The sequence below is a fragment of the Psychrobacillus sp. OK028 genome (genome assembly GCF_900103605.1).
GTDB lineage: Bacteria > Bacillota > Bacilli > Bacillales_A > Planococcaceae > Psychrobacillus.
This window is the reverse complement of the sequence record NZ_FNHY01000007.1, coordinates 57,672-255,126: the sequence shown is the minus strand read 5'-3', so window position 1 is coordinate 255,126 and position 197,455 is coordinate 57,672. Positions and strand designations below refer to the sequence as shown.

The 197,455-nt window shown below is 37.1% G+C and carries 194 protein-coding genes, 2 rRNA genes, 3 pseudogenes, 1 riboswitch and 1 other annotated feature (1 of these 201 running past the window's edge); of the genes and pseudogenes, 137 read left to right on the top strand and 62 right to left on the bottom strand.

Annotated features, from left to right (window positions below):
• Both BLR36_RS13585 and rrf read left to right on the top strand, forming a co-directional pair.
• Window positions 1-145: ribosomal RNA gene (locus BLR36_RS13585) — 23S ribosomal RNA — on the top strand; the annotation flags it as partial.
• 188 nt (window positions 146-333) lie between these two features.
• Window positions 334-449, top strand: a 5S ribosomal RNA gene (gene rrf, locus BLR36_RS13580).
• A 159-nt stretch (window positions 450-608) separates the two neighbouring features.
• Here the strand turns inward: rrf and BLR36_RS13575 are convergent.
• Complete coding sequence (locus tag BLR36_RS13575) at window positions 609-1,121, bottom strand: DinB family protein (RefSeq protein ID WP_093062280.1); 513 nt, start codon at window positions 1,119-1,121, stop codon at window positions 609-611.
• 54 nt (window positions 1,122-1,175) lie between these two features.
• A complete protein-coding gene (locus tag BLR36_RS13570; RefSeq protein WP_093062279.1) occupies window positions 1,176-1,529 on the bottom strand; it encodes a VOC family protein in 354 nt (117 codons plus the stop codon).
• 157 nt (window positions 1,530-1,686) lie between these two features.
• On the opposite strand from BLR36_RS13570, the gene BLR36_RS13565 reads away from it, so the two are divergent.
• The 4 genes from BLR36_RS13565 to BLR36_RS13550 are packed head-to-tail and all read left to right on the top strand — an operon-like array spanning window position 1,687 to window position 4,349.
• Complete coding sequence (locus BLR36_RS13565; RefSeq protein ID WP_093062278.1) at window positions 1,687-2,058, top strand: GntR family transcriptional regulator; 372 nt, start codon at window positions 1,687-1,689, stop codon at window positions 2,056-2,058.
• Window positions 2,058-2,945, top strand: a complete 888-nt coding sequence (locus tag BLR36_RS13560) for an ATP-binding cassette domain-containing protein (RefSeq protein ID WP_093062277.1) — start codon at window positions 2,058-2,060, stop codon at window positions 2,943-2,945. The genes BLR36_RS13565 and BLR36_RS13560 overlap by 1 nt, the downstream gene beginning before the upstream one ends.
• Window positions 2,932-3,660, top strand: a complete 729-nt coding sequence (locus BLR36_RS13555; protein WP_093062276.1) for a hypothetical protein — start codon at window positions 2,932-2,934, stop codon at window positions 3,658-3,660. Before BLR36_RS13560 ends, BLR36_RS13555 begins: the two co-directional genes overlap by 14 nt.
• Window positions 3,657-4,349 carry a hypothetical protein gene (locus BLR36_RS13550; RefSeq protein ID WP_093062275.1) on the top strand — a complete coding sequence of 231 codons (693 nt, stop codon included), beginning with the start codon at window positions 3,657-3,659 and terminating at the stop codon, window positions 4,347-4,349. Before BLR36_RS13555 ends, BLR36_RS13550 begins: the two co-directional genes overlap by 4 nt.
• A 33-nt stretch (window positions 4,350-4,382) precedes the next feature.
• Here the strand turns inward: BLR36_RS13550 and BLR36_RS13545 are convergent, their stop codons facing one another.
• On the bottom strand, window positions 4,383-5,525 hold the full coding sequence (locus BLR36_RS13545) for an FAD-dependent monooxygenase (RefSeq protein WP_093062274.1): 1,143 nt from the start codon (window positions 5,523-5,525) through the stop codon (window positions 4,383-4,385).
• Window positions 5,526-5,576: 51 nt separating this feature from the next.
• On the opposite strand from BLR36_RS13545, the gene BLR36_RS13540 reads away from it, so the two are divergent.
• The gene (locus BLR36_RS13540; protein ID WP_254771417.1) at window positions 5,577-6,050 is read left to right on the top strand and encodes a GNAT family N-acetyltransferase; all 474 of its coding nucleotides are present in this window, start codon (window positions 5,577-5,579) and stop codon (window positions 6,048-6,050) included.
• A 125-nt stretch (window positions 6,051-6,175) separates the two neighbouring features.
• On the opposite strand, the gene BLR36_RS13535 is transcribed toward BLR36_RS13540, so the two are convergent.
• Window positions 6,176-7,177: a PQQ-dependent sugar dehydrogenase gene (locus BLR36_RS13535; protein WP_093062272.1), complete on the bottom strand. Its 1,002-nt coding sequence runs from the start codon at window positions 7,175-7,177 to the stop codon at window positions 6,176-6,178.
• A 163-nt stretch (window positions 7,178-7,340) separates the two neighbouring features.
• Between BLR36_RS13535 and BLR36_RS13530 the strand changes: the two genes are divergently transcribed.
• Both BLR36_RS13530 and BLR36_RS13525 read left to right on the top strand, forming a co-directional pair.
• Window positions 7,341-8,075 carry a sulfite exporter TauE/SafE family protein gene (locus BLR36_RS13530; protein ID WP_093062271.1) on the top strand — a complete coding sequence of 245 codons (735 nt, stop codon included), beginning with the start codon at window positions 7,341-7,343 and terminating at the stop codon, window positions 8,073-8,075.
• 12 nt (window positions 8,076-8,087) lie between these two features.
• A complete protein-coding gene (locus BLR36_RS13525; RefSeq protein WP_093062270.1) occupies window positions 8,088-9,047 on the top strand; it encodes a D-2-hydroxyacid dehydrogenase family protein in 960 nt (319 codons plus the stop codon).
• Between the two features lie 58 nt (window positions 9,048-9,105).
• Here the strand turns inward: BLR36_RS13525 and BLR36_RS13520 are convergent, their stop codons facing one another.
• Window positions 9,106-11,238 (bottom strand): M28 family peptidase, encoded by a 2,133-nt coding sequence (locus BLR36_RS13520; protein WP_093062269.1) that lies wholly within the window; start codon window positions 11,236-11,238, stop codon window positions 9,106-9,108.
• A 183-nt stretch (window positions 11,239-11,421) separates the two neighbouring features.
• Here BLR36_RS13520 and BLR36_RS13515 point away from each other — a divergent pair, with 183 nt between their 5' ends.
• From BLR36_RS13515 to BLR36_RS13505, 3 genes are all read left to right on the top strand, one after another.
• Window positions 11,422-11,877, top strand: coding sequence for a helix-turn-helix domain-containing protein (locus tag BLR36_RS13515; protein WP_093062268.1), 456 nt, complete (start codon window positions 11,422-11,424; stop codon window positions 11,875-11,877).
• A 204-nt stretch (window positions 11,878-12,081) separates the two neighbouring features.
• On the top strand, window positions 12,082-13,245 hold the full coding sequence (locus tag BLR36_RS13510; protein ID WP_093062267.1) for a PstS family phosphate ABC transporter substrate-binding protein: 1,164 nt from the start codon (window positions 12,082-12,084) through the stop codon (window positions 13,243-13,245).
• 196 nt (window positions 13,246-13,441) lie between these two features.
• Entirely contained in the window at window positions 13,442-14,965 is a 1,524-nt protein-coding gene (locus BLR36_RS13505) for a sensor domain-containing diguanylate cyclase (RefSeq protein ID WP_093062266.1), read from the top strand.
• A gap of 46 nt (window positions 14,966-15,011) precedes the next feature.
• On the opposite strand, the gene BLR36_RS13500 is transcribed toward BLR36_RS13505, so the two are convergent.
• Window positions 15,012-15,458 (bottom strand): small multi-drug export protein, encoded by a 447-nt coding sequence (locus BLR36_RS13500; protein ID WP_093062265.1) that lies wholly within the window; start codon window positions 15,456-15,458, stop codon window positions 15,012-15,014.
• Window positions 15,459-15,670: 212 nt separating this feature from the next.
• On the opposite strand from BLR36_RS13500, the gene BLR36_RS13495 reads away from it, so the two are divergent.
• From BLR36_RS13495 to BLR36_RS13470, 6 genes are all read left to right on the top strand, one after another.
• On the top strand, window positions 15,671-16,600 hold the full coding sequence (locus BLR36_RS13495; RefSeq protein WP_093062264.1) for an AEC family transporter: 930 nt from the start codon (window positions 15,671-15,673) through the stop codon (window positions 16,598-16,600).
• Between the two features lie 17 nt (window positions 16,601-16,617).
• Window positions 16,618-18,228, top strand: coding sequence for an ATP-binding protein (locus BLR36_RS13490; protein ID WP_093062263.1), 1,611 nt, complete (start codon window positions 16,618-16,620; stop codon window positions 18,226-18,228).
• On the top strand, window positions 18,212-18,904 hold the full coding sequence (locus BLR36_RS13485; protein ID WP_093062262.1) for a response regulator: 693 nt from the start codon (window positions 18,212-18,214) through the stop codon (window positions 18,902-18,904). The genes BLR36_RS13490 and BLR36_RS13485 overlap by 17 nt, the downstream gene beginning before the upstream one ends.
• A 134-nt stretch (window positions 18,905-19,038) precedes the next feature.
• Window positions 19,039-20,073 carry a Bug family tripartite tricarboxylate transporter substrate binding protein gene (locus BLR36_RS13480; protein WP_093062261.1) on the top strand — a complete coding sequence of 345 codons (1,035 nt, stop codon included), beginning with the start codon at window positions 19,039-19,041 and terminating at the stop codon, window positions 20,071-20,073.
• A gap of 49 nt (window positions 20,074-20,122) precedes the next feature.
• On the top strand, window positions 20,123-20,572 hold the full coding sequence (locus BLR36_RS13475; protein WP_093062260.1) for a tripartite tricarboxylate transporter TctB family protein: 450 nt from the start codon (window positions 20,123-20,125) through the stop codon (window positions 20,570-20,572).
• Between the two features lie 15 nt (window positions 20,573-20,587).
• Window positions 20,588-22,114, top strand: a complete 1,527-nt coding sequence (locus BLR36_RS13470) for a tripartite tricarboxylate transporter permease (protein WP_093062259.1) — start codon at window positions 20,588-20,590, stop codon at window positions 22,112-22,114.
• Between the two features lie 48 nt (window positions 22,115-22,162).
• Here the strand turns inward: BLR36_RS13470 and BLR36_RS13465 are convergent, their stop codons facing one another.
• Complete coding sequence (locus tag BLR36_RS13465) at window positions 22,163-22,945, bottom strand: PAS domain S-box protein (protein ID WP_093062258.1); 783 nt, start codon at window positions 22,943-22,945, stop codon at window positions 22,163-22,165.
• A gap of 331 nt (window positions 22,946-23,276) precedes the next feature.
• Between BLR36_RS13465 and BLR36_RS13460 the strand changes: the two genes are divergently transcribed.
• From BLR36_RS13460 to BLR36_RS13410, 11 genes are all read left to right on the top strand, one after another.
• Window positions 23,277-23,477 carry a cold-shock protein gene (locus BLR36_RS13460; RefSeq protein WP_090568674.1) on the top strand — a complete coding sequence of 67 codons (201 nt, stop codon included), beginning with the start codon at window positions 23,277-23,279 and terminating at the stop codon, window positions 23,475-23,477.
• A gap of 145 nt (window positions 23,478-23,622) precedes the next feature.
• The gene (gene pcp / locus BLR36_RS13455; protein WP_093062257.1) at window positions 23,623-24,231 is read left to right on the top strand and encodes a pyroglutamyl-peptidase I; all 609 of its coding nucleotides are present in this window, start codon (window positions 23,623-23,625) and stop codon (window positions 24,229-24,231) included.
• 149 nt (window positions 24,232-24,380) lie between these two features.
• A complete protein-coding gene (locus tag BLR36_RS13450; RefSeq protein ID WP_093062256.1) occupies window positions 24,381-25,331 on the top strand; it encodes a hypothetical protein in 951 nt (316 codons plus the stop codon).
• A 266-nt stretch (window positions 25,332-25,597) separates the two neighbouring features.
• The gene (locus tag BLR36_RS13445; protein WP_093062255.1) at window positions 25,598-26,113 is read left to right on the top strand and encodes a hypothetical protein; all 516 of its coding nucleotides are present in this window, start codon (window positions 25,598-25,600) and stop codon (window positions 26,111-26,113) included.
• A gap of 167 nt (window positions 26,114-26,280) precedes the next feature.
• Window positions 26,281-26,481, top strand: coding sequence for a cold-shock protein (locus BLR36_RS13440; protein ID WP_090568691.1), 201 nt, complete (start codon window positions 26,281-26,283; stop codon window positions 26,479-26,481).
• 353 nt (window positions 26,482-26,834) lie between these two features.
• The gene (locus BLR36_RS13435) at window positions 26,835-27,473 is read left to right on the top strand and encodes a PAQR family membrane homeostasis protein TrhA (RefSeq protein WP_093062254.1); all 639 of its coding nucleotides are present in this window, start codon (window positions 26,835-26,837) and stop codon (window positions 27,471-27,473) included.
• A 250-nt stretch (window positions 27,474-27,723) separates the two neighbouring features.
• Window positions 27,724-28,134 carry a DUF2177 family protein gene (locus BLR36_RS13430; protein WP_093062253.1) on the top strand — a complete coding sequence of 137 codons (411 nt, stop codon included), beginning with the start codon at window positions 27,724-27,726 and terminating at the stop codon, window positions 28,132-28,134.
• Window positions 28,131-29,918, top strand: coding sequence for a DAK2 domain-containing protein (locus tag BLR36_RS13425; RefSeq protein WP_175454082.1), 1,788 nt, complete (start codon window positions 28,131-28,133; stop codon window positions 29,916-29,918). Before BLR36_RS13430 ends, BLR36_RS13425 begins: the two co-directional genes overlap by 4 nt.
• Before the next feature lie 17 nt (window positions 29,919-29,935).
• Entirely contained in the window at window positions 29,936-30,712 is a 777-nt protein-coding gene (locus tag BLR36_RS13420; RefSeq protein WP_093062251.1) for a DUF1295 domain-containing protein, read from the top strand.
• Between the two features lie 108 nt (window positions 30,713-30,820).
• Window positions 30,821-31,888, top strand: coding sequence for a dual-specificity RNA methyltransferase RlmN (gene rlmN / locus BLR36_RS13415; protein WP_093062250.1), 1,068 nt, complete (start codon window positions 30,821-30,823; stop codon window positions 31,886-31,888).
• Window positions 31,889-32,109: 221 nt separating this feature from the next.
• Window positions 32,110-32,724 (top strand): NUDIX hydrolase, encoded by a 615-nt coding sequence (locus BLR36_RS13410; protein ID WP_093062249.1) that lies wholly within the window; start codon window positions 32,110-32,112, stop codon window positions 32,722-32,724.
• 57 nt (window positions 32,725-32,781) lie between these two features.
• Here BLR36_RS13410 and BLR36_RS13405 read toward each other — a convergent pair whose 3' ends face one another.
• Both BLR36_RS13405 and BLR36_RS13400 read right to left on the bottom strand, forming a co-directional pair.
• Window positions 32,782-33,405, bottom strand: coding sequence for an FMN-binding negative transcriptional regulator (locus tag BLR36_RS13405; protein ID WP_093062248.1), 624 nt, complete (start codon window positions 33,403-33,405; stop codon window positions 32,782-32,784).
• 60 nt (window positions 33,406-33,465) lie between these two features.
• Window positions 33,466-33,678, bottom strand: coding sequence for a LysE family transporter (locus BLR36_RS13400; RefSeq protein WP_093062247.1), 213 nt, complete (start codon window positions 33,676-33,678; stop codon window positions 33,466-33,468).
• Window positions 33,679-33,808: 130 nt separating this feature from the next.
• On the opposite strand from BLR36_RS13400, the gene BLR36_RS13395 reads away from it, so the two are divergent.
• Entirely contained in the window at window positions 33,809-35,191 is a 1,383-nt protein-coding gene (locus BLR36_RS13395; protein ID WP_093062246.1) for a MocR-like pyridoxine biosynthesis transcription factor PdxR, read from the top strand.
• A 207-nt stretch (window positions 35,192-35,398) separates the two neighbouring features.
• Here the strand turns inward: BLR36_RS13395 and BLR36_RS13390 are convergent, their stop codons facing one another.
• From BLR36_RS13390 to BLR36_RS13380, 3 genes are read right to left on the bottom strand one after another with little or no spacing between them, the layout of a single operon-like run.
• Window positions 35,399-36,292: a glycine betaine ABC transporter substrate-binding protein gene (locus BLR36_RS13390; protein WP_093062245.1), complete on the bottom strand. Its 894-nt coding sequence runs from the start codon at window positions 36,290-36,292 to the stop codon at window positions 35,399-35,401.
• A gap of 9 nt (window positions 36,293-36,301) precedes the next feature.
• Window positions 36,302-36,955: an ABC transporter permease gene (locus BLR36_RS13385; protein ID WP_093062244.1), complete on the bottom strand. Its 654-nt coding sequence runs from the start codon at window positions 36,953-36,955 to the stop codon at window positions 36,302-36,304.
• Window positions 36,948-38,084, bottom strand: a complete 1,137-nt coding sequence (locus BLR36_RS13380) for a betaine/proline/choline family ABC transporter ATP-binding protein (RefSeq protein ID WP_093062243.1) — start codon at window positions 38,082-38,084, stop codon at window positions 36,948-36,950. The genes BLR36_RS13385 and BLR36_RS13380 overlap by 8 nt, the downstream gene beginning before the upstream one ends.
• 517 nt (window positions 38,085-38,601) lie before the next feature.
• On the opposite strand from BLR36_RS13380, the gene BLR36_RS13375 reads away from it, so the two are divergent.
• The 11 genes from BLR36_RS13375 (at window position 38,602) to BLR36_RS13325 (ending at window position 47,490) form a co-directional block, all read left to right on the top strand.
• Window positions 38,602-39,477, top strand: a complete 876-nt coding sequence (locus tag BLR36_RS13375; RefSeq protein WP_093062242.1) for a LysR family transcriptional regulator — start codon at window positions 38,602-38,604, stop codon at window positions 39,475-39,477.
• 161 nt (window positions 39,478-39,638) lie between these two features.
• On the top strand, window positions 39,639-40,967 hold the full coding sequence (locus BLR36_RS13370) for an LLM class flavin-dependent oxidoreductase (protein WP_093062241.1): 1,329 nt from the start codon (window positions 39,639-39,641) through the stop codon (window positions 40,965-40,967).
• Window positions 40,968-40,998: 31 nt separating this feature from the next.
• A complete protein-coding gene (locus BLR36_RS13365; protein ID WP_093062240.1) occupies window positions 40,999-41,751 on the top strand; it encodes an amino acid ABC transporter ATP-binding protein in 753 nt (250 codons plus the stop codon).
• Between the two features lie 24 nt (window positions 41,752-41,775).
• Complete coding sequence (locus BLR36_RS13360; RefSeq protein ID WP_093062239.1) at window positions 41,776-42,783, top strand: LLM class flavin-dependent oxidoreductase; 1,008 nt, start codon at window positions 41,776-41,778, stop codon at window positions 42,781-42,783.
• Window positions 42,784-42,799: 16 nt separating this feature from the next.
• Window positions 42,800-43,063: a glutaredoxin family protein gene (locus BLR36_RS13355; RefSeq protein WP_093062238.1), complete on the top strand. Its 264-nt coding sequence runs from the start codon at window positions 42,800-42,802 to the stop codon at window positions 43,061-43,063.
• 59 nt (window positions 43,064-43,122) lie between these two features.
• The gene (locus tag BLR36_RS13350) at window positions 43,123-43,908 is read left to right on the top strand and encodes a transporter substrate-binding domain-containing protein (RefSeq protein ID WP_093062237.1); all 786 of its coding nucleotides are present in this window, start codon (window positions 43,123-43,125) and stop codon (window positions 43,906-43,908) included.
• An 18-nt stretch (window positions 43,909-43,926) separates the two neighbouring features.
• Window positions 43,927-44,631: an amino acid ABC transporter permease gene (locus BLR36_RS13345; RefSeq protein ID WP_093062236.1), complete on the top strand. Its 705-nt coding sequence runs from the start codon at window positions 43,927-43,929 to the stop codon at window positions 44,629-44,631.
• A gap of 20 nt (window positions 44,632-44,651) precedes the next feature.
• The gene (locus tag BLR36_RS13340) at window positions 44,652-45,362 is read left to right on the top strand and encodes an amino acid ABC transporter permease (RefSeq protein ID WP_093062235.1); all 711 of its coding nucleotides are present in this window, start codon (window positions 44,652-44,654) and stop codon (window positions 45,360-45,362) included.
• Window positions 45,363-45,383: 21 nt separating this feature from the next.
• On the top strand, window positions 45,384-45,893 hold the full coding sequence (locus BLR36_RS13335) for a GNAT family N-acetyltransferase (RefSeq protein WP_093062234.1): 510 nt from the start codon (window positions 45,384-45,386) through the stop codon (window positions 45,891-45,893).
• A 3-nt stretch (window positions 45,894-45,896) separates the two neighbouring features.
• The gene (locus BLR36_RS13330; RefSeq protein WP_254771416.1) at window positions 45,897-46,430 is read left to right on the top strand and encodes a flavin reductase family protein; all 534 of its coding nucleotides are present in this window, start codon (window positions 45,897-45,899) and stop codon (window positions 46,428-46,430) included.
• A 286-nt stretch (window positions 46,431-46,716) separates the two neighbouring features.
• Window positions 46,717-47,490 carry an HAD-IIB family hydrolase gene (locus tag BLR36_RS13325; RefSeq protein ID WP_093062233.1) on the top strand — a complete coding sequence of 258 codons (774 nt, stop codon included), beginning with the start codon at window positions 46,717-46,719 and terminating at the stop codon, window positions 47,488-47,490.
• An 85-nt stretch (window positions 47,491-47,575) separates the two neighbouring features.
• Here BLR36_RS13325 and BLR36_RS13320 read toward each other — a convergent pair whose 3' ends face one another.
• From BLR36_RS13320 to BLR36_RS13305, 4 genes are all read right to left on the bottom strand, one after another.
• The gene (locus BLR36_RS13320) at window positions 47,576-47,809 is read right to left on the bottom strand and encodes a hypothetical protein (RefSeq protein ID WP_093062232.1); all 234 of its coding nucleotides are present in this window, start codon (window positions 47,807-47,809) and stop codon (window positions 47,576-47,578) included.
• Between the two features lie 381 nt (window positions 47,810-48,190).
• Window positions 48,191-49,084, bottom strand: a complete 894-nt coding sequence (locus BLR36_RS13315; protein WP_093062296.1) for a glycine betaine ABC transporter substrate-binding protein — start codon at window positions 49,082-49,084, stop codon at window positions 48,191-48,193.
• Window positions 49,085-49,094: 10 nt separating this feature from the next.
• Window positions 49,095-49,748, bottom strand: coding sequence for an ABC transporter permease (locus BLR36_RS13310; RefSeq protein WP_093062231.1), 654 nt, complete (start codon window positions 49,746-49,748; stop codon window positions 49,095-49,097).
• A complete protein-coding gene (locus BLR36_RS13305; RefSeq protein ID WP_093062230.1) occupies window positions 49,741-50,877 on the bottom strand; it encodes a betaine/proline/choline family ABC transporter ATP-binding protein in 1,137 nt (378 codons plus the stop codon). Before BLR36_RS13305 ends, BLR36_RS13310 begins: the two co-directional genes overlap by 8 nt.
• A gap of 508 nt (window positions 50,878-51,385) precedes the next feature.
• On the opposite strand from BLR36_RS13305, the gene BLR36_RS13300 reads away from it, so the two are divergent.
• A complete protein-coding gene (locus BLR36_RS13300; protein ID WP_093062229.1) occupies window positions 51,386-51,592 on the top strand; it encodes a hypothetical protein in 207 nt (68 codons plus the stop codon).
• Between the two features lie 639 nt (window positions 51,593-52,231).
• On the opposite strand, the gene BLR36_RS13295 is transcribed toward BLR36_RS13300, so the two are convergent.
• Both BLR36_RS13295 and BLR36_RS13290 read right to left on the bottom strand, forming a co-directional pair.
• Window positions 52,232-52,846, bottom strand: a complete 615-nt coding sequence (locus BLR36_RS13295; RefSeq protein WP_093062228.1) for a hypothetical protein — start codon at window positions 52,844-52,846, stop codon at window positions 52,232-52,234.
• 229 nt (window positions 52,847-53,075) lie between these two features.
• Window positions 53,076-54,044: a sugar phosphate isomerase/epimerase family protein gene (locus tag BLR36_RS13290; protein ID WP_093062227.1), complete on the bottom strand. Its 969-nt coding sequence runs from the start codon at window positions 54,042-54,044 to the stop codon at window positions 53,076-53,078.
• Between the two features lie 203 nt (window positions 54,045-54,247).
• On the opposite strand from BLR36_RS13290, the gene BLR36_RS13285 reads away from it, so the two are divergent.
• From BLR36_RS13285 to BLR36_RS13265, 5 genes are all read left to right on the top strand, one after another.
• Window positions 54,248-55,231, top strand: a complete 984-nt coding sequence (locus tag BLR36_RS13285) for a LacI family DNA-binding transcriptional regulator (protein WP_093062226.1) — start codon at window positions 54,248-54,250, stop codon at window positions 55,229-55,231.
• Between the two features lie 122 nt (window positions 55,232-55,353).
• Window positions 55,354-56,319, top strand: a complete 966-nt coding sequence (locus BLR36_RS13280) for a substrate-binding domain-containing protein (protein ID WP_093062225.1) — start codon at window positions 55,354-55,356, stop codon at window positions 56,317-56,319.
• A gap of 78 nt (window positions 56,320-56,397) precedes the next feature.
• The gene (locus BLR36_RS13275; RefSeq protein ID WP_093062224.1) at window positions 56,398-57,912 is read left to right on the top strand and encodes a sugar ABC transporter ATP-binding protein; all 1,515 of its coding nucleotides are present in this window, start codon (window positions 56,398-56,400) and stop codon (window positions 57,910-57,912) included.
• Complete coding sequence (locus tag BLR36_RS13270) at window positions 57,905-58,879, top strand: ABC transporter permease (protein WP_093062223.1); 975 nt, start codon at window positions 57,905-57,907, stop codon at window positions 58,877-58,879. The genes BLR36_RS13275 and BLR36_RS13270 overlap by 8 nt, the downstream gene beginning before the upstream one ends.
• A gap of 10 nt (window positions 58,880-58,889) precedes the next feature.
• Window positions 58,890-59,924: a Gfo/Idh/MocA family protein gene (locus BLR36_RS13265; RefSeq protein ID WP_093062222.1), complete on the top strand. Its 1,035-nt coding sequence runs from the start codon at window positions 58,890-58,892 to the stop codon at window positions 59,922-59,924.
• 76 nt (window positions 59,925-60,000) lie between these two features.
• On the opposite strand, the gene BLR36_RS13260 is transcribed toward BLR36_RS13265, so the two are convergent.
• Window positions 60,001-61,737, bottom strand: a complete 1,737-nt coding sequence (locus BLR36_RS13260) for a methyl-accepting chemotaxis protein (protein WP_093062221.1) — start codon at window positions 61,735-61,737, stop codon at window positions 60,001-60,003.
• 177 nt (window positions 61,738-61,914) lie between these two features.
• Here BLR36_RS13260 and BLR36_RS13255 point away from each other — a divergent pair, with 177 nt between their 5' ends.
• On the top strand, window positions 61,915-62,142 hold the full coding sequence (locus BLR36_RS13255) for a hypothetical protein (protein WP_093062220.1): 228 nt from the start codon (window positions 61,915-61,917) through the stop codon (window positions 62,140-62,142).
• Between the two features lie 33 nt (window positions 62,143-62,175).
• Window positions 62,176-62,622: a hypothetical protein gene (locus BLR36_RS13250; protein WP_093062219.1), complete on the top strand. Its 447-nt coding sequence runs from the start codon at window positions 62,176-62,178 to the stop codon at window positions 62,620-62,622.
• Here the strand turns inward: BLR36_RS13250 and BLR36_RS13245 are convergent.
• Both BLR36_RS13245 and BLR36_RS13240 read right to left on the bottom strand, forming a co-directional pair.
• Window positions 62,604-63,134: a dihydrofolate reductase family protein gene (locus tag BLR36_RS13245; RefSeq protein WP_371326726.1), complete on the bottom strand. Its 531-nt coding sequence runs from the start codon at window positions 63,132-63,134 to the stop codon at window positions 62,604-62,606. The two genes, BLR36_RS13250 and BLR36_RS13245, sit on opposite strands and share 19 nt — an antisense overlap.
• Window positions 63,135-63,150: 16 nt before the next feature.
• Window positions 63,151-63,795: a TetR/AcrR family transcriptional regulator gene (locus BLR36_RS13240; protein ID WP_093062217.1), complete on the bottom strand. Its 645-nt coding sequence runs from the start codon at window positions 63,793-63,795 to the stop codon at window positions 63,151-63,153.
• 147 nt (window positions 63,796-63,942) lie between these two features.
• On the opposite strand from BLR36_RS13240, the gene BLR36_RS13235 reads away from it, so the two are divergent.
• The 10 genes from BLR36_RS13235 to BLR36_RS13195 all read left to right on the top strand — a co-directional run bounded on the left by BLR36_RS13235 (window position 63,943) and on the right by BLR36_RS13195 (window position 72,833).
• On the top strand, window positions 63,943-64,692 hold the full coding sequence (locus tag BLR36_RS13235) for an SDR family NAD(P)-dependent oxidoreductase (RefSeq protein ID WP_093062295.1): 750 nt from the start codon (window positions 63,943-63,945) through the stop codon (window positions 64,690-64,692).
• 185 nt (window positions 64,693-64,877) lie between these two features.
• Window positions 64,878-65,711 (top strand): alpha/beta fold hydrolase, encoded by an 834-nt coding sequence (locus tag BLR36_RS13230; RefSeq protein WP_093062216.1) that lies wholly within the window; start codon window positions 64,878-64,880, stop codon window positions 65,709-65,711.
• Window positions 65,712-65,849: 138 nt separating this feature from the next.
• Window positions 65,850-66,008 (top strand): hypothetical protein, encoded by a 159-nt coding sequence (locus BLR36_RS18860; protein WP_175454080.1) that lies wholly within the window; start codon window positions 65,850-65,852, stop codon window positions 66,006-66,008.
• A gap of 307 nt (window positions 66,009-66,315) precedes the next feature.
• A complete protein-coding gene (locus BLR36_RS13225) occupies window positions 66,316-67,347 on the top strand; it encodes an SIS domain-containing protein (RefSeq protein WP_371326725.1) in 1,032 nt (343 codons plus the stop codon).
• A 47-nt stretch (window positions 67,348-67,394) separates the two neighbouring features.
• The gene (locus tag BLR36_RS13220; RefSeq protein WP_093062215.1) at window positions 67,395-68,666 is read left to right on the top strand and encodes an ABC transporter substrate-binding protein; all 1,272 of its coding nucleotides are present in this window, start codon (window positions 67,395-67,397) and stop codon (window positions 68,664-68,666) included.
• Between the two features lie 66 nt (window positions 68,667-68,732).
• On the top strand, window positions 68,733-69,614 hold the full coding sequence (locus tag BLR36_RS13215; RefSeq protein WP_254771419.1) for a carbohydrate ABC transporter permease: 882 nt from the start codon (window positions 68,733-68,735) through the stop codon (window positions 69,612-69,614).
• A gap of 3 nt (window positions 69,615-69,617) precedes the next feature.
• The gene (locus tag BLR36_RS13210) at window positions 69,618-70,517 is read left to right on the top strand and encodes a carbohydrate ABC transporter permease (RefSeq protein ID WP_093062213.1); all 900 of its coding nucleotides are present in this window, start codon (window positions 69,618-69,620) and stop codon (window positions 70,515-70,517) included.
• 10 nt (window positions 70,518-70,527) lie between these two features.
• Window positions 70,528-71,346: a PfkB family carbohydrate kinase gene (locus BLR36_RS13205; RefSeq protein WP_093062212.1), complete on the top strand. Its 819-nt coding sequence runs from the start codon at window positions 70,528-70,530 to the stop codon at window positions 71,344-71,346.
• A 68-nt stretch (window positions 71,347-71,414) separates the two neighbouring features.
• On the top strand, window positions 71,415-72,155 hold the full coding sequence (locus tag BLR36_RS13200) for a GntR family transcriptional regulator (RefSeq protein ID WP_175454079.1): 741 nt from the start codon (window positions 71,415-71,417) through the stop codon (window positions 72,153-72,155).
• 15 nt (window positions 72,156-72,170) lie between these two features.
• A complete protein-coding gene (locus BLR36_RS13195) occupies window positions 72,171-72,833 on the top strand; it encodes an HAD family hydrolase (protein WP_093062210.1) in 663 nt (220 codons plus the stop codon).
• Window positions 72,834-72,993: 160 nt separating this feature from the next.
• Here BLR36_RS13195 and BLR36_RS13190 read toward each other — a convergent pair whose 3' ends face one another.
• Complete coding sequence (locus tag BLR36_RS13190; protein ID WP_093062209.1) at window positions 72,994-73,749, bottom strand: NRDE family protein; 756 nt, start codon at window positions 73,747-73,749, stop codon at window positions 72,994-72,996.
• A 211-nt stretch (window positions 73,750-73,960) separates the two neighbouring features.
• On the opposite strand from BLR36_RS13190, the gene BLR36_RS13185 reads away from it, so the two are divergent.
• Complete coding sequence (locus BLR36_RS13185; protein ID WP_093062208.1) at window positions 73,961-74,503, top strand: histidine phosphatase family protein; 543 nt, start codon at window positions 73,961-73,963, stop codon at window positions 74,501-74,503.
• Window positions 74,504-74,556: 53 nt separating this feature from the next.
• Here the strand turns inward: BLR36_RS13185 and brnQ are convergent, their stop codons facing one another.
• Window positions 74,557-75,882 carry a branched-chain amino acid transport system II carrier protein gene (gene brnQ / locus BLR36_RS13180; RefSeq protein ID WP_093062293.1) on the bottom strand — a complete coding sequence of 442 codons (1,326 nt, stop codon included), beginning with the start codon at window positions 75,880-75,882 and terminating at the stop codon, window positions 74,557-74,559.
• Between the two features lie 70 nt (window positions 75,883-75,952).
• Window positions 75,953-76,205, bottom strand: a binding site (T-box leader).
• A 216-nt stretch (window positions 76,206-76,421) separates the two neighbouring features.
• Between brnQ and BLR36_RS13175 the strand changes: the two genes are divergently transcribed.
• The 3 genes from BLR36_RS13175 to BLR36_RS13165 are packed head-to-tail and all read left to right on the top strand — an operon-like array spanning window position 76,422 to window position 79,088.
• A complete protein-coding gene (locus BLR36_RS13175; protein ID WP_093062207.1) occupies window positions 76,422-77,441 on the top strand; it encodes a hypothetical protein in 1,020 nt (339 codons plus the stop codon).
• A 1-nt stretch (window position 77,442) separates the two neighbouring features.
• Entirely contained in the window at window positions 77,443-78,801 is a 1,359-nt protein-coding gene (locus tag BLR36_RS13170) for a hypothetical protein (RefSeq protein ID WP_093062206.1), read from the top strand.
• Window positions 78,798-79,088: a YkgJ family cysteine cluster protein gene (locus BLR36_RS13165; RefSeq protein WP_093062205.1), complete on the top strand. Its 291-nt coding sequence runs from the start codon at window positions 78,798-78,800 to the stop codon at window positions 79,086-79,088. Before BLR36_RS13170 ends, BLR36_RS13165 begins: the two co-directional genes overlap by 4 nt.
• 137 nt (window positions 79,089-79,225) lie before the next feature.
• Here BLR36_RS13165 and BLR36_RS13160 read toward each other — a convergent pair whose 3' ends face one another.
• Window positions 79,226-80,026, bottom strand: coding sequence for a helix-turn-helix domain-containing protein (locus tag BLR36_RS13160; protein ID WP_139185099.1), 801 nt, complete (start codon window positions 80,024-80,026; stop codon window positions 79,226-79,228).
• A 362-nt stretch (window positions 80,027-80,388) separates the two neighbouring features.
• On the opposite strand from BLR36_RS13160, the gene BLR36_RS13155 reads away from it, so the two are divergent.
• From BLR36_RS13155 to BLR36_RS13125, 7 genes and pseudogenes are all read left to right on the top strand, one after another.
• Window positions 80,389-80,583, top strand: coding sequence for a hypothetical protein (locus BLR36_RS13155; RefSeq protein WP_093062203.1), 195 nt, complete (start codon window positions 80,389-80,391; stop codon window positions 80,581-80,583).
• A gap of 300 nt (window positions 80,584-80,883) precedes the next feature.
• The gene (locus BLR36_RS13150; protein ID WP_175454078.1) at window positions 80,884-83,028 is read left to right on the top strand and encodes a Dam family site-specific DNA-(adenine-N6)-methyltransferase; all 2,145 of its coding nucleotides are present in this window, start codon (window positions 80,884-80,886) and stop codon (window positions 83,026-83,028) included.
• A 105-nt stretch (window positions 83,029-83,133) separates the two neighbouring features.
• Window positions 83,134-84,108, top strand: a complete 975-nt coding sequence (locus BLR36_RS13145) for a hypothetical protein (RefSeq protein ID WP_093062202.1) — start codon at window positions 83,134-83,136, stop codon at window positions 84,106-84,108.
• Window positions 84,109-84,141: 33 nt separating this feature from the next.
• The gene (locus BLR36_RS13140) at window positions 84,142-86,262 is read left to right on the top strand and encodes an AlwI family type II restriction endonuclease (protein WP_093062201.1); all 2,121 of its coding nucleotides are present in this window, start codon (window positions 84,142-84,144) and stop codon (window positions 86,260-86,262) included.
• Between the two features lie 92 nt (window positions 86,263-86,354).
• Window positions 86,355-86,720, top strand: coding sequence for a winged helix-turn-helix domain-containing protein (locus BLR36_RS13135; protein WP_093062200.1), 366 nt, complete (start codon window positions 86,355-86,357; stop codon window positions 86,718-86,720).
• Window positions 86,721-86,875: 155 nt separating this feature from the next.
• A pseudogene (locus tag BLR36_RS19250) lies at window positions 86,876-87,095 on the top strand (restriction endonuclease).
• Between the two features lie 152 nt (window positions 87,096-87,247).
• A complete protein-coding gene (locus tag BLR36_RS13125; RefSeq protein ID WP_093062199.1) occupies window positions 87,248-87,445 on the top strand; it encodes a helix-turn-helix transcriptional regulator in 198 nt (65 codons plus the stop codon).
• 320 nt (window positions 87,446-87,765) lie between these two features.
• Here BLR36_RS13125 and BLR36_RS13120 read toward each other — a convergent pair whose 3' ends face one another.
• The 4 genes from BLR36_RS13120 to BLR36_RS13105 are packed head-to-tail and all read right to left on the bottom strand — an operon-like array spanning window position 87,766 to window position 88,714.
• Window positions 87,766-87,975, bottom strand: a complete 210-nt coding sequence (locus BLR36_RS13120; RefSeq protein WP_093062198.1) for a hypothetical protein — start codon at window positions 87,973-87,975, stop codon at window positions 87,766-87,768.
• Window positions 87,976-88,013: 38 nt separating this feature from the next.
• The gene (locus BLR36_RS13115; RefSeq protein WP_093062197.1) at window positions 88,014-88,196 is read right to left on the bottom strand and encodes a hypothetical protein; all 183 of its coding nucleotides are present in this window, start codon (window positions 88,194-88,196) and stop codon (window positions 88,014-88,016) included.
• A complete protein-coding gene (locus BLR36_RS13110) occupies window positions 88,162-88,542 on the bottom strand; it encodes a P-loop NTPase family protein (protein ID WP_093062196.1) in 381 nt (126 codons plus the stop codon). Before BLR36_RS13110 ends, BLR36_RS13115 begins: the two co-directional genes overlap by 35 nt.
• A complete protein-coding gene (locus tag BLR36_RS13105) occupies window positions 88,529-88,714 on the bottom strand; it encodes a hypothetical protein (protein WP_093062195.1) in 186 nt (61 codons plus the stop codon). The genes BLR36_RS13110 and BLR36_RS13105 overlap by 14 nt, the downstream gene beginning before the upstream one ends.
• Before the next feature lie 957 nt (window positions 88,715-89,671).
• Between BLR36_RS13105 and BLR36_RS13090 the strand changes: the two genes are divergently transcribed.
• From BLR36_RS13090 to BLR36_RS13080, 3 genes are all read left to right on the top strand, one after another.
• The gene (locus BLR36_RS13090) at window positions 89,672-89,908 is read left to right on the top strand and encodes a hypothetical protein (protein ID WP_093062192.1); all 237 of its coding nucleotides are present in this window, start codon (window positions 89,672-89,674) and stop codon (window positions 89,906-89,908) included.
• Window positions 89,909-90,234: 326 nt separating this feature from the next.
• On the top strand, window positions 90,235-91,851 hold the full coding sequence (locus tag BLR36_RS13085; RefSeq protein ID WP_093062191.1) for a GmrSD restriction endonuclease domain-containing protein: 1,617 nt from the start codon (window positions 90,235-90,237) through the stop codon (window positions 91,849-91,851).
• Window positions 91,852-92,149: 298 nt separating this feature from the next.
• Complete coding sequence (locus tag BLR36_RS13080) at window positions 92,150-93,049, top strand: hypothetical protein (RefSeq protein ID WP_093062190.1); 900 nt, start codon at window positions 92,150-92,152, stop codon at window positions 93,047-93,049.
• An 89-nt stretch (window positions 93,050-93,138) separates the two neighbouring features.
• On the opposite strand, the gene BLR36_RS13075 is transcribed toward BLR36_RS13080, so the two are convergent.
• Both BLR36_RS13075 and BLR36_RS13070 read right to left on the bottom strand, forming a co-directional pair.
• A complete protein-coding gene (locus BLR36_RS13075) occupies window positions 93,139-95,541 on the bottom strand; it encodes a DEAD/DEAH box helicase family protein (RefSeq protein ID WP_093062189.1) in 2,403 nt (800 codons plus the stop codon).
• Window positions 95,534-95,860, bottom strand: coding sequence for a nucleoside triphosphate pyrophosphohydrolase (locus tag BLR36_RS13070; protein WP_093062188.1), 327 nt, complete (start codon window positions 95,858-95,860; stop codon window positions 95,534-95,536). Before BLR36_RS13070 ends, BLR36_RS13075 begins: the two co-directional genes overlap by 8 nt.
• A 487-nt stretch (window positions 95,861-96,347) precedes the next feature.
• Between BLR36_RS13070 and BLR36_RS13065 the strand changes: the two genes are divergently transcribed.
• Both BLR36_RS13065 and BLR36_RS13060 read left to right on the top strand, forming a co-directional pair.
• Window positions 96,348-97,937, top strand: coding sequence for an ATP-binding protein (locus BLR36_RS13065; RefSeq protein ID WP_254771414.1), 1,590 nt, complete (start codon window positions 96,348-96,350; stop codon window positions 97,935-97,937).
• Between the two features lie 13 nt (window positions 97,938-97,950).
• Window positions 97,951-98,652, top strand: coding sequence for a response regulator (locus BLR36_RS13060; RefSeq protein ID WP_093062187.1), 702 nt, complete (start codon window positions 97,951-97,953; stop codon window positions 98,650-98,652).
• Between the two features lie 93 nt (window positions 98,653-98,745).
• On the opposite strand, the gene BLR36_RS13055 is transcribed toward BLR36_RS13060, so the two are convergent.
• Together BLR36_RS13055 and BLR36_RS13050 are read right to left on the bottom strand one after the other, a co-directional pair.
• Window positions 98,746-99,528: a class I SAM-dependent methyltransferase gene (locus BLR36_RS13055; RefSeq protein ID WP_093062186.1), complete on the bottom strand. Its 783-nt coding sequence runs from the start codon at window positions 99,526-99,528 to the stop codon at window positions 98,746-98,748.
• Between the two features lie 113 nt (window positions 99,529-99,641).
• Window positions 99,642-100,667 (bottom strand): tripartite tricarboxylate transporter substrate binding protein, encoded by a 1,026-nt coding sequence (locus tag BLR36_RS13050; protein WP_093062185.1) that lies wholly within the window; start codon window positions 100,665-100,667, stop codon window positions 99,642-99,644.
• 240 nt (window positions 100,668-100,907) lie between these two features.
• Here BLR36_RS13050 and BLR36_RS13045 point away from each other — a divergent pair, with 240 nt between their 5' ends.
• From BLR36_RS13045 to BLR36_RS13035, 3 genes are all read left to right on the top strand, one after another.
• Window positions 100,908-102,065 (top strand): TerD family protein, encoded by a 1,158-nt coding sequence (locus BLR36_RS13045; protein ID WP_093062184.1) that lies wholly within the window; start codon window positions 100,908-100,910, stop codon window positions 102,063-102,065.
• Between the two features lie 85 nt (window positions 102,066-102,150).
• On the top strand, window positions 102,151-102,825 hold the full coding sequence (locus BLR36_RS13040) for an ankyrin repeat domain-containing protein (RefSeq protein WP_139185097.1): 675 nt from the start codon (window positions 102,151-102,153) through the stop codon (window positions 102,823-102,825).
• Window positions 102,826-102,896: 71 nt separating this feature from the next.
• Entirely contained in the window at window positions 102,897-103,628 is a 732-nt protein-coding gene (locus BLR36_RS13035; RefSeq protein ID WP_093062183.1) for an MBL fold metallo-hydrolase, read from the top strand.
• A gap of 803 nt (window positions 103,629-104,431) precedes the next feature.
• On the opposite strand, the gene BLR36_RS19065 is transcribed toward BLR36_RS13035, so the two are convergent.
• Window positions 104,432-104,539, bottom strand: coding sequence for a putative holin-like toxin (locus tag BLR36_RS19065; protein ID WP_254771413.1), 108 nt, complete (start codon window positions 104,537-104,539; stop codon window positions 104,432-104,434).
• Window positions 104,540-104,805: 266 nt separating this feature from the next.
• On the opposite strand from BLR36_RS19065, the gene splB reads away from it, so the two are divergent.
• A complete protein-coding gene (splB, locus tag BLR36_RS13025) occupies window positions 104,806-105,834 on the top strand; it encodes a spore photoproduct lyase (RefSeq protein WP_093062181.1) in 1,029 nt (342 codons plus the stop codon).
• Between the two features lie 227 nt (window positions 105,835-106,061).
• Here splB and BLR36_RS13020 read toward each other — a convergent pair whose 3' ends face one another.
• Window positions 106,062-106,466 (bottom strand): pyrimidine dimer DNA glycosylase/endonuclease V, encoded by a 405-nt coding sequence (locus BLR36_RS13020; RefSeq protein ID WP_254771412.1) that lies wholly within the window; start codon window positions 106,464-106,466, stop codon window positions 106,062-106,064.
• A 153-nt stretch (window positions 106,467-106,619) separates the two neighbouring features.
• Between BLR36_RS13020 and BLR36_RS13015 the strand changes: the two genes are divergently transcribed.
• Entirely contained in the window at window positions 106,620-107,324 is a 705-nt protein-coding gene (locus BLR36_RS13015) for a DUF421 domain-containing protein (protein WP_093062180.1), read from the top strand.
• Between the two features lie 66 nt (window positions 107,325-107,390).
• Here BLR36_RS13015 and BLR36_RS13010 read toward each other — a convergent pair whose 3' ends face one another.
• Window positions 107,391-108,269: a LysR family transcriptional regulator gene (locus tag BLR36_RS13010; protein WP_175454077.1), complete on the bottom strand. Its 879-nt coding sequence runs from the start codon at window positions 108,267-108,269 to the stop codon at window positions 107,391-107,393.
• 117 nt (window positions 108,270-108,386) lie between these two features.
• Between BLR36_RS13010 and hutG the strand changes: the two genes are divergently transcribed.
• Window positions 108,387-109,316, top strand: a complete 930-nt coding sequence (gene hutG / locus BLR36_RS13005) for a formimidoylglutamase (RefSeq protein ID WP_093062178.1) — start codon at window positions 108,387-108,389, stop codon at window positions 109,314-109,316.
• Window positions 109,317-109,326: 10 nt separating this feature from the next.
• Window positions 109,327-110,511, top strand: a complete 1,185-nt coding sequence (gene gltS, locus BLR36_RS13000) for a sodium/glutamate symporter (protein ID WP_093062177.1) — start codon at window positions 109,327-109,329, stop codon at window positions 110,509-110,511.
• 130 nt (window positions 110,512-110,641) lie between these two features.
• Here gltS and BLR36_RS12995 read toward each other — a convergent pair whose 3' ends face one another.
• From BLR36_RS12995 to BLR36_RS12975, 5 genes are all read right to left on the bottom strand, one after another.
• Entirely contained in the window at window positions 110,642-111,322 is a 681-nt protein-coding gene (locus BLR36_RS12995) for a cyclase family protein (protein ID WP_093062176.1), read from the bottom strand.
• Window positions 111,323-111,334: 12 nt separating this feature from the next.
• Entirely contained in the window at window positions 111,335-112,378 is a 1,044-nt protein-coding gene (locus tag BLR36_RS12990) for a zinc-dependent alcohol dehydrogenase (protein ID WP_093062175.1), read from the bottom strand.
• Window positions 112,379-113,266: a 3-hydroxyacyl-CoA dehydrogenase NAD-binding domain-containing protein gene (locus BLR36_RS12985; protein ID WP_175454076.1), complete on the bottom strand. Its 888-nt coding sequence runs from the start codon at window positions 113,264-113,266 to the stop codon at window positions 112,379-112,381.
• Between the two features lie 13 nt (window positions 113,267-113,279).
• A complete protein-coding gene (locus tag BLR36_RS12980; RefSeq protein WP_093062173.1) occupies window positions 113,280-113,882 on the bottom strand; it encodes a carboxymuconolactone decarboxylase family protein in 603 nt (200 codons plus the stop codon).
• A gap of 282 nt (window positions 113,883-114,164) precedes the next feature.
• Window positions 114,165-115,496: a short-chain fatty acid transporter gene (locus tag BLR36_RS12975; protein WP_093062172.1), complete on the bottom strand. Its 1,332-nt coding sequence runs from the start codon at window positions 115,494-115,496 to the stop codon at window positions 114,165-114,167.
• 153 nt (window positions 115,497-115,649) lie between these two features.
• Between BLR36_RS12975 and BLR36_RS12970 the strand changes: the two genes are divergently transcribed.
• Window positions 115,650-115,970: a DUF3870 domain-containing protein gene (locus BLR36_RS12970; protein ID WP_093062171.1), complete on the top strand. Its 321-nt coding sequence runs from the start codon at window positions 115,650-115,652 to the stop codon at window positions 115,968-115,970.
• 220 nt (window positions 115,971-116,190) lie between these two features.
• On the opposite strand, the gene BLR36_RS12965 is transcribed toward BLR36_RS12970, so the two are convergent.
• From BLR36_RS12965 to BLR36_RS12940, 6 genes are all read right to left on the bottom strand, one after another.
• The gene (locus tag BLR36_RS12965; protein ID WP_093062170.1) at window positions 116,191-117,381 is read right to left on the bottom strand and encodes a thiolase family protein; all 1,191 of its coding nucleotides are present in this window, start codon (window positions 117,379-117,381) and stop codon (window positions 116,191-116,193) included.
• 12 nt (window positions 117,382-117,393) lie between these two features.
• Entirely contained in the window at window positions 117,394-118,029 is a 636-nt protein-coding gene (locus tag BLR36_RS12960; protein ID WP_093062169.1) for a 3-oxoacid CoA-transferase subunit B, read from the bottom strand.
• Window positions 118,022-118,708: a CoA transferase subunit A gene (locus BLR36_RS12955; RefSeq protein ID WP_093062168.1), complete on the bottom strand. Its 687-nt coding sequence runs from the start codon at window positions 118,706-118,708 to the stop codon at window positions 118,022-118,024. The genes BLR36_RS12960 and BLR36_RS12955 overlap by 8 nt, the downstream gene beginning before the upstream one ends.
• Before the next feature lie 14 nt (window positions 118,709-118,722).
• On the bottom strand, window positions 118,723-119,439 hold the full coding sequence (locus tag BLR36_RS12950; RefSeq protein ID WP_093062167.1) for a carboxymuconolactone decarboxylase family protein: 717 nt from the start codon (window positions 119,437-119,439) through the stop codon (window positions 118,723-118,725).
• A 198-nt stretch (window positions 119,440-119,637) separates the two neighbouring features.
• The gene (locus tag BLR36_RS12945; protein WP_093062166.1) at window positions 119,638-120,471 is read right to left on the bottom strand and encodes an alpha/beta fold hydrolase; all 834 of its coding nucleotides are present in this window, start codon (window positions 120,469-120,471) and stop codon (window positions 119,638-119,640) included.
• 120 nt (window positions 120,472-120,591) lie between these two features.
• The gene (locus BLR36_RS12940; protein WP_093062165.1) at window positions 120,592-121,395 is read right to left on the bottom strand and encodes an IclR family transcriptional regulator; all 804 of its coding nucleotides are present in this window, start codon (window positions 121,393-121,395) and stop codon (window positions 120,592-120,594) included.
• 194 nt (window positions 121,396-121,589) lie between these two features.
• On the opposite strand from BLR36_RS12940, the gene BLR36_RS12935 reads away from it, so the two are divergent.
• The 3 genes from BLR36_RS12935 (at window position 121,590) to BLR36_RS12925 (ending at window position 125,410) form a co-directional block, all read left to right on the top strand.
• Window positions 121,590-122,360 carry a dioxygenase family protein gene (locus BLR36_RS12935; protein ID WP_254771411.1) on the top strand — a complete coding sequence of 257 codons (771 nt, stop codon included), beginning with the start codon at window positions 121,590-121,592 and terminating at the stop codon, window positions 122,358-122,360.
• A 208-nt stretch (window positions 122,361-122,568) separates the two neighbouring features.
• Window positions 122,569-124,227 carry an SLC13 family permease gene (locus BLR36_RS12930; protein WP_093062163.1) on the top strand — a complete coding sequence of 553 codons (1,659 nt, stop codon included), beginning with the start codon at window positions 122,569-122,571 and terminating at the stop codon, window positions 124,225-124,227.
• A gap of 70 nt (window positions 124,228-124,297) precedes the next feature.
• The gene (locus tag BLR36_RS12925) at window positions 124,298-125,410 is read left to right on the top strand and encodes a muconate cycloisomerase family protein (RefSeq protein ID WP_093062162.1); all 1,113 of its coding nucleotides are present in this window, start codon (window positions 124,298-124,300) and stop codon (window positions 125,408-125,410) included.
• Between the two features lie 62 nt (window positions 125,411-125,472).
• On the opposite strand, the gene BLR36_RS12920 is transcribed toward BLR36_RS12925, so the two are convergent.
• On the bottom strand, window positions 125,473-126,015 hold the full coding sequence (locus BLR36_RS12920) for an NADPH-dependent FMN reductase (RefSeq protein ID WP_093062161.1): 543 nt from the start codon (window positions 126,013-126,015) through the stop codon (window positions 125,473-125,475).
• Between the two features lie 318 nt (window positions 126,016-126,333).
• Here BLR36_RS12920 and BLR36_RS19170 point away from each other — a divergent pair, with 318 nt between their 5' ends.
• The 3 genes from BLR36_RS19170 (at window position 126,334) to purU (ending at window position 128,917) form a co-directional block, all read left to right on the top strand.
• On the top strand, window positions 126,334-126,969 hold the full coding sequence (locus tag BLR36_RS19170) for a 3D domain-containing protein (RefSeq protein ID WP_305775341.1): 636 nt from the start codon (window positions 126,334-126,336) through the stop codon (window positions 126,967-126,969).
• A gap of 171 nt (window positions 126,970-127,140) precedes the next feature.
• Complete coding sequence (locus BLR36_RS12910; RefSeq protein WP_254771410.1) at window positions 127,141-127,872, top strand: 3D domain-containing protein; 732 nt, start codon at window positions 127,141-127,143, stop codon at window positions 127,870-127,872.
• Between the two features lie 145 nt (window positions 127,873-128,017).
• Window positions 128,018-128,917, top strand: coding sequence for a formyltetrahydrofolate deformylase (gene purU / locus BLR36_RS12905; protein WP_093062159.1), 900 nt, complete (start codon window positions 128,018-128,020; stop codon window positions 128,915-128,917).
• Between the two features lie 450 nt (window positions 128,918-129,367).
• Here the strand turns inward: purU and BLR36_RS12900 are convergent, their stop codons facing one another.
• Entirely contained in the window at window positions 129,368-130,414 is a 1,047-nt protein-coding gene (locus tag BLR36_RS12900) for an acyltransferase family protein (protein ID WP_093062158.1), read from the bottom strand.
• Between the two features lie 110 nt (window positions 130,415-130,524).
• Here BLR36_RS12900 and BLR36_RS12895 point away from each other — a divergent pair, with 110 nt between their 5' ends.
• The 8 genes from BLR36_RS12895 to BLR36_RS12860 all read left to right on the top strand — a co-directional run bounded on the left by BLR36_RS12895 (window position 130,525) and on the right by BLR36_RS12860 (window position 136,100).
• Window positions 130,525-131,136 carry a GDSL-type esterase/lipase family protein gene (locus BLR36_RS12895; RefSeq protein ID WP_093062157.1) on the top strand — a complete coding sequence of 204 codons (612 nt, stop codon included), beginning with the start codon at window positions 130,525-130,527 and terminating at the stop codon, window positions 131,134-131,136.
• Between the two features lie 60 nt (window positions 131,137-131,196).
• On the top strand, window positions 131,197-131,607 hold the full coding sequence (locus tag BLR36_RS12890; protein WP_093062156.1) for a YugN family protein: 411 nt from the start codon (window positions 131,197-131,199) through the stop codon (window positions 131,605-131,607).
• 553 nt (window positions 131,608-132,160) lie between these two features.
• Window positions 132,161-132,613 (top strand): tRNA (adenosine(37)-N6)-threonylcarbamoyltransferase complex ATPase subunit type 1 TsaE, encoded by a 453-nt coding sequence (tsaE, locus tag BLR36_RS12885; protein ID WP_093062155.1) that lies wholly within the window; start codon window positions 132,161-132,163, stop codon window positions 132,611-132,613.
• Window positions 132,610-133,296, top strand: a complete 687-nt coding sequence (gene tsaB / locus BLR36_RS12880) for a tRNA (adenosine(37)-N6)-threonylcarbamoyltransferase complex dimerization subunit type 1 TsaB (RefSeq protein ID WP_093062154.1) — start codon at window positions 132,610-132,612, stop codon at window positions 133,294-133,296. The genes tsaE and tsaB overlap by 4 nt, the downstream gene beginning before the upstream one ends.
• A complete protein-coding gene (gene rimI, locus BLR36_RS12875) occupies window positions 133,286-133,741 on the top strand; it encodes a ribosomal protein S18-alanine N-acetyltransferase (RefSeq protein WP_093062153.1) in 456 nt (151 codons plus the stop codon). The genes tsaB and rimI overlap by 11 nt, the downstream gene beginning before the upstream one ends.
• Window positions 133,738-134,757 (top strand): tRNA (adenosine(37)-N6)-threonylcarbamoyltransferase complex transferase subunit TsaD, encoded by a 1,020-nt coding sequence (gene tsaD / locus BLR36_RS12870; RefSeq protein ID WP_093062152.1) that lies wholly within the window; start codon window positions 133,738-133,740, stop codon window positions 134,755-134,757. Before rimI ends, tsaD begins: the two co-directional genes overlap by 4 nt.
• Window positions 134,758-135,196: 439 nt before the next feature.
• Complete coding sequence (locus BLR36_RS12865) at window positions 135,197-135,685, top strand: DinB family protein (protein ID WP_093062151.1); 489 nt, start codon at window positions 135,197-135,199, stop codon at window positions 135,683-135,685.
• Between the two features lie 61 nt (window positions 135,686-135,746).
• On the top strand, window positions 135,747-136,100 hold the full coding sequence (locus BLR36_RS12860; protein ID WP_093062150.1) for a helix-turn-helix domain-containing protein: 354 nt from the start codon (window positions 135,747-135,749) through the stop codon (window positions 136,098-136,100).
• Between the two features lie 82 nt (window positions 136,101-136,182).
• Here BLR36_RS12860 and BLR36_RS12855 read toward each other — a convergent pair whose 3' ends face one another.
• Window positions 136,183-138,114, bottom strand: coding sequence for an ABC-F family ATP-binding cassette domain-containing protein (locus tag BLR36_RS12855; protein WP_093062149.1), 1,932 nt, complete (start codon window positions 138,112-138,114; stop codon window positions 136,183-136,185).
• Between the two features lie 130 nt (window positions 138,115-138,244).
• Here BLR36_RS12855 and BLR36_RS12850 point away from each other — a divergent pair, with 130 nt between their 5' ends.
• Window positions 138,245-138,886 carry a redox-sensing transcriptional repressor Rex gene (locus BLR36_RS12850; protein WP_093062148.1) on the top strand — a complete coding sequence of 214 codons (642 nt, stop codon included), beginning with the start codon at window positions 138,245-138,247 and terminating at the stop codon, window positions 138,884-138,886.
• 45 nt (window positions 138,887-138,931) lie between these two features.
• Here BLR36_RS12850 and BLR36_RS12845 read toward each other — a convergent pair whose 3' ends face one another.
• Window positions 138,932-139,669, bottom strand: coding sequence for a CPBP family intramembrane glutamic endopeptidase (locus tag BLR36_RS12845; protein WP_093062147.1), 738 nt, complete (start codon window positions 139,667-139,669; stop codon window positions 138,932-138,934).
• Window positions 139,670-140,038: 369 nt separating this feature from the next.
• Here BLR36_RS12845 and groES point away from each other — a divergent pair, with 369 nt between their 5' ends.
• The 6 genes from groES (at window position 140,039) to BLR36_RS12815 (ending at window position 146,965) form a co-directional block, all read left to right on the top strand.
• Window positions 140,039-140,323 carry a co-chaperone GroES gene (groES, locus tag BLR36_RS12840; RefSeq protein ID WP_093062146.1) on the top strand — a complete coding sequence of 95 codons (285 nt, stop codon included), beginning with the start codon at window positions 140,039-140,041 and terminating at the stop codon, window positions 140,321-140,323.
• A gap of 37 nt (window positions 140,324-140,360) precedes the next feature.
• Window positions 140,361-141,992 (top strand): chaperonin GroEL, encoded by a 1,632-nt coding sequence (gene groL / locus BLR36_RS12835; protein WP_093062145.1) that lies wholly within the window; start codon window positions 140,361-140,363, stop codon window positions 141,990-141,992.
• A 550-nt stretch (window positions 141,993-142,542) separates the two neighbouring features.
• Window positions 142,543-143,745 carry a quaternary amine ABC transporter ATP-binding protein gene (locus tag BLR36_RS12830; RefSeq protein ID WP_093062144.1) on the top strand — a complete coding sequence of 401 codons (1,203 nt, stop codon included), beginning with the start codon at window positions 142,543-142,545 and terminating at the stop codon, window positions 143,743-143,745.
• Between the two features lie 8 nt (window positions 143,746-143,753).
• Window positions 143,754-145,484 carry a glycine betaine ABC transporter substrate-binding protein gene (locus BLR36_RS12825; protein ID WP_093062143.1) on the top strand — a complete coding sequence of 577 codons (1,731 nt, stop codon included), beginning with the start codon at window positions 143,754-143,756 and terminating at the stop codon, window positions 145,482-145,484.
• A 659-nt stretch (window positions 145,485-146,143) separates the two neighbouring features.
• Entirely contained in the window at window positions 146,144-146,617 is a 474-nt protein-coding gene (locus BLR36_RS12820; RefSeq protein ID WP_093062142.1) for a hypothetical protein, read from the top strand.
• A 78-nt stretch (window positions 146,618-146,695) separates the two neighbouring features.
• The gene (locus tag BLR36_RS12815; protein WP_093062141.1) at window positions 146,696-146,965 is read left to right on the top strand and encodes a 5'-methylthioadenosine/S-adenosylhomocysteine nucleosidase family protein; all 270 of its coding nucleotides are present in this window, start codon (window positions 146,696-146,698) and stop codon (window positions 146,963-146,965) included.
• 465 nt (window positions 146,966-147,430) lie between these two features.
• Here the strand turns inward: BLR36_RS12815 and BLR36_RS19050 are convergent.
• Window positions 147,431-147,665 (bottom strand): annotated as a pseudogene (locus BLR36_RS19050) (tyrosine-type recombinase/integrase); the annotation flags it as partial.
• A 209-nt stretch (window positions 147,666-147,874) separates the two neighbouring features.
• On the opposite strand from BLR36_RS19050, the gene BLR36_RS12805 reads away from it, so the two are divergent.
• The 9 genes and pseudogenes from BLR36_RS12805 to BLR36_RS12765 all read left to right on the top strand — a co-directional run bounded on the left by BLR36_RS12805 (window position 147,875) and on the right by BLR36_RS12765 (window position 155,385).
• A complete protein-coding gene (locus BLR36_RS12805) occupies window positions 147,875-148,177 on the top strand; it encodes an urease subunit gamma (protein ID WP_093062140.1) in 303 nt (100 codons plus the stop codon).
• A 17-nt stretch (window positions 148,178-148,194) separates the two neighbouring features.
• Window positions 148,195-148,518: an urease subunit beta gene (gene ureB / locus BLR36_RS12800; RefSeq protein WP_093062139.1), complete on the top strand. Its 324-nt coding sequence runs from the start codon at window positions 148,195-148,197 to the stop codon at window positions 148,516-148,518.
• Window positions 148,515-150,227, top strand: a complete 1,713-nt coding sequence (gene ureC, locus BLR36_RS12795) for an urease subunit alpha (protein WP_093062138.1) — start codon at window positions 148,515-148,517, stop codon at window positions 150,225-150,227. The genes ureB and ureC overlap by 4 nt, the downstream gene beginning before the upstream one ends.
• A 10-nt stretch (window positions 150,228-150,237) precedes the next feature.
• A complete protein-coding gene (ureE, locus tag BLR36_RS12790; protein ID WP_093062137.1) occupies window positions 150,238-150,693 on the top strand; it encodes an urease accessory protein UreE in 456 nt (151 codons plus the stop codon).
• Window positions 150,686-151,372 (top strand): urease accessory protein UreF, encoded by a 687-nt coding sequence (locus BLR36_RS12785; RefSeq protein ID WP_093062136.1) that lies wholly within the window; start codon window positions 150,686-150,688, stop codon window positions 151,370-151,372. The genes ureE and BLR36_RS12785 overlap by 8 nt, the downstream gene beginning before the upstream one ends.
• Before the next feature lie 32 nt (window positions 151,373-151,404).
• Entirely contained in the window at window positions 151,405-152,016 is a 612-nt protein-coding gene (gene ureG, locus BLR36_RS12780; protein ID WP_093062135.1) for an urease accessory protein UreG, read from the top strand.
• A 1-nt stretch (window position 152,017) separates the two neighbouring features.
• Window positions 152,018-152,842 carry an urease accessory protein UreD gene (locus BLR36_RS12775; protein ID WP_093062134.1) on the top strand — a complete coding sequence of 275 codons (825 nt, stop codon included), beginning with the start codon at window positions 152,018-152,020 and terminating at the stop codon, window positions 152,840-152,842.
• A gap of 261 nt (window positions 152,843-153,103) precedes the next feature.
• A complete protein-coding gene (locus tag BLR36_RS12770) occupies window positions 153,104-153,583 on the top strand; it encodes a hypothetical protein (RefSeq protein WP_093062133.1) in 480 nt (159 codons plus the stop codon).
• Window positions 153,584-153,909: 326 nt separating this feature from the next.
• Window positions 153,910-155,385: pseudogene (locus BLR36_RS12765) on the top strand (IS1182 family transposase).
• Between the two features lie 104 nt (window positions 155,386-155,489).
• Here BLR36_RS12765 and BLR36_RS12760 read toward each other — a convergent pair.
• From BLR36_RS12760 to BLR36_RS12740, 5 genes are read right to left on the bottom strand one after another with little or no spacing between them, the layout of a single operon-like run.
• Window positions 155,490-156,095 carry an ABC transporter ATP-binding protein gene (locus BLR36_RS12760; protein WP_093062132.1) on the bottom strand — a complete coding sequence of 202 codons (606 nt, stop codon included), beginning with the start codon at window positions 156,093-156,095 and terminating at the stop codon, window positions 155,490-155,492.
• Window positions 156,085-157,008, bottom strand: coding sequence for an ABC transporter ATP-binding protein (locus tag BLR36_RS12755; protein ID WP_093062131.1), 924 nt, complete (start codon window positions 157,006-157,008; stop codon window positions 156,085-156,087). Before BLR36_RS12755 ends, BLR36_RS12760 begins: the two co-directional genes overlap by 11 nt.
• A gap of 29 nt (window positions 157,009-157,037) precedes the next feature.
• Window positions 157,038-157,892: an ABC transporter permease gene (locus BLR36_RS12750; RefSeq protein ID WP_093062130.1), complete on the bottom strand. Its 855-nt coding sequence runs from the start codon at window positions 157,890-157,892 to the stop codon at window positions 157,038-157,040.
• Window positions 157,889-158,890 (bottom strand): ABC transporter permease, encoded by a 1,002-nt coding sequence (locus BLR36_RS12745; RefSeq protein ID WP_254771409.1) that lies wholly within the window; start codon window positions 158,888-158,890, stop codon window positions 157,889-157,891. Before BLR36_RS12745 ends, BLR36_RS12750 begins: the two co-directional genes overlap by 4 nt.
• Before the next feature lie 2 nt (window positions 158,891-158,892).
• Entirely contained in the window at window positions 158,893-160,506 is a 1,614-nt protein-coding gene (locus BLR36_RS12740) for an ABC transporter substrate-binding protein (RefSeq protein ID WP_093062129.1), read from the bottom strand.
• A gap of 1,272 nt (window positions 160,507-161,778) precedes the next feature.
• Between BLR36_RS12740 and BLR36_RS12735 the strand changes: the two genes are divergently transcribed.
• The 8 genes from BLR36_RS12735 to BLR36_RS12700 all read left to right on the top strand — a co-directional run bounded on the left by BLR36_RS12735 (window position 161,779) and on the right by BLR36_RS12700 (window position 174,183).
• The gene (locus BLR36_RS12735; protein ID WP_093062128.1) at window positions 161,779-163,050 is read left to right on the top strand and encodes a RidA family protein; all 1,272 of its coding nucleotides are present in this window, start codon (window positions 161,779-161,781) and stop codon (window positions 163,048-163,050) included.
• Window positions 163,051-163,665: 615 nt separating this feature from the next.
• Window positions 163,666-163,767, top strand: a riboswitch (purine riboswitch).
• A 120-nt stretch (window positions 163,768-163,887) separates the two neighbouring features.
• The gene (locus BLR36_RS12730) at window positions 163,888-165,039 is read left to right on the top strand and encodes a BMP family lipoprotein (protein WP_093062127.1); all 1,152 of its coding nucleotides are present in this window, start codon (window positions 163,888-163,890) and stop codon (window positions 165,037-165,039) included.
• A gap of 115 nt (window positions 165,040-165,154) precedes the next feature.
• Entirely contained in the window at window positions 165,155-166,687 is a 1,533-nt protein-coding gene (locus BLR36_RS12725) for an ABC transporter ATP-binding protein (RefSeq protein WP_093062126.1), read from the top strand.
• Entirely contained in the window at window positions 166,680-167,831 is a 1,152-nt protein-coding gene (locus tag BLR36_RS12720; protein WP_093062125.1) for an ABC transporter permease, read from the top strand. Before BLR36_RS12725 ends, BLR36_RS12720 begins: the two co-directional genes overlap by 8 nt.
• Window positions 167,832-168,791: an ABC transporter permease gene (locus BLR36_RS12715; protein ID WP_093062124.1), complete on the top strand. Its 960-nt coding sequence runs from the start codon at window positions 167,832-167,834 to the stop codon at window positions 168,789-168,791.
• Between the two features lie 409 nt (window positions 168,792-169,200).
• A complete protein-coding gene (locus tag BLR36_RS12710; protein WP_093062123.1) occupies window positions 169,201-171,336 on the top strand; it encodes a transglycosylase domain-containing protein in 2,136 nt (711 codons plus the stop codon).
• Between the two features lie 687 nt (window positions 171,337-172,023).
• Complete coding sequence (locus BLR36_RS12705) at window positions 172,024-173,415, top strand: hypothetical protein (RefSeq protein WP_093062122.1); 1,392 nt, start codon at window positions 172,024-172,026, stop codon at window positions 173,413-173,415.
• Between the two features lie 204 nt (window positions 173,416-173,619).
• Window positions 173,620-174,183, top strand: coding sequence for a YybS family protein (locus BLR36_RS12700; protein ID WP_371326724.1), 564 nt, complete (start codon window positions 173,620-173,622; stop codon window positions 174,181-174,183).
• A 179-nt stretch (window positions 174,184-174,362) separates the two neighbouring features.
• Here BLR36_RS12700 and BLR36_RS12695 read toward each other — a convergent pair whose 3' ends face one another.
• On the bottom strand, window positions 174,363-175,778 hold the full coding sequence (locus BLR36_RS12695; protein WP_093062121.1) for a PQQ-dependent sugar dehydrogenase: 1,416 nt from the start codon (window positions 175,776-175,778) through the stop codon (window positions 174,363-174,365).
• 273 nt (window positions 175,779-176,051) lie between these two features.
• On the opposite strand from BLR36_RS12695, the gene BLR36_RS12690 reads away from it, so the two are divergent.
• Window positions 176,052-177,227 (top strand): AAA family ATPase, encoded by a 1,176-nt coding sequence (locus BLR36_RS12690; RefSeq protein WP_093062120.1) that lies wholly within the window; start codon window positions 176,052-176,054, stop codon window positions 177,225-177,227.
• Window positions 177,228-177,242: 15 nt separating this feature from the next.
• Window positions 177,243-178,688, top strand: coding sequence for a VWA domain-containing protein (locus BLR36_RS12685; protein ID WP_254771408.1), 1,446 nt, complete (start codon window positions 177,243-177,245; stop codon window positions 178,686-178,688).
• Between the two features lie 276 nt (window positions 178,689-178,964).
• On the opposite strand, the gene BLR36_RS18850 is transcribed toward BLR36_RS12685, so the two are convergent.
• Window positions 178,965-179,123, bottom strand: coding sequence for an antibiotic biosynthesis monooxygenase family protein (locus BLR36_RS18850; RefSeq protein ID WP_175454074.1), 159 nt, complete (start codon window positions 179,121-179,123; stop codon window positions 178,965-178,967).
• Between the two features lie 194 nt (window positions 179,124-179,317).
• Between BLR36_RS18850 and BLR36_RS12680 the strand changes: the two genes are divergently transcribed.
• Both BLR36_RS12680 and BLR36_RS12675 read left to right on the top strand, forming a co-directional pair.
• Window positions 179,318-179,887 (top strand): SF0329 family protein, encoded by a 570-nt coding sequence (locus BLR36_RS12680; RefSeq protein ID WP_093062118.1) that lies wholly within the window; start codon window positions 179,318-179,320, stop codon window positions 179,885-179,887.
• A gap of 223 nt (window positions 179,888-180,110) precedes the next feature.
• Window positions 180,111-180,857: an SDR family NAD(P)-dependent oxidoreductase gene (locus BLR36_RS12675; RefSeq protein ID WP_093062117.1), complete on the top strand. Its 747-nt coding sequence runs from the start codon at window positions 180,111-180,113 to the stop codon at window positions 180,855-180,857.
• A 104-nt stretch (window positions 180,858-180,961) separates the two neighbouring features.
• On the opposite strand, the gene BLR36_RS12670 is transcribed toward BLR36_RS12675, so the two are convergent.
• Window positions 180,962-181,474 carry a CarD family transcriptional regulator gene (locus tag BLR36_RS12670; protein ID WP_093062116.1) on the bottom strand — a complete coding sequence of 171 codons (513 nt, stop codon included), beginning with the start codon at window positions 181,472-181,474 and terminating at the stop codon, window positions 180,962-180,964.
• Between the two features lie 144 nt (window positions 181,475-181,618).
• On the opposite strand from BLR36_RS12670, the gene BLR36_RS12665 reads away from it, so the two are divergent.
• From BLR36_RS12665 to BLR36_RS12655, 3 genes are all read left to right on the top strand, one after another.
• Window positions 181,619-182,062 (top strand): MarR family winged helix-turn-helix transcriptional regulator, encoded by a 444-nt coding sequence (locus BLR36_RS12665; protein WP_254771407.1) that lies wholly within the window; start codon window positions 181,619-181,621, stop codon window positions 182,060-182,062.
• A gap of 119 nt (window positions 182,063-182,181) precedes the next feature.
• Complete coding sequence (locus BLR36_RS12660; protein WP_093062115.1) at window positions 182,182-182,544, top strand: helix-turn-helix domain-containing protein; 363 nt, start codon at window positions 182,182-182,184, stop codon at window positions 182,542-182,544.
• 315 nt (window positions 182,545-182,859) lie between these two features.
• A complete protein-coding gene (locus BLR36_RS12655) occupies window positions 182,860-183,243 on the top strand; it encodes a VOC family protein (RefSeq protein ID WP_093062114.1) in 384 nt (127 codons plus the stop codon).
• 392 nt (window positions 183,244-183,635) lie between these two features.
• Here the strand turns inward: BLR36_RS12655 and BLR36_RS12650 are convergent, their stop codons facing one another.
• Both BLR36_RS12650 and BLR36_RS12645 read right to left on the bottom strand, forming a co-directional pair.
• Window positions 183,636-184,031, bottom strand: coding sequence for a hypothetical protein (locus tag BLR36_RS12650; protein ID WP_093062113.1), 396 nt, complete (start codon window positions 184,029-184,031; stop codon window positions 183,636-183,638).
• A gap of 1 nt (window position 184,032) precedes the next feature.
• Entirely contained in the window at window positions 184,033-184,236 is a 204-nt protein-coding gene (locus tag BLR36_RS12645) for a helix-turn-helix transcriptional regulator (protein ID WP_093062285.1), read from the bottom strand.
• A 341-nt stretch (window positions 184,237-184,577) separates the two neighbouring features.
• Between BLR36_RS12645 and BLR36_RS12640 the strand changes: the two genes are divergently transcribed.
• The 9 genes from BLR36_RS12640 to BLR36_RS18845 all read left to right on the top strand — a co-directional run bounded on the left by BLR36_RS12640 (window position 184,578) and on the right by BLR36_RS18845 (window position 196,432).
• A complete protein-coding gene (locus BLR36_RS12640) occupies window positions 184,578-185,681 on the top strand; it encodes a sugar ABC transporter substrate-binding protein (RefSeq protein WP_093062112.1) in 1,104 nt (367 codons plus the stop codon).
• 84 nt (window positions 185,682-185,765) lie between these two features.
• Entirely contained in the window at window positions 185,766-187,280 is a 1,515-nt protein-coding gene (locus BLR36_RS12635; RefSeq protein WP_093062111.1) for a sugar ABC transporter ATP-binding protein, read from the top strand.
• 13 nt (window positions 187,281-187,293) lie between these two features.
• Complete coding sequence (locus BLR36_RS12630; protein ID WP_093062110.1) at window positions 187,294-188,469, top strand: sugar ABC transporter permease; 1,176 nt, start codon at window positions 187,294-187,296, stop codon at window positions 188,467-188,469.
• 292 nt (window positions 188,470-188,761) lie between these two features.
• Window positions 188,762-189,742 (top strand): sugar ABC transporter substrate-binding protein, encoded by a 981-nt coding sequence (locus tag BLR36_RS12625; protein ID WP_093062109.1) that lies wholly within the window; start codon window positions 188,762-188,764, stop codon window positions 189,740-189,742.
• Complete coding sequence (locus tag BLR36_RS12620; RefSeq protein ID WP_093062108.1) at window positions 189,739-191,202, top strand: sensor histidine kinase; 1,464 nt, start codon at window positions 189,739-189,741, stop codon at window positions 191,200-191,202. Before BLR36_RS12625 ends, BLR36_RS12620 begins: the two co-directional genes overlap by 4 nt.
• Window positions 191,177-192,724, top strand: a complete 1,548-nt coding sequence (locus BLR36_RS12615; RefSeq protein WP_093062107.1) for a response regulator — start codon at window positions 191,177-191,179, stop codon at window positions 192,722-192,724. Before BLR36_RS12620 ends, BLR36_RS12615 begins: the two co-directional genes overlap by 26 nt.
• A gap of 12 nt (window positions 192,725-192,736) precedes the next feature.
• Entirely contained in the window at window positions 192,737-193,801 is a 1,065-nt protein-coding gene (gene xylF, locus BLR36_RS12610) for a D-xylose ABC transporter substrate-binding protein (protein WP_093062106.1), read from the top strand.
• A gap of 459 nt (window positions 193,802-194,260) precedes the next feature.
• Complete coding sequence (locus BLR36_RS12605; RefSeq protein WP_093062105.1) at window positions 194,261-196,165, top strand: endonuclease MutS2; 1,905 nt, start codon at window positions 194,261-194,263, stop codon at window positions 196,163-196,165.
• A gap of 90 nt (window positions 196,166-196,255) precedes the next feature.
• Window positions 196,256-196,432 (top strand): hypothetical protein, encoded by a 177-nt coding sequence (locus tag BLR36_RS18845; protein WP_175454073.1) that lies wholly within the window; start codon window positions 196,256-196,258, stop codon window positions 196,430-196,432.
• Between the two features lie 39 nt (window positions 196,433-196,471).
• Here BLR36_RS18845 and BLR36_RS12600 read toward each other — a convergent pair whose 3' ends face one another.
• Window positions 196,472-197,455: the 3' end of an SA1320 family protein gene (locus tag BLR36_RS12600; protein ID WP_093062104.1), read on the bottom strand. The gene runs 1,101 nt beyond the window's last position; 984 of the gene's 2,085 nt are visible here — the last part of the coding sequence; its start codon lies beyond the right edge, outside the window — the gene reads right to left on this strand; the stop codon is at window positions 196,472-196,474.

The following is a 197,455-nucleotide window of genomic DNA, read 5'->3' as shown; positions in this document are numbered from 1 at the left end:
CTAAGCACGAAGCCCCCCTCAAGATGAGATTTCCCATTACGCAAGTAAGTAAGATCCCTCAAAGACGATGAGGTAGATAGGTTCGGGGTGGAAGCATGGCGACATGTGCAGCTGACGAATACTAATCGATCGAGGACTTAACCAAATTTGTTTAACGTAACAATGTCGTTTATCCAGTTTTGAGTGAACAAACACTCTAATTTATACGAGGGTTTCAAGATACAAGCAGTGCTAGGAAACGAGTGAGAGAAGGAAGGAGCGTACTAAAGTACGTGACTGACTGAGCGAATGAAGTTGACAACGCAATGCGCCGTATATTGAAAGCCGAATAAGTCTAGTGATGATGGCGAAGAGGTCACACCCGTTCCCATACCGAACACGGAAGTTAAGCTCTTCAGCGCCGATGGTAGTTGGGGGTCTCCCCCTGTGAGAGTAGGACGTCGCTGGGCAACAAAGAAAAAGTCGTTACCGAGTTAATCGGTAACGACTTTTTTGTTATAAAAAATGAGCGAATTATTAGTTATGGGCTATATGAGTAAGTTTAAGGGCTATATGAACCGTTGTATGGGCTATCATAGTATCAATTTAACAGACTCGTTCTAGTAAGTTTAGTGTTTAGCATTTAATAGTAATTTTATCTCTTTTATTTGTTCTATGTGTCGCTGTTCATGTAAATATATCTGTTCAATCCACTGGTCCAGTGGTAGTTCACCTAATGCAGGATGATTAACGGACTTTTTTACCAATATTGATTTTTCCTCTATTGTATGAAGAAACGTCAGAAGTTTCTTTCTCGAATCGTTCAACAGCTCAATGATTGACTGAACTTCAATTGCTTCTAAATCTGGTTCAACGATTTCAGGAGCTTTAAACTTTTTCGATCGATCTATAATAAGATGAACGTTCTTACGTTCTGTTTGAGTATTATCACCCTTTTTTAATCCCCGTGCAATAGCTTTAATTGTCGCTTGCTCCACTAAAACTAAATGATGACAAACTTGTGCTATACTCCACATATTCATGCTTAGCCTGTTATTAAATTGAGAATGACTTAATGAAGTAATTTCGTTTACCAGGTTATTTCTCGTTTCATGCAGATAGTCATTTACTATATCACTCACAAAATTCTCCCTTTATCTTAAAGTAAATATCAGTTCTTATTGTATTCTGCGTAATTATCTCTCATTCATCAATGCGAGAGTATTTCCTTCACTATCCTTAAAAAATGCCATCCATGTCTCCGTATCTCCGACCTTAGCAACCATATGGGGTTCATCTATAAAAGTTGCTCCAGCTTCTTTCATTCGTGAAACTTCATTGGTTAAATTATCAACTTGGAAATAGAGTACAGAGCTTGGATGATTAAACTCTTCGGTTTCTGGTCTGCTTAATAAAAGTCTCGTTTCTCCACATTGAAAGAATGCAAGCCCATTCATCTCAAATAGTAGAGGTAATTGAATTACGTCCTTATAAAATGCAACTGCTCGTTCAACGTTTTCTACATTTACTGCGATTTGTCCTAATTTCATCAGTTATTCCCTCATTTCTTTTATATATGTATTCGCTATCAAGCTGAAAAATCCTTTCAACCTTTAGGAAATTAAAACTAGACAGCTTTCAAATACTATTATATACTACATTACAACACTAATGCACTAGTTTTCAAATGAGAGGAGATTACCTCAAATGATTTTAAATACCGATAGTACGAAGCCGATATATGTGCAAATTGCGGAGTGGCTGGAGAATGAAGTTATAGCAGAACGTTTTAAGGATGATGAAAAAGTATATTCACAATATCAGCTGGCAGATCTTTTTAATATTAATCCAGCTACAGCTGCTAAAGGACTTACGATACTAGTAGAGGAAAAGATTTTATATAAGAAAAGGGGACTTGGCATGTTCGTAGCGCCAGAAGCAAAAACGATGATTCTGGAAAAACGGAGAAATGAGACATTGACAAAGATGGTAAAAGACATCGTTTTAGAAGCAAAAAGGTTATCCGTAACTAAAGAGGAACTAATTCAACTCATCCATAATTGCGAGGAGGAGATCTAATGAATGTAATAGATTGCCAAAAAGTAAGTAAGGATTTTCGAAGAACTAATGCTTTAGAGGATATAACGTTTCAACTGACAGAACAAAAGATTACTGGCCTTATCGGACGAAATGGAGCTGGGAAGACCACTTTGCTGAAAATACTGGCAGGTTTAACTAAGCACAGATCCGGTGAAGTAAATGTATTTGGGAAAAGTCCTTATAATAATTTGATGGTTTCTGAAAACAGTATTTTGGTGGATGATCAAATGACTTTTCCAGATTCCTTGACGTTAGAAGAGGTATTGCAAAGTGCACCAGCTTTTTATAAAAGATGGGATACGGAATTCGCTAGTCGTTTATTTCAATACTTTAAGTTGAATCCAAAGCAACAGCACTCAAAGTTATCCAAAGGTGCAAAAGCCACGTTCAATATGATTTTTGGGTTATCAACACGCTGTGAGTTAACCATGTTTGACGAGCCAACAAACGGAATGGACGAAGCGGTTCGGTCAGATTTTTATAGAGCCTTACTGAAGGATTATATTGCACATCCTCGATCTATTTTAATCTCTAGCCACCATTTAGCCGAAATAGAGCAATTGCTAGAGGATATTTTATTGATTCATAAAGGCAGAGTTGTGTTGCATCAATCTTTGGATGAGGTGAAGGAATATGCAGTAGCTGTTCAGGGATTGATAGCTGATGTGGAAAGATGGACAGTTGGGGAAGAAATTATTCACTCGAAGAGAATTGATGATCAAAGACTGTATGTAGTAGTTAAGAATAACTCGAAGTTAGAGAGAGCTCGTATAGAGGGGGCTAGCATTCAGACATTAGCTGCTAGTGAGGTATGCATGTACGTGACGAGTGAGACGAAAGGGGGAATCGATGATGTTTTTAAGTAATAGTAGCTTATTTAGTGTTGTGAAGGCACAAGTGAAATTTAAGATAAATGCTTATAACGGGTTGATTTACTCACTCATTATTTTGCAGGTACTAGGGATTTTACTTGGAGGTAATGCAGGAAGTAGCGGGACTTCTATTAATAGTACTACTATTAGTTTGAATACATCCACAAATGATGTGAGTTTTATTTTGGTTTCATTGCTCGCTATTTCAGTGGGAAACCTTTTAACTACAAAAGCATATCGATATGATGACTTTTCGTTTGTGGCAACTCGTCTTAGCAGTAATATTGCTAATTTTATTGTTCTCTTTATTTTTAGTTGCTTTGCAGGTGTCACTACTTATTTTTCGGGTTATGTAATGCGTCTTATTTTACATTTCAAAAGTACTTCAGAATTTGTAGATAGTTCTAGTATTTTTAATAACCCATCAAGCTTTTTGTTAACTATTGTCGCTATCATTACTATGCTATGGTTGTTCAGCTCCATCGGATATATAGCAGGTATATTATTTCAAATGCATAAGCTATTTTTCTTTGGTGCAGTAGTAATTGTGGTTATGTTATTAATGACAGGGACTTGGATTAGAATATCGGAATCTATTTTTGTGGAAAACGGTTCGTTACTAATACTTATTATGAAGGTCATCATCATAACGATATTGCTCCTTGCAACATCTACTGCTATCTCCAACCGTTTGGGGGTTAGAACATGAGTGTTACATCGATAGCTCTACTTGTTGGATTATTGCCACTAATTATTGGAGTGGGTATTGTTCTTTATCTAGTGAAGAAAGTAAATTTTAAAAGTAAATTTCGCTTAAACAAATTTATTATAATTATCTATTTTAGTCTACTAATCGCTTGTGGAGTCATATATGAAATTATTCCAAAAGAGACTAATGTGGAAAAACTATCAGGGGAAGAGTTAATCCAACTACAAACAGAAAACAATTCATTTCAAAAGTCTTTACTAAAACTAGAAGATAACAAGTTAAACCAGAAGTTTCTTAAGGAAGAGTGGACTCATGAAATAAAAGGGAATACATTGTCCCTTGAATACAATGGAAATGATCCATACTCAACTGGAGTGGTAGTGGAATGGATGGATACTACCGATCAAAAAATAGAAGGAAAAGTATATCGAACGAATATAAATGTATATGGATTAAATTTAGATCAAAAGTTACCACTCCATAATATGGAATGGACTGGCAATCAGTTGGTCATTCATGAATTTTCAGCTCAAGAGCTTACATTTGATCATTTTTCAAACAGGTTGTATTCTTTAAATCAAATATTACACGATGAAGAAATTAGAATGGTAAGAGGGCAAACGTATATTCACTTGAAAGTTCCAAAACATATAGAAATTGTGGACTCCTTAGGACTGCAAATGTATTAGTAAATATAAAGTGCCTGCTACATAGAAGGCACTTTATTTTAATTTCACATCAAATAAGAATTTCAATCGGCCCATTAAAACCTTTGACGGGATAAAAGGGAATAAAAAGTCTCGAATACGAGTGACTGGTCGGGATTGAATTTGAGCTGTTGCCCCTATTTGACGAGAAAGCCGGATTACCTTAGCGGTTCGAGCAACTCGCTTATCCTCATAAAATGCTAACACTTTATCCACATGTTCAAATTGTTTGAAGCCATTTCCCAGAACTATGGCATCTTCAATTGCTTGTCCAGCCCCTTGTCCCATATTCGGTGTAGTGGCATGAGCAGCATCTCCTAGTAAAACAACTCTACCAAAAACAAACTGGCGCAGTGGTTTAATATCGGAAATATCGTGATGAAGAATATTTTCAACAGGAGTTGTGAATATTAAATTGCTCACGACCTCAGGAAAATGCTTAAATATGCCCCCGATTTCCTTCGAAGTGAGATCCTGTAATTGTGGATTTCTTGCCGTTGTATTCATGCAGGCGAACCAATATACTAATCCCCCTTTCATAGGAGCCATCCCAAATCGTCCTTTTGTGGACCATAATTCAGTGGAAGTGTATTCATCGACTCTTCCTTTGTTTTCTGTGATGCCTCTCCAACACGTATAACCCGCATATCTAGGAACCGAGCCTGGCACAAGCTGCTGCCGTATAGGAGAGTGAATACCATCGGCAGCAATGAGTAAATCGGAAGTCTGTGTAGTGCCGTCTTCGAAATGGACGGTTACTTGATGATCTTTTTGCACGATAGATAGACATTTTTTATTAAAATGAAGTGTATTCGGTTTAAGTGCTTCTAGGAAAGTTCTATGCAAATCAGCACGATGAATAGTAATATTTTCTTGGCCATAAAGTTTTTTTAGAACAGTAAAATCAATCGTATTTAAAAACTTTCCACACTCATCTTGAAATATTTGCGTATGTAGAACATGGCCATTTGCAAATACATTTTCACCTACACCGATTTCCATCAGTGCCTGCAAGGCGTTGGATCCTATTCCAATACCCGCGCCCACTGGTTGAAACGTTGGGTTAGCTTCAAAGACTTGAACAGCGAACCCTTGTTTTTGTAGGGTTACCGCAGCACAGAGCCCCCCAATACCTCCACCTATAATTGCTATTTTCATTTGGAAATACCTCCGCCAATTGTGATAGTCTAGTTAAAAGGGGTGAAATTTATGATCAAGCTTACTATTTATAATGATAGTTATCGTAAATCGTTAGAAAATTATCCGCTATCTGAGGAGCAGCTTTCATTCACAGGACATCCATTAGAATTACTAGAACGTGCTCAAATAAATGCAACGTATACTCCTATTATTATAACGGAAGATGATCAGAGTGTTGGCTTCTTCGTGTTAGATACGGGAGATGATAAATTCCATTATACAGATATGGCAGAGAGTCTTTTACTCCGAGGATATTCCATACATCCAGATTACCAGGGGAGGGGAATTGCGCAAAAGTCTATGGAGCTACTGCATAGCTTTGTAAACAAGCATTTTCCAAATGTAAAAACAATCGTGCTTGGGGTGAACGAAGCAAACAAGTCTGCACAAGCTGTGTATCGAAAATCAGGTTTTATCGATGAAGGTAGACGGTTTAATGGAAGATCTGGTATACAAATTGCTATGTCAAAGAAGATTTATTAAGAATCGATTGAAGATAGGTGAAAATCGATCGATCATACTATATAATCGATCGATCACAACGGAAAATCGATTGATGACGGCCAAAAATCGATCAACCACCCAAAATAATTGATCGATCACCACCACTAATCCAATTTATACAATACGTCATCATCACCACTAGGAGTGCCGCGGCCATCCGTATTATTTGTGATGAAATAAAGTGACTCCCCGTCGGAGAAAACGTCGCGCACTCGTCCGAATCCTGTAATCGATTGCTCAATCTCACCAGTTTCCACGTTTATCACTTTCACAGATTCTCCACGAAGGGTTGCTACATACAATTTGCCTTGATGAAAGGTAATGCCTGATGGTGCCCACGTCTCATTGCTGCCAGATGTGATTATAGGAGATACTAGTCCTTCTTTTGTTTCTTCTCCCTCGATTATTGGATAGCCATAGTTTTTACCTTGTTTGACTAAATTGATTTCATCATTGGATGACTGACCATGCTCCGCTTCATATAGGGTTCCATCTTTGTCCCAGGCAAGTCCCTGAGGATTACGGTGCCCCATGGAGAATATTTCAAATGAGCCGTCATCGTTCATACGGAGTATCTTGCCATTCAGTGAAGTTGAGTCCTGTGCATTATTAGGATTTCCTGCGTCACCGACGGTAACATATAGCATTCTGTCTGGTCCAATTTCTAATCGGCCACCATGATGAATATTACCTGTCTTTATGCCGTCCAAATGAATAAAGATTTCTTGCCATTGACCCTCTTCTCGCTTAATAGTTACAACTCTGTTAAAGGCTTCTCCGTTCATATCATATGTATAGTAAGCGAATGCTTCACCTGTTTTTTCAAAGTCAGGTTTCAGTACAAAGCCGAGTAAACCTGCTTCTGAGATTGCTGCAAGCTTCTTCGAAAATTGTACTGGCTCATGTTCAACCGTGCCATCTTGTATACGTGCAATAGTACCAACACGTTCAGAAATATAAAAGGTATTGTCATGTAAATTAATGGACCAAGGAATATTTAAGTTTGGTGCGACCTTTTCTACAATTGGACCACGGTTGGGCAACTTTTCTATCTCCTCCGTACAGCCGAATAAGACTAGTAAAATAACTAGAAACCTTTTTTTCATGGAAATCCCTCCTTGTATTACTTCTTCCCTTAAGCGAATCAATAATCCTCCCAATGACGATAAGTTTTTCCTATGTAAAACGATAATAACTATCGAATTTACTTATAATAGAAGTCGGAGTATGCTAAAAGAACAAAAGAGGTTTTGAAAGAAGGCATTTTAAATGGAGTTTGTAATCTTTTTCATTATAGGCGTTATGGGGAATGTAGTAGGTACATTAGTAGGTGGGGGAGGTCTTATAAGTCTGCCGATGATGTTATTAATGGGATTGCCCGTGCATTCTGCCATTGGGGCTAACAAAGTATCGAACACAGTCAGTTCGTTCTCTAGCTTTCTTGTGATTTTCGTGAAAAAAGAGGTAAGCGGTAAAGAGGCGATATCAGTATTGGTGTTTTGTTTAGGAGGGGGGATAATAGGTGGACTCGTTGCTTCCTTTCTAAGTGGGGAAGTCTTGACGATGATCGCTATTATTCTACTAAGCTTTGCCTTTGTTACATCCTTTATGGGAAAAGGAAACTTTGATGGAAAGGAAATTTTTCAGCTGAATAAAAAAACGGCACCAGCATTACTAGGAATCGGAATGTATGACGGTATGTTTGGTCCAGGGAGCAGCACACTTGCACTGTACTTGTATGCAAGTGAAAAAATTGCATATATACGAGCTGTGGGACTTGCTCGAATTGGCGTGTTCTCTAGCTGCTTCGGAGCATCGATAACATATATTTCTACTGGTAAGATTATGTGGCCAGTGACGCTTGCGTTAATGCTAGGTGCGATAATTGGAGCACAGCTTGGTCTTCGCCTTGCACGAAAACTAAAAGCGCAACATATTAAACCGCTATTGCGAGTGGTTACTATATTACTTCTTGTACAAATTGTAGTGGACTATTTGAAATAAAGGAGGGTTAGTATGAGGATACGTTGTGCTATTTTAGATGATTACCAGCAAGTTGCTTTAAAAATGGCAGACTGGTCAGCTATTACAGAGAAGGTCGAGGTTGTTTCGTTTTCACAGCACTTTAATGATGAAAATGAACTTGTGGAATCCATTCGTGATGCAGAAATAGTAATTGTGATGCGGGAGCGCACACCTTTTGGAGCCCCACTTTTTGAAAAGTTGCCTAAGCTTAAACTACTGATAACTTCCGGAATGAGAAATGCATCGATTGACCTTGTGGCTGCAACTGATCATGGAGTTACTGTTTGTGGAACAGCAAGTTCTTCAGAGCCGCCAACAGAGTTAACTTGGGCTTTAATACTAAACCTGGCACGTCAAATTATGAAAGAAAACGATAGCCTTCGTAGAAATGGAATATGGCAGAGCACAGTTGGGACAGATTTATATGGGAAACGTTTAGGTCTTCTTGGGCTGGGTAAAATAGGTGGACGAATGGCAACTATAGCGCAAGCCTTTGGAATGGATGTCATCGCCTGGAGTCAAAACTTAACGAAGGAGCGAACAGATAAGCTAGGTGTTCAGTTGGCAAGTTCGAAAGAAGAGTTGTTAAAGACAAGTGATTACGTCTCTATTCATCTAGTATTAAGCGACAGAACTATAGGACTGATAAGTGAGAAGGACTTACACGATATGAAAAGCTCCGCTTATTTGATTAATACATCAAGGTCTGCAATAGTTGACCAACAGTCGCTTATAAAAGCGCTCCATGAAAACTGGATTGCCGGAGCAGGATTAGATGTATTCGATATCGAGCCACTACCAAAGGACCACCCATTCCGAACAATGCCGAATCTATTAGCCACCCCACACTTAGGATATGTAACAGAAAGAAATTACACTATGTATTACCAAGAAGCAATAGAAGATATTCAAGCGTACTTGGATGGAAGAGTGATTCGTACCTTAATTTAATTTATAGAAAAAGAAAGGCTATCCGAGTATACAACTCTCAGATAGCCTTAATTCGTTATTATTTTAATGCTTCTAATTGTTTAGCAAGCTCTTGTACAGCGATGGTTTCTTCGTCTGTAGTTGTTTGAAGCAATACTTTTTGTCTTTCTAGTACTTCATTAAGTGTTGCTAATTCTGCAGATACATCTGCATCCGCTTGGTCACCCTTGTCGGTTAACGAGTTAATCGTATCGAATAAGTCTTCATGGCCGACAATTCTGCCTTCACCCCACATAAGTTTTTCCTTTGGAGCTTCTAGCACATAGTCTGTGAAATAATCGAATACTTCTTTATCGAAATCGTATGCGTACCAGTTATTGTCAATTGCCCATAGGTATTCATCAGTCGCAGTAGTTATATCGCCTTTTTCTAAAGCTTCAATAGCTAGTGCAAGATTCGTAATATTGTGTTGAGCATGTTGGTGTGGGAATATTTGTACATCCTCCCATGTTAAGCGAACGAATTGGTCTTCTGCGTACTTAAATGCTGCAAGTAGACCACTATTCAATTCACGGCTTTCTTCATATAACTTTTGTGCTGCTTCTGTATCTTCTTTAGTTAGTGCTTCAAAATAATCATCGTTTACTTTAGCAACCTTGGTATTTACTTCTTCTGCAAGAGCAATTGCTTTATCAATCTCTGCTACTAATTGTTCAGAAGAAACTTTCGCTTGTCCAAAAGCATCCGTGTCGATTACTTTTTTCATTTCCGTCAAACGTGTTGTGAAGTCGAGTGGAACAACAGCTGTTTGATCGTAATGCATCGAAAGTAAACCATATAGATTTAAGTGGAATTTAAATGCTTTCTCATTATAAGTATCCTCGTTATCAAATTGTGAATGATAATGGGTACGCATGAAATCACTGTCCTGGAAATCATTGCGAAGTGCAGGAACACCAGCAATTCCAAATGAGAAATCATCGGACCAAGTACGAAGAGGAGAAACGACAGAAATCCCGTCTTTATAAACACCATCCACGCTTGGTACAGTTTTTCCAAATTCCGTTAAAAAATTATTCAGTTCATAGACAGAACGAATTTCATCTTGCGTCGTATGCTCATAAGCCGGAAGCTCGAAGTTCATATTAGCAAATGCTTTTCCAACCCATTCCGGGTGGATATTGAATATTTGGTTATACGCACCGGTTGACCAGTCATAGCGAGTATTTGAAACTCCCCATTCCTCCGCAGCAAGTGCATTGAAAATAATCGTTTTTTCTGGTTGATATCCACTGTCTACTAAACCTTTCGCCACACCCATCATTAATCCGATAGCTGCATGGTCATCCTGGAATCCAGAGAAGTAAGAATCGTAGTGAGCAGATAAAATGATATACGACTCAGGGTCTTTCCCGATAATTTTCCCGTAATAGTTATATGTCTTGCCATCCATTTTTACCGTAGATTTAGCATCAAATTGTACAGTCATCGTACCATTCTCACTAGCCTCTAAAGCTTTCTTTAGCTGCTTTGCATCTGTTTGGGACATCGAAAATGCTGGAGCATCATCTGGTCCGCATATATCCTGCGCATTAAGCGCATCTTCATCCACTTCTGCATATCCAGCTTCCTGAACTGCAATTACTCCAGCAGCTCCTTTTAAATGTGCTTGGTATGCAGGGTAGCTAATCCACCATTCTTCTCGTTGATTTATGTCAATTAAAACTAGCTTACCTTCGATATCAAGATTTGCTAAATCATCAGCAGTCCCTTTACCACCGTAGACGATTTCAAGGTCCTTCACACCATTCGTATCGAAATTTACTTGGTAAGCACCTAAAACAGCTAAATGCTCTTCACCATTTTCATCTAAGAATGTTAGATCTGCTTTTTCAAATTCCCATGTGTCTACAGAGAACTCGTCCTTGGTAACTTCAGTAAGTCCAATTCTTTTCATCTCTTCAGCAATTTTTTCTCCGGTTTTTAGCTCTGCTTCTGATCCAGCAGTTCGATAACCTAGTTTTTCATTTGTTTTAAATTCCTCTAGGCTCTTCGTGAAATCATATGCATAATCGACATCCACTGCAGATAGATACTCCTCATTTACATCGATTACTTTTTTCTCCGTGATAGCCTCTTCTTTTGGAGTACAAGCTCCTAATGTTAAAGTGATTAACAAGGTTGCTGCTAATCCTCCCATAATCTTGTTCATGTATCACAGTCCTTTACAATTTTTTTTTACAACTAGATAATTAAACGACAAAAATTGCTAAATATCAATACTTTTTTAATATTCTCATTCCCTATATTTTAAAAAAGAAACAGAATATTGTTGCACTACTTACACATTTAGTGTAAAATTACACTGCATTTAATATTTTAAAAGGAGCAATTTATGAATAAAGAGTATTTAATGGAGCTTATAACGATGAGAATTCGAATGATTCGACTGGAAAAAGGCTATTCACAGGAGAAAATGGCAAGTATTCTAGGAATCTCGAAAAAAACACTTGTTCAAATAGAGAAAGAGCGAGTGCAAGCAGGTTGGTCCACCGTAATTGCGGTAGTTGCACTTTTTCGTGATAGTGAAATTTTGCAGATTGTGCTTGGGGATGATCCTTTGGAAGTGCTTGAAACAATTGCACATGATGGCATTAATCGACCAAAGGACAAATCGATGGGTGGCAAAGTGTGGTGGAAGGAAGTAAAGACAAAAGGTAATTTTCGTATGCAACAAAATGTCATCAGTCAGCATTATCGTATTTTAGATGACAAAAACTATCGTTGGTTTAGTTCTTTTGATGAAGAGGAAACGAGTATTCGTCTTAATGAACTGTTCAAAACGGAATAACTCAGGACATAAGCCGCTTGGTTTTCACAAGAAGGGACTTGTCTGGAGTGAATCACCCGAATAATACTGAGAATCACCTGAATGTCGCCTACGATCACCCGAATAGATGAGAGAATCACCTGAATGTTGTCTACAATCACCCGAATAAAGCAGAAAATCACCTGAATGTCACTACCAATAAGTCACCATAAGGGAGGAACAGGGATGAAAGAGGAGTCAAAAATCGGCAAAGTAATACTTTCTATTTTCGTTTTAATCGGAATGGTGTTTTTTGGATACGTTGGTTTATTTCTTCTATTGATAATGGGAAAAATCGATTATATTGCATTGTTCATAACTGTAGGAGTTGTACTATATTTACTGTTTGTGCTCAAAATTTTTCGTTTTTTCCAATCGAAGCAGCGAAAAGTTTTGTTTGGAAGCATTGCAGGGATAGCTATATTAATTAGTGCGATTGCTCCATTAAAAGATGTGTATACCAACTTAATACCGACAGTAGATGCAGAAGTCGATATAAGTAAATATGAGCCCTTTTCTGAATTTGGTGATGTCGCCACATTAAAAGAGAAGGCTACGCTTCAGGTTTCCGGGGACCTACCCAAACTAGACGGAGCAACTGCCCTGTATCCTTTATATGCGGCTTTTGTCGAAGCAACATATCCAGAAAAATCGTATCCACCCTACGATAGTGAAGTAATGATGAGTAATACACCAAATGCTTATGAGAATCTCTTTAATGGTACGGTTGATATGATCTTTGTTGCAGCACCGTCCGAAGCTCAAAAGAAAATTGCAGAACAAAAAGGATTAAAGCTCAAAATGACACCTATTGGTCGAGAAGCATTTGTCTTTTTCGTCAATAAAAAAAATCCTGTTGATAACCTTACAGTAGATCAAATAACAGATATATATATGGGCAAAGTGACGAACTGGGAACAGCTTGGAGGCAATAATGAAACAATTCGTGCTTTCCAACGACCAGAGGGCAGTGGGTCACAGTCTGCGCTTCAGTCACTTATGAAAGGAATGCCACTTATGAAGCCACCTTCAGAGGATATCGTTACAGGAATGGGTGGAATCATAAACGAAGTATCTCAATATAGAAATTATAAAAATGCAATTGGCTTTACATTCCGTTATTATTCTACAGAAATGGTCGGCAATGATCAGATCAAGCTGCTAGAAATAGATGGAGTAGCACCCACTAAGGAAAATATTCGAGCAGATACCTACCCTATTACATCCGAATTTTATATTGTGACAGCTGGAACGGATAACCCGAATGTAGATCCATTAATAGAGTGGATTTTATCGGAGCAGGGGCAGGAACTAGTAGAAAAAGTAGGATATGTGCCATTAGAAGAATAGAAAAACCAATGTCGCAGTTTAGAACTGCGGCTATTTTTTAGTGTAATTTACTGAATCAAAAGAAATATATTAAAATATTTACGGTGATACATAAGTCCTTATAAAAATATGTTTTAATTAGGTTTTTTGGGGTAATTAAAATGGAGGGTATATAAGTGTAATTGCTTATTGGAATAGAAAGATCGGGGGAATCATAATGAAATTAAAATACAAAGCTGTCGTTGTAGTTTGTATTTCAGCGATTCTTTTGGCTACGCTCTTTTTATCGATTTTAAGGCCAGTACTATTGAAAGAGTCAATCGATTTAGATAGAGAAAATGCGATAGGTGAAGCAAATAGGATAAATGGTAGTATTCAATCCACACTAAATGATTTAGGGAAATTGAATAGAGACTGGTCCAATTGGGACGACACCTACAACTTTATGAATGACCAAAATCCCCTATACACCAAACTTAATTTGGGTCAAGAAACATTAAAAAACCTGGAAGTTGACTTTATCCTTTATTTGAATAATCAAAACAAACCTGTATTACAAATTGGCTATGATATGGAAAAGGATAAATTAGTGGCACTGCAAAATGACTTCTTTCAAGAATTTATTGATCCGATTGGAAAAAGGAAAAGTATTAGTGAAGCGCTAGTAGTTAAGAGTAAGAATGGATTTTCACTGGCATCATATGAGTCCATTTATAAAAGTAACGGTGGCGGTCCTTCTGTAGGGACTTTGATCATTGGGAAGTATATAAATGAATGGATGATTCACAGTATTGGAGAAGAGCTATTCGTTGAAATGGCTTTTCACGAAGTAACAAACACAGCGAAACCTCAAAAACAATTTAATATGGAGGCCATAAATGAACATCAAATGAAAGGAACTATTTTGCTGAAGGATTACTCCAAGCAGCACCTTATGGAGATAAGCTTTACCACGGATCGAAACTTTTATATCGAGAAAAAAGAAACCGTTAATAATATTGTGATTAGTTTATTTTTAGCAGGAATTATTTTTGTATTTTTGACGATATTTCTACTGAATCGTTTTATTATCAATCGAATTAGTAACCTCTCCGAGCAGCTCCATTACATACAATTAGAAGGAAATATGAACAACAGGATTAAGCGTACAAAGAATCAGTATGATGAGATTTCTAAACTAGAATATTCGATTAACCAGATGCTCACGTCACTAGAATCGAAGCATAATGAAGTTATTCAGTTAGCATTATATGATCATTTAACTGGGTTACCTAACCGCTATGCATTTTATAAAGAATTTGAAAGAAGAACGATGGCTTCTCCTGATGAGTTAATCGTCCTATTTTTCGACCTTGATGGATTTAAACAAGTAAATGATACGTTCGGTCATGAAATAGGAGATAAGTTATTGAAGGAGATTTCTCAAAGAGTAAGACGTATTTCCGAAGCCAAAAATGGATATATCACGAGGTATGGTGGAGACGAATTTTTAATATTATTTGACCATATGAATCTTCAAGAATTAGAAGCCGTTGTACAGGCAATATTAGAGGTAATTGGAAGGGAATATAACTTTGCTGATTTTAGCACACTTGTCACTGCAAGCATTGGCATTAGTATATATCCAAGGGATGGCACGACAATAGAACAGGTATTAAAAAATGCAGATTATGCGATGTACGAGGCAAAAAATAAAGGGAAAAACCAATATGTATTTTTTCATGAGATAAGTAATGAATGATCAGCAAACGGCCCAATTATTTAATTGAGCCGTTTTTTCTTTGTATCTAATCACGTACAAAGAAGTCAAAGCCGAGGGACGTTACTAAACCAAATATTATTGCCCAAACACCAATGCTGATAGTTGACCATAACAGGGTCTTAACTTTGGAGGCACCAAGTGTCATTCCAATAAATGCAGCAACATGAGTGCCGATTAATATAGGTCCAAGTAATAACATCCCAGGTAGACCGTATTTGTTCCAAAGCACTTTTGCACGTTCACTTCTTTTCGATTCTTTTTTTCCTTTTCCTTCATTTCGTTTGGCAAGCCATAGTTTAAATTTGTCGTAGCCGATAATGAGGGCAAGTACGGTCGCCATATTTCCTACAAAACCTACGATAATCACTGCCACAGGATTCATCCCCGAAATAATCCCAAGTGGAATGACTAGTCCTAATTCGAGCCAAGGAATTGCGGCTCCCAAAAAAACTAGAAAGTAATTCACGATCATTCACTTCCTTCCATCTCTTTAGTTACGGTGTAAGTGGAAGAAAAGTTTCACTTTATAAAAATCCTATTGGTACACCAGATGCATGTCAAACTACGCAAGGGAATAACTTGCAGAAAACGGGTGGTCAGTTGCAGGTGGGAAAAAGAATATGGCGGAAAATTTTAAAGAGTGCGATAATATGTTTCGGAGTACTTTGGACAGGAGTGAGTCAGTTGGTTTATTTAAGTATGGTGTTTTTTCAAGTTGTTGGTCCAATTTTAATAATGCTTGCGATTGGAGCAGCCCTGCAGCTCAAGTTTCGCTTTAATTTGAAAGCGTTATCTAATCTACTCACTTACTGCTTAATGCCGGCAGCTGTATTTATTAATATTTATGAGACGCAAGTAAATGCGAAAGTTCTAGCTAGCATTATCGTTTATTTACTTATTTTTAGTATTAGCCTAATGATAATTAGTTGGTTAATTAGTAAATTATTAAAGCTTAATAGAAGCCAAGCAGCAATCTTCAATAATAGTATTGTATTGATAAACTCTGGAAATTACGGTATCCCGGTGAGTCAAATGCTCTTTGTGGCCAATCCACTTGGCACATCGATTCAAATTATCATCGTTATTTTCCAAAATATTATTACCTATACATATGGTTTGTATAATTTAATCTCCTCTACTAAATCTGGGCTGGACATACTACGCAGCTTACTACGAATGCCGATTGTTCATGCCTTAATCATTGGTGCAATCATGAACTTTTGGGATATTGGCCTACCCATTACTATTAGAATTCCGATTGAATATTTGGCAAATGCTTTTATATCGATAGCACTTATTACATTAGGTGCTCAGCTGGCACAGTTAGAGTTAAAAACAATTTTTAGCAAGGTTATTTTCACTAGTACAGTTGGTCGATTAATAATTGGGCCGTTATTAGCTTTTGGACTAATACTACTAATGGGATTTGATGGAGTAGTAGCTCAGTCATTGTTTATCGCAAGTGCGTTTCCCACATCCCGCAATAGCTCTACACTAGCGCTAGAGTACGATGTCGAGGCAAACTTGGCTGCGCAAATTGTTTTGTTTTCTACTATTATGAGCTGTATAACGGTAACTATTGTAATTTATATTTCAACTATTTTATGGGGATAGAGAAGAGAGTGGTAAGGATGAAAAAGAGGTCGTTACAATCACGTATTTTTTTATTTGGCGCTATATTTGTATCGCTTGTTGCAATTGTTATCGGGATTTCCTTTTACATTATCATTTCACATGCGGTGGAGCAACAGGTTGGTGAACGGGCACTTAGTATTGCGAAAACGACTGCTGAGCGCCCGGATATTGTGGCAGGATTTCGTACGGAAAATCCATCAGAAGTACTTCAACCGATTGCCTCTGCCATTCAGGAGAGTACAGGTGCAGAATACGTGGTAATCGGAAATGAACGCGGGATTCGCTATGCACATCCTATAGAAGAAAGAATTGGTCAAAAAATGGTAGGTGATGATAACGAACAAGCACTTATTCATGGTGAATCGTATGTATCCGAAGCAACTGGTACTTTAGGGAAAGCCTTACGAGGAAAGGCACCTGTTTTTGATGAGGACGGACAAATTATTGGCATAATTTCTGTCGGATTTTTAAAGGACAATATTGCTACTATCTTTGCTCAATACATAAATAACATTGCTTATATCGTATTAATTGCTATTTCGCTTGGTATTATTGGATCGAGTATATTGGCACGCAATATTAAAAAAGAATTGTTTGACTTGGAGCCAACAGAGATAGCAAATCTTTTTACGGAGAGAAATGCATTGATAGAGTCCGTCCGGGAAGCAATTATTACAGTAGATGCTAACGGGATTATTAGAATGGTAAACAATGCGGCATATGAGATATTATCGCTACCTACCCGAACAGAGTTAATTGGACGTAGTATTAAGGAAGTTATCCCAAATACAAGTCTGCCACAGGTGATGGAATCGGGTGAAGGTCAGTTAGATCGCACTATGGAGATACGAGGTAAAAAAGCGATCGTCAATCGTATTCCAATACGAGTAGGAGATGAAATTGTCGGAGCGGTGTCTAGTTTTCGCTTACAATCAGATTTTGATCGCTTGGCTGAAGAATTATCACAAGTCAAACAATATACAGAGGCGCTGCGTGCTCAAACACATGAGTATAATAACTCTTTATATACAATATCTGGGCTTATTCAATTGCAGTCATATGATGAGGCATTAGATATGATTCACATAGAAACTGCGGAGCATCAGTCACTTATACAATTTATGACGAAACGCTTGCAGGATCCTTTTCTCGGAGGAATTGTAATTGGTTTTTTCAATCGTGCAAAAGAATTGAAGATACGATTTATTTTAGATGAAGATAGCAATTTAGAAAAATTACCACAACACCTTCAAAAAAATTTATTGGTTTCGATCATAGGAAACTTAGTAACGAATGCGTTTGAAGCCATCGAAGTTTTGCCGGAGGAGCAGCGAATAGTTCGCATATTAATAGTGGAAACAGACGAAGAAATACTAATAGAAGTAGAAGACTCAGGTACGGGAATTGCAGATAATTTATACGAGAAAGTTTTGTTGGAGAAAGTTTCAACTAAAAGCGAAAATGATCGAGGATATGGATTGATGAAGGTTAAGGAAAATGTAAATGATTTAGGAGGGGTTATTGCAATAGAAACAGGTGATTTGGGTGGGGCGTTATTTATCGTTTCGATACCAAAAGGGGGGTATTTGTATGACAAAGCAAATTGAAATATTGGTCATAGAGGATGATAAAAGAATTTCGGATATACATCGGAGGTTTATTGAAAAGCTGGACGGCTTTCAGGTAATTGGTACAGCAAATACAGCGGAAGAAGCCAAGGACTGGATTCTTTCCTACAAACCAGATTTGATACTTCTAGATGTTTATTTACCAGATGGGCTTGGAACCGACCTGTTAGCAATCATTCAATCCCAGAGTCCAGAGACGGATATTATCTTTATAACAGCAGCTGCAGAATCTGAAATTGTAAAAAAAGCATTTCGAAGCGGGGTTGCTGACTATATTTTAAAACCGTTAACTTTTGAAAAATTTAAAGAAAGTTTACTTGGATATAAATCCAAAAGAGAAATATTAGCAGCAGAGGGAAGTGTCGAAGAAAATTTGATAAAATCCCTATGGAATAAAACACTGACTTCGCCGGTATTTTCAGACATAACACCTCCTAAAGGAATAGATCCAATAACGAAAGAGAAGGTAGTTGACTATATAAAAAAACTAGAGAATGGAATCACTGCTGAATCTCTTGGAGGAGCAGTGGGAATAAGTCGTTCAACGGCGAGACGCTACTTAGAATATCTAGTATCCGAAAAGCTTGTATATGCCGAATTAATATACGGTAGCGTTGGCAGACCAGAACGGAGATATTTCATCAAATCTTCGTGAACTTTATGAACAAAATGCACTTTATAATCATTATCTAACTTATTACCAAAAGCATTGAATATAGGCAATGTTTTGATAAGTTATATACAGGCGTATGAAAACGCTATCAAAACATTTGGTATAAGGGGGATAATATGAAGATGTGGAAGAAGATCACGTCGGTTGCTTTTGCTGCAACTTTGGCATTAGGGTTAGCTGCTTGTTCATCTGATGATGGGGATAGTAAAGGTGCTTCGTCATCGTCTGGAGGATCAGATTATCCAAAAAATAATATTACGATTGTTGCTCCGTCGGGTGCTGGTGGAGGATGGGATTTAACGGCTCGCGCAGTTGCCAAAGTTATGAATGAAACAAAGCTAGTAGACAAAGCTATTTCTGTGGAAAACAAACCAGGTGGTGGTGGAGCAGTATATATGGCGGAATTTGCTACTAAAGAAGTAAAGAACGACTATATGCTAATGGTGAAATCACCACCTATTCTGATAAACAACAATAAGGCTGAAGGAAACAGTCCCTATGGCTATAAAGATACGACACCGCTTGCACAGTTAACTCGTGACTACGGTGCAATTGTAGTTAAAAATGATTCAGAATTCAAAACGTTAGAAGATGTACTTAATGCTATAAAGAAGGACCCAACTTCCATTACATTAGCAGGTGGATCAGCTCCAGGTTCAATGGATCACTTAGTAGGAGTTTTACCAGCCCATGAAGCTGGAATAGATCCAAAATCTGTGAAATACGTTTCCTATGATGGCGGCGGTGAAGCAATTGCTGCACTTTTAGGTAATAATGCAGATGTGATTGCAACTGATGCTTCTACTATTGCAACATATGTAAAATCAGGAGATGTACGTGTATTAGCAGTTAGTTCAGCAGAGCGTTTAGAGGGAGAGCTTTCAGACGTTCCTACGTTTAAAGAATCAGGCATCGATGCAGAGTTTACAATATGGCGAGGTATATTCGGACCGAAAGAAATGTCCGATGATGCGAAAGAATATTGGAATGAAAAAATCGCTAAAATGGTTGAAACGGACGAATGGAAAGCAGAGCTTGAGAAAAACGGTTGGGCAAGCGAATACCGTAACGGAGAAGAATTTACTACTTATTTAGAAGAGCAGGATAAAGTAATAGTCGAGTTATTAACGGCGCTTGGAATGCAGAAATAATAGTTTGAGGCGGCTATCATGGTCGCCTTTTCTGTTAGGAGGAATAATCTTGAATAAGAAATTTGATACAGTTGCTGGAATTGCGTTTTTACTAATCGGTATACTTTTTTTCGTTGAAAGCCAAAAAATTTCAGATAGTGCATATGGTTCATCAGTAGGTCCGAAGATTTTCCCGATGGGTCTTGGAATTATTTTGACTGCACTAAGTATTCGTTTATTATATGAAACTTTTAAGATTAAAACAGAAGATACGGTAAAGGAAAAATTACAGTATAAGAAGTTTTTTATTATTTTTGGGAGTGCTATTTTATATGCATTTTTGTTAGAGAAAATAGGATATGTCGTTTCTACTTTCCTATTCTTATTAATTGCGTTCCAAACAGTAGAGCGCGGTAAAATAATCTATTCCATCATTATTTCTACGGTCTTTTCTGTCGGTGTTTATTATATGTTTTCGGAGCTTCTGGGTGGGTCATTGCCAGGGTTTCCACTGTTTTAGGGAAGGGGTTTAGCAATGGATACATTACAATTTTTAGCAGATGGCTTTGCGATTGCGTTTCAGTGGCATAATCTTCTGTTCGCATTAGTCGGAGTTATAATTGGGACGGCAGTCGGTGTCTTACCGGGAATTGGTCCAATGAGTGGTGTTGCCCTACTGATTCCTGTAACAGCAACGATGACCTCGGGAATGCCAACGGGAGCAGCTGCTGCGAGCTCAATTATTTTACTAGCAGGGGTATATTACGGAGCCATGTACGGTGGATCTACTACTTCTATTTTACTGAACACACCAGGAGAATCATCCTCGGTCGTGACTACTTTAGATGGATATCAGATGGCACAGCAAGGAAGAGCGGGAGCGGCCCTCGCTATTTCAGCTATCGGTTCATTTGTGGCGGGTATTATTTCTCTTATCGGGTTAGTACTGCTAGCAGAGCCACTGTCCAATGTTGCGATAAAGTTTGGACCAGCAGAGTACTTTTCTCTAATGTTATTAGGGTTAGCTGCTGTTAGTGGTCTAGCAGGAAAATCGATGACAAAGGCAATAATGATGACGGTATTCGGACTAATGCTTGGGACGATCGGAATAGATGCAGTTTCAGGAATTGCTCGATTTACATATGATCAGCCAATTTTATTTTCCGGCTTGGAGTTTTTAACAATTGCGGTTGGATTATTTGCGCTTGGGGAAGTTATTAAAACAATTTTAGAAAAAGACGAAGAAACAGGAAGCATAGCAAAGATCAACCGAATATTACCTACGAAGCAGGATATGAAAGATAGTTCAGTTCCAATCGTACGTGGATCTTTACTTGGTTTCTTTATTGGAGTTTTACCGGGAGCAGGAGCAACATTAGCATCGTTTTTCTCTTATACAACAGAGAAAAAGTTCAGTAAGAACCCAGAGAGTTTCGGAAAAGGTAATATCGCAGGAGTAGCAGGTCCAGAATCCGCGAACAATGCCGCTTCTGGTGGTGCCATGATTCCGCTACTTACTCTGGGGATACCAGGATCCGGAACGACTGCGATATTAATGGGCGCACTTATTATGTATAACATCCAGCCAGGCCCATTACTATTTGATGAACACCCTGAAGTTGCTTGGGGGCTTATAGCTAGTATGTTCATTGGGAATTTGATGCTACTTGTGTTAAATATGCCGTTAGTTCGGGTCTTTGCAAAAATTATTCAAACACCTAAAAAGTACCTATTACCAATGATCATTGCAATTTCTTTTTTTGGAGTATATGCGGTACAGTATACTACGTTTGACCTTTATTTATTGCTAGGATGTGGAGTGTTAGGTTATTTACTCTCTAAAAATGACTTCCCAGTGGCACCTTTAGTGCTCGCTCTTGTATTAGGTCCAATGATAGAAAATAATATGCGTCGGGCGTTAACGATTTCAAATGGCGACTTTAGTATATTTGTAACAAAACCATTATCGTTAATATTTATCGTTGCTGCAGCAGCTTGGTTGATAGTCCCACTATTGCTGAAGCTTAAAGGACGTAAAATTATTATCAATGAGGAAGATTAATAAAAAATGCAGACTTCGTAAACAGGAAGTCTGCATTTTTATTAGTTATTATTTTTTATTCATGGGGATAGTTGGGTCTTGATTGATGCCTAATAAATTTAGAGCCTGCTTTACTGTAGACATGGTGGGGATAGAGTCTAGTTTATAATCTAACTGTATAGCCGTTAGAGCCAATTCTGGTCTCAATCCAGTAATAATCGAACGTACACCAAGCAAGGACAGGACGTCATTAATCTTAAATAGATAATCTGTCACAACACTGTTTAATGTATAGATGCCAGTAAAATCCATGATTAAGCAATTAATGTCTTGTTTTTGTACCTTAAATGGGACCTCATCTAGTAGTTGTTTTGCTCGATCCTCATCGATGGAACCAACTAATGGCAATATAGCGATTCCATTTAAGACAGGGACCAATGTAGCGGATAGTTCATTGATTTCTTTCCTAATTTCACGTTGCTTCAATTCTGTTTCTTTTCGATAGGTAATATCTCTAACATAAGTTTGGATTGCTTTTGTCTCTCCTATTTGGACTGGGTGACAATATAGTTCAACTTCTACGGTAGTCCCATCCATCCGGTAAATAGTTTCTTCTATAACTTTAGCCGGCTGTAGATAGGCAGATTCTATTCTTTTTTCAATAGCTACTTTGGAGGATTCCTGGAAAATATCTAAAGGACTGGCCCCAATTATATTATCTTTAGTCGCTCTAAAAAAAACTTCGGCGGTATGATTCACATCGATTATGCGAAGATTGGTATGTATAATTAACGGATCAAGTGAGTATTCCATTATCTCACGGTAATCAATTTGCGATATGTTTTCGTTCATCTACAAGAACTCCTTAATATTTGTTTATCTCATGTTTTATGAAATAAAAGAGATATGGTGTTACATTTTAATTCCACTAATCATAACATTCATTTCGTAAATATAATATGTATAGGGACTGGTTGACGAAAATAGATCTTGAAACTATTTCTATTTCTTCTTTTAATCATTTCAATAGACAAATACCAAAAAGTGTTATATAGTTAGGACAATAATTAAATTGCTTAGATAGAAACAATGAATTCACATATTACAAAAGGTAATCGTGAGTCTTCGGTAGCTTTTTGTAATATGTGAATTTTTTTATTCACCAAAAATGGAGGTTTTTTACATGACACAAGGTACAGTAAAATGGTTTAACGCAGAAAAAGGTTTTGGATTTATCGAGGTTGAAGGCGGAAACGACGTATTCGCTCATTTCTCAGCAATCCAAGGCGAAGGATTCAAATCTCTTGACGAAGGTCAAAAAGTTGAATTTGACGTAGAAGATGGTCAACGTGGACCACAAGCAGTAAACATCGTAAAACTTTAATTCTTAAGAATTTTAAGTAAAGATCATACTGTTAAAGGAGATACTCTTTCGGGAGTGTCTCTTTTTTTGTCTTGTTTTTTAATATCGGAAAATTCAAATTGCATTTTTTTTGGTAAACTACATAAGAGGAAAAGGAGGGGTTAGGATGAAAAAATTATTGCTAACCGGATTTGAACCGTTTTTGTCATTCACAGTGAATCCAACCATGAAAATTGTAGAGGAATTAAACAGAACGACAATAGGTGAGTATGAGGTGATGAGCAGAGTTCTCTCGGTTGACTTTGCGCAGGCAGGAGCTCATCTAATTCATCTCCTGGAAGAGATAAAGCCAGATGCCGTTATTTCATTAGGATTAGCTGGAGGAAGATATAAAATCACTCCAGAACGCATTGCAATCAATGTAAAAGATGGTGCTGCAGACAATCATGGACATACGCCATTAGACGAAACAATCCAGTTAGATGGCGAACCCGGCTACTTTTCGACACTGCCTATCCGTTCGATGGTGGATGAACTTATAAAAGAAGGTCTTCCTGCTACTATTTCGAATACTGCAGGTACATACCTATGCAATAACGTCATGTACGAAGCATTACATTATGCGAAAATGAACAAGCTAGACATGCCCTGCGGATTCATTCATATACCTGCATCTCATGAGTTAGCAATTCAAAATGGGAAAATTCCAAGCTGGTCGCACGCTGATTTAAAACGAGGAATTGAAATTTGTATAGAGGTGCTAGGGAAGGAATAGTAAAACCAATCATACAAAAAAGAACCCTTGGTAGCAAAAGTTATCAAGGGTTCAATATTTAGATATATTTAATGAATCAACTTATCGTTATATTCTGAAATTGAAACATAATTGCTACTAATCCGTACAAAAGGAAGGAGGGGATTTATATGTGGGAAGAGTTACAGCAACGTCAATCGATTTTAAAGATGGAAATTAACAAAAGGGATAAGGTAAAAAGAAAACAGCAAAAATTGGAAGAGCAATTAGAAACAGCATTACATAAGAAACAAGAGTATTGGACACGATTAAAAGCAGAACAAAAAGATGTGGAAAACCTAGACGGGTTTTCAATCTTGAAAATGGTTCGAACTTGGACGGGCAAGCAGGACGAAATTCGAGAGAAGGAGCTAGCAGAGTTAGCGGCTGTAGAAGCGAAGTATAGGGAAATTGAAAAAACAGTAATAGATTTGGAACAGGATATAGACGCCAATGAACGAGAACTATATCAAGCAGGTTGGGAATCTATTGATATAGAATGGGAGAAGCTGATTCAAGAAAAAGAGCAATGGATTTTCGGAAATAACCAGGAACAGGCATCTCAACTCGAAAAGTTGTACGAGCAAAAGGCGTTTCTTGCAACGAGTATCCGTGAAATAACAGAAGCTATCACTGCTGGTAATGAAGCAAAAATCTCTTTAAAAAGAGCACTAAAGTCACTAGAAGGTGCAAAGGATTACTCTACTTGGGATACTTTTTTAGGGGGCGGATTAATCGCCACTTCTCTAAAACATAGTAAACTAGACGAATCGGAAGATGCTATTCATACTGCCCAGCGTTCTCTACAAAGATTTCATACAGAACTGTTAGATATCCAGCAAATAAAGGCCGACAACTTATCTGTTGGAAGGGATAGCTTTGTTACATTTGCAGATTATGTATTCGATGATATCTTTTCTGCATGGTCCACCCATTCCAAAATTAATAATTCGATAGATCGCTTGAACAAGACACTACGGGATTTAGCTAACATCTCTGATCAATTACAGAAGCAACTAAAACTAGATCAAGATAATCTACATAGTGTAGAAGCAGAAATTGTTCAGATTATTGAACGGTAAAAATGAATGACATGAAAATGCAAGCACCTATTCAAGACTATACATTAAGCACTTATTATGAGTAATTAACATGTACTAGCTGCCTTAATAAAAGTATACGCACATCCATATATTATATGATGGAAATTGACGCTATCTGTCATTATTTCTTGGGAAATAATTTGACAATAAAATTGTCTGTTAGACAAATGAAATCCCTTCGTTATAGTATAATTTTATGTCACAGCGGCTAGTATAAAGTAAATTCTGTCTCAGGAGGAAACCCGATGTATGATCCAACTATATTTGAAAACCTAAAAGTAGCATTTGAAAATAATGTTTATGACTTAGATAATTTAGAACAAAAGATAGACATCAAAAATCGAGTCGATCAAATGGATCTTTCGGTTATTGCAAGAACTTTTAAGATTGAATTTGCGCTAGTCGATCAATCCGATATAACAGCCGAAATAATTTTAGATGCATCTTTAGAAGACTTAGCAGGAGAAATACTAGAAATAGCTAATAAAGATGTAGGTTGTACACTAGCATTGAAATTCCACAAAAGTATACAAAATCCCGATTTACAATGCGAGGAAATTGAACAAGCGATAAAAGATATTTGGGAAGATGATATAGAGTTAACTCAAACACTCAGTTTTGTATACGGAACAGAACTTTCTAGTTATACGAATGCAATAGAAGTAAAGTTCAAACAGAAGATAAATGAAGATCAAATAAGGGATATTGCAATGTTTCTAGAACATGTTTTAGAAACCCTCCATATGTTTACAAAATTATAATAATCACTTTACTAGCTTTTTGTGAGGATATGGTATATAGTAAGGATAATAATTAAATTGCTTAGATAGAAACAATGAATTCACATATTACAAAAGGTAATCGTGAGTATTCGGTAGCTTTTTGTAATATGTGAATTTTTTTATTCACCATAATGGAGGTTTTTTACATGACACAAGGTACAGTAAAATGGTTTAACGCAGAAAAAGGTTTTGGATTTATCGAGGTTGAAGGCGGAAACGACGTATTCGCTCATTTCTCAGCAATCCAAGGCGACGGATTCAAATCTCTTGACGAAGGTCAAAAAGTTGAATTTGACGTAGAAGATGGTCAACGTGGACCACAAGCAGTTAACATTGTAAAACTTTAATTCCTCGGAATTAATCCAATAGTTAGCGAAATGACATCCTTTCATAGGGTGTCTTTTTTTGTGTGCACAATAAGTTTTTATTTGGAAAAAATACCCTATTCCAACTTGCAGGTCAAAAATTCCAACTAAACTGTTCCAAATTCCAACTAACCCCCTCAAAATTCCAACTAAACGAATATTGTGGTCCCAAATGATATCTACACGCCTGATATCGATACTAGTTTCCAGTTGATGATGGACGATTTGGTAGTCTTTCGACATGATCACCCATGTGTACACATGAGGTCAGCTTTTATTCAACGAAAGTGATAATATTAGACGTATAGAAACATCGGAATGGGATGAGCCAAAACATGAGCAATACACATATATTTTCAAAACGTGAAGAGATAGCTAATGCAATTATTCATGGGATAGGAGCTCTTTTTAGCATAGCTGCTCTTGTCATATTAATCGTATCCTCGGTAATGCATGGAACAGCTTGGCATGTTGTAAGTTTTACATTGTTTGGATCATCGATGGTCCTTTTATATTTGTCCTCTACACTGGTCCACAGTTTTCCAGCGGGACGTGTAAAAGATTTCTTTGAGATTATGGATCACTCAGCTATCTACTTTTTTATCGCTGGAACGTATACGCCTTTCTTATTCCTTGCTGTTAAAGGAGCATTAGGGTGGACATTGTTCGGTGTTGTATGGGGTCTTGCTATTGGGGGGACCGTGTTTAAAGCCTTTTTTGTGAAACGTTTTTTACATACTTCCACATTGTTATATGTCGTAATGGGTTGGTTAATGGTATTTGGATGGAAACCACTTCTGGAGAATGTATCATCCCAAGGGCTTATCCTACTCGCTATTGGAGGCATCTTGTATACAGTAGGAGCAATATTTTACGTTTGGCGTGGCTTTACGTATCATCACGCAGTGTGGCATGTGTTTGTGCTCGCAGCATCAATCCTACATTTCTTTGCTGTTATGACGTTGCTCCCGTAAGAAAGATTAAATAGCATACTACTTCAACTCAGAATTACACTTATTTTGTAAACTAAACATTTTAGAAAACCAAGCCTATTCATCGGGCTTGGTTTTTTTTACTTGTCTAACCTTTATAATAGATAAATATAAAAGTTGTACAAAGTATTTTAATAAAGGTTATACAAACTATTGACAGTATTTTTAGAAGATGTTATTTTTAACTCACTAAGTAAAACGAAAACGGAAATACTTTATGGAGGATAAAAGAATGTACCTATTTAAAACCTATGTGATTACAATTATTGTGTTTTTCTTAATAGATATTATATGGCTCGGTTTTATTTCTAAAAATTTGTACCAAGAAAAGCTTGGACATTTGATGAAAGCTGATGTGAACTGGGTTGCAGCTGGCCTTTTCTATTTATTATTTATAGCAGGTTTACTATTTTTCGTGATAAATCCAGCACTTGCAAAGGATAGCTGGACGTATGCACTTTTAGCTGGTGGCTTCTTTGGAATGATTGCTTATGCAACATACGATATGACTAATCTTGCAACCTTAAAGGATTGGCCAATCCAAGTAACCATCTTAGATATTATTTGGGGAACTATATTATGTGGTGTAACATCGATGATTACATTCTTCGTCATGAGCCATTTTGGAGGTGCAGAAGGATGACAGTGCAATATATGAATAGCGAAAATCTATATTTTGGTTTTTTAGCAGGAGCTCGGGAAGTTATAAAGCAAAAAAACGATCTCAATAAAATCAACGTATTTCCAGTAGCTGATGGAGATACAGGCACTAATCTAGCATTTACGATGAATGCAATCATTGAAGAAGCGAGTGTACAAAATTCTGCTAAAAAAACGATGGAAACTATTGCGGATGCAGCTTTGGTCGGTGCCAGAGGAAATTCGGGTATTATTTTTGCTCAATTTATTAATGGGTTGTACATGGGACTAGAAGATAAGGAAGAAATCTCTATCCAAGGATTCTCTGACTCTGTATCAATCGCTGTGACATACGCTCATAAAGCTATTTCCAATCCTGTAGAAGGTACGATGATAACAGTAATGCGGGATTGGGCAAATTCACTAGACAAATTAAAACATATAGCAACCGATTTTACCGAAGTATTTTCCAAATCTATGATAATAGCACTGCAATCATTAAAGGAAACACCGAATAAATTAAAGATATTAAAGGATGCTTCTGTAGTAGATTCTGGGGCGAAAGGATTTATCCATTTCCTAGAAGGATTTGGGCAATTCATTCAAACAGGAAAGAGCCATACATCACCAGTTGGAATGGTGGAGAATATAGACCAGTTTGAAAATGTTCATACACATGATAGCCAGGATTTAAGCCACAGGTATTGCACGGAAGCGCTCGTAAAAGGAGAAAACTTAGATTTAGAGCAGATTAGATTGACTCTAAGTGATCTGGGAGATTCTTTAATAGTTGCAGGCAATGAAAACAAAATACGCATTCATGTTCATACAAACACACCAGCTATCTTGTTTCACCGTTTAAAAAGCTACGGACAAATCATTCAACAAAAGGCAGATGATATGCTAAGACAATACGAGGCAGGGTATGCCAGAAAGCATAAAATAGCACTCGTTACTGATTCTATAGCAGACCTACCAAAGGACTTAATGGACAAACATCAAATACACATGATTCCATTGAATCTTATCGTAGACGAGAGCAATTACTTAGATAAACTAACGATCAGTCCGACTTATTTATATGAGTTAATGGATAAAGGAGAAAATTATCCGACATCTTCGCAGCCCACACGTAAAGCGGCGGAGGAATTCTTAAACTTTTTATCTACAAACTATGATTCTGTTGTTGTGGTAACAGTTTCGAAGGAAATGAGTGGGACATTTGAAACGATTACTAAAGCTGCCCAACATCTACAGAACGCCGGGAAGAAAATTGCGGTAATAGATTCTAAGTCGAATTCGGCAGCACAAGGGTTAATCGTATTAAAAGCAGCGGAATCTATTGAAGCAGGAAAGTCATTTGAAGAAGTTGTAAATCAAACAGAAAAAGCAGTACAAAACACGAAGATATTTGTACATGTTAAAACATTAAAATACATGGTTAGATCTGGTCGCCTCAATAAAATAACGGGTATGGCTGGCAAACTATTGAACCTGAAGCCAGTTGTTTCGATTGATGAGAATGGGCAAGGCATTATTCTTGGGAAAGCTTTAAGTAACAGCTCCAGCAAAAGGAAAATGCGGGAACTTGTAAGTGAAATAGCACATACAAAGAAGATAACTGAGTATTCCATCGTACATGCTGATGCCGAAGAGCAAGCTGGACAATATGCCAAGGTATTCAGTTCAATAATTGGAAGAGAACCGACATATATCACGAATATTTCATCCATCGTCGCGATGAATGCAGGGGTCGGATGCGTGGCAATTGCTTTAACAACTGAGTAAAGGGGGAATGGACGAAAATGAATATATACTTCGAAATATTACTTGTATTATTGGCATTTTTCTTTGTCGTATTTTTAATTGGGCAGGCAAAAAAGAATAATGGTTTAGTAGATATTGCATGGGGTTTAGGATTTGTCATTGTAGCAGTTTATAGTTATTTTGCAAGTGAATTTCAAACAGAACGTGCGGTAGTCGTTACAATTTTAGTAGCTTTATGGGGACTTCGTCTAGGATATTATTTATTCCGTAGAAATTGGAGTAAGGAGGAAGATTACAGATACGTGAATATGCGTAAACGTTGGGGTACGACTAAATCGAAATACGTGAAGATGTTCTTAAATGTATATCTTCTTCAGCTAATCCTGCTGTTTATCATTGCACAGCCGATTATAAAGGTGAACAAATCATCAGAAGTCGGATTAGGCTGGATAGATTATATTGGTATAGCAATATGGATTATTGGTTACATTTTCGAGGTAGTAGGAGATAGTCAGCTTAAAGCGTTTATAAGCAAACCGGAAAATAAGGGTAGGTTGATGAAATACGGATTGTGGAAATATACTCGCCATCCTAATTATTTTGGAGAAGCAACTATGTGGTGGGGAATTTACATTATCTCGCTATCCGTTCCAAATGGCTGGACAGGATTTTATAGCCCACTAATCATTACATTACTACTGCTATTTGTATCGGGAGTTCCGTTGCTTGAGAAAAAATATAAAAAACATCCCGAGTGGCCGGAGTATGAAAGAACGACTAGTAAATTCTTGCCGATGCCGACAAAAGGAGCATAAGTTATTAACGGACTATTCTGGATGTGCCTTTCTATTCTCTGTTCCGCGCTACAAATGTTATAATGAAAATTACATGTTTTGAAGCAGAATTTAGAGAAGAGGATAGTTATGAACAAAAATTCTATATATGGATTAACATTGCAACAACTAATAGAGTGGCTCGAAACGCATGGCCACAAAAAGTCTAGAGCACTACAAGTTTGGGATTGGCTATATAGAAAACGTGTCACGAATTTCGCAGACATGACAGATGTGCATGAAGAATGTATTCAATTATTGCAAGAACACTTTACAATTCAAACGTTAACGGAGCATGTAAAGCAGGAAGCGTCCGATGGAACGATGAAGTTCTTGTTTAAATTACAGGATGGAAACTTGATCGAAACGGTTATGATGAGACATAAATACGGTATATCGGTTTGTGTAACAACTCAGGTAGGATGTAATATTGGCTGTAGTTTTTGTGCAAGTGGGTTACTCGCTAAAAGTCGTGATTTATCTAGCGGAGAAATTGTAGAGCAGATAATGAATATCCAATTGCATCTAGATCAACTTGAGCAAAATGACGTTGTGAGTCATATTGTCGTAATGGGAATTGGAGAGCCATTTGATAATTTTGCTAATCTTTTAGACTTTTTAAATGTAGTGATCGATCATAAAGGACTGGCAATAGCAGCTAGAAAGATAACTGTTTCTACGAGTGGAATTGTCAATAAAATATACGAATTCACCGATACGAAGATTCCAGTAAATCTAGCTATATCTTTACATGCACCGAACAACGAGCTACGCACAAGAATTATGAAGATAAATCGTGCCATGCCAATAGAAAAGCTAATGGAATCCCTTAAATATTATTTAGCAAAAAACAACCGTAGAATTACGATTGAATATATTCTATTGAAGGACGTAAATGATACGAAAGAGGTAGCGGAGGAGCTTGCTGATTTACTTCATGACATAAAAGATCAGCTTTACGTTAACTTGATACCGTATAATCCTGTCGATGAACACAGCCAGTACCAAAGAAGTGAGCAGGAATCTGTACTATCGTTCTACGATACGCTGAAAAAGAGAGGCGTCAATTGTAAAATTCGTCAAGAACACGGAACAGACATTGATGCAGCTTGTGGTCAGTTGAGAAGTAAGCAGCTTAAAAAGGAAAAAGTGCGTTAATAGAGTATTAACTATTAGTAGCACTTCGAATAACCATGAAATATATTCATGATAATAATTTATTCAAACACTCGGAGTAGATTTTTACCTGAGTGTTTTTTTATATTTAGGTGAAATAGGGAAAACTATATCTTTGTTTGGCGAAAGATGCCATTTATTTTATGGACAGCAATTTTAATGATACGATAACAGTATAATACTTAATGTTGAGGGGGGATTCCGTGTTTTTGGAAAAGCTGAAGAACGAACTACATGCTAAGCAACCGCTTTTTATAGGGGAGGACACAGCGCTTCGTTTTGCTGTTTTAATACCACTAGTGGAAGTGGATAACGAGTGGCATGTCCTATTCGAGGTTCGTTCATTAACAATGCGAAAACAACCAGGGGATATTAGTTTCCCAGGTGGTCGAATCGATCCTTCAGATGCATCACCGATGGATGCGGCGATACGAGAAACCCATGAAGAGCTGGGGATCGATCCGTCATGTATCCAGGTACTTGGACAGATGAGTGCATATATTGCTTCTCCGTCCTTTGTTGTTTATCCATTTGTTGCGACGATCGATCATCACCAAATCGAATCCTTTAATAAAGAAGAGGTAGAGGCAGTATTTACGATCCCAGTGAGCTGGCTACTGACCCATGAGCCGTATATGCACACTGTCTCCGTGCAACCAATGCCGCCAGTAGATTTTCCATTTGAAAAAATTGTCAACGGGGATAAATACCAATGGAGACCCCGAGATATAGAGGAATGGTTTTATGATTATGAAAAATATACAATTTGGGGCTTAACTGCGAGAGTATTAAAACATTTTGTAGAGACGATAAAATAGTTTTTGTCCCTATGTAAGAAACATTGTTGCTAGTTTCCTGCATAGGGACAATTCATTTTACTTACTATTGTTTATTTGTGTTTTCATCACTTCAGCCAAATGATTGGAATTTGGATTTTCTTCTTCTTTTAGTTTTCCGATGATGTTTTGGTAATCCTCTTCATTTCGATTCTGACTTAATTTATATGCTGCTTGAAATTCTTGTACTTTAATCTTAAAACCGACAATCCCTTTTAGTTCACTTTCGAGTAGTTGAGGAGACAATCTATCCCATAAAATTGGGTTCTCACGATGTTTCTCATACTTCTCTAGCAACGCTATCAGATCTTGTTTCAACTCTTCTTCCCCTAATAGACTTGCTTGCCCATATACATGTACTGCTTGGTAATTCCAAGTGGGTACATTTTCATGACCATACCAGGAAGAAGATATATAACTATGTGGTCCTTGATAAATAACTAGAACTTCCTCGCATGATTCGAATGTTCGCCATTGAGGATTCCCATATGCCATATGTCCAGTTATATAATAATCCTCTCCCTGTTTATGAAGCTGTAATGGAAGGTGGGAAGCAATAGGTTTCCCCTTTTTGGTTGTGACCAATGTTGCAAAAGAGTTCTCCTTCATAAACTCTGTAATCTCATCGACATTTGTAACTTTAAAAAATTTTGGAATATACATAATGCTTTCTCCTTTCTATATTAAAAAGATTTTTAGGAATTTTAGTGGAGTGATCACAAACTAAAAAAAGTTTATGGACCAAGCAGTAATACTAACAGCAGCTAATAACACATGAATGAAATCACCTGTTGCAATGCCTAGACCGGTTATAATACCTGTTTTGGTTCCAGATTGAGCTGAACGTGTGATCATTAATAAGACAGCAGGACCAGGTATTAAAAACAATCCGAAGACAACTAGAATAAATGTACTCAACTCTGCAATATTTAGCATCGAATCCCCCTAATACTTTTCTGATTATTTTTAAAGTTTATAGATATCTGTTAGTCAACATAGTAATATATTAATTGACATATAAAAAGGTACAAATTAAAGATAATATACATGTCAGAGGTGGTTTGAAATGAAAAATATCATCTTTGCTTTAGAGAATAACGGTTCTAAATACAAACAGATATATGAGCGATTTAAATTATTCATTGAGCAGGGTGACCTACTAGCAGATGAACAACTCCCATCCATTCGTCAGTTGGCAGATTCCCTGCATGTCAGTCGCAATACAACATTAATGGCTTATGATCAGCTAGTGGCAGAAGGTTACATTCGTGGAGAGGGAAGAAAAGGCTACTTTGTTAATGAATTAGAGGCCCATTTATTTCAGCAGGGAAACATCCCTGTTCCTAGTAAGCAGACACAACAGGTGATACCTATTTCTGTTGATTTTAAAGCAGGTGCTGTAGATCAAACAAACTTCCCTCTAAAAGCTTGGAGAAGAATAAGTAACTCGGTCCTTACCTTACAGGAGAGTTTTCAATATGGCGATCCTTTTGGTGAGATTTGCTTGAGAGAACAGATTGCTGCTTATTTACTCCAATCGCGTGGGGTAAAGACAGATCCAAATGCCATTATTATTGGTAGCAGCACGCAACAAATGTTGATAAATCTTGGACAAATTCTAAAGGATGATTTCCCTAGCGTGATTGTGGAGGACCCGGGGTATGATGGAGCAAAAGAGGCATTTCTATTTCATCGGTTCACACTCGAAACTTTACCAGTCGATGAAACTGGCGCTGATTTTTCACAATTAGAAAATACGATGTCGCGCTTAATTTATGTAACACCCTCCCACCAAAGCCCAATAGGTGTAAGCATGTCTATTTCCCAAAGGCAAAAGCTAATTCAGTGGGTTACTAAAAGAAAAGGATATATTATTGAAGACGATTATGATAGTGAATTTCGCTATACACAACAACCATTTCCGGCACTTGCTTCTATAGATTCAACAAGAGTCATCTACCTAGGGAATTTCTCCAAGTCTTTTCTTCCAGGTATTCGTCTATGTTATATGGTATTGCCACCGTTACTCTTAGACCGTTATATATCGCAATTTCAATATTTTGAAAGTACCACATCCCTGCTTAGCCAGCTTACAATGGCGGAATTTATGGAAGAGGGGGAGTGGAGCCGCCATATTAAACGGATGCGACTTGTTTACAAACGGAAAATGCAGTGTATAGCTTCAGAATTGAGAAAGCAATTCGAACACCATATTACCATAATTGGAGAGCAGTCTGGTTTGTATGTATTAGTTAAGGTACATCTAAATCGTTCAGAAGAATGGTTAATTGAGCGTGCTTCCATTTATGGGGTTAAAGTGTATCCTACTTCCATCTATTTCCTAGAAAATCATTCCGCGGAAGCAATTATTAAACTTGGATTCAGTAATCTTACCTTTGATGAAATTCAAGAAGGTGTGAAGCTTTTAAAACAGGCTTGGGGAGGCTAATATTATTTCTTTATGCCTTTTATTGAAATTGTATTGGACACAGCACATAAACAAACTCTAGTAGATCACGAATGCTTTTTTTCTTCTTCAACTAACCTACTCATTAGATTAAGTCAAAACTAAACCTTGCCTTTAACAGACCCAAAGTTTCTTATATAGGACATACAAAAAACCGATTTCCAATAGGAAATCGGTTTTTCAATATAATTATTCTTTACTAATGAATCCAGCTTCTTGAAGGAATTCTTTAGCAACTAGTTCAACCATCTGTCCTTCGTTATCCACTTTTGCATTCATTTCCTGCATTGCTGTTTCATCAATTTTACCAGCTAATTCTAAAAGCACTTCTCCAACTTCGGGGTATTGTTCTAGTATTTCTGTACGAACAAGGGGAAGAGCGTGATAAGGTGGGAAATAGCTTTTATCATCTTCTAACACACGCAAATTATACATTTGTAATTGACCATCGGTTGTATAAGAGTTAATCACATCTACCTCTTTAGAATTAATGGAGCGATACATAATTCCATGGTCCATTCCTTTTACATCCTTAAATTGGAGATCATATTCTTCTTGAAAACCTGGCAATCCATCGGGACGATCGATAAATTCAAAAACTGCCCCTAGGATAAAATCATCCGAAACTTTAGCGAAGTCACTAAATGTTCTAACTCCCAATGACTCAGCTTCATCTTCATCAAGCGCTAATGTATACGTATTGTTGAATCCAAAAGATTCTAGAGCGGTTATACCATCAGCTGAAACTAATTCTTTAGTTTTAGCTAGCGTTTCATCTGCAGTACCAGCAGTTCCTTGATAATAGTTAATAACGATCGTGCCTGTATAGTCTGCAATAACGTCAATTTTATCATTAAGCATAGCAGTCCAAACAACGTTAGATCCACCGAGGTTTTCTTTATAGATTACATCAATACCTGTTTTTTCCTCAATTAGTTGTCCCATCAGATTAGATAAAATAATACTTTCCGTATTATTTCGAGACCCTACGATTAAGGCATCCTTTTCTATGAATATACAGCCTGACAGTGTTGTTGCTATTAGTAATAGTGATAAGCATTTAATAATTAATCGTTTATTCATGTAGTCACCTTATTTTAACCCTTCCGGTGTCGTCCAACGTTCTAGATAAGTAAAGAATATCTCTAAAATTATCGCTAACAACGCTGCTGGTATAGCACCAAGTAAGATTAACCCATCAATGCCACGAGTAATACCTAGGAAGATGAAATCTCCAAGTCCCCCAGCACCGATAAACGCTGCAAGGGTAGCAGTTCCGACATTAATAACAGCTGCAGTACGTACACCAGCCATAATCATTGGAATTGCTAGAGGAAGTTCGACTTTCAAAAGTATTTGAAGACTAGTCATCCCCATTCCCTTAGCCGCTTCTACTGTAGCTTTATTCACGTCTTTAATACCTGTATATGTATTTCTAATTATTGGAAGAAGAGAATACAAAAATAGAGCAGCAATTGCTGTATTTACACCAATACCGAAAATAGGAATCATAAAACCTAAAAGAGCTAAACTTGGAATGGTTTGCATGATGCCTGCCCCACCGAGTACTACTGTTGATAGCTTAGGAACTCGGGTTATTAAAATTCCTAAACCAATTCCAAGTACAATTGCGATTATCATAGAAAAGAAAACTAATTGAATATGAACAGAAGTTGCCTCTATAACTTCTGACCAACGCATTTCTGCTTGTTGAGTAAATTGCTCCCATATATTTAAATTATTCATTTATACCCTCCAATTCTGTCCACTGACTGGACAAAGCAGTGAGTAACGTACCACGAGTCACTATTCCAACTACTTTTTTTGCTTCATTTAAAACTGGTATGACACCGTATTTTACATTTGGCATCATCATAATTGCATCTTTAGCTGAGGCTGAATCAGTAAGAGTGTACTTTGGAACAATTAGGATTTCTTCAATAGACTGAATAGAGTTTACTTTTTTTATTAATTCATAGGCTGAAATGAGCCCGATAAATGTATCGTCATTCTCATCCTCAATGATTAACGAAGTAATTTTTTCTTGGCGCATCTTTAATAATGCCTTTTCGGGAGATCGATCAAGTACAGAGGTAACTACTTTAGTTGTCATTACACTAACTACAGGCATAAGTTCAGGGTTTTGTATAATTCTGTCCTTACCGATAAACTCCTCTACAAAAGTGGAAGCGGGTTCTAGTAATAACTTCTCTGGGGTATCTATTTGTAGTAAATTTCCATCTTTCATAATCGCAATGCGATCACCAAGCTTTAATGCTTCATCCATGTCATGTGTTACAAAAACAATTGTTTTCTTTAGCTTTCTTTGCAAAGAAATTATTTGGTCTTGTAGTTGATCACGAGTTATTGGATCTAAGGCGCCGAAGGGTTCGTCCATGAGCAGGACACGAGGGTTGGATGCCAGAGCTCTTGCCACTCCTACACGCTGTTGCTGTCCCCCTGAAAGTTCTTTAGGATAACGACTACCGTAAATTTCTGGATCAAGATCAACCAGTAAAAGTAACTCTTTTACTCGAGCTTTGATTTTTTCTTTGTCCCAGCCTTTTAGTTCGGGAACTATAGCGATATTTTTTTCTATTGTGTAATGGGGGAAGAGTCCGATTTGTTGAATAACATATCCTATATTACGACGTAGCTCTGAAGGATTTAACTTCGTAATATCATTTCCATCGATAGATATAGTCCCGTTTGTATGGGGAATCATGCGATTAATCATCTTCATGGTGGTTGATTTTCCAGAACCACTAGGTCCAATAAGAACTAAAAATTCTCCCTCTGGAACTTCAAAATTAACAGAATCCACTGCTTTAAAGCCGTCACTGTATACCTTGCTTACATGTTCAAATTTAATCATATATGCCTCCTTGGTTAATAGTTGTTTAAAAAGAAAATATTTACAGTTCTGAGAACATAAAAAAAGGACAACCTACAATTCCAATGGAGGAAAAGTAAGACGTCTCTATGTCATTGCCAAGACATACAGCATATGTTTCAAAGTGTGATTTTATCAAAATGGTAACTACCGTTGACGAGAGAAGTAAATAGCAATAGGTGCTGAATTATTATCAGCAGAGAAAGGATTCCCGTAGAGTGTGAATAGAAAAAGATGGGAGAAAATCGCCTGGTTTTTTAGAATAAAATCAATTATATAAATATTTCTTTAATTAATGATAACATTACTTACCTAGTAAAGCAAAAGGACTTCCAAAAAGGGACGATAGTTTAAAATTCCATAAATTTCTATTTATTTTAATTAGTGAATATTTTATTGTTATATACTTAAAATTCATACTTTACCAGTCGGATTAGTTAAATTAGTATTAGAGGAAAGATGTTTAAATATTTAATAATGAGTGAAATGAGGTAAGGAAATGAATATTGATCATTTAGAAGCATTTATGTATGTTGTGCATTTGAAGAGTATTCATAAAGCAGCAAGTGCCTTGTTTTTATCCCAGCCAACGGTCACTGCCAGGATTAAAACGCTAGAGAGAGAACTGAGTACCGAATTATTTACGAGAGAAGGCAGAGGACTTATACTCACCGAGCAAGGTCGAGCATTCATTCCATTTGCAGAGCAAATTATACAAACATATAAAGAAGGAAAGAAACAAATGAAGGAGCGAAATGAACAGGAGGAAATGGTCATCGGTGCTAATGTGGTGACCTCGCAATATTTCATCCCATATGTGCTGCCACAATGGAAAAAAAGTAATCCTGATGTGCATTTCAAATTTGTATCGGGAACCAATGATCTGTTATTAGAAAAACTACTACATAAACAGGTAGATTTAGCTTTTATTCGAAATCTATCGCATGATAATTTGCACACACAGGAAGCATTAGATAATTCTGTAAAGCTTGTTGTATATCCGGGCCATGCCCTATTAGAGCAACAAAATATTACAGTTAGTAGACTGGCAGAAGAGCCACTCGTGTTTTTCGAATGCGGAGCGTTTGACTGGAATCGCGTGCATAAATTATTTGAGGTAGAAAAAGTAGAGCCTAAGATTGAGTTTCAAGTAGATCATTTAGAAGTGGCAAAATCTATTATAAAAAGTCAATGTGCAATCGGGTTTTTACCATATCTATGCATCAAAAAAGAGTTAGAAAATGGAGAGCTACTTGAGGTGGATGTCTCCCATTTAATCCAAATAAAACAGCATATATTCCTAGCCTATACGAAAGAGGACGTTGTCATTTCTCCTATTTGGGAAGAAATACAAAGCTCTTTAAAAGCATTTTAAAGGTTTGATAGAGTTTTCCTATCAAACCTTTATTTTTTTCTATCAGAAAAAGTATTGCTTTAGTTCACTAATAGATGATAGGATAATACACATTACAAATGTCTGATTATTCATATTAGTTAACTAGGTATTATAATCTGATTGAAATGGGAGGTTTTCACATGACGAATAAAAGACAGATTAAGTTTGGTGCGATGATCCACGGGGTTGGAGGTAATATATCTGGCTGGAGACATCCAGAGGTGCAAACAAATGCTAGTGTGTCACTCGACTTTTATAAGCAACAGGCGCAAAAAGCGGAAGAGGGTAAATTTGACCTCGTTTTTATCGCAGATGGACTATATATAAATGAAAAATCGATTCCTCATTTTTTAAATCGTTTTGAACCTTTGACTATTTTATCTGCTCTTGCAGCGGTAACTTCTCGTATTGGACTTGTCGGTACAGTATCGACTTCTTACAGTGATCCATTTACAATTGCTCGTCAATTTGCATCACTCGACCATATTAGTGGAGGGCGTGCAGGATGGAACTTAGTAACAAGCCCTTTGGAGAGCTCAGCTTTAAATTACAATAAAACAATTGATCAGCATCCAGATCATGCAACACGATATAAAATTGCAGAGGAATATTTAGAAGTAACAAAGGGGCTTTGGGATTCATGGGATGATGATGCATTTGTAGGTGATAAAGAAAATGATATTTTCTTTGATCCATCAAAGCTACATCAACTAAATCATAATGGTGAATACTTTTCTGTACAGGGGCCTCTAAATATTGGACGTTCTAAACAAGGTCAGCCTGTCGTTTTCCAAGCAGGTTCCTCTGGAGCTGGTAAAAGTTTTGCAGCAAAAGGAGCAGATGCTATTTTTTCCGCGCCTTCCACACTTGAATCGGCCCAGAAATTTTATGCAGATGTGAAGAAGCAAGCTGCAGAATTTGGACGCAATCCTGAACAGCTAAATATATTCCCAGGTATTTCTCCAATTATCGGTGATACAGAGGAAGAGGCTGAGAGAAACTATGAAGAAATTGCTAATTTAGTATCGATCGATAAAGCTTTAGCATACTTAGGACGTTATTTTGAGCATCATGATTTCTCACAATATCCACTGGATGAAGCATTTCCAGACTTAGGTGAGTTGGGGAAAAACAGCTTTCAGAGTCATACAGACCGCATTAAACAGCAGGCCAAGGAGCAAAACCTAACGCTACGTCAGGTTGCTTTAAGAGAAGCAACACCTCGTTCAGCGTTTATCGGCACACCTGAAAAAATTGCTGATGTCATACAAACGTGGTTTGAGCAACGTGGCGCAGATGGATTTATCATTACGACACAGGTGCCGAATACACTAGATATCTTTGTGGAAAAGGTTGTACCAATCTTACAGCAGCGTGGTCTATATCGTGAAGAATATGAAGCAGATACATTAAGAGGGAATTTAGGACTTCCGTTTTTAGAAAGTCGTTATGTGAAAGAGCTAGTTTAGTAACATTCCGAAATAAGAAAAGAGGGATAAGATGATTGAAATCTCTAACCTTCACAAGAAGTTTGGAAAAAACGAAGTACTCAAAGGGATTGATATACAGGTCAATAAAGGGGATATTATTTCTATTTTAGGACCAAGTGGATCAGGAAAAACAACCTTGCTAAGGTGCTTAAACTATTTAGAGCGTCCAGATGAAGGCACTATAACGATAGATAATATCACAATAGATTCCAAAAAAGTGCATAAGAAAGATATTTACAGTATAAGGAAAAAATCCGCAATGGTTTTTCAAGGCTATAATCTTTTTCAGCATAAAACAGTTGTACAAAATGTGATGGAGGGCTTAGTTGTAGTACAAAAGAAAAGTGTCAAAGAAGCTCGTGAAATTGCATTAGAAATGCTAAAAAAGGTTGGCTTAGAGCAGAAAACGGATAGTTATCCTCTTCAGTTATCAGGAGGACAGCAGCAGCGGGTAGGGATTGCTCGGGCACTAGCGTTAAACCCGCAGGTGATACTTTTCGATGAACCAACATCTGCTCTTGATCCCGAGCTTGTCGGGGAAGTATTAGATGTGATTCGTAAAATCTCGCACGAAGGGATAACGATGATTATCGTGACGCATGAGATGAATTTTGCTCGAGAGGTTTCTAAAAGAGTAATTTTTATGGATGGCGGTGTCGTAGTGGAGGAAGGACATCCACGAGATATATTCACAGCTCCTAAGGAGGAACGTACGAAACAATTTTTGAAGAGAATGACACCGGAATTAGAGTATTCCATCTAAGAGAGCTAAATAGGAGGGAAGTATATGAGTTACAAACTTGGCATATTAGATCAAAGTCCAGTAATTGAAGGGGTATCCAACTTTGATACATTACAAAAGACTGTAGACTTAGTAAAAAAAGCAGAAGAGTGGGGGTATGAACGATTTTGGGTTTCGGAGCATCATAATTCAGATTTAGTAGCTGGTTCCTCTCCGGAAGTGTTGGTCTCCTACCTGCTGGCAAAAACATCGAGCATACGAATCGGCTCTGGTGGTGTTATGCTCCAGCATTATAGTCCTTATAAAGTAGCGGAAAATTTTCATGTTCTTTCTACATTAGAGCCTGGAAGGGTAGATTTAGGCATCGGAAAAGCACCTGGGGGATTACCGCTTTCAACAAAAGCATTACAATACGGTACGGTAAACACCGGTGAGGATTTTGAGGAGCGTTTAACGTTTCTACAGCAGCTAATCCATAACGCAGTCCCTGAAATACATGAATTCGCAGGTATCAAAGCTACTCCTACACCACCTACAAAACCAGAAACGTATTTGCTAGGAGCGAGTGTCAATAGTGCGAAGCTAGCAGCAGACTTAAAAATTTCCTTTGCGTTTGCAAAATTCTTTAATAGTGATCAGGAGGTTTTAAGGGACGCAGCCAAAACGTATCGCGACAACTATCCGCAAGGTACATTTATCGTTTCGGTTGCAGTCATTGCAGCACCGACCGAAGAAGAAGCAAAGGTGCTTGCAGGAAAACAAAAAATTGTAAAAGTTGTTTTAGCAAGTGGACGCACATTAACACTTCAAACTGTGGAACAGGCAGAAAAATTCGGCATAGAATCAGGTGAAGGATATGAAGTAAAAGAATTTGATGCAGATATTATTTATGGAACTTCTGAACAAGTAAAGGCTAGCTTAGATGAGTTACATGAATTATATGGAGCAGATGAGTTTATCCTCCACACTCCAATACCTAGTGCCGAAGAACGTTTACGCTCGTTTAAATTATTAAGCCCAAAGTATATAAACCAATTAGCAGTACATTCATAACTCTGGAGGTATAAAAATGGCACAAGAAATATCAGTAGTAGTTTGGTCAAAGCAAGGGTGTAGTTATTGCAACGAAGTGAAGGAATATTTAGCTGAACAAAATATTGAATATAAAACAGTAGATGTAACGATTCATGATGATTACCGGGATATTTTACATACCAAATACGGAGTTCGTCATGTCCCAGTGGTAGAAATCGGTCAAAACAATGTATACGAAGGTGTGACAGAGGTAGGAATCGAACACCTAATCGCAGCCTTAGCGGGTGTGCATGCGTAAAATTTTTTATTCTAAATACCGACTAAATCTATAGGTTTAATAAAAAAGGAGGATACAACTTGAAGAAATTAGTATTAGTTGCGTTGGTATTGGCGGTAGCATTTTTAGGAGCGTGCTCTTCTAACGTAGCAGAGTCCAAATCAGGAGTACAAAAGATAATTGTAGGAACAGGAACCCAATTTCCAAATGTTTGCTTCATTGATGAAAATGGCAAACTAACCGGCTACGATGTGGAATTAGTGCGTGCGATCGATGAAAAGCTAGAGGATTATGAATTTGAATTTAAAACGATGGACTTTACTAACCTCTTGCTAAGCTTAGAAACCAATAAAATCGATGTTGTTGCCCATCAAATGGAAGTAAATGAAGAGCGTCAGGAGAAATTTTTGTTCAACAAGGAGCCGTATAATGTTTTCCCGTTACAAATTGTCGTGAACGAAAATAATAATGATATTCAATCGATTGAAGATTTAGCAGGCAAAAAAATAGCAACCACAGCAACGAGCAATGCAGCAATTTTTATAGAAAAGTATAACAAAGAGCATAATTTAGGTGCAGAAATCGTGTATAGCACAACGGATATTAACAACCAGCTGCGTACTGGTCGAGTAGATGCAACTATTTCTACACCATTTGCAGCAGAATTCAATAACAAATATGCAGACGCACAGCAAAAGGTTGTCGGGGAGTCACTGTTAAATTCGAAAGTATTTTTCTTGCTTCAAAAGGAAAATACAGCGCTATCTGATAGCATCGATGAAGCGTTGATCGAGCTAAAAGAAGAAGGGGTAGTAAGTGCACTAAGTGAAGAATGGCTTGGAGCAGATTACACAGTAGGATTCTAAAGAAGGAGGGGTTTAAGCATGGGAAAGGTATTTGACCCTTCATTAATATTGGAATTTATCCCGACATTATTAAAATATCTTGGTGTGACGCTCGAGATTTTAGCGGTATCTATTCTGTTTGGCGTCCTAATAGGTATAGGTGCAGCGATCCCAAAGCTGTTTAACATTCCTGTTTTAAAGCAACTTGTTACCATATACATTTCATTCATAAGAGGAACACCGATTATTATTCAGCTGTTCCTCGTGTATTACGGATTACCAGCTTTACTAGCATTAATCCATATCGATATTACAAGAATGGATGCTTTTTTCTTTGTTATTATTACGTATTCAATTAGTAATGGAGCAATATTTGCAGAAATATTCCGTGGAGCTATTAACGCAGTAGAATTTGGTCAAACAGAGGCAGCTTATTCGATTGGGATGACTCCGTTCCATAACTTCACGCGAATTGTATTTCCTCAGGCTATCCGAGTGGCATTTCCAAATATCGCAAACACGGTTATAGGATCATTAAAGGATACTTCGTTAGCTTTTACAATTGGAATTATGGACATGATGGGTAGAGGGGAAACGTTAATAGCGTCCTCTGCACATGCATTAGAGGTATATATTGCTTTGTCGGTAATCTATTACGTTGTAGTCCTCATTCTAGAAAAAGGATTTAGACTTTTTGAGAAATATACTAATCGTTATCAAGGAACGGAAGCATCGGTTGCTTGATCGTAAAGGAGTTAACAGCTATGGGAATTGATATTCCATTTATATGGGTGGCTTTTAAAGAGATAGCAAAAGCAATCCCATTAACATTGATGTTAGCCATAGTTCCCATCATTTTTGGTTTCTTTATCGGGTTAGCAGTTACGTTAATAAGAGAGTACAGGGTGAAGGGGTTATATTCCATCGCAAACGGCTATGTCTCCTTTTTTAGAGGAACGCCAGCTATTATGCATATAATGCTCATTTACTTTGGTATTCCTTTACTGCTAGATAGAATTTTTGCATCGCTAAATATATCGTTTCAAACGAGTTCGATCCCAATTATCGTTTTTGTACTGTTCGCCTTATCCCTGACAGCGGGAGCGTATCTAGCTGAAATAATTCGCTCCGGTATATCGAGTGTGGCAAAAGGGCAAATGGAAGCTGCACATTCGATTGGGATGAGCACGTACCAAGCGATGACAAGGATACTTTTTCCACAGGCTTTAGCTGCATCGATCCCGAATTTAACGAATATTTCGGTTGGATTTTTACACTTAACGTCTATTGCTTTTCTTGTGTCGCAAAAAGAACTAACTGGAACGGCTAATATCGTGGCATCCTCAAACTTGAAGTTTTTAGAAGCATTTATAGCGGCTGGAATCATTTATTGGGGTCTTTCAATTATTATTGAAGGAATCTCTCATCTTATCGAAAAAAGAGTGAGGGAATATAGCAAGGGCGGAGTTGCTTAAAGTATAAGGAGGTTAGGATCTATGGGAAGTGTAATTACAATCGATGACATTCGAGTAGAGGAATTTGAGCAGGTTAGTGAGTTGCTTGTAGAAAGCTACTCGCAGTATCAGGAGTCATATGAAAGTAAGAAAGGCTGGCGAGATTATGCAGAAAGCTTGAGGGATTCCGTGCATAATCCATTCGTCGATCGGATTTTAGTAGCTAGAGATGGAGCAGAAATTTTAGGAAGCTTGCAGCTGTTTACGAACTCCGACACTGCATATCATATACCTGATTTAGCCATTTTCTCTCCAATTATTCGTATGCTTGGTGTAAGTCCTTCCGCGAGAGGAAAAGGCGTTGCCCAAGCATTGTTAAAAGAAAGTATTGGGTATGCTCGTGAAAAAGGAGCTGACCATATTTACTTGCATTCGACTGACCTTATGGCAGATGCGATGCGGTTATATGAATGGCTAGGGTTTAAACGAGATACATCCAAGGACTTTAACAAACTAAACTTTGTTGTAAAGTGTTTTAGATATGATATATAACCTTTGGTAAAAAATCTAAAAGAATGGGAAGTGGAGACTATTTCACAGGTAGAATTTAAAAAAGCATTAGGAAATTATCCGACAGGTGTAACAGTTATTACGACTTTGGATGAAAACAATAAACCAGTAGGATTAACGGCGAATTCATTTGCGTCAGTTTCGATTGATCCTTTACTCATCTTATGGTCCCTCGATAAAAATTCAAGCTTATACGACCCGTTTATACAGACGAGTAAATTTGCTATAAATATTTTAGCGGACGACCAAGAAAACTTGTGTAGCCTTTTTGCTTCGAAAGTGCCGGATCGATTTGGTCAATGTGTTTGGGAAGAGTCCGAGCGACAGTTACCTGTATTCCCAGGTGCACTCTCACAGCTGGAATGTGAGGTATATAACAAAATTGATGCAGGTGATCATATTATTTTCATCGGAAAAGTTATTCATATTACCAATGAAGACAAAAACCCATTGCTTTACCACAAACGAAATTTTGGAACGATTCCTGAAGAGTTTTATAAGAAGGTAGCGAATGTATAGTAGATAGATGGAAAAACGATTTCAACTAAGGAATCGTTTTTTTTAGATGTATTTAAAGAAAACAAAAGACAGTTTTAAATGGCTCTGTTAAAGGACAAGGTTGATTAATCATTGAGGACTCTGGAGAATGGGTTCTTTATATACAACTTGGTATGTATGTTAAAATAAATATAAGATTGTGAAAGTGTTCACTTAAACTAACGCGGCAGGTTAGTTTTAAGAAGACAATTACTTTTCTTTTTGAAGTATAATTTAAAGAGATTTAGTATGAAAGTGAGTGAGAATATTGAAATTTGTTTTTGATTTAGATGGAACAGTTTGTTTTAAAGGACAACCAGTATCTAGCAAGATACTTCATTCATTGTCGGAATTGACAAAAGCGGGTATTGAGGTCATTTTTGCTTCTGCAAGACCTATTCGAGATATGCTACCTGTTATAGACGAAACGTTTCATCATTATACAATGATTGGGGGAAATGGATCTTTAATCTCAAAAGAAAGAAAAGTAATCAAATCTAATTCATTTTCAACAAATGATATTACTGAAATTAAAAAACTTGTTAATCAATATAATGCTACTTATCTAATAGATGGTGATTGGAACTATGCTTATACTGGACCAGATACACATCCTATACTTCAAAATTTGGACCCTGCAAAATTAGGGGAAATGGTTAGCTTAGAATCTCTTGACTCAGTAGTTAAAGTTCTGTTTCTAACCTCAAATAATATGGATGAATTAGCAGATAAACTTTCAAAACTTAATGTATATGTAAATAAACATGGTAACGAGAATGTACTTGATATCAGCCCAAGTGGGATAAATAAATGGAGTGCTTTAAAGACTCTTGGGATAGAAGAAAATACATATATTGCTTTTGGGAACGATGCGAATGATATATCAATGTTTGAAAACGCATTGCATACAGTTATGATTGGCTATCACGAACATTTAGCCCCATTTGCAAAAGAGATTATTTCATTGAGTGGGGATTACGAACAGGAAATCGCAGAAAAAATACTTACTATTTTAAAGGAATATAGACCAATCCAAGTATAGTTCTTATTTCACTAACGAAGGAGAGTTTTTATATCACATTTGACTCAAAATGTGATATAGAAAAACCTCTTAAAGAGTAAGAGGTTTATGCAGATGCATGAGCATTTATTATTTGTTGAATAGCTGCTACAGCTTCTTCAAAGTTATCAAATAATTTAATAGTTTGAGACGCGAGATAGGTGATTTCGATTGTCCGAGAATGTTTTACACATTTCACGGTGATTTGAGGCTGGTCGTCAGTGCTAAATGTATATTGGATTTGAACATTGTTGAATTTACAAAGTGTTTCTAGCATTCTTAGTAGTTTTTCTTTTGACATTTTCTTGTCTCCTTCCTCGATAGTGGAAGATAACTAATAACAGTCTAGATGTTCCCAGTACTATTGTTGGACTTTGGTGAAGCTTAACACACGTTGTTGTGCTTGTATATTGGGAAAATTACTTAGCAGTTCGACAATAATTTTGTAATAAATGGGCAGGTGCTTATTCAACTAACGGGTGCTTTAGTAAGAAAAACTGACATCAAAATACAATGAGCTTGGAGACACACTCCCATCTCATATTTAGTCCATTTTAAATCAACCTTTACCTTTAACATAGCCTTTTAATTGTATCTATACTAGACGCAATTTCGAAAAGTACTTACATAGCGAGTGTATAAAAAAGCCGATTCCCAAAAAGGAATCGGTTTTTCAGCATATCTATTCTTTACTAATAAATCCAGCTTCTTGAAGGAACTCTTTCGCAACAAGTTCAACCATCTGGCCTTCATTATCCACTTTTGCATTCATTTCTTGCATCGCTGTTTCATCAATTTTACCTGCTAGTTCTAAAAGTACTTCTTCAATTTCCGGGTATTGTTCTAATATTTCTGTACGTGCTAAGGGAAGTGCATGATAAGGTGGGAAATAGCTCTTATCATCTTCTAACACACGTAAATTATACATTTGTAATTGCCCATCGGTTGTATAAGAGTTAATTACATCTACCTCTTTAGAATTGATGGAACGATACATAATTCCGTGGTCCATTCCTTTTACATCCTTAAATTGTAGATCGTATTCTTCTTGAAACCCTGGCAATCCATCGGGACGATCGATAAATTCAAATACAGCACCTAGTATAAAATCATCCGAAACTTTCGCAAAGTCACTAAATGTTTTTACTCCTAATGACTCAGCCTCAGCTTCATCGAGCGCTAATGTATACGTATTGTTGAATCCAAAAGATTCTAGGGCCGTAATGCCATCCGCTGAAACTAACTCTTTTGTTTTCGCTAGCGTTTCGTCTGCATTCCCAGCAGTTTCTTGATAATAGTTTATAACGATAGTGCCTGTATAGTCAGCAATTATGTCAATTTTATCATTCAACATAGCAGTCCAAACAACGTTAGATCCACCAAGGTTTTCTTTATAGATTACATCAATCCCTGTTTTTTCCTCAATTAATTGTCCCATAATATTTGATAAAATAATACTTTCCGTATTATTTCGAGACCCTACGATCAAGGCATCCTTTTCGATGAATATACAGCCTGACAGTGTAGTAACTAACAGTAGTAATGTTATGCATTTTATAAACGTTTTTTTCGTCATATGAATCACCTTATTTTAACCCTTCCGGTGTCGTCCAACGTTCCAGATAAGTGAAGAATATCTCCAAAATAATTGCTAACATCGCTGCTGGAATAGCACCAAGTAAAATTAACCCATCAATACCGCGAGTAATTCCTAGGAAGATGAAATCACCTAGACCACCAGCACCGATAAACGCCGCAAGTGTAGCAGTTCCGACGTTAATAACAGCGGCAGTACGAACGCCAGCCATAATCATTGGAATCGCTAGGGGTAGTTCAACTTTTAACAGTACTTGTAGACTAGTCATCCCCATCCCTTTCGCAGCTTCTACAGTTGCTTTGTTGACATCTTTAATACCTGTATATGTGTTTCTTATTATTGGAAGTAGGGAATACAAAAATAGAGCGGCGATTGCTGTATTTACACCAATACCGAAAATAGGAATCATAAAACCTAATAGTGCTAAACTCGGAATGGTTTGCATGATACCGGCACCACCGAGTACTACTGTTGAGAGCTGTGGAACTCGGGTTATTAAAATTCCTAAACCAATTCCAAGTACAATAGCAATTAGCATAGAAAAGAAAACTAATTGTATATGCACGGAAGTTGCTTCTATTACTTCTGACCAACGCATTTCTGCTTGTTGCATAAATTGTTCCCATATATTTAAATTATTCATTTATACCCTCCAATTCTGTCCACTGACTGGACAAAGCAGTGAGTAACGTACCACGAGTCACTATTCCAACTACTTTTTTTGCTTCGTTTAAAACCGGTATAACCCCGTATTTTACATTGGGCATCATCATAATTGCATCTTTAGCCGAGGCTTTATCAGTCAGAGTGTGCTCAGGGACTATCAGGATTTCCTCAATTGACTGAATGGAGCTTACTTTTTTAATTAATTCATAAGCAGAGATTAGACCAACAAATGTATCGTCTTGCTCATCTTCAATGATTAACGAAGTAATTTTTTCTTGGCGCATCTTTAACAAAGCTTTTTCGGGTGAGCGATCAAGCACAGAGGTTACTACTTTTGTTGTCATTACACTGACAACAGGCATAAGCTCAGGATTTTGTATAATTCTGTCCTTACCGATAAAGTCCTCTACAAAAGTGGAAGCAGGTTCTAGTAATATTTTCTCCGGGGTGTCTATTTGAAGTAGATTTCCGTCTTTCATAATTGCAATACGGTCACCAAGTTTTAATGCTTCATCCATATCATGTGTCACAAAAACAATTGTTTTCTTTAGTTTTCTTTGTAAAGAGATTATTTGATCTTGTAGTTGATCACGGGTTATTGGATCTAAGGCACCAAAGGGTTCATCCATGAGAAGGACACGAGGGTCAGATGCTAGAGCTCTTGCCACTCCAACTCGTTGTTGTTGTCCACCTGAAAGTTCTTTAGGGTAACGACTTGCATAAATATCTGGATCAAGGTCAACCATTTTAAGTAACTCTCTAACTCGAGTTTTGATTTTCTCTTTGTCCCAACCTTTTAGTTCTGGAACAATTGCAATATTTTTTTCAATCGTGTAGTGGGGGAAGAGTCCAATTTGTTGAATAACATATCCGATATTGCGACGTAGTTCGGAAGGATTTAACTTTTTAATATCAGTTCCATCAATGGATATAGTTCCGTTTGTGTGTGGAATCATTCGATTAATCATCTTCATAGTTGTTGATTTTCCAGAACCACTAGGTCCAATAAGAACTAAAAATTCACCCTCTGGAACTTCAAAATTAACGGAATCTACCGCTTTAAAGCCGTCTGTGTACACTTTACTTACTTGTTCGAATTTAATCATTTGTACCTCCTTGGTTAATAATTATTTAATAGTAAAATATTTACATTATTTTGCCGTACAAAAAAAGGACTACCTACAATTCCAGAGCGGGAAAAGTGAGGCGTCTCTATGCCATTGCTAAGACATACAGCAAATGTTTCAACATGTGATTTTATCAAAATGGTAGCTACCTAAGACGAGAGAAGTAAATAGCAATTGGTGCGGATTTGTCATCTGCATAGGATGGATTCCCGTAGAATGTGAATTGAATAAGGTGGGAGAAAATCGTCTGGCTTTTTAGAATAAAATCAATTATGTAAATAATTTCTTCTCTAAGGGTAACACTTATATCCTAGTTATGCAAAGGGATTTCCAACTAAAAACAGTTTTAACCGTTTAACAAGTTTAAATCGTACTAAAATTTTATTAACGGCTAGTACTCATCAATGCTATTAATTATTTGCGGAAACATCCGTAAATTAGGTAAGATGAGATGAGTACTGGCGTTCCAGCTAGAGGAGGTTCACCATTGAAAATACTCGGAGCAGTCCTAATGTTTATAGGTGCATTGATGCTCGCTATTTTTATGTTTGCAGATTTAACAATGAGTTTTAATATATGGATTACAGGTTTCTTGATCAGCATGGTTATAGCTGCTGCAGGAACAGTAACGCTCATCATATACTTAGCAAAAGGCATCAAAGCAGATAAAGCTTCGAAAAACGATTTCAAATAAGAAATCGTTTTTTCTTTGTGTAAGAGACATTCCGTGGTAGTTGTATAGCATTCATTGGTATACAAAACACATCTCAAAAATTAAAAGCAGTTCCAATATTACTCCATCGTAAAATTGGAACTGCTTTATTTTATGTCTAGTTCGTAGCCTTTGTTCTCCTTTACTGCGGGCATGGATAGAGGTGTAGTCTTTCCCCAAGCGCTTGTCGGTGGGTAGTCGCTGTTCCACTCCGAACAACTAATATTTCAAAGTCCCTTGCGATTCAGCGTAATCCATTTGCGATTTATACTAAAACTCGACTGACTTGCGATTTTCGGTACGACATTTGCGATTTCCCCGAAGTAAATTGCGATTTTCATAGTCGACCTTGCGAATTAGCGTGATCTATTTGCGATTCGTGCTAAAACTCGATTCGACTTGCGATTTTCGGTACGGCATTTGCGATTTCCCCGAAGTATATTGCGATTTCCAAAGTCGATCTTGCGATTCAGGGTGATCCATTTGCGATTCGTACTAAATCATGATTCGATTTGCAATTTGTGTCCCCACATTTACCGTAGACGTGGAGCTAGTTTTTGGATTTATGGAGAACACTTCTGACTCAGTCTTTTGGAGGTTTCGTTCTGCCAAAAAGAATCTTCATATATCTACTTTTAAGCTGCTATAATAATCATCAAATTTCTGGGTAATTGCATCAAAAGTATCCTTTGTAATGCTTGGTAATTCCTTGCCCCATGCAGCTGTTGCTTGACTAAATCCTTCTGTAACAGCTTCTTGCATTTTCTTCATGAGCTTTTCATCTCCACCAGTTAAGGCTAATGCGAACTCGAAGATCCGTTCAGAGGTTTTTTTCACTCCAAACTCGCCATCTTCTGATATGGCTTCAGTTGCTGCTACTTTAGTTTCCGCATCTACCGTATACTCACCACTAGCGATGAATTTCCATACATCATTAATACTGGACAAACTATTTCCCTGTGTAGCAAATGATTCACGTACAAAATCAATTAATTTTTGTTTGTTTTGTTCTTGCTCTGTTTTTAATTGTTCAATTAATGTACTGCGTTCCGCCTCAGTCATTTTTAAGGGAGATTTTGTGTTTGAAGCAGCGGTTAAAGCTTCACTAGATATTTCCACTTTATCCTTGCTTGGTAATATACTTGATTCGATAGGATCTTGTTTTTTTGATACTCTAGTTGATTGATTAGAATATAGGTCCCGGCTATTAACATTAGTATTTCTATTTACTTCCATCTAAATCCTCTCCTAACATTTTGAGTATGAAAATTGAAGACAATCTTACTATGATTATCGGTCTTTTAACATTAAAATGTAGGGACATTTTGAGACTCTTTGTTTAGAAAGGCTGTATCTGATAGTACCACTTAAAAGGATATTACCAAATCGACTAAAAGCCGTTTTCTGATTGAACAGAAGAACGGCTTTTTATGTTGCTAACTTTATTTCCTATTCATCATTCCGATTACGTCCACCACATCTGACCAATAGAATCTTTCACAATAACTGGTTTTAAGTTTTCAACTGCTTTCGTGAAACCCTCTTCGATTGACATCAATCCGTCCTCATGTTCGATACTTACTACATAATCATAGCCATATAATCGTAGAGTACTAATGATGTCTGCCCACGTTTTTTGATCGTGTCCAAAGCCGACGGATCTAAAATACCAAGCGCGATCACGCATATCGGCATAGTCGGTCATATCTGTGAGTCCATTTCGATTCATATTTTGCTGATCAATAATAGTGTCCTTTGCATGGAAATGATGGATGGCATTCTCCCGGCCAAGTATTTTTATAGCTTCCACTGGGTCAATACCTTGCCACCACAAATGGCTAGGGTCAAGATTAGCGCCGATCATCGGTCCACAGGCTTCTCTTAAGCGCAGTAGTGTAGCAGGAGTATGTACAGAGAATCCCCCATGTAATTCTAATCCAATTTTCACGTTAAGTGACTGTGCTAAATCATTTTTTTCTTTCCAGTATGGTATTAGTTTTTCTTCCCATTGCCATTTTAATATTTCTTGAAAATCATTTGGCCATGCGGCTACCGGCCAGTTAGGATAAAGGGCATTTTCATGATCTCCCGGGCAACCCGAGAATGTATTTACTACGGCCACACCTAACTTTGATGCAAGATGAAGTGTTTTTATAAATAATTCATCGGCAGGCTCTGCAATTTTCTTCTGTGGATGCAGCGGGTTTGCATGACAGCTTAGCGCACTGATGGTTAATCCATAGTCACTGATCTTTTGCTTAAAACTTTCTAATTTCGTTTCATCATTTAACAATTCATCCACCTTACAGTGAGCGTCTCCTGGATATCCACCAGTACCTAGTTCAATCGCTTCTATTCCTTTAGAAGAAACATAGCCTAACATATCTTCAAAACTTTTATCGGAGAAGAGTACCGTAAATACACCTAATTTCAAAATATTAACCTCCTAAACTTATCAGAATATACAGTAATGTAAACCGTTACATTATTAACATATAGAAAATATTCCTGTAAATCAATAGTTTTTCAGAAATAAAAAATTAATATTGACGAATAATTCGGAATATAATACCATATGGATGTAAACGATTTCATTTTGAGGTTTTTGATGAAGTCAGAGAAAGTGAGACTACGTAGATGGCAAACATTCAACAAGTGGCTAAACAAGCAGGAGTTTCCGTTGCCACAGTATCCAGAGTACTTAACGGACAAAATACAGTATCGTCCAAAACACGTATTAAAGTAGAAGAGGCTATAAAAAATTTAAATTATGAGCCTAGTATGTTGGGCAGGAACCTAAGAAATTCAGAAAGCAGGATTTTATTAATATTGATTCCGAGCATTTCTAACCCTTTCTACTTAGAAATTATTAAAGGAATTGAACAGGTCGCCCTTAGTCAAAACTACAACATACTATTGTGTGAAACTGATTCAAATCCGGAGAAAGAAAATATTTACTTTGACCTAGTGAGGAAAAAGATGGCGGATGGAATTATTTCAATGGATCCAGCGGTTAATATCGATACATTGAAAGAGTTAGCTGAAAAATATTCCATTATTCAATGTAGTGAGTATAACCTCGATAGTGGGATTCCTTACGTATCGATAGATAATGAAGAAGCCTCTTATCGAGCGGTCAAGCATTTGATACAAATAGGTCATAAAAAGATTGCACTCATGAATTCCGACGAGAAATTTTTATATGCGAGACAGAGGGAAATGGGATACCAACGAGCATTAGAGGAGCACGGTATACCCTTGAACGAAGATTATATAATTTATACAAAGCATCTAGGGTTTGAGCATGGTCAGCAAGCTATGAAAAAGATATTAGCGATTCAGGATCGCCCGACAGCTATATTTGCGGTATCAGATCTATTAGCAATTGGTGCACTCAAAGAGATTAATGCATCTGGATTACATGTGCCAAATGATGTAGCAGTAGTAGGTTTTGATAAAATTGATTTTTCTAGTATGACAAATCCAACGCTTACTACAATTGCACAGCCTATGTTTAAGATGGGTACTGTGGCAGGCGAAATGTTAATCGATAAGATCAGAGGAGAGCATGTCGATAATGTCATCTTGAATCATGAGCTAGTCCTTCGAGAGTCTACATAAGAATTACAACTAAGATCAGCGCTCTGTTATTAAAAGAGTTTAATAATAGAGCGTTGCCCTTAGTTACTTATGTAATCGATTACAAAAGGGGAGCAGTTCATTAAATTCAAGGGGGAATAGTGTTGAAGAAGTTGATAATTGTGTGTTTATCTTTAGTGACAGTCCTTATGTTGGCGGCATGTAGTGATGATACGAATTCTGCAAATGGAAAAGAAGACGATAAGCTTAAAATCGGTATTTCTTTACCTTCTGCAACACACGGATGGATGGGAGCACTAATTGATAGTGCTGAAAAACAAGCAAAAGCACTTAAAGAAAGTGATGGCATTGAATATGTGATGACAAATGCCGCGGATCCAAATAAACAAGCAAATGATATAGACGATTTAATCGCACAAGGTGTGGATGTTATTGTCATGCTTCCAATTGAATCTGCAGCACTTTCACCTGTAGGACAAAAAATTAAAGATGCCGGCATACCTTTAGTAATAGTAGACCGTGAGCTTGAAAATGATGCGGCTACAGTTGTTGTAAAAGGGGACAATGAAGGTATTGGAGTAAATGCCGGTAAGTATTTTGTGGAAAAGTTAAATGGAAAAGGGAAAGTTGTAGAAATTTCCGGACCACCAAGTTCGGTTACAGAGCAACGCGGTTCAGGATTTAAAGAAGCAATGGAAAGTGCAGAAGGAATGGAAATAATTGCTTCACAGAGTGGTGACTTCTCTACTGAAAAATCACTTGAAGTAATGCAAAACCTTTTACAAGCACATCCACACATAGATGCAGTATTTACACAGGATGATGGAATGGCGCTTGGTGTATTACAAGCTATTAAAGAAGCAAAACGTACAGATATTCAATTTGTAACAGGTGCTGGCGGTGGGAAAGCAGTATTTGAAGATATCAAAGCAGACGGTATTATAACTGCAACATTCCTTTATTCACCTACGATGGTAGAGGACGCGGTGAAAATTGCAGCGGATATCGCAAAAGGGAATGAGCCAAAAGAATCGATGGTTGTAAAAGAAGCTACTCAAGTAACGAAAGAAAACGTAGAAGAGTTCTACGATGCGGAATCTAAATTTTAAATGAATAGTAGGAAATACAATAGTTGTGTAAGCAGTTGTTGTATTTCCTATTTTCCTATATTAGGAGGGATGACTACCATGACTCAAAATCCTTATATAACCATGAAGAATATTAAAAAGTCATTTAATGGTGTACCTGTTTTAAAGAATGTGTCCCTTCAAATTGGAAAAGGGGAGATTCATGCATTGTTAGGTGAAAATGGAGCAGGAAAATCAACGTTGATGAATATTTTAGGGGGAGTACATCAGCCTGATCACGGCACTATTTACATAAATGATAAAGAAGTCAAGATGACCAATCCAAGAATTTCACAAGAGCAAGGCATTAGCTTTATCCATCAAGAACTAAACATGGTAAATGACCTCAAAGTCTATGAAAATATGTTCTTAGGTTCAGAGCTTCGAAACAAAGTGGGATTTTTAAAAGTTGAAGAGATGTGCCAGCAAACCACGGAAATCTTATCCAAACTTGGCGTCGATATCGATCCGAAGGAATACGTAAGAAATTTAGCTACCTCTTATAAACAGCTAATAGAGATATCCAAAGCACTGCTTCATAAATCCACTATCATAATAATGGATGAACCTACAACCTCTTTAGCTGAACATGAAGTGAACCGATTGTTTGAGCTAATGAAAAACCTAAAGAAGTCAGGCATTTCGATTATTTATATATCCCATAAACTAAAAGAAATCAAAGAAGTATGTGATCGTTATACCGTATTACGCGACGGAGAACTGATTCAGGCGGGTGATATGGAACAAGAGGACATCGAAACAATAACAAAGCTAATGGTTGGAAAATCGATCTCTCAAAATCGCTTCGTACATGAACATGCATTTGGCCCAGTATTGTTAGAAGTGAATAATTTATCCAGTCAAGGGCTGTTCAAAGACATTCATTTTCAGGTGAAAAAAGGAGAAATAGTAGGCTTTACTGGTTTAGCAGGTGACGGTAGGACAGAGCTTTTTGAGAGCTTATTTGGATATCGAAAAAAATACACTGGGGAAATAAAAATCAATGACCAGCTGATAAAAATAGATCACCCTCGTAAAGCGGTAGAAGCAGGAATAGGTCTTGTTCCAAAGGATCGCAAGGAAAATGCGATTATTAAAGACTTAAGTGTAATTCATAATATGAGTTTATCATCGATAGGAAATTTTGAGAAAACAGGATTTATTCAAGAGAATGTCGAGAGAGAAAAATTTCAGTATTATAAAGAGCTGTTGAATATTAAAGTACACAACCCCCGTATCACAATTGATAAGTTAAGTGGTGGTAATCAGCAAAAAGTCATTATCGCCAAATGGCTTGAAGTCGGGGCTGATATTCTAATCTTTGATAACCCCACTCAAGGGATTGATGTAGGGGCGAAGCAGGAAATTTACCAGCAAATTGTGGCATTAGCCGGGCAAGGAAAATCAGTCATCATACTATCTTCAGAAGCGCCAGAGGTAATGAGGATATGTCATACGATTAATGTGATGTACCAAGGGGAAATAACCGCACGATTTGACGGAGAAGAAGCGACAGAGGAAGAAATTATGCAATATGCAACCGGTTCAAAAAGGGAGGCCACACAAATTGGCTAATACAAATGTGAAAGAATATAATCCGAGAGTTTCAACTGCAAAAAGTCGCCTTACATGGCTGTGGTCTGAATACAGCGTCATCATTGCATTCATTATTATTTTTATCGCATCGTCTATTATGAATCCAAGATTTTTAGATATGAATAACCAGCTCAATATACTTATGCAAGTTTCCATTATCGGAATTGTAGCATTAGGTATGACAGTCGTTATGCTGTCAGGTGGTATCGACTTATCAGTCGGGTCCGTACTTGCGCTAGTCGGTGTTATAACCGTTTTAGCATTAAATGCGTCAGGGAGTATACTCGTGGGGATTTTCACCGCACTTGTTGTTGGTTCCTTTGCAGGATTTTTGAACGGATTGATGGTTGCAAAAGGAAGGATTGCCTCCTTTATTGCAACACTGGGAATGATGGCAGCAACGCGCTCCATTGCGTTGTATATTTCAGAAGGTGGTAGTGTTTCAGGAGAGGTAACCGGATTTACGGCTATCGCCAATAATGATTTATGGATATTTGATTATCCGGTTATTATATTCTTTGCAATGACCGCATTGGTGTATATTTTAATGCACAAGACGCGATTTGGGAGATATGTATACGCACTTGGAAGTAACGAAAAAGCTGCTATGCTTTCTGCCATTCGAGTGGACCGTATTAAAATTGCAGTTTATAGTTTAGCAGGATTATTAGTAAGTGTAGCTGCGATCATTGAAACATCACGCCTAAATTCTATTTCATCCTCTAGCTCAGGAGTTCAATACGAGTTAGATGCAATTGCTGCAGTTATTATAGGTGGTACAAGAATGACAGGTGGCCGTGGTAAGATTATTGGTACACTTTTCGGAGTGCTTATTTTAGGTATTCTGAACAATATGATGAATTTAATGAACGTTTCTCCTTACCTACAAGGTTTTGTAAAAGGTCTGATCATCATTATTGCTGTCGTATTCCAAAAGAGAGAATAGGAGGGATCATATGGGGATCAAAGTAGGTATAATTGGATGTGGATCGATTACTAAATTACGCCACGCACCAGAATATACAGCAAATCCATTCGTAGATGAAATCGTTTTTTATGATCGAAATCCTGAACGTTCAGAGGCTTTAGCAGAAATGTTTGGTGGGACTGTAGTTCAAAATGTGGATGAACTTTTAACAGACTCCACGATCGATGTAATTAGTGATTGTTCTTCGAATGAATCGCATCATATATTTTCGACTAAAGCACTATTGAATGGGAAGCATGTTCTGTGTGAGAAACCTATATCGCTTACAATTGAACATGCAAGAGAAATTCTCGATGCTCAAAAACAATCGGGAAAAAAGCTAATGGTAGATCATAATCAGCGATTTACTCGCGCGCATCAAAAGGCGAAAGAAATCATACAAAGGGAAGAGCTTGGAAAAGTGCTTACTTTTAGTACGACATTTGGACACTCAGGACCAGAACAATGGGGTATCAATAAAACTAACTCCACATGGTTCTTTCAAAAAGAGCGTTCCGGACTAGGAGTGGCCGGAGATTTAGGGATCCATAAGGTAGATTTAATACATTACTTATTAGATGATGAAATAGAGCAGGTAAGTGCCTTCCAAGGAGCACTAGACAAGGTCAATGAAAACAACGAACCGATAGAGGTATGCGATAATATCGTTAGTAGTTTGAAAACAAAAAAAGGTCGTTTAGGTACAGCTGCATTCTCCTGGACATATTACGGAGAAGAAGACAATAGCACCATCATCTATTGCGAAAAAGGCATTTTGAAAATCTACCATAGTGATGAACATCAATTAGAGGTAATCACTAAAGACGGGGAGAAGGTACAATACAAGCTGGAGAATATCCAAACAAATAACAACCAAACCAATAGTGGTGTAATTGATGCCTTTATCGAAAGTATTCGTCTCGATCAACAGCCACTGGTAACTGGGGAAGATGCACTTCTGGCGCTCAAGGTTATATTAGGTATTATAGAAGCAGCTGAAACGAGTAAAGTTATTACGATTTGAAGTCTTAGTTTCTGGCACAGGGAACAATAAAAGGAGAAGACAGAGGATAATACCTCATAGTCTTCTCCTTCTTTATTTAGTTAAATTGTTGAATAGATTTTTCAAGTTCTAATGATGTATTACGTAAATTTTCCATCGTTTGCTCAAGTGTTTGAACGGACTCCACTTGTTGATCAGTAGAGACTGCAACTTCCTTCGTGGAAATAACTGCTTGATCAACTAGAGATTTAATAACCTCAGTTGAAGCTAATAACTCTTCTGAACTGGCCGAAAGCTCTTCTGTAACTGCTGAGACATCTTGAATTTCATTATTTACATGGTTTACAGATGTTAAAACTTTCGATAGGGAGTGCCCGATTCCCTCTACAGACTCGGTGCCTGCTTTTACTATAATTACGGATTTCTCCATCTCTTTTAAAGCTTCAACCGTGACATTTTTAAAACTTAAGATATGAGCAGAGACTGTTTCTGCTGAAGTTCGTGATTGTTCAGCTAATTTTTTCACTTCATTCGCTACAACCGCGAAACCTTTTCCGAACTCTCCAGCTCTCGCTGCTTCAATAGATGCATTTAATGCTAACAAATTCGTTTGATCGGTGATGTCTGAAATCACACGAATGGTTTCTTCGATTGCGGAGTACCCACTAGCCAACTTATTGATTAATTTTTCAGTAGAAATAACGGAACTCTCCACTTCTTCAATTTGACTGATGACTGATTTAGACTGGTCATTACTCTGTTGAACTAATTCCATCATTTCGTTAGAGGATTCGGCAACAGTTGTGGACGAGTCAGCGATACGTTGAATACCAATTGTCATTTCTTCCATTGCTTGTACCGCTTCGTCATTTGACTGCTTTTGATGCTCGCTACCTTTTGCAATGGAGTAAATATTCGATGTGATTTCGTTGTTTGCGGATTTCACCGTCTCAATAATTTCATCTAGCCTTCTTGCTTCAGATAGCACGGAAAGAGTAGACTCTTGTGTGTGTCTTAAAATACCATCCAGTTGATCCATAGCTAGTAAATAGTGATGCGTCAACAAGTGAATTTCATCATTACCAGACGATCGGATCTGACGAACTTCTTCTGCCGCTGCATTAATTTTTCCGTCAGCAAGTAATTGTACTGAATTTGTTAAAGTAGAAATAGGCGCTAATCTTTTTTTAATATACATATAAACAACAACTAGTATCCCAGTCATAATTACGAAAAGGATAGAGAATATATAAGGCAAAATGGATTTAATTACTCCGTTTTGAATTGCTCCGACATTAGTAGCAGCAATATCAACGCCTAGGATACCTAAAATTTCACCATCTTCAGATGTAATTGGTGCAAATGCAGATAAATATTGTCCATAATCAGGATCATCAATCAAAGAAGTGCTATCTGTTTTTCCTTTTAATGCGTTTTCGACATCTGCAAGAGTTGTACCAGTAGTTGCTGTTCCAATTGGAGCTGCCATTTCATCGCTCTCAGGCAAACCATCAATTAAAATCTCTAATTTTGAATCAGACGCTTCAAGGGTATAGACATACATAGACCCGGTTTTATTACGATAATCATTTAAATTATTTCGGATAGTCCAATAATCAGGCGATTCGTTTTTATTCGTAACAAACTCTTTATAGATGTCTTTGTCAATATCCTCCGCAATAAGTTGTGCAGTTTGGATACCTTGAGACCGAATGGTTTGTTCCACTGCAGATTTAGTGGTGAAGTATAAAAATGTAAGAAATAAAATAAGTAATGCTAAAATTGCTATTCCTAAGAATAAAATGATTTTCGAGCTTAATTTACGTGGTTTCAAAATGATGCCTCCTATTTATCTATTAGTATATATATCGGCTTGTGATTAGATAGATTTATAAATAGAACTTCGGTAAATAATGGTTTTTAATTTAAGGTATATACAGCTTTTCCGGGAGTTTAGACTGACGGATACCAAGTTATACTAACAGAAAGTATAGGACAGGAGGGATAAGGCGTGAAAGAATTCAAAGTAACTTACTTCTTTGACGAAGAGCATTACATTAGAAGGTTCATCTTTGCCGAGTCTCAAGAAAAAGCCGAAGAGCTCATCCAAAAAGAACGAGATGGATATATTTCTTTCACAGATAGCAGAGGGATTTACCACGAACTAAATACTAGTGGAGTTCGAGTGACCCAAATTTCCGAATATCACCGCATAGATAAGAAGAAGAAAAGTGAATAATTGAAACCAACTCGTAATAAGGAGTGGATACCTTTGGTTGATAAAGAAACACAGATAAAAGTTTTGCTCTCTGGGAAAGCATTAGACTTTGCTTGTGAAACGCTAGGTGTCAAAGATATGAGGACCCGTAAATATGTAGAGGTTTTTACGGTAAGCCCTGAAGAAGTATATGAGTATACCACTATCCATGGAATTCCACACAGTGATTCAACGGGCAAGAATTCTCTAGCTGAAGACTTCCATTATTATGAGGAAGAAGGTAAATGGTATACATTTTTTAGAGAGAGAGGTCACATCTTCGATGAAAAGTGCTTCGATGATGATGAGCTAGGAAAAAAGTATATCGTAACTACCTTGCTGCAGTTAAGCGGTACTGGATTATATTATAAAAATGATGCCTATACATTAGGTAATAAAAAAGACAAGACAGATGAATCCGCTCACTGTCTTGTCCTTTTTGTTTATTTTTTTACTTCGTAATGCAACTCCGCAAATTGATTAAAACGATTAATGCTCTTTAAGGTAAGCTCTATTTCAAAATCGAATTCTTTAAACAAAGGGATTCCTTTTCCTATTAACACGGGAGAGACAGTAACAATTAGTTCATCCACTAATCTTTCTTTGATAAATGAATGGATTAAATCTCCACCGCCCATTACCCAAATATTTTTTCCTTCTTTGTTTTTCAACTGATTCGTCAAGGCTCCTACATCCCCACTGAAGAATTGGACATTTTCATTATCTTCACTGAGCTTTCTAGAGAAAACATAGCATTCCTTCCCCTCGTAAGGAAAGCTTTCCAGCTCTTGTTCCAGTAGCCAATCATAGGTGCGTCTGCCCATGATAACTGTATCTACTGTTTCATAGAATTCAGAATAACCATTATCACCTTCACCATCTACCTTAAATAGCCATTCCAAAGAATCATCTTCCGTCGCAATATACCCATCCAAGCTTGTCGCTATAAACAATACGAGTTTTCTTTTAGTCATCATTAGCCTCCTTTGATTAATTTGGTGGAGAAACAGGTCGTACATACGATAAAAGAATATCTTTCAATACACGTTGCTGGATCTGTGGTTCAATATCTTCCTCCAAAAAAGAGATCGGTGCTTTCAAGACGACATTGTTTACGAAATTACCAAACGTATTAATGATCGTAATAAGGGTTTCTTTAACGGCTAGGTCTGTTCGAATCGAGCCGTCTGTCTTCGCATCTTCTAAAATTGGGTTAAGGCTATCGCTAATTTGTCTTTGGATTTCTATATAGTCTTCAATATCTGGTAACGGCTCTTTCGTAAAGGAAGCATAGCTTTCAAAAGCTTCCCGAAACTTAGAAGAGTTACTCTCAGCTGGATCTTCAAGTAAATATGTCAACACATCCTCTAACCGTTCATATGCACTTTTAGGTGAGGAGGCGATCTGTTCGAATGCAGGAAGTATTCTTTCTAAGATTTGAATAGCAACAGCAACAATCAGTTTGTCCTTTTTAGGGAAGTACCGAAAAACGGTGGCAACTCCGACTTCTGCCTCCTTGGCTACGTCTTGCATTTGGACGCTATCTAATCCAAGTTCAAGAAATAAGCGCTCAGCTGTAGAGATGATATGTTGATAACGTGTAGATTTATTTTGTTCCCGAACACTAAGTGGCATTGGATAACCTCCTTTGTTTTTACTCAGGGTGGACATCGGCATTTACGCTTTTCTATATTATACATCGTTTAAGTTTGCATTTGATTATTTTGAGGAGTAAAATAAATGATAGTTAGACTATCAAAATTTAAACATGAGGTGAATAAAATGAGATTAGCAGGTAAAGTAGCAGTCATTACAGGAGCAGGAAGCGGAATGGGCGAAGCAGAAGCACTTTTGTTTGCAAGAGAAGGTGCGAAAGTTGTTGCGACAGACATCAACTTTGAAGCAGTAGAAGCAGTGGTTACGCAGATCAAAGAATCAGGCGGCGAAGCAATTGCTATTAAACATAATGTTGCTTCTAAAGAAGACTGGGAAAATGTATATACTAAAACAACAGCAGCATTTGGTAAATTAGATATTTTAGTAAACAATGCAGGAATTTCATTAGCTAAGGATTTCATGGAACAGACAGAAGAAGACTGGGCACGTACGTATGCTATCAACATCAACGGTACGATGCTTGGAATGCAACTTGCGATTCCTTTAATGGAGAAAAACGAGGGAGGTTCTATCGTGAACATCTCTTCTATCTCTGCGCTAACTGGTATGGCAGGAGCAGGTGCTTATACAGCTTCTAAAGGTGCTGTCCGTTCCATCACAAAAGCAGCAGCTGTTGACTATGGTAAGCAAAACATCCGAGTGAACTCCGTACATCCTGGCTATATCGTCACACCTATGAGTGCACCACATATGGAACATCCTGATTTCAAAAACTATTTCTTATCTCAAATTGCTCTTCCGAACCTTGGAAAAGCAGAAGAAGTGGCAACAGCAGTATTGTTCTTAGCATCAGACGAAGCAAGCCATATTACAGGTATCGAGTTACCGGTGGATGGCGGAGTAACAGCGAAATAAAAAAGAGTTGAGAGATTAATTATAAGAGCTTGTGGGAGTGGTTTATCACTTTTGCGAGCTCTTTTTGTTTGTGACAGGAAGCGTATTTATTAAGAGAAAAGGAATCTTTGCTACATTCATCGAATAGGCTGTATTTAACGAAGAGTGGACAAGGATTGCTGCTCTTAATATAAGGGGGCTAGTATATGACAGTATCGGAAAGAAAGTATGTGGAAGTAGATCCTGGTGTAGAATTATATGTGCAAGATGTAGGCAGTGGGGACCCTATTGTTTTTATTCCTGGCTTTACATTTACAACCGAAGTGTTTACCCATCAAGTCGAGCATTTCGCCAAAACAAATCGAGTCATTGTTATTGATCCAAGAAGTCATGGTCGTTCATCGATAACATTACAAGGAAACGATTATGTTACACACGGAGCAGATTTGGCAAAGGTAATCGATACATTAGAATTAAAGAATGTGACACTGGCAGGCTGGTCATTCGGCTGCTTAACAGTTTGGGAATATCTTAAACAGAACGGCTATGACAATGTAAAATCTCTTATTTTCATTGATATGTCACCTAAGGCATTATCAACAAACGATGTAGAAGATTGGGTGGAAGGTCCTCTTAATGATATTGGTGCCATCTATAACACTTACTTACGTAATCCAGCAGGTCAACGCGAATTTATAAAGGCATATACTACGGGCGTGATGGTGCAACGTGAAGTTAGTGAGGACGAGTTGAATTGGCTAGTCGAGCAGTCTTTAAAAACGCCATATTATATTGCTGCGAATTTATTTGCTTCCGGTATGTTCTCTGATTATCGTGAAGAAGCGAGGATTGCTAGTGAAACAGTACCCACATTGACTGTTGTTGCTGAACATTGGTCGACAACAGCGATCAAATTTACACAAAACGTTTCTCCAAAATCCTCTATAGAAGTACTAGGGGGACATTTGATGTTCTGGGAGCATAGTGACCGGTTTAATGAGCTGGTAGATGGTTTTTTGTCCGATAAAAAGTTCCTTTGAGGAATCGATTTACTTAACAGCCAAATGCTTATGCAGATGGCTGTGTTTTTTTTGAGGGCTAAGTTTATAAAGAAAAATGTTAGAAACAACTCATTTAGGGAAAAGAGATAATAGAAGAATATAAGGAAGGTGAATGTGATGAAAAATGAGACGAATCCTGAAAAGGAAAATTCAAACCAAAAAGAACAAAATGTTGAGCAAGGCAAGTCGAACGAGCTAAGTGACAAACAGAAAGAAGAACTTCAAGTAAAAGAAGGTCAACATGATCATCAAGTGGATGAAAGCGGCGGAAGATAAGAGGATACCATGAAACACTTTTCGTTAGGTATAGACAATACCTAAACGAAAGGTGTTTTTTTCTATTGTACAACTAGTCGTGAGCATGTAAGATTGAGAAATTTCTTTGCTGATCTGTCTCAAAAAACCTGAGAAGAAAAAATATTTTATTCCTCAATCATTCAATTTATATACTTAAAGTCAGTATTAACAAGGGTTTTAAGTATATTAACAGAAAATTTAAAAACTATTGACTTTTCGGAAGTATAAATCTATTATAAAATTAATATAACGTTATATGACGTTATAAAAAATGGAGGTGTTACTTTTGGTACAGACTCAACCTGAAATCAATCAAAAGAACAGTTCAGCAGTTTCTGTTGAAATGAGAAAGGAGCATGCAGAACAAATCGAGAAAGCTCTTCAAGCAGTACAGGGACATGATGTTCAAAATATCTTCTTCGTTGCTTGTGGTGGATCGATGGCATCATTGTCATCTGGTGATTATTACGTTTCGCGTGAACTGTCTTTACCGACAGCAACGTATACATCAAATGAATTCATTCACAGATCGCCAAAGATTTTAAGTGAAAAGAGTCTAGTGATCTTACGTTCTCATTCTGGAACTACTCCCGAGACAGTAGAGGCCGCATCATTTGCTAAAAAGAAAGGTGCACTAACTGTCGCTATAACGATGGATTTAGAGTCACCATTAGCAAAGGCTGCAGAATATGTCATTCACTATAATTATAAAGACGGTTCAAATGCTATCGATGGTGAATTAGGGATGTATTATACATTCATCTTTAAATTATTGAATCAGTTAGAACCGAACCAAAAATTTGAACGCGTAGTTGAACAATTAAAGACAATCCAATCTTTGATTGAAAAGAATGTGGAGAAGTTCTCCGTTCAAGCAGATGTATTTGGTAAAAAGAACAAGCGTGAGGAAATTATCTACACAATGGCAAGTGGAGCATATTATTCACACGCCTACTCATTTACGAGCTGTCTACTGATGGAAATGTTATGGATCCACTCAAATGCCATTCATGCCGGAGAATACTTCCATGGTCCATTTGAGATTACAGATGATAACGTACCTTTCCTTGTAGTGATGGGTGAAGGAACTAGCCGTCCACTAGACCAACGTGCACTAGACTTTGTAACCAAGTACAGTGACAAAGTCGAAGTAATAGATGTGCAAAACTTTGATTATGGGCAAACAGATGAAGACCTTCGTGAATTTTTTGGACCATTGCTTGCAGGGCCGGTTATGCGTCTTTACGCGGACGGTTTAGCAGAACATACAGGACATCCGTTATCTGTACGTCGTTATATGTGGAAAATGGAATATTAATATTCAGTCTTTTCGATTAAACTAAGGAATCAAGGGGTGAAGAATTAGTGAAGAAGACATATTGGCTGTTGTTCAGTTTGTTGGTTGTGGGAATATTATTAGGTGCTTGTAGTAATGAAGATGAAGCGCAAGGTGCAGAAGGTGATGTGGTAGAGATCGATTTCTTCCATCGTTGGCCAAATGAACCAAGAAAGTCTTTCTATGATGATAAAATCAAGGAATTTGAAGCTGCTAATCCAGGAGTCAAGATTAATGTAGACCAAGTGTTGAATGATTCATACAAAGAGAAGATTCGAGTGCTTGTATCGAATGACGAACTCCCTGATATTTTCACTTCATGGTCAGATTCTTTTGCCGAAAATCTTGTGAGCTCTGGCCGTATCATGGAACTTAACGATATTCTATCAGATGACACGGAATGGTCTGGTGAGGTTTTGGAGTCTCAGTTTGGGGGCTTTACATTTGATGATGTGACATATGGTGTTCCTTTTACAGTAGATGGCAAAGCTTTCTTCTACAACAAAGAGATCTTTGAAAAGAACAATCTAGAAGTTCCTCAAACCTATGAACAGTTCATTAAAGCTCTTGATGAACTACAGGCTGCAGGATATGAGACGCCATTAGTCGAAGGACTTACTAATACTTGGGCAATCTCTCACTACTTAGGAACAATTTTTCAACGTGTGGTAGACCCAGCTGTACTTGAAAAAGATTATGCTGCAAAAACAGGAGAGTTCACAGATAAGGGTTACGTTCGTGGACTAGAGATTTGGAAAGAGTTAACGAGCTACATGGGTGACGTATCAACTGCAATTGACCATGAGGCTGCTCGTAACATGTTTGCAGCAGGTGAGATTCCTGTTCTTTACATGCAATTTGCAGAAGTGAAAATGGTTCAGGACGCTTCTGATTTTGAGTTTGGTTTCTTTAACTTCCCTGAAGTTGAGGGTGGAAAAGGAGATCAGAAAGCATTGACTGGAGCACCAGAAGGATGGATGCTAAGTAAAAATGCTCCGCCAGAAGCTGTCGAGTTCTTGAAGTTCTTAACTTCAGCTGAGACGGCAAAAGAGTTTACAACTGTTGACGGTCAATTGAATGCAATTAATGGTGGGGTAACGGAAGAAACATCTAACCCTACAAGCTTAGAAGCATATGACATTATTCTAAATGCATCCGCAACTGCACCTTGGTTTGACAATGCAGTAGATATCAACGTAGCAGATGTATTTATGCGTGGTGGTCAAGATATCGCCACAGGTGTAAAGACCCCTGAAGATGTGTTGCAAGAAGTCCAAGAAGCTGCGAAAAAGCTTCACTAATTCTTTCTTTCAGGTCCAGTGTGCCGCTGGACCTGAATCTTAAACAGAAGGTAGGTCGCTCAGATGATTTTAAAAAGAATCAAAATTATACCCGTCCTTTTCTTGTTACCAAGCCTGCTTTTCTTAGGGGTCTTTGTCTATATACCCCTTATTCAGAACTTTTATAACAGTTTTTTTGATTTTAGTGTATTTTCTCAGTCAAAGGAATTTGTTGGCTTCAAACATTTCATCGAATTATTTAATGACAAAGTTATCGTTATCGCTTTAATAAACAATATCAAATACGCAGTCATTTCTGTTATTTTCCAAGTATTTTTTGCATTGGTGCTTGCATCTATCTTGGAAGATCGTTTATTTAGAAAATTCGCCCCGGCTCTAAGGGTTATATATTTTATACCAGTTATGGTATCCATCTCTGTAATTGCTTTATTATTCAGCTTTATCTACAATCCACAAATGGGCTTATTGAATAGTTTTTTAGAACTGATCCATTTAGAGGAATTGGCTAAACCTTGGTTAGGTAATGCAGAAACAGCGATTTACTCAGTTATTGCAATGTCCCAGTGGCAGAGTATCGGATTTATTACAATGCTATTTATTGTTGCTATACAAAAGATTCCGAAAGAACTTTATGAGGCAGCTGAGATTGATGGGGCCGGTAAAGTTAGAAATTTTTTCAGCATAACTGTCCCACAAGTAAAAGAGACGATGTTTGTAAATGTCTTGATTACCGTGACAGGCTCTATCCTCGTATTTAATGAACCGTATATATTGACGAATGGTGGTCCAGGTGTCAGTTCCATGACTCTTTCCGTTCATATGTACCAGCTAGGTTTCTTTAAAGACAATATGGGCTATGCATCAGCTGTTGCAACTTTGATTTTCATGTTGTCTGCTATATTTGCGATTACACAAATTCGTATTTCAGGAACGGGAAAGGATGATTAACTGATGACACTAGTGAATGTTGATAAATCTGTAAGCGCGGTGAAAGAAAGTCCTTTCTCTAAATTCAAATCTAGATGGAAAGCCAAACTCACCGTCTCAGGTGGACTGATTTATCTTGGACTTTTGTTGTTTGCTTTCATCATCCTTTACCCACTCTATTGGATGTTTATTTCATCGTTTAAGAGCTATGATGAGATTTATAATAATGTATGGAGTCTGCCTCAAGTCTGGCACTTTGAAAACTATACGACTGCATGGTCGAAAGGGATTTCTAGTTACTTTGTTAATAGTTTGTTTGTAACGATATCGACAATCATTTTAGTAGTGTTAATCGGATCTATGGCAGCATTTGTCTTATCTCGCTACAGAACGAAATGGATAGATATCGCGCTTATCTTTATGATTGGTGGCCTCATGATGAATCCTCAGGTAGCACTTATCCCGCTATTTGAAATATTATCTTGGGCGAATCTGATCAATACACACTGGGCGTTGATCTTGTCCTATGTGGCATTTCGTCTACCGCTCACTATCATTCTAATTCGTGCATTCTTTCTTAGTGTACCTAAAGAGTTAGAAGAATCTGCTATTATCGATGGGTGTAGTGAGATTGGGATTTACTTAAGGATATATCTACCACTATCCATTCCAATCTTGATCACTGCCGTTGTGTTAACAGCGTATTTTGCTTGGAATGAATTTATGTTTGCAACCGTATTTATTGATTCAACCGATTTAAAAACTATTCCTTCCGGGTTGATGTCATTTAAAGATGCATTAAGAACCGATTGGGGTGTTTTACTAGCTGGAATGGTGATTGCAACGATTCCAATGATAATTTTATTGATTGTACTTCAAAAATATTTAGTTCGCGGTTTGTCTGAGGGCTCAGTGAAAGGCTAAGGTGAAATAGATGAAACTCATTGCTGTAGGGGATAATGTAGTAGATTGTTATTTAGATAAGAACGTATATTTTCCTGGAGGAAATTGCGTCAATGTAGCGGTTAATGCAAAACGTGCTGGGGCTGAGGATGTCGCATATATCGGAGTATTTGGTAATGATGACAAGGCTCTGCATATACAGGATGTCCTTTCTAAAGAGGAAATTGAGTTTGAAGATGCACGTTATGCGATAGGAAAGACTGGACAGCCGCAGGTCGCGATTTCTGAAGATGGTGATCGAATTTTTGTTGGCGGTCCTAAAGATACTGTTCAACACCGTTTTAAAATCAATCTGCTACCGACAGAACTCGAAAAAATGAAAGAGTATGATGTGTGTCATATTAGTGTGTATTCTTCCATGGAAAGTGAACTGAAGAAAGTAGCTGCCGTTACATCTGTTTCTTACGATTTTTCAAATCGACTAGAGTTTGATTACATTCGAAGTATAGCCGATTCGCTTAGATTTGCTTTCTTCTCTGCATCCGACCTTTCTTCCCTTGAGATTAAAAAGTTGGTCCAGGAGTTGGCAGACTTCGATATCGAAGTGGTTGGCATAACGCGAGGTGATCAGCCTGCCATGTTTGTGCATAAAGAACAAATCTATCATCAAGTATTACGACCAATCCAAGTGGTGGATACAATGGGAGCCGGAGATAGCCTTATAGCAGGATTTTTAGTTAGTTATCTGAATGGCAATTCGATTGAACAAGCAATTCAGGACGGCACCATTTCAGCCGAAAAGACATGTCAAATTGAGGGCGGATTCGGTTATCCTAAAGAATTGAACTGATAGTGTTAGGTACTCTCCTTACTATTTAGGTACAATGAAAGTAAATGGGAATTAGAGGAGAGTTTGGTATGAGTAAATTACAACAATCAAAAGGTACTTCTACCTTTTTATATGAAGAGGCAATGGCTCATATAAGAGAACTGATTAAAAATCAAAACCTTCACACAGGTGACCAGATCCCTAACGAATCTGAACTTTGTGAAATATTGAATGTCAGTCGAATCACAATTCGCCGTGCCATTAAAGAGCTGATTGCAGACGGTGCCTTAGAAGTCGTGCATGGAAAAGGAACTTTTGTAAAAGCAAGTAAGACGCAGTTACATCTATTGAATTTGAAAGGATTCACAGAAGGTCTATCATCCGAAGAAAGAAATATTCAAAAATCCATTATCTCTAAAAAAGTTGTAGAGGATCCAGAAATCGGACGAAAACACTTTGGTGGAAGGTACACGGAATTCATAGAATTGGTTCGAAAAGTATTTGATGAAGATGGCTATTTGAGTTTGGATTACGCCTACCTGCCGACCGAACTATACCCGAATATCGAATCCAAGATTGAGGATCAAACATCAACTTTTCAGTTGATCAAATCAGCTTATAATATTAAATTTGCAAGAGTCAATAAAGAAATCGAATATTCATTACCCACACCAGAGATTTGTGAATGGCTAAATATCAGTAAGACGTCTCCTGTAATTCGGGTGAAGAAGATTATTTATGACCATAAAAATGAACCTATTCACTATTCTAGCTATTACTTAATTGCCGAACGTGTCAAACTATACATCGAAGCAGACTATAGTGAGTAAGAAGGAGGCTGTTAATTGATAAAGGGAATTATTTTTGACTTTGACGGTCTTATTCTTGATACAGAGTCACACCAATATGAATTGTTTCAACAGCTCTTTAAAGAACATAATGTAGAGTTGCCCTTTGACAGATGGCTAGCATGTATCGGAACCAAGACCGATTTTTCATTGTTCAGTTACCTGACCGAACAGAGTATCAACGAGATCTCTGAACAGCAGTTGAGGCTAGATTTTCAACAGCAGTTTGTGACTGGTCTAGCAGAGATGGAAGCGCGTGAAGGAGTTAGGGAATATTTGAAAGAGGCAAAGGAGCTAGGGTTATCGATAGGATTGGCTTCCTCCTCTGATAAGAAATGGGTAAGAGGACATCTTAGCAATCTAGGTTTACTTGACTATTTTGAGTGTATCTTAACTTCAGACGATGTCGAGTACGTTAAACCTTCACCGGAACTATATATCAAAGCAGTCAATTGTTTGGGACTGAAGCCAGATGAGTGTATTGCCTTTGAGGATTCAGTAAACGGTATGACAGCAGCGAAAGCGGCAGGACTAACTTGTTTTATCGTCCCTAACTTTGTTACTTCACATATGACGTTCAATGGGATGGATGGAAGATTGAATTCTATGAATGAAAAAAGACTTTCAGAGATTATCGAAACGGTTCAAGGAATCAGATGATAAATAATGTGAAAAATGAACCTCCAGAATTTCTGAAGGTTCTCCTTGGTGTTAATAACGTGGAATATTTGAGCACTCTATGTTAGATACCATTCGAAACTAGGTTCTAAGTAGTGTCTAACATAGGGGGCGTATTTATGTAGTTTTATATTTCTTTAATCTAGAAAGCAAAGCGATTTTCTTCTAGGAACTCTCCATTCTGGTAAGTTCGCTCTACAAACGTAATATGATTTTCTTTATCGATCAGTAAAACAGTGGATGAACGAGTGCCGTAGTTAGGGCTCTTAATAAACAATGGAGACAATAATCTCTCCATCTCTAAACCTACTCCTGTTTCAGGAAGTTCCAAATCATCCGCTATGGTTTGATCAGAGATAATATCAAATAGAGAGTCTATAGCTACTTCCGCAGGATGGGATTGAACATACTCACTCAATCTCTTTTTGCCCTTCGCAACCTTTGGCCAAGGAGTATTCAATGTATGATTGCTTAAACTATGTGTTCCGGGAGTAATCTCATTTATTTCATCTAATACATTATTGTAGTGGAGCAATTGATTTCCGTCGCCAACAACGACATTATAACCACCATAATTTCCTTTATGGTTCGAAAGTTTTTGAATAAAATCAGCTGGAGCATCACTATTTGCTAAAAAATCGCGCACAATATCCCCACGTGAAAATTGCCCCTGTGCCTCTGCAGGGTCCCGATAATTCGTCAACGCCGCAAAGCGTCCATCTTTCGTTACACCAAGCCAAGTCCCCATATGCATTAAATCACGCCCACCCAAAATATTCGGATAATCCTCCCAAAAACCAGCAGTCGCAGTTGGCCTTTCATAAAACTCATCCCGATTTGCCACCACTATCAGTTTATAAAATGGATGATCCTGAAAATGAACATTCACTAAACACATTCCCATTACTCCTTTAAATAGCTTTTTACTAATATTATCTTAAAAGATGAAGGTAAGCATTTTTTTACTCTATAGGATTAAACGATCACTTAAATAGCGACCTTATTAGGCAGATTGAAATTGAAATTTCAGCTGCTCTGTGGCTGACACAGGGACGCAAGTGAAAACATACATTAAGCACTAACCAGGGTAAATAAAAGGAGAAGATGCGTTGAATAGCTCATTACTTAATTCCCTTAGAAAGGGAGGATTTATACTCTATGTGAAGCATGGAGAAGCGACTGTGGGAAACGATTTACCTTATTTAAACTTTCAAGACTGTTTAACCCAAAGAAATCTTTCAGAAATGGGGCGTAGGCAGGCTATTTACTATGGAGAAATTCTTCAATATTTACAAATACCAATCAACTATCCTGTTTCCGTAAGTCCTTTTTGTCGGACAATAGAAACAGCACAGTTAGCATTTGGAAGTGGCAACGTTCAAGTTAATCCTTTTTGGTTTGAGGTAGTTAGGTTAAGTGGCAATTTACCTATTAGTGATAGCCAAAGAATTTTAAATAATCTTAAGTCTGTTTTAGAGACAATTCCAGAAGAGGGAAAAAATAATGTAATTATTGCTCACAGTTTTCCAGAAGGGGTTGGGTTAGGTCAATTAAATGATATGGAAACAGCTATTATAAAACCTAAAGGGATAGGAAACGGTTATGAAGTGGTTAGTAAATTATCTTTAGGAGATTGGAGTACATTAGATTAATAGCAGAAGGTTGCTTTATAATTGCTCCCTGTGTCTGACACAGGGAGAGTTTACTATTTTTCTAAAGTTTGTTTCTGGATGATCATCGGATTTCTTTTCATTACATATAATCCATATCCAATTGCAGTTCCTACAAGGGAAGGAACAATCCACCCGAGTCCAAGCTCTGCGAATGGAAGATAGCCCATAAAAGTATCAAAGATTCCAAATTTGAATCCAAATGCTTTTAGCCCATCATATACAGCGACTATTCCAGTTAACGTAATTGCTCCGACGTAGACATAGGACGAACCCCCAAATAGCGGATGAAAAAATGATAATACGATTAACACTATTGTAAGGGAATAGGTAGCTACTAAAAATGGGACACTAACTGATAAAATGGTGTTTAGTCCAAAATTGGCCAACCCGAAACTAATGAATGTAAAAAATAAAGCAATTTTCTTATAGCTAGCTTTCGGCAATAACGAATGAAAATAATTCCCACAAGCAGAAACTAAACCTACGCAAGTAGTGAAGCAAGCTAGTACAAAAATAATTCCTAGCAGCAAATTTCCCCATTGACCAAACAGTAAGGAAGAAGCTGCCGTAAGGAGCACACTACCGTTTTCAAATGACCCCACTCCAGCCATTTCTACTCCAATGTACCCAAGAGAACAATACACAACTGTAAGTAAGAACCCAGCTAACAAACCTGCTTTAAGCATTTCTCTTCGCATCATTTTACCGTCGGAAACACCTTGCTGCTTCAACGTAGTCAAAATGACAATTCCAAATGCGAGAGCAGCAAGGGCATCCATAGTGTTATAGCCTTCCAAAAACCCTTTCAAAAATGGGCTCTGTTCATATTCTAGTGTCGAAGGAGCTAACGAACCATTTTTTAATTGCATAAATCCTGTCACGACTAATACAATCATACTTAGCAATAAAAGAGGCGTAATAATTTTCCCCATAAGATCCACCATTTTGCTTTGGTTTAAACTAACTAAAAATACAAGAAGAAAAAACACAGCTGTAAAACCAAATAAAGCAACAGAAGAATCAGCGATAAACGGTTTTAACCCCATTTCATAAGCAAGTGTAGCATTCCGTGGGATACCCAGAAACGGTCCAATCGATAAATACACAATAACCGTAAAAACTAATCCGAAAATAGGGTGGATACGACCAGCTAGCGTACGAGCCCCGCCTTTAACAAAAGAGAGTGCAGTTAACACAAGTAGTGGAAGACCCACCGCAGTTACGATAAATCCAGCAATAGCGAGTGGAAAGTTTGTGCCAGCATTTGCACCTAAAAATGGTGGGAATATAAGATTACCAGCCCCAAAAAACATCGAAAATAACATTAATCCTACAAATAGCGTTCTAGACTTATTCATTTCATTCACTCCTTCAATAGATTGATCCATATTCAGTGAAAAAAAGGCACAAAAAAAACTCGCCCCTATAGAAAGGGACGAGATTACTCGCGATACCACCCTAATTCCGGAAATTTGTCTTTCACAAAAATTCCAGCACTCAGCCAACGTACTAACATACGTGATCCCAAGGTAACGGAGGATAAACCGGCAAAATTTACAAGAAGTTCAATTTTGCTTCTCAGAGATGATTTCAGAAAAGGACTTAAGCATCGACTTTCAGCAAGCGTCGACTCTCTATAGATTAAGTGACCATTCGTACTTATTCTCTTCAACGAATTTGGATTTGTATAATAGCTTATCAACAGAAAAGTGAATTGTCAATATACATAGAAAAGAGTTATTCACGTAAGTAGCCAGGAAGGATAATAATGTGGAGTGTTAGATTATTATAGTTCAATTGAATTATTTTAATTAAGATTATTATGTGAAAATAGATACACATAATTTTAGTTGTTTGATATGATAATTGTATTACATATTGAAAGAGAGAGATACATATGCCATTACCGTTAATTCCATTGGTCGTAGCTGGAGTAGCAGCAGCATCAGCAGCAGTAGCAGGAAAGAAGGGGTACGATTCGTACCAAAATATGCAAGAAACGAAGGAACTTGCACAACAATTAGAGTCTACATATAAAAGTGCCTATAAGAAATTTGAAAAAAGTCGTGATAACACAAATGATGACTTTGAACAGTATGGTCTGTTAAAACTACATATTTTAGATGGTTCTATGAAAGAATTTGTCGCAACATTTAAACAAATTAAGAACGTACATTTTAAAGGGGAAGCTGTAACTGATAACTTTGCCTCTAGTAAAGATATAGAGCAATTTGTACTGAATGTGGAGAAGCAGGTTGTAAAGGCAGGACAAGTGATGACTGCGGGTATAGCTTCATTAGCAGGTGGTGGTTTAGCAGCTATGGGTGCTATTGGTGCTACAACTACATTTGCAGCTGCTTCTACAGGTACCGCAATAGCTTCACTTAGTGGAATTGCAGCACAAAATGCTACATTAGCATTCTTAGGTGGAGGAGCATTAAGTGCAGGTGGGTTAGGTATCGCAGGAGGAACATTGGTATTGGGAGGCATTGCCTTAGCTCCTGCTTTAGCAATTGGGAGTTTGATCTTCGCATCATCCACTGAAAAGAAATTAGAGGAAATGTATACGAAAAAGGCGGAAGTAAATAGAGAAGTGGAGAAACTGAAATCTGCTACAAATGTGATGGCACAGATTAATCGGACAACGAGAAACATGCATGATTTAGCAGAAAGCACGAACGACTTATTTGTAAATACTATTAACAAAATGAAGGTAGTTATTGATCGGAATGGCAATGATTTCAGAAATTATTCTACGGAAGAACAAACGATCATTCATAACAGCTACAAGCTAGCTACTATTATGAGAGATATTTTAAATACAACGATCCTAAATGAACAGGGTGAATTAATGCCTAATATCCAATCGGTGATAACGGCTGAGAAGAGAAAAGTTTCAGCTGTTCAGGAGTATTAAAATGGTCGCATTACGCCAATCGGATATTGATTTTATCGCAGGACAAGTTGTTAGTGAAACGGTAGAAAGACAGGGCAACGCATTAATAGAAACGGTTGTAGGCAATGAGCGGTTAGTCGAAGTAGCCAAACAATACGTCAATTGTGCTAGTGATTTTACACAGGGACGTATGTTTGAAATTATTGAAACTACTAAGTTTAATGCCAATGCCGCTAAAGCCGGCAGTATGTTACGTGCAGTGACAACGGATCAGCTTGGGATGCCTCATCATGAAGCAGATATATTTATTCGCAATAAGAGCGGAGATATTTTACGTGAAGTGCAGGCGAAGTCTAGTGACAGTCCAGTTTCTTTAGCGAGCTATATTAAAGATAAGAAGTATGAAGGAATGGATAGACTTGTAAACACAGAACATAAAGAACGTGTAAGTGAACTGATGGATAGCCGGATTAATAAAGAAGGTATTTATGCAGATAATTATCGCGATGCTCAAAAGCATTTAAAAGGCGAATTAGAGCATGACGGGATTAAAAGTGGTGGCACAACACATGGAGATGCTAAACGAGCTGCTGAAAATCCTAATGCATTTGCATCAGAGATGAATCGAACAGAATTTATCTCAGGAGCTAAAAATGCCATGTTAGGAGGAGCATTAGCAGGTGCCTTTGTGGGTGGAGCAGTAAGTACCGCTCAAGGTGTATACAAAGGTGAGTTTTGTGTAAAAGAAACAGGTAAAGCTGCTGCAAACAGTGCTGCACGAGGAGCAGTTATAAGTGGTGTTTCCTATGGGTTGAAATACGTAGGCAGAAACAATGTGTTAATGTCAGGAAACGTAGTAACAACCCTTGCAAGTTCAGCGGTGAATATGACGGAATTAACCTATAAATTCCTATCCAAAAAAATTACCATTGAAGAATTTGTGGAGGGTTTAGGCGATAACGCATTGAGCTGTTTCTCAGGTATTATTATGACAGCGGCCGGCGCAGCATTATTTGGTCCAGTAGGAGCAGCTGTAGCTGGTACAGTAGCATTAATAGGTATGAAGCAACTTTATAAAGTATTTACAAATGCCAGAGAAGATTTGAGTTTAGCTATAGAAGCTCGTCTACAAGCTGAAGCACTATCTGAAATGATTATTAAACAGGTAAAAGAAGAAGAAAAATTATTAGTTTCTTATTATAAAGAGTATGAAACTACGTTTGCCGAGCTGAAGCAACTTGTAGACTTAGCAATCCTAGACGACAAACTAACAGAACAAGCGATTGTTTCATTAGCACATGGATTGAATGTGAAGATTAAATACGACACATTAGATAAATTCGAAGCATTCATGCTAAGTGATGAAGTGTTAGAGCTATGAGCGGCTTTCCATGTACATCTTGTGGAGCATGTTGTTCTTCCATTGAAGGAATAGAATTTTTAAGTGAATTTAATATCAATGGTCAATGTAGTAAGTTAGTAGACAATAAATGTACTATTTATAAATCCCGACCATTGTTATGTAGAATCGACGAATCCTATGAACAGATATTCTCAACACTGATGACAAAAGAAGAATTCTATAAACAAAACGCTCTAGCTTGTAATGCTTTACAAGAAAAGTTAGGGATTGATGATAGCTATAGAGTGTATATTGATAAATTTTAAATAATATAAGTATTATAATTTTGAGCCTTGCAAAAGAAGATATTTCTACTTTTGTGAGGTTTTTGTTTTGTATTTCTTCCGATGATAGTTGACACAGGGACACAGTTAAGAATCGAAAAAGTATCAGATGTTGTCATTCACTCCTCCTGTTCTTGAAAGAACTCGAACAACTCTCGTTTGCAAATTTCTTCAAAAACTCCAACAAAATACCCTGAGAGATTGCGAATTTTTTTCTTTTTCATGGCATGTAACGAAATCGTCAATACTTGATAGCCTACATTTTCATAAAACTTCTGCTCTTGAGGAAACAGCTGAATAGTACGGTAAGTGAGACTTCTGTAGACTCCGTATAAACGGCTTACTAGTTGCTGATCTTTTCCCAGCATAGCAAAAACGGTAGATTTAAATCGTTGGTAGAAAGTTGCCTTCCTGTTTTCAGGATAGTTATCCACAGAATTTACAGAGCAGACCTTTTCCCTAGAATACGTATTATGTAATAATTCTTTTTTAGAGATTAAAGAGATATTGGTTTCTTTTTGCAAAATGATGGGCTCATCGCTTTGTTTTACAGGCTTTGTCTCTTCTCTCCGAGTAGTCAAATGCGAGTGGTCATCAAAGGGTAAAATAACCAAGATATTAGCACCATAACCCTTAGAAACCCTACGAATAGTTGGAACCTTTTTAATAATCGCTAGCTTTTCTAATTTACGTAAAGTTCTTCTAACTGTAGCCTCTGATTTATCCATAGCTTTACAAATGGTTTCCACCTTCAAATGAGCAGCACCTGGAAACTTACATGCATACTGTGCTAACAAAGAGACCAAAGCGCAATCCGTTTCATTCATTTCCCCATAATTCGCCATCACATGTTTTTCCACATGCATATCCATTTCTTGAACGGTGTTAAATGATTGAAAATAATTTAGATAAATAGTCAATTCTTCCATCCTCCCATTTCACTAATGATAAGTCGCTGTCATTAACTAAATAGAAGGATTTCGGGGGAAAGGATACAGGTGGTTCAGGGAAATTTAACATAAGTTGGAGAGCTTACAGAAGATTGAACTTGTAAGTATCTATTACAAGTTCAAATTATAGGGTTTTGTAATGTCTCCCTGTGTTAGACACTCTTAAGAATGAAATGTAGATTATCTAAAGACTTTTGAAATAGTTAAAAATCTGATATTATTACTTATAAAGAAGATGGAATTAAGTTATTGGGAAAATTATTTAAATGAGTTTGGAAAGATTATTCCAAAAAACAGGATAATATCCTGACAATTGAAATGGAGAATTTTTTATGACAAATGACGAGGAACAGCAGGAAATTAAATTAGTATTAGAAGCAATGAAACAATTAGACAAAGAAGAACTCGAAATGATGTTATCTATAGGCAAAAGAATGTTGGTTGATGAAGAATATAAACAATATATTGTAAATGAAAGAGAAAAATTAAATAATGGAACATCTTCTTTATTTAAAAAAAATACATAACAATTCAAGCATTTCAATCTCCGATTATTTCATAGAGATATTGAAAAACAATTTTACTGTAAAGAATATCATACTACTGAAGGTAAAGAAGAACATAGGACTCTATTTGTTGATGGTGAGTACTTTGGTAGATTAAAGCATTTAAATATTGTTCGGCAATTAATTAACTGTAAAATTCTTAGTGGACTAGAAATAGTCCTTTTTTTATGGAAATAGGTTTTAACATATAAATAGTTGTGCTATAATTATCTTTACTTGTAAAACATATTAGTTGCATAGTTGCGCATTGAGAGGTGTAATATGAAAACTACAAAAGAGATTGAAAAGACGCATAAAGTTACCAGACAAACACTTCATAACTGGATAAATGAAGGGCAAATTTCTACTCCACATAAAGATTGGCGCGGATGGTTTGAATGGACTGATAGCAACGAAAGGGAGATAATAGAATTGTTGAAAATAAAGGAAAAGCAAAACAATATAACAATTCTAGACAAGCCAGGAGAAAAACTGAAAATACATAACAGACGTTACTTAGGTTCAAAGCAAAAAATGCTAGATTTTATCGATAAAATAGTAACAGAAAATACAACTGATATCCATACCGTAGCAGATATTTTTGGTGGTACAGGTGCAGTTGCAGATATTTTCCGAATAAAAGGAAAAAAAATTATTATTAATGATATACTTCATTCAAATTATGTATCTTACCTAACTTGGTTTGGCAATGCCGAAGTTGACTATGAGAAAGTTAAAAGGTATATAGGTGAACTTAATGATTTAGAAGCTTTTGAAGATAATTATGTATCAATTAATTTCGGAGATAAATATTTCTCTCTAAAAAATGCTCTTAAAATTGGGGCAATACGTGACCGTATAGAGGAATACACCGATTTAAACGAACGTGAAAAAGCGTTTTTAATTACTTCTCTAATCTATGCAATGGATAAAGTAGCAAATACAGTGGGACACTATGATGCCTATCGTCAAAAAATGGACAGCCTAAAGCCTATTCTTTTACGTGTACCTGAATTTAATGAAAACTTAGACAATGAAATTTATTGTATGGACGCCAATGACTTGGTAAGAAATATCAAGGCTGACTTAGTTTACATAGACACCCCTTATAATTCCCGACAATATGGCGATGCGTATCATCTGTTGGAAAACATAGTGGACTGGATGAAACCTCATCTTACAGGGGTTGCAATGAAAATGTTTAATCGGGAGCACATCAAGAGCGATTATTCTACTCAGAAAGCTCCAATTGTTTTTGATGATTTGATTGAACATATTGACTCAAAATATATTATCGTTTCATATAATAACATGGCAATGAAAGGAAACGGACGCTCTAATGCGAAGATTTCGAATGAAGAAATTATTACGTCGTTAGAAAAACGTGGAGAAGTAACAGTATATGAAACTCCATTTAAAGTTTTTACAACTGGAAAAACAAATATCGAAGATCATAAAGAATTGTTATATGTATGTAAAGTTAATCCAAAGACAAAAGAAAATTCCAAAGAAAAAAAGTATATTAAATCTGCTATCAATTACACAGGCGGCAAACATAAATTGTTACCACAATTAGCTCCTTTATTTCCAACTGACTACGAAAATTTTATTGATATTTTTTCAGGTGGTGCAAACGTAGGTATTAATGCAAATCCTAAAGGGAAGATCTATTTAAATGATATAGAACCACGTATAATTGAGTTATATGAATTATTGGCAAGGACCAGTTATGATGAAGTTTTGTGTAAGATAAACGAAATTATTAATCAATATGAGTTATCAGATACCAAAACTTATGGATATGAATTTTATGGTCTTAGCTCTGCCGATGGAGTGGGGAAATATAATAAAGTAAAGTATATGAAATTACGGGCTGATTACAATAATGGAATGTATGATAATGATAAGTTAAAATCTATCGTTTTCTATGTTTTAATCGTGTTTGGCTTTAACAACCAGATTCGGTTTAATAGAAAAGGTGAATTCAACTTACCTGTTGGAAAGAGAGATTTTAATATAAAGATGGTCAAGAAATTACAAGACTTCCAAATGACTTTAAAGAAAAAAAAATTTGTTTTTTGTTCTAAGGATTTTCGAGAATTCACTGAAATTGGAAAAGAAGACTTTGTTTATCTTGATCCTCCATATTTAATTTCAAATGCAACCTATAATGAAAATGGAGGATGGGGAGAAAAAGATGAAAAGAACTTATTTATTTTTCTAGATAAGTTGAGTGAGCAAGGAACTCGGTGGGCTTTATCTAATGTTGCTTTCCACAAAGGACAAAAAAACATTCTATTAATTAACTGGGCAGAGAAATATCAAAAACACATTCTAAATTACCATTACAATAATTCAAACTATCAATCAAAAGCTAAGGACAATGAAACACAAGAGGTTCTAATCACAAACTATAAAATTGAATAAAAAATTCACCAATGAAAACATTATTAATTCTGTAGCTACCTGAAATGGTAGCTTTTTTTTTGTTATAATTGGATTATCAAATATGGTAAAAGAATAGGAGAAAAAATGATATATTCTGTCGATAGGGTACAGTTTGATTCTGATGGCAATTTAATATTTTTTGAGTTTTATAATCGCAAGAAAGATAATGTGAAATTTGTAGAGAAAAAGTATAAATCTCTTTCTCTAATTTCGCATATAAGTTTGATTGGAGTGATATATGATGATCAATATAAGAATGGATCTAATATTATTGTTCGACATAAGGACGAAACCAAAAATTATAAATGGAATGATTATAAGGAATGGTTTGTGTTAAAAAATGCAGATAATTTGAGTAAATCAAAGTCTAAAACGCTAGGTTCAGCTACCCAAAACGAAGGAGATCCTTATGTGCATGATGTGTTAGAAAAAATACATGGAATTGATTTTACGTTAGACGATACTGGTTTAGGTATTACAAAGAGCGCATTAGAACAACAAGCTACGTTAGGTTTTGACTTTGACTTATTTGAAGATAAAACTAATACCATCATTGAATTTTTAAATAATGAGACTAAAGAAAAAATGAAAAATCCAATAGATAATTTACAAGCACACCCCATGAGATACTCATGGATATCCGAGTCAGAGCAGAAGGATTTTGCAAAAAGAATGAATGAAATAAACCCTAGATGGCAAAACCCAAGAAAAACAGATAATCGGCAAAAGTATATATCATTGTGGAAAGCTACACAAAAATTAAAGGGTAAATTATATCTTGTCAATTATAACCTAGATAAATCAGAAAATTTATCCGTTATTGAGATAATAGATTTAGATGAACATAAAGGTATAATCTCAGATATTTCTTATAAACTTACATATGTGGAATTGATTACTTGGTTGGAAATGATGAATGAAACTCCTCTAGAAGCAATTCGATATTTAAAGAAATTTCCAAATGAAGTTCGTTCTGAGGAGTTTTGGAATAATTATTATCAAAATCAAGATGAGTATGCGACTCCAAGAAGAAGTCATATAGGAAAAAATTATAAGTAATAAAAATATGGCTGTAAAGAAAAGAGGATAAAAGTGAAAGTTACAAAACTTGAACAGGTGTTTAATTTGTTTGATACTAATGGACGTAGAAAAGATGTTATTAATGCTTATAATATTTATACAAATATACTAGAACAAGTTTTAGAAGAAAGTGAGACTGGTGTATGGGGACGCTATCCAAACGAGTCTACTCAATTTAGATTTTATGAGCAAGCAATTGAGAGTTCTCCTGAAGTTTTTAAGCAACATTCAATGTATGATGAATTTGTTAAAGCTATGGAAGATCCAGATATAAAATCTGCATTTGATAAGGGAGATATAAGTTTTCTTAAAAAAACACAAAAATTAAAGCAACTTTATAATTATTTAGATAACGCCATAGAGGCAAGAGCACGCCACTATACAAGTAATTTAGTTAAAATTGGCTTGTCAGACGAACAACGTCAAATTTCGCCAGTGGGAAAATCATGGATACACGGCAAAAAATTGCGTAGAAGTAGATTTGAAAATCTATTACCAATTGATGATACAAATTTAATGTTTTTTAGACAACTATTAAAATTACGAATTTATACAAAAGATGGGGAAATGTACTATTCTCCGATGTTAATGGCAATTTATATTCTTTTAAATAATCAGCGAGTAAGTCAGGAATTGTTTGTTACGATGATTCAAATGTTGAATCCATATATACCAGTAGAACCATCTACATTTGTAAAAGAGTTTTTAGATGGTCATGCCCAAAAGTTGGAAAGAGAGTATATTCCATTTACTTTAAATGAAGCTTTCGATGAGATAATTAGCGAGCCTGTGCCAATGTCAAATGAAATCTTTACTAGGAATTTTTCAAGTGGGAAAAGTGAAAAAACCATCTCAGTTTATCGTGATTTTTACGAATGCTTAATTAGATTTAATTCCGAACGAACAAAAGAGAATCTAGAAAAAATTGTTGAAACTTTTTCAGATACCCAGAAAAAAATGATGATAAATAAGGCGTTTGGTTTTGGTCGCAATGTTTTCACTTTTGATAAAAGGGACAAATTAAATGTTAGTAAGTTTATGCAACTTAATGAAGAATTAGATATACTTACCAACGACGGTATAAATGAAAAATTATTTTTACAATTTCAAGCCTCAAAACGTCATGATAATATTCAAGAATATGGTGATGTTACTCGTCGAGTATTAAAAGTAACAGGTATTATTAGTTTTAAAAATGGTGTGGTTGAGTTAGCACAACAGGATTTATGGAAGAAATTTTTTGCTAAGATTAATTTGGAGAATATGATATTCGGAGAGTCAAAAAATCTTTTTTATGAGAGTTATGAAAAGGAAATGAGTTCACCATTCTTAAATCATCTTACCCTAGAAGAAATACTTGGATATGAGGAAGAAAATGTTGATAAAACTATTATTGAAATTAAAGATGCATTGAATCTCTCTAGTGAGGATGAAATTCGTCAAGTGATATTCAATAAAACAAGCAATGCATTCATTCAACACATTGAAACACATTACCCACGAGAGAAGATACTTGAAATTTTACCTCTGTTTTCAGATAGGAGTAATGACTTAAAAATTCAACAAATGGTTGCTGAAAATACTGATGTTCCAACCATATTTGAGTATGTGGTTGGGATTGCTTGGTATCATATTAGCTCTCAAAAATTTGATTTATTCTCTAGTTTGAATTTGTCGATGAGTGCAGATTTTGAACCTGAAACTCACGCAGGTGGAGGAACAGGAGACATAGTAATAGATTATGGAGATTATATCTTAATGCTCGAAGTTACGTTGATGAATAAGCAAGCTCAGAAACGTGGTGAGTGGGAGCCTGTCTTGCGACATGCAGCAAATCTATCGATTGAATCAGCCCCTAAAGGGGTAACTACTTTATTTATTGCTGACGAACTTGATGAGAATACCATAAATATCTGGCGAGCTGTTGCAACAGTGCCATTACAATCCTCGAAAAAGTCTAATATGTATGCAGAAACAGTTACAATTATGCCAATGAAAAATGAAGAATTGGCGAAAATGTTACATAGTGGTATGAATGAAGTTAACCTCCTTGAGAATATAGAAAAATCGTTTAAAAAGCTGTCATCGAATTTTGATATTGGGTGGCGGGATGAGATTTTAAGGAATTTATAAGAACCTGCTCCTAAAAATTCTGAGAGTGTCCAAGAATATAAGAAATTATTCGGTGTTAGGCAATCTTTAAGATAAGATTAGGAGTTGATAAAATGGCTGTACCAGGTTATCAAGATTTTATGTATCCATTTTTAAAGCAGTTAGAAAATGGGAATGAGTATAAACTGCAAGAACTATATGTTCTACTAGATAACCATTTCCATTTAAGTGATAAAGATATTGTAGAACTTTTGCCAAGTGGTAAGCAAACATTGTTGCACAATCGTATTGGATGGGCAAGAACTTATTTATCAAAAGCTGGGTTAAGCAAAGTAGTAAGCAGAGCTGTATTTAAAATTACAGATAATGGTTTAAAAGTTTTAGCAGATACATCTGTAACGAGGATTGATACTAAGTTTTTAAGTAAGTATCAAAGTTTTAATGACTTTGTAAAAAAAATACAATTGATAAACCTATAATTGAAGAAGTGGGAGATGTTGAACAAACTCCTTTAGAAATTATAGGACATAATTATAATGTCTTGAAAAATGAAATACAAGAATTGCTTATAGATAAGATTTTAGAATGTTCGTCAGCTTTTTTTGAACGGCTAATTGTTGAACTTATTGTTGCTATGGGATATGGGGGATCTGTAAAAGACGCAGGAAAAGCTATTGGCAAATCCGGTGATGAAGGAATCGATGGACATGATTTACTTGCAAGCAAAACGATGGAAATTAGATTCTACAATTTCGCGTCTAGAAATTCAAAAGTTTGTGGGCAGCCTAGTAGGTAATAAGGCAAATAAAGGTATTTTCATCACAACAATACTTAGATTTTACTTGTCTCATTAACTGTTAAGTTTTCTATACTAAAAAAGTGCCTTCACAGTTATTCTCTCTTTCTTTTACCTATCCTTAAGAAATCCCAGGGCAGTTAGTTTAAGAAAATTTTGATTTTTTACTACACCTAATGCAATTTATATTACAAATAATAGGGTGAGATAATGAAAAATAATGTGAAAATCACTAGAATTAAAAGTTCAATAACTCAAGAACAGCTAGCAAGAAAAATAGGTGTAACCAGACAGACGATTGGACTGATAGAAAAAGGTGAATATAATCCTAGTCTTCAAATTTGTGTTGCGATAGCAAAAGAACTGAATAAAACTTTAGACGAGTTATTTTGGGAGGTTGAGATTTAATAAAATCATGATATCATTTTCACTTCCACTTCCTCAAGCGATGATCAGATTCTAGAACTTTGAATTTCAGTAGAGAGTTAAATTTAAATAAATTGAAATTAATATTGTAATAGACAGTTAGTCCATTTACAAGAGTTAACTATTTTAATTTAGTGGAAGGTATCTTTTTAATTAAGGTACCTTCAAATCTTCTCACCTTTCTTCTCAAAATACCAATGCAACCGAAACTCACAACTCTACTTCGTCCACTCATAAATAATCTCATTCATCGAATAAATCACATCAAAATCCAAAGCAAAATCTCCATTTTCAAAAGTAATCTACCCTTTAGAAGACCCGCTCCATTTTGTCATAGGTATCCGCTCAAGTAAAGAAGCTACTTTCTTCAAACCGGTATCAATCACATCAATTTTTCTTCTATATTCCTTCGCAGTTAAGTAATCGGTAAAGAAGGGAGCAACTTCCTCAGCTTTTACTGGTTCATACCAATGATCCACACCTTTTGATAGCTTGTATTTAAGTAAAACCATTTTATAGCTCTTGGTCATAGCTGTTTTTTCTACTACTTCTAGCCAATCTTTATAAGATCAAAAGCTTCTAGTTCCTGCTCATTTAACCCTCCAGCTTCTTTCAGCATTCCTACATATGAAACGAATTCTTTTATGATGTTTGTTGCGATGGTTCCGGATTTCAGATGATAGTCAAGATAGGTTGGTCTAGTGCCCAATTCTTCTTTTAATCGAAATTTCATAGATTAGTCTTAGGTTATGGGATGCAGCATTTTTTGCCATTTCTTTTACTAACTCGATAATTTCTGTTTCTAGATTAAATGCACACAGTTCTGGTGAGGAAGTTTGAATAGTTTTTAGCGGAACTTTATTGGTGGAATCTGGTGTGAACACGGTTAGTTTTGTATATGCATTTCGATAGTTACCGTTCAAATTAATAATGACACAGTGAGATTTCCCTTCAGCTAGTCGAAGTCCAAGACCAATTTGGTGGTTAAATACTGCAACAAATTCTGTTGGACTTGCGATATCTGCCATCTTTTCTAATAATTGAACACGAGATAATTCTTCCCCATCATATCCAGTCAACTATCTTATTATTAAATGCATCTTGGCATTCTGCACCTTCAGGTAACTTTGATACCCACAAAACCTCATCATACTTTTTATAACTAGCAATAGGTTTTTGTTTCAATTGGGAAAGCTCATTAATATATTGAATTAACCTTTTTGCCTTCTCGTTCATAGGAACGATAGTCATTAAACTCACCTCATATCAATAGTTGTATATCCTCGAAATATGTATACCTATGCCGAATATTTTAACATACAATTTACAATGATTGGTGGTTTTGTTAGGATGAAGGTATGAAAATGAATGTGGGAAAAGATGAAAAAAGAAAGGGATTACATCTGGATTTATAGTTCTGAATAATCAGTTAGGTATATCGACTGGTTATTATATGTATGTGGAAATCAAATAATTCAAGCAACCAGTTCGTAAAATATAAGATAGAAAGAAGATGTATTATTATTTTTAGCATTTTTAGTTCTAAATGTGCGATATGCAAACGAAAAGCTGGTCCGTACCGTCTATATAAAAATCCCCAAGGTAAAAAAGTTAAGCTTTGTGTGGAGTGTACGAATTATGCGGAGAGACGAGCTTATCTTAAAATGAGATAGTTTTATTTAAGAGGTGATAGCTAAAAGCTGGAGTCTTGAAAAAATACTTTGATCATTATCAATTCAGATAAAAGAGGAAGATTAAATGTGGAATATAAGAAAAAAATCATGGAATTTGTAAATGATGAAATTGATAATATCTATAGTAATAACAATACTCAAATTAGAAAATTAGAAAATTAGAGGATGAAAATAGAGTGCTAAGTGCAACAATAAAGAAATTAGAAATGGATAATGGTGATTTATACTCCTGTTGAATTAGCTGTCTATGAAAATGGAAGTATGACAAAAATAATAAAGAAAATTGGCATAAACGCCTTGACTAATCAAGAAAAAATGGATTTTTATGTAACTAAACAAGAATTAAAACGAATAAGAAAAGAAATTAAACCTGGTTATATACATGTAATAGAAAATAAGAAAGTTAAAAAAAGCATGATATTAAAACTAAGATAGGCCTTCTACGGAATTAACGGTTGCAACAACTAATTTTGGTGATTCGTATGCACTTAAAGATATGAGTCCATTACGGAAAATGGGTTATCAGATTACTGATTCTACAAAAGTAAAGAGATGGACAATCTTACAAGAAGCTGTTTCAGCTATGGGTTTAAAAAAGGTGGTATATATTATTGTAGGAAATGTGAAATTAAGAAAAGGTCAGAAAACTGGTAGTAAAAAATTCAGATATGCAATTTCCGAATGGGAATATGATTTACAACGTTTGAAAGTGAACTATTATAAAAATGATTTTAAATGGCCAAATACTTAGGTTTTAAATATAAAAATAAAAATGATTCATAGAACTTTGCCAATAAAGAGGTGAGAGATTAGGATGATTAAAGTAATTACTTTAAAATATGTTTATGCATTAGTAAATGATCCTCATCATTGTTATAAATCTTGGAGACACTGTCACCATTTTTTCCGTTAATTGATGGTTACATGTGAATGGGCAACTTAAAATGGTTTAGAGTTTCTTCAATTTGTTTCTGACGCAGGAAAAAATATATTTATACTACTAGAACTTCTAATATTTCGAGAATGAAAGAGTTATTTGGTTAAGGAAGTATAAAAAATTTAAGGGGGAAAATGATAGTGATACAACCCGAACCACAAAGCGTGGGGTTATCTTCGTTAATAAATAATATTGAGAGTGGAAGGGTCAAAATCCCACAATTCCAAAGAGATTACGTATGGGAAAAAAAAGCAGCTTCACAATTACTGGATAGTATTGCAAAAGGGTTTCCAATTGGAACTTTCATTCTCTGGGAGACACAAGAAGAATTGCGATCCGTTCGTAATATTGGCAATCATACCCTTCCAGACACTCCAGTTGGACATATTGCTCAGTATGTATTAGATGGGCAACAAAGAATCACGAGCTTGTATACATGCTTTAGAGGGTTGAGTCTCTTAAGAGATGGAAAAGTAGATGACTTCTCAGAAATTTATATAGATTTAGAGGCTAAAGAGGATGAAGAAGTTGTAACATTAAACCATGATATAAAGAATCCTACACGTTATGTGAAAATTTACGATTTATTATATGGTGGAATCGGTGCACTTGCAAAGAAATATACAGAACAGGGTCTCATGAAAATAGATTTCTATAAAGCAAGGTTTACTTCTTATCAATTTTCATTAGTTATTCTAAAGAATGCACCTTTAGATGTGGCGACTGAAGTTTTTACACGGTTGAATGTTGGAGGAAAAACGCTGACGTTATTTGAAATTATGGTAGCCAAAACATATGACCAAATCAAAAATTTTGATCTGGCTGAAAGACTTGAAGTATTGATGGATGATTTAGGTGAAGACTATAAAACTATCTCAAGTTCAACCATTCTTCAAATCATTTCGCTTATTCTGAAAAAGGATTGTACTAGGAAGCAAATTCTTAAATTAGATAAACAACTATTTATTGATACTTGGGAACCTGTTACGGTTGCAGTAAAGAAAGCAATTGATTATTTTAAAAATCAATATGGTATTCCTGTATCCAAAATATTACCTTATGATGCTTTATTAGCACCTTTTTCTTACTTTTTTTACTATCATCCGGATCGACCACTTGATGAAAAGAAAGAATACTTACAGGATTTCTTTTGGAGAGTTTCATTATCAGAAAGATATTCAAGTGGAGTAGAAACAAAACTTGGCCAAGATATAAAAAGAATTGAGAAGGTTTTGAGTAATGGACTTCCAACTTATGATTATGAAGTAAATATTTCGCCAGACAGAATTATTGAGCAAGGATGGTTTGGAACCGGACGCAGTTTCATTAAAGCGTTATTATGTTTATTAGCATCCAAAGAACCAAAATCATTTGCTGATAATACGAAAGTTCATATTGATAATGCCTGGTTGCAGATAGCTACAAGCAAAAACTATCATCACTTCTTTCCAAAGGCTTACTTAAAAAATAAAGAACATGAAGATTATATCAACCATATCTTGAACATAACGATTGTTGATGATTTTCTAAATAAAAGAGTGATTAGAGCAAAAGCTCCATCTATTTACATGAGCGACTTTAAAAAAAATAATAAAAAACTAAACGAAACTATGAAGTCTCATTTGATTGATATGGACAGTTTTGGTATTTGGGATGACGATTACGATGTGTTTTTCCAAAAGAGAGCGGAACTTATCAGTCAGGAGCTACAAGAAAAATTGATTCTCAGAAGTAAAAAAGAAGTGGGGGTTGAGTAAAAATGAAGGTCTAAATAAGCTACCTTGTATTAGAAACATTCATGTTTTTTATACAAAGGGAACAAAAATTAATGATACTGTGTTTAAGGTAAGTAAACCTAACAAGGAGCAGTTAGGTTAACCAAGTATTAGTAGATTTTGAAGAGCTACTTGATTTAGTTATGAAATGCTAAGAAAATATACCTACAGATTTAAGGGCTTTACTACCGTTAAAGAAGATGTTTGTTTCATGATATCTTTACAACTTTTTCTGAAAAGAAATAGTTTATGAATAATACTATTTATGAAGGGTGAAATTATGCAGAATTTTATGGAAGTTTCTAGAAGATGGTATGAAAAAGCGGTAGATTGTGATGACAGTTTTGATCAATTTATTAGTATATGGATATCCTTCAACGCCATTTATGGACGGCGGGAAGGTCAAGAATTAGATAAAATAAAGTCAATTACCAACGAAATTAATGATGATACTATTAAAAATATCTTAACTTATAAAGAAGTAAAATTTTTCTGTGATATTGTTCCGTCTATTAGGTTTTTAGATAAGAAACAAGAAATAGCTGATACATCAGAAGACCAAGAAAAACTAAAAAGGAATATTGATAGAAACCCAAGGCTAGCTTTACGTAATTTAATGTTCATATTAAACAAAGTAAGGAACAATTTATTTCATGGTGATAAAAGAATAGAAAGTGTAAGGGATGTTGATATAGTAAAGAATGCGTATCCAATTGTTAGAGAAATAGTAAAAGGCCATTTGGGTTTAGATGACAACATGGAACCGATTAGGATAGAAATTCCATCAAACAATTCCATTGAAAAAGCTTTAATGATAAAAATTGAGGACCTCCAAGAAGAAATGTCTAATATAATTGATAGTTTTAATACAATACCTAAGGACAATAAACATCCGATATCCATTTTATTAGATAGAATTAACATGCAAGCAAATGGCATAGTACCAGGCTTTACTACTCCACAACAAATGGAAGACATTCGAAAAGGATTACTAAAACTATACGATCAGAACAAACCTGAAATTATTAGAGACATTGAGGAAGTCTACCATTTTGTAGATAAGAGGATGAAGGATGTAATTGATGATGGTTGTACTGAATTAGGCGTTAAACAGTTTTCTAAAGAGTATCTTGAGCTGCAGAGAAAATATCTCGATAAAGGATATCGTTTTAAAGTTTAGTTACGCTAAGACTCTATGTTTTATAATTATAATCCAAAGTTCATTAGTTCTAGGCAGATTTAAAGGTATCTACCCTATAATAGATACCTTTAAATCTTCTCACCTTTCTTCCCAAAATACCAATGCAATCGAAACTCACAAATCTCCTTCGTCCATTCAAACACAATATCATTCACCGATTCCATCACATTGAAATTCAACTTTAATACCCCATTTTCAAATGTAATCTTCCCTTTAGAGGACCCACTCCATTTAGTCATAGGCATACGCTCAATTAAGGAAGCAACTTTCTTCAAATCCGTATCAATCACATCAATCTTTCTTCTATATTCCTTCGCTGTTAAGTACTCGGCAAAGAAGGGAGCAACTTCCTCCGCTTTTACAGGCTCATGCCAATGATTTACACCTCTTGAAAGCATGTATTTCAGTAAAACCATTTTATAGCTTTTAGACATGGCTGTTTTTTCTACTTCTTCTAGCCAATCTTTATAAAGCTCAAAAGCTTCTAATTCCTGCTCATTTAATTCCCCAGCTTCTTTTAGCATTCCTACATAGGAGCCGAATTCCTTTTTAACGTTTGTTGCGATAATTCCCGATTTAAGATGATACTCGAGATAGGATGGCCTTGTTCCCATTTCTTCTTTTAGTCGGAAATATTCATAGATGAGTCGCTGTTTATGGGATGCAACTTTTCTTGCCATTTCTTTTACTAAGTCGATAATTTCTGTTTCTAGATTAAATACACATTGTCCTGGTAAGGAAGTTTGAATTATATTTAACGGAGCTTTATCAGTTGAATCTGGTGTGAATACAGTTAACTTTGTATCTGCATTACGATAGTTTCCGATCAGATCAATGATGACGCAGTACGATTTTTCTTTTGCTAGACGAAGCCCACGACCAATTTGCTGGGTAAATACTGTAATCGATTCTGTTGGACGTGCGAAGAGAAGAGTATCTACTGTTGGAATGTCGACGCCTTCATTGAACAAATCTACTGTAAAAATGATATCGAGTTGTCCGGATTCCAGTTGTTTTCTAGCACTCATTCGATTATTTCTTGGTGTCGTTCCACTCAAAGCTATAGACCGGTAGCCTGCTTTTTCAAAGTAATTACTAAGGAATTTTGCTTGTCTAACAGTGGAACAGAAACCGATAGTTCTTGTTTGTTTCCGCTCTATCCAAGCCTGTAATATTTTCTCCGCCATTTCTTCTCTTAATTGAACCCGCGATAGTTCTTCCTCATCATAGCCTGTACCCAACCACCGAATTTGGGAGTAGTCTGTGTCGTCGTAAACTCCGTAATAGTGGAAGGGAGACAGCCAGTTTCGCTGAATGGCATCGATAAAATGAATACGAATAGCGATGTTTCCATCACAGATGCTATAGACGTCTTTGTTATCTAAACGGTCAGGTGTTGCAGTGATGCCAAGTAGGAACTTTGGCTTAAAGTGCTCTAACACTCGTTCATAGCTTGGAGCTGCTGCATGATGGAACTCATCGATTACGATTAAATCGAAGGCTTGTGGATTGAATTGCTCTAGATGGAATTTTTGAGTTAGTGTGTGAATGGATGCAAAGACAAAGTCAGCATCCTTATTTTTCTCGATAGCATTGTATAGACCTGCTTTTTTTTCAGGGTGAACATGTAAGAATGAAGCTTTTGCTTGGTTCAATATTTCTTCCCGGTGCGCAATAAATAACACTCGCTCGAATTGCTCCGCGAAGAAAGCTGCTAAATAGGTTTTGCCAAGGCCAGTTGCTAGAACGACGAGTGCTTTGTCATATTCATCTTGCATGGTTTCCTGCAATGCATCTAAAGCCATAACCTGTGCTGGACGTGGAGTGAGCTCAGTCGGTTCTGTAATATAGGGTTCCGGTTGTTCATGAATTTTTGATTCAGTAACAATAGGTCCAAACATCACTTCTTGTTCTTCCGACTCAGTCCATTTTTGACTTAAAGGAACTGTCAGGTTTGCTTGTTCATATGCACTTGCATACGTTTCTAGCGTTTCTTTATTCAATGAGATGGTAGAGTCTGAATAAAACAGTTTCATAAATTCATCTGTTGCTTCCTCGAAAACAAGTCCACTAACTTCGGCAGGGGCATATAGATTCCATTCAACACCTCTTTGCAGTGCAGAGGCAGATAGGTTGGAAGATCCAACGATTAAATGGTTGTTTATTTCAGAGCGAAACAAATAAGCCTTCGGATGGAAGGAGATACCGCTACTTTTATGTAATCTGATTTCTGCTCCAGGTAGTTCCTTTAACAGCAATTCGAGTGCTTGGGGCTGCGTAATATATAAGTAATCCCCAACTAATATTTTAAGTTCTGTATTTCTAGCTAGTGCTTCTTTTAACGCAGGAAGCACTAGCTTAACACCTGATTTCATCGCGAATGCAGTTACCCAGTAAATACTAGTTGCATCCGCAGAAAGCTTCGTTAAATCTTGAATTAGATTCGATGTAATAAGCCGTAACTTACTCATCCTCAACCTCTATCAAATAAATTCCTTCTTCAAATCCACCACGTTTTTCTTTCTTCGCTATGCGAATTTTCTCTAGATCTTCATAAGTTGCTTCATGAATAGGAAGGGCTGCATGGATTAGCTCTAAAATGTCGGCTAATTCCTCTAGTGCATCTTGGTGGTTCAACGTTTCTTGGAATTCCTGTACTTCTTCATATAGTTTTTTCTTTATTTCCGTTAAGTGTTCGGAAGGATCTAGCGTTCGTGTAGTGAATTTGCTACCTGCGTTTTCGATCACTTGTGGTATTAGGTCGCGTACTAATTTGTTGTAAACTGGCATTGGATATCCTCCTTTTTCATTTATTATAGAGAAAATTAGAATTATTTGAAAGTAAACCTAGAATCTATAACAATCTTAACAGGCATAGAAAAAGAATTCTTTGATATATTCCATCAAAAGGAACAGAAAGTTTTTACAATTATTGAATTGGCTTTTAAACTAAATTAAACTTTGTTATGTTGTATGTGAATAATTTTCTGTATATAATGAATTTAGAGATAAATCAAAGAAAGACAGGATAAGCTAATATCCAGTCCTACAACTCATAACCGCAAAAGAGCGGTCGATCTTGTGTCTTAGATAATCGTCGAACCTTTGTTAAAAGACTTTGATTTATCATCCGTGGTTACACAGCAATTAATAGAAATGCAGACTCTGTCTATGAGAGTCTGCGTTTTTTTAAAACTATTGTTTGAGCTTGGAATAGTTGAACAATGATAAATCGAAGTAATTACATAGATTGTATATAGGAAAGCAGGGCTAATCTGTGAGGAGGAAATATAAACAACCAAAGTTATTAACTCAAATAAGTGGGCTTATATCCATTGTGGTTATTCTAACAGTGTTTTCTGTAAGCGTTATCTTTTCATCGATGATAGAAAATATTACGGAGAAATCTTTAGGAAATCAGGCGATGACTGTAGCAAAAATGGTTGCTCAAAAAGAAGAAATTATTGAGGCATTCGATGATCCCAATCCTTCTTTGGCTATCCAGCCGATTGCAGAGGAGATTCGTAAATCCTCTGGAGCGGGCTATGTGGTCATTGGAAACAAAGAAAATATTCGATACTCCCATCATTTGAGTGAAAATATCGGAAAACAGATGGGTACAAGTAATCGTAGAGTATTTGAAGAAGGAGCTTCTATTGTATATGAAGGAACTGGAATTTCGGGCTCGGCTATTAAAGCGAAAACACCCATTTTTGATAAGGACAAAAATATTATAGGGGTTTCCTCGGTTGGTTTTTTGAATTCTGAATCACATAGAAGAGTGGAAGAATATCGCTTTAAAATATTTAAGTTTTCCATATTCATCGTATTAATTGGTTTCATAGGAGCTGTCATTATTGCAAGGAGAGTAAAAAAACTAATTTTCAATCTAGAGCCAGAAGAAATTTCCTTTTTATTTAAAGAAAAAGAAGCAACGATTGAATTTATACGTGACGCTACAATTGCGGTAAACAAACGCTATGAAATAACGTCAATGAATAAGCGCGCACGAGAAATGCTAAGAGATGATCAAATAGAAACTAGTGGGAAAATTATTAACACCCGTTTAATCAAGATGATTGATACAATTCTTCAAACTAAACAAAGCTCAGTCAATCAAAACTTTCTATTTGGGCATCAGCTATATATGGTAGATGCTGCTCCAATTTTGCTGAAGGAACAGGCAAGCGGGGCTGTATTAACGATTAGACCAGTATCGGAGATTGAAGAAATAATAGATGAACTGTCAACAATAAAGGGCATATCTGACAATATGCGTGCTCAAAATCATGAATATTTAAACAAGCTAAATACTATCTATGGACTAATAACTCTAGAGGAATATGAAGAAGTAAGGAAACTTATTTCCGAAGAAGTTAGAGAGAGGCAGGATATAGTGATTTTCCTATCTGCTTCTGTGAAAGATCCTTTTATAGCCGCGTGTCTTCTTGGAAAAATTAATAGATCAAAAGAGTTAAAGGTTGAATTTGAAATTGATAAACACAGTAACTTGAAACAAATTCCCTCTTCTTTAAATACAAAATTACTATTAACAGTCCTTGGTAATTTAATAGATAATGCAATGGAGTCAGCAAGCAAGACCAAAGGGGAGAAAGCATATGTAAAGGTGTCATTTACCGATTTTGGAAGCGACATTATTTTTGATATAGAAGATAATGGGAAAGGTGTTCCAGAAGAATGGCAGGAAAAGATTTTCGAAGAGGGTTTCACTACAAAAGAAGGGGAAAATCACGGTCTTGGACTGGCAATTGTTAAAAATACAATAAACCTTCTTCAAGGACAAATTTATATAACTACGAGTGATTCTGGTGGTGCCCGATTTACCATTTCTATACCTAAAAAGTGAGGGGTGAGGTTATATGTCAAATCAAATGATTCAGGTGCTAATTATTGAAGATGATGAGACGGCAACAATGATTTATAAAAGATTTACTCAAAAAGTACAGGGTTTTCAAGTCGCAGCAACTACAGGTTCTGGTAAACAGGCATTAGAGCTACTTAATGTATTTACCCCAGACCTCATATTACTAGATGTATTTCTTCCAGATATAAAGGGAACTGATTTATTGTGGGAGATTAGAAAAAAGTGTAGAGATGTTGATGTGATCATGATTACCGCAGCAAATGATGTTCATACCGTAAAAGAAACTATAAGGGGTGGGGCATTCAGTTACTTGATGAAACCGATTATGCTAGATAAGTTCATGGAAACACTTGAGCATTACAAAAAAACGAGGATGAAACTGTCGAGCTTGGAAACAGTACAACAAGATGATGTAAATACTTTTTTTAGAATGAAGGAAAGTGAAGAACAGATTCTAATTGAAACTAAAACGAACGACTTGCCAAAAGGCATAGATAAGCATACCTTAAAAAAAATTAAACAGAAATTAAAGGAAATGAGTGTTAGCACAAATGCGGAGGAATTGGCAAAAAAACTTGGGGCGAGTCACTCTACTGTCAGACGTTATCTGGAGTATTTAGTATCTAATAGTGAATTAGAGGTAGAAGTGATGTTTGGAACAATTGGACGTCCTGAGCGAAGGTATCGTAAAAAGTAAACTTGCACATAAAACATGTAAAAAACTAGGAAGAAAATACTGGAAGTTTACGGATGAGTTATCCATCCAAGACTCAGTATTTCTTTCCTAGTTCTATTTTTTTATTGCTAACGCCATCCATTCATCAATTGTAATCGATTGAATACTTTCATTTGAGGTTTGAATTGAAAAATAGTTAATGATACTGTCGTTAGCGAGGAGCAAATGGGAGTCTACTCTTTTAACTTGTTCCTCAGACATCGTTGTACGCCTTACCCAATCAGGATAATCAAAAGTTTTCTTACGTGCTTCAGCCTTTAACAAAGTTAAATCTGCTTCCTCGAACCATGTTTTCCATTCGTTTATAGAGCAACTACGGTTATGACTTTCATCGCGTAATTTTTCAAGAATGTTAACGAATTCGTCTAATTCCTTTTCTTCAGGCGCAATGTTGTCAATAAGTAAAAACCTTCCACCGTGCTTTAATACTCTTGCCACTTCTTTTACAAATTTATCGGGATGAGGGAAATGGTGAGGTGCAATCCTACAAGTGACTGCATCAAATGTATTTTCTAAAAACGGTAGAGATTCTGCATCTGCAATTACATAGGAAATATTTGACTCTGTCTGATCCAAGTGACGCTTAGCTGCCTCCAACATTTGGTACGTTAAATCGGTGGCAAAAACTTGTGATGCATATGGCGCTAATGCTTTAACCACATGCCCACCACCTGTCGCGATATCGAGTACAATCGAATTAGTTGGAAGGTCTAACCAACTAGGGATAAGGCTTAAATCAGAACCTTTTGCATGTGTACTGCTTGTTACGTATTTCTCCGCATTTTTACTAAATACCTCTTGCACTTTATTTTTGATTGGCTCTATTTCTTTGTTCATCTTCAAAATCTCCTTTTTAAAAAAATTGTTAAGTTTACCAATTAGAAAAGAGAAGAGGAGCACCCTCTTCCCATATTAAATGTTGAACTTACTTAGTTGATGCAAAAGAAAAGTTATTTTTGCATATTTAATGATTCAAGTATTTCTTGTACTAAAACTTCTTGTTCTTCTAAGAATGTTTGGAATTCTTCCTTGTTTTTATAGCCATCTTCCCAGCCATTTGTTTCAAGAACTTCCTTCCACTCATCAGTTTTTGTTAAATCCGTTAATGTTTTGTTCCAATAGTCAACAGCATATTGGGGCATATCTTTTGGTCCGAAAAGGCCACGCCAAATTGTAAATTCAGCATCTATTCCAGCTTCTTTATATGTCGGTATATCCGCATAAGTTCCTTTCAATCTTTCGGCAGAAGAAACTCCAAGCACACGTATTTTCCCAGCTTTTAAAAATTCTCCAGCACCAGAAATATCAGTAGCAAGAATATCGGCATTTCCACCAATTAGAGCAGTCATTGCTTCGCCTCCACCATCATAGGAGACATATCTGATCTTAGTCACATCAACATCCGCTTTTACAGCAGGAAGCATGGCTACTAGATGATCCTGGGAACCAGGTGCTGAGCCACCCGCCAAAACTAGTGATCCGGGATCTTTCTTTAAATCATCAAATAGAGATTTCAAATCCTTATATTTTGAATCTGCTGGAACAATAATAGCACCATAATCCTTTGTAAGTTGCGCTAAAGGTGTTAAGTCTCTATACGAATATGGACTGTTTCCTTCTTTTTTTAAGTTATTTATGAGTAATGGAACAGACGGAAGAAACAAGCGATAAGGGTCTGTAGAATCCTGACTTATAAAATCAGCCAGTCCAACAGCTTGACCGCCCCCGGGTTTGTTTTCGACTGTTAACGATTCTTTCATTAATCCTGTCTCCATCAATGCTTTCGATAAAGCTCGGGCAGTTGTATCAAGACCACCACCCGCACCTGATGGGGCATTTACGGTTAATGGTTTTTCGGGATAGTTATTCCCTTCACTTTTCTTCGCTGAAGTTTCTGGACTTGCACAAGCTACTAGACTAAGTGATAAAACACTGCTTGCTAACAATAATCCTAACTTTTTAAATTTTGTATTCACAATTTTCCTCCTTATTTTTGATAGCGCTTACATATTGAATAGTAGCATCCCTATAAATATGTGAATAGATTATTAACGTTTACGATATAAATGTATACAATTATCGTTATTTTCATATTTTTCACAAAACTAATTAAGAATTATCGTCGATGTGTCAGAAACATTCGTGTTAGATGTGGGAAACAGAAATATATTGTAAATCCAGGTATAATGTAGGTAACAATCTAAAGGAGTGTTTTCATGCAAATACAACGGGGGCAGAAAGTTAAAATAGAAAATATAACACAACTCGAATGTTTTGTGCGATGGTCAACACCGAAGAAACAAATGGAGCTAGATATTTCTTCCTTTCTACTGCAAGCTAGCAATCGCTGTGAAAAAGATGAACATTTTATCTTTTATGGGCAGCCACAAAGTCTAGATAAATCAGTTAGCTATTCAAAACAAACAGCCTTAGATGGTTCGATTACAATTCAATTAAATTCAGTACCAGATACAATTGAAAAAATAGCTATTGCTTTGACTATTCATGAAGGGGACGCACAAAATTTGCGTTTTCAAGAAGTAGACAAATTAGAGCTGATTATTAGAGATGCTGTAACAGGAACTGTTTTATATACTTATTCGTTTGGTGATGACTTACAACAGGAGACAGCGATAGTTGTTGGTGAGCTGTATAGGTATCAAGGACAGTGGAAGTTTAATGTGATCGGTAGTGGATTTAATGGAGGTTTGGAGGCATTATGCTTAAACTATGGGTTAGAGATTGAAGAAAGCCCAAGTAGTGCACAGAATGAGCCTACCCCTCCACCTATAGAAACACCGATTAAACAAAAGCCAAATTTGGAGAAAATGAATATAAATCTTAAGAAAAAAGAATCCATATCGATCGCTAAGTCCAATAAAATTATTGCGACTTTGGAGTGGGCAAATCCCAAAAAGGATCTAGATTTATATTGCTTTTATGTATTGAAAAATGGTGATACTGGAAAAGTGTACTATCGTTCAATGGGGAATGCTAATCGTGAGCCATTTATTACGCTCGACGGTGATAGTCGAGTGGCAGGGAAAGAAACGATTGTTATTCACGATCCTTCCAAATTGAAATATGTATTGTTTGCAGCTTACAGTGCAATTAGCAACGGCTTTGGAAGTTTTAAAAGTATGAAGGCGCAAGCTGTTGTTGATAACCAGCTGGGTCAACGAATCACAAGCCCATTATATGAGAAAAACCATTTTGCGTACTGGGTAGCAATTGCGCATATTGATTTTACAGATGCTGATAATATTAATGTCAGTCATGTCGAGAGGTATTCAAAATCTGGTTCAGAACGTTCTCCTGAGCTATACGTTGATGGTTTATTTGAGATGGATCGTGGAGTAGTAGAGTTTAAATAAATATGGAATATCGAATGATTTATAAATAGATTATTGTGTCCATTTTAGAAGATTAGTATGATGATAGCAAGAACAGGAGGATACTATGAAGAAACTTCTTTTATTAGTTGGAATCATTTTTGTCCTCCAGGGTTGTATAACTATGAATGGAGGAGAGGATGAGACGATGAATAAGCAATTGTTTGAGGCAGTGGAAGCAAAAGATCTTGATGCAGTTAGAGGGTTACTGAAGGAAAGTGTCGATATAAATGCACAGGATGAACAAGGTAGAACAGCCATCATGATTGCTACATATGCGAATGATGCAGATATGGTCAAGCTTTTAGTGGATGCTGGGGCTAATGTGGATATCCAGGATGATATGCTAAATAATCCGTTTTTGTATGCTGGAGCAGAAGGATATATGGATATCTTGAAGCTACTGATTGCAGCTGGAGCTGACCCAACTATTACGAATCGTTACGGCGGCGTTGCGATCATCCCGGCCTCAGAGCATGGGTATGTAGAGATAGTCGAAGAGCTTTTGACCAATACAAAGACGGATGTCAATCATATAAACAATTTAGGGTGGACTGCTTTACTTGAAGCAATTATTTTAAATGATGGTTCGGAAAAACAGCAGCAAACAATTCGTGTATTAATCGAGCACGGTGCAGATGTAAATATTGCCGATAAGGATGGCGTCACCCCTCTAGCGCATGCTAGGGAAAAGGGATTTAAAGAAATTGAAGCGATTTTGTTGGAAGCTGGGGCTGAATAATATAACTAAGGGAGACGACTGTTTATAGGCAGTCGTTTTTATTCATCAATGAAGAGAAAGAGGCGAAATCGATGGAATGTAGAGTAATTGGTATGTGGGGAGGATTTCCAAAAAAGAATGGTCCATGTTCAGGCTATTTAATAACACATGAAGGATTTTCTTTGCTAATTGATTGTGGTAGTGGTGTGTTAACGGAATTACAAAATTATATTGATTTAAATGATATTAATCATGTCCTTTTAACTCATTATCATTATGATCATTTCAGCGATATTGGCACGTATTTATTCTCAAGATTGGTGAATACACAGTTAGGTAGAGCAACTGAAGAATTATCTGTTTATGGCCCAGCAGATGAGGGGATGCAAAAGCAGGTGGAGACTGTTGGTTATTCCCGATTTACTTCATTTAACGAAAAGAGTCAGTTTCAAATTGGACCATTCATCTGCACTTTTATGAAAAACATCCATCCTGTAGAAACGTTTAGCATCAAAATAGTATGTGGCGGCAAAAGTATTGTGATTACATCGGATACTAGCTTTACAGAGGATTTAGTTTCCTTTGCAGCTGATAGCGATTTGCTTATTACGGAATGTAGCTTATATGAAGGAATGGACGGAGCAGGTTCGGGACATATGACTTCGGAGCATGCAGGAATACTAGCATATCAATCAAAAGCGAAAAGAGTGTTATTAACACATCTTCCACATTTCGGTGATTTAAACGATTTAATAGTTAGTGCGAAAAAGCAGGGTAATGAAAACATTGAGTTAGCAGCGGTGGGAATGTTAATAGAATTGTAAAAGCTGATCGAATGAATGCTCTTAGAGACATTTGTTCAATCAGCTTTTTTGCACCTAAATAGGGTTGGTTTTTTGGTTCTGCCTTCTCACCATTTTAATACATACGATGAGTATAGTGATAAATGGATATAGAATGATCGTAAAAGGTATAGCTACGAAGCTTAAAGTGGAAACAATAGAAATTGCAAGTAGGAGTTTATCCTTTTTGGTCTTCCACTGGGCTATTCCTTTAACACCTAATATCGTCATAGAAAATAATAGAATTAAGAAGATCGGAAAAAGTAAAAAGAATAAGAGACCGGCATAATGTGAATTAAACCCAGGAAATAAAAGAGCCACAATGAAACTGGTATTATCTACTTCTGGCTCCGGAAACAACTTGAAAAATAGTGGTATTACTATTAATAAAAAGTTGTATAAAAAGAATATCGGCAAGGATTGATATAGTATCATGTTCTCGCTCGTCTTTGCTCTTAATCCTTTAATTGTTATGAATACAGTTATGGTTAGTGAGATGAGGAGCGTGAGTATTAGAAAAACATTCATAGCTTCACCAACTTTCGGATTTATTTGGAGAATTGCAATTTCTATTAGTCTAGCAGAAGTTAGTGTGAGATTCATCGTTGCTTTCGCTGTATAACTTGCGTTTATGTTGAATACGACAAAGTTTCTGTATATAATGAAAATAGAATCATACAATAAAAAGACTGGATACGCTAATATCCAGTCCTACAACTGCTAACCGCAGAAAGAGCGGTTGGTCCTGGGTCTGAAATAACCGTTGAACCTTTGCTGAGGGACGGTTATTTCTTTTTATCAAAGAAAATAATCAATGTCACAACGATTGAACAAGCTGCTAAAATTACAGCACTTAGCTGTATTAACAAACTTATTGCTTCGTATGTGGTCAAAGGCATCACCTCCTTGAAAGGAAGTGACCAACCGCCCACTCGGCTATGCAATTGTCCCTTTATTATATCATTAAAAAAGAATGAGCGTTCTAGTTTGTGGAGCCAGATTAGTTAAAATTATTCCAGGGAAGAACAGGATCAAACTGTTTCTTCCCTGGATTTTCTTTGTACAGATTCCAATCATAATTTCTCCCTTTTAAGACAAGCTATATAAAAAGGGAATGGTGATTAAATGGATAATAATTATGGATTAGGTAGCTCACACTATGAATAAACCCTTTAAACCACAGTTAGTTTATTTTGAACCGAATGCCCTGGATTATCCGCTTGGCAAAGAACTGAAGGAAAAGTTCGAGAAAATGGGGATTGAAACGCGCTTTACGACTTCGCACAATCAAATTAGGGATTTGCCGGGAGAAACAGACGCTCAAAAATATCGTATTGCAAAATCCACCTTAGTCGTTGGCATTCGAAAAACGTTAAAATTCGATACGTCCAAGCCTTCCGCTGAATATGCAATTCCTCTTGCGACAGGGTGTATGGGGCATTGCCATTATTGCTATTTACAAACGACTATGGGCAGCAAACCATATATTCGAACTTACGTAAACGTGGAGGAGATTTTCGAAGCGGCGGATCGTTACATCGAAGAACGTGCACCGGAAATTACTCGATTTGAAGCGGCGTGTACATCCGATATTGTGGGGATTGACCATTTAACGCATTCATTAAAAAGGGCAATTGAACATATTGGTCAAACAGAGCTAGGCAGGCTACGTTTTGTAACGAAATTCCATTTTGTCGATCATTTACTGGATGCCAAACATAACGGTAATACGCGATTCAGATTTAGCATAAACGCTGACTATGTCATTAAAAATTTCGAACCCGGCACTTCTCCACTAGATAAAAGAATCGAGGCTGCAGGGAAAGTGGCAAGAGCTGGCTACCCACTCGGCTTTATCGTTGCACCCATTTACCTTCATGAAGGTTGGGAGGAAGGCTACCTCCACATGTTTGAAAGACTTGATGAGGAACTGCCGAAAGACGCAAGAGACGATATAACATTTGAATTCATTCAACATCGGTTTACAAAGCCTGCGAAAAGAGTGATTGAGAAGAACTACCCGAAGACAAAATTGGAGTTAAATGAAGAAGAAAGACGCTACAAATGGGGCAAGTATGGAATTGGTAAGTATATTTACCAAAAGGACGAAGAGGATGAAATAAAATCTCTTCTATACAGCTATATGGAAAAGTACTTTCCAAATGCGAAGTTAGAGTATTTTACTTAAGCAATTAAAAGAAGCGTAAGGCACCAGGGAAAGTGGTGCCTTACGCTTTTTCAATGGATAGAGTAGGAGGGTGCTGCACAGGGACATCAAATTATTCGACTTGCGATTTGTAGAGCTGAACTTGCGATTCCAGAGAAGTATCTTGCGATTCTCGATGTCGGTCTTGCGATTAGAAGCAGTTCATTTGCGATTCGCACTAATTCTATCTAACTCAACGTAAAAACCACTCATTCTAACGCTTCATACATATTTCTTAAAGCCTCATAACGCTCCTTGTCAAAATCCTTCTGTCCGCGTATAAATTTTTCCTTTAGATTAAAGTAACAAATCTCGAGATACTCATCATTGTGATGATGAACGAAAGGATGCGTCACATTCTCAAATGGTCCCTCTGCGAAATAACGCTCCATTTTATCTACCGTACGAATATTAACATTACGTACACGCATTTCCTGCAGAACCAATTGAGTATAAGCAAACAAATCATCCTTCGAATAGTCGTATATATAATTTATCAAAATATGTCGATCTTCCTTTGCAAAAATACTATTTAACTCACGCCACTGTGCTAATAGCTGAGATTTCGGTAAAACGCTTAGTAAACTTTGATGCCATAAACGCAAATAAATCATCTCCTTGTCCACCTATTGTACGGCAACATTACGTACTAATCTTTGCTAAACATCCATTAAGTCGCTTTCTTTTATAATACTACCGATCAATGTTTAATAAAATGTTAACCGTGCAAACTAAGTAGTAGTTTTTGTGAGAAAAGGATGTGTCCAATGGATTTTTTTCAAAGCCAGGAAACACTTACTACGATTGAGTGGATACTCCGCGGTGTTGTTGCATTTTTCTTTTTAGTCATTGTCGCTAAAGTTATGGGTCAGCGGGCCATCTCCCAATTAAGACTTTTAGATTTTGTAATAGCTTTAGTCATTGGAAATCTTATTGCACAACCGTTATCAGATGAAAGGTTGGGGCTTAAAGGATCCGTTATAACAACAATTGTATTGGTTTTCTTCTATCTCGTTGGAACTATCTTAATGCTCAAATGGCCTTGGTTTAGAAGGCTTATCACCGCTCCCCCCATCAATTTAGTGAAGGATGGAGAAATTATTTACGAAGGCTTAAAAAAGGCGCGAATATCAATAGATGTATTACTAGAGGAGCTTCGTGAGGAGAAGGTAGAGGATGTGAAGAAAGTGGCATTAGCGATCTGGGAGGCGGACGGAAAGATTTCCGTGTTTTTGGATCCACAATATAACCCACTTACACCTGCAAACTACCAGTTGGTAACAGAGCCTTTCGATTTGCCCAAGCTAATCATCAAGGACGGAAAGCTTGAATTTAAGGAATTAAAGAAAATTAACAGAGATGAGGAATGGGTCATTTCTACCTTGAAAAATCAGTACCAAACGGAAATAAAAAATGTTCTGCTAGCCACTATTGATAAGAAAGAAAATGTGAAAGTGTTTTTATATAAGTGAATTATTTATCCATAAAACAAACGCTTCAGGGCTTCTCCTGACGCGTTTGTTTTTTTCTGTGGCTATTTAGTTCATTGTCTTTATGAGTTCAAATAGTTTTAGTATGCTCTCTGGAAATGTGCGGTCTTTCATAGTACTTAAGTATACATTTCGATTTAGAAAATCGCTGTGTACTCGGCGTGCTAGTAAGCGTTCTGATAAATGATGGGTGACATATTGTTGAGGTAGAATGGCAATTCCTAGTCCTTCATCTACCAATACTTTTATCATTTCAAATCTTTCTATTTTATATTGAATATGTGGTGTGACATTTTCCTGCTCAAACGCTTTTAATATTTGTGCACTCGTTTGAAATTCTGGCATACCAATTATTAAGGATTCTTCCGCAAAATCTACTAGCGATATTTTCTCCTTTGTAGCAAAAGGGTGATCTCTTTTGATCAACACGATATACGGCTCGGTATACAATAATTCACTTTTTATTTCTTGGTCTACAATGTGCTGATTCGTAATAACAGCGTGCACATTTAAACCTAATAACGCTTGACGGACGGTTTGATTGTACAGTGTGTCCATTAATGTAATCTGGTTATGTGGGTATTGTTTTTTATATGCAGTAATTACTTGTGAAAACCAGTAATTAGCTGACTCAATCATACCTAATCGAATTTCTAAATGCTCGCCTTTTGCTAACTCTTTCAACTCAGTATCCATTACTTCAAATTGAGCAAGTAAACTTTTCGACCGTTCATAGAATTGTTGTCCTAGTTCCGTTAATTGAAATTGTTTAGTTGTACGCTCTATTAGTGGTGCATTAATTTCGATTTCGAGAGTTTTTATCGCATTGCTTAATGAAGGCTGTGATATATGTAAGGCTTTTGCAGCCCTTGAGAAACTTCGATATTTTACCGTTGCATTGAAGTAATACATCCTCCGTAAATCCATGCTACACCTCATTTATAGTTTTTAACTATTATAATATAAAAAAATAGTATTTGTTATTATAAATGCAAATAAATATAATGGAAATATGAATTTTCAGTTTATGAGGAGTCGAACATATTGTATAAAAAAACTGATTCGAGTATTTGGCAAGGTCGCATAGATCATGAGACGGAGACGGCTTACTTTCGTTATCACCAAGTTGTTCAAACGGAACCCAAGGCGAAGCAAGGAGTAGTTGGATTAATAGGTTTTTCTTGCGATGAAGGCGTCCGACGTAACAATGGGCGTGTTGGTGCAAAGGATGCTCCGCTTGAGTTACGCAAGCAGTTATCATCGCTGCCATGGCGTAACCATGTTTGTATAGATTCGCTTATCGATTTTGGGGATGTCGTATGTGAAGGACATGAGTTAGAGCAAGCGCAACAGGAACTGGGAGACAAAGTTTTTGACATCTTAACAAATGGAAGGGCTATCATTCTTGGGGGTGGACATGAAACGTTATACGGACAATATTTAGGGGTGCGTAAAGCAGCAGGTCCAAACGCTTCCATTGGTTTGCTCAATATTGATGCCCACTTTGATATGCGTTCTTATGATAAACAAACCTCTTCTGGCACAATGTTTAAGCAAATTTTAGACGAGGATCCAAACGCACACTATTTCGTATGTGGCATTCAACAATATGGCAACACAACGGCACTATTCGATACAGCTGATCACTATAATGTGCAGTACTTTTTAGATGAACAGTTGGATTTGCCTAAGTTCTCTACAGATTTAAATGATTTCATGGATGCCCATGATGTATTACTCGTTACTCTTTGTATGGATGTGTTAAACGCAGCAGAAGCTCCAGGTGTCAGTGCCCCATCGCCATTTGGTTTATCTGCTATAAAGGTTCGCGATATTTTACGTCAGATGGTCTCGCATAAAAACACTGTAAGTTTCAGTATTTGTGAAGTTAATCCGTCACTTGATATAAACAATCAAACAGCAAAGTTGGGGGCTTACTTTATTAATGAAGTAATTATGAATAGTTTTAAATAAGCAAAGGGGAATGTATATGGAGTTAAATCAAATTACAACACTATGTCTAGCAGTGACATTATTTTTAGTAGGTTCCTTTTTAGTTAAGAGGGTAGGTTTTTTAAATCGTTTTTGTATTCCTGCTCCAGTGGTCGGTGGTTTACTATTCGCTATTTTGGTAACGGTTTCAAAAGGTTTCGGCATATTCGAAATTACATTAGACACATCACTACAGTCCATTTTCATGATAACATTTTTTACAACTATTGGACTCGGTGCGAGTTTCAAACTTGTTAAATTAGGTGGAAAATTGTTAGTAATCTATTGGTTAGCTTGTGGATTTTTAGCCTTAATGCAAAATGTGATTGGCGTTTCTTTAGCAAAAGTAATGGACATTCATCCATTAATCGGTGTTATGGCTGGAGCGGTATCTATGGAAGGTGGACATGGTGCAGCTGCGGCTTTTGGGGAAACAATTGAAGGCTTAGGCGTACCTTCAGCCGTATCAATTGGGATGGCTGCAGCTACATGTGGACTCGTAGCAGGTGGACTTGTTGGTGGTCCTGTTATAGGATACTTAATTCGCAAATTTGACTTAAAGCCATCTACTGAAGAAACAGAGGCATATGTTGAAAAATCACAACATCCGGTTACAGAAAAATCATTCATGATGCAAGTTTTCTTAATCACTTTCTGTATGGCGGCTGGTACATACGCAGGGGAATGGTTCTCTACTTTGACTGGATTCGTCTTACCTGGTTATGTAGGTGCTATGTTCGTAGCAGTGATCGTTCGTAATATCGTTGATCGCTTCAAGCCTGAATTAATCAACATGAAAGAAATCAATTTAATCGGTGATATTTCCCTTGGGATATTCTTATCAATGGCATTGATGAGTATAAAACTCTGGGAAATCGCAGACTTAGCCTTACCGTTATTTATCATCGTTTTAGTACAAGTCATCTTCATCGTATTATTTGCGGTGTTCGTGCTTTTCCGTTTACTCGGAAAAAACTACGATGCAGCAATTATGGTGTCTGGTTTCCTAGGTCATGGACTTGGGGCGACACCAAACGCAATGGCCAATATGTCTGCAGTTGTTTCAAAATTTGGTCCATCACGAAAAGCATTCCTAATCGTACCGATTGTAGGAGCATTCTTAATTGATGTTTTCGGCATGCCAATTATAATTACAACTATTAATCTTTTTAAATAGATTAGAGGCATTCACAGAAAATAGAATTCAAAAAGCGCAAACCCTTGATTCCAAGTGTTTGCGCTTTTTTATTTTATAAATAGAACCTGTGTAAGAAACAGTCATTTTGATGAGCTACACAGGGAACATATCACTTTATAAACGCTACAGCTCGAACAGGTGAAGCAGTTGCATTTTTTAGATTGAGTGGTAGTGCCATGAAAGTGAAGCGTTCATTTAATGGAAGCTGATGTAAATTCACTAAGTTTTCAACTATATAAACAGGGACACTTAATAGCTTTAAATGTACTTCACGCATCATATTGTCATGAATATCAATATTTGCCAAATCTAATCCAACACATTTTACTTGTTTTTCTAGGAGCCAATCACCAGCAGAAGGTGCAAAGGCATGCTCTTCATAAAAGGAGCCTTCTCCCCATGCAAGCTTTCGAGTACGTGTAAGGACGATATCATTAGGTTGTACAGTAATACCTTGACGTTTTTCAGCTTCTTCCAGCATTTCACGAGTTACCGCTTGAAAAGGATCTTTAAAATCAGACACATCTAATAGTACAGCTTCTCCATATGCTTTAGAGAGATCCATTTCAGCAGTAGACTCACCATCGCGCATAAAATGTAATGGGGCATCAATATGTGTACCACTATGATCGGACATTTTTAGCATGCGAGACTCAAAACCTTCACAGGGAGCCACATAACGATGACCTGAGTTTTCAAAAGTAGATTCCTCTGCGATAGCAATTGGTGGATGTGAAGTATACGAACGAAGTCCATCGTAAATTTCTAAAGATAAATCAATAAGTTTCATATGTTTTCCTCCTTACATTTTAATAACGACTTTACCTGTGGCTTTATTTAATGCACTTTCAAATCCTTCTAGGCAATCTTTAAATGGCACTGTTTGCGCAATTAGTTTCTGGAAAGGGTAACGAGTATCCGCTGCAAGCGTTAAAACGGCTTCATAATTTGATTGGGTAATACCGTAACTCCCTTTAATACTAATCTCACCACGAACGATTTGATCCATAGGAACAGAAAAATTAGCAGGATTAATGCCAACTAAAATAAGTTCGCCACCTCGTTTTAAAAGGCGAAGTGCCGTATTAGGAATAGTCGGATGACCCGAACAGTCAATAATAGCATCAAAACCTTTGAATTGTTCATGAGCAATATCCTCTGCGTTTTGATAAACCTTTGAAACGCCAATGTCTTTAGCAAGCAGTAGTCGATCCTTATCAACATCAGTACCTAACATCACCACTTGTGTATTACCAGATCCAACTAGGATAGCTGCTGCACCTAAGCCAATCGGTCCTGGACCAACTACTAAGATGGACTTTTGAGCAAAGTTTTGAATTTTTAGCACAGCGGTATAACTAACGGCTAACGCTTCTGAAATAGCAGCAACCTCATCTGTTACTGTATCCTGGATCGGAATTAGATTCTTGTTGTCCACTACCATGTATTCCGCCATTCCACCCGCTTCGCGAAAGCCATAACGTAATGCTTCCGTTGGTGTTTTGATATATTTATAATCGTCGAAATCACAGCGGTTACTATCACCTGCTAGGCAGAATTCACATACGCCACAGCTTTTATATGGGTTAATGACCATACGCTGTGGAGGAATTTCCCCTTCAGCCACTGCAACGACTTTACCCGTCACTTCATGTCCTAACACTAGGGGATAGGTTACCCAATCATAGCCGCCATGCCCATCATACATATGTAAATCACTGCCACATATTCCTACAGCATTTACCTTCAATAAGCTTTGATTGGGCTTTAATGCTGGTATTTCATAAGTATCAAATTTTATATCCTTTTGTGCGGCTGAAATTTTTACAAGTACTTTATTTTGCATTTATTTCTCCACCTCTTCATCTTGAGCTGAAACAGCCCTAATAACATTTAGTAAAACATCATCTTTCTGGGCTAGATATTGCTTTTTGTCGATTGTGGACCAATCATAAAAACCTTCATTTGTCTTCATGCCAAATCGATTGTTTTCTATCAGTTGTTCATGAATGAATAATGGCTCGCTACTATTTTCAAGCGTTGGATAAACGTAATTCACAATAGCCATATGCGTATCGAGCCCGTTAATATCTCGCTGTTCAAGGGGACCGGTATTAGCTAGTCGAATACCTAGGCTCCATTTAGCTATGAAATCGAGTTCTTCAGGTGACACAATGCCATTTTGAACAAGTGACATCGCTTCTCGAGATAGCGCACTTTGAAGTCGATTTGCCACAAATCCTTGAATTTCTTTTTTTAGCAGTACTGGCTTTTTATTAACAGATTGAAGAAAGGACATCGTTTTTTCAATATGATGTTCTTCAGTAAAGGCACTTGGCACCACTTCAACTAAAGGAGTGATATGTGCTGGTGAAAAGAAATGTGTGCCAATCACTCGTTCCTTATGCTTTACGTTTTCTGCGATAGAACTGATTAAATAACTGGATGTGTTTGTGCAAAACGTAGTAGAAGGAGGGAAGTGATCTTCTATGCTTTTGAACAACTGTTGCTTTGCTTGTAAGTTTTCTGTGATTGCTTCTATTATAAAGTCTACTTCTTTACATTCCTCTATTGTTTCTAAGAACTGTACTTTTTGAAAAGCTTCATCTGCCATTAATTCCTGACGACGAGCTATAAAGCCTTCGTATAGTGATACCTTGATATGAGCGTCCAAAAAATACTTAGCCAGGGCAGCCCCCATAAAACCGCCACCAATTATGCATACATGTTGCAAATGATTCATCTCCTTAATAGTTCAGAACAGCGTGAACACCTACTGCATAAATACAAATAGTCTTAACATCTTGTAGTACAGCATCCGTTGCGCCCATTTGAATCGCATTTTCTTTATGGATATCAATACCTTTTGGATATTGATCGCAAATGTTAATAGCGTATAAAAGTAATTCCTTTAAGTACCGTGACACCACTCCGTCACGAAGGGAGGTCGTGCGTAAATTGCTATACTTAAGAAGTGTATCAGGTGCAAAATCTATTAAATAGGATATCCATTTTGGAAGCTGATCAAATTCTGATTGATAGTAGCTTACACACTCCTCTTGAGTTGAAAAAGCAGAAATATTTTGTGGATCTTTTGTAGTTTCCGTTGTTCCTGTTAGTTCAATTGCTTTCGTAATCGCCTCGATGCCCGATAACCACGTTGGGATTCCACGAGAAATAATGGCAGCAGAAATTAGTTCAGCAATTTCATTGACGTTATTGCCTGCCTCAACAGCAATTTCCGTGAAGTGTAGCATTGCCTGTTCTTCACGACGAGCAGCAAACAAACCGACTAATAGCAAAGACTTATCTTTTTTTGATAGATGAGAATCGTTTAGCAAAGCGTGCATGATTTAACCTCCCTATAATTGAAAGAGCCATTGTTATAAAAACAATGACCCCTTTTTAATTATCTATATCTGTTATTTATGTTTACTATAGAGCTTAATCCTAATTAAGTTGCTACAAAGTACTTGCTTTATTGATTGTAGTGGAAGGCGGCGACCCCTGCGGGAATAGCAGTAAAGCTGAGGCCCCACAGTCTTGCGTAGCAAGGCGAGGAGACTTAGCTACTGCCCGCGGAAAGCGTCCGCCTGTAACGGAAATCAACAGAATTTTTGAATAGAGTAGTTTTACATTAAGTAAGACCAAGCAAGAGTAGCGACAATATAGACAATTCCTACATAGAACATAATCATTACAAGGAAGCCCATAATATCTTTTAGTTTTAAACGAGATAATGCCAATGCCGGCAAAATCCAGAATGGTTGTACTAAATCATTCCAAGCATTCCCAAGCATAACGGACATCGAAGTCTCTCCAAGTGAAGTTCCCAATTCTTTTGCTGCTTCAATCATGAAAGGACCTTGTACTGCCCAGTGACCGCCTGCAGATGGTGCAAAGAAGTTAATGAAGAAAGAACTAATCAAGCCCCAGAACGGTAATGAATGCTGAGTAGAAATATCAACGAATACCTGTGAAATTGTATCTACTAAGCCTGATGCAGCCATGATTGCCATAATACCAGCATAGAAAGGGAATTGAAGGATAATCCCCGATACAGTTTTGATACCATCTGATAAATGCTCTGTATATTTTGCAGGAGTACCAAGCAAAATAATTCCAAGGAATAAGATCATAAAGTTAAGAATATTTAAGTCTAATGATTTTCCACTAGTAAAATGTATAATTACGTAAATAAAACCTAAAGTACCAATGGAATAAGAAAGGATACGGCTATTATTTAATTTGTTAGCGAATGTATTTTCTTCTAGTACATTTATTTTTAATTTTTTCGTATCTGAGTGTAAAGAAGGGTCAATTTCTTTCACATTTTTTTGATCCTTCGGATGAAGCATCGCATTGAATAGTGGTAATGTGATGAATAAGAAAATAGCTGTTAGAATCATTGGTAAACTAAAAATAGTTTCAGATAAACCAATTAGTCCCATACTCTCTTCTAAGAAATGTCCAGGTGTTGAGATTAAAATTGGAATAGAAGCAGATAGACCTAATCCATAAAATGTGAAACCAGAATAAGCAGCAGCGATAATTAATGGGTAATGAACCCCTTTAACTTTTAACGCTAATTTTTTCGCGATAATTCCACCGATAACTAGTCCGAATCCCCAGTTCAAGTAACTACCAAATCCACCTACTAAAGTAGCGACAATAATTGCTGCCTTAGGTGTATGTACCATACTAGCAATCTTATTCAAGAAGCGATCAGTAATTGGTGCTGTTGCTAGTACGTAACCCATAGCTAAAATGACAGCCATTTGAGTAGTGAAGGCTAAAAGGTTCCAAAAACCATCACCCCAAGAAGTTGTTAAGTTGAGGAATGAAATATCCTCAATTAATAGTGCTAAGATAAATGTTAAAATGGTTAATCCAATCGCAAAGACGAATGGATCTGGCAAATACTTTCTCATAATAGATGTGAAAAAATTAGTTAGTCTCTCCATATAAATCCCCTCAAAAATTGTTGCCTATGCAACAATTACTTCCATATAAATTTTTGTGAATCGAAAAATTAAATCTTATTTGCATGACAATGCCTATTTTTCAGAATAACTATGCTAAAATGTATCTAGTTTAAATTAACGGAGGTTCTATTTATGCAACAATTAAATACGTTATTAGTGACTGCATATGCAAAAGCACCACAAGGCACAGCCATGTACGAAACCTATAAGCACGCAGGTATTGTGCTTGAAATCGATAAACTGACACATAAAATAGTAGATGCCGAATTTACATTCATAACAGAGCTAGCGCAAAATTTCTTTAGACGCATGTTAATAGATTTTGACTTTACAGCTGATATCAATATTTTGATCGAACGTATTGAAGAGCATTATTTAGCACCTTCCAGTGGAGCAGTTATAGTCGCTTTAAAATCTGCGCAGAAAAGATATCTAGAAAAAATAGCAAAGTAATCTTCATATAAAAGCGGTTACATTGTCAGGTAATAAAAGAAAATTCTCTTAGGAGAATTTTCTTTTAATGTGGATAACTTTCTTCTACAAGTGAATCCCCATCTAGACTCCAGCGCCTAGCCCCTCTAGTCGCTTCAGACTAGCGAATAAAGGCAAAAAGCGCCTTTATTGCTATTCTTCCAGCGCTTGACGGGGCTACCATAGGCGCTTACGCTTTTGTTTATGACTGGCAATTTTCAACAATAGTTGTTATGCCAAGTCCACCGGCGATACATAGTGTAACTAATCCATAACGCTTGCCTGTGCGCTCTAATTCATGGATAAGCTTGGTCATTAATATAGCCCCAGTTGCTCCAATTGGATGCCCCATAGCAATAGCACCACCGTTAGGGTTTACTTTGCTTTGGTCTAAGCCTAGTTCTTCGATAACGGCTAGTGACTGGGAAGCGAAGGCTTCGTTTAGTTCAATCACATCGATGTCTTCGATGGAAAGACCTGCTTGTTTTAATGCTTTTTTAGTTGCTGGAACAGGTCCAATCCCCATGATAGAAGGGTCTACACCAGCAGCAGCTTGCGCTATGATTTTAACCTTTGGCTGTAATCCTAGCTCTTCTGCTTTTTCTTTTGACATTACTAGAAGGGCAGCAGCACCGTCATTACGACCACTAGCGTTCGCAGCCGTAACTGATCCGCCTTCACGGAACACAGGTTTTAAAGTAGCAAGCTTTTCTACAGGTGTCAGACGTGGATGTTCATCGACTTTGAAGACCTCTGTTGTTTTGCGTGTTTTAATCTCATAAGGGACAATTTGTTTTTCAAAGTAGCCATTTTTAATAGCATTTTCCGTACGTAATTGACTTTGATAGGCAAATGCATCCTGAGCTTCACGAGAAATGGAGTATTTCTCGGCTAGGTTTTCAGCTGTTTCACCCATTGTTTTTAGACCATATGACTCTGGTTGAGAGCCAGGCTGACTTTCCGTATTCGGGTCTAATATTTGGCTATTTCCTACATTTAGTCCGTATCTAGCATTGCGAATATAGTAGGGTGCTGTACTCATAGATTCTGTACCACCTGCGATAATTACATCACTTAAGCCAAGTGCAATCTGCTGTGCGGCATTATTAATAGATTGTAGACCAGAACCACATTGACGATGTACCGTATAGCCAGGCACTTCAAGTGGGAGGTCCGCACGTAAAGAAGCAAGGCGAGCAACGTTAGACTGATCGGCACTTTGTTTTGCTTGACCTAAAATAACTTCATCCACTTCACTTGGGTCAATTTGTGTGCGGGCGAGTAGTTCTTTTATAACCGCGGCGCCTAAATAATCAGCAGTCTGAGTCATTAGTGAGCCGCCAAGCTTTCCTATTGCAGTACGAACGCCTTCTACAATTACTACTTCCTTCATGGTGATTCCTCCTTATTTCAAGCTATTTATAAATGTAGCTTCCGTATTAGCTTCTACTGTTTTTAAATCGGCACCAGGCATTAATTCAACTAAATGCAATTGACCATCGATGTATTTAAAAACTGCTAAATCCGTAATAATGGTATCTACACTACGTGTGGAAGTAATAGGATAATTACATTCCTTCAAAATTTTACTTTTTCCATCTTTAGATGTATGAGTCGTCGTGACAATGACTTTGCGAGCACCAACTAATAAATCCATTGCACCACCGACACCGATAATGTTCTTTCCTGGTACGGCCCAGTTGGCAATACGTGCCTGTTCATCCACTTGGAGAACTCCTAGAATTGCAACGTCAACGTGACCACCGCGAATCATTGCAAATGATGCGGCGCTATCAAAGTAAGAGGCACCAATTGCTTCGCCAACTGCAAATTTTCCTGCATTGACGATATTTGGATCAATATCCTCTTCCGTAACATCCTCGACACCAAGCATCCCGTTTTCGGTGTGCAAGTAAACATGGTTATGTTCCACGTAGTTTGCCACAAGTGTTGGGATTCCAATGCCTAGGTTAACGATTTGTCCTTGCTCTAATTCCTGAGCAGCCCGTTTAGCAATAGCTTCTTGAATTGGATTAGCCATGTTCGATGACACCTTCCTTTGTCAAAATCTTTTTCGCTAGGATAACGCGATCAACGAACAGGTGGGGGGTAGCGATTTCATCACTTTTCAGTTCGCCCGCTTCAACTATTTCTTCCACTTCGACAATAACTGTTTTAGCAGCTGTTGCCATAAGAGGGTTGAAGTTACGTGCTGTTTTGTAATACACAAGATTGCCTAATGTATCAGCTTTATAGGCACGAATAATAGCTACGTCTGCCTGTAATGCTTCTTCAAGAACATATTCTTCGCCTTTAAACATTTTGGTTTCTTTCCCTTTAGCTAAATTAGTGCCAAAGGAAGTTTTCGTATAATAGCCAGCGATTCCAGCGCCACCAGCTCGAATAGATTCTGCTAATGTACCTTGAGGCAATAACTCAATCTCAATCTCACCACGTTGGAATGCATCGCCTACATCTCTGTTTCCAGTGAAATAAGAGCCTATCGCTTTTTTTACTTTCTTTTGTTCCAATAGTTTTCCTAAGCCTTTTCCTTGCTCACCTAGGTTATTACTAATAATTGTTAAGTCGTTCACTTCAAGTTCTACTAACGTATCAATTAATGTCAGTGGACCGCCTACGAGACCAAATCCGCCAACCATAATTGTTTGACCGGATTGGACACATTCTAGTGCTTCTTCCGCTGAATTATAAATTTTCATATTTTTTCACTCCGTTATTTTTCAATAAGTGCGTCACTAATCTCAAACCAAGAGGGGATACCTGCTGTTAATAGACAAATGTATCCAAGTTCAGCTAGGCGAGGCTCGTCAACGCCTTTTCCACGTGCTTTTTTTGCCCAGTAATCTGTTTCTGCATTTTTTAACACAGTAGTGTAAATGCCGGTCATTAAAATGTATTTCATTTGTTCGTCGACTACGTTTGTTTCTAATAACTTTTCGGATAAAGCGTTTTCATTACCATCCACAAAAAAAGAAATAAGCTGTTCGTAGTAGTTTTTGCTAGCGTCAGTAGAAGCAAATTGTGCATAATAACGTACAATATCTACTGCTTTTGCATCGTGTGAAATTTTCTCTGCTTGTGTGCCAGTTAACTCTAGCGCATATTCAAACGATTGAAGACCAATTTGTAATGCTTTTTCTCCTCCATAGTTATAAGCTACAAGTAAGTACTCAGCCAATTCTTCCAGCGTAGCACCACCATCAATAGCACCTTTTGTATGGTAAACCATGCTTCGTGCATAATGACGTGAAGAGTTAATGCCAACTAGTAATATATCTTTTTCTTTAACCGAGAGTACGCCTTCCGCCATTGCTGCTCCACGTAATGCAGTGTAATGATCTAGCATTGCAGGGTTATAATCATGCATTTTTTGCACCCAACCTGGTACAACATCGTAAACTTTTTTAAAGTAATCTAATCCAGTGGACATCGTTTTTCGCTCCTTTTTGTAAAATAAAAAGGCCACACTACTCTGAAGAACACAATAGTAGTGTCTTTTAAGAGTAGTGAAGCCAACAGTCAGGTGGGGAAAAACAAAGAAAGGTCATTTCTCTGTAGCCACCTGATAGGATTTATATTTATGGTTAAATAAATATTCACATAAAATTCGACAAATTTCAACCCTTTTTTATAATTTTTTTACAAAGTCCTTTATTGTCGGGTTTACATCGCTACGTTCCTCAAAAACTAGAGTGTAATGATTGCTATCGGTTGTGATTTTATGGATGTTTTTTGCGTATTGCTGTGTTTCAATATACGATTCCGCTAAAAATAACGCTGGCATCGTACCGATTCCACCAGTTGAATGGACGAGTAGTACGGGACATTCGACGTCAGCAAACACTTCTGCTGGCTTGTAATCGTAGAAGCTCTGGAAGTCTTGACGGATTTTTGTTTCATCCGACTTGTTTTCCCAATGACCATCTACTTCAGCGATTTCATAGCGACCAACGCTTTCCATATGCTCATCCCAAACTACACCAAGATTGCTATAGATTCTCTTAATTTCTTCTAAGTAGGCTTCGGCTGTTTCATAATGTTTACTAATACGACCAAGAGAAGGTTCGACAATTTGTCGTTGATGATCTGTGCATGTAGCAGCACCATCCAGTAAAATAACACCTTTCACATCGTTGCGTTTACTCGCAACATTTGCCATGATGAAGCCACCCATTGAGTAACCCATTAATATTGGGTTTTGTATATTTAAAGCATCGATTAAACCGAGAATATCCTGTGTATGCTGCTCGATTCCAGTATTTTCGGGTGCCTCCGAGCTATTTCCGCGACCTCTTAAATCAACAGATATAAAACGGTATTCACCTTTCAGTAATTCAGCGTAGTAATGTAATTGTTTACTATTTCCTGTTAAGCCATGAATACCTATGATTACACCCTGTGTTCCTTCATAGTCTGCATAAGCAAGCGTAGCCCCATTAACTTCAATTGAACGATATTCCATATGTATCCTCCTTTTGCACAAAGTATAGAGTAAGTTGTACACGTTCTTTCTAGAAATGTCAAAATAATTATTTTCTGAGTGAAAGAAATTTCTTACTTCAAATTAGCTGGTTGCTATTTTTTAGTTGTTAGAACTATTAACAATATTCATTGCTTCGCTAATCCTCGAAGCATTTTCTTGTAGTATGGGGAGAAATTCTTTTATAAGTACTTCTTTTGATATTCTTCCCGCATGTGCGGAGCAGTTGATGGCTGCAATTACTTTGCCATTAATATCTCGAATTGGAGTTGCAATCGAACGAAGACCTTCTTCAAACTGTTGGTCGACGCCTCCCCAGTTATTAGCACGAACTTCTTCTAATGTCATACGTAATTGGTCTTTATCGACAATTGTTTTATCTGTAAATTTTTTGAGATGTAAATTGTTAAGGTATTTTTCCAACTTTTCTTGCGATAAATTAGCAAGTAATACATGTCCCATAGATGTTGCATACGCTGGTAATTTCGATCCGACATCTAGGTTGATGGACATAATACGCTTGGTGGATACACGTGCCACGTAAATAATGTCTGTGCCATCTAATATCGAAATGGAGCAGGATTCTCCAGTTTTGTGGACAAAGTCTCGCATGAATGGGTGTGCGATACTCCATTTGTTATTAGACGATAAATACGCATAGCCAAGTGAAAGTGTGCGAGCGGTAAGGGAGAATAGCCCATTATTTGCTTCCGCAAAACCAAGATGTTCTAGTGTCAGTAAAATTCTGCGAGCAGTCGGTCTACTAAGACCAGTAATTTTAGAAACATCGCTAATCGTTAGAGTTTTGTTATTTTGGGAGAAGGCTTGAATTACCTGGAGTCCTCGATCTAGTGATTGAATATAATCTCCTGACTCTTTGAAATTATCTAATTTTTCTGTTGACAAAAATATTACCCCCTTGTTAAGATGAATTTGTACGAATAAAGGAATTGTGTACGTATATCGTACATAAATTAATTTCTTTTAGCAAGTAATATTTTCATGAAATTTGATAGGTTTATATTTTTTAGAATGAAATGTATGCGTTTACAAATTGGGTTAGGAAGTTATTATTCATCAAATTTGAGGGGGACATGAAAATGACAGTAGAAACAAATGTAGCGAACAAACGTGTATTAGAAGCGTACGAAGGTTTTGTGAAACATATGAAAGCTTTCTTGGATGAGCAACAATTCAATCATGAAGAGTATACAAATTTTGTACATTGGGCGGATCGCTTAGGAAGAAGCGGAGAAATTCCTTTGTTCCTAGATGTATTCGTAGAAAGCTATGTATTAGAGGCAAAATATAAAAACTCTCCAGGTACAGAGCCATCGTTATTAGGACCTTACTACGAAGAGAATTCTCCTTTACTAGAGGGATCTAAAGTTGTCATACCACAACGTGAAAATGAGCCTGGGGACAAACTGAAATTCTTCGGTAATGTAAGCTCTGTTAATGGTCCCATCGGTAAGACAAAAGTAGAGTGGTGGCAAGATGATGCAGATGGACTGTACTCAAACTATGATTCTACTGCACCCGACTTCAATCTACGTGGTCAATTTTACACAGATGAAAATGGAGATTTCGAAGTAGAGTCAATTGTTCCGATTCCATACCAAATTCCAACTAATGGCCCAACTGGAGAATTTACATTTGCAGCGGGATACCATGCATACCGTCCAGCGCATATTCATATTAAGTTTGAGCACGAAGGTCACGAAACATTGATCACACAAGTGTTTTTTGAAGGTGATAAATGGTTAGAAACAGATGTTGCGAGTGGTGTTCGTTCATCTCTTACAACTAAACTAATTGATAAAGGCGATCACAAAGAAGCTTCGTTGAACTTTGTTATGAGAGCCGAATAATCCTTGTACACTTTAGCTGTCGAGTAATCTTGGCAGCTATTTATATTTTTAGAATCTTAAATAGTAGCGGACTTTACTCTTATCTTATTCAAATCACTACATAATGTTTTTTTGAGTAGCGTAAGTATATTCGATATTTGTTAGACTTTTTTCAAAAAACTTCAAGAGATTGATAGAAATACAAAGGATTGAATGGGAGGCGGAAAATATGAAAAACGTATTCAAGAAATTAAACAAGAGTATGTGGAATTCGCATAAACAAACAAAAGATTTAGTTACAATGGCTAGTCTACGAAATCACAGCAATGCTGGGGTAGCCGTTGGTGATATACCCGTTGAAAAAACGACAACTAATTCTAAAGTAAAAAATAAACGAAAGAATTCTTATAGCACCACTCAATTAGTAGGACTCTTTTTAGGACCACTCCTATTTCTATTGACGTTGTATTTATTGCCTCTACCAGGACTTAGTGAAGAAGGACGAGCTGTGCTCGCAGTGACAGTATGGATGGCAGTATGGTGGATCTTAGAGTCAATTCCCCTAGGAATTACGTCGCTAATGCCGCTTGTTTTACTTCCATTGATGGAGGCACTTCCAGAAAGTGTGGCAGCATCTAGTTATGGGAATTCTCTCATCTTCTTATTCATAGGAGGGTTTGCACTTGCATTAGCACTGGAAAGATGGAATCTCCATGAGCGTATTGCCATTTCGGTTCTTAGCATGGTGGGAACAAGTACATCAGGACTAGTACTTGGATTTATGCTGGCAACGGGTTTCATATCGATGTGGGTATCAAATATGGCAACAGTTATGCTAATGCTTCCAATTGGTACAGCTATTATTGCTAAAGTTGTAACACTTATGAAAGAAGATAATGTCCATACGATGGATGAAGAAACAAAATTTACAAAATCAATAATCTTTGCAATCGGTTTTGGTGGAACAATTGGAGGAAGTGCTACATTAATTGGGACTCCAACGAACCTTGTATTAGCGGGTCTTGCGAATGAACTGTTAGGTATTGAAATCAGCTTTGCGCAGTTCTTTATTTTCGCATTTCCTTTAATCACATTGTTAATGCTGTTCTCCATCTTTTATATTACTAAAATCGCTTATCCGATGAAGGTAAAAAAAATAAAAAATGGTCGTCAGTTTGTTTTGGAACGACAAAAAGAACTTGGGAAATGGTCTTATGAAGAGAAAGTTGTACTAGCTATTTTTTGTGTCACTGCTTTTATGTGGATGACAAGAACATTCCTTTGGAGTGATATCATTCCGGGACTGAGTGACACGATGATTGCCATGGTAGCTACTGTACTACTGCATCTGATCCCATCTCCAAATAAACCTGGTGAGCGTCTCCTCGGAGGTGATTCACTGAAAAATATGCCTTGGGGCGTTCTACTTTTGGTAGGTGGTGGACTTGCGCTTGCTGCAGGCTTTAATGGAACGGATCTTGCGAGCTGGATCGGTAGCCAATTGTTATTGCTTGAAGGAACTTCGTATATCTTAATCCTTGCTGTTACTACGTTATTAGGTATTGGTATGACCCAAATGACACCAAATACAGCCACTGTGACTATTCTTCTTCCGATTACAGCTGCATTAGCTTTGGCTGTTGACGTGCATCCTTTACCACTTATGACTGCAGTAGCTATGGGTGCTGGATTTGCATTCATGTTACCTATTGGTACACCGTCAAATGCAATAATTTTTGCTACTGGTAAAATAACAATGATGGATATGCTTCGAAAAGGCACAGGACTTACGGTTCTAGCTTTTACTTTAATTGTGTTGTTCGTGTATTTCGTACTTCCGTTAGTATTTGGCATCAATCAATTCGAATATCCAGATGCGTTAAAATAATTAATAACGTAATTTAGGAAGTGTGTGTAAAAAAAGCCTAATTTTATTGAGAAAATAAGGAGTGTTGAACATGAAAATACGTTCATTTGATGTATATATTTTAGATTTACCGACAATTCGTCCTCACCAGTTGGCGATGCATACAATCGTTTCCCAATCTGTTGTCGTTGGCTGTGTGACAGATGAAGAAGGACGAGAAGGTTGGTCAGAGGTAGCGACGATTGGTGGAGCCTCTTATGGGGAATCGACACCCGAAGCGATTAAAGCGAATATTGATACGTATATTACACCTTTAATCATAGGGAAGGATCCAGTTCACTTCGACCGAATTATGTATGAAGTATCGAAGCTAGTTCGAGGGAATAATTTTGCGAAAACGGTAGTGGAAGCAGCAATTATCGATTTGGCTGCAAGAAGTAAAGGGGTTCCAGCATTCGAATTATTTGGAGGACAAATCCATACCTCCTTGCCAATTGCTTGGACGCTCGCAAGTGGAAAAACAGAAACGGATATTGAAGAAGCACAGGAATTTTTGAAGCAAAAGCGCCATAACATTTTCAAATTGAAAATAGGTATGGGCGACCCATATAAAAATGTGGAGCATGTTCGTAAGATTAAGGCTGCAATCGGTGACCAGGCTCGTATTACAGTAGATGTTAATCAGGGGTGGGATGAAGATACTGCGAATTACTGTATTGCCGCTTTAGAAGACGGTGGCGTTTCACTTATAGAACAGCCACTTCCTACATGGAATTATGAAGGAATGTCTAGACTAACTAGCAGATTCAAAGTGCCAATTATGGCAGATGAAGCTGCAAATAGTGTCCAGGACGTATTCCAAATCGCAAAGCACCGTGCTGGAAATTGTATCGCACTCAAGCCGTGTAAAGCTGGGGGATTAACCCAAACTAAAAAAGTAGCCGGCATTGCAGAAGCTGCTGGATTAGGCTTGTATGGTGGCACGATGATCGAATCTAGTTTAGGAACAGCTATTTGTGCGCAGCTTTACGCAACTATTCCAGAGATGAAATTCGGTACAGAGATATTTGGTCCTTTGTTGTTCAAGGATAATATTACAGTGAATGAAATGAAGTACGAAAACTTTGAAGTGGTAATTCCGACTGGACATGGTTTTGGTATGGAAATTGATCGTGAAAAAGTGAAGCATTACGCGAGAAAGTAAAGGATAGACTGCACTAAAATAAGTAAACACCTCTTCCACAAGAAGAGGTGTTTTTGTCTATATTATAAGTAATTTCTCATCCACTCTTGGAAGTTAGCAATTACTGTATCTAAAAATTCAATTGTTGGTTGATCTGTTAATTCACCATTTCCATTAAACTTAGTATGCGCTGCGCCAACGTACACTTCGTTCATCGGTAGTAAAGGTGAATTTAAACCACTAGCAAATAAAATATCACGTAAGTGCATTTGCGCTTTTGCAGTACCTAGAGCACCCATAGAAGCTCCCATAATCATAGAAGGTTTTCCGTGCATAACTTTGTCTACGCGACTAATCCAGTCGATTGCATTTCCTAAAACTCCAGGAATTGTAGAGTTATATTCTGGTGTAACCCAAAGGACAGCATCTGCTGCTTTCACTTTTGCTTTGAAATCTAATACTTCCTGAGGTGCATCTAGCTCGATATCTTGGTTATACATTGGAATTGATTTTAAGTCTAGGATTTCTAGCTCAAATTTGTCTGCATAACGTGCTTGAATGTGTTTTGCTAGTTGTAAATTATATGATTCTTTTCGAATACTTCCTACGATTGCTACTACTTTCATGATATGTAACCTCCAAATTCTATTTAATACAGTTAGTATGTGACTGCAGGTTTTAATTATATGTAAGGATTTTTCTACAGCACTTAGTTAGTATAAGAGGTTACTAAAAGTAATTCAAAGGATTCGACTTGCGACTTTATTATTTCCTGGAATTACTCTCTAAATAGATTCTTCCATAAAAATACTTGTATAAAAAATGGGTTTAAAAGCACTTTAAAACAGTGCACATACTCACGTTAAATGCAAAAAGGTTTGTTTTATCTTTTTTCGGGCATTACATATAAGGGGTTATGGAAAATGTATTTTGGAGGTAGAACATTGAAAATTAAAATGACTTTTTTAACATTATTATTCATAAGTATGACCTTTTCTGCAGCAAGTGCGGAGGAACCGCTAGTGGACCAATTGAGTTTACCAGATGAATATATGAAAGACTTACTTGCAGTAGGGGAAGATTCACCAGTACTTCCTGAAAAAACTATACATACCGTTATAGAAGGGGACAACTTACACGATATTGCAGCTGCTAATAATATTTCGGTTGAGTTGCTCATGGAATTGAATGGATTGACCGATCACGTAATTTATCCAAAAGACCAGTTAAGGTTTAGTAGTGATACGGAGATAGTTAAGCATCCAGATTCTATACCTCCAGAAGGACCAGGTAAAGAAATGACCGTAGAGGCAACTGCTTATACTGCTTATTGTTATGGCTGTATTGGAATAACTGCTTATGGTATCGACCTAAGATCTAATCCAGAGGAAAAAGTTATTGCAGTAGATCCGACTGTAATTCCACTTGGTACGAAAGTATGGGTGGAGGGCTATGGAGAGGCGATTGCTGGAGATACAGGTGGCGCTATAAAGGGGAATCGAATTGACGTATTCATTCCTACTTATGATGGGGCTATAGAGTGGGGCAGACAAGAGATAACACTGAAAATTTTAGAGTGATTTTCAGTGGTAAATTATGTATCATGAACGCCATTTTTCCAAACAGATTTTACTTGTTTGGGAGGATGGTTTCTTTTTATTTAATTAGAATGTTTGTTTTTGAAAGTTTTTGGGCAATACTGAGTCAAATTTAAAAGTGATTGAAAGATTACTTGTAAGGAGGATTTAGTATTGAAAGCAAAAACGTTGTTAATCTTTTTAATCGTTACTTTCTCTATGAGTTCGGTAACGTATGCTGCTGAGCCATTCTTAGTCGCCACAAGTGCGTCAGGCAGCGAGACAGATTCTATTTTTTTTAACGATGCTTTGGATTTAGAAGTAGCTTATGATTTTCTAGATAAGCCTACGACATACACGGTAGAAAAAGGCGACAATCTTTTTCGTATTGCTTTAAAGCATAACGTTTCATTGGAATCGCTGATGAAATGGAATAATATTCAGGGGGATCTGATCTTCCCCGGCGATGTACTAAATATTAGTGGGGAGGGAATCCCTGAAACAGTTTATAAGGTAGCAGCTGCATCTACTGTAGCTAGAAGCTCCCCACCTACCGAAGCATCTGAAGCACCTAAGATAACCGTGTCGAAATCTAATGAAGAGCCGACAAGCTATGGAAAAGAAATGATTGTTACCGCTACGGCATATACAGCTTATTGTACGGGGTGCTCGGGAACGACCGCTTACGGAATTGATCTGCGAGCCAACCCCAATCAAAAAGTAATAGCCGTAGATCCACGAGTCATTCCATTAGGCACAAGAGTGTGGGTGGAGGGCTATGGTGAAGCGATAGCTGGTGATACGGGGGGAGCTATTAAAGGAAATAAGATTGATGTTTTCATCCCTTCCTATGACAATGCAATTGCTTGGGGAGTCAAAGAAGTGAAACTTAGAGTAATTAACTAAACAAAAAATTCAGGTCAGCAATATATGTTGATCTGGATTTTTTTGTATTTTAAACACTTTACTCATTTAATTTACTAAAGGGTTGAGAAGAGGGACAGAATATTGCATAATAAGAAAATTAAGATTTATAATGGGAGCTGTTTATATGTCTATAAATACTCAAGTTAATCAACAGCAAGATGCTTATATAGAAAACCGAGGTCGTCTGCTAGTAAAGTGTCCTGATAAACCAGGAATTGTTTCTATACTATCAACCTTTTTGCATACACATCATTCCAATATAATTGAGTCTAGCCAATATTCTAGTAATCCAGAGAATGGAACATTCTTTATCCGAATTGCTTTTCACTGTGAGGGATTACGCGATAAAGCTATTCAAATGGAAAAGAATTTTGAACAAATTGCTGCAGTGCATAATATGGAATTTAGCTTTCATTATCCGCAGGAGCGAACACGTTCAGCCATATTTGTTTCAAAGGAACCGCACTGCTTAATGGAGCTTTTATGGGAGTGGCAAAATGGGGATTTGGATACTGATATTGTGGTAGTCATCAGTAACCATGAAGACGCGCGACCATTTGTTGAAGCTTTAGGCATTCCATATTATTTTATCCCAGCAAACAAAGAAATTCGGAAACAAGTGGAAGCTGAACAAATTCGACTAATGGATGAATACAATGTAGATTTACTAATTCTTGCTCGCTACATGCAAATACTAACACCAGATTTTGTGGACCATTTTGAAAATCGCATTATCAATATCCACCATTCCTTCCTACCGGCATTTATCGGAGCTGGTCCTTACGAGCGTGCATACGCGCGAGGAGTAAAGCTAATTGGGGCTACTTCCCATTATGTAACGAATAATTTAGATGAAGGCCCTATTATTGAACAGGATGTGGAGCGGGTGGACCATCGTGACAACATTGTGGAGTTAAAGAAAATTGGTCGCACCATTGAACGTCGAGTATTAGCAAAGGCAGTAAAGTGGCATTTAGAAAATCGTATTATAGTGGAAGGGAACAAGACGATCGTGTTTCACTAAGTCAAAAGTTGGAATGCTCATATAGGTTGAATGCGCTAGTCAATCTGTATATAATGAACATAGAAACATAGGCTATAGAGACTGGATACGCGAATATCCAGTCAGCAATTACAGACCGCAGAAAGAGCGGTTGGTCCAAGGTCAGAATAACCGTCAAACCTTTAGCTCAGGGGACGGTTATTTCTTTTTTACAAAGAAAATAATAATGGTCACTACTATGGAAAAGGTGGCTATCATTACAGCGCTAAGCTGGATCAACAAACTCATCATCTGGTATGTTGTCATGGCAACACCTCCTAAAGGAAAAGTGACCAACCGCCCACCCTGCTATGTAATTGTCAATTTATTATAACATAATAAGAACTAATGTTCTATTTTATTTGTTGTTGCGATTTTACTACTGCAAAAAAGCCCTAGCCGAGCATAATCATTTCTCGGTTAGGGCTTTTATTAGATTTGAATCGGTTTCTTTGCACGTATATCTCCTAAAAAGAATTTTCCGTATGGTATCATTTTTTGAATGACGATGGACGCTATAATTGGTATGAATAACCCTAACGTCGTGAAGCCAATAATGCCGTATTGGAAATAATCGTTCAGGATAATATCGGTGAAAATATGCAAATACATAATGGCAATTGAGTGCTTCTCAATTTTTGCCAACCAATCTAGCGATAGAATAGCAGTAATTCTTTGGAATAGACCAAGAATAACGATTATAAATGCAATCGGAATGATTAAGTCGAGCAGTAAATGATCGTATCGCAGAAACTTCATACTTAGATGATAATCAATAAGTCCAAGTTTATCGGTTATTATTGCAGTAACGGCAACGATAACAGCTCCTATCAGCCATGGTCTGGTAATGTTCATCCAAATCGATTTAGCGTAATAGCCAAGAGCGAAATAGACGATTGCCATTAGCACGACATCTAGATTCCAGAGCATAGGAATTGTTTGAGATGCTTCGTCTGGAGCACCGCTAATATATTGCATAGCGAAAATACTTTCTAAATGAGCAATTATATAGAAGATGATAAGTAATCCAATTTGCTTTATTCTACTTAAATATTTTGTCATCATCATGAATAATAAATATGTAAAGAATAATGTCGTAACGAACCAGAAAACCCCATACGCGCCACGTGCGAAACGACCTGCGATGACTAATTTCCATAAATCCTGTAAGTACCAGGATAAGTCAAAGTTTCCTCCCGCTAGCTCCATTCCATAACGAACAGTTGTTATAGCTGTTAGGAAAAACAAGTACGGTACCATCAGCTGTAAGAACCTTTTTTTAACAGAGGCCTTTGTGTCTTGATCTTCTTTTAATTCTTTGAAAAATAATCCGCTCAATAAGAAAAAAGCTGGCATATGGAACCAGTATATATAAGTGATGAATGGGAAATTCAATTCACCTGGATAATGTCCGATTACTACTAAAATCATTAAGAATCCTTTTGTTACGTCAACCCATGTTAATCGTTTATTAGCCATAAAACTTCCTCCAAAACATAATATCAATGTTTGTTTATCCGTTTTTGGGTAAATATAAACTTATAGTGCGTTTCAATTATATTACATATTATTAAAAGGGGTTTTGTTAAATGTTGGAAATAATTTGTTTCGGGGATAGTATAACAGCTAGAAAGGAAGGCTACTCGACACCAATTTTAACGCATAAATTAGGTTCAAAAATGCCTAATTATAAATTTATCAATGCAGGAGTTTCTGGTAATACTACAGAACAGGCGATGTTTCGTTTTAATAGAGACGTATTATCGAAGCGGCCCGATGCGGTGACTGTACTATTTGGCGCAAATGATTCCGCAACGCATAAATTTGTAGATTTAGAAACGTTTAAACGTAATATATCATTATTTGCAAAGCAAATTGGTCCAGAAAAGACGATATTGATCAGTCCTGCACCTGTAGATGAGGCTCTTCAACCGAATAGAACGAATGAACGTATGGAGCAATATGCACTAGCTGTTCAAGAGGTAGCGAAAGAGACTGGGAGTCATTTTATCGATTTATTTCATATTATATATTCGCTTCCAAACTATAAGGAGCTTTTGGTCGGTGAGAAGAACGATGGTTTGCATTTTGGTAAGCCTGCATATGAAATGCTTTCGGATTTAATAGTACAAAAAGTAGAGGAAATGGAGATTGAGGACGGTTTCTTCAAAAAACTAGTTGACCGATTGATGAGAGGCTAGTATTTTTCAACCGATTCTTGGAAAAGATAAAAGGAAAATACGAACAAGGGGTGAATTCATTTGCTACAGTTGCAAACGGAACTGGAAGGAAAGGAAATTGGTTTTGGAGATTTAAGAAGTCGAATTGATAGCCTAGGCTATACAATAGGTGGAAATTGGGATTACCATAAAGGCAGTTTTGATAATGTATTATGGCGAAATGAAGGGGAAACAATCTACTTGCGACTTCCATTCGAAGTGGTGGAGGGAGAGCTAGATAACTACGATGCGCAAATTAAGTTTCAAACACCCTATGTCATCAAGCATGTTGTTAATATCGGCTTAGACGATGATGAGCATTCGCTTCTCACATCCACAGGCTTCAATCAATTCCAAGATCCGGTTGATAAGGACGGTCATATTGCAAACCAAAATAAATGGACTGCGGCTGGAGAAAAAGCTGTAGAGAAAATCGTTCGATTAGTCCAATAAGTGAAAGACCAAGAAAGTTAATAATAGTTCCAGTGAACACTTGATTAAGATAGTTTTTAGAATAAATAATACTACTGATTTCCGTTACAGGTGGACGCGTTTCGCGGGGTGAGCGATGAGCTATCACCGTCGCTGACGCGTCGCTGTGATATCTCATCTGTCTCACTCATCCCGCTGAAGTCGCCACCCTGCACTCCAATCAATATAATGAGTAGCACTCAACTATAAGATTAAGCATAGCTTAACGCGTAGATAAAAATAGTAGTCAAAGTAAACTTAGTAATTATATCGTTATCAAAATCAGGGATACTACTCTTCATGCCTAAACCATTAAGGAGTCATGCATTAGGAATGCCGATAGATACATTTCTGTTGAGCAGTTTAGTAATATAATTGAAAGTAATGGCCAATAAAAGACAAGAAATCATTTTGCACAAGCTGCGAAATGGTTTTTTTATTGTTGAAAGTGAACGAAAGACCCTACACTTACAATATTCGCTGTATTTCATTATAATAGAAGCATTAGAGATGTAACTGGAAAGGAAAGCGACCGATGAAATATGAACGATTGATTAATTCGGAGCAAGAAACAAAGGCTCTTGCTGAGCAATTAGCAGCTTTACTACATGGCGGTGATGTACTGACGCTAGAAGGTGATTTAGGAGCAGGTAAAACGACATTCACCAAAAGTGTGGCGAAGGGATTGGGAATTACACGCAACGTGAACAGTCCAACGTTTACTATATTAAAGCAATATGAGGGCAGGTTACCGTTAAATCATTTAGACGTCTACCGACTAGCTGATAGTGATGAAGATCTGGGCTGGGACGAGCTATTTTACGGGGATGCGGTCAGCATCATTGAATGGGCCCATTTAATAGAAGAAGATCTGCCAACGGAACGACTGGCGATTCAAATTCTCCGTCTAGATGAGGATGCTCGAAAATTTACGTTTATGCCTTTTGGCGAACGATATGAACAATTATGTGAGGAGCTTTTTGAATGATTTGGTTAGGAATAGATACATCACATACACCGCTTGCGGTAGCTATTGTAAAGGATGAGCAGGTACTTGCTTCGTTTCAATCATCGATGAAAATTACTCATTCGATTGGTACGATGCCAGCGATTGAAGAATTAATGGCAAAGGCAAATATCAAACCGAATGAAATAGATGCAATTGCTGTAGCGAAAGGACCCGGTTCTTATACAGGAGTCCGAATTGGAGTAACGATAGGAAAAACGCTCGCTTGGACATTAAATGTACCAATTTATTCAGTATCGAGTTTACATTCACTTGCAGAGAATGCACCATATTTCCAAGGAGTTGTGTGTTCTATTATGGATGCACGACGTGGCAATGTATTTGCAGGAATTTATAGTAACGGTGAAGTAGTAAAAGAGGCGCATATGTCGTTAGTAGATTTACTGACGACTTTAGATAACTTGGAGCAGCCTGTTTTATTTGTCGGGTTGGACGTTTCAATTCACTGGGAGCAAATAAAAGAAGTGCTTGGAGATAAGGTTCAACGGGTTAATGCGGCTTTCGATTTACCAAATGCTGCTGTTTTAATAGAAATGGCGAAAAAAATGGAGCCTTCTGAAGTGCATACAGTCGTGCCAGAGTATTTAAGAATTACCGAAGCAGAGGCAAACTGGATGAAAGAGCAGAAGAAAAATGGAAACTAATATAACTTATCGAAAAATGACGCTAGAAGATATCGAGCAAGTACTATTGATCGAACAGGAAGCTTTCGATACACCGTGGACGAGGGAAGCCTTTGAGCATGAAATGACGACGAATTTATATTCGCATTATCTTGTGGCAGAAACAGAGGCTAAAGAAATAATTGGTTACTGTGGTATGTGGGTAGTGATGGATGAAAGTCATATTACTAATGTGGCAGTAGCTGAGCGAATGCGCGGAAACAAAATTGGCGAGGGTCTAATGCGTGAAGCTATCCGTGTTGTAACAGAGCAGGGTGTCGTACTCATGACACTAGAAGTTAGAGTATCAAATGATGTAGCGAAGAACTTATATCATAAACTTAACTTCCAAGACGGAGGCATACGGAAAAACTATTATTCAGACACCGGAGAGGATGCACTTGTGATGTGGGTGGAATTTAAATGATAAAAGATCAATATATATTAGGAATAGAAACTAGCTGTGATGAGACAGCGGCATCGATTGTGAAAAATGGACAAGAGATTATCTCCAATGTGGTTGCCTCACAAATCGAAAGTCATAAACGATTTGGTGGAGTAGTGCCAGAAATTGCGTCGAGACATCATGTGGAGCAAATTACGATTGTCATCGAAGAGGCATTAAAACAGGCGGGTATGACACCTCAGGATATTGATGCAGTGGCAGTAACAGAAGGTCCAGGATTAGTAGGAGCTCTTTTAATAGGGATAAATGCAGCGAAAGCATTCGCTTTTGCACATGGACTTCCACTAGTTGGCGTACATCATATCGCAGGACATATTTATGCAAATGGATTAGTGCAGAAGATGGAATTTCCACTGCTAGCGTTAGTCGTGTCTGGTGGACATACCGAGCTTGTGCTAATGAAAGAAGACGGTATATTTGAGTTAATCGGTGAAACTAGAGATGATGCTGCGGGTGAAGCGTATGATAAAGTAGCACGAGTATTGAATCTCCCTTATCCAGGGGGACCACATATCGATAAGCTTGCTAACGAAAGTGATGAAGCATTGCAATTCCCTAGGGCATGGTTGGAAGAAGGGTCCTATGATTTTAGCTTCAGCGGATTAAAATCAGCGGTGATCAATTATCAGCATAATGCCGAGCAGCGAGGAGAAAAAATTAATCCTAACCATCTAGCTGCAGGATTCCAGCAAAGTGTAGTTGAAGTTTTAACAGCAAAAACTGTTCGTGCAGCACGTGAATTCAACGTGAAGCAAGTCATTGCTGCAGGAGGAGTTGCTGCCAACAAGGGACTTCGTAGTTCACTAGAGGAAGCTTTTACAAAAGAAAATATTCCTTTTTATGTACCACCCATCAAGTTATGTACCGACAATGCTGCCATGATTGCAGCCGCAGGAAATTCGAAGTTTTCAGCAGGACATAGAAGTAATATGTCGATGAATGGTAGACCTGGTCTAGAATTAAATAGTTGGAACTAAATGAAATCCTCTTTTCTTCGACAAGAAAAGAGGATTTTTTATCATGTAATTTAGAAGTTGTCAATAGAGAACATTCGTACTTATGCACAATTTGTGGATAACGTGTGCATAACTTAACGATAAACTATATATAGTATCATTTTTATACACACTATTGTGTATAACTCCTTTTATAAAATGTGGACAGTGTGGATAAACCTGTTGATAGATTGATATAACTAGTTTTTTTATGTGAATAAATATGTGGAGAAAAATTTCTGTGAAAAAGTACTTGACCAACATATATGTATACGATTCGACATAACAGTAAATAAAGGATTAAAACGTAAGAAGGATTAATGCTGAAATTGTAGAATTCTAGTAATAAGTTAGAAAATGTGATCAAAGAAAATAAAAATAAGGTAGAAGATTATTTTTCAATTATTTGGGAGGAAACTTAGTGAAAATGTTTTTTCAGTATAATTGGTTGGTTAGGGAAGAATGGTATCAGTTGTGTGAGAAATTAAGTGAAGAAGATCTGTTATGTAGGCGCACAGGGGGAGTAGGAAGTATTCTCGAAACATTATTTCATATAGTTGATGTTGAATGGAGTTGGATTCGCATTTTGCAAGGTAAGCCCGACTTTCAGGAGAAGTTTGAAAATTATAAGACGCTTGAAAAAGTACGGAAATTAGATGCTGAATTTCGATTGGAAGTCCAAGCCTTTGTGAACGACTGGAATGATACCATGGAAAATAGCATACTTTACGATACGTTATCAGATGGGAGAATTGAACAGGAAACATGGGGCGAAGTTATTCGACATGTAATTGCCCATGAAATACACCATATCGGACAATTATCTATTTGGGCAAGGGAATTAGGAGAGAAACCTGTCTCTGCTAATGTAATTGGTCGTGGTCTTGCCGATTCTTCAAGGGGCAATTAATCGATTCACGATTTTAACAGAAAAGTATTTTCTATGAACATTCATCAAGGGGAAGTGAACTATGAAAAGGGAATATTCTATCGTAATTTTAGCTATTTCAATTGCATTCAGTGGCTTTTGGATAGGAAATGCGATTATGCATCTACAGAACTCGGCGGTTGAAGAGGTGAATTACCAACCTGTTGAAGAAGTCTTATCAATTTCGGAAGCAGCTGATTATCTGGGAATTAGTGAAAAATCAATAAAGGAAATTATTATACGGGAAAAATTACATTTGAATAATTTTGGATCATATTCAGGTATGATGCTCCCTTATTCAAAAGTATATGGAGAGTTTATCTTTTCAAAGAATTCCTTAGATTTATGGATAAATGAATCAACTTTAAATAGAAACGAATATACTAATTCTAACTAATAAGAACTATGTAGACTTCGACTCAAAAAAAGGTAAACAAAAGGCAGTGAAGCCATTAAATTGGTTTCACTACCTTTTTTCTTTAAGGTGCTATTTCTTCTAGTTGTTCCTGTAATTCTAACCATTCATTGGACAATTCATCTTGTTTTTCTTTCCATTCATCCAATTCACGCTGTAGCTGTTGAACAGCTTCGTGATCTTGGAAAATTGCAGGGTCACATAGCTTTTCTTCAATCGTAGCAATTTCTGCATCAATCGTTGGAATTTTACTTTCTAATTCCTCTAGCTGGCGTCGAAGCTGGCGTTCTTTTTTCTTGGCTTCTTTATCAATAGTAGATGTGTTCACTTTCGTCACTACCGTATTTTCAACGACGGTATTTTCTAAAGCGAGCTCTTCCATTTCTTCTTTTTTCTCTAAATAATAGTCGTAATCTCCAAGGAATAGTGTTGCATCATCGCTTGCTAATTCAATTACCTTGGTTGCAATTCGGTTAATGAAGTAACGGTCATGGGAGACGAATATAATTGTTCCAGGAAAATCGAGTAAGGCATTTTCGAGAACCTCTTTACTATCTAAGTCTAAATGGTTAGTAGGCTCATCAAGTACAAGAGTGTTCGCTTTTAAAAGCATTAGCTTCGCAAGTGCGAGTCTTGCTTTTTCACCACCAGATAATGTTGATACCGTTTTTTGTACATCGTCTCCTGTAAACAAGAACCGACCTAATACAGTACGGACATCTCTTTCATTCATCAATGGCCACTCGTCCCATAGTTCTTGAAGGGCAGTTTTGTTGCCAGTTAAAGCAGCTTGTTCCTGGTCATAGTAACCGAATTGGACATTCGTTCCGTACTGAATTTTACCTCCAGCAGCATCCAACTGTTTCATAATGGTCTTTAGTAAAGTAGATTTTCCGACCCCGTTTGGTCCAACAAGTGCGATTCGATCCTGCTTGTATACAGAGAACGATATATTAGAGGAAACGGTCTTGTTTGGATAACCGACTGCGATTTCCTCAAGGCGCAATACGTCATTGCCACTAGGCCGTTCAATCGTAAATCCGAATGAGGCCGATTTCTCATCGCCGTCTGGGGACTCCATCCAATCGGTTTTTTCGATAACCTTACGTCTAGATTGAGCCATTTTAGTAGTAGAGGCACGAGCGAGATTTTTACTAACAAAATCCTCTAGCTTCGCTTTTTCCTCTTGCTGTTTTTCATATTTCTTTCTATCTAACTCGTAGTTTTTTGCTTTTTGCGTTAAGTAGGAGCTGTAGTTGCCAACGTATCTTGCTACATTATGACGAGATACCTCGTACACAAAGTTGACTACCTGATCTAAAAAGTATCGGTCATGCGAGACGATAAGCACTGCGCCATTATAATTTTTTAAATAGTTTTCTAAAAAGCTTAACGTTTGAATGTCCAAATGGTTGGTAGGCTCATCGAGAATCAGTAAGTCTGGCTTACTTAATAGCATCTTTGCAAGTGCTAATCTCGTTTTTTGTCCTCCCGATAATGCTTGGACAGGCTTGTCGTAATCATCCGGGAAAAACTGCATCCCGTGTAAGATAGAGCGGATATCTGATTCGAAGCGATAACCACCAGCTTCATTAAAGGCTAACTGTAATTCATCATACGTTGCTGCTACTCGTGCATAAGCTTCCGCATCTTCATATATAACAGGGTCTGCCATCTGTGATTCTAAGGCACGAAGCTCTTTTTCAGAGTTAATTAGATGACTAAAAATCTTCTTCATTTCCTCCCAGATGGTCAGCTTGGATTCGAGTCCTGCATGCTGCTCTAAATAACCAAGACGAATATTTTTGGGCATAATGATTTCGCCAGAATCGTATGACATTTCACCTGCTATTATTTTAAGTAAAGTAGACTTTCCAGCGCCGTTTCTACCTACAAGGGCAACCCGGTCTCGGTCCTGAACCTCTAGCTTTACATTAGTTAATATATCTTCACCGTTAAAGGATTTTGTTATTTGATTGACTTGTAAAACAATCACAATTATTCGCACCTCAATTCTATCCTAAGTGTAATAGATAGGGCTTGTTGTTGCAACGCCATAGCTTTACAATGATAGAAATGTCTAGTAAGATAAAAACGATTTGTTTGACTAAACTAGGAGGATTTTTATGAAACCTGAATTACCGAGAATTCCTCAAGCAACTACAAAAAGACTTCCATTATATTATAGATTTTTACAAAGCTTTCATAATGCTGGACATAAACGAGTTTCCTCCCAGGAACTTAGTGAAGCGATGAAAATTGATTCTGCAACTATTAGAAGAGATTTCTCTCATTTTGGTGCGCTAGGGAAAAAGGGGTACGGTTATGACGTTCCAACGCTGCTTGAGTTTTTCCGTAAAACACTCGATCAGGATGAGGCTGCAAATGTGGCTCTTATTGGTGTTGGTAGTTTGGGAAATGCTTTTCTAAAGTACAATTTCCAAAAAAACCACAACACTAAAATTGTCGTTGCATTTGATACTAAGGCACCAGTTGAGGGTACAACTATAAGTGATATTCCGGTGTATCATTCCAGCGTGATGCTTGAAAAGCTAGAGGAATTTGGAATTGAACTAGTTATTTTCACTTTGCCAAGTCGATCTGCACAGCAAGTTGCCGATCAGCTAGAGTCTTCATCTATTAAAGGAATATTAAACTTTACGCCAATTCGTATCCAAACAAAAGACTCTATCCGCGTGCATACAATCGATCTTTCTGTCGAACTACAAACCCTTATCTATTTAATAAGAAACGAACATGCTGAATAATGTAAAAAGCCTTTGACCACATTTCTAGATGGTCAAAGGCTTTTATTAAGGAAAAAGTATTATCTGCATATTGGAGTATTGTTCAAAAAATTTCTGAATGTCTTCCCCATAAAATTGAACAAGTACAACAAAACCATTTAATAGCATATGAGAGATAATAGATGCAATGATTCGCTTCGTCTTGTAATAAATAAAGGAGAATATAAATCCAGATACTGCATATAGTAGGATGTGCGTAAAGTCAAAGTGAATTATTGCGAACACAATAGCACTGACAGAAGCAGCTACAAAGAAATTTGTTTTTGGAAGTAGTGTTCCGAAAATGATGCGTCGGAATATGAGCTCTTCTAAGATAGGAGCAAAAATGACAATTGAAAATATAGCAAATGGTACGGCTTGGGCGATTTCGATGAACTGGGTTGTATTTTCTGAGCCAGGATCCACACCAAACTTTAGCTCAATGCTTGCAGCAAACCCCTGTCCAAAAAGGACAAGGAAAAACCCGACTATTCCCCAACCAATTGTTTGTAGAGTGGGAGTTGATTTTCCTTTTAACGGTTTTAAGTAAGTATTGTCTTTTCGGATTATTAGTAGGGTGATTAACGTGGCAATTGCCATGCTAAGAAATACCCACCACCCAGAAATATTAAGTGCAGGATCTTCCACACCTCTTGTTTCAAAAAAATTATAAAGGAACGGCAGGATTGGCATCAGCACTGCTCCAGATAACTGCATAATGCAGTAAACGATTAAAATATAAATACCGGTTTTTTGTTGTTTCATGAACAGTTTTAGTCCTTTCTATTTGTACCTTTTTCTTTTATCCTGGTTTAACAGACTGTAATAACCCTACGTCAAATTTTTTCTGAGAAAATCCAGGAAAGTGTGGGGCAAAGAGCTTGTAAAACGCCGACGTAGAACATAGACGAAAAATGCCACGTCGTATGGCTTCATCTATGTGACTCATATCCTGTGAGCCTCGGGTCAACAGGAAGTATAGCTTTATTGTATCGGAAATAGGAAATAAAAGAAAAAGATACCTTCTCACTTGCAAAATGTTCTGTGATTAATTATTATTATAAGTGTGTTAGCACTCGAAGAGTAAGAGTGCTAATAATATTACATTTTACTATTTTAGGGAGGTAGTTTCACTTGTTAAGACCATTAGGTGATCGTATCATAATCGAATTAATCGAAGCTGAGGAAAAAACAGCATCTGGCATCGTACTTCCAGACTCTGCTAAAGAAAAACCGCAAGAAGGAAATGTTGTTGCTATAGGTACTGGACGAGTACTTGAAAACGGCACTCGCGTTGAACTTGACGTAAAAGAGGGAGACCGTATCATCTTCTCTAAATATTCAGGCACAGAAGTGAAATATGACAACAATGACTATTTAATTTTACGCGAAAGCGATGTTCTAGCTGTAATTGGCTAATAAACTTTGAAAAATATATTCAGGAGGTAACTAACACATGGCTAAAGAAATTAAATTCAGTGAAGACGCTCGTAGCGCTATGCTACGCGGAGTAGATAAACTTGCAGATGCTGTTAAAGTAACACTTGGACCAAAAGGACGTAACGTAGTTCTGGAGAAAAAATTTGGTTCTCCACTAATTACAAATGACGGTGTAACGATTGCAAAAGATATCGAATTGGAAGATGCATTTGAAAATATGGGTGCAAAATTAGTAGCAGAGGTTGCTTCTAAAACAAACGATATCGCTGGTGATGGTACAACTACTGCTACTGTTCTAGCACAATCGATGATTCGTGAAGGATTGAAAAACGTAACAGCGGGTGCAAACCCAGTAGGAATCCGTAAAGGGATCGACCTTGCTGTTGCTGCAGCAGTTACAGAGCTAAAAGCAATTTCGAAACAAATCGAAGGTAAAGAGTCTATTGCTCAGGTTGCAGCTATTTCTTCAGGAGATTCTGAAGTTGGTGATTTAATCGCTGAAGCTATGGAACGTGTTGGTAACGACGGAGTTATTACAATTGAAGAATCTAAAGGGTTCACAACGGAGCTTGATGTAGTAGAAGGTATGCAATTTGACCGTGGATATGCATCTCCGTATATGGTGACAGATTCTGATAAAATGGAAGCTATTTTAGACAATCCATATATTTTAATTACAGATAAAAAAATCACAAGCATTCAAGAAATCCTTCCTGTGCTTGAGCAAGTAGTACAACAAGGGAAACCACTTTTACTAATCTCTGAGGACGTAGAAGGGGAAGCTTTAGCTACTCTTGTATTAAACAAATTACGTGGAACGTTCAATGCTGTAGCTGTTAAAGCTCCAGGATTCGGGGACCGTCGTAAAGCAATGTTAGAAGATATCGCAGTTCTAACTGGCGCTGAAGTAATTACAGAAGATTTAGGCCTAGACTTAAAATCTGCTAATATTACACAATTAGGTCGCGCATCTAAAGTTGTTGTATCTAAAGACAATACGACAATCGTAGAGGGTAACGGAGAATCTGATCGCATCGCTGGTCGTGTAACACAAATCCGTGCTCAATTAGAAGATACAACATCTGAATTCGATAAAGAAAAACTACAAGAACGCCTTGCTAAATTAGCTGGTGGTGTTGCTGTAGTGAAAGTCGGAGCAGCAACAGAAACAGAACTAAAAGAACGCAAACTTCGCATTGAAGATGCTCTAAACGCAACTCGTGCAGCTGTTGAAGAAGGTATTGTAGCTGGTGGTGGTACTGCACTAGTAAATGTATACAACAAAGTGGCAGAATTAGCAGAAACAAAAGAAGGCGACGTAGCAACAGGTCTGAAAATTGTACTTCGTGCATTAGAAGAACCAGTTCGTCAAATCGCTAACAACGCAGGTCTTGAAGGATCTATCGTGGTAGATCGTCTAAAACGCGAAGAAATCGGTATCGGTTTCAACGCTGCAACAGGTGAATGGGTGAACATGATCGAAGCAGGTATCGTAGATCCAACTAAAGTAACTCGTTCAGCACTTCAAAACGCTGCATCTGTAGCTGCATTATTCTTAACGACAGAAGCAGTAGTAGCAGACATTCCAGAACCAGCAGGCGGCGGCATGGGTATGCCTGACATGGGTGGTATGGGCGGCATGATGTAAAAAGGACATAAAACCCTTTGTAATTAAGGGATTTTCTGTTCAAATCATTACGCTAGACCACGTCAGTGGCGAAAAAAATGCATATAACTCATTTTAGAGAAGGTCTTTCATCAGTTGGCTAAACTGTTGGGAGGCCTTTTTTGCCATATTTTTGTCATATGTGCATAAATGTTCATAGTGGTATTAATATCGGTATGGGCCTAATCGTTGCTGAATTTCTTTCACATCTACTAGTTGCTTATTTTAACTAAAAGAGATGTTCATATTTACTCTACCTCTTAGAATTTCTTTAAGCAGCTGATTCTATAAAGTTCTGCAATATACACCAGTTCAATTAAATAAATCAATTTTAAACAATATGGGATCACGGAAATGGTTAAATTTTTTTAATAACAATTTGTATCTCATCCATTTTTTGATCTTTTCGAGGTAATCAAACTTTTCAATACGTACATACTAGCTTCTTTTCTCCATCAGAACTCTACATATATGATACAAAATAGGGAAAGCTCAATTGTAAAGTCAATTAACAAAATGAGGTGATGATTTGATGGATCCATATGTGGAAGTCAAGAATGTCTCGAAGATTTTTGGTAAATCTCCTAAAGCTGCCATTGATTTATTAAAACAGGGCAAATCAAAAAAAGAAATTTTAAAAGAAACAGGACTCACGGTTGGTGTTAATAATGTTAGTTTTAAAATTTATCCCAGTGAAATTTTTGTCATCATGGGTTTATCAGGAAGTGGAAAGTCAACCTTAATCCGGATGTTTAACAGGTTGATCGATCCTACAATTGGAGAAATTCTAATAAAGAATGAAGATATCGTTAAGATGAACGCCGCAAGATTACGAGAAACCAGACAAAAAAGAATTAGTATGGTTTTTCAAAACTTTGCCCTTTTTCCATATAAAACGATTTTAGAAAACGCTGAATTTGGTCTGGAAGTCAAGAAAGTCGCTCCTAATGAACGTCTCGAAAAAGCGATGCATGCTCTAGAAGCTGTCGGGTTAAAAGGTTACGAACATCAATACCCATCACAATTGAGCGGTGGAATGCAACAAAGGGTTGGTCTTGCTAGAGCTCTTGCAAGCGATACAGATATTATCTTGATGGACGAAGCCTTCAGCGCTCTTGATCCGTTAATTCGTAAAGATATGCAGGATGAATTAATTGGCATTCAAGAACAATACCAGAAAACGATTATTTTCATCACCCATGATTTAGATGAAGCACTGCGAATTGGGGATCGAATTGCCCTGATGAAAGATGGCTGTGTCATTCAACTAGGAACACCTGAAGAAATTATGATAAAGCCCGCAAATGAATTTGTCGAGAAGTTTGTTGAAGATGTTGACTTATCGAAAGTCATAACAGCCTCACATGTGATGAAGCGAGGAGAAAAAATTAGCGTAGACCGAGGTCCAAGGGTTGCTTTGGAAATTATGCGAAATCAAGGATATTCCAGTATATTTATCGTTGACCGAAAAAATAAGTTGTTGGGAGCGATTACTGCTGAACAAGCACGTCAGGCCATAAATCAAAATCAATCCATTGCCGACGCTATGACAACGGATATCCCAACGGTTTCAGAAGATACATTACTTACAGATCTGATGGATGTAATCGCAACATCCAGTTTGCCGATATCTGTTATCGATGAAGAAAATCGATTTAAAGGAATTGTGATACGTGGGGCCGTCATTGGTGCTTTAACGGGAAATAAAGATTCTTTAAATGAACTTGGAGAGTGACTAATTAAATGAGTATTCCTAAAATCCCACTAGGAGAATGGGTAGATTCCTTTGTCGCATGGTTAACCATTGCGTTGGCCGGACTTTTTTCCTTTATAACCAATTTAATCGATGGTCTATTAGATATTATAGTGGACGTATTAAGTATAGGTCCTCCCATCGTTTTAATTCTCGTCTTGACGCTTTTGGTTACCTATACAAGCAGATGGCCATTAGGAGTTTTTACATTAATTAGTTTACTATTGATTGATAATCTTGGTTATTGGGATTCAAGTATTCAAACACTTGCGATTGTATTATTATCAGGATTGCTTACGATCATCATTGGGATCCCTCTGGGAATATGGTGTGCGCAAAGAAAAACAGTACAAAACATCGTTACACCTATTTTAGACTTTATGCAGACTATGCCTGCATTTGTTTATTTAATTCCATCCATTTTATTTTTTGGGATTGGAGTTGTACCGGGGATTATTGCTTCCTTTATTTTCGCTATTGCTCCAACCATTCGTATGACGAATCTTGGTATTCAAAAAGTGCCTAAAGATTTAATTGAAGCGGCAAATGCTTTTGGTGCAACTACCAGTCAAAAATTGTTCAAAGTACAATTACCTTTGGCTACTCCAACCATTATGGCAGGGGTTAACCAAAGTATTATGCTTGCTCTATCGATGGTTGTTACGGCTTCATTAGTTGGGGCACCAGGACTTGGAGCAGATGTTTACCGAGCGGTTAGTCAAATTGACGTTGGGCAAGGCTTTGAAGCTGGATTATCGATCGTCATCATCGCGATCATTCTTGACCGTATCACGCAAAACTTACGTTACCCAGCTTATGACCATGCTGTTAAGCCTAAAATAGCTTTTTCTATTTTAGCTTTACTTGTAGTTGGTACGGCTCTTGTTGTAGCGATTCAAGGAAACAAGGCTACTGTTAATGAGAATGCGAACGGGATTGGTGCCCAAACAGAATATGAAATTATAGGGATTGAACCTGGAGCAGGACTAATGGGGTTGACAAATAATGCACTAGAAGATTACCAGTTAGATAATTGGACGTTAATTGAAGGATCTTCTGCCGCAATGGTAGCAGAACTGCAGAAAGCCTATAATAGTCAAGAACCGATTATTATTACTGGGTGGTCACCACATTGGATGTTCACCAAATTCGATTTGAAATATCTCGACGACCCAAAAGGATCCTTTGGTGGAGCTGAAAGTATTCATACAATTGTAAGAAAAGGTCTTGAACAGAATGCACCTGGTGCTTATAAAATCCTTGATCAATTTTCTTGGGAACCAAGTGATATGGAAGCTGTGATGGTCAATATTACAGAAGGAATGGATCCGACTGAAGCGGCTGAAAAATGGATTGAGGCCAATCCTGACAAAGTTTCTGAATGGATAAAAGGTGTTCAATCAGGAAGTGGTGAACCGATCAATCTTGTTTTTGTTGCTTGGGACACAGAAATCGCTAGTACCTATGTGATTGGCAAGGTTCTTGAGCAAAATGGTTATACTGTGACATTGAGCCAGGTAGAAGTTGGGCCTATGTTTGCTGGTGTAGCCAATGGAAGTGCAGATGGGATGGTTGGTGCATGGCTCCCAACTACACATGTTGAATTTTTTAATACCTATAAGAACGATTTCGTTGACCTTGGACAAAACTTACATGGAACGAAGAATGGACTGGTTGTACCAGGGTATGTTGATATTGATTCGATTGAAGACTTGAAATAAAATAACGAGAGAGTTTCTTTCCGGAGACTCTCTTACAAAAATTACGTTAGCAAAATGCTAACATTTTGTTAACGCAATCCAGTAAAAAGTATTAATTCCCGTTAAAGATGTTACAATCCTGATTTTTTCAAACCTTGATCTACCGCGCATTTGAATTATATCGTGAAAGATATGACACACTTTCACCTTACGGGCGGCATGATGTGATATAAACTCTTAACCCTTATACTTTCAAGGGTTAGAGCGTATATCATCAAGCCGTGGTCATTTTATTGGTCATGAATGCTAGTCAAATCACTCTAAACCGAAAAGGTCTTTCATCAATTCATTGAATTGGTGAGGGGCTTTTTTTAGTGCTTCAATTAATGTTAGTTAATAAACAAACGGGTGGGTTGGAAAATGTTGATTTCCGTTCCAGGCGGATGCGTTCCGGGGGGCATGCGGTGAGCCTCCTCTCGGTCGCTTTGCGACCTTGCGGAGGCTCACCTGTCACGCTTATCCCCAGGAGTCGCCGCCTTTCACTTTAATCAATAGAATTCATAAAAGATGAAGGAATGGCTATTCCATTAGATGATTTTGCGGAACTATTTTTGGCGAATTGTTCTGAAAATACTCACGTGAATCGTGCTTAGTATGTTACCAAAGAACTTAGTGTTACTATGGCAAAAAGCTATATAGTAACTGTTTATCAATCAGCTGAATTATTTCTTCAAGACTATAAGGATGAGCATTGTAAACTTAGTGGGGAAAATTGGACTTACAACACAGACATGGGTGGTAGGTTGTCTCAGGCAATAAGGAATACAGATTCGAGTTACAAATACGAAAATGATTTATGTTATAAACTATTTGAGTACTATAGATATATAAGAATCAGTATTACTCACCCTGATGTTAAGAAAGATCTTGACACACTACATAAAGGTCTAATAGAGTCTGAATCTGAGATAAAAATGAAATTTAAGATAACAGCACCTAATAAAAAGGATGATTTGTGCTTCGATGATTTTATTCTTTTTACTAAGGTAGTGAAAGAAATAGGGAAATTATTATGTGAACTCGCAGAACCAACACCAGTGGAAATAATTCAATTTGTAGCTAAAAAAAAATCCGAAATAATGAGGATAGACTAAAAAATGCTGTTGCAGCTCATCTTCGTACAGAATTCAGCCTAACACAAGAAGAGACTAGTGCAATACTAAACCAAGTAAGTGGTAGAGGGTAAAATTGGAAGTGCAGATTTTTGGAATAGAGAGATAGATCGTATTCGATGGTTTCATCAAAATGCGGGGACATGTGCTGAAGACATGGAGGCTTTTGCCGTTGCACAAGTGGCAAAGATTTTTAACATTCCTTATCTCTCCATACGAACTATATCAAACTCTGAAGTTTCAGGTGATAACATAGAAGATTTAAAAACAGCAGGTCATTATTGCGCAGAGTTTACCGTTGAATTTATAAAAACCTTAAGAAAAGGATAGTATTTATGGCAATAGATCTTGTCAAAAATTAAAATGCTTGTTGCAATCTAATAGTCCATTTAAAAACTATTAGAATATCACTCATATAATCGCAGAATATGTTCTGCTAAGAATTCGACTATGGGTAGCAATATACTTGTGTTTTATATGCCTAAGATGTGCTATTTAGGTTAACCCAAGAAATGTTGTTCAGCTCTTCAAATTCTCTCATCCTTAATCTATAAAGGAGATTAATTACTATTAAAAATGCTAACATTTTGCTAACACAATTTCATGAAAAACAGTAAACTCATGTTAAAGAAGTTACAACTCATTTTCTCCTAAACCCTGATATGCCGTACTCTCCACACACAACATTAAAGATATTACACACCCTCATCTTATGGGCGGCATGATGTAATAAGCCGCTTCAACCCTTGATATGTATGGGTTTGTATGTAAGGTGAAAGTGAAATTCTTATAATCGAGGCTTCTCATTAGTTGTGCAAACTTTTGGGAAGCTTCTTTTTTCATTTCTTTTGTAACGTGGAGGTAGACATTCTTGGTAATTTGATCATCTGAATGGCCAAGTCTATCCATGATTTGTTTCAGTGCTACACCGGCTGGCTTCTGCAAGAAGCGATGTGTGTGTATGTCGAGAGCGTGGGGTTAATGCGAGATTTAAGTTTGCAAGAGCAAGTAGTCTTGCCATTCTCAATTTGTTTTAACTCAGTGAAACTTTCGTATTAGTTTTCTCTATACTGCGTTAAACTTCATCTTAATTTCTTTATATGTTAAAATTCTCTAGGAAGGTTAAATTACTGGGTTTTTAGAGAAGATAAGTAAAGGTTATTTTTATTTATTTCAACCAGTAAGAACTATCTTTCTCCCAATGTAATTTATATGAGATTTTATCAGGAGGAATGAACTATGCATCTATTGCCGCGAGAAATTGACAAGCTAATGATAGTGGTCGCAGCGGACCTTGCAAGGCGCCGGAAAGACAGAGGATTGAAGTTAAACCATCCAGAAGCTGTCGCCCTCATCACATATGAGGTAATGGAAGGGGCAAGGGACGGGAAAACTGTTGCCGAACTAATGGAATATGGTGCTTCCATTTTGACGCAAGACGATGTCATGGAAGGTATACCTTCTATGATCAATGATATTCAGGTTGAAGCAACTTTCCGAGATGGAACAAAATTAGTGACTGTTCACAGCCCGATACGATAAATAGGAGGGATCGCCAAGTGTTACCAGGTGAGTACATTTTGAAAGAAGAAGACATTATTTGTAACGAAGGTAGCGTCGTTTCTAGTATTTTTGTTACAAATACAGGTGACCGTCCTATTCAGGTAGGATCACATTTTCATTTTTACGAAGTAAACGAAGCACTCCACTTTAATAGAAAAGAAGCTTACGGAAAGCGTTTAAATGTGCCAGCCGGAGCAGCTGTTCGTTTTGAACCTGGAGATGAAAAAGAAATACAGCTGATTGATTTTGCCGGAGAGCGTCGTATCTATGGATTCAATAATAAAGTCGACGGCAAATTAGAAAGTGAGGATGAAGCATGAGTTTTAGAATGTCCCGAAAGCAATACGCTGAAATGTATGGACCAACTACTGGTGACTCTATCCGTCTTGCAGATACAGAGTTATTTATTCAAATCGAAAAAGATTACACTTCTTATGGCGAAGAAGCAGTCTTTGGAGGCGGGAAGGTTATTCGTGACGGTATGGGTCAGCATCCACTTGCTACACGCAAGGATGGTGTACCCGATACAGTAATAACAAACGTCATTATTTTAGATTATACAGGCATTTGTAAAGCCGATTTAGCCCTTCGCGATGGCAAAATTTTCGGCATTGGCAAAAGCGGTAACCCATTAATTACGGATAATGTAGATATAATTATTGGTACATCTACTGAAATAATTGCCGGTGAAGGCTTGATTGTGACAGCTGGAGCCATTGATACACACGTTCATTTTATAAACCCGGAACAAGTACAAGTGGCACTAACAGCCGGTACGACAACACTAATCGGCGGTGGTACAGGTCCTGCAGCTGGCTCTAAGGCTACTACTGTTACGCCAGGTGAGTGGAATATTCACCGCATGCTAGAAGCGGCTGAAGGCCTCCCAATTAACATTGGTTTTACAGGCAAAGGACATGCTGCATCCGTTGAGCCCCTAATCGAGCAAGTAAAAGCAGGCGTAATCGGTTTAAAAGTTCATGAAGACTGGGGAGCTACTGGTTCATCCCTTGATTATGCACTACAAGTTGCAGACGAGTACGACATTCAAGTTGCATTACACGCAGATACATTAAATGAAAGCGGCTTTATGGAAAATACTATGGCGGCTGTAAAAGATCGAGTTCTTCATATGTACCATACTGAAGGCGCAGGCGGTGGACATGCACCTGATTTAATCAAATCAGCAGGTTACCTTAACATTCTTCCTTCATCAACGAATCCTACCCTCCCTTATACCGTAAATACGATCGACGAACACCTTGATATGGTCATGGTTTGCCATCATTTAAATCCTTCTATACCAGAAGACATCGCTTTTGCCGATTCTAGAATTAGAAGAGAAACAATAGCAGCTGAAGATATCCTTCATGACATGGGCGTATTTAGTATGGTGAGCTCAGATTCCCAAGCGATGGGTCGTGTAGGAGAAGTCGTATTACGCACATGGCAAGTTGCTGATAAAATGAAAAAACAAAGAGGGTCCCTACAAGGTGATAGCGAACATGCTGACAATAATCGAGTTAAACGGTATATCGCTAAATATACTATTAACCCAGCAATTACACATGGTATTTCAAAATATGTAGGTTCTATTGAGGTTGGAAAAATGGCCGATTTAGTTCTTTGGAATCCAAAGTTCTTTGGTGTGAAACCAGAAATGGTCCTTAAAAATGGTCTAGCGGTTACTGGATTAATGGGTGATGGCAATGCATCTATCCCGACTCCACAACCTTATATTTATCGTCCAATGTACGCTCAATTCGGGAAAGCATTAGCAAAAAGTTCAGCTACGTTCATTTCTCAAGCTGCTTATGATGATGGTGTCCACGAAAAACTTGGACTTCAAAAAATAGTTTTACCAGTTGGTGGGATTCGAACGCTAACAAAAAAAGATATGAAGTTAAATGGTGAAACGCCTAATATTACGGTTGATCCACAAACATACGAAGTAAAAGTAAACGGAGAATTGCTGACATGTGAACCAGTCGATACGGTGCCTATGGGTCAGCGCTATTTCTTATTCTGAGGTGAATATTATGATAATAGAAAAGATTATCACAAACATTGAACAAATGGATTCAAATGAAGTTAAAAAACGTCATATAGAAAAAGTTTATATGGAAAGCGCTCATTTAATGAAGCGGATTCAACGTGTTAAAACAGATCACGGTAACGAACTAGGCATTCGCTTAAAAGAGCACAAAGATCTTGTTGCTGGTGATGTCTTATACATGGATGATAAAAATATGATAGTCATTGATGTACTTTCAGATGATTTACTAGTTATCAGTCCTAGAGACATTAAGGAAATGGGTACAATCGCTCACCAATTGGGTAATCGACATCTCCCTGCGCAATTCGAAGACAATGATATGTTTGTTCAGTATGACTACTTAGTGGAAGAATTACTTCAACAAATGGAGATTCCATTTAAACGAGAAGATCGAAAAGTAAAACAAGCATTCCGTCATATAGGCCACAGTCATGACTAACAACATTCTCTCTTTGTTTCAACTATGCGACTCTAACCTTCCTACAGGAGCCTTCAGTCATTCTTTTGGCTTGGAGAGCTACATACAGGAAGATAAAGTTCATGACCAAGAGACGTTTTTTCAGTGGCTTAAAGTCTATTTACATGAGCAACTCGTCTATACGGATGGATTAGCCTCTCGCTTTGTTTATGAAGCTCTTACGGAAGGAAATATTCTAGAAATATGGCACTTGGATCGCTTATTAACTGTCCAAAACTTGCCTAGAGAGACGAGAGAAGGCACTCAAATGATTGGTGATCGCATGCTGAAACTCACTGAATCACTATACGAGCTACCCATCCTCTCACAATACAGAGCGGAAATTAAGAAAAAAAATGCATTTGGTCATCCTGCTATCGTATTTACAATGGTAGCTCATGGGCTTGGGGTAGAAAAACAAGATACTATCCGCTACCACCTGTATTCTTCTATTTCTAGTCAAATTCAAAATGCGGTTCGTGCGATTCCACTTGGGCAAACAGCCGGACAAAAGATTTCTCATAACTTTATACCAGAATTAAACGTGGCAGTTGACAAAATCCTGCAACTATCGAAAGATGATTTCGGTATTGTTTCACCAGGAATCGAGCTGTCCCAAATGCAACATGAACGTGTAAATATTCGAATATTTATGTCTTAAAATTTTTAAAGAATAGTAAAGGACGTGTTCTAATGGAACCAATAAGAATTGGTGTTGGAGGACCTGTTGGAGCAGGTAAAACAATGCTTGTTGAAAAATTAACTCGCCACCTTAAAGATGAAATAAAAATGGCGGTTATCACAAATGATATTTATACAAAAGAAGATGCGAAGTTTTTAATACAAAATGGCGTTCTGCCAGAGGATCGAATTATTGGTGTTGAAACAGGCGGTTGCCCTCACACTGCTATACGTGAAGATGCTTCTATGAACTTTGCAGCAATTGATGAATTAGTAGAACGTCATCCAGACGTGGAATTGATCTTTGTAGAGAGTGGCGGAGACAATCTTGCGGCTACTTTTAGTCCTGAGCTAGTTGATTTTTCTATCTATATTATCGACGTTGCTCAAGGGGAAAAAATCCCTCGTAAAGGTGGACAAGGGATGATTAAATCTGACTTATTTATCATTAATAAAATAGACCTTGCACCTCATGTCGGCGCTAGCCTTGAAGTTATGGCAGAAGACACAAAAGTATTCCGCGGCAATAAACCTTTTGTATTTACAAACTTAAAAAATGAGGAAGGTCTTCCTGAAGTAATTGAATGGATTAAGCAGCACGCTTTACTAAAAGGTTTAGATTAATATGACTAACTGGACTGGTACTTTATCTCTGGACCTCGAGAATCGAAAAGGAAAGACGGTCGCTAAACGAGTATATTTTCAAGGCGCACTCAAAGTAATGCGACCGATTTACTTGGACGATTCAGGACAAGTTTGCTATTATCTTCTAAATCCCGGTGGTGGCTATTTAGATGGCGATCGATACAAGATGGAGTTCACAGCAGATGAAGGATCGAAAGTTACATTAACTACGCAATCTGCAACAAAAGTATATAAAACACCAAAAAGCCATGCCTATCAAGTAACTACCATTCACTTAAAAAAAGATAGCTATTTGGAATACCTACCAGATCCTCTAATTGCTTATGAAAATGCACATTATAAGCAAAAAAATATAGTGTATATGGATCGTGGCGCGACGTTTCTCTCTACAGATATCCTTACACCTGGTTGGTCGCCGAGCGGTGGGAAATTCAGTTATGATACAATTCAATTAGTTACCGAGATTTATGTAGACGGACAACTTGGTGTGTTTGACCATATCAAGTTAGTGCCGAAACAACAGTCAGTGTCTGGACTAGGATTTATGGAAGGTTATACGCATTTAGGTTCAATGCTTGTAGTTAGTGAATATACAAATAATGCGCTTATTGATGAGTTGTACGAAGTGATTCAACTGGAACAATCAGAGTTTAAAGCTGGTATTTCGAAGCTTGCAGTATCAGGCTTTAGCATACGTATCCTAGCAAACTCTACCCAGGTTATCGAACGAATTTTAAATAATTGCCATAAATTGATTAGTGAAAAATGGCTAAATCGCACACCAAATTCTTTACGAAAATATTAATATACTCGTAAAATGTGGACCTTTGAAAAAGTATATACGGAGGACTACCTGAATTTCCACCACAGTTGACGCTTTTCTATTCTGTAAAAAGAGCGATTTCCCATACACGATGGTCATTTAAATCGTTATCCAAAAATAAATACCTATATAGTAGGCAATTAGAAGATGATCACAGTATTGTTTTGAAGCTATAAACCAATAATATATACGAAAATCTTGGAAGGATATTTAAATAGAAACTTTCGTGAGAGGGGAAAAAGTATGCCTGATAATAAGAATGCAAAACCCAAACTTGAAGATTTTGAAGTTGAAACAGTGTTTGAAAATCGTGTTCATGAACGGCTTGCCTTTACTTTTAAGATTGATGGAGATGAATTCAAAGGACATTTTCATGAGGATGAGATTTTTTGGCTCCATCCGCATCCAAAACAATTAATCGGTGAATGCAAAGTGGCCACAATTGAAGCGAATATTTATTCATTAATGGGACACTATGGCTTTTCAAAAGAGATTACAGAACTTGAATTAAAGCCAGCATTTGAAGACCGTATACATGAACGTCAGCAATTTTCTTTGCAAGTGCAAGGTGAAGAATACAAAGGATTTGTCCACGAGGGGGAAATTCAGTGGTTCCATCCTCAGCCTCGGCAAAAACTGGAGGATGAACTTGTACAAGCAATGGAATCTGAAATCCATGAAAAAGTAGCAGAGCAAGAACAGAATAGTAAAGACGAAAACTAAATATTATAAAAGAGGCTGGGACAAAACCTACCTCAAAATTAAAAGCAGTTCCAATTTTACGATGGAGTAAAATTGGAACTGCTTTATTTTATGTCTACTTCGTAGCCGTTGTTCTCCGTTACGGCGGACGCTTTCCTGGGGGCACGGGTCGAGCCTGTAGTCTCTCCCGCGCGCTTGTCCCCTGGGAGTCGCCGCCTTCACTCCGAACAACTAATATTTCTTCTATATCAAGTAAATTTCTGCATAGATTCAAGCACAAAAAAAGGACATCTTCTGTTAAAATTTAAGTATCCTACTACCAAATTCTAAACGAAAGAAGTGTCCTTATGTTTAAAGATTATAACATGAATCAATTAATTTTACCTTTAGATTTAGCAGTTAAATTACAAAAAAATGATATTGCGTTTTCTATCCACCATTTAGTCGAAAGTATTCCGAATGAAGCATTTAATGCCTTTGTAAAACACAATGGCTGCCCAGCCTATCATCCACGTATGATGCTTAAAGTTATTTTATGTGGTTACACACAAGCTGCATTCTCAGGTCGCAAAATCGAAGATCATGTGAAAGATAGTATTCGTATGATGTGGCTCGCTCAGGGATATGAACCAAGCTACCGCACCATCAATCGTTTTCGTGTGCATCCCGATATGAAAGAGCTCATTCGTCAATGTTTTATACAATTCCGTTGTCAGCTCATACAAGAAAAGCTCATCGATCAAGAAGCGATTTTTATAGATGGTACAAAGATTGAAGCAAACGCGAATAAATTTACATTTGTCTGGAAGAAATCCGTGGAGAGGCATCATAAAAATCTGATTGAAAAGTCGAATCAAATGTATAACGAGCTTCTTCAAAATGAAATTATCCCAGAAATCGAGCGTGAAAATGAAGAACAGCTTTCAATAGAGGAATTAACTCGATTCGCCCAAGAACTTGATGAAGTAGTCGACGACTACACAAATAAAATAGATAGCTCTGACGATATGAGTGAGCGCAAAACCCCAAAACAAATGGTAAAGCAGATCTATGACTGGATCACACGAAAGCAGAAGTATGAAAAAGACTTGGAGATTTTTGGCGCACGCAACAGCTATTCGAAGACAGACCAAGATGCGACAGAAGGTCAATACACATTGGCTTACGGTGTATTCCCGAATCCAACGGATACGAAAACACTCCTACCATTCTTAGATCAAATAGAAAAACAATACTTTGAGTTGCCGGAACATATCGTTGCGGATGCCGGCTACGGGAGTGAACAAAATTAAGATGATATTTTAACCAAGCGCAAACGTACACCACTCATTACGTACAACCATTATTTGAACGAGCAAAAGAAGAAGTATAAAAACAATCCGTTCCAAACAAGTAACTGGGCATACGATGAAGAAAAGGACAGCTATACATGTCCAAATGAGAAGCAATTAATATTTCGATACAACGCCACACGTACGGACAAAACAGGATTCCAACGCCAATTCAAAATGTATGAGTGTGAAGACTGCAAGGGTTGTCCATTGCGTGCGTTATGTACAAAGGCGCAAGAAGGTACGAACCGCAAGCTCATGATTAATGAGAAATGGGAACAACAAAAAGAATATGTACGAACACAGCTTTCAGAAGAAAAAACAGGTGCCATTTACCGTCAACGTAAAATTGATGTGGAACCAGTTTTTGGATTCTTGAAGGCTAATTTAGGTTTTACACGATTTTCTGTTCGTGGAAAGTCTAAGGTCGAACATGAAATCGGCCTCGCATTAATGGCCGTGAATATCCGGAAATATGCGGCAAGAGTATAAGCTCTTATCCGTAAATTATCTTAAAACAAAATGAAAAAAGTGAAATCGCAATTCACGATTTCACTTTTTTCATTGATTGAGGCTATTTCTGTCCCAGCCTCTTTTTAATCGAATTCATTAAAATCAATCACACGATGACAAAGTCTTTGCATTAGCTTCGATTCATGCGTGACAACAAGTATGCCCATCTCTCTCTGTTTTGCGATTGACATGATTGCATGCCAAATTTGAGCCTGTGTGTTTGCATCGAGCATTGTCGTCATTTCATCTGCAATTAAAAAGCGAGTATTCGGTCCCAATGCTCTAGCTACACAAAAGCGTTGTAATTCGCCCCCAGATAGCTCGTGAGGCCAGCGTGTTAGCCACTCTTGCTCAATCCCTAATAAGTCTAATAATTCTTTATCTGGTTGATATCCCTCATTAAGAACCTTATGCATCTTCCATCTTGGATTAGTCGCTTTTTCAGGATGCTGGAGGACCATTTGAACAGGATGATACCCACTTTTCGGTAAAGGAGCACCATTAACATGTACGGTGCCTTCAACAGGTGACTCAAAACCCGCTAATATCCTGCAAAACGTAGTTTTTCCACGTCCACTTGGACCCGTAATTCCAACAATTTCTCCTGGTTCTAGCATGACATTGACCCTTTGGAATAACCATGGACCGTCTCCGTATCGGAATCCAACGTCCTTTGCTTCAAGTTGCATGAATACACCTCACCATTCCATCCCTTAGTTCTCGCATATCAGGTGGTGCTTGCTCGCATTCTGGCGTTGCTATTTCACAACGCGGTGCAAACAAACATCCCGGTGGCAATGAGCTTGGGTGTGGTTGCGAGCCTGGAATTGATATAAATTCATTTTGAGGTAAAGCTCTCCATAATGCTTTTGTATAAGGATGTCGTATAGCCTCTCCTTTTCCTACAAAGTCTTTTACAGATGCTATCTCTACCGTTGTTCCAGCATAAAATACAGCGATCTTATCAGTAATTTGAAGAGCCGACTCAATATCATGCGTGATTAACATGACTGCACATCCTTTATCGGCAAATTCCCTAAAGTTACTCAATGCTTCCTTTATTACAATCGGGTCGAGTCCTGGCGTAGGCTCGTCCGCAATAATTACTTTTGCGCCACTAACCATTGCAGTTGATAATAACGTCCTTCGCGCCATACCACCTGAGAGTTGAAATGGATACATACTTTCCACTTCTTTGCCAAGATGATACCGTTCAAAGACCTTACGTTGCGCTGATACAACATCCTCGCTATTAGAAGCCGTACGAACTTGGCTCCCCACACGCATAAGTGGGTCTAAAAAGTTAACTGATTGCGGAACGAGCGCCAGTTCCTTACCTCTTAATGTAGCTAGACGAGCAGCAGTTAGTTCCACACCTTTATACTTTATGGTGCCACTTATACTTGCGTTCCTGGGAAGAATTCCAAGAATGGCATGTGCAAGCAAACTTTTCCCCGATCCACTCGCACCAACAACAGCTAGAATTTCACCAGCTTCGAGCGTTACACTTAAACTTGATATAACTTTATGATTGATCTCTTTAAATCCATCTGTATATTGTTTAAAAGATACAGATAGATTTTCCACCTCAAGAATAGACATTCGTTCACCCCTCCTAATAGTATTCGTGACTAATCATGACTTCTAGTAGGATCCATGAGCACTCGTAAATTTTCCCCAATCTGATCAAACATTCGCACGACAATCAACAAACAAAGGCCTGGGAAGAAAGCAAGCCACCACATACCTGAAGATAAATACCTCATCGATTCCGATAAAATAATACCGATTGCCGGCTCATGTGGTGATAAACCTAAGCCTAAAAATGTCACTGCCGCTTCGTGTAAAATAACATGAGGGAAAAGTAACATAAAACCTATGAGAAGTTGCGGAACGATATGCGGAAGAATGTGATGTACAGCAATCCACCATTGGGATTTACCCATTTTCTGCGACACTTGAACAAATTCAGCCGAACGAATTTGCATCACCTCTGCCCGAATAACTCGCGCAAGACTCGGCCAATGCGTTAGCGTGAGTCCGATGACAATACCTTTAAACCCTCCTCCAAGAGTAAAAGCAATAAGAACGAGGGTCACAAGATGTGGCACACTTAGAAAGAGATCAATGATCCACGAAATAATTCGGTCAGCCATTTTCCCCATCGTCGCTGCAGCAATACCTAGTAATAGAGCAATTAAAGCACTTCCAATTGCTCCAATTAATCCTACTCCTATACTTAAAGCAAGCCCCATCACGGTTCTTGCAAACATATCTCGCCCTAACCAATCCGTACCAAAGAGATGCTCTAAGGATGGAGCCGAATTTCGTTCACTAAGATTTGTTACAATTCTCTCCTCATCCAGTAGAATACCGCCCAATATAACAGTGACTAAGAAAATAATAGAAATAATAATATTAAACAATGTTCGTTGCTTTCGATTTAGAGGAAATTTATTAATATTAATCTTTAGGCTAGGAATCATATCTTTCTCACCTCTCTTGTCCGTGGATCTAATACGCGATAGCTCAAATCCGCCAATAAATTGCCGACAAAAACAAAAATCGTACTAAATATTACTAGTCCTAATAAAAGGGGGACGTCCCCTCTAAGCCCTGCCTCTATAGTTGCTTGTCCTAAACCTGGATAAGAAAATACTTGTTCTGCCAGCACTGCTCCACCAAACAATTCACTAAAAGCAGCAAATTGTAATGTAATCGCAGGTAACGCAACATTACGTAATCCATGTCGCCAAAATAACGCGAAACCCTTTTCACCTCTTGCTCTAGCAAATAATACATAATCACTAGCCATGACAACAATCAGTTTTTGGCGCGTGTGTAGCGCTACATTAGCGACACCTAATATACTGAGCGTCAGTACCGGTAAAATAAGATGTTGTATTCGATCCATCAGGGTAACATCTTCTGAAAGCACTCCAGCAGGAACCCCCATTCCGATAGGGAACCATCCTAGCCATACGGAAAAAACCATTAGAACAAGGAGACCCATCCAGAAAGTAGGCGTTGAAGCTAATGTAAAACAGTACCACTTGATCATGCGGTCAATCCAAGTTCCCTTCTTCATCGCTGCTATAACACCCATCACAAAGCCAACTACACCTGATAATAGCCATGCTGATAACATAAGTGCTAAGGAATTGAAAAAACGTTCGCCAATAACTTCAATTACTGGTCGTCGAAAAATCATCGATGTGCCTAAATCGCCTGCAAGTACAGCTGAACCCCAGTTCAAAAATTGCACCATAACTGGCTGATCCAATCCCCAATACTCGGCTATCTTCTCTCGTTGTTCAGGACCTACCTTCAACATGTCTGCGCCAATATAGGCTTGAATTGGATCAATCGGAGAGTTTTTTACTAATAAAAATGAAATAAAACAAATGGCCACCAATAACGTGACCATTCTTACACCTTTCATCAATATAAATAATCCAAGCTTGCCACCATTAAATTTACGCATAGTTAGTTAGCCCATTTCCATTCCACAATATTATCTGTAGCTGGCCAACCATGCCCATGAACGTGGATTCTTTGATCTCCGATATCAAGTCCATCTTTCACTAAGTACAAGTGATCAATATTTACTAACCATGCCCATGGAGCATCACCTTTTGCACTTAAACCAGTTGTGCCATCCCACTGTGCTTTTTTCCAAAATTCATTGGCTTCTTCACTTGTAGCACTAAGCGCTTTTGCAAAATATTCATCAACCTTTTTATTTTGATAATAACCCGTATTGTAATACTCTATCCCTGCAGATTCACTACTATAGATATTGTACATTTCATGTGGGTCATGACTTCCCCAGCCCATTAGAACCGGATTTGAATACATTTTTTTAGCAATCATATCCCAGCTTCCGCCTTCTAACTTAATATTAATGCCTAGTGGTTTCAACATATCAGCAACAGAAATGGCCAAGGATTGTCTAATTGCGTCATTTGCTTGGTAATATAGCGTAAATTCCGCCTTTAAAGAACCCTTGTTTAGAATCCCATCTCCATCTGTATCTTTCCAGCCAGCTTCTTTCAATAGTTTCTTTGCACCTTCCAAATCACCATCCTTAATGACTGTATCAGGATTCCACCAAGGTAAGCCATCCACCGACGTATAAGCTGGGGTACCATGCCCCTCCAATACGCCTTCCACTAATGCTTGACGATCCACACCAATATTAATGGCATGACGAATTGCCGGATCAGCTGTTACATCATTCCCAATAGGTAAACCATCTTCTGTTACTCCCCCAGATTTTACAAACGGGAAGACAATTCCGCGATTATCTACTGTTTGTACCGATTCTAGTGTCATACCAGATACTTTCTGATTACTAAATGCCGCTGGTATATACGCAAGATCAACCGTACCTGCTTGTGCAGCGGCAAATGCTGCATCTTCATTTAAAAATAAGAACGTTATTTTTTTAAAAGCCGGCTGTTTATCATAGTATTGTGGATTAGCTTTTACAATCAGTTGCTGTCCCTTGTCCCATTGCACAAGCTCGAATGGTCCTGAACCTATAGGCTTCTCTGCATAGTCAGCACCATATGCATGTTTTGGGACAATACCTGTTGCCACTAAAGAATTAACAAATGTAGATTGTGGTTCTTTTAGTGTAAATTTCACTGTGTAGTTATCCACTGCTTCTACCTTTTTTATAGCATTAAGGTCTACAACAGACCCGTTATCTATAGTTGTTTCAAATGTAAATACAACATCGCTTGCCGTTAATGGTGCACCATCAGAGAAATTTACATCTTCACGTAGTTTCACTGTCCAAACCTTGCCATCTTCACTTACTTCATAGTTCGTCGCAAGATCATTGACAATATTCAGCTTATCATCTCTTTTTAGCAGCGTACTTTGGAATAATGGTGATCCATAACGCCCCCAACCCGTTGTTGGATCAAACCCAGCTTCTGGCTCAGAGTCAAAAGCCAACACAAGCTCGTCCTTATTTCTTTCATTATCTTTGTTGTTCTCACCTTTTGACTGATTATCGTTAGAAGAACTACACCCAGCCAACAGAAGAGAAGCGATTAGCGTAACAAAAGCTATCTGTTTAAATATTTTCATGAATTCACCTCATAATTATTTAAAAATCCCTACCGAAAAACCCCTTACTTCTGTCATGAAAAAAAGGGATAAATTGGAAGTTTCATATATCGAGCAAAAAAATAAATATGCTAAAAAATAAAATGTCCTTAATATTTCTCTTATTATGTTGATAGTAGAGGCATTATTAATTGTTTCTACATCGAAGATAAAATTTTAACAGGATGAAAGTGCGGAAGAGTTTGAATGGCGCAAAACTATAAATTAGTTTCAGACAAGAAGAATACGGATTACGTATCACTTTACGTCTATCCTATTCTAATAGTTAGACTAGTAGCTGGCAACTCTAATAACCACAAAAGAATGTAATAATTTTGTACAAAGATAAAACCTTAATAAAATGGGGTTTTTTAACTTCATCTTCAAAGGTAATGTTACTTTTATCACTACAAACTAATGCATTACTCTAATTTTATATAGTTTTAGTACTATATTTGTATTTAATAAATATTTAAATAATAATCCCTATTCTTTATTCAATATGAACATTAATGTGGATTTCATGTCTTAATATACGCAAATTTTCCGAGGGACTGCTTTTCAAGTTTGCTGTGTTTATATGGTTTTTTATATTTTTACGCAAAAAACTCACATTTAAATTTGGTCTATCTCCAAATACATTCGAGATAAAATCAATTAAAGGATTAAAAAAGCTAAGTGATAACCTGAAGCAATCCCTTAGTAAAAATTTTATGGAAAACGTAGAAGAGAGGGGAATGAAAAGAATAAGTTAAAAGACAATGAGTATGAACGGCGTGTCCTAAATTTAAAACGTTATTTTATTTTGACTTCACTTATAAAAAAGTCACCAATCGCAGCCCTTAACTTTTGTTGTCCAGAAACAATACTCAATTCAAAAGAACAATTCACAAGAAACATGTAGTCAAAACGAAGAAAGCCTGCTATAATAGCAACCGGAGTAACCACTCGAGGGTTCCTAACTCAAGTTTCGCAACAGAAATCAGGCATTAAAGCTTTGATATAACTAGGCCGCGAGTTAACCTTAATGCTTCAGCGGATACCATATATTGGAATGATTTCAGCATCGCAAGGGTCGTGTCGGTATTGAGCACAGCCCAAAGTTTGTTACGTTTTTATACATACACGATTCTCATGGCGAATCCGTTTTTCGTTTTGAAATCACGGAACCATGGTTAAGGCCAGTTTTTTCGGTGCATACTTGAGTTAATAAATATTTTTTTAAAAAAATTTAACTAAAAGGGGAATACTTTCATTAGCAGTTATAACGCAGTATCAGCAAAAAATACAGAAAATGCTCCAAACGGTAACGGTCTATATTCACAAACTGTAGCTTTCTCTCACTACAATAATTTTTCAGCTCAATTACCTATCGAACCGAACACTGGTAAATTAGTAGCTGGTGGTATAAAAGAGCAAGCTGAACAGTGCTTTAAAAATATCAAGGCAATTGTAGACAGCATCGATCATGTTATGAGCGATATCGTTCGAATCACGGTATTCGTTAAGGATATCAAGGATGTTGACGCTGTAGACGAAGTTTATAAAACATTCTTCCCAACCTACGTTCCTTCAAGAACAACAGTTGCAGTTGCAGCTTTGCCTATGGATGCTTTGGTGCAAATTGAAGCACTTGTGTCACACGGTGAAGGTTCAATTCCAAACGCACCCCAAGCAGGCGATCTCATCAAGCTTACAAATAACACATCGAACGCACCTACAAGTCCGCTATCTACACAAACTGTAGCATTCTCTCATTACAATTATCTATCAGCTCAATTGCCGATCGATCCAAAAACAGGCAGATTGGTAACTGGTGGAGTGAAAGAGCAGGCTGCACAGAGCTTGAAAAATATTAAGACAATTTTAGAAAGTATCGACGTTCCTTTTGACGATATTGTTAAAATGACGATCTTCCTTAAAGACCTTTCAGATGTTGAAGCGGTTAACGAAGTATATTCAACATTCTTCCCAGACTCTGCTATCGCTAGAGCCGTTGCCTATGTCCCTGCACGGACAGTAGTCGCAGCTTCAGCTCTACCGATGGATGCTTTGGTACAAATGGAAGCAGTCGTGTCACACGGAGATGGTACACCTCCACAAGAAATTGAAGACAGACATGGAATCGTTATTTGGGCAAACAACACTGACAATGCACCAAAGAGTTCTCTGTCTACACAAACTGTAGCGTTCTCTCATTACAATCACCTTTCAGGTCAATTACCTTTGGATCCAAAAACTGGCCAATTGGTAAATGGTGGTGTAAAAGAGCAAGCTGAACAGTGCTTGAAAAACGTTAAGGCAATTGTGGAAAGTATTGACCACGTAATGGACGATATCGTTAAAGTAAATATCTTCCTTACAAATATCGCGGATATAGATGCTGTAGACGAAGTTTACACAACATTCTTCCCAGGCGGTGTTCCTGCACGAAGAACAGTTGGGGTATCAGCTTTACCTGAAAATGCTTTAATCCAAATCGATGTTGTTGTATCAAATGCTGAAGGAACACCTCCAAAAGCATAACAGGCATTTGTTTGTAAATACAGGAACTCATAGTTACTTGATAATGCCGATAGATAATGCGAAATAAGCATATCCTATATTTAAAAAAAGGAGCTGTCTCAAATGAAAATTGAGACAGCTTCTGTTTTTTTACACCGTAGATGAAAAAGCATCGAGATTTTAGCCAATTATGGCAGAAATCTTGATGCTTTTTAGTTTCCGTGCATAACAACAAAATTAGGAAAGCATGTGAATTCTAATTTATTTTCTATGGTAACGTGGAGATAGACATTGGTAATTTGATTATCGGAATGGCCAATCTTATCAGTGCTTCACTAGCATCTGCAAGAAGCGATGTATGTTTAATGTCGTAAGTACTAGTTTCACCTAAGTAATTGTGGAGAATTTTTATAAAGAGAAATGCATGTTTGCATTACGATGAAGTAAATAACTAGTAGTAAAATTATAATAATTTAGAGCGGTTGTCCAAACTAGAGGAAGAATTCCCTTAATATTTATTCATAGTATTGCTTTTATTATAAATATTCATTAAATTCACGAACATTGTTAATTTTATTTATAAAAACGTTCGTGTTTTTATTGACGCTTAGAATTTCTGATGTTAATATGAGCTAGTAAAAATTAAATATTATTTCTCGTATAATATTGGGGATATGGCCCGAAAGTTTCTACCAAGCTACCGTAAATGGCTTGACTATGAGGTTGTGTATATATGGAGATAGTCTTATTCGCTGATTCCACTCCATTATCTACCTGCCCAAAGTCAAGCACCGGTTTAAATCGGTGCTTTTAATTTTTGCAAAAATGCACATACTTATAATGAGGAGGATAATTTCAATGAAGAAAAATACAAAGAAAATAGTAATGATATTATTTATTGCTTTAATGACTGCTATTTTGGCAGCCTGCGGTAATGACGCTAGTAAGGAAAATGAAGCTAAGTCTGGAACAGGTGAAGACGGACTAAAAATTGCCATTGTAACAAGCCCTTCTGGTGTTGATGATGGTAACTTTAATGAAGATAACTATAACGGTATTTTGAGCTTTATCGAAAATAATCCAACAGCAACAGTAAAGGCAGTTAAAGAACCAACAGGTGATCCTGCTGCTGCTGTACAAGCTGTTGCCGATATTGTGGCAGATTATGATGTAATTGTTACACCTGGTTTCCAATTTGCTGGGGTATCGAGCATCGCTGTAGAAAACCCTGATAAGATCTTTATCATGAATGACACTGAGCCAACTCCAGTGGATGGCCAAACTGAATTCGATAATGTCTATGCGATGAATTTCGCCGAACAAGAAAGTGGATTCTTTGCAGGGATTGCAGCAGCACTTGAAACAAAAACAAACAAAGTAGCGGTTGTAAATGGAATCGCTTATCCTTCAAATGTAAACTATCAATTTGGCTTTGAATCAGGCGTAAATTATGCCAATAAGGTTTTCGGAAAAAATGTTGAACTTGTCGAATTGTCCGGTTATGCAGGGACTGATGTAACGGGTGCTGATGTTGGTGGTAACTACGCAGGATCTTTTGCAGATGAAGCAACCGGTAAAGTAATCGGAAATGCATTGATTAAACAAGGTGCAGATATCATCTTTGTTGCTGCAGGTGGCACTGGTAATGGGGTATTCACAGCAGTCAAGGAAGCAAAGGACGACGTCAAAGTAATTGGTGTGGATGTTGACCAATATGATGACGGTGCGAATGGTTCTGAGAATATCGTGTTAACATCGGGTGTAAAATTCATGGCGATGAACATTGAAAAGGCATTGAATTCTGTTGTTGATGGAACCTTTAAAGGCGGAAATGTAATTCTTTATGCGGATACAGATTCGACTGGATTTATTAAAGAAGAAGGCCGTCATCAATTATCTGAGGATACGCTAAACAAATTGAATGACGCGTACGAGTTAGTGAAAGATGGCACGATCGTACCTGCATCTAATTTCAATGAGCACACTCCAGAAGAATTTCCAGGACTATAAGATGAATTAGAAACACAATGACAATAGAAGTTTATCGGTTCCCTACTACTTGAATGAGTAGGGAATGATGAACTTCTATTATTTTTCCTATTAGGGTGAGGAAGGAGATCAATCAATGTCTGATTATATCGTAGAAATGAAACATATAACTAAAAGTTTCCCTGGAATAGTAGCAAATGATGACGTATCCATTGGCATAAAAAAAGGAGAAATATTTGCCTTGCTTGGTGAGAATGGTGCAGGCAAATCTACATTGATGAGTATTCTGAGTGGGATGTACGAACCCGATGAAGGAGAAATCTATATTCGGGGTGAGAAGGTTCAGATTAGTTCACCGAACCATGCAGCAAACCTTAACATCGGAATGGTCCATCAGCATTTTAAGTTAGTCGAAGATTATACGATTACAGAGAATATTACTTTAGGAATTGAGCCAATTAAAAGATTTGCAGGACTCTTTCCATACGTAGATATTCGAAATGCTAATCGTAAAATTGAAGAATTGTCCAAAGACTTTGGTTTGGAAGTGGATCCTACAAAAAAAATTGCCGATCTTACGGTTTCCATGCAACAACGGGTGGAAATTTTAAAGGTACTTTATCGTGAAGCAGAAATTCTTATATTTGATGAACCAACGGCAGTTCTAACGCCACAAGAAATTGATTTCCTGCTCGGTATTATCGAAGGTTTACGAAACAGTGGTAAAACCATCATATTAATCACACATAAGTTAGAAGAAATCAAGAAAGTGGCCGATCGATGTGCAGTATTGAACAAAGGTAAACTAGTGGATGTGTTGGACGTAAAAACAACATCAGTCAACCTGATGGCTCAATTAATGGTGGGTAGAGAGGTAAGCTTTGAATCTGAAAAAGTACCTGCTCAGTTTAAAGAGGAAGTATTGAAGATAGAACATCTAACTGTAAAAAATGAAGACGGATTTGAAGTAGTCAAGGACGTTTCCTTTACGATCCGCAGTGGTGAAATATTTGCGATTGCGGGTGTTGCAGATAATGGTCAAGTGGAAATAGCAGATGCCATTGCCGGATTGACAAAGGTCAGCAACGGAAAAATATTCCTCGAAGGCAAGGACATTACGAACGAAAGTATAAGAAACCGGACAGAAATTGGCATTTCTTATATACCTGAAGATAGACAAAGCTATGGACTATTTTTGGATTTTGATTTATCAACCAATTTAGCATTAAAGCAGTACTATAAAGAGCCCTTTTCTAGTAAAGGAATTTTAAATAAAGATGTATTTGAGCAATTTGGCAGCAAGCTAATTGATCAATTTGATATTCGAAGTGGACAAGGTATTAAGACGCAAGTTCGTTCGATGAGTGGTGGTAACCAGCAAAAAGCAATTATTGCCCGTGAAATCGAATTACAATCCCCGCTCATGATTTTCGTTCAGCCAACACGAGGAGTAGATATTGGTGCGATTGAAAATATTCATAACATGATGATTCAACAACGGGATCAAGGAAAAGCGATCTTACTAGTTTCATTGGAGTTAGAAGAGATTATGAATGTAGCGGATACGATAGGCGTTATATATAATGGCCAACTTCAAAAAGTTGCAAGCAGTGAATCATTAACGACCAATGAAGTCGGTGAATATATGATGGGGGCAAAGCATGAATAAGGATAAAAAGAAAAAAAGCTTAAGTTATCGTCTGTTTTGGCCAATACGAAATGAAAAGTGGCAACCGATTTCAATCCCGGTAGCTTCTATACTAATCAGTTTTATTGCTGCAGCAATAGTGATACTTTTACTGGGCAAAAATCCGTTACAAGCCTTTTACAACTTGTTCCAAGGGGCTGGAATCTTTCCTAAGTCTTCTTATGCTGGCTATAAAAGCATACTGACTGATTTTTTGAGTTTGCTAAACGCCATGACGCCACTTGTGTTTGCCAGCTTGGCAGTGGCTGTTGCTCTTAGAGCGGGCCTGTTTAATATCGGCGTTTCCGGTCAAATGCTCGTCTCTGGTTTCTTAGCGACGGTCATTGTTGGTTATAGTGGGTTAGATGCTATCATTGCAAAACCGCTTGTGTTGTTGGTCGGTATTGTCGCTGGAGGCTTAATGGGCGGATTAGTAGGATGGTTAAAATATAGATTTAACATTCATGAAGTAGTATCTACAATTATGTTAAATTATATTGCCCAATATGTCATAAGCTTTTTTATTCAAATGTATTATGTTGATCCAGTTTCAAGGCAATCCAAATATATTTCAGAAGAAGCAAGATTGACGTTAGTGAATGTTGAGATCGCAAACTTGAAAATGGATATTCCATTGGGCTTTATTTTGGCAATCATTATCGCCATATTAATCAAGTTTCTCATGGACAAAACAGTAGTTGGTTTTGAAATCAAAGCAGTAGGTTCCAACCGCAAGGCGGCAAAATATACAGGAATAAATGTCGGAAGAAATACAGTCTTAGCCATGATTATCTCAGGAGGTTTGGCTGGTCTTGCAGGTGTTACGTATTATTTAGGTTATTTCTCTTCCATACAACCAAAAGTATTATCAAGTATCGGTTTTGACTCCATTGCGGTGGCACTATTAGGAAACGCTCATCCAATTGGGATTATTTTTTCATCTTTCTTAGTATCAATCATTGACCAAGGAAGTACGTATATGAGTTCACAGGCTGGGATCAGACAAGAAATTGCTTCTGTAATCATCGGTTTGATTCTATTGTTTAGTGCATGTGGTGCATATGTGAAGCATAAAGTCAGCCGTTTAAAGGAAAAAGAAGAGGATCGAAAGGACAGTGAATCATAAATGGATACGATTATTATTGATGGATTATCCTTTGCTCTGCCTCTTTTTATCATGGCAATAGGTGGTATATATAGTGAAAAAAGTGGTATTACCAATTTAGCACTTGAAGGGTTTCAAGGTTTCGGTGCATTCATCGGAGCGCTGTCAGCTGTGTTAATCGCAAACACTTCTGGAATAGATGTTGAAAATCTATTTTACGTTTCGTTCCTGTTTGCGATGATTGGCGGGATGGGCTTTTCCGTTATTCATGCTGTATTAAGTATTAAATTTAAGGCTAATCAAGTAATCAGTGGTGTTGTGATTAATATTTTGGCGTTAGCGTTAACGACTTTCTTAACAACACAAATAAATGCACTTGTATTTGGTGCGGCTTCGGACAAGTTTCGATTAGGTGTATCGGAGCGGTTTACGATTGAAGGTTTAGCCAATATACCAGTGATTGGAGCAATCTTTACGAATGTGTATCCGTTCGAAGTGATTATCGTTGTGATTGCCATTTTTGCTTGGTATCTTCTATATAAAACAAGATTCGGTATGCGCTTAAGAGCGAGTGGGGAAAATCCTCATTCGGTTGATGCGGCAGGTGTAAATGTATCGAAAATACGATTTTCTGCGGTTCTAATATCAGGTCTATTATCAGGTTTAGCAGGTATGTGCTTTGCCTATTCCATTTCAGCTAACTTTTCTTCGAATATTTATATGGGATATGGATTCTTGGCAATTGCAGCATTAATCTTCGGTAACTGGAAGATTCTACCTACTTTAGTCGCTTGTCTTATATTTGGTTTTGCAAAATCTGGGGGAACATTTATTGCTCAGGCAATGGCATTACCAAGTAGTTTCACTGATTTATTCATGATTTTACCGTATGTATTAACGTTATTGTTATTAGTCTTTTTCTCTAAATCAAATCGCGCTCCAAGAGCATTAGGTGAGATTTATGACAAAGGAAAGAGATAGATAAAAATTTTCATCATGTGGTGGTTTTCTGCATCCCCACTGATGGTTAGTTGAACCTTTGTATGTAAGGTAAAAGTGAATATCTAACATAAAGGACTATAATAGAGGCTTCTCATTAGTTGTGCAAACTTTTGGGAAGCTTCTTTTTCATTTCTATAACTGAGGGATATCCTGGTCGTCGTTCTGTTTTGGCAAAGATAAAGTACTGATCATTATAAGCATGGCTCAACTGTTTGTTTAGCTCCAATTCTAATGTTTTCCTTAAAATCATAAAATGGTAGGTTAGGTGGTTTACAAAAGAGAGGACAAAGTAGTGTATTACAAAGTCCCTATTGACTATGTATATTTCATAACTAACAATAATCTTTATGAAGAAGCTAAATTGTCGGACTAGAAGGTGGAACAAAACATGAGAAGAATGGAAAGAAGAAAGCAAAAAAAATTAAACGGGCAGATATGGAGTAAGTTTAAAGGTAAAAAAATAAAGGTGAAGATTTTAGTAGCGGGTTCAATATTGTTTTTATGCAGTTTGCTTCTATTAAATATTTTAATTTGGACAAGTGATGTCAGTAAACTAGAAGAGCCCACTCCACAGCCAACTATTATTTATGACCAAAATGGAGAGGTAGCTAGTAAGATAGAAGCTTCAAATATTGAAGGAGTTAGCATAGAAAAGATTCCAGAAAATCTTATTCATGCTGTAATTGCAACAGAAGATCAGCGATTTTACAAGCACGGGGGAATTAACTTTATAGCAATTTTTCGAGCATTGACTCAAAATATGATGAGTGGAGAAATTGTGGCAGGAGGAAGCACAATCACACAGCAGTTGGCGAAAAATGTATTTTTAACACAGGAACGTACATATACGAGAAAGTTTAAAGAACTTATTTTAACGAAAAAAATTGAACAAACATACTCCAAAGATGAAATTATGGAAAGATACTTAAACCAGATTTATTTTGGTGAAGGAGCATGGGGCGTACAACGTGCTTCACAGACGTATTTTGGCAAGGATGTTAGTAAGTTAACGCTAGGTGAGTCTGCTATGCTCGCTGGGTTGATTAAGGCTCCTTCCAATTTGTCACCATTTAAAGATATGAATAAAGCAGTTGAACGGAGAGATCTTGTTCTATCATTAATGGAAAAGGAAGACTACATTAGTCAAAAAGATGCCAAAAAGGCAAAAGAACTGTCTATAGTATTAGATGGCGAAATATTTGATGATTATAAAGGTAAATATCCATATTATGTGGACCATATTATGGAGGAAGCTATAAATAAATATGGTCTTACAGAAAATGAGGTTCTTGCGGGTGGACTTCATATTTATACAGAATTAAATCCTACAATACAAAATTCGGTTGAACAGGTATATATGGATGAGAAGATGTTTCCGGAAGGACAATCTGATCAGTTAATACAAAGTGGAGCAATCTTCATCAATCCTTCAACCGGCGGAATCAACGCACTTGTTGGAGGAAGAGGCGAACATACTTATAGAGGATTTAATCGAGCTACTCAACTAAAACGACAACCCGCTTCTACAATGAAACCATTAGCCGTATATACTCCTGCTTTGGAACAAGGGTATGAGATCAATGATATGTTACAAGATTCACCTATTAATATTGACGGATATCAACCAATGAACTATGACAAAAAATTCCATGGAGAAGTTACGATGTACGAAGCTTTGGTACACTCATATAACGTTCCATCGGTATGGCTATTGCAGAGAATGGGCTTGAAATACGGGATAAATGCAGTGGAGCGTTTCGGTATTAAATTAAAGGAAGAGGATCATAATCTAGGTTTAGCGCTTGGTGGTATGAATGAAGGAGTATCTCCTTTATTAATGGCTCAAGCGTTCTCCTCATTCCCTAATGATGGTGTAATGGTAGAAGCACACTCTATCCAAAAAATTGTAGACGCTGATGGCGAGATCATTGCTAAATGGGAAAATAATGCTACAAGCGTCACGAATCCTAAAGTCGCTCAGAATATCACCTATATGCTCAAAGGTGTTGTTGAAGAAGGTTCAGGAATGAATGCCCAAGTAGAGGGATGGGAAGTAGCTGGTAAAACGGGTACAACTGAGCTACCTTTTGCTACTGTAGGAGGAGCAAAGGATCATTGGTTTGTTGGATATACTCCACAAATTGTTGGGGCAGTTTGGATGGGATATGATAAAACAGATGAAAATCATTATTTGTTGGGAACTAGTGGATATACTGCCCCAAAGATTTTTAAAGAAATTTTCTCTGAGTCTATAACGGAATTTTCCCAAAAAGAATTTGACTTATCATTACTAGCCAAACAGCTAAAAGAACAGAGGAAAAAAGAAGAGGAAAAGAAAGAAAAGGAAAAAGATAAAGAGAAGAAAGAGAGGAAAGATAAAGAGAAGAAAGATAAGAAAGATAAAGAGAAGAAAGATAAGAAAGATAAAGAGAAGAAAGATAAGAAAGATAAAGAGAAGAAAGATAAGAAAAAAGAGAAAGATAAAGAAAAAGAGAAGAAAGAAAAAGATAAAGAAAAAGATTAATTTGAGAGGCATTGAGGATTCTGGAGAAACAATCATTATCTGTCTGCACGATCACGTCTTTTTATATCAAAACAAAAAGTAAGTACATTGATCTCTATTAATTAGTAACTAAAAGATATTAATCCCCAAATATATATAAGGGTTTGTATGTAAGGTAAAGTGAATGGATTATTGAAAAAGCATGTTTTGATCAATTCAAAACACGCTTTTTCTATTTGCTCCATTAAATGTTTTGATATCTATAGGATACTATCAAATGATTGAATATAGAGAATAATTAAACAACCGTTATATTGTTTTGGTAATTTTTACTTTATAGTCTTATTTGTAAAATAAAATGGATAATTTTATTAAATAAAAAGGATGAGAATACAAATGAAGTATCAGAGGGAACAAAAATGAAAGCGCAATCATTTTTTAAAAAAGAATTTTTTGGGCTGGTTTTATTATTTCACATATTGCAAAATTCTAAATATACGTAATGAAAGCTTCATCTTTTTTAATGAGAGTAACACAAAATGGTAACAATGCTTTGTTATATTCAAGGCAGGCAGAAGATGGTGCTGCCGAAAAATATTTGAGTAATAAATCTTACTCAGTAGAATAAGAGGTGAAACGATAAATCAAGGAATTTATGAAAAATCCATCCTATCAGTAGAAAAAATACGAATTAGGAGAGATCAAGTAATGAATAAAAAACAAATGAACTCAAAGAAAGAAACTAAAAATTTATCGAAAAAATTTGCTCCACTAGTAATGTCAACTTCAATGGTGGCAGCAACCTTTTTAGCAGCTGGTGCACCTATTTCTGCAGCAGAGCTTGATAAGCAGGACGTTAATCCAGAAATAACTGAACAAGTGAAAAATCATGGTCAGAAAGTTTCTGCATTAGCAAAAAGTCTACCAGGATCTCCTGAAAAAGGTAAACTAGTTAGCCAACTAGCTCAATCTAATTCCGACAAAAATAATGATGAACCAGATAATGATGATAATATAGATGAAACAAATGGTGAAGAACCAGCTGAAGAAGCAGAAGCACCAGTAGCTGACGATGGTGAAGCAGAAGAAGGAACAGACCCAGCTGAAGAAGAAACTACTGAAACACCAGAAGCACCAACAGCTGAAGAAGATCAAGTAGAAGATGGTACAGAAGCAGTTGAGGATGACGCAGCGGCTGAAGAAGCACCAGTAGCTGAAGATGGTGAAGTAGAAGAAGGAACAGAACTAGCTGAGGAAGAAACTACTGAAACACCAGAAGCACCCGCAGCTGATGATGGTGAAGCAGAAGAAGGAACAGACCCAGCTGAAGAAGAAACTACTGAAACGCCAGAAGCACCAGCAGCTGACGATGGTGAAGTAGAAGAAGGAACAGGCTCAGCTGAAGAAGAAACTACTGAAACACCGGCAGCACAAGATGACTCTAGCTCTTGGGTAGATGAAACTTATCAATTTATCGGTGAAGGCTACCAAAGTGTTATCGGATACTATAAATCCCTTATTGAGCAAAAATTAGCTCAAACAAGTGAAGAATCCGAAAACGTGGAAGCAATTGATGTAGAAGCACCAGTGCAAGACGCTGTAGAATCAGTGGAAGATACAGTATCAGATCTTGAAGAACCAGCGCAAGATACTGTAGAGTCAGTGGAAGATACAGTATCAGAAGTTGAAGCACCAGTGCAAGACACTGTAGAATCAGTGGAAGATACAGTATCAGATCTTGAAGAACCAGCGCAAGACACTGTAGAGTCAGTGGAAGATACAGTATCAGAAGTTGAAGCACCAGTGCAAGACACTGTAGAATCAGTGGAAGATACAGTATCAGAAGTTGAGGCACCAGTGCAAGACACTGTAGAATCAGTGGAAGATACAGTATCAGAAGTTGAGGCACCAGTGCAAGACACTGTAGAATCAGTTGAAGATACAGTATCAGAAGTTGAGGCACCAGTGCAAGACACTGTAGAATCAGTGGAAGATACAGTACAAACGGAATCCGACCAAAACACTTTAAAGGATAAAATGGTTGGATACTATAAAGACCTAGTAGCTTCATTCTCTAGCTTTATGAGCTTCCTAAAATAGGATCTCACTATCCAAATCGATTGTAGTATAAGAGTTTTATGACTTTGAACTGAATAAAAAGAGGAAGGGGAATGAATATTTCATTCCCCTTCTTTTTGTGTACTATATTCCCTTCTAGCTAGCCGGAATAGTTATAAGCTAAAAATGTTATGAATACTATTTGTTATAAGAGGTTCCCTCTAAAAGGCTTTTGAATGAGGTGGAATGATATATTTTTTAAAATTGCTTTCTGATGATATTCGAGTTGCCCAAGTAGAATTTCGTAAACATTCTCAAGTGAAGAGGCTTGCTTTAGGATCTTTACTTGCCTGTATTGCTGCTGTACTCCAGGCAGCTGGTGGATTTTTACCTGGGATCGGATATTTTGTAAGTCCTTTTGCCACTTTACCCATTTTGATTGGAGCTATGTTTTCTCTTCAGATGGGAGTGATATCTTATTTTCTTACATCCCTGTTACTATTCATTCTGTCTCCTAGTGAACTAGTTATTTTTCCTTTTACAACAGGATTGTTAGGAATTGGTATAGGAGTAGCTTTTTCCTTTTTCAAGAAGAGATTTAGCATTATTTTTATTGGTTCCGTTCTCTTAACGATAGGTATTATAAGTCTACTGTATGTTTTTCACTTTCCAGTACTGGGTCCAAGTGTATCCGATTCCCCTTCATTCATGACAGTGGGAGGTATTTTTATGTTTTCTCTACTTTACAACTGGTTATGGGTTGAGGTGGCTTTATTCTTTTTTCGAAAATTGAAGATCTTTATAATATAGTAACTCTCCAAATCCTCTCAGTATTTGAAATGATTTTTGTGCGTGGTGGTTATACATTAGAAATGCGGTAACGGTAATAATAGATGTTGAACTGAAAAGAAACAAACAAGGGAGCCTAATCACTCTCTTGTTTGTTTCATTTAGTTTGAATTTAAATTATAGAATTTTATAATTATAAATCATGGAACAATTTCAAAAATTGTACCCTGGTTAAAGTCGGCAACTTTCGTTGAACCATAAACCCCTAAATAAAGCTTTGTTTGATACATATTCGTTCCTAAACTAACATAATATGCTGACCCGGATCCAAAATTATAATCGGTTTCAATAACACTAAAATCATTTGGTTTGCCATCTGTTCTTACTCTAGTATAAGCTAAAACACCTCTTCCAGGAGGTGGAGATTCCTCGTCCTGGTCAAGATCGGTAAACACAACGCATCCTGTTAAATCGGGAATTCCATTGCCCAGATAGGTTTGCACTCCTGTAAGTGCAGTTCCCTCAAACTTATCGGGTCTTGGATCTTTATGAAAGTAACTAGTTAAAGGCTGAAGACGCTGCATTGAATTTTGTACTGCTTCATTATAATAAGCAACTGTCTTCTCATCCAAAGCCGGGTTAGCTGAACAAGCCCTAATAATAGAAGTAGGAAAAGCACCTTCCCACCCTCGCCAGCCAAAGTTAATAAAACCCTCTTGGTCAGTTTCGGATGTCATCAAAGAATTTTGGGTAATCTGAGTAACTGGTATTGCTTTATATTGAGCGAATGAAAATATCGACTCTACCAAATCCTGTCCGACATTTCCCACATGTTTAATATACTGGTTATAAAATCTTTGAAATGAAATGCCCGGTATATTTCGAACTCCTTTAGCCATTACCGAAAGCGTTTCCTGGATTAGCAACGGAAGCTCATTGAAACGTGTAACTACGGGCGGACTATATACAAATGTATAGTTAACTACATCAATTTCAATTATTTTACCCGCTATTTCCATATCGTTCTGACTTAAATTAAATGGATCATAGCCAGATCCGCCATCTCCAGTTGTTAATATAAGTTTTCCTGTTTCAGGTGAAAAGTTTAAGCTATTAACACCATTGTGGTTTAAAAAAGGTCTTCTTAAGTTAAGTAATGCCCGTCGTTTTTGAGGTTGACCATTGGGTTGTAAAATCCATTCTTCAACTGTATCAATATGGTCATATTGAGTTTCTCTGTTCAACCACTTTAGGTTTAAAGTTCTAGGATCACATGGGTTAGGCTCAAAGGGTTCAAGAAGTGCACCTGGACCTTGTGATCCGGCTACTGAATAATGAAGGTAAAACAGCCCGTTAAAATAAAAATCGGGATGAAACGCTAGACCTAACAATCCACGTTCATCATATCCACCACCACTTCCACCTAGTTTTAGAATACGTGAGCGAATATCTAAAAAAGTTCTTATAGCTCCATCTTTTATGTAAAATATCTCTCCTACCTGGGTTGCAACAAACAATCTTTCTATTGAGTCTCCTGGAAGTATAGCTGTTTTTAAAACAGTGGGCATATTTACCTTATTTAAAATAGGACGTAAACTAACCTTAACTTTTTTCAACTAACCTTGCACTCCTTCTTCCTGTTTTCCTTTCTAAGAATATGATTAGAACTGTTCTATTAGTACCTCATTAGCATCTAGAGAGGTTATGCTATATGAAATATCGATGCCTCTCATTAATTTGCTGAATTTTTATTGTTATAAATGAAAGAGTAAATGGCTGATTTTGAATCAAACTGTAATTAAAACTATTTCTAGAATATAATTTCCGCAAGAAATGGGATGGATACACTACATTTTCCGTTTATATTACAAAACAAGGAGTTATAAAACATGATAGTTACTAATTACAATAAGTTAGTTCAAATCAGACAGGCGCTCAATTCAAAGTTTTTGGAACGAGAGATGGAGGTTGAGGGAATTCTAGTTGCATTACTCTCAAGGCAACATATGCTCATGATCGGTCCTGCAGGAACTGCTAAATCGGCATTGTCTAGTGAATTATCTACAATTATAGAGGGAAGCACATATTTTCAATGGTTGCTGACAAAGTTCAGTACACCAGAGGAAGTATTTGGTCCATTATCGTTAAAAGGTTTGGAGCAAGGTGTTTACCAAAGGATTACTACAAATAAGATGCCAGAAGCAAATTTAGTTTTCTTAGATGAAATCTTTAAAGCAAATTCTGCTATTTTGAATAGCATGCTGACACTAATTAACGAAAGACAATTCTATAATAACGGGACACCAGTTCAAGTTCCCTTGATGTCTGTAATAGGTGCTTCGAATGAATACCCAGACGAAGAAGAAGGGCTTGATGCTTTATATGATCGTTTCCTTTTGCGATATGAGATTAACCCTATTGCAGATGAAACGAATTTTGTCTCGATGTTAAAATCTGCTGGACAAACTATGCAAATGCCTTTCATGACAATGGAAGAATTAGTGTACCTCCAGTTTTTGACCGATAATGTAGTCATTCCTGATGAGGTATATAAAGCCCTTTCGAAAATTCGTGTGGGGCTGAGGGATGAAGGAATTCGCCCATCGGACAGAAGGTTCAAGCAGTCATTGAGCGTCCTGCAAGCTAAAGCATTGATTAGTCAAAGGGAGGTCGTCCAGATGGATGATCTTATGATCCTTGAAAATGTTCTTTGGGAAAAGGTAGACCAAAAAGAAATCGTATCCTACATTGTCCGGAACCATGCACATGACGCTATTACGCAAACCCTATATTCCCTTAAAAATGAAGCAAATGAAATATTCTACTCCACTCTCCACGATCAGTCACCAGAGGCTGGAATGGAAGCAACTCAAAAAATGAAAACCTTAGTGGCTGAATTAAATAAGCTTAAAATTCACCATCAAAGTCGGCAGGCTGATATCGATGTTTTACTAAATAAAGTAACCTCGATGCAACAGGAAATTTTAGATAGAGTTTTAGAACCTTGTCATTTGGATAACTTAAATGAACAAAGATGGTCCTCGAGTATATTTTTTAAAATGTGAAAAGAGGTGTCCCTTGTGAAGTATCCTAAAAGTTACATCGACAATCTTTCCGTATTAAACACAGACTCATTCGATAAAAGACGTTTCAAAGAAGTTTTTGAGATGTCACTAGGTCTTCAAAAAATCAGAGCTGAAGGTGAGTTGCCGATGTTCGAACCATTACTAGCCGACATTTGGGCTGCCTTATATAAGATGAAACCTGAAATTACGGAAAGAGATGTTGATACCATTCTGATGGTCAATAAATCACTCATGGGAAGAATTATGAAGGATACATACTTCCTTGAATACCGGAACTTCACCCGATTGGATGATTTATCGTCTGCTATTGCTACTGTGAAATTTGGAGATAAGGTGAATCAGTGGTTGGATAACCAAAAAAAGCAAGATATAAATTTTCAGAAACAGATACAAGAACTTCACACGTTCAAAAGGAAATCTCAAATGCAAGTACGGGAAGTAAAGACGGAAAATCGAATTTTGGAGTCAGAGAAAATTTTTAAAGAAGCGATGGATAAGTTTAACGAGAAATTGCAATGGATGCTTCAAAACAACAGTGACAGCTTCTCCGAATTATTAACTCATGCCATGGAAGAAACAGAACAAGTAAAAGATAGTCTAAAGTCATTGCTCGGAGGCTACAGTGCAGGGACTGCGGATGCAGAACTGAAAAAGATTCCTTTACGTGATCAAATTTCATTAGCTGAAAAAATTGCAGCTAACAAGAAGATGAAAGAAATTGCGGATTGGGCTGGAAGATTGAAACAGATAGCTGGAAAAAAGCAAAAGCGCATGAAAAGTGATTCAATAGAAAGAAGTGGGGTTGCGTTAGGCAACGATGTAGAGAGATTACTCCCAATAGAATTAAGCCTATATACAAACCAAATTACAAAGAACGACTTTCTTCGGCGCCTTGTAGAAGGGCAGACGATGCAATATGAGCAAAAAGGTCGAAAGATATTAGGGAAGGGACCAATCATACTATGTCTGGATCAATCGGGAAGTATGCAAATACTAGAGACCCAATCCAAAGGTTTTTCGCTAGCTCTTATGTCCATTGCCAGAAAACAAGGAAGGGATTTTTGTTTAATTTTGTTTTCTTCCTCGACGCAAGTTTTAACATTTGAAAAAGGAAAAATAAAAAGTTCAGATATAATCCATCTAGCCCAAACTTTCTTAGGTGGAGGTACGAACTTTTCACTTCCTCTTGAAGGAGCAGTAAATGTAATTAGCGAAAGCCGTTTTAAACAAGCGGATATTGTGTTTGTAACAGACGGAGAAGATAGGCTATCCGGGTTATTTCTTGAAGGGTTTAATAGAAAGAAAAAGGAAAAGAGTTTTAAGGTGCTATCCCTTGTAATAGGAGGAAACAGCATAGATGCGGTTGAACAGTTTGCCGATAAAGTTATTAGTATTAAAGATTTTGATGATGAGGGTAGTTTTACTGCCTTTGAAATATAAATGAAAAAGTTAATAATTTTCATAAGTATTCTATAGCCATTGCTAGGCTTTTCTTTTCACTTACTTTAAGTAGATAGGAGAGCCTCAAAAATAAGTATGGTACTATTTCAAAAATTAAAGGAGGAACCCCTGAACAACATCCGGGATTCCTCCTTTCGTATTTTGCTGACGTGTTAAATAAGAATTCTTAACTACCAGGGGAAGGTTAAGCTCCTTACATTCTACACCGATTTCAAAATAGGATTCGACATCTTATTAAGCTAAATCCTTTAGAGATTATTTCGTTAACACAGAAACGATTTCAGCGATAACTAGCTCACTTTTAAGTACAGGTGAATCTTCTGAACTTCCGCTTTCATCACGTTTGTGAGAGTTTTTGAAGTCATCAGAGTTGCGCCAAGCTTCGAATTGTTCCTTAGTATCCCAGTACATCATAACTTGCATTTCATCATGCGTTTGGTCCTAACTCCACAGTGTTTAGAGTTATTTAGATCTCAGATGTGCCGAGAATAATGAGCGACATGCCAAACGGATTAAAAATAACTAAAAGTAATATTTTTTATTGTATGATGGTAAGTAGGAAGATTACCTCGATAAATATTTATAAAATAAAGATTAAGGAGAATTTCATGTCTTGGAGCAAATTGAAGCAAAATCTGGAGAGCTTTCTCTGTCCTGCACTAGATAAAAGAGTTGAATACCGTGCAACAAGTTACCGTTATTTGCCTGGTAAAGCTGGAACTTGTTATATTGCATTAGATAAGAAAAACATACTCAATATGAATGATAAAACTACTTTAATCAAATGGTATGAGACGGAGCAGGAAATTAAGAATGATTCAAGTATCCAAATTCCTATCACCGATGATGAAATGGAAGCGGTGAGAAAGGAAACCAAGGGGATAGTTCCGGAGGATCGTCTTCAAGTGATTGCAAGGGGTAGAAAACTTTCCGAATATGCCAAAGAGATTATGTCAGCACAGTCATCATTAAGTAAATCCAATTTTATCGTCGTAGCTAATAAATTTTTATCCAGTCCTATAGAAGAAAGCTTGGAAAGCAATGATATCTTATTGAATATTCTAGCTTTGGTGGACAGACGGGTTGGAAAGAAACGAATATTAAACATGAGCGAGAAGATGAAGTTAAAGCATCCAATTGTACAGTATTTTTATGAGCTAAGGCTTAATGCGGTCTGATAATAAATAACTCATGTTCTGGACACTGTAACCTTTAATATGTATATTGTATCGGGAAGTTATATCCTGCCAGTATATTACGGAAGAATTTGTGAAGAATATGAGAGGTATTACTCAGATATCTGTGAGCTTAATATTTGTTATATCAAAAATACGAAGTATAATTAAATTATAGATATCTCACATTTGAGATAAAAATGAAAATTGCAAGGGAGAGAATTTTATTATGAAACTTCAAAATAAAGTCGCTATAATTACTGGTGCTGCTCAAGGTATGGGTGCAATGCACGCACGTAAATTTGTACAAGAAGGCGCAAAAGTTACCATTTCTGATGTTAACCTTGAAGCAGCTCAAGCTTTAGCCGATGAAATTGGTGAGGGTGCAATTGCTTTAAAATTAGATGTAACAAAAGCTGATAATTGGGCTGAGGTTGTTGCTAAAACTGAAGAAGCTTTCGGGGCTCCTGTTAACGTATTAGTAAATAACGCCGGTGTTGGTATTTTCAAACCATTAGAAGAGTTAACAGAAGCAGATTTCCGTTTAACTTTTGAAGTAGATGAGTTGGGTGTATTCTTAGGGATGAAAACCGTTGTTCCTTCGATGAAAAAAGCTGGCGTTGGTTCAATCGTCAACATTTCTTCTGTAGATGGTTTAGTAAGTGCACCAACTGCAATTGCATATAGTGCTTCAAAACATGCTGTTACTGGTATGACGAAAGGTGCTGCAGCCGAGCTTGGTCAATTTAATATCCGAGTAAACTCTGTTCACCCAGGGATTATTAAAACGCCAATGGCTGCCCAACCGGACGTAGAAGAATACCTAAAACAACTGGAGCAAGATATTCCGCTTCGCCGTCGTGCAGAAGTAGAAGAGGTTTCAAACCTAGTAGTTTATTTAGCTTCTGAGGATTCAAGCTATTCAACAGGATCTCAATTCGTTGTAGATGGCGGTATGATTTCAGACCTATAAAACATAATAGACGACCTCTCTTCCAAGGATGAACTTGGAGAGAGGTCGTCTTTTTTGTTTGCTGATGGAATGATAAGCCTCATGGCCGGAGGTTTATTGTTTATTTAAACTGTTGCAGAAACTTCAGCGTGTACACTGTTTGAAATTTCTTCCATAATTGATTCAAATGAAGTATTCAAAGAGTATGCCAGTTCTCTATAGAGAATGTTTTGAACAGAGATTAATAGCTTCAAATCTTGGTCAAGTAATTTCTTATTATCAAGTTCTAATTCAACTTTTTTTCGTAATAATGTATTCACGACTTTCGAAAGCTCTTTTCGATTGCCGCTATTTATAATATCAGAGTAGACCTTTGTACGTTCTTTGTTATTTTCAATCCACTCAATACCTGGGGAATGGAAGGAATTTAATAGTATTTTCGCCTCATTTCGATCTAGAAGCTCAAGCATGTTTACTGCCTTATTATTTACGGGAGTACTTATCGACAATTTCAAGTTATCTAATGGATGTAAAACATAATATTTCTTTGTAATTCCGTTATACGTTTTTTCACAAATATCATCTATTTGGCAAATACCGTGTGCAGAATAAATAATCAGTTCTCCAACTTTAAACATACTACATACTCCTCTAAAGAATATTGTCAACTTAGTTAACTAAATTAATTGTAAGCTTAATTTTCAAATTAGTCAACTTAGTTGACGATGAGTGATAGTGCTTGTATATTTAGTAACAGAGAAAAAGTGGACGGGGGAAAATGCTTGAGTTACGAATACGATGTAAATAATTTAGACTTAATCGACTTAATTAGTGAAAGGCATATTATGATTAGAAAAATAACGGAAGAATTATGGAATAGCAGCAATGATATTTATTTATCCAATTCAGAATGGTTTATTATCGCGAGGATATATAAAAAGAATCCGACCATTTCCTATATTAATAGACAAGTAAATATTTCACGCCAGGCAACACATAAATTTATAAAAAGCTTAGAAGCAAAAGGATTAGTAGAAATTAGCGCAGTAAAGAACAATAAAAAAGAAAAATGCATCCAGTTAACTGCACTAGGCAACGAATGTTATGAAAAATATGAAACTCTCAAGGCTGGTCTAGAGAAGAAGATTGCCGACCAAATAGGTAGGGAAAAGCTCGAAACATTTAAAGAAATTTTAAAATTAGATTGGGGTATTTCGTCAGTCTAAATAACTACTCTCTTATATAGGTACATTCTAGTCATTATCTGAAAATTTACATATTATTTATGAAATGGGGTAAATATTAGTAGGTTTATAATTGATAATGTTTAGAAAGGAGAATATACATGCAAATCAAAGGAGAGGTATTACGGTCCGTACGAAAAGCGCAGAACATGTCCCAGGAGGAATTAGCCCTAGAGCTTAAGGTTACTGTCAGTACTATTTCGAATTGGGAACGCAAGGAATATATCCCGGATGAACGATACAATAAACCTATTGCAAGAGCCTTAAATGTTAGCGTTCATAAGCTTACTGGAGTTCCGCCTAATGTTTCATCGGTGGAAGTGAAGCAAATAGACACCTATGAGGAAGAAAATATCCTGCTTCAACGTTTGATGAAATCCTTTGAACAATTTGTACAAGAGAAAGAGAAAAATATGGGTAGTGACAGTCAAGAATCATGGGAAGAGGATTGGAGAAATAGTTAAATAGATTTTATAAGAAGCCTGTAGCATTCAAAGGATGCTTGAGGTTTCTTTTTTTATGGAAGGTTATGTTAATGGTTGATTTTTCGGTCTATCAATATTGTATGTGTTGTGTGAAAAAGATCTTTCTCAAGTATTTTTCTTAATACACTAATTAGTAACCTCACTCTGAACACCTCTATTTTTTCGTCTCCAAAAGCAGTTTCTCTTTTACTTCACATTATGATCGAACTGCGACATAACTAATTTATGTTAAAAAAAGGTTTTTCTTAAGATTTGTTGAATAAGTAAAAGAAAATTATTAAAGGTGGAATGTAAATGAATTCAATTGCTTCTCCAATCGCTTGTAAGGTAAATAATGTATTTATCCATGTTAGTAACTTAGAAAGATCAGCAGAATGGTACAGCAATCTACTTGGAATACCCTTTAATAAGGATAATGTTTCATCTCCTGTTTACAATATCCCTATTACAGCTGAGACTGGACTTACTTTAGACGACCACACTTTCGATCCGAACTTTACATTAAACCCTTCGAGCCATGCTTTATTTAATTTCTTCGTTAAAGATATTGATGAAGCATACAAATTTATTGAAAGCAAGGGAATAACGGTTGTTAGAGAAATAGAGCGGATTGGTGATTTTGCCTATTTTAACTTTCAAGATTTAGACGGAAACGTATTAATGATCTGCAATAATTGAATGTCTTGAGCAAAGGTTAGATTTATCTACCATTGCTCTTTTTTCTTATGACAAAGTTTGTGTGAAACGTGACATAACAACTACCATTTTCAGCCTAACTTAACCTGCTGTAAGTTCCTTCTTCTATAAGAAAAAGGCTTTACTCCATTTAACTCCTCCTCATAAACATATTTACCATTAAAACCAGAAACCTTATTCAACTAACCTGCTTCTTTAGTTAAATAAGAAAAAAGATTTGCCTAAGCAACCCTATGATATCTACTAAAGCCCCAATTAATTAAATGAGTTACTAGGTGGTTCCGTTCCAAACCAATACCAATTAAAATCATCTTCCTTATAGCAAACTGCATATTCTTTACTTTCAAGATATCCAAGTATAGTTCTTTTTTACGTTATTGTCTTTTAACAACAAATGTTCCAATGACTAATAAAAAAAATAGGATTAATAAATATATACTTAAAAAACCTAATTCAATTGTTTCTGTACCAAGTGCAAATAGTAAACATACAATTAACATACTTCCAAATAGAACTATATATAACGAGATAGCATAGAAATTTTTAATATTTATCCATGTTCTTTCATCAACATCAGGTACATTATGTTTCTTTCGGTTTTCACGGAATTTAATAGTTCCAAGAACAATTCCTACACCTACAACCGAACCAATAATTCCGGCAACCACAGTTCCAACAGGTAAATCTGGGACCATTAAATTACCTAAGTAAAAACCGATACTCATTGAAAAAACCAGCGTACAGGCTATAATGATATGCCAACTTTTCATGTTATTCCTCCTCTAAAGTAAATATTTCGTCTAATGCTACATCGAAATAACTTATCAACTTAAGTGCTAGCTCCAAGCTTGGATTATATTTGTGATTCTCTACCGCGTTAATCGTTTGTCTTGTAATTTGTAAATCTTCTGCCATTTGAATTTGACTAATCCCCTTTGTTAGACGTATCTCTTTAATTCTGTTTTTTACTTTCAAATCCACCTAACTTCCTCTCTCGAACAACGTAAAGATATCTTTACATTTAGTATAAAATAAATAAACAACGATGTAAAGATATCTTTACATTGCTGTTTTCAACTTTTTTTGCCTTATTGTACTTTCACGCCACATTAATTTAATTGAGGGAATCTACTCTCCACATTCATTATTGATAAATTAACCCTCTCTTTTATCAGAAGCTTTATTGAAACCAAATCCAAAAGTTAAAAAAGTATAGGTAATGATAAAAGAGTACAGATGATAGCGCTTCCAAGAATGTATTCTAAATTTATAATTAAGGAGTAATGAATTTTCTAAAAAGGGAGAGGGATAGCAGAATGAAGAAGTTCAAGGGGTTAACTTTTTTAGTTATTTTGATGGTTTTCACATTGGTTGCCGCCGGATGTAACAATAGCGGTGACAGTTCGGTAGATGTAGGTATCGTATTACCGACAAAGGATGAGCCACGTTGGGTTCAGGATGAACAACGTTTTAAAGATGCTTTAGCCGATTCGGATTATTCTACGGAAATTCTGTTCAGCCAAGGATCTTCAGCGAAGGAAAAAGAAAATGTAGAAGCATTATTAAATAAAGGCATAAAAGTTTTAATCATCACTCCTCATGATGGAGCGGCTGCTGCCTCAGCGGTGGAAGCAGCGAAAAAAGAAGGAGTAACTGTTATCGCATATGACCGCTTAATCACGGATACGGATGCAGTAGATTACTATGTAACTTTTGATAGCTTAGCAGTTGGTGCTGCACAAGCACAGTATTTAGTAGACAATGCTACTGGCTCGGATGTTCCACTTTACTTGTATGCAGGAGCAGCGTCTGATAACAATGCATTCCTTTTCTTTGAGGGTGCATGGCAAGTCCTTCAACCGAAAATAGCAGATGGAACATTTAAAATTGCTAACTCTAGTGAAGCAGAAGCGTTAAAGGATTCTGCGGATCTTTCACGTGATCAACTTGGCAAAATTATTGGTCAGATCACAACAAACTGGGATGCAAATGATGCAAAAAACAAAGCTCAAACTCATCTAACTGCTGCTAGTGACGACCTTAAAGGAGATGTTTCGATTCTAGCTCCAAATGATGGAACTGCTCGTTCAATCGCGGATGTATTTGCATCGGATAGCGCAATTACGAACTACTACGTAACTGGTCAGGATGCAGAAAAAGCTTCGATTCAATACATTATTGATGAACAACAATCGATGACTGTTTTCAAAGATGTTCGTACATTAGTCAAAGATGCTATGGGTATGGCAGTAGAAGTGTTAGATGGCAAAACACCAGAAACAACTGGGTCTTATGATAATGGAGCAGTTGAAGTAAAAGCGAAACAAACAGATGTTATCGTAGTAGACAAAGAGAATGTAAAAGCAGAGCTTATTGATTCTAAGTATTACGAAGCAAGCGAGTTCACAGGTTTAGAGTAAGGTTATTTAAAAAGGAAGATAGTGATAGAGTCATCTATCACTATTTCTCCATTTTATTTTTTAAAGTAGGGGGGAGGCAATCATATGAGTGAGTATATTTTAGAAATGAATAATATTTCTAAAGAATTCCCAGGAGTCAAGGCCCTTTCAAATGTGAATTTCAAAGTGAAAAAAGGAGAGATTCATTGTTTAGTTGGTGAAAATGGTGCGGGCAAATCGACTCTGATGAAAGTGTTAAGTGGGGTTTATCCATTTGGCACATACGATGGTGATATCGTATTTGAAGGGAAGGTTCAGCAGTTCAACGAAATTACGGAAAGTGTTAAAGTGGGCATCGGTATTATTTATCAAGAACTAGCTCTTTTTCCAGATTTGACGGTGTATGAAAATATATTTGCAGGAAACGAACTGAAAAAAGGTCCTTTCGTCGATTGGAATAATACGATTGTTCAAGCAACGGAATTATTGAAAAAAGTGAACTTAAAAGTGACTCCAGAAACATTAATCAAGGAATTAGGTGTAGGGAAACAACAGCTAGTCGAAATTGCCAAAGCTTTAAGTAAGGATGTAAATTTGCTTATATTAGACGAACCTACAGCAGCACTCAATGAAGATGATAGTGAGAATTTATTGGTACTTCTAAAAGAGTTGAAAAACCAAGGTATTAGCTGCATTATGATTTCGCATAAGCTGAAGGAGGTTATTTCAATTGCAGATAAAGTAACCGTCTTGCGAGATGGTCAGACAATTTGTACGTTAGATGCGAGTGAAGTAACCGAAAACGTCATTATTAAAAATATGGTAGGTCGTGACATTGAAGATATTTATCCAAAACGCCCCAATAAGAAAATTGGTGAAACAATTCTTGCATTATCTGATTGGACGGCTTATGATCCACAGCTTGGTCGAAACGTTGTGAAAAACGTTCAGCTTGAGGTGAAAAAAGGCGAGATTATTGGGATTGCAGGACTTATGGGATCGGGTCGTACGGAGCTTGCACTTAGTATATTTGGAAATCCTAAAAACTATAAGCTTCAGGGCAGCATGAAGATGTTTGGAGAAAAAAAGGTATTAAAGCATACAGGTGAAGCCATTAAAGCAGGTATTGCTTATGTGACGGAGGATCGGAAAGGAGATGGCTTATTCTTATTACAGGATATTAAGAGCAATGTATCAGCAGCTCATCTCAAAGGAATATCCACAAATGGAATTCTAAATTTAAACGAAGAAGTGAAAATAGGAACTGAATATAAAGAATCACTCTATATAAAAGCAAGCTCACTTGAACAAATAGTTGGCAAACTCAGCGGTGGAAACCAGCAAAAAGTATCACTTGGCAAATGGTTGTTTACTGGACCTAAGATTTTGATATTGGATGAACCAACAAGAGGAATTGACGTTGGAGCGAAGTTTGAGATTTATTCTATTATGAATGAACTAATCAATGAAGGAATGAGTATTATTATGATTTCCTCTGAACTAGGCGAAGTGCTAGGAATGAGCGATCGAGTTTATGTCATGGCAGAGGGCTCGGTTAAAGGAGAGCTAACCATGGAGGAAGCGACACAAGAAACGATAATGGAGCTTGCGACGCAATAAAAGGGGGATAATGATGAACTTTTTTGGAGAAGCAAAAGCACTCGTCAAAGCCAACATTCGAGACTATGGAATGTATATTGCGCTAATAGTGATTATGTTAACGTTTACGATTATGACGAACGGTCTATTTATGTCTTCACGAAACATTAGTAATTTATTGGATTCTGCAGGTTATATCGCTGTCTTGGCAGTAGGGATGACGCTTGTAATTGTCATTCGTCATATAGATTTATCTGTTGGGTTTTTAGCAGGATTTCTTGGTGCCATTGCCGCGATATTCTTAACACAAATGGGCATATCTGTATGGATTACTGTTCCAGTCATTTTAATTTTTGGAGCCTTAATAGGGTTAGTCAATGGTGTATTAATTGCTAAAATTGGGATACCAGCCTTTGTAGCAACTCTTGCAGGAATGCTCATTTTCCGTGGTGCATTACTTCAGGTTACAGAGAAGACAGGAACAATTATTATTAAGGATGACCAATTCAATGCGATTGGGAATGGATTTATCCCATCTATTATGCAAATAAATGGCTTGCATCTATTAACATTATTAGTAGGTTTAATAGGTATTCTTTTATTTATATACAATGAAATATCTACTCGGCGCAACAAAATGACTTACGGGTTCGAGGTTATGTCTAATGGGTTATTCACAGCGAAGCTAGTATTAATCTCCGCAATTATTGGATATATCACATGGATTTTAGCAGGCTATAACGGGTTATCTTGGACAGTAATTATTATGATTATAGTAGTAGTTATCTATCATTTCCTATCGACCAAAACGGTGCTTGGTCGCCACATTTATGCAGTCGGCAGTAATCCAGAAGCTGCTCATTTAAGTGGGATCAACGTACAAAAGATTACATATATCGTATTTGGATCGATGGGAATGCTCGCTGCATTATCTGGGATTCTATTTACTTCTAGGCTCCAATCCGCAACGACTACAGCAGGTACACTATTTGAGCTTGACGCAATTGCTGCTGCCTATGTGGGAGGGGTATCCTCTGCTGGTGGTGTTGGTAAAGTAACAGGTGCAATTATTGGTGCAATTGTTATGGCATCCTTATCGAGTGGGATGAATCTGCTCGGGGTTGGTATTTCCTACCAATATATGATTCGTGGAGGCGTTTTGGCTGGAGCAGTAATTTTCGATGTAATGACACGTAAGCAACGCGCTTAATCTTATAGCTTTGATATGTGGCACCCTGTTTATAGGGGTGCCATGTATTATATATGGAGATTATTTGGTTTACACTCGGAAGCCTGTCGTTTACTCTCACTTGCCGTCTACTAACTCGCAAACTAGTTAACAATACTCGCTTGCAATCTATTATTACTCGTTCTTGTAAATGAAATACTAAACGGACAATTTTAACAGTCATTTAACCGATAGAAATCACCGAAAGATAGCATTGTCAATTTTGATACGGGTGTTAATATGGAAGAAATGAGCTATGGAAAGGGGAAGGTAAATGCGGAAAAAAATTGTAGTACTACTAGCTGCGTTAATCATTGTTCTTAGTTATTTTACGATTGTTTCTGCAACAAAGGCATTTCGGTTTGCAAGTGAATTACCTGCTTCCCTTTCCGAGATGGAGGATTCTGTTCGAATCGTACTAATCACCCAAGAGTTGGACACTCCTTTTTGGAATAAAGTCGGAAAAGGTGCCATTCAGCAGGCTAAGAAAGAAAATGTAGAACTCGAAGTGTGGGGAAGCTATGGGAATAACGAGGATGATTTTCTAAAGAAGATGGAAATTGCGATTCATTCAAAAGTGAATGGAATTATTGTTCAAGGCCTAGATACCGATGAATTTAAAGAACTGACAAAAATTAAAGCAGCTTTTTATGGAATACCAGTCATTACAGTCGCTAACGATGTTCCAGTGGAAGAAAGCCTGCGTAAAACATATGTCGGCTCCGATCAGTTCTTTGCTGGACAAATGGTCGCCGATCAACTCATAAAAGAAATGGGTGCGGCGGGGGAAGTAATCATTTTGAGGGATGAAGTGCAGGCATATTATCAAAAAGAGCGTATAGCAGGAATACAAAATGTGCTCGATAATTATCCCGAGGTTAACATAATTATTAGAGGAACAGAGGGGACAAATGAGCAGGTAATTTCGACTACGCAACAGCTTATGAACGAAGCTCCAAGAGCCACTGCGTTTATCGCGGTCAATGCAAATTATGCTGGACCTATGATTCAGGAGATAGGCAGACGAACACAGGTAGAGCCCTATCATATTTATACGTTTGATGATGGAGTCGAATCGACTGTCCTCTTAGAACAAGGAAAGCTGGATGGTATATTAGAGCAGAAACCCGAAGAGATGGGGCGGGGAAGTGTGAAGTGGCTCGTGGAATGGATTTCTGGAAAGACGGTTCCACTTAATTCGGATGGGTATTTAACCGAAACGAATATGCTTACATCGGATGGTGAAACACAATGACGACCATTCAACGAAAGATTTGGCTGCTCGTTTCTGTAATGCTACTCATCATGGGAATTATTTGGATGATGCTGACCTATTACAATCAGCAAACCCAAGAACAAACGAATACCATTTTACAGCGCTATTTACGGATGAATGAAGTAACGATCGCTAGTCAGAAAATGATAACCGATTTAAATAATTTTTTGCTAGATCCGACGGAATTTCATAAAGTACAAATTGAGAAAAGTATTCAAACAATAGAAGAAGTTCAACAGGATGTAGCAAAGCTTCGCAATGAAGAAAATGCTTTTGCTGTTACGAACTATATACATTTAATCGATAGTTTAGTAGAGACGACACAGCGCTCCATACTATTTTCCGAAGAGCAGGAGTTAGAGGGTTCGACAAATGAGTTCAACGAAGCGAATCGTATATCGATGTACATATCTGAAATGACATTATCCATTTTAGAGCGAGAATTAAAAACGTATAATCGATTTTATCGAGAAATCATTCAACAGTCAGAGGAGCTAAAGAAGCTTGGTATTTGGATCTTACTATTAGTTACAGCTATATTGCTGTTGGCTACATATTGGTTTTCACTTAGTATTACAAGACCAGTTCATCAGCTTACGAAGGCTGCAAATGTATTAGCAAAGGGCCGTTTTGATGAAAAAATCAAAGTAGAATCAAACGATGAGATTGCATTTCTAGCCCAAACGTTTGATGAAATGCGGATCAATATCAATGATTTAATATTGGAGATTCAACAAAAAGCTCAGCTTGAACATGAGCTTCAGCAAAGTAAGCTGCTATTGAAGGATAGCCAGTTGAAGAGCTTACAGAGTCAGATTAATCCCCATTTTTTATTCAATACATTGAATACTTTGTCCAAAAAAGCCTATTTGGATGGAGCAGAGGAGACAAGTGATCTGTTAGTTAGTGTAGCTGGTTTACTAAGGTATAACTTAAAACGAATTGATCGTTCCGTCACTTTGTATGAGGAAGTACTTGTACTTTATCAATATATGGAAATACAAAAAGCACGATTTGCGGATCGATTACATTTTAAAGCAAACATAGATGAAACTTGTTTACATGTTAATATTCCTGGACTTACGCTACAGCCGATTATCGAAAATGCTGTCATTCATGCAATTGAACCAGAAGAAAATGGAGGTACTATCTCAGTTAGAATTTATAGAGATGGCAGCTGGATTATTGTAGAGATTGAGGATAGTGGAAAAGGGATAACACAGGAAAAAATAGAACTGTTACTAAACGGACAGATTGATTCAAATGAAGGGCACTCCACTGGCATTGGTTTTCAAAATGTAGTGAAAAGACTCCACTTATTTTACGGTATGGATAATTTAGTATCCATCAAGAGTGAAGTAGGTACTGGAACAAAGGTAATCATACAAATCCCAGAAACTAGGGAGGAGATAAGTGATGAGGCTATTGATCGTGGATGATGAACCAATAGAACGTGAAGGAATGGAAGCCATTTTGAAAAAAGCATTTCCTGATGTTTTAATTGCTCAAGCAAAGAATGGACGGATGGCAATCGACCTAGCTGATAGTTTTCAGCCACATTTAGTATTAATGGATATCATGATGCCTGGTATGACTGGTTTAGAGACCATTGAAAAAATTCAGGAAAACCATCCTAAAATCAAATTTGTTATGGTAACAGCCTTTGATATGTTCGATTATGCAAGGCAGGCCATCAAGCTTGGCGTGAAGGATTATGTATTGAAGCCAAGTAAAGCAAGTGAAATTGCTTTAACTGTTGGTAAAGTACTAGAGGAATGCCAGAAGGAGCAAAAAGTAGAAAGCACTAGCAGAATGCAAAGCGAGAAGTTGGAGCAGGCACTTTCCTTAGTAGAAACGGATATTGTCACTCAGTTATTATTTGATCATGTTCATGAGGTTCATATTGATATGCTCGTCGAAATGCTAAATATTCGCTCCACACTTGAAAAGTTTGTGATGGTACTAGTTTTGCCAGAAGGAGCACAAAATTATTATTTGCCTATTAAAGAGAGGGTTAGGGCATCTGGAGACGCTTGGGTAGGTGCTTTAAACGGGAGACAGCTACCACTTATTATTTTTCGAGATTCGAAGAAGAGCTTTCGTTCCCAAGCGATAGCTTTAGCTACAGCCATTTTATCTTTAAATAAGGAGCGGCAGGAAACTGAATGGTTTGTGGGGATCGGTCAGGTGTGTCAAACACTTGATGACATACGCCAGTCATATCAGGAGGCACTTATTGCGACGATGGATACATCTTTAGCAGTTAAATACCGATTTTATATGGATGTTCCGGCGCTTACTTTAGAAACGGATAATCTGATTGTTAAGCAACAACAGAAGGATTTCTTTGAACATATCCGGCTTGGAGAATGGGTGGCTATTCGTACACGTTTATTGGATATTATTCAGCAGTATGAAAACGTTGGAAATTCATTAATCTATACGCAGCAACGAATCCTTGAGTTACTTTGGGTAGCAAACCGTGTGATGGACGAAATGGGTATGGAAGTAGGTTCACTATTTTTCTCCTTCCAAGCAAATGATTATCGACAGCTACGAACAGAAACATTATTACTGCTTGAACAGATGAATTCTGTCTATAATGCCCATTACGATCAAATAGAAGCCGATAAAATACACCAAGTCCAGCAGTATATTCGAGAACATTCGCATGAAGATATATCTTTGGATACGTTGGCTCAACGAGTGAGTTTAAGTCCAATTTATATTAGTAAAATGTTTAAAGAAAAGCTTGGCGTAAACTATATAGATTATTTAACCGAATGTCGCATCGACAAAGCAAAGAAGCTATTAAATGACCCAGAGAAAAGTTTAAAAGAAATTACCTTTGAGATTGGTTACCACGAACCTAACTACTTTAGTAAGGTATTTAAGAAAATGTGTGGTGTGTCCCCGAAGGATTATAGAAAGACATTATGGAGTAAACAGGCAAAAGTGTAGAGGAGGAGTCAGATGAAAAGTATGCGCATGATCGTTTGGCTACTCGGAGTAATCCTTGTTCTTTTAGCTTGTACGGATACATCTACACCTGAATCTCTAAAGCCAGAGGACAAACCAGTTGTTGTCAAAGAGGAGGAGCCAGTACGGATTGGATTTTCGATGGATACATTGCAGGAGGAGCGTTGGTTAAAAGACCGTGAACTGTTTAAAAAAGCTGTAGAAGGCCTAGGAGCAGAAGTGGAAATTGTGGCTGCAAATGGGGATGATGCATTACAGATTTCACAAGCTGAGACACTGATTCAAAGCGGCATTGATCTACTAGTGATTGTCCCGCATAATGCTGCGGCTACAGCGGCAATTGTCCATAAAGCACATCTCGCAGGTATTCAAGTGATTGCTTATGATCGGCTCGTTAAAAATGCCGAGCTCGATATGTATATTTCTTTTGATAATGAGCAAGTTGGTAAAATGCAAGCTGAAGCTATAGCTGAACTTGTTCCGAAGGGAAATTATGTTTTTATAGGAGGAGCCATCACCGACAATAATGCCCATCTATTGAAGGAGGGGGTTTTTAAGGTGTTACAGCCCTATATTGAGCGAGGAGATATCCATGTTGTCTATGATCAGTGGACGAAGGATTGGACTCCAGCAAATGCACAGGCCAATATGGACGAGGCTATTCGTACGACAAATGGTCAGATTGATGCAGTAATTGCTGCCAATGATGCTACAGCTGGTGGTGCAATTCAAGCACTTCAAAATCATGGGTTAGCAAATCGAATACCTGTAGCAGGGCAGGATGCCGATCTGGCAGGTGTTCAAAGAATTGTGGCGGGGTCTCAAACAATGACGGTCTATAAACCAATACACATGCTTACCCAAAAGGTAGCGGAAATCGCAGTGGCTATGGCAAAAGGGGAAACTGTTACCTTCCACGAACAAGTCAATAACGGGAAGAAGGAAGTTCCATCTGTATTGCTACCCCCGATTGCAGTAAATAGAGATAATCTTGAAAGCACCGTTATCAATGATGGGTTTCATACAGCTGAAGAAGTATATGGAAAAGGTGGAGAATAAGATTGCGAGATGAGAGTAATAGGCATTAAGAAATTACAAGACACCAATTGACTCTCATTAGGAATGGTGCTATAGTGTAAATATTCTAATAAAAGGTGTGGTGAAGTATGTCTGAAGTAGGTATGAGCTAATTTACATTAGTTTAATAAGGTGTGTAAAAACCTGGTGATAAACCAGCTTGTTTCGTACGCCCTTGTTCTACATTTTTTTTCAATGTAGATACCTACCTAAAGACTGCTTCCTTTTCTATAGTTCGTTTAACATGATGTATGTTAGGACGAAGAGCGTGGTGGGATTTGTCCTGCTGCGCTCTTTTTCTTCGCCTCTATTTGTGAACGATTTGTATGCCTTGCCTAATACTTGGCAGATGCCCGCAGGAGCTTTCTATCCATTTTTTTAATGGAGTGGTAGGAACTTTTTTGCGGGCATTTTTTTATTATTCTTAGTGGAGGTAAGAAGATGAATACGATGACATATGAAAAATTACAATATAACGAACTAAAAGAGATGGTGAAATCCTTCTGTGTTAGCAGTTTAGGGAAGGAATTATTGGATAATCTATACCCAAGTACAAACAGTAAAGTAGTGGAAATTAGACTGAATGAGACAACTGAAGCAAGAAAGTTATTAGATGCAGAAAACCATCTTCCGTTAAAAGGTATCACTAATATTGGACATTTAATGGAAAAACTTGAAAAAGGGATGATTTTGGGTCCCTCTGAGTTAGTAGCAATATCGGATTTCTTAAGAGGATGTAGAATAATTAAGAAATTCATGTTAGGGAAAGAATTTTTTGCTCCTCTTCTTCATTCATATGCTTATTCCATGATGGAATTTACAACAATTGAAGAAACGATCAATGCTTCTATTAGAGGAAATATGGTAGATTCTGAAGCGAGCAGAGAGTTAAAACGTATACGAAACCAAATTGCAAAAACGGAAGAAAAGATAGAAGAGCGGTTGAATAAATTTCTTAAAAGTAGTGCCAATAAAGAATATATACAGGAATTCTTTATCAGTAAAAAAGATGATAGATTTACTATCCCGATTAAAGCGTCCTATAAAAACCAAGTACAGGGTACGATTATTGAATCATCCTCTAAAGGATCTACGGTATTTATCGAACCAGCAACAATCACAAAATTTAACGGAGAGCTTGCAATTCTTAAATCGGAAGAATCAATAGAAGAGTATCAAATTTTAGCTACTATTTCTGGTATGATCCAAGAGGAAATTAGACAAATTCATATTAATATTGAATTGATTGCTCAGTATGACATGATCTTTGCAAAAGCAAAATTTAGTAAAAGTATCGATGGTATTGAACCGAAGTTAAACAATTATGGGTATATCTATTTAAAAAATTTCAAGCACCCACTGTTGCCTGGCAATATCGTACCTCTAGACTTTGAAATCGGAAAGGATTATCGCAGTTTGATCATTACCGGACCAAATGCGGGAGGAAAAACAGTGGTGCTGAAGACGATTGGCATTTTAACTCTTGCTGTCATGTCCGGATTTCATATAGCCGCCGATGTTGGGACGGAAATAGCGGTGGTCGATAACCTATTTGTCGATATCGGAGACAATCAAAGCATCGAAAATTCGCTTAGTACTTTTTCGTCCCATATGAAAAATATTTCGGAAATAATGAGTGCATCGACGAATAATACATTGCTTCTTTTCGATGAAATAGGAAGTGGAACAGAACCAAATGAAGGAGCAGCCTTAGCTATTGCCATCCTGGAGGAGTTTTATCAGATGGGTTGTATAACCGTTGCAACAACTCACTATGGGGAGATAAAGCGCTACTCAGAAATCCATAGTGACTTTATGAATGCAGCGATGCAGTTTGATAGTGAAGCATTAGAGCCAATGTATAAGCTTCTAATTGGAAAGTCAGGGGAAAGCAATGCATTATGGATTGCTAATAAAATGAATATTCAAGAGAAAGTTCTGCAAAAAGCGCAAAATTATATGGAAAACAAAACATATGATTTAGAACGTGTGAGAGAAAATAAGATTAAAAAACCAACTGCTCATAGCGAATCACAAATAGAAACGTACAACTTCGAAAGAGGAGACAGAGTAAAATTACTTGAGTATGACGATTTTGGTATCGTGTATGAGAAAAAGGATCAACAGAATAATGTTTCTGTTTTCTTTAAGAATGAAGTAATAAAGCAGAATGTTAAAAGAATAGTGTTAGAGGGAAAAGCAACCGATTTATACCCTGAAGGATATGATCTATCTACATTGTTTGTAAGCTATGCGGAAAGAAAATTCACACATGACATGGAAAGAGGGTCCAAAAAAGCTTTAAGAAAAATAGCTAAGGAAATTAAAAAGAGAGCGGATGAATAGACAGAGGGTAAGTGATCTTGGATATACACTTACACAGTAGGCATAAAACCTTCTAGCTAGAGCAAATTAGACTCTAGGAGGTGAATATTCATGAGTAAAAATAACAAAAAAACTATCAATGTTCGAACGCACAATAGTTATGAGCTATACAAAAATCCTACGAATAATCCTGACGAGGAATTTTCAGAAGAGTTTGTGGAGATATCGAAAAATAAAGTAACGAATCATATTAATAAAAATCCCTCTAACAAGCGAAAAAATAATTAGTATAGGGAAGGTGAGATCAATTGGAGCTCACCTTTTTTCTTAAAGTGTACCTCGATTAACCTGTTCCTTTAATAGCTGTAGATTGCTTAATACATTCTTGGATACTTCTAGTGTTGCTTCGATAGCATTGGCTTTTTCATTCGATAACTGAAAGATAATATCATTAAATAGCAATTCCATTTCGTCTAAAATAGCTAAAGTTGAAATGTTATAGAGCCTAACGTCATCAAATTTCCCAGGCTCGAAAATGGCTGTATCTATATAAGGCTTAAAGTTCTGAAGCATTTCAGGAATATTGCCTGACATACTACCAGCTCCAATACGCACAGTTTCTGCAATTGTTTTAATCTCCTCTAAAGGAACTAATGCACTATTAACTGCTGCTTTTATTTCTTGCTCGTAATCTGTAAATAGACTAATTAATAGACCAACTGGATTACCATATAACCCTACATTTAAGGCAGCTTTAACTCTAATAATAATAGAAGATAATGCTGCTTCAACAAACAGAGCGACCTGGAAAATTCTATCAACGATTGGCTGTAATATTGTAGTTACTAACGAGGTGAATTGTTGATGAGCTAGATTAACTTGTAGTTCTTTTATTTTCATTCCTATTAATAAGTATGGGGAATCTTCAATATTCATGATCTCCGTCTTTTGTATAGCATCTACACCGTCTGCAAGAGAGGTCCCAGAATGAATAGAGCTTCCCAGGTTTTGATCCTTGTTAAACATGGAAGTAGCTATATCTTTAACCTGTTTTTCATAGTTGGTTAATTGGTTATAAACAGCCTCTTTGTTTTTGTGAACGATTGAGTAATGCGCATTTAGTTCACCAACTACTGCATCGACAAACATATCCTTGCCACCTTTAAAAAGCTCAGGTATGTATGTTTGGATAATGTTTTGTGCACCATTCACTAAGTTATCCACATCATTTTTTAACTGGTTTAAATAGTCTCTTGCAGGAGCAAAGAGGCTCTCTACATCAATATTTATGGAAGCGATAAATTCAATAAT

Bases quoted from the DNA above. Each gene is read 5' to 3' on its own strand.
- BLR36_RS13570 (WP_093062279.1), bottom strand. From the start codon at position 1,529: ATGAAATTAGGACAAATCGCAGTAAATGTAGAAAACGTTGAACGAGCA.
- BLR36_RS13565 (WP_093062278.1), top strand. From the start codon at position 1,687: ATGATTTTAAATACCGATAGTACGAAGCCGATATATGTGCAAATTGCG.
- BLR36_RS13560 (WP_093062277.1), top strand. From the start codon at position 2,058: ATGAATGTAATAGATTGCCAAAAAGTAAGTAAGGATTTTCGAAGAACT.
- BLR36_RS13555 (WP_093062276.1), top strand. From the start codon at position 2,932: ATGTTTTTAAGTAATAGTAGCTTATTTAGTGTTGTGAAGGCACAAGTG.
- BLR36_RS13550 (WP_093062275.1), top strand. From the start codon at position 3,657: ATGAGTGTTACATCGATAGCTCTACTTGTTGGATTATTGCCACTAATT.
- BLR36_RS13545 (WP_093062274.1), bottom strand. From the start codon at position 5,525: ATGAAAATAGCAATTATAGGTGGAGGTATTGGGGGGCTCTGTGCTGCG.
- BLR36_RS13540 (WP_254771417.1), top strand. From the start codon at position 5,577: ATGATCAAGCTTACTATTTATAATGATAGTTATCGTAAATCGTTAGAA.
- BLR36_RS13535 (WP_093062272.1), bottom strand. From the start codon at position 7,177: ATGAAAAAAAGGTTTCTAGTTATTTTACTAGTCTTATTCGGCTGTACG.
- BLR36_RS13530 (WP_093062271.1), top strand. From the start codon at position 7,341: ATGGAGTTTGTAATCTTTTTCATTATAGGCGTTATGGGGAATGTAGTA.
- BLR36_RS13525 (WP_093062270.1), top strand. From the start codon at position 8,088: ATGAGGATACGTTGTGCTATTTTAGATGATTACCAGCAAGTTGCTTTA.
- BLR36_RS13520 (WP_093062269.1), bottom strand. From the start codon at position 11,238: ATGAACAAGATTATGGGAGGATTAGCAGCAACCTTGTTAATCACTTTA.
- BLR36_RS13515 (WP_093062268.1), top strand. From the start codon at position 11,422: ATGAATAAAGAGTATTTAATGGAGCTTATAACGATGAGAATTCGAATG.
- BLR36_RS13510 (WP_093062267.1), top strand. From the start codon at position 12,082: ATGAAAGAGGAGTCAAAAATCGGCAAAGTAATACTTTCTATTTTCGTT.
- BLR36_RS13505 (WP_093062266.1), top strand. From the start codon at position 13,442: ATGAAATTAAAATACAAAGCTGTCGTTGTAGTTTGTATTTCAGCGATT.
- BLR36_RS13500 (WP_093062265.1), bottom strand. From the start codon at position 15,458: ATGATCGTGAATTACTTTCTAGTTTTTTTGGGAGCCGCAATTCCTTGG.
- BLR36_RS13490 (WP_093062263.1), top strand. From the start codon at position 16,618: ATGAAAAAGAGGTCGTTACAATCACGTATTTTTTTATTTGGCGCTATA.
- BLR36_RS13485 (WP_093062262.1), top strand. From the start codon at position 18,212: ATGACAAAGCAAATTGAAATATTGGTCATAGAGGATGATAAAAGAATT.
- BLR36_RS13480 (WP_093062261.1), top strand. From the start codon at position 19,039: ATGAAGATGTGGAAGAAGATCACGTCGGTTGCTTTTGCTGCAACTTTG.
- BLR36_RS13470 (WP_093062259.1), top strand. From the start codon at position 20,588: ATGGATACATTACAATTTTTAGCAGATGGCTTTGCGATTGCGTTTCAG.
- BLR36_RS13465 (WP_093062258.1), bottom strand. From the start codon at position 22,945: ATGAACGAAAACATATCGCAAATTGATTACCGTGAGATAATGGAATAC.
- BLR36_RS13460 (WP_090568674.1), top strand. From the start codon at position 23,277: ATGACACAAGGTACAGTAAAATGGTTTAACGCAGAAAAAGGTTTTGGA.
- pcp (WP_093062257.1), top strand. From the start codon at position 23,623: ATGAAAAAATTATTGCTAACCGGATTTGAACCGTTTTTGTCATTCACA.
- BLR36_RS13450 (WP_093062256.1), top strand. From the start codon at position 24,381: ATGTGGGAAGAGTTACAGCAACGTCAATCGATTTTAAAGATGGAAATT.
- BLR36_RS13445 (WP_093062255.1), top strand. From the start codon at position 25,598: ATGTATGATCCAACTATATTTGAAAACCTAAAAGTAGCATTTGAAAAT.
- BLR36_RS13440 (WP_090568691.1), top strand. From the start codon at position 26,281: ATGACACAAGGTACAGTAAAATGGTTTAACGCAGAAAAAGGTTTTGGA.
- BLR36_RS13435 (WP_093062254.1), top strand. From the start codon at position 26,835: ATGAGCAATACACATATATTTTCAAAACGTGAAGAGATAGCTAATGCA.
- BLR36_RS13430 (WP_093062253.1), top strand. From the start codon at position 27,724: ATGTACCTATTTAAAACCTATGTGATTACAATTATTGTGTTTTTCTTA.
- BLR36_RS13425 (WP_175454082.1), top strand. From the start codon at position 28,131: ATGACAGTGCAATATATGAATAGCGAAAATCTATATTTTGGTTTTTTA.
- BLR36_RS13420 (WP_093062251.1), top strand. From the start codon at position 29,936: ATGAATATATACTTCGAAATATTACTTGTATTATTGGCATTTTTCTTT.
- rlmN (WP_093062250.1), top strand. From the start codon at position 30,821: ATGAACAAAAATTCTATATATGGATTAACATTGCAACAACTAATAGAG.
- BLR36_RS13405 (WP_093062248.1), bottom strand. From the start codon at position 33,405: ATGTATATTCCAAAATTTTTTAAAGTTACAAATGTCGATGAGATTACA.
- BLR36_RS13400 (WP_093062247.1), bottom strand. From the start codon at position 33,678: ATGCTAAATATTGCAGAGTTGAGTACATTTATTCTAGTTGTCTTCGGA.
- BLR36_RS13395 (WP_093062246.1), top strand. From the start codon at position 33,809: ATGAAAAATATCATCTTTGCTTTAGAGAATAACGGTTCTAAATACAAA.
- BLR36_RS13390 (WP_093062245.1), bottom strand. From the start codon at position 36,292: ATGAATAAACGATTAATTATTAAATGCTTATCACTATTACTAATAGCA.
- BLR36_RS13385 (WP_093062244.1), bottom strand. From the start codon at position 36,955: ATGAATAATTTAAATATATGGGAGCAATTTACTCAACAAGCAGAAATG.
- BLR36_RS13380 (WP_093062243.1), bottom strand. From the start codon at position 38,084: ATGATTAAATTTGAACATGTAAGCAAGGTATACAGTGACGGCTTTAAA.
- BLR36_RS13375 (WP_093062242.1), top strand. From the start codon at position 38,602: ATGAATATTGATCATTTAGAAGCATTTATGTATGTTGTGCATTTGAAG.
- BLR36_RS13370 (WP_093062241.1), top strand. From the start codon at position 39,639: ATGACGAATAAAAGACAGATTAAGTTTGGTGCGATGATCCACGGGGTT.
- BLR36_RS13365 (WP_093062240.1), top strand. From the start codon at position 40,999: ATGATTGAAATCTCTAACCTTCACAAGAAGTTTGGAAAAAACGAAGTA.
- BLR36_RS13360 (WP_093062239.1), top strand. From the start codon at position 41,776: ATGAGTTACAAACTTGGCATATTAGATCAAAGTCCAGTAATTGAAGGG.
- BLR36_RS13355 (WP_093062238.1), top strand. From the start codon at position 42,800: ATGGCACAAGAAATATCAGTAGTAGTTTGGTCAAAGCAAGGGTGTAGT.
- BLR36_RS13345 (WP_093062236.1), top strand. From the start codon at position 43,927: ATGGGAAAGGTATTTGACCCTTCATTAATATTGGAATTTATCCCGACA.
- BLR36_RS13340 (WP_093062235.1), top strand. From the start codon at position 44,652: ATGGGAATTGATATTCCATTTATATGGGTGGCTTTTAAAGAGATAGCA.
- BLR36_RS13335 (WP_093062234.1), top strand. From the start codon at position 45,384: ATGGGAAGTGTAATTACAATCGATGACATTCGAGTAGAGGAATTTGAG.
- BLR36_RS13320 (WP_093062232.1), bottom strand. From the start codon at position 47,809: ATGTCAAAAGAAAAACTACTAAGAATGCTAGAAACACTTTGTAAATTC.
- BLR36_RS13315 (WP_093062296.1), bottom strand. From the start codon at position 49,084: ATGACGAAAAAAACGTTTATAAAATGCATAACATTACTACTGTTAGTT.
- BLR36_RS13310 (WP_093062231.1), bottom strand. From the start codon at position 49,748: ATGAATAATTTAAATATATGGGAACAATTTATGCAACAAGCAGAAATG.
- BLR36_RS13305 (WP_093062230.1), bottom strand. From the start codon at position 50,877: ATGATTAAATTCGAACAAGTAAGTAAAGTGTACACAGACGGCTTTAAA.
- BLR36_RS13295 (WP_093062228.1), bottom strand. From the start codon at position 52,846: ATGGAAGTAAATAGAAATACTAATGTTAATAGCCGGGACCTATATTCT.
- BLR36_RS13285 (WP_093062226.1), top strand. From the start codon at position 54,248: ATGGCAAACATTCAACAAGTGGCTAAACAAGCAGGAGTTTCCGTTGCC.
- BLR36_RS13275 (WP_093062224.1), top strand. From the start codon at position 56,398: ATGACTCAAAATCCTTATATAACCATGAAGAATATTAAAAAGTCATTT.
- BLR36_RS13265 (WP_093062222.1), top strand. From the start codon at position 58,890: ATGGGGATCAAAGTAGGTATAATTGGATGTGGATCGATTACTAAATTA.
- BLR36_RS13245 (WP_371326726.1), bottom strand. From the start codon at position 63,134: ATGACTAAAAGAAAACTCGTATTGTTTATAGCGACAAGCTTGGATGGG.
- BLR36_RS13240 (WP_093062217.1), bottom strand. From the start codon at position 63,795: ATGCCACTTAGTGTTCGGGAACAAAATAAATCTACACGTTATCAACAT.
- BLR36_RS13235 (WP_093062295.1), top strand. From the start codon at position 63,943: ATGAGATTAGCAGGTAAAGTAGCAGTCATTACAGGAGCAGGAAGCGGA.
- BLR36_RS13230 (WP_093062216.1), top strand. From the start codon at position 64,878: ATGACAGTATCGGAAAGAAAGTATGTGGAAGTAGATCCTGGTGTAGAA.
- BLR36_RS18860 (WP_175454080.1), top strand. From the start codon at position 65,850: ATGAAAAATGAGACGAATCCTGAAAAGGAAAATTCAAACCAAAAAGAA.
- BLR36_RS13210 (WP_093062213.1), top strand. From the start codon at position 69,618: ATGACACTAGTGAATGTTGATAAATCTGTAAGCGCGGTGAAAGAAAGT.
- BLR36_RS13205 (WP_093062212.1), top strand. From the start codon at position 70,528: ATGAAACTCATTGCTGTAGGGGATAATGTAGTAGATTGTTATTTAGAT.
- BLR36_RS13200 (WP_175454079.1), top strand. From the start codon at position 71,415: ATGAGTAAATTACAACAATCAAAAGGTACTTCTACCTTTTTATATGAA.
- BLR36_RS13190 (WP_093062209.1), bottom strand. From the start codon at position 73,749: ATGTGTTTAGTGAATGTTCATTTTCAGGATCATCCATTTTATAAACTG.
- brnQ (WP_093062293.1), bottom strand. From the start codon at position 75,882: ATGAATAAGTCTAGAACGCTATTTGTAGGATTAATGTTATTTTCGATG.
- BLR36_RS13175 (WP_093062207.1), top strand. From the start codon at position 76,422: ATGCCATTACCGTTAATTCCATTGGTCGTAGCTGGAGTAGCAGCAGCA.
- BLR36_RS13170 (WP_093062206.1), top strand. From the start codon at position 77,443: ATGGTCGCATTACGCCAATCGGATATTGATTTTATCGCAGGACAAGTT.
- BLR36_RS13165 (WP_093062205.1), top strand. From the start codon at position 78,798: ATGAGCGGCTTTCCATGTACATCTTGTGGAGCATGTTGTTCTTCCATT.
- BLR36_RS13155 (WP_093062203.1), top strand. From the start codon at position 80,389: ATGACAAATGACGAGGAACAGCAGGAAATTAAATTAGTATTAGAAGCA.
- BLR36_RS13150 (WP_175454078.1), top strand. From the start codon at position 80,884: ATGAAAACTACAAAAGAGATTGAAAAGACGCATAAAGTTACCAGACAA.
- BLR36_RS13145 (WP_093062202.1), top strand. From the start codon at position 83,134: ATGATATATTCTGTCGATAGGGTACAGTTTGATTCTGATGGCAATTTA.
- BLR36_RS13135 (WP_093062200.1), top strand. From the start codon at position 86,355: ATGGCTGTACCAGGTTATCAAGATTTTATGTATCCATTTTTAAAGCAG.
- BLR36_RS13125 (WP_093062199.1), top strand. From the start codon at position 87,248: ATGAAAAATAATGTGAAAATCACTAGAATTAAAAGTTCAATAACTCAA.
- BLR36_RS13120 (WP_093062198.1), bottom strand. From the start codon at position 87,975: ATGGTTTTACTTAAATACAAGCTATCAAAAGGTGTGGATCATTGGTAT.
- BLR36_RS13115 (WP_093062197.1), bottom strand. From the start codon at position 88,196: ATGAAATTTCGATTAAAAGAAGAATTGGGCACTAGACCAACCTATCTT.
- BLR36_RS13105 (WP_093062195.1), bottom strand. From the start codon at position 88,714: ATGACTATCGTTCCTATGAACGAGAAGGCAAAAAGGTTAATTCAATAT.
- BLR36_RS13090 (WP_093062192.1), top strand. From the start codon at position 89,672: ATGGGTTATCAGATTACTGATTCTACAAAAGTAAAGAGATGGACAATC.
- BLR36_RS13080 (WP_093062190.1), top strand. From the start codon at position 92,150: ATGCAGAATTTTATGGAAGTTTCTAGAAGATGGTATGAAAAAGCGGTA.
- BLR36_RS13075 (WP_093062189.1), bottom strand. From the start codon at position 95,541: ATGAGTAAGTTACGGCTTATTACATCGAATCTAATTCAAGATTTAACG.
- BLR36_RS13070 (WP_093062188.1), bottom strand. From the start codon at position 95,860: ATGCCAGTTTACAACAAATTAGTACGCGACCTAATACCACAAGTGATC.
- BLR36_RS13060 (WP_093062187.1), top strand. From the start codon at position 97,951: ATGTCAAATCAAATGATTCAGGTGCTAATTATTGAAGATGATGAGACG.
- BLR36_RS13055 (WP_093062186.1), bottom strand. From the start codon at position 99,528: ATGAACAAAGAAATAGAGCCAATCAAAAATAAAGTGCAAGAGGTATTT.
- BLR36_RS13045 (WP_093062184.1), top strand. From the start codon at position 100,908: ATGCAAATACAACGGGGGCAGAAAGTTAAAATAGAAAATATAACACAA.
- BLR36_RS13040 (WP_139185097.1), top strand. From the start codon at position 102,151: ATGAAGAAACTTCTTTTATTAGTTGGAATCATTTTTGTCCTCCAGGGT.
- BLR36_RS13035 (WP_093062183.1), top strand. From the start codon at position 102,897: ATGGAATGTAGAGTAATTGGTATGTGGGGAGGATTTCCAAAAAAGAAT.
- splB (WP_093062181.1), top strand. From the start codon at position 104,806: ATGAATAAACCCTTTAAACCACAGTTAGTTTATTTTGAACCGAATGCC.
- BLR36_RS13020 (WP_254771412.1), bottom strand. From the start codon at position 106,466: ATGATTTATTTGCGTTTATGGCATCAAAGTTTACTAAGCGTTTTACCG.
- BLR36_RS13015 (WP_093062180.1), top strand. From the start codon at position 106,620: ATGGATTTTTTTCAAAGCCAGGAAACACTTACTACGATTGAGTGGATA.
- BLR36_RS13010 (WP_175454077.1), bottom strand. From the start codon at position 108,269: ATGGATTTACGGAGGATGTATTACTTCAATGCAACGGTAAAATATCGA.
- gltS (WP_093062177.1), top strand. From the start codon at position 109,327: ATGTATATGGAGTTAAATCAAATTACAACACTATGTCTAGCAGTGACA.
- BLR36_RS12995 (WP_093062176.1), bottom strand. From the start codon at position 111,322: ATGAAACTTATTGATTTATCTTTAGAAATTTACGATGGACTTCGTTCG.
- BLR36_RS12990 (WP_093062175.1), bottom strand. From the start codon at position 112,378: ATGCAAAATAAAGTACTTGTAAAAATTTCAGCCGCACAAAAGGATATA.
- BLR36_RS12980 (WP_093062173.1), bottom strand. From the start codon at position 113,882: ATGCACGCTTTGCTAAACGATTCTCATCTATCAAAAAAAGATAAGTCT.
- BLR36_RS12975 (WP_093062172.1), bottom strand. From the start codon at position 115,496: ATGGAGAGACTAACTAATTTTTTCACATCTATTATGAGAAAGTATTTG.
- BLR36_RS12970 (WP_093062171.1), top strand. From the start codon at position 115,650: ATGCAACAATTAAATACGTTATTAGTGACTGCATATGCAAAAGCACCA.
- BLR36_RS12965 (WP_093062170.1), bottom strand. From the start codon at position 117,381: ATGAAGGAAGTAGTAATTGTAGAAGGCGTTCGTACTGCAATAGGAAAG.
- BLR36_RS12960 (WP_093062169.1), bottom strand. From the start codon at position 118,029: ATGGCTAATCCAATTCAAGAAGCTATTGCTAAACGGGCTGCTCAGGAA.
- BLR36_RS12955 (WP_093062168.1), bottom strand. From the start codon at position 118,708: ATGAAAATTTATAATTCAGCGGAAGAAGCACTAGAATGTGTCCAATCC.
- BLR36_RS12950 (WP_093062167.1), bottom strand. From the start codon at position 119,439: ATGTCCACTGGATTAGATTACTTTAAAAAAGTTTACGATGTTGTACCA.
- BLR36_RS12945 (WP_093062166.1), bottom strand. From the start codon at position 120,471: ATGGAATATCGTTCAATTGAAGTTAATGGGGCTACGCTTGCTTATGCA.
- BLR36_RS12935 (WP_254771411.1), top strand. From the start codon at position 121,590: ATGACAGTAGAAACAAATGTAGCGAACAAACGTGTATTAGAAGCGTAC.
- BLR36_RS12930 (WP_093062163.1), top strand. From the start codon at position 122,569: ATGAAAAACGTATTCAAGAAATTAAACAAGAGTATGTGGAATTCGCAT.
- BLR36_RS12925 (WP_093062162.1), top strand. From the start codon at position 124,298: ATGAAAATACGTTCATTTGATGTATATATTTTAGATTTACCGACAATT.
- BLR36_RS12920 (WP_093062161.1), bottom strand. From the start codon at position 126,015: ATGAAAGTAGTAGCAATCGTAGGAAGTATTCGAAAAGAATCATATAAT.
- purU (WP_093062159.1), top strand. From the start codon at position 128,018: ATGTCTATAAATACTCAAGTTAATCAACAGCAAGATGCTTATATAGAA.
- BLR36_RS12900 (WP_093062158.1), bottom strand. From the start codon at position 130,414: ATGGCTAATAAACGATTAACATGGGTTGACGTAACAAAAGGATTCTTA.
- BLR36_RS12895 (WP_093062157.1), top strand. From the start codon at position 130,525: ATGTTGGAAATAATTTGTTTCGGGGATAGTATAACAGCTAGAAAGGAA.
- tsaE (WP_093062155.1), top strand. From the start codon at position 132,161: ATGAAATATGAACGATTGATTAATTCGGAGCAAGAAACAAAGGCTCTT.
- tsaB (WP_093062154.1), top strand. From the start codon at position 132,610: ATGATTTGGTTAGGAATAGATACATCACATACACCGCTTGCGGTAGCT.
- rimI (WP_093062153.1), top strand. From the start codon at position 133,286: ATGGAAACTAATATAACTTATCGAAAAATGACGCTAGAAGATATCGAG.
- tsaD (WP_093062152.1), top strand. From the start codon at position 133,738: ATGATAAAAGATCAATATATATTAGGAATAGAAACTAGCTGTGATGAG.
- BLR36_RS12860 (WP_093062150.1), top strand. From the start codon at position 135,747: ATGAAAAGGGAATATTCTATCGTAATTTTAGCTATTTCAATTGCATTC.
- BLR36_RS12850 (WP_093062148.1), top strand. From the start codon at position 138,245: ATGAAACCTGAATTACCGAGAATTCCTCAAGCAACTACAAAAAGACTT.
- BLR36_RS12845 (WP_093062147.1), bottom strand. From the start codon at position 139,669: ATGAAACAACAAAAAACCGGTATTTATATTTTAATCGTTTACTGCATT.
- groL (WP_093062145.1), top strand. From the start codon at position 140,361: ATGGCTAAAGAAATTAAATTCAGTGAAGACGCTCGTAGCGCTATGCTA.
- BLR36_RS12830 (WP_093062144.1), top strand. From the start codon at position 142,543: ATGGATCCATATGTGGAAGTCAAGAATGTCTCGAAGATTTTTGGTAAA.
- BLR36_RS12825 (WP_093062143.1), top strand. From the start codon at position 143,754: ATGAGTATTCCTAAAATCCCACTAGGAGAATGGGTAGATTCCTTTGTC.
- BLR36_RS12820 (WP_093062142.1), top strand. From the start codon at position 146,144: ATGGCAAAAAGCTATATAGTAACTGTTTATCAATCAGCTGAATTATTT.
- BLR36_RS12805 (WP_093062140.1), top strand. From the start codon at position 147,875: ATGCATCTATTGCCGCGAGAAATTGACAAGCTAATGATAGTGGTCGCA.
- ureC (WP_093062138.1), top strand. From the start codon at position 148,515: ATGAGTTTTAGAATGTCCCGAAAGCAATACGCTGAAATGTATGGACCA.
- ureE (WP_093062137.1), top strand. From the start codon at position 150,238: ATGATAATAGAAAAGATTATCACAAACATTGAACAAATGGATTCAAAT.
- BLR36_RS12785 (WP_093062136.1), top strand. From the start codon at position 150,686: ATGACTAACAACATTCTCTCTTTGTTTCAACTATGCGACTCTAACCTT.
- ureG (WP_093062135.1), top strand. From the start codon at position 151,405: ATGGAACCAATAAGAATTGGTGTTGGAGGACCTGTTGGAGCAGGTAAA.
- BLR36_RS12775 (WP_093062134.1), top strand. From the start codon at position 152,018: ATGACTAACTGGACTGGTACTTTATCTCTGGACCTCGAGAATCGAAAA.
- BLR36_RS12770 (WP_093062133.1), top strand. From the start codon at position 153,104: ATGCCTGATAATAAGAATGCAAAACCCAAACTTGAAGATTTTGAAGTT.
- BLR36_RS12760 (WP_093062132.1), bottom strand. From the start codon at position 156,095: ATGCAACTTGAAGCAAAGGACGTTGGATTCCGATACGGAGACGGTCCA.
- BLR36_RS12755 (WP_093062131.1), bottom strand. From the start codon at position 157,008: ATGTCTATTCTTGAGGTGGAAAATCTATCTGTATCTTTTAAACAATAT.
- BLR36_RS12750 (WP_093062130.1), bottom strand. From the start codon at position 157,892: ATGATTCCTAGCCTAAAGATTAATATTAATAAATTTCCTCTAAATCGA.
- BLR36_RS12745 (WP_254771409.1), bottom strand. From the start codon at position 158,890: ATGCGTAAATTTAATGGTGGCAAGCTTGGATTATTTATATTGATGAAA.
- BLR36_RS12740 (WP_093062129.1), bottom strand. From the start codon at position 160,506: ATGAAAATATTTAAACAGATAGCTTTTGTTACGCTAATCGCTTCTCTT.
- BLR36_RS12730 (WP_093062127.1), top strand. From the start codon at position 163,888: ATGAAGAAAAATACAAAGAAAATAGTAATGATATTATTTATTGCTTTA.
- BLR36_RS12725 (WP_093062126.1), top strand. From the start codon at position 165,155: ATGTCTGATTATATCGTAGAAATGAAACATATAACTAAAAGTTTCCCT.
- BLR36_RS12720 (WP_093062125.1), top strand. From the start codon at position 166,680: ATGAATAAGGATAAAAAGAAAAAAAGCTTAAGTTATCGTCTGTTTTGG.
- BLR36_RS12715 (WP_093062124.1), top strand. From the start codon at position 167,832: ATGGATACGATTATTATTGATGGATTATCCTTTGCTCTGCCTCTTTTT.
- BLR36_RS12710 (WP_093062123.1), top strand. From the start codon at position 169,201: ATGAGAAGAATGGAAAGAAGAAAGCAAAAAAAATTAAACGGGCAGATA.
- BLR36_RS12705 (WP_093062122.1), top strand. From the start codon at position 172,024: ATGAATAAAAAACAAATGAACTCAAAGAAAGAAACTAAAAATTTATCG.
- BLR36_RS12700 (WP_371326724.1), top strand. From the start codon at position 173,620: ATGATATATTTTTTAAAATTGCTTTCTGATGATATTCGAGTTGCCCAA.
- BLR36_RS12690 (WP_093062120.1), top strand. From the start codon at position 176,052: ATGATAGTTACTAATTACAATAAGTTAGTTCAAATCAGACAGGCGCTC.
- BLR36_RS18850 (WP_175454074.1), bottom strand. From the start codon at position 179,123: ATGATGTACTGGGATACTAAGGAACAATTCGAAGCTTGGCGCAACTCT.
- BLR36_RS12680 (WP_093062118.1), top strand. From the start codon at position 179,318: ATGTCTTGGAGCAAATTGAAGCAAAATCTGGAGAGCTTTCTCTGTCCT.
- BLR36_RS12670 (WP_093062116.1), bottom strand. From the start codon at position 181,474: ATGTTTAAAGTTGGAGAACTGATTATTTATTCTGCACACGGTATTTGC.
- BLR36_RS12660 (WP_093062115.1), top strand. From the start codon at position 182,182: ATGCAAATCAAAGGAGAGGTATTACGGTCCGTACGAAAAGCGCAGAAC.
- BLR36_RS12655 (WP_093062114.1), top strand. From the start codon at position 182,860: ATGAATTCAATTGCTTCTCCAATCGCTTGTAAGGTAAATAATGTATTT.
- BLR36_RS12650 (WP_093062113.1), bottom strand. From the start codon at position 184,031: ATGAAAAGTTGGCATATCATTATAGCCTGTACGCTGGTTTTTTCAATG.
- BLR36_RS12640 (WP_093062112.1), top strand. From the start codon at position 184,578: ATGAAGAAGTTCAAGGGGTTAACTTTTTTAGTTATTTTGATGGTTTTC.
- BLR36_RS12635 (WP_093062111.1), top strand. From the start codon at position 185,766: ATGAGTGAGTATATTTTAGAAATGAATAATATTTCTAAAGAATTCCCA.
- BLR36_RS12630 (WP_093062110.1), top strand. From the start codon at position 187,294: ATGAACTTTTTTGGAGAAGCAAAAGCACTCGTCAAAGCCAACATTCGA.
- BLR36_RS12625 (WP_093062109.1), top strand. From the start codon at position 188,762: ATGCGGAAAAAAATTGTAGTACTACTAGCTGCGTTAATCATTGTTCTT.
- BLR36_RS12620 (WP_093062108.1), top strand. From the start codon at position 189,739: ATGACGACCATTCAACGAAAGATTTGGCTGCTCGTTTCTGTAATGCTA.
- xylF (WP_093062106.1), top strand. From the start codon at position 192,737: ATGAAAAGTATGCGCATGATCGTTTGGCTACTCGGAGTAATCCTTGTT.
- BLR36_RS12605 (WP_093062105.1), top strand. From the start codon at position 194,261: ATGAATACGATGACATATGAAAAATTACAATATAACGAACTAAAAGAG.
- BLR36_RS18845 (WP_175454073.1), top strand. From the start codon at position 196,256: ATGAGTAAAAATAACAAAAAAACTATCAATGTTCGAACGCACAATAGT.